The sequence below is a fragment of the Brenneria izadpanahii genome (assembly GCF_017569925.1).
Lineage (GTDB): Bacteria > Pseudomonadota > Gammaproteobacteria > Enterobacterales > Enterobacteriaceae > Brenneria > Brenneria izadpanahii.
The window spans coordinates 3,397,183-3,627,868 of the sequence record NZ_CP050854.1; the positions used below are offsets into that span (position 1 = coordinate 3,397,183).

The following is a 230,686-nucleotide window of genomic DNA, read 5'->3' on the forward strand; positions in this document are numbered from 1 at the left end:
ACTCCCGCCAGGGGCCGGGGTTACTGCAAGACTATCGCGACATTTTCAAGCTGTTGAAGCGTCAAGATGTGTCGCCACAGCACGCGGGCGGCGTTTTCCGCCTGATGCCATATATTCTGATCGGTACGATGCTGCTGGTCGCCATGACGCTGCCCATTATCACCTGGGTATCGCCGTTCGGCGCCGCGGGCGACGTCATTACGCTGCTCTACCTGTTCGCCCTGTTTCGCTTCTTCTTTTCGCTGGCCGGTCTGGACTCCGGCAGCAGTTTCGCCGGCATCGGCGCCAGCCGCGAACTCACGCTAGGGATTCTGGTTGAACCCATCATGATCCTGGCGCTGCTGGTGGTCGCGCTGATTGCCGGCTCCACCAACATCGGCAACATCAGCAGCATGCTGGCGGGCCGCCATTGGCTGTCGCCGACCGCCACCCTGATGGCGTTGCTGGCCTGCGCTTTCGCCGCTTTCATCGAAATGGGCAAAATTCCCTTCGACGTGGCCGAAGCCGAACAGGAGCTACAGGAAGGTCCGCTGACGGAATATTCCGGCGCGGCGCTGGCGCTGTTGAAGTGGGGGATCAGTCTGAAACAGGTGGTCGCCGCCGCGCTGTTTCTCTCCATTTTCATCCCGTTCGGCAAAGCCGAAACCTTTACGCTGACGGCGCTGCTGGTAGGAACGCTCGCGTTTCTTATCAAACTGATCGCGGCGTTTTTCGTGGCCGCGTTAATTGAAAACAGCCTGGCCCGCGGGCGCTTTCTGCTTACGGGGCATGTTACCTGGTTGGGTTTCGGCGCCGCCGCGCTGGCGTTCGTTTTCTATCTTACCGGTCTATAAGGAGTAAGCATTCATCATGGATATTCTCATCATAAAGAATGTTGCCCTTGCGACCATCCTGCTGCCGTTTCTCGGCGCGCTGCTGATATCCACCCTGCCGCAGCGCCAGGCTAAATGGCTATGCATACTGTTCGCCCTGCTGGCGACGCTTGGCATGGCGTGGCTCGGCTACGGCTATCTCGCCGGGGGCAAAACCGACCTTGCCTATACCCTATACCGCTACGGCCCGGCTGAACTGTTTGGCTTTCTGTTCGACAGAATCAGCCTGCTGATCGGTTTTGCCGTGGTGTTCCTCGGCCTGTTGGTCAGCATATATTCCACCGGTTACCTGACGTTAGGCAACCGGGAGCATCCGCACGCAGGCACCAACCGTTATTACGCCTTTCTGCTGGTATTCATCGGCGCGATGGCCGGCGTCACGCTGTCATCCACCCTGCTGGGGCAACTGCTGTTTTTCGAAATTACCGGCGGCTGCTCCTGGGCGCTCATCGGCTATTATCAGCAGCCGAAATCACTGCGCTCGGCGCTGAAAGCGCTGCTGATAACGCACATCGCCTCCATCGGGCTTTATCTGGCGGCCGCTTACCTGTTTGTGCAAACGGGAACCTTCGCCCTGAGCGCGCTGGCGCAGTTGGACACCAACGGCAAAATCATCGTATTCAGCGGCATTCTGTTCGCCGCCTGGGGGAAATCGGCCCAGCTTCCGCTGCACATGTGGCTGCCGGACGCCATGGAGGCGCCGACGCCGGTCAGCGCTTATCTGCACGCCGCCTCAATGGTGAAAGTGGGCGTCTATATTTTCGCCAGAGCGATCTTATCCGCCGAACAGGTGCCGCATATTATCGGCGTCGTCGGCATGGTGATGGCGACCATCACTATGGTGTATGGCTTCCTTATGTATCTGCCGCAAAAAGATATGAAGCGGCTGCTGGCCTACTCCACCATCACCCAGTTGGCCTACATTTTCTTCGCGCTGTCGCTGGCGACGTTCGGCTCGCGTATGGCGTTCGAAGCGGGCGTGGCGTACATCTTCAACCATGCCTTCGCCAAGAGTCTGTTTTTCCTGGTGGCCGGCGCGCTCAGCTACAGCTGCGGCACCCGGATGTTGCCGAAACTTAAGGGCATGATGCGGAAAATGCCGCTGTTGGGCGTCGGATTTTGCGTTGCGGCGCTGGCCATCGCCGGCGTGCCGCCGTTTAACGGTTTCTTCAGTAAGTTTCCCCTGTTCGCCGCCGGTTTCAGCCTGTCGCGGGAATACGTCTGGTTGTTGCCGTTGCTGATCATCGCGCTGATTGAGTCGGTAGCCAGTTTCGCCTGGCTTCTCTACTGGTTCGGCCGCACCGTGCCAGGAGAACCGTCTGAAGAAATCGCTGGCGCCACGCCCGTTCCGTGGGCGATGCAGGGGGTATTGATCGTGCTGATCGTCATGTCGGTGTGTTCAAGCGTTATAGCCGCCGTCTGGCTGAACTAAGGATGAATGATAATGACTGGATCTCTGATCGTTAATAACCTGGCCGGGTTGCTGATTATCACTTCCCTGCTGGTAATCTGCGCCCGGCGTCCGGCGCTGTCGGCCTGTCTGTACGCGATACAGTCTCTGGTATTGGTGCTGATTTTTCTCTCGCTGGCCGATCTGCTGCAGGCCCATCAGCTTTATATGTGGTCCCTGAGCGCGTTTATCACCAAGGTGATACTGGTTCCCGCCATTATGTACCGCGCGTTTCGCAAACTGGACGATCCCAAAGCCGATGGCGGCGTGGTCGGCCCGGCGGTGATTATTCTGCTGGCGACGCTGATTGTGGTGCTGTGCTACTTCGTGGTGGCGCCGGTTGAATTACCTATGGTGAGTTCGCTGAAACCGGCGCTGGCGGTATCACTCGGCCACTTCATGATCGGCCTGCTGTGCATCGTTACCCAACGCAATATTCTCAAACAGGTATTCGGCTATTGCCTGATGGAAAACGGCGCGCACCTGACGCTGGCGCTGCTGGCGAACCGCGCGCCGGAGCTGGTGGAGATCGGCATCGCCACCGACGCGATTTTCGCGGTGATCGTCATGGCTCTGATGGCGCGCAGAATCTACCGGACGCTCAACACGCTGGATGTGCAACAGCTAACCGCGCTGAAAGGGTGATTAATATGACCAATACCGACCTTCTTCTCACCCTGCTCGCCACGCCGTTCGTTACTTCGCTGCTGGCTTTTCTATGCCGCTTCTCCGGCGGCCATGCGCGCACGCTGGTAAACGTTATCCATCTGCTAGGCATCATCGCCCTACTGGCGGTTTCCATGCAGTTGGTCTGGCTGGTGTACCAGCACGGCGAAATACTGGCCGTACACCGTTGGCTGCATCTCGACAGCCTCAGCGCTTTGTTTCTGGCTATCCTCGGCATTATCGGCTTTATTACCGGGCTGTACTCCATCGGCTACATGCGCCATGAGGTCAACGGCGGCGAAATTACTCTTACCACCCTGTGCGACTACTACGGCTTCTTCCACCTGTTTCTGTTCACCATGCTGCTGGCGATCACCAGCAACAACCTGATTCTGATGTGGGCCGCGATTGAAGCCACCACGCTGAGCTCCGCCTTTCTGGTCGGGCTCTACGGTCAGCGTTCCTCGCTGGAAGCCGCCTGGAAATACATCATCATTTGTACGGTCGGCGTCGCCTTCGGGCTGTATGGCACCGTGCTGGTGTATTCCAACGCCGCCAGCGTAATGGCGGAGCCGGGAGACGCCATCTTCTGGACCGAAGTGCTGAAACATGCGGGCGAACTGGACGGCACCTTGATGCATCTGGCGTTCATCTTCGTCATCATCGGTTTCGGCACCAAGGCCGGCCTGTTCCCAATGCACGCCTGGCTGCCGGATGCGCACAGCGAGGCGCCAAGCCCCACCAGCGCGCTGTTATCGGCGGTGTTGCTGAACTGCGCCCTGCTGGTGATCGTGCGCTATTACATCATCGTCAGCGCCGCCATCGGCTCTGAATTTCCCCGCACGCTGCTGCTGGTTTTCGGCATGCTGTCGGTCGCCGTCGCCGCATTTCTGATCCTCGTCCAACGAGATATGAAACGCCTGCTGGCCTATTCCAGCGTTGAAAACATGGGGTTGATCGCCGTGGCGCTGGGGATCGGCGGCCCGCTGGGCATTCTCGCCGCCTTACTGCATACCCTGAATCACAGTCTGGCGAAAACGCTGCTGTTCTGCGGTTCCGGTAACGTCCTGCTGAAATACGGCACGCGCGATATGGATGCGATTAAAGGCATTATGCGCGTCACCCCGCTCACCGGCGCGCTGCTGGCCGGCGGCGCGCTGGCGCTGGGCGGCATGCCGCCCTTCAATATATTTCTCAGCGAATTCATGACCGTCAGCGCGGGGCTCAGCGCCGGGCACCTATGGCTGACGATTATCCTGCTGGCGCTGCTGACCGTGGTGCTGGCCGGTTTGGTGCGCATGGTCGCCGGCACCGTGCTGGGCAATAGCCCGGAAGCGGTCGCCAAGGGGGAACTGGGGATCATGACCACCGCGCCGATGGTGGTGCTGCTGGTTCTGATGCTGATGATGGGCACCCATATTCCCCAGCCGGTTATTCGGCTGCTGGAAAACGCCACAACCATCGTCGCCCATACCGGCGCGGCGCCAAACAACGGCCCGGAACAGCATATCCCGTTGCTGATGCCCTGGCAGCGCACCGCTCAGCGCCCTGCCTTCGACGCCGTCAAAACCCGCGAACTATCCATGGCTGAACGTTCAGTGTTAACCCCTTCCCGTCAGGAGACGTACCGTGATGAATGAAAAACCAGCTTCCGCCCAGGGATCCCATGCCGATGAACTCGGCGCCGGCTACGCCGCTCGGGTGAGACAGCGCTTCCCGGCCGCCATTCTGGAGGAAGAACGGCAAACATCGAACCAGCTCACCCTGACCGTCAAACTGAACATGCTGCCGGAAGTGGTTGAATTCCTTTACTACCAACAGGGAGGCTGGCTGCCGGTTCTGTTTGGTAACGATGAACGTTCACTGAATGGCTATTTTGCCATTTACTACGCGCTGTCGATGGAGGAAGGCGAGAAGTGCTGGGTGATTATCAAAGCGCTGGTCGACCCGGATAACCCGGAATTTCCCTCGGTGACGCCCCGCGTACCGGCCGCCGTCTGGGGCGAGCGCGAAGTCCGCGATATGTATGGACTGATCCCGGTCGGCTTGCCGGATGAACGCCGGCTGGTGCTGCCGGACGACTGGCCGGACGATCTCTATCCGCTGCGTAAAGACGCTATGGATTATCGTCAACGGCCGGAGCCGACCCGCGATGACGAGTCCTATACCTTCACCAATGAAGCCACCGGCGCAACCCGCGTCGTGCCCATCGGGCCGCTGCACATCACTTCGGACGAACCCGGTCACTTCCGCCTGTTCGTAGACGGAGAACAGATTATTGATGCCGACTACCGTCTGTTCTATGTACACCGGGGAATGGAAAAGCTGGCGGAAACGCGCATGGGCTATAACGAAGTCACCTTTCTGTCAGACCGGGTGTGCGGCATCTGCGGCTTTACCCACAGCGTGGCTTACTCCACTTCTATCGAAAATGCGTTAGGCATTGTCGTTCCGCCGCGGGCGCACGCTATTCGCAGTATTTTGCTGGAAGTGGAACGTCTGCACAGCCACCTGCTGAATATCGGGCTTTCCAGCCACTTCGTCGGTTTCGACACCGGGTTTATGCAATTTTTCCGCGTTCGTGAAAAGTCGATGACCATCGCCGAGATGCTGACCGGCGCGCGTAAAACCTATGGCCTGAATCTGATTGGCGGTATCCGCCGCGACATCCTGAAAGACGACCGGTTAAAGACCATCAAACTGATTAGGGAAATGCGCGCCGAGGTCAGCCAACTGACCGATATGCTGCTCAGCACGCCGAATATGGCACAGCGCACCCAGGGTATCGGCATCCTCAACAAGAAAGTCGCCCGCGATTACAGCCCGGTTGGCCCGACGATCCGCGCCAGCGGCTTTAAGCGGGATATGCGCATCGATCATCCCTATGCCGGCTACCTGGATCTGCCGATGGAGCTGCATCATCTGGATGCGGGCGATGTCTATTCCCGGGTGCTGGTGCGGGTGCGCGAGGTATTCACCTCCATGGCGATGATTGAATACGGTCTGGACAACCTGCCTGAAGGCCCGCTGCTCAACGAGCACTTCACCTATCAGCCGCACAAATTTGCGCTGGGCTATGCCGAAGCGCCGCGCGGTGAAGACGTCCACTGGAGCATGACCGGCGACAACCAGAAACTATTCCGCTGGCGCTGCCGCGCCGCCACCTATGCCAACTGGCCGGTGCTGCGCTACATGCTGCGGGGCAATACGGTTTCCGATGCGCCGCTGATTATCGGCAGCCTGGATCCCTGCTATTCCTGTACCGACCGGGTGACGCTGGTCGATGTGCGCAAACAGAAAATCACCACCGTGCCCTATAAAGAAATAGAACGTTACGGTCTGGAACGTACCCGTTCGCCGCTCAAGTAGAGGGATGAATCATGTTGAAACTGTTTAAAACCATCCTCAAGGCAGGCAACAGTACGGTGAAATACCCGTTTAAACCGTTGGAGGTATCGGCGGGATTTCGCGGCAAACCACAATACGACGCCAAACAATGCATCGCCTGTGCCGCCTGCACCGCGGCCTGTCCGGCCAATGCGCTGACGATGGAAACCGATGTCGTCAACGGCACCCGCACCTGGCAGCTTTTTCTCGGCCGCTGCATCTTCTGCGGACGTTGCGAAGAGGTCTGCCCGACCCGCGCCATCGTGCTATCGCAGGAGTTCGAAATGGCCGTCGCCAATAAGGCCGACCTTTATCAACGGGCCACGTTTAACCTGCTGAACTGCCACGTCTGCCACCGCCCTTTCGCGCCGCAAAAAGAGGTGGAATACGCCATGGCGCTGATGGCGCAGTCCGGTTTGTCCGAAGAGGCGGTGGCGGCGCGGCGGCACCATTTTGAAACCTGCCCGGAGTGTAAACGTAAACAGAACATGGACAACAAAGACAATGTGATGCTGAGCCGGTATGTTTTTCCTCCGGCCGGCACCGCGTCAGCGACGGTCAAGGGGAGCAAATCATGAGCACTCAGTCTACTGGCGCCGCGCAGCACTACCGGAGTACGCCGATCGTATTGGATGAACAGGCGCAGAAACTCAAGAAAACCCTGCTGAAAGATATCCAACGTTCGGCCTACGTTTACCGCGTCGACTGCGGCGGCTGCAACGGTTGCGAAATAGAAATTTTCGCCGCCATCACCCCACTGTTCGACGCCGAACGCTTTGGCATCAAAGTGGTGGCGTCGCCCCGTCATGCCGACATTCTGCTGTTCACCGGCGCGGTGACGCGCGCCATGCGAACGCCGGCGCTGCGCGCCTATGCGTCGGCCCCCGATCCGAAAATCTGCATCTCTTACGGCGCTTGCGGCTGCGGCGGCGGAATTTTCCACGATCTGTACTGCGTCTGGGGCGGCAGCGATACCATTGTGCCGATAGACGTCTATATTCCCGGCTGCCCGCCGACGCCCGCCGCCACCATCTATGGTTTTGCCGTCGCGCTCGGTCTGCTGGAGCAGAAACTGCACGGTAGCGATCATCAGCAGGCCGATGATGAAAAAGCGGCCTTGATTCATCCCGGCGTACCGTTGGATTTGCGCGTGCTGCTGGAACGGGAGGCGCGACGGATGGCGGGGTATCGCCAGGGGCGGGAAATCTGCGACGCCTTTTTAGCCCGGATGGAACAGCAATCCCTGGATGGCCTGGATCAGCGTATCGGCGACTGGCTGCAACAGCATAACGATCCGCGGCTGAATGAGATTGTCGGCCGGCTACAACAAATTTACCTGTCACTGCTGAAGGGGGAAAACGGCCGATGAACAGTCAGGTGATTTTCTACGCCCTGAACCAAAAGTTTCTCGACAGCAAAGACAAGGTGCCGGAACAGGCGCAACAGGTGATGTATTACTCGCTGTCGATTGGTCATCACGTCGGGGTTATTGACTGTCTGAAGCGGATACTGACCTGCCCGCTGGCGGACTATCGGCATTGGATCGGACAACTTCCCGACGGAGAAGCGCAGCGAAAAATGGCCGGCCTGATGAAATTCGGCGAGATCGTCATTGATAGCAGCCATACCAAACTGCTGGGACAGGCTTTCAGCGATTTATCCGCCGGGCAGGACGCCTATCCCGATTGGACGGACACCCTGCTCGCCTATCTGCAAGCGATTGAACAGGAAACGGCGCTTTATTTAATGGTGAAACGGATTGATGACTGAACTAATCGAACGCGCGGACAATATGGTGCTGACCGTGGGTAACAGTATGATGGGGGATGATGGCGCCGGGCCGTTGCTGGCCGAACGCATGCGGCAAAACCCGGTGGCCGGCTGGTCGGTAATTGACGGCGGCGTCATCCCTGAGAATGCGGCCCATCGGCTGCGCGCCTTAGGGCCTAAACGGCTGCTGGTGGTGGATGCGACCGACATGGGACTGCCGCCCGGCGAAATACGCATTATCGATCCGCAGCGGATCGCGCAGGATTTACTGATGAACACCCACAACCTGCCGTTGAATTTTTTGATCGAACAGTTGCAGGAAGATATTGCGGAAGTGATTTTCGTCGGTATCCAGCCGGCGCTTGTCGCATTCTACTGTCCGCTCAGTCGGGAAGTCGAACAAGCGGTGGAGCAGATCCGCCAGCGATTGCCCGGCTGGCAGGGAAATGGGGGTTTTCAGGCGCTGTAGCGTTACTCAGCGCCAGAAGTAAAGGGGATAGCCTATCCCCTGATAGGCTCGCCATACTTCGCAGTTAAAAACGCTGCCAATCATCATTCCGCTGAGCGCTGACCGGCAGCAGCGGCGCTTTCCCTCCCATCCCCGTCGGCTGCGGCGCAACGGTTTTCTGCCAGTGTTCCGTCTGCCGGTTATCATTATCCTCAAGCTGGAAAACATCCACCGCCGCCGACAATTCGCTGGTTTGTTGATCCAGTTTGGCCGCGGCTTCCGCCGATTGTAATACCAGCGCCGCATTCTGTTGCGTCACGCCGTCTATTTCATGGATCGCCTGGCTAATTTGACTGATGCCGTGAGTTTGCTCATCGGTAGCGGCGGCGATTTCGCTGATCAGCTCGTTAACATGATTAATTGCGGTAATAATGGCTGCCATCGCCTCGCCGGACTGGCGAACCTGATCGGCGCCGGTCGAGACACGGGATACCGACTCGGCGATCAGCGCCTCAATCTCTTTCGCCGCCTGCGCGCTGCGCTGCGCCAGGGTACGGACTTCACCAGCCACCACCGCGAATCCCCGGCCCTGTTCTCCGGCTCTGGCGGCCTCAACCGCCGCATTGAGCGCCAGGATATTGGTCTGGAAGGCGATGCCGTTAATCACCGTGGTGATGTCGGCCACCTTACGCGAGCTGGCGCTGATATCATCCATCGTGTTCATGACGCTGTTGCTGATTTCACCGCCTTTTGTCGCCGCGCCAAAGGCTTCCCGCGCCAGTTCTCGCGCCTGATAAACATTCTCTGCGGTTTGTTTCACCGTGGCGCTGATCTGCTCCATACTGGCGGCCGTTTCCTGTAGCGCGGCCGCCTGCTGTTCCGTCCGGCTGGAAAGATCGTCGTTGCCATTCTTGATATTGGCGGTGCCGTTATCGATCGCCGTCGCGCTTTGACGAATAACCGTGACGGTATCACGCAGGCTTTTCTGCAACCGTTTGATATCCGGGATCAAGCGGCCCGCGCAGTTTCGGCCGAACTCGGCCAGATCGCCCGCCAGCCGGCCTGCCGTTAGCTGGGCCAGATGCGACTTGAGAACCCCAATAGGAATAACCAGATAATTTCTCAGATAATACTCGGTAAATATCAACACCATAATGCCGATTATCATGGCCGCGACCAGGACGTTTCGATTATGGATATTGTATTCGTTTACCAAGGGAATAAATTCCGACGCGGTAATTTGATCGGTGTATGCCTTAACATTATCGCCAAAGGCCAAACTAATCGGCGGATAAATGCCACGGAATATCCGATAAAACTCATCTTGATTATTTTGTTGCAACGCGGCATTCATAGGATCAATCGCCGCTGAAATTAACGTTGACCAATTATGGGTAATTTCATCAAGCGTCGCCTGTTCCACCCCAATATGCTCCGACGATTTGAAGTTCTCCAACGATTCCTTGGTATTTCTTATGGCAATCTGCGCCATATCCAGCGTTTTCTTCGCATTGTCCCCATCGTCATGCTGCAAATAATCCATTGTTCGCTCCATACGGGTAACGGCTCTGAAATACTGATCGCTGCCATAGACCAGATAGGAGTACGTTTTTCGCTGCGTTTCATTTTTACTAAGTAAATCAGTCGCCTGATGAAGCGAGTAAAGACTATAACCTGATGCTAATCCCCAGATTGCCAGCAGCATAGCCACTATAATTAGCACCATAATTCTTATGCTAATATTCTTTAGAAAGCTCATAATACACCCCATGAATTTACCAAACGCCGTTCACACCAAGATGATATTGGGATACTTTTTTTAATCATGACGCTGTCGCTGCAATGCTACGCACAGGCCGCCCGCTGACGCAGGGGAAACGCCTGAATTAATCATTAATCAGAAGCAATGCAGCAGAAAATCCGATATATCCAAAAGCGAGATCAATATAAAAGTAGAGGCTCCTTTCCGGCTTGGGGATAAATAAAGTATAGGCGTTAATGTTAATATAGAGAAAGAGCGGGCGATAAGAATATCCCGCATCGCCCATTGCCTGACACTCGTCGTCAAATCTGCCGAAACAGCCTCTCTATCGTCGTCACCCTCGACATCAGCACAATGACTCCCCAATGCATAAAAACAAAAAAACATTATTATTCAATATATTAAAATAACCACACAATTATTGGCATAAAAAGTGCCTATAAATAGTGATGTGTCACGCGATTAATTATGTCGACACCAAATTTTTTCACCTGACTCCAGGTCGGAGACGATGTCATGAACCGGTTCGTTATTGCAGACTCAAGGAAGTGTATTGGTTGCCGCACTTGTGAAATAGCCTGTGTTCTGGCCCACAGCGACGGCAAAACGTCCTCATTATCGCCAGAACATTTTTCGCCGCGTCTCAAAGTGGTGAAAGGGCTGAATATCAGCACCACCGTTCAATGCCGCCAGTGTGAAGATGCGCCCTGCTCCACGGTGTGTCCGAATGGCGCCATCATCCACGCGGATGACTGTATCAAGGTGCAACAGGAAAAATGCATCGGCTGTAAGACATGCGTTGTCGCCTGCCCTTACGGCGCGATGTCCGTGATCGTCAAGCCCATTGCCCGCATCGGCCAGTATCAGGCGCTGGGCCAGCGTATAAAAGCCGAGGCGCATAAATGCGATCTGTGCGAAGGGCGGGCGGCGGGCCCGGCCTGCGTTGAAGTTTGCCCGATGAAGGCATTACGACTGATCGGCCGTGATGATATTCAGGCCATGATCCAGCAAAAACAACGGCGAGCGGCGCTTGATGAAGCCGCAGGAATGCAGTTCTGACAAGGTACGCTGAAGGAGAATAATCATCATGCAGAAAGTTATCACCGTCTGTCCTTATTGCGGGTCAGGCTGCAAAATTCACTTGCTGGTTGAACACGGTAAAGTTGTCGGCGCTGAAGGCGCCAACGGGCATACCAACGAAGGCGAACTGTGCCTTAAAGGTTATTATGGCTGGGATTTTCTTAACGACACCAAGCTACTGACGCCACGGTTGAAACAGCCGCTGATCCGGCGCCGGAAAGGCGAACCGTTTGAAGCGGTATCCTGGGATGAGGCGATCGCCTTCGCCAGCTCACGCCTGAAAGCCATTAAAGAGAAGTACGGCGCCGAATCCATTATGCACACCGGTTCATCGCGCGGCCCCGGTAACGAAACCAACTACGTTATGCAAAAATTCGCCCGCGCCGTAACCGGCAATAACAACGTCGATTGCTGCGCCCGCGTCTGCCATGGCCCTTCCGTTGCCGGATTACGGGTAACCTTGGGCAACGGAGCGATGAGCAACTCCATCAACGAAATTGAGCATACCGAATGTATTCTGGTGTTCGGCTATAACGCCGCCGATTCGCATCCGATCGTGGCGCGCCGTATCCTGAAGGCCAAAGAGCGCGGAGCCAAAATCATCGTCTGCGATCCCCGCCACATCGAAACGGCGCGTATCGCCGATCTGTGGCTGCCGCTGAAAAACGGCTCCAATATGGCGTTAGTCAATGCCTTTGCCAACGTGCTGATTAACGAAGGTCTTTACAACAAGGAGTATGTCGCCCGCCATACGGAAGGGTTTGAGGAATATAGCCAGATTGTCGCCAAATATACGCCGGAATATGTCGCGGACATCACCGGACTGTCTCCGCAGTTGGTGCGCGAGGCGATGCGCATGTTTGCCGCCGCCCCATCCGCCACCATTTTGTGGGGGATGGGCGTCTGTCAGTGGGGCCAGGGCGTGGATGTGGTCAAGGGCTTGTCCGGGTTGGCGCTGTTGACCGGTAATCTGGGGCGGCCAAACGTCGGCGTCGGCCCGGTACGCGGCCAGAACAATGTTCAGGGCGCCTGCGACATGGGCGCCCTGCCGGATATGTTCCCCGGCTATCAATCGGTTACCGATGAACAAGTCCGCCATAAATTCGCCAAAGCCTGGGGCGTGGCGAGCCTGTCGGACAAAATCGGCTACTCGCTTACCGATGTGCCGCACAAGATCAAAGAAGGCAAAATCCGGGCAAACTATGTGATGGGAGAAGATCCGCTGCAAACCGAGCCGGACCTATCCATGATGCGGGAAGCGTTCAACGAGCTGGAACTGCTGATCGTACAGGATATCTTCATGACCAAAACCGCGTCGGTGGCTGACGTGATCCTGCCCGCCACCTCCTGGGGCGAACACGAAGGCGTTTATTCCGCCGCCGACCGCGGCTTTCAGCGCTTTTACAAGGCGGTAGAGCCGAAAGGGGACGTCAAACCCGACTGGGAAATCATCAGCCTGATGGCGACCGCGCTCGGTTATCCCATGCATTACAACAACACCCAGGAAATCTGGGATGAACTGCGCCATTTATGCCCGTCGTACTACGGCGCGACCTATGAAAAAATGGCCGGTCTGGGATACGTTCCCTGGCCCTGCGCCACCGAAGACAGCCCTGGTACGCCGTGGCTGTACGAAGGCAATCAATTTGCCCGCCCCGGCGGTAAAGGATTGCTCTTCGCTACCGAGTGGCGTCCGCCGATGGAACTGGTTGATGAAGATTACCCGCTGGTGCTGTGCACCGTGCGTGAAGTCGGCCATTACTCCTGCCGTTCCATGACCGGTAACTGCACCGCCCTGCAAACGCTGGCAGACGAACCCGGTTACGTGCAGGTCAATCCCGAAGACGCCGAGCGGTTGGGACTGCGCGATCAACAACTGGCCTGGGTTTCCTCGCGGCGCGGCAAGGTGATTACCCGCGTCGCCGTCAGCGAACGCGTTAATAAAGGCGCGGTGTATATGACCTATCAATGGTGGATTGGCGCCTGTAATGAGCTGACGCTGGATCACCTCGACCCGATTTCCAAAACGCCGGAATACAAATACTGCGCCGTCAAACTGGAAGCGATAGAGAACCAGCAATGGGCGGAAAATTATGTCCAGCAGGAATATAGCCAGTTGAAGTCCCACCTGCGTAAGACGGCGGAAGAGATCCGGTAATAGCCAGTGCGGCGCTGTCTCTGGTCATAATTATCGGTATATGTAAGCTCAGTGCTATTTCGTGCGCCACAATGCCGCCGTTTTTATGCTACCTCGTAGCACGCGCCCGACACGGGGCGGCTCAATCGCCGCCCGCCCCGTGACCCCAGGCTTGCGGCTGAAATTATGCCGCTGCGCGGTTCCATCGGTGTTCTCGACCGCTATTCGAGCCGTCAGTGACGGAATACTCGTCTCATCCCTGAGACTCGCCCTGTCGGGCCAGCGCAAGCACTGTTTAAAAACGCTCCAGGCGTTTTTGTCCGACGCGGCACTGGCTCTCGCCGCATCCATGCGGCTCGCTCGACGGTCAAGTCCACCGCTGCATAATTTTTTACGCCGAGTAACGGCAAAACCCGCCATAAACCCCTGCATTTGTGTCTAAGGAACTGGCGGAGGGCATGGGAATTTCCCGCTCACTCCATATCTTCGATAGCCTTGACGGAAATCCCCATTCGCTGCATACGCGATAGCAGCGTGGTGCGTTTCAAGCCCAGCTTGGCGGCGGCGCCTTTCGGGCCGGCGACGATGCCGTTGGTTTCCTTCAGCACCCGGATAATCCGTTGACGTTCAGACTCTTCATCATCATCTTCCATGACGGGCGACGGCTCCGGTACGCCTTTGGCCGCCGCCGGAGAAGGCTTGGGCGTGTCAAGGGGCGACAGATGATGCTGCAATTCAGCCAATTGCAAATTCAGCGTGGTGCCTTTCGTCAGGATCACGGCGCGCTCAATGACATTCTCCAACTCACGCACATTTCCCGGCCAGGGCAGCTTACTCAGTTGACGCAGCATTTCGGAAGGAATGCTATCTATGGTTCGGTTCATACGCCGTGCGATCTTGCGGGTAAAAAACTTCGCCAACAGCGGAATATCTTCCGGCCGCTCGCGCAACGGCGGAATGACGATAGGAAAGACATTCAGCCGGTAATAGAGATCGCTGCGATACTCCCGATCGGCCACCATCTGTTTCAGATCGCGATTGGTGGCGGCGATCAGGCGAACATCAACCGAAATAACTTTGCTGCCCCCCAAGCGCTCTATTTCGCGCTCCTGTAACACCCGCAACAGTTTCGGCTGAAGCTCTAAAGGAATATCCCCCACTTCATCCAGAAACAGCGTGCTCTTATCCGCCATCTCGAAACGCCCCTGCCGCTGACTTGTCGCGCCGGTAAACGCGCCTTTTTCATGCCCGAACAGATCGCTTTCCAATAATCCGGAAGGGATCGCCGCGCAATTCATTTTCACCATCCGTTTCGCCTTGCGCGGACTCAAACTATGGATAGCCCGCGCGATCAGCTCTTTCCCGGTTCCGGTTTCCCCCAGAATAAGCACCGTACTATCGCTGCCGGCTACCATTTCCACCTGCTCCAACACCTGACGGATGGCGGCGCTGCGGCCAATGATTTCACCAAAGGCGCCGTCGCCCTGACTATGAATATGCTCGGTCAACTGTTCGGTCAGATAAAAATTTTCGTGGATCAGGCTGTCTTTCAAACGGGTAATCTGCCCATAGGCCAGCGCGTTATCCAGCGCAATCGCGATGCGCGAAGCAATCTGGCGCAGCAATTTCATCTCCGCATCATTGACCGCGAGTTCAATACCGTGAGCCAGTTCCAGCACGCCCAGCACCCGGCTGCCAAAAGCCAGCGGAAGCAGGCAGGCATGACGTAATCCGCTGTCGACCCACTGCGCCAGATAGCGTGGCTGACCGGGCCGGGCAATCCGATCCTGGTTTTTGATCAGCATCGGCTCATTATCGCGTATGACGTCCGCCGCCAGCGTTTCTGAAAGCGGCCGTTCGCCTTCCCGCCACTGCGGCGCATGTCCTGCAAGATAATGCGCGGCGTAATATTTCAGGGTTTTGTCATCGTCATCGCTATCCCGAAATGCCAGGGCCACAAAGTCGATATTAAAAAAACGGTGGATCTCTTTTGAAATTTCCTGAGCCAACGCTTTCAGCTCCAGCTTGGAAATAACGGTGTTGGTCACATCCACCAGAATGCGGTAATGGTCGCGTTCATGGCGCAGCGCTTCTTCTTCACGCCGCGCCAGTTCCCGCTCACTGATATTCTCCAGCACCAGCGCAATCACCTCGGATAGCGCCTGAAAAAAAACGATTTCACTGTCATCGAACCGGCTGCCGTCCGTCTTGATGAACTCAATGCCCCCCAGAACACGATGCGGCGACAATAACGGCAGTTGGCAATAGTCGCTTAATCCGGCATAAGCCGGTTGATTCATCAGGTGGGGGAAATCGCGCTGGAAATGGACTTTGTCGCAATGCAGCAGCCGATGAGTATTCCATACCACGCCGCCCGGACCATCCAATAGCAGTAGGGTTTCTTCATTACAGCGCGTTTTGTGCGTATCGCGGTCATGGTAATAAAACGAGGTTTGATTATGCAGCGGATCGATCAGCAGAAGATTGACCCGGCCAAATCGTACGACAGAAAAAGAGAGGCTATCCAACACATGCAACAGTGAATCGATACTGCGTTGCTGCAACAATGTCTGAGACACTTTCAGTAAAGTATCCTGCCACAGAATTGACAACCGCGATGGAGAGTCTGTCAGCCGTATCGCCATAACCACCAGAATAAACATCATGAACAACGTGGTTAATAGTGTAGGAGTTAACAGACCAAAATCCTATGTCACCGTGTCAATAGGTTGATCTGAATCGTACTTAACAGACCGATTTTCACCCCGGCAAGAAACAGAACCATTGCCACGTTTCAGAACAGCGTGAACGTCACGTTAATGACGCCGCTTAATGAATGATATTAAAATAAAATTTATCGATTCACTTTATTAGTTAACAGAAATTCTACTTTTATTTATCAAAATAAAACAATTAATTCCATCTCATCACTCCTGCTGGATAAATAATGAGCAAAAACGATAATTATTTTATTTTGAAATAACATTTAATCTAGACAGATGAGTAATATCTTGGTAATGACCGGAAAATTAAATCGTCATAAAGAAACCAGGAAAAATTGGCGTTTAAATAAAATTCCATTTATTGCTAATATCGCCACAATCATAAGAATATCTTATAATTAAATGGGCCGATATTGCCGCACAAAAACCGGTTATCTTCAACCTTATGTTTTTTATACACTTTATTCATCACCCATCTAAAAAATTTTACATCCATATTGTTCGCAATAGCCTTAATCAACTTATAACCATGTTTTTTTTGGCATCAAATTGTTATAATTTGCATCCCGTCACACAGAAAAAAACGGTAAAAGACAAGAATCGATGTAATATCAGGCAGTCAGACACAACACCCCAATAACAGTAAGGGCGTCGGCTTAGTGCGTTCAAGGGATATGCATTACTCCAGCGCGGACAATAATACTGTGTGTTGTCTGAGTCTATTCACCAACATGAGGTTAATATGCAAAGGCAGAAGTTAGTTATACAGATAGCCGTCGCTATCATATTAGGGATATTTATAGGATGGCTGTGTCATCAATATCTTGATGGCGGACGAGCGAAAGAAATTGCCTCTTATTTCAATATGGTTACCGATATTTTCCTGCGTTTGATCAAGATGATCATTGCCCCGCTGGTATTCGCCACGCTGGTTTCCGGCCTGGCCAGTATGGGGAATTCATCCGCGGTTGGGCGTATTGGTCTGAAAGCCATGATCTGGTTTGTTACCGCATCGGTCCTTTCTCTGTTCATCGGCATGGCGCTGGCCAACTTCTTCCAGCCCGGCGCCGGTATGAATCTGGAAGTGCCGGCCAGCACCGCGCATGTCGCTACCGGTCTAAACACCGACGGTTTTACGCTTAAGAGTTTCATCAGCCATATTTTCCCGAGAAGTATTGTGGAAGCGATGGCGAACAATGAGATCCTGCAAATCCTGGTCTTCTCGCTGTTCTTCGGTTCGGCGCTTGCCTATGTAAAACACAAGAACAAAAACGCGAGCGTAATCTCATCCATGATCGAAGAACTGGCCAAGATCATGTTCCGCGTGACGGACTATGTGATGAGTCTGGCGCCTATCGCGGTATTTGCCGCAATCGCATCCGCCATTACCACTCAGGGGCTGGGTCTGCTGTATGACTTCGGCAAGCTGATTGGCGAATTCTACATTGGACTGATTTTACTGTGGACGGTGCTGTTCCTGGTTGGTTACGCCTTCCTTGGCAAACCCATTTTCACGCTGGGAAAACTGATCCGCGAACCTACCATGTTGGCTTTCGCCACCGCCAGCAGCGAATCAGCCTATCCGAAAACCATGGAAGCGCTGACCAAGTTCGGCGTGCCGAAAAAAATCACCAGCTTCGTGCTGCCGCTGGGCTACTCGTTCAACCTGGACGGCTCAATGATGTATCAGTCTTTTGCGATCCTGTTTATCGCTCAGGCTTACAACATTGATTTAAGCCTGACGCAGCAAATTCTGATTCTGTTGACGCTGATGATCACCAGTAAAGGCATGGCGGGCGTCGCTCGCGCTTCCGTCGTCGTGGTTGCCGCCACGCTGCCGATGTTCAGCCTGCCGGAAGCGGGGATCCTGCTGATTATCGGTATCGACCAATTCCTGGATATGGGCCGTACCGCCACCAACGTCATCGGCAACAGTATATCTACCGCCGTTGTCGCCAAACTGGAAAACAGCATAGGCGAACCGGAGGAAGAGGAAGATGAAGAAATCGAGTATGAAGAGGCCAATGCGAGCCGGTAATTAATCGCCCGCGTTACTCTCAAAACGGCGGCCTTACCGGCCGCCGTTTCATTTTTACCGGTTAATGCCGCCTCAGCGTTTTCACATAGCGCCAGAATTTTTCTGAAGCCATATTCAGCTTAGTATCAAGCCGGTAAATATAAACCCCCATCCGCATGACCGCCTTTTCCATATTGATGATAGCGAGCGTGTTGTCTTTCAGTTCGTCCTGTATCGAATAATCCGGCAGCCATGCAATCCCGTATCCCTGCTTCACCATCCGTTTAAGCAAATCGCTCATTGAAGAAACAAAAGTGATGGCGAATTTGTTGCTGTCGATGCTGGCAAGATAACGGTTTACCTGACGCCCCATATAACTGTTATCCGTGTAATTAAGCAGAGGCGCCGAAGGCGTATTAATATCAAACAAGGGGTTGCCTGCGCTATCGCATGCGCAAACGGGATAAAGATGGGACTCCAGTATTTTGGCATGCATAAAAGGCTCGGACATCAAGTCTTCATTATAAAAAGAGAGGATAAAATCGCTTCTGCCTTCTTTAAGATTTAATACCGCCTCATCAACATCTATTGATTCAACATAAAATATCTTTTCCTGAGATTCAGGTACGTCTTTTAATAACTCAGGCATAATGAAGATGGATAAAGAGTGTGCGGCGGCAATCGTAATTTTATTTTTATAATTGCCGCCGCCGTGCAGTTTATTCAACTGATATTCCAGATCATCTAATGTATTTCGAATATGGGCATGAAATACCCTTCCTTGCTCGGTTAATTGCAACGGCGAAGAACTGCGGTCAAAAATATCGAAACCAATCGCCGTTTCCAACGCACGAATTCGTCTACTGAATGACGACTGAGAAATATTCCGTTTTTCTGCCGCAACCGTAAAACTACGATACTCTTCCAGAGCGATAAAATCATAAAGCCATTTTGTTTCGATATTATTCAGCATGATATTTCATCGCCCCTTCAAACCCGATAAAAGCATAAAAAACCGGAAAGCTATGCAAATCATACATAGCGAATGGGAATTTAGCAATTCACATTCCGGGAGGATGTGCAATTATGCTCTCAGTTTCAAAACGCTAAAGGGCGATCGGCATGAACAGTCTAATAGGCATTCTTGGTGGCATGGGACCGGGCGCGACCGTTGACGCCATGCAAAAATTGATTAAAAACACGCCAGCCTACCGAGACCAGGATCATATTCCGATGATTGCGGTTTCCATTCCGGATATTCCTGACAGAACAAAATGTATTCTTGACCATAGCGCATCGCCGCTGGAAAAAATGATCCAGTATATGAAAATATTGGAAAATGCCGGCGCCGAGTGCATTATCATTCCCTGTAATACCGCGCATTATTGGTTCAATGAATTAAAATTGCATACCCATGCCGAAATGATCAGCATTATTGATGCGACCTGTGAGGTTATTCGCAATAAGCAGATAACCGACGTTGGTCTACTGGCGACCACCGCCACCGTTAAAGCGCGAATTTATCAGGATAATACGAGTAAAAACCATATTCGCTGCCATACGCCGACGGAAGCGGAACAAAACCTGGTGATGGAAAGTATTTATAGCTATAAGTCCGGCAACGCTCAGAAAGCCCATAGTATACTCGCGCCAATAAAAGATCGTATGTTGCAAGACGGCGTTGAAAAAATCATTCTGGGCTGTACCGAGCTGCCCCTTATTCTGGAAGATGAAATACAAAAAACGCCGGAAAACTATATTGACGCCACCGAAGCGCTGATTAAAAAAACCGTCGAATGGTACTTCGCCCACGCGCATAAAAACGAAGTCGCGGCCTGAGATTATTAGCCCGTCTGCATCAGCAGCCCCCGGCTCTCGCGCCACTACTCTACGCATCAATGACATTAGCGCCTTTGCGCAAGGCGCGCTGAATGCGGACGCTGACGGCTATCTCACCAAGCGTTGCTAGCCTGAGGAACGGATTCAGGCCGTTCATGCCGTCAGCGGCGGCGGAATCCGGGCGTTACGGCAAAGCCCCCTATCAAAAAGCACCGCTTTTATGCCGCCGGCGACATTAAAAATCCGCAGTAAAACACCGATATAATTCAGAATTGCAGCAATTTGCGCATTCTCTCGCCAAACAGATCAAATTTGTGGTTTCCGCCTTTGACATGCGCTGAACACCCCGTTATGATGCGCCCCGTTCACACGATTCCTCTGTAGTTCAGTCGGTAGAACGGCGGACTGTTAATCCGTATGTCACTGGTTCGAGTCCAGTCAGAGGAGCCAGATTCAATGCCATGGAGTTCCACTGAATTCCGTGGCATTTTTGTTTTCAGCGAATTAGTAAAAATACGGGTCTGTCCACCTCCATATTGTTAATTGACAGCCAATACTTTTGGGGATCAAAACAGGGGTCAATTCGGTTCGACAAATGAACGCCCAGGGACAGACCTCCTCCGGGCGCGCCTACTCCTGTAAGAGAGTGATGTCTGTCTTTATCAAACCTCATATAAAATATGGATAGCCAGATTAGCCGCCCTAAAAAACCGCTTAAGTTCTCTTAATCGGTTTTTTTTGCTACAGAAAGTGATTTGCAGGTTAAAGCGAAAAATATCGCGCGAGATCCGCAAGCAGCCCTGAATGGGAGGGATGCCAGCCGACGCGCTGCCGGGTCTGCGCGCTTGATGCCCGCATATCCATCTGCGCGAACATCGCCAGCCAGCCAAAATGGTCATTAGCGGCTTCAGACGAGAGGCTGACCAGCGGGACACTCAGGCCCACGCTAATCGCTTGCGCGATATCACGAAGAGGAATGCCCTCTTCCGCTACCGCATGATAACGCAGCCCGGATTGCGATTGTTCCACCACCAGCCTGTAAAGCGCAGCGACATCAAGAAGATGAGCCGCGGCCCATTGGTTGGCCCCCTCCCCTACATACGCGGATACCCCTTTCTCGCGCGCAAACGCGATAAGTTCAGTGACGAACCCTTGTTTACATTCATTATGAACCTGCGGGAGGCGGACAACCGAAACATTGACGCCGCTGTCCGCGACGCGGGCTCCGGCCAGTTCGGTCGACTTACGCGGATTGCGCGTCGCGGAGTCATAAAAATCTTCAGTAGCCAGTTGACCCGACGCGGCCCGGCCCATTGCGGCAACGGACGTAATGATCAAGGGGCGCGAGGTTCCCTGTAGCCCTCTTCCCAGCGCTTCAATAGCCTGGGTTTCTTTTTTCGCCGTCTCCTCCTCCGGCTGGCTAAAAGAGTGGTCATAAGCACAATGAATCACTGCATCGGCCTTTTGCGCCCCGTCAACCAGACTTTGAAGGTTTTCCAGCGCCCCCCGATGAGTATCTGCTCCGATGCGGGCAAGAAGTTGTTCGCCTTTATCCGAACGAGCCAGGCCCGTTACCCGATGGCCGGCCCGAATAAGTTCTGCGGTGACCGCGAGTCCGATAAAACCGGTGGCTCCCGTTAAAAATATATTCATAGTTTTCCCCTGCTAAGCGGTTTCAGGTTAACGATTTCACCCTTAATGGCAGTGTAAAAGATGAACACCGGTACGGTCTCTGCTATAAATACGTTATTCTATGCAGATCGTACGGTACTTTATGGATCCTCTTTCAGAAGTTCTGTCATTGCTCAGACTGGAGGCATATATCTCCGGCGGTTTTCCCCTGCAGGCGGGAAGCGGGCTCGAATTCAGGCAACACGCGGGCATCAAATGCTGCGTTGTGATCGACGGAAACTGCTGGGTCTCTGTCACCGGGAGCCAGGAGGCAATCTTTCTAAAATCGGGCGACTGTGTGTTTCTGCCTTCCGGCGCCCCCTTTTGTCTGACGACCGCTCCCGACAGTCCACGGCAGCCCTTTATCCCGCCGGACAAGGGGACGGGCTCTGCGCTGACAATGCAGGCGCCCCGGAACGGGGCGTTTATTCTTGGCGGACGTTTTACCTTCAGCAGCGCTCATGCCGATATCCTGTTGCATTCCCTGCCTCCACTGATACCGATCACCGAAGGTATTGGGCAAAAGGTCATGCGTAATGCCATGGAATGCCTGCGCGAAGAGATGCGCGTCCCCCAGCCGGGTGGTGATTTGATCGCGCAGCAGCTGGTACAAATCATGCTGGTTCAGGCGCTAAGGGTATTCCTTCAACAGGAAGGGAGTGAACGCGTTGGCTGGATGTTTGCTCTTTCCGATCCGCAGCTCAAAGCCGCGCTTAGCTATATGCACCAGGATCCCGCGTTCCCCTGGACACTGCAGGAACTGGCAAATCGGGTTGGCATGTCCCGGACCGTTTTTACCAAACAATTTAAACACAAGGTCGGCACCACGCCGATGAAATATCTCTCCCGCTGGCGAATGTTGCTCGCAGGAGAGCGCCTCAGAAATTCCCGCGATTCGATCACTCAGATCTCGCTGTCCGCCGGGTACGACAGCGATAGCGCGTTTGGCCGGGCGTTTAAAAAAGAATGGGGATGTTCTCCGCGCGAGCATCGCCAACAGCTGCCGGGAAAAAACGCGATCTCGTCATCAAGCGTAAACGAATAATGCGCCGTCTGGCGCAATACCCGCTTATTGTGACGCAATGCGATCGTTGAACGCCTGATAAAAAGCGGCATAGTCTCCGCGTTCAGCAAAGCGTTGAGGCTTCACTTTTTCAACCAGCACTTCCGCGATATCGGGCTGGGCGTTGAGGATACTCATCGTTTCCGCAATAAACGCCGCCAGCGGTATTCCGGCAGGATTGGTTGCATGCTTATCGCCCATCAACTCCGTTTGTACCAGCGGAGGAACGATTTCGCTCACCTGTACGGAAGTATCGCGCAGTTGATAGCGCAGACTCTGCGTCCAGGAGTGAATCGCCGCTTTCGTTGCACAGTACGTCGGAGTAGGCGCGATCGGTACAAAAGCTAAACCGGAAGAGACAGTCAGGATGGCCGCATGGGGTTGTGCCAGCAGATGTTCAATCAATGCGGCGGTTAAACGAATCGGCCCCAGAAGATTAGTGGTGATTTCTGCTTCCGCCACCGAAACATCGCCGCTTTTCAGATCTTCCGCACGCATGATCCCCGCATTATGTACAACAACATTTACCCCGGGCCATCTGCTGGTTAACGAGGCGGCACAAGCCAGAATCGACGCAGGGCTGTCGATATCAAGGACGATAGCATGCATGCCCGGGTTTGCGGCCACGGTATCATCCAACGCTTCTTTTCGCCGCCCGGCGATGATCACCTCATTGCCCGCGGCATGGAGCGCCTCAGCCAGCCCGCGGCCAATGCCGGAGCCTCCCCCGGTGATCAGAATCGTATTGCCGGTCAGTCGCATAAAAATCCCCCTTTGCTTGCTGTTAATGAGCATCGGCAGCTCATTGGTTAAGGAAGAAAAAGTATATGGCGTTTTCTCGTTGGGTACTCGCCAGAAAGTACGTAATACTATGCCGATAATATCTGAGGAATAAGATGATGCTTTAAAGCCAGAGAGACAGTAAGCGAATTCACCCATAAGCCCGATTAGATGACAAAATCCGCCTTAATCGGAGGAGTTGGCGAGCGTAAATTAGTTCCCGATTTTACAGGTTATTGCCAGCGGTTCTGTAATCCAGCGTGAGCGCTGATAACCCGCGTAGCCACTTCGCTCGCTGCTGAATAAGTTTTGGCCAGAGACGAAGCGCAGGTATAAATCTCCCCCAGTCCTGCGCCGCCTCCTGCATGCTGAACCCTGATGACGACCAGGCCGGTATATATTTCAGCGCCCTGAACGGCGACTTCACATCCGCGTTATCGTCACTCACTCGCGGTCGGCTAGCGCGATAACGGCGTTTGCCCAGCGCAGGCGTCGCACGAGCGCTGGGCGTGAAATCCTATCCTGAATTAGTGGAACAGATTAAAGAATTTCCACAGGATAAAGGACAAAACATGCGACCCCTGATCGAGTGAGGAAATCTCGCTGGTATCTGGCGGAATATTAAAGCCGATACTATGGGCAACCTGCGTAATTAAAGGCGCCATGGCGGTACCAATCCACAAAATGCAGCAGACGACGACAATGGAAGAGAGCAGCGAGCGGAATAAATTTCCTGCACACGGAATAATAACCCAGGTCAGGAAAATCGGGATCACGGGTAAATCGGCAAAAGGCAGAATCTTATTACCCGGTAAGATCGCAGCGATAAATAATGTCAGCGGCACCATTAATATGCCAACGGCAAGTATTTTCGGATGCCCTAACGCAATTGCGCCATCCAGACCGATATAAACTTTGCGGCCTGGAAATTTTTTAGACATGTATGTCTGGGCGCCGATGGAAATAGCCGATAAGCCTTCCATCAGTTTTCGTGTCATCATTGGCAACAAAATCATTACTGCCGCCAATTGGGTCATCAGGGTTAAAGTCGCTTTTAAATCATAACCCGCTAACAAACCAATACCGAGTCCGATCAGCAGGCCTAAAATGCCCGGATCGCCAATAATCTTATAAAGAACGCCAACTTTTTTCTCATTATTATCCTGTTGACTGTTTTCATTCTGGTGAGAAGGAAAAATTTTCTCCATAATCTGGTCGTAAATTTCATTGCCCGCAGCCCCTGCGAGAATTTTTACGCCTAGCCAGGATGGGCAGTCTAAACGGGTGCCCGGCGGTAACGCCGCAGAGTGAATAACGAAATCGGGTTTTACCGATTGTGCATACTGTTCAACTTCTGCAAGCTTACATTGCGAGATGTCTAACTGGATATTCAGATCGTCAAAATGCTTTTGCACTTTTTTGATGATCATCGACGAGGTGGCAACACCCGAAGGGCAGCAGACCAGACACTTCGCTTTGCTTTGATTATTGATCGCATCATCCGGGTTAATGTTTTTCTCGCCGATTCTGTTTAATCCAGGAATGATGCTCCATAGCTTGTTTAATCCATAACCAACGGGTAACCAGTTAACAGTTTCCAGATGGGCAAAGGTGACGCCCGGCATCTGGAAATATTTCTCAACGATGGGCGCCCCCCAGTCAGCCAATTTCAGCACCACAATAATACTGATGGCTATCGCCAGCAGACTTAAGAATATGGAATGGGTAGAGTAGTAAACCAACGCGCCAGTAAAAATAAAATGCCAGTAATTCCATAAATCCACGTTGAGGACGTTGGTCCAGTTGCGCCACAACATGATGCCATTAATCAGAAAATGTAAAACAAACACCCAAAGTACCAGCGGCGTGGCATAAGAGATGGCGGCACCAACCGACCAGCCGGTATCCATCACGGTTAACTGGATATCAAAACGATCGGTCATCAGCTTGGTTGCTGCGCCAAGATTGGTCACCATAAAACCAATCATCAGGTTGATGCCAATAAAACCAACCGATATCGCGATAGCGCTTTTTATCGCATCAAGAAGTTTTACTCTAAAGAATAAGGCCACAAACATAATTAAAATAGGAACAACAATTGTTGCGCCATAGGACATAAAATTATCTATATAGCTTACGATGAGAGCGACCATGTTAGTAACCTCACTGGTGTTAAGCTCAAAGCAAATCGATTTATATATGCCGGGCAGAAATAAATCGTTTTTATAAAAAAGTTCAAGGGCAGCGGCGCTACCCAAACTTATCACCATCGTATCTCGATGGTATTTAGAAAATACCCTGGTATAGGCGAATTAATCTTCTAATGAAGCGATCAAATCAGTTAGTTTATTAAGTGCATCATCTTCATCAGGACCATCTGCGCTAATAGTGATCCTATCTTTATAAGAGATGCCGACCTGGAGGAGTTTCATTAAACTTTTGCCATTGGCAATTTTATCCCCTTTTTGCACAAAAATATCACACTGAAATAACTTTGCCTCTTTAACAAAATGAGCGCCTGGTCTGGTATGCAGTCCGGTAGGATTCGTTATCAATATTTCAATAGATTTCACCATGACCTCCTGTTATTCGGTTTAAAATTTGCCAAATACGGACTTGAGATCCTCGGCATTTTTTACCTGCCTGAGCCGCTCAATGACATTATCATCATCAAGCAGCTCCATAATTTCGATCAGGATGCCTTCATTGATTTCTTCGGTGCTTTTCGCGGCCATAGTAAAAAGAATAGAGACGGGTCCGTTGTTTTCATGACCAAAATCAACCGGCTCTTTGAGTATTACCAGACTGCAGCCTGTTTTGAGTGCGCCAGCTTCTGGTCTGGCATGCGGCATCGCAATACCGGGTAAAATAACAAAATAGGGGCCGTGTTCCGCTACGACGTTCAAAATCCCCTGGTAATAATCGGCAGTGATGTATTCCTTTTCTTCCAATAGGGTACAACCTAGCTTAACTGCCTCCTGCCAATTATTCGCGGTGCATTGTAAGGCAAATAAGTTTTCCGTGATGATTCTCGAACCTAATGTCATGAGATAATCCTTTTACTGAATGTGAACCATTATTAAGTAGCGATGAATTATTTGGCATCACGTAGGCCATAACCGTGAAATTTAACCAATACTTCTTCAAGCTGCGCATCTGATAATATAGGTGCTGGATTCATAATCGGCAAAATGGATAAATAGAGTTTCGCTAACACTTCTACTTCTTGTGCCAGCCATAAAGCTTTCTCCAGCGTTTTTGCCGTGGTGATCATGCCATGATGTTGCAACAGGGTTGCTTTGTACCCTTTCAATGCCTTAACAGCGTTGTCCGATAGCGCCTGGCTGCCGTAGGTTGCATAGGGCGCGCACGGGATTATATTCCCCCCCGCCGCGGCGACCATGTAATGAATAGCGGGGATTTCTTTATTCATCACAGCCACGGCGGTGGCGCAAACCGCGTGGTTGTGCAACACAACATCTTCTTCCGGCTTTGACTTCAGAATATCCAGATGAAAGCGCCATTCCGAAGAGGGATTTTTCCCTGGTTCTGACTGCCCATTCATATCCACATATACGATGTCGTCTGGACTTAAATACTCATACGGAACACTGGTTGGCGTAATAAGCATACCTTTCTCATAGCGCACGCTAATATTGCCGGAGGTTCCCTGATTCAGCCCCATTTCACTCATTTTAAGGCAAGTGTTAATGATTTCCTGACTTATTTCATTTCTGCTCATTTTTGACTCCGCGACATTAACTTTCCCTTGAAGTTATATGTTTGGCCAATTTCAGCCTCCATGCTTTTTAGAGCAGCTTGTGAAGCCAGTCATAAAAATGCCGACAAATTCGCGTGATTTTAACAATTCTCGCATTTTACTTTTGCCTTTTTGATTCGGTTTTTAATCAAACGGTCATGCGAATGCGATATAATAACAGCTGACTAATTGACACCGGACCTGCAAGAGCAGTAGTGAGATGAAATAACGAAGGTGATGGGCTCACAACGCGAAAAGGAGGATGCATTAATGTCGCCGGATGCTGATAATTAACGCCCCTTTTAGCTATAAAAAATCGACGTAACCTCATTAAGATTGAATAGGTTTAGCTCACCGCGAGAACCTATCTTGCTTTTATCAACTAATAAAATCTTACTCTTTGCCCAACCAAAAACGTATTTTTTGAACTTCGCATTGCCATTATTGGTGTCCCAAATATTTCCCATGCGATCAATGCTGTCGCAGGAAAAAATAAATACATCAATTTGTCGAGATTTAATGGATGCCATTGCATCGGCACTCATGAAAAAACTCGAATATTTCCTTATTAAAGTGCCACCGGTGCAAATAATGGTGATATTATCTTTCTTTTCGAGTTCACAGCAAATTCTAAAGCTATTGGTGATAACGGTCAGGGGTATATTGGGGAGTTGTTTTGATAAATACCAGCACGTGGAGCTGGCATCAAGCGCAATACACATATTGGGCTTAATTTGCGAGAGCACCTGAGACACCACTTCTTTCTTATTCCTTGAATGGCGTCTAAAACGATCGAAAAAAGAGAGTCCGTTATCGCTTTGATCATCGGCCAGATATTTAATTTTACCGTGCTGGCGAATGATTTTTCCCTGACGGTGCAAATCACGGATATCGCGGCGGATGGTTTCAATACTCACCCCTAACATTGCAACCAGTTCATGAGTTGCCAGCGATTGGTGAGAGGACATTATTTCGAGGATTTTACGTTGCCGTTTTTGTTTCATAACAACCTTCATACAACGAAACCAGATACTGCATTATACCCAATAATACGCCAACCAGCGCTAATCGCTCTAAATAGCTTCGCCTATAGCAGATCAACTCAATCCAAACTGTGCGATCGGAGCAATCGCCAAAAATCACAAATCACCAACCGGACTGAATGATATCGATCATAGCATTATTCCCGATAGAGTACGGAACTTCTGACGCTCATCGACAATCGACTTTTTGGCGCTACGCTTCCATCCGTTCGGACTGGAAAGCTGCGCGCGGCGTATCCAGTCGCAAGGTTCAGCGATCACGGCGTTGTCGGCATTGATCCCAATGGTCGGATCTCTGTTACAGGTTTTAAATGATTTTATTATCAAAATATAATTTATGCTTTCTGTAATAAACTAGACTCAATACAAGACCGACACAAATGGAAAGCACATGACCAGGTTTTGGATAGTGTGCATAGATAATGTCCAAGATCATTGCTGGTAATATAGAAAAAACCACAGCGAACTTTAACATATTAGTCGTATTCTCTTTAACTAAAACTAATAATAAAGCGAAAGAAGAAACTCCCAACACAGCTTGAGATGATCCTGTGCCGATATTCCAAGGATAACTTACAAAATTAGTACTATAAAGGGTTCCTAATGCACCAGTAGTAAACCATAAAGCGAACAAAAATCGGGGGCCGATATGCTTTTCTAATAACACACCTAGTATCAAAAAAGATAACACATTGTAAATCATATGAATCTGCTTAACATGTATGAATTGAGAAACCAGCAGTCGCCAAACTTCAAAATCATACAGTTTACTTGGCGTTACCCCTCCAAATTTATCTAAATCCAGAACATTTATTTTCCCCATAAAACTATCCGTTAGGGAGTATGAAACATATATAGAATAAAAAAATGTCAGACATATAATAAATATGGTTGCTAAGGGGAAGTGGTTTTTTTTCAACATCAACGTTATCCTATTATAATTTTAAGTTATCGTGATATATAAACTAAAATTTAGTTTAATTATACAGAGATGCGAGATAGTTCTATCTGGTTCAACAATGGCATAGCTGTAGGTTTATGGCAAACGCCCTGCAACGTTAAGTATCAATAATATCCCCCCATATGCGCCTTTCCAACGCGCAAATCCGCAATCTCAAGCCGACATCCCCCAGCAAAGCCGCCGATACTCATGGCCTGTCTCTTTTGGTTAATCCCGGCGGTTCACGTCTCTGGTATCTCAAATATCGTCTCGACGGCAAAAGCGCCGCCCAGGTTCGTAATAATGAATGTTAAAACGTATGGATGAAGTTATCTCCCGTCGTTGACGTAGTTGATTAATCCCACATTGAATAGTTGCAAAATGTATTGCATCTTGGGAGTTTTTAGTCATTAGCATATTTGGATAAATGACATGAAACCGATTGATCAAGCCGATCCTTCTACTTTTAAAGATGTTCGCTTTGTTCTTACTGACATGGATGAAACCTTAACTTATCAGGGACGGCTGGCGGCTGAAACCTATAGAGCCCTTGAACGGCTGCAAGCGGCCGGCGTAAAAGTCATTCCCGTCACCGCCGCTCCTGCTGGATGGTGCGACCAGATGGCGCGCATGTGGCCGGTGGATGGCGTGATCGGAGAAAACGGCGGGTTCTTTTTCAGAAGATGCGGTAAACATAGTGTCGAGCGATATTTTTGGCATAGTGAAGAAGCGCGCCCAGCGGTTACCGAACATCTCGCTCAGATCGGGGAGCAGGTAAAATTTTCTGTTCCTGCGGCCTGCTTTGCCGATGATCAGCCATTCAGACTCACCAGTCTGGCATTTGCTCAGTCACAGGATCGCCGCCAACAGGATCTGATTTTTAACGCTTTGCGCAACGCCGGGGCTGATGCGACGGTAAACAATCTCTGGATTCTCGGGTGGCTTGGCGGTTACGACAAGCTGGAAATGGCTCGCCGGGTGTTGCGTCATTACTATAACCTCGATATTGATTCCGATCGTTCCGCCGTCCTTTACAGCGGTGATTCTACAAACGATGCTCCTATGTTTTCATTCTTTGAACATACGGTGGGCGTAAGCACCGTCGCGAAATATCTTGATCAAATCCCGCGATTACCCCGATGGATCACTCGCGGACCGGGCGGCGCGGGTTTCGTTGAAGCAGCCGATGCTGTCATCGCATCCCGCTAATCCTACTTAACGACTATCCCTGTAGACGTTGCTGGCGCAGCCCGTTTAGGCGCGGACGGCCGTATATTGATAGGCTTCAGTCCGCCCCAACAAGCAACCGCGAGGACAGTGCAAAATCACTCGGTTCTGAAAGTGCATAACCAGCATATCGATAAACTGCCGCACCTTAGCCGTAAGGCGTTTCCTCTTCCAACGAGATCTTTGGCGATGCTCAGGCCGCGTTAGCAAGATTCAATCCGCCTACGAGTGATGTTGCCGAGCGCCTCGCCGCAAGTCATCCCAAACTCGCCGACAAAGAATTTGGTTTCAGCGTCGGCGCGGATGGACGGCTTGTGCTAACGTTCGCTGGCGGCCTCTCAGATAAACAAACAGGCCAAACAAGTAAGCAATGCGCTTACCATGATTTACTCTGCTCAGAGACGCGGCAACCATCGGTAACAGACGTAATTGTCGCATCCCGGCTGGCGATCGTCCTGTCATAGCAACCGGCCAAGCTATCCTGAATCTGCAAACGCGCCTGTGATGTGCTTGAAGGCGGAAGCGTTTGAGCCGCTGATTTCCCCGGAACAATGACAACAGCGTTGGCGCTGACGGAAAATCTTGTCCGGCGGGTAGCATCTTTCGCCGTGGCCACATCACGAGCAAGCTCCTGTTGAACGTCGTACCCATACTTTTGGCCAGCGGCAACATCCGATCTCGTTTGTCTTACCGTAAGAGGAAAATGCTCGGCGCTATCCCGGCGCTGGCGTCCACTCGGGCCATCTTCAATAACCTGGCTGGTAAGGCTCGTCATCTGCACGATCTTGTTGCTGTAAGGCGTTCGCGTAAAGGTATTATCGAACGACATCGTTTGGCTGGTCTGGGTAGTCACGCGCCCGCGCGAAGTATCCACATAGCCGGTCAGCTTGAGAGTTTGCTTCGCGGTGGTGACCGCCTCGCCGGAGCCCTTTTTATCCAGGGGAATGGTTCGTGCGATCGTCACGGCAACCGGCTCGCCTGAATGGCTTGTCAGTTCCCCCTGAACCACATCGCTGTCCGGATCGCGCCAAATTAACAAGGTTCCGGTCATCACGGCAAAGCCGCGGAATCCGACGGCGGTAAGATCGATATGATGCGGCTTGCCGTCATTCAGTTTCCCGGCGAACGGCGTGAGATCGACCCGGTACGGAGATAGATTCAGCGTTTCGATGCCGGGGATCTGTTTCCACAAGGCCGGGTAGAAGCCACCGGTATAGATCCAGGGAAATACCGGGGCAATGCCCGCCAACGTGCCATCGATACGCACCTCCGTTTGCCGGAACGGAAAGCCGCAGGTCTTGTCGCTAGCGGTGATTTCGGCCACCGTATCGCGCATCGGCATACACATGTACCAGAACTCATCGCGTTGCTGCGGCATGGCAAGAACATCGAGCATCACCCGCGTGGCGTTGCGCGGAAGATCGACGCGGCCGGTCAGCGTAGGTGCCGCGGCGTTCAACAATACAGGAGCGTTGCTGAGCGGCAGGATGAGATCGGCGCTATCCGGTGCGGGATTCGCGCTGTCCACCGGGTAAAAAACCATCTGGGCGGTCCACCAGATCCGGCCGTTGAGCGTTTCGTTAATCGCGTTGGTAAGCTGCGCTTCTCCCAAAACAGACTGTCGCAAGAACGAGCTGTAATCGGTCAGATCCCGCTCGACATGCCATTTGGGCGCGTGCGTTTTCGTCGGTTCGGCGGTCGTGCCGGTATAGATATTGACGCTGCCGAGCATAAGCCGTGCGCTGCGATCGTACTGCTGCCCGCTACTGACATGAAAATCCATTTCGAGAACCACCTTAGACCAGGGGCCGGGGCAGTCTCCGGGCGGACGATAGCTAACCGGCAAAGGCGCCTCGCTGTTAAATTCATGCTCGGGGAACAACTCCACCGTACAAGCGCGGATATGCGGTCTTGCCACCAGCAGGTCAACGCCGGCGACCTGCCGGCTGCCAATCTCCGGCGCCGGCGCCGGCACGATCGGCGTTCCCGGCGGCGCGGCGAGACACGCCTGCGCCGACAACATCACGGCCAGCGGCAAAGTACAAAGCCGCCGGGCCGACTGACTGAAACGCGCATTTTTCAGCATTCGGCTAAAAGAAAATTTCAACATGTCCCACCCGGTCGTTTCTGTGTCTGATTGCTGTTGATTAACGTTTATCACCATGAGGGGCTGAGCCGGTGCTCACGGCGGTCGCGGGGGATGAATCACCCCTGGCGCGTGCCGCCCACCACCAGGTTATCCACCTTCAGCGTTGGTTGCCCAACGCACACCGGCACGCTTTGTCCGGCCTTGCCGCACACGGCGGTGCCGCGATCCAGCGCTAGATCGTTGCCGACCATGCTGATTAACTTTAGGGTTTCCGGGCCGTTGCCGGTCAGGGTGGCGCCTTTAACCGGCGTGGTGATTTTGCCGTCTTCAATCAAATACGCCAGCGCGGTCTGGAAGCTGTACTGGCCGCTGACGATATCCACCTGGCCGCTACCCAGATCGGCCAGATACAGCCCGCGTTTCACCGAGGCAATGATCTCCTCCGGCGCATATGGCCCGTTGCGCATAAAAGTGTTGGTCATGCGCGGCATCGGCAAATGCGCGTAAGACTGGCGACGGCCATTGCCGGTCGGCGGCAGCTTCATCAGGCGCGCGCTCAGGCTGTCATGCATATAGCCTCGCAGAATTCCGTCCTCAATAAGCGTGGTGCACTGGGCCGGATGCCCCTCGTCATCGACGTTTAGCGAACCGCGCCGCCCGGCCACGGTGCCGTCGTCCACGATATTAACGCCGGGTTGCGCCACTCGCTCGCCGATGCGCCCGGAATAGACCGAGGTGCCCAGCCGGTTAAAATCGCCTTCGAAGCCATGGCCCATCGCTTCGTGCAGCAGCATGCCGGGCCAGCCTGCGGCAATCACGACCGGCATACCGCCGGATGGCGCGGCGACCGCCTCCAGATTGATCAACGCCGTATCGACCATAGAACGCAGCGCCGCCGACACCTGTTCTTGGTTGAACATCGCGAAATCGCCGCGCCCCCCGATGCCGGCGCCGGCCGTCTCGCGCACGCCCCGTTGTTCAACCACCACGCCCATGCGCAATACCAACATCGGCCGAATATCCGCCGCCTGATGGAAATCATGGCGCAGAATATAGTTGACCGAATGGGTCAACTCCAGGCTGGCCGTCACCTGCACCACCCTGGGATCAATCGCCCGCGCCATACGGTTGATGTTCTCCAGCAGGCCGATTTTCTGCGCTGCATCACTGGCCAGCAACGGATCGTCGGCGATGAAATTCAGCCGCTGCACGCCATCGGTCGGCATCGCAACCAGGGCGCGTTTACCCGGCGCGGCAATGGTTTTGACCGAGCGGGCGGCATCCAGCAGATGTTTCTGGCCGATATGCTGGGAATAGGCGAATGCCGTCTGGTCTTCTTCCACCGCTCGCAGGCCGAAGCCCTGATCGGCATTAAAGGAACCCCCTTTCACCACGCCGTTTTCCATCGACCAGGTTTCGCGGCGCAGGCTTTGCACAAAAAGATCGGCATAATCCACCCGGTGCGCCAGCACCTGATCCATCATCGCCTGCAAATGGGCGTCTGTAATGCCGTGCGGATCCAGCAACTGCTGTTTGGCCTGCGCCAGATGCAATATTGTTACTGACTCACTCATGATAAATTCCTCTGGCTTAGCGCCCCGCCACCTGCAGGCCGTCTATTAATACGGAACCGCTGGCCAGCGCGCCCTGAATCAGGGTATCGGCGCCGACGGCCACGATGTTGCGGTAGATATCCGCCAGGTTGCCCGCTACCGTCACACCGTCAACCGCATGGCGAATTTCGCCCGCCTCCACCCAAAAGCCGCGCAGGCTGCGAGAGTAATCCCCGTTGATCAACCGTGCACCGCCGCCGCTAAAACTGGTCACCAGCAAGCCGGTATGGAGTTTTTTCACCATGGCGGAGAAGTCATCGTCGGCCTGGGTGCGGCTGCTACGCAGGATCAGGTTGCCCGGCCCGGAACCGTTGCCGGTGGGCTCCATCCCCAGGCGGCGCGCGGCATAGGCGGACAGAAAGAAACCGCTCAGGCTGCCGTTATCCACCACGCTGCGCGCCGCGCCGCTGATACCGTCGCCGTCGAATGCCCGGCTGGCTAATCCCTGCGGGACGAACGGATCTTCCTCAACGCTGATATGCTCGCTGAAAATACGCTGGCCGAGGCGATCGGCGAGGAAGCTGTTTTTGCGATACAGCGCCGCGCCGCCCGCCGCTTGCACGAAGTGATCGAGTAACGAGAGGGCGCTGCGCGGATCGAACAGCACCGGGCAACGGCGGCTGCCGGTCAGCGGCGCGACATCCAACGCGGCCAGCGCCCCGAGCCCTGCCCGCCGGCCGATCGCCTCCGGCGTCGTCAGCGACGGCGCAAGATGAGATTGTGAATACCAGAAATCCAGTTGGCTGCGCCCCGCTTTTCTGGCCAACGCCTTGGCGCTCATCACATGGCTGGTTTGCCGATCGCCCTGGGCGAACCCCTGGCTGTTCATCAGGAACCATTGGGATTGGCCGCTACGTACCCAGGCGCCATCGCTGACCACCCCTTCCCCCGCCGAATTGATGCCATGCTCTATGCTGTGGGCCAGCGCCTGCGCGCCGATTTCGTCCAATTCCCAGGGGTGCCATAAATCGAGTTCGCGCGGCGCTTGGCACAGATAGCGCGCCGGCGGCAAGCCGGCGAACGCATCTTCGCCGGTATAGCCGGCAATCCGACAGGCGGCCTGAACGGTTTCGCTCAGGCGCGCCGGTGAAAAGTCAGTGGTGCTGGTGGCGCCCTGATGCTGCCCGCGATAGACCGTCAACGACATGCCGGACTGCGCATCACGGGTACGCGCCCGCAGCCGGCTCTGTCGCATTTCAATCAACAGACCGTTACTTTCGGAAAAAATCACCTGCGCGGCAGAGGCGCCGGCCCGCATCGCCTGCGCGACTACGCTGTCGGCCAGCTCCGCCAGTTGCTGTTGGCTATAGGCAAAGGTATTCGCCATGATGGCCTCCGGGTCATCGGTCATGATTAAAACTCCGGCGCTTCGGCCAGCAAGCGGTTGAGCTCCTGCTGCATCCGCGCTTTCACCGGCAGGAAAAGCTGCAGAATGCTTTGATGGAAAACGTTTTCTTTAGCGAGGAATTCCGCGTTTTCCGCCTCCCACACCGCCCTGAGCTCAGCAATCTCCTCTTGATTCAGCTTACCCGTCGAGGTTTTGCGCTCTTGTTCCCTAAACCAGCGAATGCGTTTACCTGGCGTAGCCCGATCCTCGTCGCTCCACCCAGAGAGGATCTCCAGGTGCTGGAACTGCGCCCAGTGGATGTTGATCGCGATATGACCCCACTTATCGCCCTCGGTGGTGACAGGCACCGGCGACAGCAGTTGCAGCAGCGTGGCGAACAGCTGTTCCAGTTGACGATCCGGCCCCTGATAGCCCTGCTGTAACAAAATCGCCTGCTCGCCCACCGTCGCCCAGGCATCAGGCGACGTTTCACGGCCCGCGAGCCGATCGGCGCATAATGCCCGCCAGCGTTCGAGCAACCGCGCCAATTGCGGATCGCGAAAATAACTGGCCCAGGGAGCCGATTCCTCGCTAAACCACCAGTGCATAAAGCGCAGCGGCGCCAGCCGGTAATCCTTGCCGGCGCGCAACGCCGCGAACAGAGCATCCATCTGTTCCGCCGTCAGATAACCGCAGATATCGAGCAGCCGCCCAATGGCGATTGGCAATCCGGTAATGCGCTCAAAGGCATGGTTTTCGGCCTGATGAACCATTGCGGCCGACGCGCTGCCTTTGCCGTCGATCCAGAAGCTGCCCAGCCCCATGCTGATATCGCCTGCCGCAGCATGGCCGATAGCGCGCCGGGCGATAAAATCGTGTAGCTCTTCATCGCCATAAAAACTGGCCCACTCCAGCGCTTCGTCATGCTGCACCGTCGGCTGCGAGGTTAAATCGACCTTATGCCCGGCCAGCCAGGAGATAAGCTGGCCCTGGGATAGAGCGCCCATCTGGCGCTCCGGCTGCGCCTCGCCCTTGAATAACAGCAAGGTAGGAATACCGCGCACGCCAAAGCGCGCCATAATCGCCGGATATTTTTCCACATCGATCTTGGCCACCAGCAGTTTACCCGCGCTGTTTTTCGCCAGCTTGTCGATAATCGGCGACATAGTGCGGCAAGGCGCGCACCACGGCGCCCACAGGTCTATCAGCACCGGCAGTTTCGCAGCGGCCAGAAAACCGTCAAGGCTGGCGTCGGTTAATTCATTTGGTTTATTCAACATGGGGCATCCTATATCGGTGTTAACCGCCCTGCTCGGGCGTCAGGGTGAGAATATGCTGGTGAAAACGCTCCAGCTCTTTGCGGTGAGCCACACTGATAATGGCGCTGTTGGGAAGCTGTTCGATCAGTGTCTGGTAGAGTCTGCTTTCCGTTTCCGGATCCAGCGCGCTAGTCGCCTCATCAAGGAAAATCACATCCGGGCGGTGCAACAACACCCGCGCCATCGCCAACCGCTGCTGTTCGCCGCCGGACAATACCTGCTGCCAGCGTTCGAATTGGGTAAGGGAATCCACGCGCTCCGCCAGGCAGCAGTCCACCAGCGCCTGGCGATATTGCCGCTCGGTAAAGGCTTCCGGTTCGTCGGGATACGCCAGCGCGCTCTTTAACGTACCGACCGGGATATAGCTTTTCTGCGGCACAAACAGTATGCGCACCGCCTGAGGACGGACGATGCCGCCCTCGCCATACGGCCATAGCCCCGCACAGGCGCGCAGCAGCGTGCTCTTGCCGCTGCCCGAACGGCCCCGCACCACCCAGCGTTCGCCGGCCGCTACCTGCCAGTCCGCCAGGCGCGTAAGCACTTCGCCGTTCGGGCGCCGCAGGGTCAGGCCCGCGCAATGGAGCGCCGAACCTCGGTTTTCAAGTCGGATGCCGGCGGGCTGATCGCGGGCCTTATTTAACGCCCAGAGCATATCCCGCAGCCGGTTGGTCAAGGCCATCCAGTTGGTAAAGGATTGATAAGCCTGAGGGAAAAAGGACAATGTGCTAAGCAGCATGCCATAGGCCAAGGTAATCTGGGTCAAGCCGCCCATGGTAATTTGTCCCGACAACAATAACGGCAGCGCCAGCAGGGTCGGCAACGGCGAGAAAACCTGGGAAAACATTTTTTGGAAAAAATTGAGCTTAAAAGATTTGCGCATCAGCAGCAGGGTGTTGTCCCGAACCCGGCTGAAACGGGATACCAGCCGTTGCCCCTCGCGCTCTCCGCCGCCGAAAAAGGCGATCTGTTCGGCATTTTCCCGTATCTGCATGCCGAGGAAGCGGAAATCCGCTTCCACCGTTTGTTTATTCATATTGACGCCAATCAGCACCCTGCCCAGCCAGTGGCTCAAAGCGAGATGGACGAATGAATATAAATAGACGGCAAATACCATGTAGCCGGGAATCGACAATGTCATGCCGCCCAGGGGAATGGACAAAGCGCCGGACAACCCCCACAGCACCACGGTAAACGTCGCTACGTTGACCACGACATGAATCATATTGGTGGAGAGGTTAATCGTGACCTCGGTAAAAAGATTGATATCCTCGGCAATCCGCTGATCGCCGTTGCTGATTAAATTATCCCGCTCCAACTGGTAATACGCGGCGCGCTGAGTCCAGCGCTCCACATAGCGGGCGGTCATCCAGGTGCGCCAGCGTAAAGTCAGGTAATCAATCGCCAATACGCTAACCAGCGGCAATAAAATTGAAATACTGCCGATAGCCAGCGTTTTCAGCATGATGTTGCTGATCAGCGGCCAGTTAAGCGCGACCAGGGCATCGGTTAACCGTCCTTGCAGCTTATTCAAGGCAACATGGGCATAGGTGGTAGTGAAATTAATCGTCAAAATAACGCCGATTAATATCAACGCCAGCCACTTTTCCTGTGATAGCCAAAAAGGGCGAATTAATTGCCACACGCCCGGGCGGTTACCTGCGCCGGGCTGCGCATTTTTTACTGATGGTGTCGTCATGTCGCCTACAAATTAGAACGAATAGGTCGCCGATAGGCGCGCGGTACGGCCCGGCTTGACGCCGATAAAGTTTACGGTGGTTGAGTAATAGTAGAGATCCCGATCGAAGATGTTATCCACACCCAACGTCACGGTATATTTCGGCTGGTGATAGAAAATCGAGGCGTCGGTTTGCGCCCAGCCGCCCATCTTGAAGTAATTATTGGTTGCACCGTTTACGGTCTTGCTGGCGGCATCGATTCCCACGCCGAAGCCCAGCCCCTGCAAACGCCCTTCCTGTAGCTCATAGGTGGTCCAGATGCTGCCGGTGTGTTTGGGCTGGCCGGTAATTTTTCCCTGATAACCGGTAAGTGCGGTTCTATCCGGGTCTTTAGGCTGGGCGAAGGTATAGCTGGCGGCAATATTCCATCCCGGCAGGATCTGGCCATTCAAATCAAAATCGAAGCCTTTGGTCTCCCGCCCTTCCGCGCCGACCGCGTTGCCGGAAATATCAGTAACGGCAACGTTTTTTTGCACGATATGGAATAACGCGGTGGTGATGGTCAGGTTATCGTCCAGCAAATTGAATTTCAGCCCGGCCTCTTTGGATTTACCGGTGGACGGATCCATCAGTTCCTTGGTTCGGGTATTTACCGTGCCGGTGCTATAAAAGCTGTTCAACAGATTAGCGTAAACCGCGATTTCCGGCGTGATATCGTAGCTCACGCCATAACTCGGTATCCATTTGCGTATCTTTTTATCGCCAGTACTCGACGTTGTGCTGCGCAATGTCCATTCGGCGCGCTTCGCCGATAGCTGGAAATGCAATTTATCCCAAACATCGATCTGATCCTGAAAAATGTATCCTTTTTGCACCTGATTGAGTTTATAGGATTCATAGGAAGGATCCGGAATGGCCGGAAATGACAGACTATCGGGATCGTTGTAATTGGCGGTGGTATAAATTCGGCCGGCAGATAAATCCCAACTGATGGTCCTCGCGCGCTGATAATCGTACCCAAGCAGAATATTATGGGCTAACGGCCCGGTATCAAACTTGCCGCGCATATCGTTTTGCAGGCTAAGCGCGTTGAGATCCTGCCGGCTGGCCAGCTCATGGACGACTAACGAACCGTCGGCGCTTGTCCCGTATAACTCGTGCAGGCGGGAATTCACGGTGTTGTCGAGATAGGTCGCCTTACTGTTGAAGGACCAGTTATCCGATAATTTTTGGTTTAATTCATAATACGTCGTCTTGGCATTGATCGATAAATGGTTGTCCTTATCGCCCAAGCGATAGACCGGCAGGCGCTGAATACGGCCATTGCTGTATACGGTTCCCGCCGGGCCAGGCGTCCTGATGCTGTTGAATTCCGCCCCCACCTTAAAATAGGTATTATCCGTTTTCCAGGCCAGTACCGGCGCGGCATAGTCGCCGCGTGTGCCGTTAAAATCAGGGAAACTGTTATCCGCCCGCATCGTCGAAGCGTTTAAACGATAGAGAAACGTTTTATCGTCGTTCAGCGGACCGCCAAGATCGATGGCGGTTTTCACTTCGCCATATTTGGCTACTTCGAATTTTATCGTATGCAGCGGATCGTCGGTGGGCGCCTTACGCACCAGGTTCACCGAACCGGCCGGCGAGCTATTGCCGGCCAGCACCGCCTGCGGCCCTTTCAGCACTTCCACCCGATCAAGACCATCGATATTGGAATAGCCGGTGGCGCTGCCGTTCACGGTAGCGCTAGGGTTGGAGACACCGTCGGTGGAACCTGAGGTAACGTTAAAACCGCGGATGTATACGGATTTTTCACCGCGGTTGCTGCTGCGCAGCGTCACGCCGCCGGCGCTGCGCAAGGCATCCTCCACCGAGACGGCCTGGCGATCGTCAATCAGTTTGCGGCTGATGACCTGTACCGACTGCGCCGTATCCTGCAAGGAGAGATTGGTGCGGGTGGCGGTGCTGGACATCGAGGGGTTATACACCGTGGCGTCTTCGCTTTGATCCGCGCTGCCGCTGACAAGAATGGACGGCAGCGTTTGCCCGCTGTCCTTTGCCGCCTGCAAATCCGATGCGCCCGTCGTCGACATACTTGTGCTGACGGCATCAATGGTCAGGGTGCCGTTGGCCGTCGTGGTGAGGGAAAGCGGCGTGCCCTGCAACTGACGCATTATCGCTTGTTCAAGCGTAAAATCGCCATCAATGGGTTTGGCCTGGTAAGGCGCCACCAGTTTGGGATTGAAAGAAATGGTCTGCTGGCTCTGGCGCGCAATCGTTAATAGCCCTTGTTCCAGGGAGCCCGCCTGCACCGAAAAATGTATTGGCGCGGCTGACGCCGCGTAGGCTGTCTGCGGCGACAATAATGCGCCATTCGCCACGGCAAAAGTTATATTTATCGCCAACGCCAACCGGCTTGGGCTAATACGTTTCTTCCATCCGCGCAGCTGTGTTTCACTCATTGATTCGGCTCCCAGTAAAAGGGCAAAGAAGGTATTGCGACGCCATATTGTTATGGGTCAGTTAGTTTTCTCAGTGTGTATGTGCAACGGGGGGGCAAATGTGTCACCGGATAACACGTATTTTTTGCGATAAATAAAATTATTCGGCGTAACGTATTAATTCATTGACTATTTTTCTCGTTAATATTCTTTGTTATTCCGCGTCTCATCACCGATATATTGCCCGCAGGGTGGGCAAACCGCGCCGCCGCGGCACTATTTAAGTGCGAAATGGCGGAGATATCGTCAGTCGGCTATCCATTATTGTGCAATTACCCATTTATTACGCTACGCATATAACAAAACTTGTCTTAGCAAAGAAAAAAATATACTTATATTCTATAGATATAAGCTAGAGATAAATATTATTGGCTCATTTATTGCTGAGCAGGTTTGAATTAGCCTTCCGCTTTGCGAGCGGTAGAACGCGAGTAACTGCTAAACGCGCCGTTATTCCAGGATCGGCTGTCAACGATCCTTTGTTGGGGCCCGGAGAAGGTTTACGCTTAGATTTAAGACAGACGGATGAGATGATGCCTGCCGAATTTACCAGCCGAACAGATGCATTAACGCTTATTTTTCGTAGCGATTACCGGTGGCTCACCGATAAGCTGAGACGGCGGATTAGCCATGGCACCGGCGCGGAAGATATCGCCTCCGAAGCGTTTGTGCGCCTGGCCGCAATCCCGGATCTGCTTAACATTCGCCAGCCGCGGGCCATGCTCACCACGCTGGCCCAGCGGATATTGTATGAAACCTGGCGCCGCCGCGATCTGGAGCAGGCTTATCTCAACGCGCTGGCAAGTAGCCCGCAGATCTGCCACCCCTCGCCGGAAGAGCAGGAGATGGTTATTGAATCTTTGCTGGCCATTGACCGCGCGCTGGATGGCTTATCCATTAATGCGCGCAAGGCTTTTTTATTTAACCAGCTAGACGGCATGACCTACGCTGAAATCGCCAAAGAGTTGGGCGTTTCGGCCAGCATGGTGCGCAAGTACGTGGCGAAAGCGCTTACCAACTGTTATCTGGCGACCGCGGGCCAGATTGAGTAACCGATAACCAGCAGAAAAATAATGAGATCATTCCAACGCCCCGATCCCGCCGCCCAGCAAGCCATCGAATGGATGGTGTTGTTACGCTCCGGCGAAGCCACGGATGAGGATTTCCGCTCATACGAACGCTGGCGTTATTCCGACGCCAGCCACGACGCCGCCTGCGCCCAAATAGAAAATACGCTGGGTAAAATTCAATCGCTGACGCATACCATTCCACGGGAAAACGTGCGCCAGACTCTGCTAGCCCCTTCCAGCCGCCGCAAGTTTTTGCAAACCACCCTGAGCATCGCCGCCGTCGCCGTGGTGGGCGGCCTGGTGGTGAATCAAAAATATCCGGTGCCTTATCTGTTGTCCGATATTCACACCAATACCGCCCAACGGCGGCGCATTGAACTGGGCGACGGTAGTATTCTGGATATGAACGCGCGCACTGCGCTGGATGTCGCTATCAACGATAACCTGCGCAATGTTGAGCTGCATACCGGCGGCTTTATTGCCAACGTGGCGAATGACGTCAGACCGTTCAGCGTTCATACCGAAATGGGTCGCATCCTGGCAAGCGAAGCGCGTTTTAACGTGCGCCAGGAATCAGGCGGCATCCACCTAGCGGTGTTGGACTCGGTGGTAAAGGTCACCAACCTGAGCGGCGAAAACCAACTGGTCGAAGCCGGCAGCGGTCTGTGGTTCAACCATGACACGCTGATGCCGATCGCCATTTCCCCCAATGCCGAAACAGCCTGGACTCAGGGTCGGCTGGAAGTACAGGATACCTCTCTGAGTTCGGTTATCGATGCGCTAAGAAATTACAGTCCGGCGGTTATCCGCCTGGATCCGGCGATTGCCGGCCTGCGCGTCAGCGGCAACTTCCCGCTGGATGATGTGCCTTACACGCTTGACGCCCTGGCTCAAACCATGCCGATCGCCATCACCCGCACCACCGGATATTGGATTCGCATTACTGCAGCCAACGTTTGACCACAATCTTTTTTCACTTTTTCCCCCTGGCTGGTGTCACTTTTGCTTCTTCATTGCACATACAGGATAAGTCCCCCCAGGATTGCGCATCATGCGGGTTAAGGCAGTCAGGATTTATCGAGAGGTAGTGGTGAAAGCACAGCACCTGATATTGAAAGAGAGGATTGAAGTGCCGAGGAGCGCAGCGCCCGCCATGCTTTTGCCCGCTGGGCCAGCGGCGGCGAAAAAAGATCGTTTGCCTCAGTTGACGATGGCATCGGTAGCGCTGATCCATTTGGCGCTGATTGGGGCTGCGATTACCCACACCACGCAATACCGGCCGCTGGACATCATCAATCCTGCCGAGCAAACCAGCGTGCAGGTGACCATGGTCGAGATGCCGCAGCCCGAGCCGCCGCCGGAACCCCAGGCCGCCACCGAAACGCCGGCGTTGTTGACGGCGGAAAATAGCGAACGCGAAGTGACGCAAGGCGAGCCGGCATCGCCGGTGCCTGCGCCGGCGATGCCGGCGGCGGCGAAACCGAAACCGAAGCCCAAACCTACCCCACAAATCGTACCGAAATCCAAGCCGGTGCGAGAAGCCGCCCGACCGACGAGCGAGGAAAAATCCTCTCCGGTGCAAAACGCCAAGGTCGCCGATAAGACAGCGATCCCGGCGACGGCCAAAGGCGAAATGCTGAAAAGCGTGCCCAACGCCACACCGAAAATGGTTTCTACCGTCGGCTGCATGGTGCCGGCGCCCGACTACCCCCGCAAGGCAAAACGGCTGCGCGAGGAAGGTGAGGTGCTGATTCGCCTGACGATCAATGCCAACGGCACGCTGGGGCGTGGCGAAGTCGCCCGCAGCAGCGGTTATGAGGATCTTGATCAGGCGGCGATGGCGGCGGTTTCCGGCATACGCTGTAATCCGTATCTGGAAAACGGCCAAGCGATTGCCGTTATGACGGTACAACCCGTGACGTTTAAATTATCCCGTTAGCCCACCTGGCGGTGGATGACCATGACCGATAGCGTTTATTGATAATCGAGGAAGCAAAATGAATGAGTTTGGCATTGAGCACGTTTGGCAGCAGGGCGACATCGTCACCCGCTCGGTGGCCCTGGTTCTACTGGTCATGTCCGTGATGTCCTGGTCGGTGATTGTGATTAAATGCATACAGGGCGCGGGGCTGCGCAAAATCGCCCTGCGCACTAAGCACCGTTTCTGGAGCGAAAAAACGCTGCCGGCCGCCATCGAATCATTGGGCGATAGCAGTAATAACCCATTTCGCGATCTGGCGATAGCCGGCCATGCGGCGATGTCCCACCAGTACAATATTGAGGCTGGCATCAGCAATAATCTTGATATCAGCGACTGGCTGGCGCGCGAGCTGAAAAACAGCATTGACGATAATAGCGCGCGCCTGCAATCGGGCCTGGGGATCCTCGCTTCCATCGGCAGCACCGCGCCGTTTGTTGGCCTGCTGGGGACTGTATGGGGCATTTATCACGCATTGCAGTCCATCAGTATGGTAGAACAGCCGGATCTGGCCCATGTCGCCGGCCCGGTCGGCGAAGCGTTGATCATGACGGCGTTCGGCCTGTTCGTCGCCATCCCGGCAGTGCTTGGTTTTAATACCATCAACCGGCGCAACCGCACTTTGCAACATGCCATCGCCCGCTTTGCCCACGATCTGCATGCCTATTACCTCACCGGTTCGCGCATTACCAGCGCCGATGTTACCGAACTACGCGCGGCCGACGCCGTAACGACCCATCGCGTTCAGCCGTTTCGCGCTGGCCAGTCGGTGTAATGGCAAGAATCAGAGGGGAAAACGGATAATGAGCATGTCAGGTAACTCGCCGTTTGAAAGCGATGAAGAGACGCTGGTCAACGATATCAACATGACGCCGTTTATTGATGTCATGCTGGTGCTACTGATTGTATTTATGATTACCCTACCGGTGATAAACCACGCGGTAAAAGTCAATCTGCCCAAGGCCAACGCCAGTGTGCTGGAAAAGGATCCTCAATCCATTGATATTTCAGTGCTGGCCGACGGCAGTATCTCCTGGGATAAACAGCCTGTTGATGACGCTACCTTGAAATCCCGGCTGGAAGAAACGGCCCGGCGACCACAATTGCCCCATTTACGTATTTACGCCGATAAGGCATCGGAATATGGACGCGTATCCTTTGTGATGACCAGTGCGCAAAGCGTCGGCCTGACGAAATTTGATTTCGTCGTCGATAAAAACGCCCAGTAAACAGCACAACCGCACATAAAATCGAGCCGTCGGGTTCCCGGCGGCTTATCGTTAAGTAAAAGGGTTATGGAAAAACTTGTCGTTAATCCGGCCGCTGTTGGGTAGCAACAGAAACCAGGGCGTCGGCTTATGGCGCGCCGCCTGTCCTATCCTGTCATGGCAGGGAAAAGGCCAATTGCCGTCCGGCTGAGGCTACTGACAGAATCTGTCAGCATTATGCGTTACCTTACCTTTATCAATCATCGGAACAGCAACGTTAACTGGATGAATTTATAGGGGTTTTATGTACTATAACAACAACGCCGGCCGCCATTATCAACCCACGCCATACCCCGGCATATCCTATGCTCCGCTATGGCGCAATAACCTCGGAGGCGGTCATACCCTGCTCAAGCTCGAAGCCGGAGCCAGTCTGCCCCTACACAGGCATCCGGGGTGGGAACAAATTCATGTCATTAAAGGCCGCTTGCAGGTTAACGCTCAACGCCTGGAGCCGGGCGATCATCTGCTTCTGGACGCAGGAGAAAGCCATAGCGTCAAGGCGCTGGAGCCGAGCGTCTATCTTGCTTTATCCGAGAAGGCTGGCGCGGAAATGCTTGTCAGCAACGACGCCGATTGCGGGAAAGAGCCGCGTTGAATTGCATTATCACCCAATGGTGAATTTCGATATTTTTAACTCCATCGGGAAAGCAGGCGGATTACGTCCGCGCTGTCGCCGTTATTCTTTGCGGCAGGAAACCATAATCCAACTCCAGCCTAAAATCAGGCGCTACGATTATGGTATTCCCGCTGCCGCCGGCCGCCCCGCTATGGCGCCATCGTCAACGATTCGGCCTGACGCGAAGGCGAACTTATGCGCTATCCTGCCTGCGCGCTGGAATGCATGTGTGCATTATTATGCGAAAGGCAGGCAGACTGCGGCCTGGCCGCGCCCGCTTACTCCGCCCATATTTCTTCATCGGTTGGCACATGCTTACCCGTAATCACTTTGCCGATGCGGCTGACATTCATCAGGTGCTTGTAGTCAAGGTTTTCCGAAATGGAATTTCCCCCCCAGGAACCGCAGCCTAGCGTCGTGGTGGGCGCGAACCCGTTGGTCAGCGATCCCCCCGCCGTCGTGCCCGAGCTCTGGTTGACGACCAGACGGCTTATGGGCAAGGCCAGCCCCATGGCGCGAATATGCTGTTCATCGTTGGAGTGCAATGCGGCCGTATGCCCTGCGCCCTCCACCAATAGATTAGCCTTAGCGTTGTCCACTGCCTCATCGAAGGTCCGGTAGGGTAGAATCGCCACCACCGGGCACAATTTTTCACGGGCCAGAACATCCTCTTTGCCCGCCCCCTTGGCCGGCAGCAGAATGATGCGAACTCCCTCCGGCACATTGATCCCCGCCAACGCGCCGATCAGTTGGGGCGACTTGCCTACGATGTCCTTATTCATACGGCCGTCGGGAAACACGACGTCGCGCAGTTTCTGGACAACGGCGGGATCTGAGGAGAACCACACCTTGCCCGTGGCCAGAAATTGATCGATGACCGTCTGGTAGCTTTCCTCCGGCGCCAGAACGAACTGCTCATGCGAGCAGATGATGCCGTTGTCGAAAGCCGCCCCGGCGACGATCTTCCCGCAGGCGTCCTTTAGATCCGCTCCCCGGTCGATAACGACGGGAACATTGCCCGGCCCCACGCCAAGGGATGGCCGGCCTGATGAATAGGCGGCTTTCACCATCGCTCCGCCGCCGGTAGCCACGACGACGTCCACCGCGCCCATCAACTCCTTGGTGATGCTGAGCGACCCATTGACCACCGTCTGGACCAAATCTTCCGGCGCGTCATGCCGGCGCAGGATCTGGCGGAACGCCTTGACGACCAGCGCGTTCACCTCTTCGGCATTCGGATGCGGGGCGAAAATCACGGCGTTGCCGGTCTTCAAGGCAAACATCGCGTTGCACATCGGGGTGACAACCGGATTGGTAACGGGACAGATGGAAGCCACCACGCCCATGGGTTTGGCGATCAATACCAGATTGGCCTCAGGCTCCTCGCCAATAATGCCGCGGCTTTTCTTGCCCTTCAGGCTATTCCAGATGAGGCGCGACTTGCCCATGCATTTCGCGACCTTGTCTTCAAAAACGCCGTAACCCGTTTCGTCAACTGCTCTGCGGGCCAGATCTTGCGCATTGTCGTAAATGAATTTCGCAAAATCGCGCACGATGGCGTCCACCTGCTGCTGCGAAAACGTTTCAAACGCTTTCTGCGCGGCGCGGGCAAGACCGACGAGTTGGGACACTTGGGCCGAAGCGTTGGCCGTAGCTACTCGGGATTCATTCAATTCAGCGACTATATTAGCCATAATTTATATCTCCTTAAGACACACCGATTCGATACGCACATGTACGCTTGATAATCGCGCCACGCTCTATTTCGGGAGGAGGGGTCATAAGGGGAATCGCTATCATTACGGCGCGCCTGCCCGCAGTCAGAATGGTTCGGCTTACCGGCGCCGTCCGGCAATAGGCTCCAGCCAATAATTATATTTTTAATCACATCGGACATAATAATTTATTCATCCATTCGTAATCATATATATTTAAATCAGTTTTAGACGCCAACTCTTCTAAATTTCAAGATGGCTAATAAGATGAAAGGAAGTATATTTCTCCCCGGCAACGAATACTTTAGCGATCTTGGGTCAAATAATGACTTTAATACCGACCACCATCACACATTGCTTTCGGCTTATTCACAATGTTGTTTTGCTCGCCGGGGCAATGCATCGCTTTTTGATATTAAATAGAAATCCAATGTTTAAACCGTTCGCCCCGCGGCGTAAGAAATTACGTTAAGGCGGGCGACTCCGCGCATGAGCGGTATGGATGCGGCGAGAACCGGCGGCGCGCCGGACAAAAACGCCGGGACGCGTTTCTGAATAGCGCTTGCGCCGGCCCGGTAGAATGAGTCAAAAGGATGAGACGAGTATTCCATCGCCGGCGGTTCGAAAAAGGAGGCGATATTTTTTATGATGTCGGCGTTCAGGAAATCGGCGAGCAGGATCCTTTTAACGTTTTATCTTAAAAGAATCGCGGTAAGCATCCGCCGCTTTAATCAACGGCCTTAAGCGGGTATAGAATGGCCCGGTATCAGGGCCATTCTAAAAATAATCAAGCGGCGTTTTCGGCCCTTCGCTTCGTCAAGATTTAGCCCAATACGCCATGAAATTAATCGCCTCACGCGGCACGCCGCGCTCGCCAATCAAATAGCGGCGCAACAGTTTTACCGCCGTCGATTCCGCCGCCACCCAGCCATAAAATTCGCTGTTTGCGGTGGTCGCTTTATCCCACAGCAACTCGCCTTCAGCCTCTTCCCGCACCGCTTCGCGATGACCGCTTTCCGGCACCCTGACCCGCTCTTTTACCGCCTTAACCAGACATTCGCCGTGCGCCGCGCCGGCGGGGTTGCGCGCCAGCCAGATTATCTCCGCAAAACTAAATTCGTTCAGATCCACGCAATCTCCGGTCTCCGGCACTTCAAAGAAAGCCTGTACCTGCGGCGGATTCTCCTGGCAGGCGATCAGTTCCAGGATCCCTCTGGCCGCAGGGAGCGCGGTTTCATCGGCAATAATCAACGCGTTGCGCAGCCCGGCGGGCGGCATCCACTCATAGCCGCCGCTATCTTCTTTATGCGCCGCATTCGGCGCAATGATCTGAATAGCGTCTCCCGGTGCGGCGTTAATCGCCCATGCCGAGGCCGGGCCTTCAGTACCGTGGCTGACGAACTCCACCGTCGCCTCCTGACGCTCACGATCGACATGACGCAGCGTATAAGTACGGATCACCGGGCGCTTTTCTTTCGGCAGCGACAGCGCGATTTGATACCACTGCCCTTCCTCGGGAAGCGAAGGCGGCGTGCCGTCTTCGGAAGGAAACAGCATTTTGATGCGCTGATCCGGCGCGTCGCGTTTCATTTGAGCCACTTCCGCGCCGCTAAACACCAGGCTTAGCAGCGAAGGAGAAACGGCGGTCTTGCGCGCCAGTTGCACGTTAAACAGGCGGTATCCCTGAACTCCGGCCATAACCTTTCCTTACTCTTTATTCGCGGATAAAAGCGATCGGTTATCAGAATGTATAGTTAACGCTGACCGAGTAATTGCGGGGTTCGCCGTAAATAACGCCGCCCGTCAGCCCAGTGTTGTATTCACGATCAAACACATTCTTCACGTTCGCCTGCACCGATAGGTTCTTATCCACCTGGTAACGCGCGAACAGGTCAGCCAGCGGGTAGCTCCCCTGATACAAACGAACCGTATTGCCCGACGGCCCGGTCAGATCTTTAAACGTCCGGTTCTGCCAGTTGACGCCGCCGCCAACGGTCAATTGCGGCAGCATAGGCAGGTTATAGCTGGTAAACAGTTTCAGCTGCGTTTGCGGCAGGTTGGAATTAACCCGATCGTTATTGATGTCCTTCGCCACATAACGGCTGGCGCTGAACGTCAGCATAAGGTTATCGGTGACTGCGCCATTCAGTTCAAACTCCGCGCCGCGGCTCACCACGCCTTTAGACGCATAGTAAGCATATTCCGAGCTGCCCGGCACCAGGGACGTGCCATCCTGCTGACCCAGATTTTCTTGCTCAATACGGAATACGGAGAGTGAAGCCGTCAGCCGGCCATTAAACCAGTCGGATTTAACGCCCGCCTCATAATCTTTTCCGATCACCGGTTTCAGATAGGCGCCCTGACGATCGCGGTAGGTCTGGGGCTGGAAAATGGAGGTATAGCTGACAAACGCGGAATAGGTGTCATTAATGTCATAAACCAGACCGCCGTACGGCGTCAGGTTGTTTTTATCCATATTAGCGGTGATGCCGTTTGTGCTGTATTGCGTATAACGCGCGCCGACAATAAGCGATAGCGGATCGGTAAGAGAGAAGCGCGCCGCCGCGTAGCCCGCTTTCTGGCGAATGGTATCATCCCCGTTAAGCGCCCATTCCCCCAATCCGGTTCAGCCACGTTGCCGCTCCAGCCATTGGTGCTGCCTACGTCATTGGCGCTTACCGTTACAAAACGGCCATAGTAACGATTGCGCTGGCGGCTGTAATCCAACCCTACGACAAGCTCATGCTGCCGCCCCAGCAGTTCAAACGGACCTGACGCATAGGCGTCGATGGCATCCTGCGTGCGAAGGCCGTCATACCAGCCGCCATAGGCGGAATAATCATTGGTAAGAAGCCCGGTGGTTTTATCCGCGAATCCGCTTACATAAAACAGTTTGCTGTCAAAATCCGTTTCTGAGTGCGCGCCATTCAGCCGTACCTGCCAGCCGTTGTCGAAGTTGGTGGTCAAATTGGCGAAAACCTTGCGCGACAGAATATTATAATGCGTCCAATCGGCCGCGGGGTTGGAGCTGCGATCGTAATGGGTTGGTTCGCCATTCGAGTACCAGGCCGGCAAACCGCCCCAGGTGGGATTGCCGGTGTTCCGCTCCAGGTAGCTATACCCCACATCAACCGTCGTTGAGTCCGTCAGGTCAGCCTCAATATCGCCATAGAGGAATTTTTTGCTTTGATGGTAGCGATCGAGCCAACTGTCCTTATCCTGATACCCAGCCACAAGGCGGCCGCGTAGCGAACCTGACTGATTCAGCGGCCCGGAAACATCGGCGACATAGCGCTGATCGTTCCAACTGCCGTAGCTGGCGCTTAAATTACCGGTAAAGGTTTTACTATCCGCTTTCTTACGCACCATATTGATGGAAGCGCCAGGGTTTCCGCTTCCGGTCATCAGGCCGGTGGAGCCGCGCACGATTTCAATACGATCGAAGATCGCGGCGTCATCGTCGGTATCGCCGAAGTTCCATGACGCATTTTGCGTGGTGGGAATATCATCATAGGTATAATTGTTGATATAAAACCCACGCGAATAAAAATCGAAACGTTCGGTATCATTCTGTGATGTTGAAATACCGGCGGCGTTATGCAGTACATCGCCAATATTTTGCAGATCCTGATCTTTAATACGTTGCTTGGTGACGACACTCACCGCCTGCGGGATATCGCGCGGAGTCAGGTTAAGTTTTGTGCCGGCGCGGGTGGCCGGCACGGTATAGTCACGTTCCGGCTGGCTAACGCCGTCGGTATTGTCTCCGCCGCCGGCGCTCACCACCACCGTATCGCCATTATTACTCTGCCGAGCCTGGGAAGAGTCGGGCGCGGAGGTCGTGTCCGCTGCATGGGCGGCGGCAAGGCCCAGCGCATTCGCCACGCCCAAAGCGATAAGCGAAACAGTGAAATAGTGCTTCACTCTCTTTACGCCGGACGCCCCGCCGCTGACTTGTTTGAAAGACATGATACTTCCTCGTTAGCATTTTGGTCTTGACGCCACAGACGATCATCTCAGTTAAGAAATTCGGCGGATGCGTCGAAAGCGCGTTAAAAACCGATTAACAATCTTGATAGCCAAGACAATAAATACAAATAATAATTACTACCATTATCATGCATGATGTATTTAGTAAGCATTGTAATGATTTGGAAACAAAATATTTCCATGCAATAATTATGTAAAAGATGATCAGTTTTTTCTGTGGCCGGCGTACCCAGCGCCGTCAGCGCCGCAACATACAACGCGCCGCTATTGACGCCCTGAGCGAAGCGCCGGAATGAGTCTGTGACGGGAAGATAGCGCGACAACCGGCGTAGGCGGGGCCGGTATCGTTGATGCCTAAGTCAGACCGCCATAGAGGGGAAAATGGTTCTTTCCCATCGCAGCCGACAGCCGTCGGCGCGATACGGGGCAAAAGGAACGATTGCGCCGACGCCAGTCAAAACGACTGACGCCTCAGCAGGTAAACAAAATAAGGCGCGCCGATAAACGTCGCCAACAGTCCGGTCGGGATCTGGTACGGGAACATCACCATCCGTCCGCACCAATCCGCCGTAATCATCAGCAGTCCGCCCAGTAACGCCGCCATCGCCATTTGCGGCATCGCGCGGCGAAAACCCAGCAACCGCGCCATATGCGGCGCCATCAGGCCGATGAAGCTCAATGGCCCGACGGTCAGCGTAGCCATCGCGGTCAACGTCGCGGCCAGCAGCAGCAGCGCCAAACGGGCCGGCGTCAGCGCCACCCCCACCGCGCGGGCGGCCACGCCGCCCAACGGCAAAATCGTCAGCCAACGACGGCACAGCGGCGTCAGAGCAATCAGCGCCGCGGCAAGCCATGCGGTACGTACCGCCTGTTGCGCGTCGACCGCGTAAGTCGAACCGGAAAGCCAGGTCAGGAGTCCGGCCATCCGCGGATCGCCGCTGGCCAGCAGCAGATACATGGCGGCCGAGAACGCCGTACTGAGCGCAATTCCGGCCAATAGCATCCGCTCGGTCGAAAAACCGCCGCGGCCAGCCGCAATCATAATAATCAACAGCGTGGCCGCGGCCCCCAGGCTGCCCGCCGGCAGCAGCCAGCCGAAGGCGTCGCCCGGCACCATAAACAGCATGATGACCACGCCGAAAGCCGCTCCGGAACTGATGCCCAGCACTTCCGGGCTGGACATCGGATTGCCGGTCAGTTTCTGGATCAGCGTTCCCGCAACGGCCAGCATCATCCCCGCGGCCAGCGCGGACGCCAGGCGCGGCCAACGCCACGGCAGCAGCGCATCCAGCTCGGAACCCAGACTCCAATGCCAACCCGACGCGTTTTGGCCCAGCGTCAACGCCAGCGCGCTTCCCGCCAGCAGTATCGCCCCCGCCGCCGCATACCCGATCAGCGGCCGCCGCCTTTCCGCCGGCGCGTTATCCGCCGGCGACATGGCCGGCGGCGAGGCATTGCCGCGCAAACGCGGCAGCAGCCATAACAACAGCGGCGCGCCAATCAGCGCGGTAGCGGAGCCGGTCGGGATCTCACGCCACACCTGCGTCAACCAGATCATAATCTGGTCGGTCAGCCAGAGCAGCAACGCTCCCAGCAGCGGCGTCAGCAATATCCGCTGTAATAAACGGCGCGCCCCGAGTATTCTCGCCATCAGCGGAGCAAACAGACCGATAAAGCCAATCACGCCCACCGCATTCACCAGCATGGCGCTGAAAATAATCGCCAGCGCCAACGCGCCCGCGCGTGCGGCATTCAACCCCAAGCCAAGGTTACGCGCCACACCGTCATCCAATCCAAGCAGCGTCAGCGGACGCAGCAGCAGCAGCGCCAACAGCGCGGCGATCAGCAACCGGGGCAACAAAAACGCCGCCGTTCCCCACCCCTGCTGGTTCAACGCGCCCGTCCCCCACAGAAAGACGCTCTGCATATCATCGGAATGAAATAACGCCAGCAGGCTGCTCAGCGCGCCGCAATATAATCCCAGCACCAGACCGGCCAAAATCAACGTCACCGGCGACATGCGTTTGCCCCAGGCGACGCCGAACACCAGCCCGCCCACGATCAGCGCGCCCAGCATCGCCGCCAGTTGCCGGGTGACCTCTCCCCCCGGCAACATCCATAGCGTAGCGACGGTCAAACCAAGCTGAGCGCCGGCGGAAACGCCCAGCGTCGCCGGCTCCGCCAACGGATTGCGCAGCACCTGCTGGAACAGCACGCCGACCAGCCCCAACCCCGCCCCCACCAGCAGCGAAACGGCAAGGCGCGGCAGCAGGCTATAGTGGAACAACATTTGGCTAATATCGTCGATATCCGGCGCAAAAGCCCCCTGCCGCCACTGCGCCATCGGCAACTGCTGCCCCAGGTTGTAAAGCGTTAAACACAGCGCGGCGGCCAGCAGCGCCCCCAACGTCGTCAACGGAAACATTCGCATACGTGAACTCATCGGCGGCTCTCCTGCGCCTGCATCAACAAACGGCAAAAGCGCATGGCGGATAAGGTCGCGCCGTAAAACCACACCGCCGGCACCCGCCGGAGCTGATTCTGCCGAACGAACGGCAAAGCCTGCCAAAGCGGGGTGGCGCTGACGCTATCGAACACCATTTGATCATGATGTTCGAGGAGAATAGCGCGCGCGCGTTTCACCTCGGCCAGGCGCTCGATCCCCACCACCGTCGTTCCCCAGAAACTGGTTTCCTTCTGCCAGGCATTGCGGATACCCAATTCGGTCATCACTTCCTGGAACAGGCTGTTTTGCCCTATCACCAACACATGCCGGGCATCAATCAGCGAAAACAAGAGCAGCGGTTGCTCGGTATACGCCTGTAGCTGTTGGCGCGCCCGCTGTAAAAAATCGCTGAATTGCGTCAGATGACGTTCCGCCCTATCCTCCAATCCCAGGCGCTGCGCCAGTTGCCTTATGGAGCGCTTACCGACGCTCAGCGGTTTGCCGTTACCGTCGTTGAAGTTGAACGCCATGCTGGGCGCTATCGGCTGTAATTTCTGCGGCGAGGGTCCGTAACCTTGCGCAAGCAGCAGCAGTGAAGGACGCAATTGCTGCAACAATTCCAGGTTCGGTTCGGTACGCTGACCGATGTCTATCACCGACGCCGGCAGACGGGGAGACACCACCCACTGGTTATAATTGGGAATATCCGCCACCGCCATCGGCACGACATCAAGGGCAAACAGCAGTTCCACCGTCTGCCATTCCAGGGCGGCAATGCGGGTTAAATCCGGCGCAGCGCTGCCGCGGCAAGGCAGCGCATAGATAAATGGAGACAGCGCCAACGCCGTCAGCAGACGGCGGCGCAACGGATTGAATGGATGTTCGCTCATCAGTAGACAAAACTCACTGGCGCTCCGCCGCGCGGATGCGGCAGCGTTCCCATCGAAATGCCGTAAATCCGCTCCAGCACCGGAGCGCGCATTAACTCCAGCGGTTCGCCTTGCGCAATGACGGCGCCGGCGCGCAACGCCACCAGACGATCGCAATACCGCGCCGCCATGTTGATATCGTGCAATACGGCGATCACCGTCAGTCCATGCTGACGGCTTAAGCGTTGGATCAAAGCCAGCACCTCCACCTGATGAGCGATATCCAGCGCCGACGTCGGCTCGTCCAACAGCAGGCAACGGCCGTTCTGCGCTACCAGCATCGCCAGCCAGGCGCGCTGCCGCTCGCCGCCGGAAAGGCTATCCACCAGGCGGCCGGCGAACGGTTTCAAACCGACCAGTTCGATGGCCTCTTCAACCCGCTGGCGATCGGCCGCGCCAAAACGCCCTAGCGCGCCATGCCACGGATAGCGCCCGACCGCGACCAGTTCACGCACCGTCATCCCTTCCGCGGCGGGTAATTGCTGCGGCAAATAGGCCACGTGGCGGGCAAACGCCTTGTTGTTCCATTGAGACAGCGGCCGATCGTTCAGCAACACCTGTCCGCCGCTTGGCGCTTGATGGCGGCCAAGAATTTTCAATAGCGTGGATTTGCCGGAACCATTATGGCCGATCAGGCCGCACACCTTCCCTTGCGGGAAGTCCAGCGATAACGGCTGCAACAGCATACGGTCCGATACGGAGAAACTCACCTCCGACAAGGAAAATCTGGCGTCGTGATGATGGTAGTTGTCCTGCATAAGTCCTATCTTTGCCGGGCCGGCGATATGCGGCCCGGTTACCCGGTTAACAACGGTAAGGTTGCCGCGGCAGCCTCTTGACGTTCAGCGCCCCAGCAACCGGCATAGCCGGTATGGCAATGGCGGCAGATAAAAACAACACAATAAAAATAATAAGCGAGATGACAAACCTTCCGGTTCTAACCCCGTCTCCCCCCCCTCACCTTCCCAGGAGCGGGAGAAACCCCGGCGTTTTTAATGCGTTAACGCCGCCCTGACAAGGATGAAGCCGGGAGGGAGTCATTAATGTTCATGTTTCGAGCTTTATCAGCAAACTGAAATAATAATCATTATTATAATTATGTGCACTGAATAATTCGAGCGGCAGGAAAACGGCGGCGGCGCGCATCGCCCCGGCTCTGAACGCGCAACTCTTTCATGTTGCGGTTGCGGGCGCCTGTGATCGTATCGGCGTAAGGTCGGGATAGCATCGGACTTTTTTCATGCAGTACGATAAGCGCCGCGAGTACGCAGGCCCGATCAATATCGTTTAACGTGCTGAACCAGTCAGTTCGAGAAAGCCGAAAAGGCATTGCAATTTTTCGGTAACGGTGAAATGAAGCCACCGGCATAGTGCGAACCGGGCCGCGTTCTGCAGCGATAACGCGCCGTTAACGCGCTTCAGCCTGATACGGCGAAACGTCACAAATATTGTCAGGGAGCGTCCGGGAGTATACTGTTATCGCATTCTTTTTATCGCCGCCGCGGCGTGTTCGCCGGCGGTTGCCTGCTAAACCGAGGTTGCTTTGTCCAGTTATTCTCCCAGTCAGCGGCTAAGACGTTTGCGTCAGAGCCCATCGCTTCGCACACTCTTCCAGGAATCGTCGCTGAGTCTCAACGATTTGGCGCTGCCGATCTTTGTTGAAGAAGAGATTGATGAGTACAAAACCATTCAGGCAATGCCTGGCGTGATGCGCATTCCGGAAAAGCGTCTGGCGTTTGAAATCGAGCGTATCGCGCAGGCCGGCATCCGCGCGGTGATGACCTTTGGTATTTCTCACCATACCGATGATGAAGGCAGCGACACCTGGCAGGAGAACGGTCTGGTGTCGCGCATGTCCCGCATCTGTAAAGATGCCGTGCCGGAAATGATTGTGATGTCCGATACCTGTTTTTGCGAATACACCAGCCACGGACACTGCGGCGTGCTGCATGACCAGGTGGTGGACAACGATGCGACGCTGGTTAATCTGGGCCGGCAGGCGGTTGCCGCCGCGCGCGCCGGCGCTGATTTTATCGCGCCCTCCGCCGCGATGGACGGCCAGGTGGCGGCGATTCGCAAAGCGCTGGATGAGGCCGGGTTCGCCGATACGGCGATCATGTCCTACTCCACCAAGTTCGCCTCTTCCTTCTATGGTCCGTTCCGTGAAGCGGCCGGCACTTCGCTGAAAGGCGATCGTAAAACCTACCAGATGAACCCGATGAACCGCCGCGAGGCTATCCGCGAATCGCTGATCGATCAGGCCGAAGGCGCCGATGCGCTGATGGTTAAACCTGCCGGAGCCTATCTGGATATTCTTCGCGACGTGCGCGAACGCACCGAACTGCCCCTGGCCGCCTATCAGGTGAGCGGCGAGTATGCGATGATCAAATTCGCCGCCCAGGCCGGCGCAATCAGCGAACGCGACGTGGCGCTGGAAAGCCTGGGCGCCATCAAGCGTGCCGGAGCCGATCTGATTTTCAGCTATTTTGCGCTCGATCTGGCGGAAAAAAAGCTGCTGTAAGTCAGCCCCGCCCCTTCCCAGAGCTGTCTCTTAGTCACATTTTTAATGCGGACGCAGAGACGGCTTCGCGCGGCGGAAATTACGCCGCGTAAACGCCCCCCTCCCGTCACACCCCCTACCTTTGTCTATACAGAGACAGTCCTTGGCAAAGGATAAAACCCATTTTTTAATGCATTAGCACCGCCTCCCCCGCCAATTGGGAAAGTCAGAAAGAAGACATCCGCGCCGGCTAATGGCCCGCCGGGGGCTTTTTCTCCGCGGCTTGCGCCGTTTTCTGACAGAAATGTCAGGTAAATGTCAGCCTGCTGTTAGTAATTAGCGGCTACACTGGTAAAAAACGTGGATGACGGCCGGGGAGAGCCTGACGACGGAGATAAAACGACATGCGATTACTACTGGTGGAGGATGAAGAAAAAACGTCGTGCTATATCAATCGCGCGCTGAGCGAATTGGGCTTTACGGTGGATGTCGCGAGCGACGGCGTGGAAGGGCTGCATCTGGCGGTGCAGCACGAGTATGACGCGGTGATCCTGGACGTGATGCTTCCGGGCCAGGACGGCTACAGCGTGTTGGAAGGGCTGCGAGTCAATAAACAGACGCCGGTGCTGATATTGTCGGCGCGCGGATCGGTGGATGAGCGCGTCAAGGGGCTGCGCCGCGGCGCCGACGACTACCTGCCGAAACCCTTTTCCCTGATCGAGCTGGTGGCGCGCATCCAGGCGCTGCTGCGCCGCCGGCCAAGCGACGGCGTCGACGTGACGCAGCTACAGATTGACGATCTGCATGTCGATCTGCTGGCGCGCCGGGTTACGCGCGGCGGCGAACGTCTTGAGCTGACGGCCAAGGAGTTCTCGCTGTTGAGCCTGCTGGCGCGTCATCAGGGAGAAATTTTATCCAAAATGATGATTGCCGAGCAGGTCTGGGATATGAACTTCGACAGCGATGCCAACGTGGTGGAAGTGGCTATCAAGCGCTTGCGCGCCAAAGTGGATGCGCCCTTCGAGGTCAAGTTGCTGCATACGGTGCGGGGCATGGGATATGTGCTTGAAAACCGCTCGGCCCCCCAGGTTGAACGGCGGGCCGCGACTTCATGAAATTATCCATTTCCGGGCGTCTGGCGCTGATGTTCGCTCTGGGCGCCGTCATGATTGTTTCAGCCTATGCCCTGTTGCTGCGCCATTCGCTGAATGAGTCATTGATCAATAAAATGCATAACGAACTGCTGTTCCGCCAATCATTGCTGACGCCCTATCTGAAGTCGCTCACGTCGCAAAATGATTGGCAGATGGTGCGCAGCAAGTTTAGCAATCTAACCACCGCCGAAGGCGGCAAAGTGAAATACTGGCTGCTAAGCGCCACGCCGCAATACCAGGTAGGCGGGCCGCTTCCCGATGGCGTCTCCTGGGAACGGTTGACCAGCGGTTACTCCATGGTATCGGGCAAGGACGGCGCCTGCTTTTACCTGTTGACCAGCATCATCCCGGCGCAGGGCGATCGGCCTGCCCTGCGCTATGTCGTGGCGATTGATTCGGCCCCTTATCTCGGCACGCTGGCGGAATTTACCCGCGCGCTGATTATGATCACCGTCCTGGGCGTATTGCTGGTGGCGCTGTTGGGGTTCGCCATCGCGCGCATCGGCATGCGGCCCATCAACAGTCTGAGCCGGCAGGCGCAGAACCTGCCGCCGGGGAATCATGACCAGCGCCTGAACGCCGCCGCGCTGCCGGTCGAGCTGCAACAGTTGGCGGAGTCGTTTAACGGCGTGTTGGCCCGCCAGGCGGTGGCCTGGCGTCAGTTGGAAAGTTTTAACGCGGATGTGGCCCACGAACTTCGCACCCCGCTGACCAACCTGATCGGCCAGACCCAACTGGGACTATCGCGGGAGCGCGGCCGGTACGAACTGGAGGAACTGCTGCAATCAAACCTGGAAGAACTTGAGCGCATGGCTTCCATCGTCAATGATATGCTGTTTTTATCCCATGCCCAGGTCGGCCAGTACGCCACGCAACTGAGCGAAGTGTCGCTGCGCGAGGAAAGCCGCAAAACGGTGGAGTACGTCGAGCCATCGTTTGCGGAGAAATCGCTGACCATCCAGATTCGCGGCGAAGTGCGCGCGCGCGTCGATCGCCGGCTGTTTCACCGCTCGCTGGCCAACCTGCTGGAAAACAGCGCCCGGCACGCCTTCCCGGCAAGCAATGTCACCATCCTGCTCAGGCAAGAGCGGGACTTCGCCCATATCGCCGTAGCCAACGAGGGAGAGCCCATCGCGGAAGAACATCTGACGCGCCTGTTCGAACGTTTCTACCGGTCGGATTCATCCCGCACGCGCAGCGACGTGCACCACGGTTTGGGATTATCCATTGTGCGCGCGGTGGCGCAGATGCATCACGGAGAGGTTTTCGCCAGCAGCCGGAATGGAATCAACACTTTTGGCTTTTCATTGGCGATGAGCCCCGAAGTCCCGGCCCCGCGTAGCTGACCCGGCCATCATTCGCCGATAGCGCGATCGCCGGATGAATCGTCTACCGATCCCGCCCTGATTTATCCGCCAGCCCAAAAGCTGTTTCTGACAGAAATGTCAGCCTGCCGTCAGCATAATGACAAGATGGATATTATAAGATCCCGCCATAACGAAATGTCCCGTTCTTCGCAATAGAAATCAGGGAGTTCGATACCACAGCATCAAAGCCCATCGTTCATAGGGAGCCGTTGCGTAGAAATCACTCGTCATACCCGGGCATGAAACTCAGATACCCAAATCTGTTCATCAATACGGTAAATAACATGAGGAGTTGAATAATGTCCCTGGAAAGTCGAGCGGGTCCCCAATCCCTGCTATCGGTATTTGACGCCGTAACAATCATGGTCGGTCTGGTGGTCGGCATCGGCATTTTCCGCACGCCGTCGCTGGTGGCTGGCAGCGTCGGCAACGAACTGATGTTTATTTTGGTATGGGTGGCCGGGGGATTGGTAACGCTTATCGGCGCATTCTGCTACGCCGAGTTATCCGCAGCCCACCCTCATGCGGGGGAGAATATCATTTTCTGTCCCGAGCCTACGGCAAATCCGTCGCCATGATGTTCGGCTGGGCGCGCTGTACGGTGATTCAGACCGGCGCGATAGCCGGCGTCGCATTCGTGCTCGGCGACTATGTCGCGCAGATGATTCCCATTGGTCCCTACGGGCCGGAAATTTACGCCGCCATGGCCGTCATTCTGTTAACCGCGGTCAATATCGTCAGTACGATTGAAGGCAAAAACCTGCAGGTCGTGGTGACGCTTATCGAGATTGGCGCGGTGGTGCTGATAATCCTGTTCGGATTATTCGGTTCAGCCGAACCGGCGAACGTCACGTCTCCGTCAATCCCCCCGGAGGCGGGCGCGCTGGGTATGGCGATGATCTTCGTCCTGCTCACTTATGGCGGCTGGAACGAAGCCGCCTATCTCACGGGCGAACTCAAGAATGCGCCGCACAACATTGCCAAGGTGCTGCTTCTCGGCACCACGGTGCTGGTGACGCTGTACGTGCTGACCAACCTGGCATTGCTCTCGATACTCGGACTTGAAGGACTGCGCGGATCGGATACCGTGGCGGCGGATATGATGCGCCTGGTTGCCGGGCCGTCGGGGGAGCTGGCGGTCAGCCTGGCGATTGTGATCGCCGCCGTCTCGACGCTCAATGCCACGATATTCACCGGGGGACGCGGATTTTACGCGATGGCGCGTGACTTGACGCTGGTGCCATGGGTCGGCGAATGGAACAGACGAGGCAAAACGCCGGCCAACGGATTGATCATGCAAGGCATAGTGGCGTTGGTATTGATTCTGGTCGGCGCCATCACCCGTGAGGGTTTTAAAGCCATGGTGGATTACACCGCGCCGGTATTCTGGGGCTTTTTGCTGTTGACCGGCTTTGCGGTCTTCGTGCTTCGCTGGCGCAGACCGGAGCGCGTGCTGCCCTATAAAGTTCCGTTTTATCCCCTTACTCCGATCATTTTCTGTATCACCTGCCTGTACATGCTGTACTCCAGCATTACCTACACCGGCGTGGCCGCCCTGATTGGTCTGGCGGTGCTGGCGGCGGGCACGCCGATTCTTTTCTTCCGTAAAAAAGATGATGGAGATGACGTTGAACGGCAAGATGCCGTGCGGGCGTTGGCTCGCTCCAATGACAATCCTCAACCAGGAGACTCACAATGACAACCTCTTTTACTTCTCTTCTCGCCGCCGTCCTGTATGTAATAACGTTGAATAGCGCCTGGGCTCTCGCCCCCTCGCCCGTCGCCGATAACGAGTACCAACCGCAAGTCGGCCAGGCGGGCAAGGATGTCGTCTGGGTGCCTACCGATCAGGCGCTGATTGATATGATGTTCAGGATGGCTGAATTAACGCCGGACGACTACCTTGTCGATTTGGGTTCGGGCGATGGCAGAACCGTCATCTCGGCGGCCAAGATCGGCGTCCGCGCGCATGGCATAGAGTACAATCCCGACCTGGTCGAGCTATCGAAGCGCGCCGCGGAGCGCGAGGGCGTGGCCGAACGCGCCACCTTCGAACAGGCCGATATCTTTGAATCGGACTTCTCCGACGCCACGGTGGTGACGCTCTTTCTGCTGCCGGAGCTCAATCTCCGGCTGCGTCCAACGCTGCTGGATATGAAGCCGGGCACGCGGGTGGTCTCCAACTCATTTATGATGGAAGACTGGCTGCCCGATGAGACGGCCGCGGTACAAGAGGGATGCTCCAGCTTTTGCCAGGCGCACAAATGGATCGTTCCGGCCAAAGTTGAAGGAAGCTGGCGTCTGGACGACGGCGACCTGGCGCTCAAGCAGTCGTTCCAGATGCTGGAAGGTACGCTGAGCCGTGGCGAAAATTCAACGCCGATCAGCGAGGCCCGGCTCAACGGCGCCGTTATTACCTTCAATGTCGGCGACAGAAAATACACCGGCCAGGTTGACGGCGATACGATGAAAGGAACGGCGGATGACGGAACGCAATGGAGCGCCACGCGCACCGGCGGTTGAGCGGATAAAAATCCGAACCGTTGTTGATGGCTTTTTCGCCGACGATCGTTCACAGCCTGAAGGTTCTGACTAAGCGCGCCCATCAAGCCGGCTTGCGGCAACGGTGGCTTACCGCTGCGCCATATTGACGGGCGCGGCGCCGCTATGGCAGCGCAAAGCGCAGCACGCGGAACGGCGGCCGGGTGCCATCTTGACCGCCGTTGTTGGCGGGCGTGCGGTTTGCCTGCGGCGCGCCGGTATAAACCTTGCCGTCCGGCCCGATAGCCATCGCATCCGGCCAATCGAGCAGCGCGGAAGCCGCCACCTGGCGCAGCGTGCCATCCGGCCGGCGCAGTTGAATGGCGTGATGCTCGACGTCCGACAGCAGCAGATCGCCGCTGGGCAGCATTAGAATGCCGCCGACCGGCATCAGCGGACCGAGATTCTCCACCCGCTGGTCGAGCGCGGCGGCGTCAAGCTGGCTGTCGAGCAGGTCGCTCAGCCGCACGCGCCACAGATTGCCGCCCATCGGCGTGCAGAAATACAACCATTGTTTGTCGGGGCTGATTTCAATGCCGTCGGCATGAACAATCGGAATGCCGCCTTCCGGCGCTTTCACCGCCACGCCGTCAATCACCGCCGCCTTGCCCGGCACCGCCTTGGTTTTCTGGCTGTCGGCCAGCAAACGGCGCGCCTGACCGCTGGTTAAATCGAGGGTGATAATCGCGCCGGTGCCCGATTCGGTCAGGAAGGCGGTCTGATCCACGATGCGCACATCATTGAGACAGCCGCCCGGCACCGGCACAATCGACGTATCGAACGGATACACGCGTTCGACCTGATTCTTTCGGATATCGATATCAATCAGCTTGGCCCCGCCGTCGCCCCGCGTGCAGTCCACCGCCCACAGATGATCCGGCTTGTCCGGCTCGATGCGCAGCGCATTGATGCTGACGAAATGCCGGGCCGGATCGGACTGCGGCGTCCATTGGTTCCAGCTATCGCCCGGATAAGGCTTTACCTCGCCGTTCGTCACCACGCCGACCGAAAACGAGTTTTGCTGGATCCAGCGCGGCATGCCGACAAACACTCTGCCGTCCTGCGCTACGGCGATGCCGTTGATTTGGTAGGGGCCGGCGACCACCGTTTCCAGCGATTTCCGCTCGGAGGCTTCAACCGACGGACTCATGCCGAACGCAAGCAGCGCGCCGGCAAAAAACGCCGAGCGATATTTTTTGCCGCGCCTCGCCGCGCCGTTATTGAAGATATCAGCCAGCTTTCCGCCTGGCTGGACGAGAGTAGAATCCGTACGAACATAGCGTTTTGCGTGCATTATTCACCTCATCATTGTATGTCACAGTAATCAGGGGATAACTTTTCGGGCGCGAAACTCCTCAAACAGACGAATAAACATCTGCGTACTGTCGATCACATCATGGAAACCGGCCTGCCGGATTTTGGTGGTGCTGGCGATCACATCCCAGTCGCAGCGGAAGATAAAATCGCCGAACTCCCAGGAGGCGATCTGTTCGTAGGGCACCGGCAGCAGTCCGTGTTTTTCCACCAGCGACTGCCATAGCGGCCCTTTATCCGCCATATATTCGCTCAGCGATAGCGTTTGCGGCTCGGCCAACGGCATATCGAACCAGCGGGCCACCGCCTCCCACAACTGATACCAGCGGAAGATATCGCCATTGGTCAAATTATAGGCCTCCGACCCGGCGGCCTGCGTGGCGGCCCATACGGAGCCGCGCGCCAGATGCGTCGCGTCGGTCACCTGCGCCAGCTTGCCGTAACAGGCGGCCGTGCCGGGGAAGCGCAGCGGCAGGCCCAGCGTCTTGCTGATGGTGGCGTAGACCGCTATCGCCATCGCCAGATTCATCGGGTTGCCGATGGCGAAGCCGCACACCACGTCGGGGCGCAATACCACCGCATCCCAGGACCGGCCCGCCGCGTAGTCAAACAACCAGTCCTGCATGGCGTAGTAAAAATTCGGCGGCATGTGCCGCGGGTCATCCTCCCGCGCCGGCGTTTTAAATGCGCCCAGGTGCGCGCCGTAGTATTTCCCGCCTTCGTACAGCACCACCCGCTGCAACGTCGGGGAGTATTGAGCCACCGTTTCCACCAGGTTTTTCAACATGCCCAGATTGGCGTCGGCCAGCGCCTGCGGCGTATCGTGCTGTTGGTAGGCGGCATGGAAGATATGGGTAACGCCGGTGAGTTCCCCGAGCCTGGCGCGGGTGGTGGCGGCATCCAGAAGATCGACGGAGATATAGCGCCCCGGAGTGCCGGCCGGCGGGGCGCGGCGCGACAAACCGAACGCCTGCCAGTCATCCTGCGTAGCCAGGTATTCGATCAGGTTGCGGCCGATGACCCCTAATGCGCCGGCCACCACGGCCGTTTTCTTTTCGCTCATGCGTGTTGTTCCTCGATCAGGCAATATCATCAATAACGCTGATGAAAGAATAAAAATTATTCTTGCTGATGTTGGAAGTTAATAAAATGGAAAATATTAAGAATAACTATTTCCATTATATTGAGAATGTACCGCGATGAACTTAATCGGTGATCCAAACGGCCTTACCGTCTTTTTGCGCTTCGCGATGGCGAACTGCCCGCACGGGCATCAGGCCACGCCGGGGCTGCGGGCTTTTACCGATTAACTCGCCAAGCGGCTAGCGCCCGAAAAGCCGTCGCCGGACAACGCGGCAAAACCTGATACCCAGCGTCTGCAATCAGACTCGCCACGCAGCGATAATCGCATCCGTGGGTTTCACTTGAATGGTATTTCCGGGGATACTCAATTCGGCCCAGACCTCATTATGCTGACCAATCAGCTGTTGGGCCGTCGCATAAGTTCGGTCGGACGTTGTATGCGCATCCGCAGCGACGGTAATGGCATAACCTTTGCCGGCGCCGACCTTTGTTGTTGTATCTAAACAATAATCCGTCGCGCATCCGCAGATAACGAAGTTATTGGCGTCCAGAGCGTGAAGAACATTTTCCAGTTCCGTGTTCCAGAAGGCATCACACGCGGTTTTATTAACATAAATAGCGCCATCCGGCTGTTCAAGCTCCGGCAAGATCCGCCATAACTCGCTGCCTTCCGCCATTTCACCTTCTATATGCTGAATAAATATCGTCTGATCCGCCGCTGATATCAGCCGATTAATCAGATTGACCCTGCCTTCCCTATCATAACGCGGCGTGGCAAATACGCCATTTTGCATATCAACAACGATCAAGAGTTTCATTTATAGTCATTCCAGTTATTTTCACCCGCCATCACAACATATCACAGCCGCCGCCAATAGCCCGATCAAGAACGGCTGAACCCGCAGGATTCCCGTATCACCAGCGAAGGCGGTAAAATTATCCGCTTCGGCAGTTCATCGTTGCCCTGAATCCGGCTATACAACAATTCGCCCGCTTTACGCCCAATCTCTTTGGCGGCGACGGAAACCGTCGTCAACGCAGGCTGCACCAAGGAGGCCTCGGTAATATCGTCAAACCCCACCAGCGCGAAATCCTTGCCCGGCATCCGTCCCATCTTGCGCAGCGTCTGCATCACGCCGAGCGCGACAATATCCTGATAGCAAACCGCCGCGGTAATTTCCGGATAACGGCGGAACAACGCTTCGGATACCCTGGCGCCATCGCTCTGGCTCGCCTTTGAAGACACCACCCAATCGCCGTTGGGATGAATACGATGTTCCAGCAATTTACTGCTGTAACCGCCAATACGCTGCGCACGACTGATGGAAGTTTCATTGCCGCCGATGAACGCAATATTACGATGGCCCAAACGCAGCAAATGCTGCGTGGCCAACTGCGTGCCGAGAAAGTTGTCGGTGCCGACAAAATCGAAGTCCGCATCCTCCAGCGGACGCACCACCATAATGGCCGGAACATTTCGCCGTTTCAGCGTTTCAAAAAACAGCGGCGGGGTTTCACGTGCGGCGCACAGCACCATGCCGCAGGCGTTATTGCCCATCAGCGAATCAACAAACTTCTGCTGGCGTTCGCCGGACTCTTCGCTGTTCGCCAGAAACAGCAGCAGATCGTGGCGCTCCATCTCCTGACTCAGACCGGCCGTCATCTCGCCGTAAAAGGGATTGGTGATGTCGTGCAGCAGCAGCCCGACCTGATTGCTGGTGCGGTTGCGCAAGTTGGCCGCCGTCTGGTTGTAGACATAACCCAGTTCATCCAGCGCCCGGAGCACGCGCTGGCGCGTGGCATCCGATATCCGCCCGCGGTTGCGCAGAACCATTGAGACGGTGGCGGTTGAAACGGAGGCATGCCGGGCGACATGAGCGAGGGTAACGGTGCTCATCGACTCTCCTGAAGGTTAATTGGTTTTGTAGATTAATCGAATAACCTAAAAAATGCATTTTATCCTGTGAAAGCCGTCACAGATAACTCCCTTTTTCGCCACGCTTTGCCAAAAATGGCGGGTTAATCGCATTTACCTCGCTATTAAAATTAGGTTTATCGATTAATCTTAACACTACCAGCACCAGGGAGTCGTTTATGAATCACCCACAATACGATAAATACCCCGAGGTACGCGTTACGGGCTATGATCATCAGGCATGGCGCGGCTGGCCGGCAATTCAGGCCGCCATCCGCGCGCGTGTTGACGGAAAACGCAAAACCGTCCTGACGATCGATTGTTATCCGGGCGTGCGTCTTGAGGAGTTAAGAGAACAACTAATTGCCCGACTTGATCCCGCATTGCTCATTAATGCGGAAACGTGCCGTTTAAGCGAACAGCATCTGCAGCATCTGCTCGCCCCTAATCTAACGACCGACCGCGTGTTCGGCGTGCTCTCCTGCCACCCGCTCAAGGCGTTTTTCTCCGCGGATTCGCTGGCGCAAGCGCAGCGGCAAGTCGAGGAAACAAGCGCGGGACTGGTCGTTATCTACGGACCGGGGGCGGCGCTTATTCATCCGGGAGATATTCTCGTTTACGCGGATCTGGCGCGCTGGGAAATCCAGCAGCGCTTTCGCCGCGGCGAGTTGGGCAACTGGGGCGCCGACAACGCGAGCGAAGATATTTTACGCCGCTATAAACGTGCATTTTTCATTGAATGGCGGGTATTCGATCGCCATAAAACGCCGCTGCTGAAACGCGCGGATTTCCTGCTCGATACCAACTCGGCGGACAGCCCCGCGCTGGTTACCGGCGAAGCATTGCGTCATGCCCTGCAACAGACCACGCAACGGCCTTTCCGCGTGGTGCCGTTCTTCGACCCCGGCGTCTGGGGCGGACAATGGATGAAAAACCGGTTCGATCTCGATCCCTCGGCACCCAATTACGCATGGTGTTTTGACTGCGTGCCCGAGGAGAACAGCCTGTTACTGCGTTTTGGCGACGTGCGGATCGAGATCCCCTCGCAGGATCTGGTTTTGCTCTACCCCCGCCCGTTATTGGGTGAGAAGGTTCATGCCCGCTTCGGCACGGACTTTCCGATACGTTTTGACTTCCTGGATACCATCGGCGGCCAGAATCTCAGTTTCCAGGTGCATCCGGTCACCGAATATATCCAGCAACATTTCGGTATGCATTACACGCAGGACGAAAGTTACTACCTGCTGGAAGCCGAACCGGGCGCCGAAGTCTATCTGGGCACCCAAACGGGTATTGACCCGCAGGAAATGCTGGCCGATCTGACCGCCGCCCGGCGAGGAGAAAAAGCCTTTGACGACCAGAAATTCGTTAACCGCTTCCCCGCGCGCAAACACGACCATTTCCTGATCCCGGCGGGAACGGTGCATTGCTCCGGCGCCGGCGCCATGGTGCTGGAGATCAGCGCCACGCCCTATATTTTCACCTTTAAGCTGTGGGACTGGGGACGGCTGGGATTGGACGGTCTGCCGCGTCCGGTCCATCTGGAGCACGGCATGGAGGTCATCGACTGGCAGCGCGATACCCGGTGGGTAACCGAGCATCTGATTAATCATGTCGAACCCATCGCCGAAGGCGACGGCTGGCGTGAAGAGCGCACCGGCCTGCACGAGCGGGAATTTATCGAAACCCGCCGCCACTGGTTTCGTAAACCGGTCCTTCACCACACGCAGGGCGGCGTGAACGTGCTAAACCTGGTGGAAGGCGACGAAGCATTGGTGGATAGCCCGAACAATGCGTTCGACCCCTTTGTGGTGCATTACGCCGAAACCTTCATTATTCCGGCGGCTATCGGCGAATACCGTATTTCCCCTCATGGCGCAGGCGTAGGGCATCAGCTCGCCACCATGAAAGCCTGGGTAAGAGGATAACGAGATGATCAACTTCATTGTGGCGACGCACGGCCCGCTGGCGCAGGCGCTGCTGGCGAGCGGCAAAATGGTTTACGGCGATCTGCCCCACGTCTTTCCCGTATCGCTTGACGAAACGCGGGGGATCGGCGGTTTTCGCGAGGATTTCGCCGCCGCGCTGGCCCAAGCCGCTTCCGGCGCGGACGGCGTACTGGTGCTGTGCGATATGCAAAGCGGCACGCCGTGGAATGTAGCCAGCCATTACGCCTTCAATCCGGATACGCAGCCGCCGGTCGCGGTGCTGGCCGGCGTCAATTTTCCCATGCTGCTGTTAAGCGATGAACTGAAACATCTCCAGAGCGTCGAGCTGGCGGCAACGCAGCTACTGGCGCAAACCCGAGACTCGCTGGTGCGGGCCCGGTTGGATAAAGCCGCACAGTCCGAGTCCGATGACTTCTAAGGGGTAATGATGAGCATTTCCTTTGTACGTATCGATGATCGCGTGATTCACGGTCAGTTAGTGACGCGCTGGGCGAAAGAGCTGCCCTGCGACGGCATTATCGCCATCGACGACGCGGTAGCCGCCGATCCCCTGCTTTCTTCGGTGATGAAAGGCGCGGTACAGGACATCAAAGTGTGGCTATTCGACACCGCCACGGCGATTGAAAAGCTGCCGAAGATCATCGCCAGCGAAAAGCGCTATTTCGTGATCGGCAAATCGCCGGTCACGCTCAAACGCATCGAAGAAGCGGGTCTGAGCCTGCAAAACGCCAATCGAAAAATCAACGTCGGACCGATGAGCGCCCGCGCCAATACCACCACCATTGGTCCGAACCAGTCAGTCAGCGAGGAAGAAGCGGCGGCGTTCGATTATCTGTCGCTGCGCGGTCATCAGATTGAATTTCGTCTGGTTCCCGACGCCAGCAGCTACAGTTGGCAGGATGCCCGGCAAAAATTAAAAAAATAAGGGGGATATGATGATTTTTGAAGCGACGTTAATCGGTATTCTCTGTTACCTCGGCGCGCTCAGCAGCCCCTGGCTGTTCGGACTCACCGGAGGCTGGTATATGATCACCCGCCCTTTGGTTTCGGGGATGTTGGTGGGGTTGATCTTAGGCGATCTGCAAACCGGGATTATCATCGGCGTGGCCGTGCAGGCGGTCTACATTGCGATGGTGACACCCGGAGGGTCGATGCCCGCCGATCTGAACTTTGTCGCCTTTCCGGCTATCGCGCTGGGGATCCTTTCCAACAAGGGTCCGGAAGTCGCCGTGGCGCTGGCCGCCACCATCGGCATTGCCGGAACGGTGTTGTTCAACGCGATGATGGTGCTTAACTCATGGTGGAACCACCGGGCCGATAACGCGCTGGAGAGAGGCGATGAGCGCGGCGTGTATCTCAACAGCGCCATCTGGCCGCAGGCCACGAATTTCCTGATGCGCTTTATCCCGACGTTTATCGCCGTCTATTTCGGCGCGCAGTACATCAACGCGTTTATGGATAGCCTGCCGCATTTTGTACTGGCGGCCATGAACGTGCTCGGCGGCATCCTGCCGGCGGTGGGGATCGCCATACTGCTCAAACAGATCATTAAAAGCTACAGCATGCTGATCTATTTCCTGGTGGGGTTCATCTGCATCGTGTTCCTAAAGCTGAACATGGTGGCGCTGGTGATCGTCGGCGCCCTGCTGGCGCTGATTCACTATAACTATAAACCCGAAGCGCAGACCGAGCGCGCCGCCGCCTCCACCCCTGATGACGAGGATGAATTCTAATGGAAGAACGTAAACTCACCCGCCAGGATTTGCGCCGCTGCTGGCGCAGTTGGATGATGTATAACCTCTCATCCATGAGCTTCGAACGCCTTGAATCCTTCGGCTTTTGTCTGAGCATGCTGCCGGTGGCGAAGAAACTTTATCCCGACGAGCAACAGCGCAAAGAGATGCTCAGACGCCATGCCTCCTTCTATAACACCGAACCGCAGCTTGGGGCGATCGTTAACGGCATGGCGCTGGGCCTGGAAGAGAAACGCGCCAACGGCGAGCCCATTGACGGCGAAACCATCAACACGCTGAAAGTCGGGCTAATGGGACCGGTTGCCGGCATCGGCGACTCCATGATCCCAGGCATGCTGGTTCCCATCCTGCTAAGTATCGGGATGGCGCTGGCGGCGGGAGGCAGCATTCTCGGCCCGCTCTTTTATTGCGTCGCCTGGCTGGCGATTATCGTTCCCGGCTCATGGTTTCTGTTCCTCAAAGGCTACCGCATGGGGTCAACGTCGGTGGAAATGCTGGTAAGCAGCAAATCGACCCGCCTGCGCGAAGCGCTCTCGCTACTCGGCGTATTTGTGATGGGCGGCGTGGCCGCAAGCTACGTGAAGTTGAGCACCGGGCTGGAATTCGTCACTCAGGATGGCGTTGATATTCACGTACAACAAATGCTCGACGGTATTTTCCCGCAGCTGCTGCCGCTTATCGTGGTGATCGGCACCTGGTATTTAATGGCGAAGCGCGGCGTCTCCCCGGTGAGAGCGATGCTGTTGCTGCTGGCGCTTGCCGCTGTGGGTGTCGCTATCGGGCTGTTCGCCAGTTGACACCGCCATAATGGGCGGCGCCGATCGCGGCTTTGATTCATCAACCCCTTTCCGGTTTACTCCCCGGAAAGGGGGTTTCTTCATCATATAGTCATGCAAACGCGGCCGTGCGCGAACGGCTTATCCTGCTTTCAGGGATGAAAGTTCCGCCACTTCTGTTCGGCCAGCCCCGGCTTTGAAATAAACTGCAGGCGCGCGGGATCCTCGATAAATTGCTGATACAGCGGCGCATCGGTTATGCCGAATTCGCTGTAAATCCGCGGGAAAATAACCTGCAACCGCCCCGGCATATAGCGGCGATTATGCTGCCAGACGATATGCTCGCCTTGCAGCAACGGATACCACGCCAGCCCGTTATAAGCCCGCACCCCATCGTATTCAAAACCATACTCGCGATCGCACCAGGCGCCGAATGTCAGCGGCGCGTCCGGCGACGCGGAAATGGCGGCATGCGCCCAGCCGGGCGGCACCAGTACCTTCTCGCCCGGCCCGGCGTACACGGCGAAGCAGCGCCCCGGATCGTCGGCGACATATTCCTGCATATAGATAATCCCCGTGCCCTGCCAGATTTCATACAGCTCCGGCGGCGACCATCCGGAGTGCGCGCTGACGCGGTGAACATGCCCTTGACTGCGAACCGGCTCTTCCCCCAGGCGGCCGGAAGCGTAGGTCACAATGCCGAACAGCAGCATCCGCTTTTTAAGCTCGTCGCGATCTTTCAGGCGCGCCACATCCATTGCAATGGCATAAACGTCTTCAGGACCGTCGCACGCCGGATCGCGCAACGAGGCGCGGATCTGGGACAGCTTGCGGATCTCCGGCAGCGGCCCGATCACGTCCTCGCCATAATTGAACCCCAACGGCTGATGATGGATCGCCATATCCAGCCCAAACCGCGCGACGCTTTCAGCCATGATTTTTCTCCGCTCGCCAGCCTTTGCCGTCGGCTTTGATGCGTACCGCAAAACCCCCGGCCAACGCAGCGTAATCATGACCGGCCACCGCCGGCCACACCGCCAGCAGGACGAGGATCTCATCACCGGTATTCACCAGGCGATGCGCGGTAAACGGAGGAATATGATGGACAGAACCCGCTCCGGCCTGCTCGATGCGTACCTGGCCCTGCTCGGTTTGCAACAACAACAGGCCGGCGCCGCCCAGACCGACGTAGATTTCCGCCTGTTCCCGGCGCTGATGAAAATGACCGCGGGTCATATAGAACTCATCGCCGACGCGTCCCGGTTGCAGACGCGTCGTACCGACAAACAGCTCCCCCTCCTGCTGCGGAGCGTCAAGCATTTCGACCTGATAAATCGGGGTATCGGCAGGGATTGACCGCCAGGCGGCGTCATCGGAAAAAACGCCGGCCAAATCGCCCCTGCGCGTGACTTTTCTAATAACGTTATTCGCGGCGAATCGCCCGCTGGGAAATGCCACGCGCGGCGGCATAATGACAGGTTCATTCATAATGTTTCTCCGGCCCGAGGAGAACAACGCAATAACTATAGCAGGTTAGCTTTAATCGATAATAGCGCTTAGCGAAGACGCGCAATCCGCGCCGCGATGCAGATCACGAAAACCGTGGCGGTACGATTAGATGTTGTATGCGCGTCCGAAGCGGCGGTAATGACATCGCATTTTGTAGCGAGGGCCGATCGTCAGGAGCCGGCAGCCTTAGCCCGCGAAACGCCGGGGCTAAGACCGCGCCATTTTAACGCTCCAACGACTTTAACTCGCCAGCTACGCGAGCAGACCGGCATGAACCATTGCGCGTTTGATTTCGTCTCTGACCGGCGCGGATACCGTAACCAGAGGCAGACGGACGTCCGGCTCCATACGGCCGAGCAGCGACAGGGCATATTTGGGGCCGGCCGGATTGGTTTCGAGGAACAAGGCCCGGTGTAAGGGCATGAGTTGATCCTGTATTTCCAACGCGGCGGCGAAGTCGCCTGCAAGGCAGGCACGCTGAAACCTGGCGCACAGGCGAGGCGCGATATTCGCCGTGACTGAAATGCAGCCATGACCGCCATGAGCCATATACCCCAACGCCGTGGCGTCCTCGCCGGAGAGCAGATTGAAATCCAGCCCGCACGATATCCGCTCCAGCGAAGGACGGGCAAGATTCATGGTGGCATCCTTGACGCCAGAAACGTTACGGCACTCTTTCTTGATGCGAGCCAGCGTATCGACAGAAATCTCGATCACGCTGCGCGAGGGAATGTTGTAGATAATGATCGGTACGTCGCAGATGGCGTCGATCGCTTTGTAGTGCTGATATATCCCTTCCTGAGTGGGCTTATTGTAATACGGCGCGACGATCAGCACCCCATCCGCGCCGGCCTTTTGCGCATGCCGTACGAAGTCGATGGTTTCTTCCGTGCTATTCGAACCCGCGCCGGCAAGAACGGGAATACGCCCTGCGGCCACTTCGATTGTCATTTCGACGATGAGTTTGTGCTCGGCGTGAGAAAGCGTGGGACTTTCCCCTGTCGTGCCGCAGGGAACCAAGCCGTGGCTCCCCTCGCCTATCTGCCACTCAACCAAATCCTGAAACGCTTTTTCGTCAACCTTGCCATTTCGAAATGGCGTGACGAGAGCCGTAAACGAACCTTTGAACATGATCATTTCCTTGCCGTTAGCTATGCGAAAATCAAGCGAAATACTTCGTTACGTGATTGTACGATCGTTTTACCCGCCTCGCAGGTGATCAATTGCGCAAAATCCCCATAGGCGTCGGCGATTATCCACGCCGCGCTTTAGCGGATAGCGGCGCGTCCGGGCGGGGGTTTCGCAACTGAACGCCGCATCGTTTCTCTCCCTATTGCTGATTCCGCCACCACTGAGAGAAAGTCTGCCTTGGATCGTCGATGGCGATATATTCGCCAATCCGCGGCGTCATTAAGCGCCATTCCCGGTCCTGGGCCGCCTGAAAGATGCGCTCCAGAGGATCGTTCCAGCGATGATGCGCCAGCTTAAATTTGCTGTTATGAACGGGCAGCAACGCCTGGGCCTGTAAATCACTGGCCGCCAGGGCTGCCTCTTCCGGCGTCATATGAATATGGGGCCAGCCTGGGTCATACTGGCCGCATTCGATGACGGCGATATCAAATCCGCCCAAACGCCCGGCGATCTCCTTATAATGAGGCCCATAACCGCTGTCGCCCCCCAGATAGATGCGATGCCGTTCAGTGATCAGCGCAAAAGAACCCCATAAGGTTTGATTCCGCTTAAATAGCCGGCCGGAGAAGTGCTGCGCCGGAAGAATATGGATCGTCAGGCCGTCTTTTTCCACGACGCTGAACCAGCCCCCTTCGTCGATCTTTTCCCGCGGGAATCCCCACTTGGCAAAATACGAGCCGACGCCTGTCGGCGCGATGATATGGCCGATTTTCCCGCGCAGCGCCTTGATGGTGGGATAATCCAGATGATCCCAGTGGTCGTGCGTAATCAGGAGATAATCGATTTCGGGGATCTCCTCCGGGGCGTAAATATTGCTCCCCTTGAAAGCGGCATTGGTGCCGGGAACCGGCGATGCGCTGTTGCTTAACACCGGATCGACCAAAAACCGCAGTCCTTCCATCTGAATAAGGTAGCTGGAGTGTCCCATCCAGATAATCACGTTAGCGGTTTTGTCCAGTGCGTGCAGATCGGTCTTTTGCGACGGCAAGGCAGCGCCGGGAACCGCGCCGGGATCTTTGCCGAACAGAAGGCGATACCACAGCATAAAACTGCTCTGGCTACGGCTCACTATCGGCCGTTCAACCTGATTATGGAACCGTCCATCGCGGAAGTTCGGCGTTTCCGGATCTGGATGCACGTCCGGCGAGACATACTGCGGTTGCTGAAGCCAGACATAAATAATCAGCATGACGACAGCAAGTAATAAGAGCATATATTTATCCAATACCTTTCCCCGGCGCCGTCAGACAGCGCGCCGTTTGATCAATGCGCGGGCAAAACCAGGCGTTAATTTCATAATGGAACCCATCTATCCCCCAACGCGCGGGGAGCGGAAAGGCGATGCGGCGAAAAACTCGCCGCGGCCTGATTACTCAAACTTTATCGCTAGCTGAATCAATCTGGATGGCATCATCGCCGTCCTCGCCAAATTTCTCCCGAATGTGCATTTCAATTTCCTCCAGGCTTTTGCCTCGCGTTTCCGGCACCGTGAACATGATAAACAGTAGCGAACCGACATTAATCACGGCAAAAATGAAAAAGGTTTTGCTGCCGGCCCATTCCATAACCGGCGGGAAGCTGAAAGCGACTAACGCATTAAAAATCCATTGGATCGAAATCGCTGTTCCCGTCAATCTACCCCGAAGTTTCATTGGGAATAATTCGGACATCAGAAGCCAGTAAACCGGCGCGATAAACATCTGCATAAAAAACAGGAAGAGCAGTATGCAGGCTAACGCAATATAGCTTTGCATCATATCGGCGGGCAACAATGTCAGTACCATTCCCAGAGAAACCTGCGCAAAGATAACGAACAAGAATCCGGTAATCAGCATCCCTCGCCGCGGGAAACGGCTCACGGCCCAAATGCCTGCGACGGCGGCGATAACGGAAACCACCCCGTTGCCAATGGTGGCCGTAATGGCGGCGGTGGTGCCGAGCCCGGTGGATTTAAGAATGATGGGGGTATAGTACATAAACGCATTCACCCCCGTGAATTGAAGAGCAAACCCCAGGCCGATCCCCACCAACATCAGCTTTAATACCCACTTTTCGCGAATAAGCGTCATGACATCCGGCCCGCGCTCGGCTTCTTTGGCCTGTTGGCGCATCTGCGTCAGTTCTTTATGCACCTCGCGCGGCGTTGCCCGGAATCGTTTAAGAACCTTTTTCGCATCCTCATGCCGCCCTTCCGACACCAGCCAGTGCGGTGAAACGGGAACAAAGAAAGTCCCGAAAAACAGCAAAATGCCGGGCACCATGGCGATAGCCAGCATGTAACGCCACATATGCCCATCGTTCAGCAGATAGCTGAGCAACGCGCTGACCACATAGGCGACAAGTTGTCCGGTGACGATCATTAATTCATTACGGCTTACCAGCGGCGCCCTTAGTTTCGGCCCGGCGATTTCGGCGATAAACACCGGTACTGTCGATGAACCGCCGCCGACGGCGAGCCCCAGCAGAAAACGCATGGCGACCATGGAAGGAACAGAGGGAGCCAGCGCGGTGCCCAGCGAGCCGGCGACAAACAAAACCGCGAGACTCCGCAGCGTGATGCGGCGGCCAAACTTATCGGAGAAAAAACCGCTGAGAAAGGAACCGATAGCGGCGCCGAAAACCAGCGATGACGCAACCAGACCTTCGGTAAAGGAGGTCAACCCCAGCCCGCCATCAGCACGGGGAGACGACATATAAGGCAATGCGCCTGAAATAATACCGGTATCATAGCCAAATGCCAGCGAACCCATGGTTGCGACCAGAACGACAAAAAAAATCCGCTGCTTTACGATATCCGCATGGGATATTTCATCTGTTTGAGGTGAGTTTGAATCACGATAGTCCATAATATTCTCTACAGTTGATGGTTATACACGCACGTCCATTCCCGATGTGCCGGGCATTGTTGTCGACACTAAGCTACAAAGTATAGACGCTGCGGGGCGTTAAAATTGCGGATAAGGAAAACGATCTTCTTATATATCAACCTGATACCCTATGACGGGTTCCTGAATCGCTACCGGCGCGTATTGGCGAGTAATTCCTAAAATTATTTATTTTCAGCTAGTTATCAGAAATATACAGGCGCACGGTATCTGTCGCGGCGACGGCTTGCCGCGTATGCCGCAGGTCGTTAATCTCTATCCGTTTTTAGGAAAAATTCAGAATTTCTCCTATGCGCGTCGCCTTCGGCATCCTTCATTTAATGTGACAGGCAATACATCCAGATGTAAAAACATGGAGTACGATATATAGACAGGGTAATAATATTCTTTGTCATTAATATGATGGTTTAAGTAATATGGGAACAAGTAACTCGCCCTTATTTGACACCCTCCCCTTTCCCACCAGGGATCCCACTCACGCCTTATTGCAATTACTTGAAAAATGCCCCGATATTAGTTCACTGCTCAAAACGCTTTCCAAAATTTTACATCCCATCATCGGCGCCAACTCGATTTCAATTTTTCTATTCAAAGCAGGATTGATACATAATGAAATATATCTGGTCGACTCCAGCGAGCGGCATGAGCGCGATAATCCGGGGCCGATAAAACTGGATGACGCTTCCGCCGCGCTGCATATCAGCGCGGCGCAAAACAATTTCGCCTGTTACGGAATTGCGCATGAACGCTGTCCCCTGGGCCGCCAGGCCGCAGGCAGCCACCATGAGCGCTGCTCTTGCTGCTTCGTTCCGCTGGCGGATCCGCAGTACCGGGGTTTTTTGCGCATTCACTATAGCAACGCCAACCGAGAGGCCGATATCACCCATCATTTCAATCAGCTCATAGAAATGATTAGTTTCTGCGTCAGTTCCGCCATTAAAAATATTCTTTCCCGCGAGGAGATCAGCCAGCTGGAAAGCGTTCTAATACGGGAGCAAAAACACTTAAAAATATTGCTGGAAGTGACAAATGCAATTTCCGCCAAGCTGGAGATGCAGGCGCTGCTGGAGGAAATCGCCAAAGCCGTAGAGCATGTTTTTCATAATCAATATAGCAGTTTGATTTTCCATGACGCCGCAAGAAATATGCTGCAATGGGAAGCCGTCTATTTCCCCGGCGGGGCAACCATTGTGCATCCCGGCGCCATAAAACCCATGGACGACTCGCCGGTCAGCGTCACATTCAAAACCGGAGAGCCATTCGTTATTGATTATGAAACGCTATGCGAGTTAGGGAATAATTTTCCGGTGTCCAGGGCCATGCTTGCCGCCGGCATCCGCAGCCTGTGCTCCGTGCCGTTGACGCATCGCGGAAAAACCCTGGGGGTGCTGACCATTGGCCACACGGATAGCGATCATATTCCCGCCAAAGAAACCGATTTATTAAACGATATCGCCGGGCAGATCGCCATTTCCGTCGATAATGCCATGGCCTATCAGCGGATTTCGTTGCTGACCAAACAGTTGGAGAGCAAAAACAGCTATCTGGAAGAGGAACTCAAGGAGCATGTCAACATCGAGGGGATCATCGGCACCAGTCAGGCGTTGGCCAATGTGTTTACGCAGGTTGAAATGGTCGCCGATAGCGACTGCTCGGTACTTATTCTGGGCGAAACCGGAACGGGTAAGGAACTGATCGCCAGGGCGATACATAATCTGAGCGCCAGACGATCGAAAACGCTGGTCAAGCTCAACTGCGCGGCGATCCCCACCGGGCTATTGGAGAGCTATCTGTTCGGGCACGAACGGGGGGCGTTCACCGGCGCGATTTCACAAAAAATCGGCCGTCTCGAACTGGCCCATCAGGGAACGCTGTTCCTGGATGAGATCGGCGATATTCCCATGGAGTTGCAGCCTAAACTGCTGCGCGTTCTGCAAGAGCAGGAGTTTGAACGCGTAGGCGGCGTTAAGCTCATCGAGGTAGACGTGCGTATTATCGCCGCCACGAATCGCGATCTGGAGGAAATGATCCGCAATAAGGAGTTTCGCAGCGACCTGTTCTATCGCCTGAACGTCTTTCCCATTTTCATCCCGCCGCTGCGCGAACGCACTGAAGATATCCCCCTGCTGGCCAGGCATTTCATGAAAAAATATGCCAAAAAACTGAAACGCGACATTAGCCGCATCCCCACGGAAATCATGGATGCGTTGATGCAATACTCCTGGCCGGGCAATGTTCGGGAGCTTGAACACATTATTGAACGGGCGGTTATCCTCTCACGGGGCAAAGAACTTAATCTCTCGCTTGATTTCCTTAAAAAAGGGCCGGCGCTCCCCGAGTCAAAACCGGAACCTGAAAATAGTGAAACTAAATCTTCCTTTATTCCGCAAAGCAATCTTAAAGAGATGGAGCGGCAAACGATTATGCGCGTGCTGCGGGAAACCAAAGGGGTGATTGCCGGGCCCAATGGCGCCGCCGCCCGCCTGGGATTGAAGCGTACGACGCTCATCGCGCGCATGCGCCGTCTGGATATCGTACGCGAAAAAATTTCGGGGCTTAAACGCTAATATGGCGAAACCTTACCGTATTGAAACCTTGCCGTGATGATGTCCCTTTCCCAAAACGCCGAATCTGAGCGCTAATACTGCCCGATATACCCGGTGCGAGACGGCGAGAGGCATCCCTGCGGGAACCTCATCACCGTGTTTCCCCTAATAGCAAGCTGCTTAAGTGAACGATATTAGAACCCAAGCGCTAGATTCTTGCCGGAGCCTTTACCAGTAAACCGAAAAGCAACCCGATTAAAATCAAAACGATGCCAATCACGAAGCTATAGGTGTACTCGCCCGTTTGCGCCTTAACCATCCCGGCGATCTGGGGGCCGAAAAAACCGCCGAGAAATACGGTGAACCCCTGCAATCCCAGATTGGCGGCATAGTGTTTGGCGCCGAAAAATTTCAGTATCAAAGGAACGTTAATGGCGAAGATCCCGCCGAAGCAGATGGCGACGATGACCGCGCCAGTCACCAGGGCGGGGAAACCGAACGCCGGCGTTCCCCAGCCAAGAACGGCCAGGCCGACCATCATAAACAGCGGGGTGATAAACATCGAGAAGCGATGGCCGAAGCGGTCGAACACCATACCGATCAACGGCCGTCCCAGCGAGTTGGCCGCCGAAAATATGCCCATCGCCAGCGCCGCGACGGCGGCGGCGATGCCGACCTCCTGAGCGAAAGGCACAATGTGGCCGATAACCATTAAGCCGCCCGCCTGACAGGAGACGATCCAGACGGTATAGATCCAGAACGTCGAGGTGCACAGCATCTGTTTCATGCTGTATCCCCATTCATCACTGCCCGGTTTCGTTGGCGCGTTCGCATGCCGCTCCTGACGCGGTAACCGGGGACGAACAAAGAACGCAGAAACAAGGGTTACAATCAGAAAAATGCATGCCGTTAGCTGCAAAGCGCTTTTCCAGCCCGATCCTTCGATAACCCTGGCTAGCACGAATGTCCCTAAAACCAGGTTTCCCAGCCCAAAGCACATGGTAATAAACCCCGCCACCGCTCCGCTTTTCGTCGGGAGCGATTTCGGCGCCGTCGATAAGGGCACGACGTAGGCGAAACCGAGGCCGAAACCGGCCATCACGCCGTAAGTGATATACAGCCAGTTCAAGCTCTCCGCGAACGATGCCAGATAGAATCCCAATGCGCCGATACATCCGCCGAGCCAAATGATCTGCCGGTGTCCGAGCCGCTCAATCAAGGCGCCGCCGCTAAACATGCCCAGCGTGAAGAAAAAGAGCGTGATGGTGAAAGTTAACGAGGTTTGCGAGCGGTTCCAGCCGAATTCATTCTCCAGAGGAATAATGTACAGGGACCAGGCATATAACGTGCCCGCGGCCAGCGCGATAAGCGCGGCGGCGATGAGCAGCATAACGGCGCTGTGTGGCGAATGATGCCGTCCCGTCGTTGATGTATTTGGCATAATTGACTCTCTTATAGACCCGCTATCTTTCAAGTTACAGGCGCTTGCGGCTCGTTCCCGCATCTCGAAATTCAGTGGGTATAAAATGTAAAACCGATGGACCAACGCCTGGATGAAACGCGTTAATCCGTTCCGCATCCGACAAAATCATTGTTCCGCTTGATAATTTCTTTTTGGTTTTTCGGGGGGTTGACGAACAGGCCGAATACCATGCCGATAAAGACAATAACGATGGCCGCGATGAACCCTGGGGTATAACTTCCGGTCGTGGATTGGATGAACCCGGCGATTTGCGGGCCGGCGAGCGCGCCGGCGAACATGCTGAAACCTTGCAGGCCGAGATTGGAGGTATAATGTTTCGGACCGAAAAATTGCAGGATCAGCGAAACGTTTTGCGCATAGATCGACCCGTAGCTGATACCGACGATGACACAGCCGATCAACAGCGCCGTAAAGCCGAACGCCGGTGTCCCCCACCAGAGCGTCAGCAGCCCGATGATCATGGTCGCCGGCGTCAACATCATCGTTACGCGGCGGCCGACCCGATCGATCAGATAGCCGAAGATCAAGCGCCCCAGCGAATTGGAGGTCGCCTCTATGCCCATGGCCAATGCCGCCAGAGCGGTGACGATCCCCGCCTCGATGGCAAAGGGGACAATATGCGCGATCACCATCAGACCGGCGCTTTCGCACGGCACGATCCAGGCGGTGTAGATCCAAAATGAAGAGGTCGAAACCATCCCCTTCATGGTGAAGCCCCATTCGTCCGCCGCCGGACGGCCCTCCGTTACGCTTGCGGATACGCCCGGCCGGATAAAACTGCCGGTCGATAAGCTCGCCAATAAAATGACGGCGGCGACGGTGCGGAGCGCGACAGCCCAATCATAGTGCTCAAGCAGCCAGGAGATAACGAAAAAGCCCAGCAGCAGATTGCCCAATCCAAAACACATCGTGATAAGCCCGGCGATGGTGCCGCTCCGCTCGGGATATGAACTGGTGCACGTCGCCAGCGGAACAATATACATCAGCCCGATGCCCAGCCCGCCGCACGCCCCGTAGCTCAGATAGAGCCAGGGCAGACTTGCGCTGTATGAAGCCAGCAAAAAGCCGGATGAAGCGACGATCCCCCCAAGCCAGATGGTATTTCTGCGGCCGATGCTATTAACCAGAAAACCGGCCAGAAACATTCCCAATGTGAAAAATGAAATGCAAACCGTAAAATTAAAAGCTGTTTGACTTCTGTTCCATCCGAATTCTCTTTCCAGCGGAATCACATAGATTGACCAGGAATACAGCAGACCACAGACCAGAACTAGGACGACAGAAGCGGGTAATAACCACTTGTTTTTCATCCGATGGATACTCTGATTTATACGTTTATACACAGGCGCCGCATCATGGCAATAAACCCGGTGTTTGCCCGATCGTCCTGATAATCAGGAAGCCGATTTATGCCCGGCTTCTGCCTCTGGATTATCGAGCCGGATATCGCCAATATTGATGCTTGCCGCCTCCAGATTGACAGCTATCTCTTTTTCAATGCCGTTCCATTTAATCCGCACGACATATTTGCCGGAGTTGCTTTCAAGCTCTTGAAATTTGAAGTCGCCAAAGAAATCGGTAACCGTGCGCTGGAGGCATTTTCCCTCTTTATAGAGCTCCACCTGCGCCGCCTCGCAGCACTCATCCAGGCCATTGATATAAGTGGCGACGCTGCCGGCCAGATGCTCTTTCATAAACAGGTGCAGATTTTTATACCAGACGCGCCCTTCCGTCTTGAGCTCCGGCCGTAGCCGTTCCAACCCTTGCTCCTGCGCTTTCTGACGCATTTCGTTATCTTCCAGCTTCACAGCGTACAAACAGCCCGACGCGCAAACCTGGGTAATGCGCGGTTCGGGCCAGCCGGCGTCCAGCAGATGCGCGTCCAGCGAATATTTTTGCGGCACCTGATGCTCATCGTTCCACCAGATGTGCCCGTAAGGACAGGCTTTGACCAGTTGCTTTTGTCCCTTCGCCTTATCGGGATCGATCATCACGATGCCGTCCTCGCGCTTATAGATCGCGCCGTCTTTGGCCGCCCGGACGCACGGCGCCTTGTCGCACTGGTTGCACATCACATTTAAATACGCCACATCCAGCAGCGAGCCGGAACCGCGCTCGCGCTTTTTAATCTCCACCCAGTGATGGCCGTGCGGCGGATGGGGCGCGCTGTAGTGCGGGAACGCATTCCCCACATATTCGTCCATAACGGCCATGGTGCAGTTCTGGCAGTTGGTGCAATTTTCCACATCGACGATAATGTTCCATTTCTTCATGATCAGATCTCCCCGTTCCACAGCCGGACTTCGACCAGGCAAGAGTTCCAGGCGGCGCTGTGCGATTTTTTAATAATCGGCCGTTTGGTGGTCAGGATATTCACGCATCCGCCGCGGTCGGGCGATGCCCCGATTTCCCCGATGGGCGCATAAATCGCGGAGGATTCATAAGAGTGGACGGTTCCCTGAGGAACGCGCTCGGTCAAATCGGCGGCCAGCAGCACCGAGCCGCGATCGTTGTACATCTCAATCACGTCATGCTGTTTGATGCCCCGCTGCGCGGCATCCCTGGTGTTAATGCGCGCAATCCAGTAGTGCCAGCCGTTTATCAGTACGCGGTGATCGGGAATATCCAGCAAATAGGAGTCTTTGCCGTCGGACATGGTGTGGAAGCTATAACGATTGTGCGGCGATATCAGCGCCAGCGGATATTTCTTGAACAGCTCGGAGCGGTGGCCTTCCCAATTTTCGATAAACTTGGACATCGGCGGGCGTTCCGGATCGTTCGGGTCATAGCGCATCAGGCTGCTGCTGACGAACTCGATTTTCCCCGACTGGGTTTGCACCCCTTCGCGCCATTTTCCCGAATAGTCCGACGGCAGAGGAGAAACTTCCGGCAAATCTTTCGGGCGGCCCTCGTAATACCAGTTCCAGGATACCGGATCGCGATCTTCGGGCTTCGGCGCGGGCACGACGTAATACCCTTTCTTGAGAAACTGCTTCCAGGAAATATGCTGCGGCAAGTCCGTACCGTCAAACAGCCGTTTGCACCAGCCCAGCTCCGTCGTACCTTCGGTAAAGTAGGTTCCCATGCCGAGGCGCGAGGCCAGTTCGGCAAAAATCTCAAAATCCGATTTGGACTCGCCCAACGGCTCGATGCACTTATGCTGTAACGTGAGAACGCGATAGTTGCTTTGCAAGAACGAATGGGTGCTGTATCCCGAGCAGCTTACCGTTTCCGAAATATCCCAGCGTTCGAAGTTGGTGCAGGCCGGCAGAATAATGTCGGCGAATTTCGCCTCGCCCTCCATCCATATCGACTGGTTACAGACAAATTCCAGCTTCGGATCCTGATACATTTTCGCATAGCGGTTGGTTTGCACCATGGTGCCGATATGCGAACCGCCGTATTTGTAATACATCTTGATGGTCGAGTAGCCCGGCGCGGGAAAAGGAACGGGCCTGAATTGCCCCTCAATCGTTTTACCGTCAAACGCATAGCCCAGCGCCTTGCCTTCCATAATCGCTTCCGGAATTTGCAGACGGGGCACGGTTTGCGCCACGGTATTCATCGTCACCACCTGGGGCATTCGCTGATACATGTTCTGCGCCAGACCGCTGCCGACCAAATCCCCCGACAGCCCCCTTCGGCATAGCCGGGAAAGAAGAAGCGCGTGCTGACCGGCGTCCCGGTTTGCAGGTTGCCGATGTTCACCCCCGGCTTGCCGATGCCCTGCATCGCCGCCAGATAGATCATCGAGCGGGCCCATTCGATGCCGGTCGCGCTGCGGCAGGCCGAGCCAAACCCGGATCGCCCGCCGCAGGACAGATAAGTGCGTTTCTTCGCCCATTGACGCGCCAGCGCCCTGATGACCCGCGCCGGAATATTGGTTTCCGCCTCCTGCCACTCCGGCGTCTTGGCGATGCCGTCCTCTTTGCCAAGGACATAGTCGCGCCACTGCTCAAAGCCGGTGGTGCGGTTTTCAACAAACCACTTATCGTAGGTATCCTCGGTGATCCACACGTAGGCGATAGCCAACGACATCGCGTTGCCTTCCGCCGGCCTTGGCGAGAGCCATTTTCCCCCCATAAACTGGGCCGTATGGTTGTAGAACGGATCGATATGCACGCATTCGATGCCCAGTTCCTTTGCCCAGCGCCGGCGCACCGTCCCCTCCTGGGCGGCATAGATGCCGTGGGTACATTCCGGATCGCTCGACCAGAACACGATCATTTCGCAGTGCTTTAGACAATCCTCCACCGTGCCATAGCCGTCCGGCATGCCCAGCCGCAGCGAGTTGCCCCAGTGATGCATCCCTCCCCAGTACCACCCTTCCCAACTGTCCGGGTTATGCGCGACATAGGTTGCCCCGATCATGTTGAAAAAACGCAGCCGCGCGGAAAGGTAATAGCCGATATTTCCCCAGGTATGGTGAGAGCCGGTACTGTTTAAAATCGCGCCGGGACCGTATGTTTTTTTAATCCGCATGATCTCGCCCGCCACAATATCGTAGGCTTCATCCCACGTTATGCGCACATAGTCCGATTTGCCGCGGTTTTCCGGATGACGCTCGCCGTTGGGATCGAAATCCACCCGTTTCATCGGATAGAGCAGGCGATCTTTGGAATAGATGGTGGACTTTGACGACTGGCTATAAGACGTCACGGTTTGCCTGCGCGGCGGCGTAAATTTTTTCCCCCTGGCTTCGATCGTCCATCCTTCCGCGTCTTTATCGGTCAGCTCCAGGTTGGTGATGCGAATAATCTTGCCGTCCTTCACATAGACGCAAACGGGGCCGCCGTTGGTGTTGTTGATGTATTTCGTCGTTCCGTCCGGCATCTTCTCGCCATACTTCACGCCGATCTCCTGCGCGGCGCCGGCAATCCGCATAAAGTGCATGACGTAGCGGTCGTCTCCGGTGAAATCGACGCAGAAGTTCTTCATCAGGTTGATCATTTCCAGATAGTTGCGCCAGGGGACCATCACCTTCATGGCGTCTTGCGCCGAATTGAGTTTCAATACGGCATCCGGCGCGGTGGCAAAGCCGGAACCGGCCTTCAATTTTCCGTTATTGAAGCGATACCAATACGCCATGGATTTATCGTTAAGACGAATCTCTATGGTGAAATTCATGGCGGATAATAACTGTCTGACCTCTTCGGAAAATCTGGCCGCCAGCCTGATAAACGGCGCCATCGATCGTAAAACGACCCGCAGCTCGTTTCTAACCACCGCATCTTTCATTTTCTTCTTCAACGAATTTGATTGCGCTCCCATTGATTGCTCTCCATCTAACTTCTCATTAGCCGGAATAATTGCAAAAAGTCAGGCAATTCGTTTCGAATTAACGAATGTGAAATGATTGCCGCAGACTTTCGGCATGCGGATATCTGAAAATATCGTGACTGTATCTAATGGTATTTAATTTATAGAAAGCAAAAGGCGTACCAAAAAAAACATGGTGAATAACAATTTGAATTTTTTATATATTTTTATATTCAATGTATATATTGAAATAAGGTGTCAATATATCGACAGCAGATGTCAATAAATAGACACCGAGTGTTAATCTATTAACACTTTCCCTAATCATTAATTCAGCGATATATAAATAACGCGTAAAATGAGACGGCCGTCATATATAACGGCCATTAACGTTTCAAGCCGGTTGAGAAGGCTGAACCCAGAATGAAAAACGATTTCCGATACCGCGCAGGATCGTCCCGCCCGGCCGCCTTCCTCCGGCATCCTTAGCGCCGGGCTCTATTTCCCGCCGTTATCCGCGCGCGTTTCGTATGCGGCTAAAGCTAATTGCGATGGCCAAGATCGTAGCGCCCGCCGCTACCCAAAGGCTCAATCGAACGGCCTGCGCCTCCTGCGCGACAATCTTCAGCGGCTCGCCGCCGGACTGAACGTAGACCGACAGGATAACCCCGACAAAAGCCGCCCCCAGACACTGGCCGAAAGTGCGCATTATCGCCAGCACGCCTGATGCGTAACCGCTGTTTTCACGGGAAGTGTTCGATAGCATCTCTCGATTATTGGGGCTTTGAAAACAGCCGAACCCGATGCCGCATAACAAACTGCGAACGCCGATATCCCACACCTGCGCGCGATCGGGCAACAGCGCCAGCAGCGTGAGGCCAATGACGAACAGGCATAATCCCACGGTGGAAATGATCGCCGGCGGATAACGATCGGCGAGTCGTCCGGCATAGGGCGCGGCCAGGATGATGCCTATCGGCCAGGGGATGAACAGCAACGCCGAAACAAACGCGCTGTAGCCATAAACCCCCTGGAACAGGAACGGCAATGCGACGAATGTAATCCCCTGACTGACAAACGATGCCATGGAGGTCAACGCGGCAAGCGAAAACCGCGTAGAGGCGAACATGCCGAGCGGAAGAAGCGGCTTCGGCGCGTGGCGCTGACGCCAGATGAACGCCAGCCCCGCGATAACGGCGCTTACCCCGTAGGCGATGGCCGTCGCCAGCGTATTAAATGCAAGCGCGCCATCACCTTGCTGCGAGAAGGTTCTCGCCGCCATGATAAACCCGCCCAACATGGCGGCAGACAAGATGGCTCCCGCGATATCGAACGGTTCGCGCGCCGGAGAGGGTTTGCCGGGGATGACGTGAAGGGTGAGCGTCAACGCGATAATGCCCAACGGTATATTGATGGCGAATAACCACTGCCAGCCCATGGCCGACAACAACGTACCGCCAAGGATGGGGGCGATAGCGGTGCTCGCCGCAACCAGCAAGGCATTCAGCCCCAGTATGCGTCCCAACAGGCGGTTTGGAAAAATCGATCGCAGAATAGCCGGGCCAATGCTCAATGTCGCCGCGCCGCCAATGCCCTGGAGTAACCGCATGGCGATAAGCGTCTCGATCGACGATGACATCGCGCAACCCAGGGACGCCAGCGTGAACACGCCGAGGCCGAAGGCAAACAGCGCCCGAAATCCGAACCGGGTGGCAAGCGCCGCAAATATCGCCAGCGTCATGGCGACCGTTAAAAGATAGCCGTTGGAAACCCAGATGGCTTCGCCGGAGGAAACGTCCAGCGCGCGGGCAATCTGAGGCAATGCGATATTTACCATAGAACCGTCGAATACGGCCATCGTTGTCGTCGTCATCACGGCGGCCATCGCCAAACGACGTTCACGGCCTGGCAGTCCCTCATCGCCCGGCCTGTCGGAGAATAATTCCATCTAAGAAAGACCTCGGCCACTCTGCGCCCGCATGATGTGTCCGGCGTGCGATTGTGGTACATAAAAATCAGATTGTTATGCGTGGCGGCGGGCATCGCCGCCCCGGTAATTGAGGAAATAAATATAGCCATGCCGAACATAGGGCGGAAGACGCGGCATTGGCATTTATAACATGCGCCGGACACTTTTTCTCATTTTTTCAGACCGGGATACAATGAGATATGACTGAACCAAACCTCAATTTACTCGCGGCTCGACGAGAGAAGCGTGGTTGGCGCGGCGCGGCCTGTTGGATTAGGCGCCTCGGCCATGAGCCGAACGCTCAGCGCCGGCGACATGACGCATCACGGTGCAATATCACGCCATGCACCATAAGCGTACATTCTTGCATGATATTTTTGTGCAACGGCTCGATTTATCAGGTTGCGCAAAGGTTATTGTTCGCGGCCGAATCCGATTTAGCTCTTTTGCCAAATTGAATATGCCTTGCCCTTTTCTTTCCGGCAGCCCCCTTCCCTACGGTTTTCCAAGAGTATAAACGCATAAATATTGCATAAATATTCAGATCAAGTCATTGTTTTTTATATTAAAAATAAAACCACATTGGTTTTATGCATTTCTGGCACGATTGCTGCTCGCTATCCCCTGCTGGCTGAAAACATAATCAGCGCAGTATGAAACCGTTCATTTTTTATCTTTCTTCGGCAGTTCTGAACTGAGTAAAAGCACAAAAGGTAATCATGAAACGTAGTTAACACCGCCATCAAGGCCCATCCGTAATACCGGCAAACGCGCGCCTTGCTGACGATATATCGATTAAAATCAAAGGAGAAAAAATGAACTGGAAAACTACATTGCTGGCAGGCATGGTCGTCTATAGTAGTTTGGTCAACGCAGCGGAACAGCAGACATTGAGGATTGGCACCAATAGCGGCTACGCGCCTTTCGAAATAACAAACAGCGATGGAACGCTGGCCGGTCTTGATATAGATATTGGCAATGAGTTGTGCAAAAGGCTCAGCGCCCGCTGCGAGTGGGTCGACACCGCCTTTGACGGACTGATTCCCTCGCTTCAAGCCAATAAAATCGACCTAATCAATTCCGCGATGAACATTACGGAAAGACGGCTGCAGTCAATCGCCTTTACCAAACCGATCTACATAGTGCCGATTCAGATGGTCGCCAGGAAAGACGCCGGCCTGCAACCGACGGCGGATAGCCTGAAGGGAAAAAGCGTCGGCGTGCAGCAGGGCACATCGCAGGCGGATTACGCAATGAAATATTGGGCTAAATCGGGCGTGGACGTGGTTACCTACCCGGAACAGGATCAGATTTTTATGGATTTATCCGTCGGCCGTCTTGATGCCGCCTTGCAGGAAAGCCAGTCGGCGCAGGATGCTTTTCTTAACCAGCCCCAGGGGAGCGATTTCAGCTTCGCCGGCGAGCCGATAACCGATCCGTCGACGCTCGGACAAGGCACCGGCATCGGCCTGCGCCAAAAAGACGGCGCGTTGCTGCAACAGGTGAATCAGGCGCTGGATAACATGAAGGCGGACGGCACCCTGGAAAAACTGTCAAAACACTATTTTACGCGCGATATCATCGCTCGGTGAATCACTGCATTCGCTCTGCGCGCCTATCGTAGAGCGGATCTTGCGCTTATCAACAGAGGAATTTATGTCGGATCAAACGATAACCGCCTATAACCAGGTGCTTAAAAAGATTCTTGCCCAGGACAGACGCTTCAGCGTCCGCAATGGAAAGCTCCACTTTGCCGGAGCCGACGTTGAGGAGTTGGCGAAAGAGCACGGCACGCCCTTATACGTCTTTTCCGAAGAGGAAATTTTCGCCAACATCCGGGAAATTCAGCAGGCCTTTATTTCCCACGCCGATACAAAAATATGTTTCGCCTCCAAAGCCTGCTCCATAATGAGCATATTGCAGAGCGTGCGCCAGACCGGCATTTGCGCCGAAGCCAACTCACTTTATGAGATACGTAAGTGCCTGCAGGCCGGCTTTCGCGGCGACCAGATCGTCTACAACGGCGTCGTCAAAAAACCGCAGGAGCTGGAGTTTGCGATTAGCCGCGATCTGTATCTGATCAATGTCGATAGCCTGTACGAACTGGGACAGATCGACGCGATTTCACGCCGGCTCAAGAAAACGGCCAATATCTGTATTCGCGTCGAGCCCAACGTGCCCTCGGCCACCCATCCCGAATTGGTTACCGCGTTTCACGCCAAGTCAGGCCTGGATCTGGAACAGGCGGAAGACGCCTGCCGCCGTGTGCTGGCTATGCCTTATGTCCGGCTGCGCGGCCTGCATATGCACGTCGGCGATCAGGTGCCCGAAGTGGAGCCTTTCGCCAAAGCCACCCGCGTATTGGTGAATGAAGCCCGGCGTCTGGAGCAGGTTCTGGATATCCGCTTTGACGTCATCAACGTCGGCGGCGGCATTCCGGTGCCCTATAAATACGATAAGGAAAACGGCGATCCGCTGCATGACAATATGTATGCCGGCATCACCGCTGAGGATTTCGCCGCTGCGGTGGTGAGCGAAGTTCATAAATGGCGAGAGGATATCCAAATCTGCATTGAGCCGGGGCGCAAGGTGATCGGTTCCGCCGCAGTGCTACTGGCCGAGATCTGCTGTGAAAAGCAGAAGACCCACTATGACGCCAACGGCGAGGCGGAACGCCGCGTCGAGTGGAAATTCGTTGACGCCGGCTACAGCATACTGACCGACAGCCTGCTTTATAACTGGTTCTATTATGTCTATAACGCTTCGCGTATCAGTGAAGAACACGATCGCTACGTCAAACTGGCCGGCCCGCTGTGCGACGGCGGAGATTATTTCCACGCCGGCGTTAAAGGGGAAGATTTTCTATTACCGCAAGGCACGCAAATCGGCGATATCGCCGCTTTCCTTGATACCGGCGCTTATAGCATCGAAAGCCAGACGGTCTATAACAACCGTCCGCGCACCGCGGTAGTGATGATTGATCAACAGGGAAAAGCGCGCCTGATCCGCCGGGAGGACACTTACGAAGATATGCTCGCATACGATATTTACTAAACGACAAGAGGTGCGCGGCCGGCGTAAAAAGATTGAGGCGCGGAGAGACAGGATGTCTCTCATTAATCTCCGCCGGAAACCGGCGAAAAGTTAACGCTTAACCAAAATTAATTCCTTAAATTCCACATCTTTATAATTTATCATTCCTATATACTTAGAGAATATTAAGCGAAACCCATCATTTCGTGATTAAATACCGAAAACAATATGATTGAAGTTGCGGATGACAACCCTTTCCTGCCATAACAGAGGCAAGTAGATTATTCACATCAAGAATGTATATATAATCCAATCCACATCATTATGACAATTTTATTAAAAAAATAAAAAAACCGGATAAAAAGATTGTCTATATGCACTTCATTCTGAATCAAGGACTTTTATGATATATTCATTCGTTGCACGACAGCCTATTTTTGACCGAAATTTGAATACCGTGGCTTATGAGCTGCTTTTCAGAAACGGGTTAAATAATACTTTCCCTTCCGTTTCAGACGAATACGCCACAAAGCAAATGATTTCCGACCAGTTTCTATGTACTCCGCATTCCCGACTTGTTGGCAATTATTCGTCTTTTATTAATTTCCCCTACCAAATGATTATTCAGGGCCTGGCAGATGCGCTGCCTCGGGAAGAGGTCGTTATTGAAATACTCGAAAATGCCGAGCCTGATGATCATTTACTGCAATCAGTACAACGGTTGCATCATGACGGATTTCGCATCGCGCTTGATGATTTTTCTTTAAGCAGCGAATGGGACAGATTTATTCCCTATATTAACTTTATAAAATTCGATGTCAGAACGAGCGATTTCAGTGATATTGATAACTATATAAAATCACATAAAAAACAGCTCCAGAAAGTTATATTTCTCGCCGAGAAGATAGAAACCTACGTTGAGTTTGAAAAATATAAAAAACAGGGGTTCGAACTTTTTCAAGGGTATTTTTACAGCAAGCCAGAGCTAATAAAAAACCGCCGGCTTTCCCTGAACGAAGCATCCGCATTTCAGCTTATGCTGGAAGTGAATGCCGAAGAGCCAGACTTTAATAAAATAGAAATGATAATTAAGCGCGATTTGTCGCTTTCCTATAAAATCATGCGCTATGCCAAGAACTTCTTATATAGAACAGGCGGAAATAATAACGTTAATCGTTTATCACTCAAAGAAATCGCGATGTATCTCGGTAAACATGAACTGCGCCGCTTTGTTTCTGTTGCCTGCCTGGCAAGTAAGGATAGTATAACAACGCCGGAGTTATATCATACCAGCCTGATCAGAGGGCGGTTTTGTGAACTTATCGCTGAACACGTTAACCTGCACGCCCACTCTCAGGAGGCTTTTCTCTGCGGCCTCTTCTCTTTGCTTGACGTCATTCTTGACATCCCGTTGGATGAGCTTTTCAAACAGGTGACAATATCTGAAACCGTAATAGATACATTATTGCGGCATGAAGGGGGGCTCTACCCGCTCTTAAATCTTGCGCAATTATACGAGCAACAGCGATGGAATGACGCCAAGCGCGTTATCGCCAGCCTAAATATTCCTGAAGAGATGGTTATTAAAGTTATGGGCGATGCCATCCAATGGACCGATGAATTTCAGCTATAGCGACTATGCTCAAAATAATTCAATTCGCGAATTCAAACGGTTATTTAATGGCCTTATCTGCTTTTTGCAATGCGGGCTATGCCCTGGGAATCGTGGCTCCCCTTGATTCTGAGCGCCGGAAATTCATCCGCGGATCGATCGCCTGTCGAAACCGTGCGTATAACTACCGCGGCGCAAGGTAACCCCTAATCATCAGATCCCCCAGGGCGGATAACGACGCCCCGCTTATTTATGCTGCCGGAAGATCCATTCGCGGATGGGTTCGATGGTATAGGCGATACGCCAGGTATTCCGGTGTCCGCTGGCTCCCGCGCTCGACTGGTTTGCCGGGATAACGGTGCCTTTGCGGAAAGTCACGTAATTGATGGGACTATTCTCGGCCGCGATCTTTTCAAAAGCGCTGCGAAATTGTTCCGGCGTCCAGGCGCCGTCCCAGACGGCGCGGCTGACCTTCGCCCCTTCCTTTTCCAGAACCGCGGTAATGGCGTTTTGCCCCGGATAGGCTTTGTCGTCATCTTGCGATACCAGAATCCAAAGTTTCTGTTTGGCGAGCGGTTTCACCAGTTCGGGAGCCCATTGACCGGCAACCAGGAAAGAGGCCGCGAAGAATGCCGGATACTTGATATCCATCGCGATCGACATCATACAGCCGCCCGACTGCCCGGTGGTGTAGAGCCGATTACGATCGATGCTGTATTGCTCCGCGAGCGCATTGATAAGATCGATGGTGGTATCCAGCATATCGGAGGTTTTCGAATCGTCATCAGCGATGATTTCGGCATACTGCGGCGCCAAAACGAAACAGGGCCGCCGGGCCTGATCTTCGGGACTCGCCCAGGCTATCGCGCCCAGCCCCTGATACAACGTGGTACGCGTGACGTCGCTGGTTGCGCCGGCATCGTGCATAAACAGCACCAGCGGATAGGCGGTGTTGGCATCATAGTTTTTCGGCACGAACAGGTTATAGCGCAGCAACTTGCCCGTTTTCGCATCGTGAAACTCCCGTTGCTGGAAATCGTCGACGATCGGATTTTCGACCTGAGTCGTCGCTATCGCCTGATTACTCGCGGCAATGATATCGCCGTTGGCCATCGCAACGGGCGCGGACTGAACGACGCTGGCCGCGGCGGTCTTATAGATCGTGTCGTAAACCGGTATATCCCCGGCATTTCCAGGTCCGCCGCCTTTTTTCCCGGCACTATTACTATTCCCGCCGGCGGGAGAAGAAGGCGCCTGTCTCTCGCCTTGCGACTGCACTTTCTCGGCGAGCGGAGCGTTTTCATCCTCCGGCGACAGCGTAATGATGGCGAAACGCCCTTCCGCCGCGCGGTCAGCAGGATTGGCCGATGTGCTGGCGAATACGCCGGTGACCGTCCGCCCTGCAACGCGGAAACTCGCCGCAGACAATTTCGCGCTGTCGATGGCGGCGTCGTACTCCACGGCGACCCCCGTCAAGCGAATGCCATCGCCAAACACCTGGGTGATAGCGGTTGCCCCCGTTGCATTGCGGGCGCCGCCTTTGGCAAAAACAGGGACATTGATCGCAATCAGCGCTCCGGTACATACGCCCATGATCAGGAATTCCCGACGTGATGGCATCTTCATTCTCCTTGGTTATTGCTATCTTTCATTCGTTTCAGTTTATCAGCGATAGCGGTCGCCGCCGCCTCGGCCGCGCCTTTGGCGTACGGCGAGTTACGCGCTTCGTAGGTGAAGCGGTCATAACTTTGCGCATCGGGCATATACTTGGCCGCGCCATCAACCATCGTCGCCACCATGATCTGCGGATACGGCGATGCCGCGCGGATTTGCGCGCCGATGCTGGCGGACAGCTCCGGCTGCACGCCAACCAAAACCATGCCGCCGATACGCATCAATATCACCGGAAGCGTGCGTTTCGCGCCGATCTTATAGTTGAAAGCGGTCACGGGGCCGACCGGCTTATCTTCCGGCGTAAAGCTCTGTGAATCCACCGCAATACTCTCGCGCCGCATTTCCAGCTCTCCGCCGGGCTGCGTCGCGATGTTCCGGGCGACGCGCACAACATCGGCGCCAAGCCGTTCGCCAAGCAGATCCACCAGTATGAATCCCGCTTCATGCAGATCGATCTGACCGACGCCGCCATCGCTGTTGACCACATGCCGGTTCGCCTGAAGATAAGGCGCTTGATCGCCTGCCGCGCCGACAAGAAACAGCGCTACCGCGCCAGAACCATAATGCGCCTCGACACAGCGCGCGGCCGCCCCGGCGAGATCGGCGGAAATCAACCGGCCGCCCGCCGAGCGCTGCGATCCGTCCATAACCGAAGACTGCACCGCAAAGTTCATCAGGATCGCCAACGGCTTGCCGTCGAGGCCGTCGATACGCAACACGCCGAGAAAAGGATCGGCGAACCCGGCGTCATTGGCTCCCAGCCACCATCCGTGAGGCGTAGGAACATCACGGTTGACATTCACCCGGCTGGTTCCTGACCCGAAGCCCAAACGGGCGGGCTGCAAATTCGCGACGGCCTGTGCCGCAGCCGTGCGCAGCGCCGCTTCGATAGCGCGCAGCGCGGCGCCGTTACGCGCGAGATCCGTACCGGCGGGAGCCTGCCCGGCCGAAAAGATATGCGGCGTCGAAAAGGTGTGGCTGGCGCAAACCAGGGCGTTTTCCGCCGCTACGCCCGCGACATCGGCAAGAATCGTTTTCAGCGCGGCGATCATATCGTCGGAAATCGAAGTCAGATCGACGACGATGATGCTCATCCGCCTGCCGCCGTCATCCAATAAAAGGAGGCGAACGGAAAGCGGATCGCGCTCGCCGGCGAATCCGTCCAGAGGATAGAGATCGGCGGAAAAGACGATATCCGCCCGCCCCGCCCCAGCGTTAAACACCGGCGCATCCGCCGTACCGGCAAAGGCCGCGCCGGGCCGGAGCAGCGCCGCAATACCTAATCCAAGCCCCGCCAACAGGAATTCCCGCCGTGATTGCATGTCAGTTCCTCAACCAAACTTCAAAACCAGCTCTGTACCGCGCTTTATCGGCAGAGTGACGGAGATGAACCCGTTGCTCGGATCGCCAATGGGACTCGGCCCGCTGCCGTGAGAAGAGATTGCCTGCGACATATTCATCCTCTTTTGCTTAATCCAGCCGTGGCGAGGCGACGTCCGCAGATCGCCTGCCGGCCCGTTTGGGGCGAAAGCCAATTTTGCCGCCTTGAAGAGCGTGCGATCAGCTGATATGGTACTTGTCCAGTACCATATTGCAGCCGGTACTGGCTGTCAATTGAAAAGCAAAAATCGGGAGAATGGATGGAAATCAGCCGCAAAAAGCCAGTCCCGAAGCGAGGACGGCCAAAGGTTATCGGGGACCAAGAACGCCGGCGCTCCATCATTAAGGGAGCCTATGAGGCTTTTATCGAACTGGGTTTCGCGCGAACGACGACTGCCGTTATCGCGGCGAAAGCCAGGGTTTCGAAGCGTTCTATCTACGAGGTCTTCAGTAATAAAACCGCCCTGTTTGCCGCCGTTATCCATGAACACCAGCATTTGATCCTCGATCTGCCTCGTCCGCAGAACGAGATGTTGCCGCTGCTGGATACGCTGATCGAAATATTTCGCCTGAACGTTGATGAAGAAGCCGACCGCGCGCGGGAAGCTATGCTTAACCTGATCGTCAGGGAATCCATTCAGTTCCCGGAGCTGTCCGACTATCTGTATGAAAATGAGATCATCCGTTCCAGAGAGGCGCTGATCGACTGGCTGCGGATAGAGGCCGATCGCGGCCGTATGGCGGTTGACGACCTGAGCGTCTGCGCCGGTATGCTGATGGACATCGTCTTTGGCGCGCTTCTGCCGCATAGAAGAGTACAGCAACAGCCGGAGCGCGCATGCAGAATAGAACACATCAAAAAAAGACTTGAGATATTCCTGCGCGGGATCCAAGCGAACCCGATGCGATGAGCGCGATTGATTAAAGGCGCTAACACCGGAAGGATTGGGTTATGGCACCCTCCCTTGCGAAGAGGAAAGCCAAGCTAGGGTGATTGCTCCCTCCCCTGCCAAGGGGAGGGCCGGGGTGGGGTTAAAACCATCCAGACTCAGGATCAGCCGTCCAACACAACCCCGCGCGGAACCTACTTCTCTTCCGCCATTTCCGCCTCAGGTTCGTTACTGTACAGGTTCATTTCCGCTTTATATTCCTTACCGTATCCTTCTTCATCCCATATTTTTATCGCGTACTTTTTCCATTCCTGCGCCAGATTATCCAACTCGCGGCTGAATTTAAAATAGCTATCGCTGCCGTCATGCTGCGGCTGCGCGCCGCTTTCTATAATGTGCTGCCGAAATTTCTCCGGATTATCGATAATCGGGCAAGGCTGCATCAGATTTTTATTAAACGGAATATCCCGTTTATAGCCTTCAAAGAACGGCGATTTAAGCACCTCAATCACCGATTTATCGCGGATATTATCGACCGCATATTGCTGAAAGACGCAGGGCTCCACTCCGCCCTTGGCATTAATGTGCAGATAATTCGCCCCGCCGGACATACAGCCGTTCACCAGAAAGCCATGGTTCCAGAAATCGGCGATAAAGGCGAAGCGGCCGGACTTACGCAACTGTTCTATTTTATGGAAACGTTCATAACGCTGCCGCGCGCTGGGCACCAGATCGAAAGTGGCGTCGCGGCCGATAGGCATGTACTGGAATACCCAGACATATTCCACGCCCAGATCGCTGATAAAATCCCAATATTTATCGTCTATCATCTGATCGTGATTTTTACGCGTCGCCATCATCGAAGCGCCGCACAATATGCCGGCCTCGCGCAGACGATGGTACGCGGTAACTATTTTTTGAAAGACGCCGTCGCCCCGCCGCCAGTCGGTCATGTTTTCCCAGCCTTCAATGGAGATGGTCACCGCCACGTTGCCCAGATCCGCCAGCCGCTTAACGCGCGATTCCGTCAGCAGCGTACCGTTGGTATAAACCATAAAGAAGCAATCATTAAATTTGGCGAAAATACGCATAATGGCGGGATAAACAAAGGGTTCGCCGCCGGTAAAGGTAAAGAACCTCACGCCGAGATCGTAAAACTGCTGCAATATATTCATCATTTCATCTTCTTCGAAATGATAGCGGTCGCCATACAGCGCCGAGTAACAGCCTTTACAGCGTAAGTTGCAGGCGTAAGTGGGAGATATCAGAACCAAAAACGGAATATGCGTGTTATATTCCACGCCTTTCCGGTTGCGTACCCCACTGCCGTAAATAAAGTGATTAAGAATAAGATTATTAACCAGTTTTGCCCTGGGCTTTTTTCCCATTCCGCGTAAAGCCCTTATCCATCCGTTGACCATCGGGTCTTTGTCGTGACATATTTCCGCCAGCCGCAGCAAGTCATCCTTATTATCTCCGGCGAATTTGGCTCCTAGGGTAAATATCTTCTCAAAGCCCTCTTCATCGACCTTATCAACCAGGGTTGATAATAGCGGCGACATGGTTTTTGTAACTATTTGGTTAAACTTTGTTCCTATATTTATCATTGTTAATACACCCTGTTCTACACCACTGATCTATTCGGACTAATTAATTGAAAACACGTTAAATCCGAATATCCCGCATTAAATTAGCGACGCTGCGAATTCAATGGCACATCTCTGCCAGGCTAATTAAGCAATCCGATTTAATGAATCGATACGGACTAATTATAATCCATAAACAGAAGATATGATTCGATATATATATTGGTTATCAGAAATAATGTTCCTTATAAAAGAACCTGCTTTTTATTATTAAATAAAAGCCATAGGTTATTATTGAAAATAATTTTATATCCATAGGTCACGCCCCATTGTTACCCTGGAATCCGGTAATGGCTCATTATCAGGCAAATCAGGTTGACCGGTGTTAACATATCAAGACAATCTTTATCGAACAGCGGTCAATTGTCGTGTCTCGTTCGTTTCCATCCCGCCTTTGACGATCGCGCTGCGGGAAATCCGCTGCCGGATGCGGTGGCGAAGATGCCCTCATTTCCCCCTGATATATCACCGCAATACGATGAAAACGAGTGGTATCCCAAACCTGAATCCGATGTGGAAAATATTGAAATTTGTACTATCCTTTCTCTGTATAATTCAATGATTACATTACTTATTTTTAACACCTTATCAATTTTCAGGAACATAAATCATGAAAGTATGGAATAAAGTTCTGCTGGCTTCGCTGATTGGATTAGCTATCGCCGGCTGTGACGACTCATCCAAAGTGGATGCGCAACTGGACAAAGCGAAGGACAACGCGCAGCAAATCAAAGAAGCCGCCGACAACAAAGCCGATCAGATCACCGATGCGGCCAAGCAGAAAGCCGATGAAGTGAAGAAAGAAGCCTCGGCGCACATCGAACAGTTGAAATCGGAATCCGCGGCGATTAAAAACAGCGCCGAGCAACATGCCAATACCATAACGGGCGAAGCCAAAGCGAAGGCCGGCGCCATCAAGGAACAGGCCAAACAGCAGAGCGATCAGATCGTCGAACAGGCGAAAGATATCAAGGATAGCGCCATCAGCGGCGCGCAAGACCTTTCCACCGAAGCCCAAAAGCAAACCCAGGCGATCAAAGACAGCATAAACAAGGATACGGCCCAACCGACGACGACGCAGGATACGCAAGCGGCGCCGGTAACCGAAGCGGAACCGACGACGGCCGAACACGCCAATCACTGATCCCGCTGGTTGCCTTAACGCGGTAAGCTCGCAAGCCGGCCGACGGATAATTTTCAGCGCAATGTAACAATGCGCATTTATCATGCGCTGGATGACAAAGCGCAAAACATTGCCATTAACGCGCCTCTCCCCGCCTTCTCTTTGTCGGGGAGAGGCGCTAAAGTATTCTCTCTGCGCTGGAGAAACTTGAGGCGGGTTAAAAGCTGAAGGTTCGTCATCCATCTGATTTATTATGCAATCAATTCACTCAGGAACCGTTGATTTCAATGAGAATAGGTATTTTTTGTGGTTCAGCCTCCGGCCATGATCCGATCTATATGACGGCGGCAAAGCAGGTAGGCGAACAGTTGGCGTTGCGCCATATCGCCATCGTGTATGGCGGCGGGCGCGTCGGCCTGATGGGCGCCATGGCGGACGCCGCGCTGGCGGCCGGTGGTGAAGTGATTGGCGTCATTCCTCAGGGACTGGCCGATCGGGAGATCGCGCATAAGGAGTTGACTAAGCTGATCGTCGTAAAAAACATGCATGAGCGGAAGGCGAAAATGGCGGAGCTGGCGGACGGTTTTGTCGCCCTTCCCGGCGGCGCGGGCACGCTTGAAGAAATATTCGAGCAATGGACCTGGGCGCAGTTGGGCCTGCATCATAAACCCTGCGCCTTCTATAATATTAATGGTTACTATGATCCGTTGCAGGCGATGAGCAAGCAGATGGTCAGGGAAGGATTTATGATGGAGCGTTTTGACAAGATGCTGACTTTTAGCTCAGATATCAGTCAGTTGATCGAAAATTTCACCCACTATACGCCGCCGGAACAAAAATGGCTCTCTTCCACATCAATAGAGAAGTAACGCCGTGATGACCAACGCTAACAACAACGCCCCCAAAACCTTGCGCCTTTCCGCGGCAATCGTGGTGAATGACGCCGGAGAAATGCTGCTGGTCAGGAAACGGAATACGCAGGCCTTTATGCAACCCGGCGGAAAGATCGACGGTCAGGAAACGCCAACCGACGCCCTATTGCGTGAACTGCATGAAGAACTGTCGCTTCATATCGATGAATCGCAGTTGCAGCATATGGGGCGTTATCATGCCAAAGCCGCCAACGAACCCGATACCTGGATAGACGCGGAAATTTTCTGGCTATCGCTTTCCGCGCCCATCGTCCCGGCGGCGGAAATTGAAGAGGCCGTATGGATCGATATACGGAAACAGCCCGCCGGAATGACGCTGGCGCCGTTAACCGAGCAACAGCTGATCCCGATAGCGCGGGAAAGACTGGCGTAGTCGCCGTTATCGATTAAACGCATCAGATCAGCCGCCGAGCGCAGCGGCAAAAATAGATAAGCTGAAAGAAAACAACCGCAAAACGATCAATATGTTACTGAGGTTGCGGCATACCAACGCTTGCCTGCGGCGGCGATCAAGCGTAGGATTTTGATGATTAAAAACCAATCGGTCTAAATTATGAATTCTGAATCCTACGCCGAACTTAAACCGCGCAGGGGACGCCCGCCCAAAACGGATCGGGGCTTCGCCGACACGCGCGAAGAGTTGATTCGCTCAGGTCTGGAAGTGATAACCAAGACCGGTTACCTGTCCGCCGGCATTGATACCGTGATTAAAAACATTTCAGTTCCGAAAGGCTCCTTTTATCACTATTTCAAGAATAAAAGAGAGTTCGGCATCGCGGTGCTAACCGCCTACGGTTCGTTTTTCGCCCACAAACTGGATAAGTTTTTACTCAATACCCAGTTACCGCCCTTGCAACGCATGCAGAATTTTGTCACCCACGCCGGTCTGGGTATGGCGAAATATGACTTTAAACGGGGATGCCTGGTCGGCAACCTGCTGCAAGAGGCGCCCCTGCTTCCCGAAGATTTTCCCGACATGCTCAAATCCATCCTGGAAGACTGGGAGACGCGCGTCGCGCAATGTCTGGAAGAAGCGCAACGCGCCGGGCAGATCGCAACCGCTACGCCGCCATCGTTGCTGGCCCGGATCTTCTGGTCCGGCTGGGAAGGTGCGGTCATGCGCGCGAAACTATTCCGTTCGGTGGAACCGCTTGAACAGTTTTGGGCGTTTTTCCTGCAAAGTATTCATAACAAAGAGCACCTGCCGTCAGAGAGATAAAAGACAGCCTCCTGACAAAATACAGTGACAAAAAGCAATACCTTGTATGTTCACCAGCACATGGTGATTGATTCATTACATCGTTCTCCTTGCCGTCCGCAATTTAGCGCCGCAGACGGAAGAAGACGCTGCCAACAAATAAAGGCGAAAGAATGAAAGCTCTCGTACTCGAACAGCAAGACGACAAAACGCTGGCGGAGGTAAAAGACATTACGCTTCCTGCTATGGCTGATGGCGAAGTGTTAGTGGATGTCGACTGGTCCAGCCTTAATTACAAAGATGCATTGGCGATTACGGGTAAAGGTAAAATTATCCGTCAATTCCCGATGGTTCCGGGCATCGATTTCGCCGGTCGGGTAAACCGCAGCAATGACCCGCGCTTCCAGCCCGGCCAAGCAGTGATTTTGACCGGCTGGGGCGTGGGCGAAACCCACTGGGGCGGTTTAGCGCAACAGGCGTGCGTTAAAGGCGACTGGCTGGTGTCCGTCCCGGCTGGACTGGATGAGCGTAAGGCCATGATCGTCGGCACCGCCGGTTTTACCGCCATGCTGTGCGTCCTGGCGCTGGAGGATGCGGGCGTTAAGCCGGAAAGCGGCAAAGTCGTGGTTACCGGCGCCAGCGGCGGAGTGGGAAGCACGGCGATCGCTTTGCTGCACGCGCTGGGGTATACCGTGGCGGCGGTTACCGGACGAGAAAACACCAGTGATTATCTGCGTCGACTCGGCGCCAGTGAAATCCTTCCCCGCGCTGATTTCGCCCAGTCCCGCCCGCTTGAAAAACAGCTTTGGGCGGGAGCGGTGGATACGGTGGGCGATAGCGTACTGGCAAAAGTGCTGGCGCAGACGAACTATGGCGGCTGCGTCGCGGCCTGCGGCCTGGCGGGCGGTTTTAGCCTGCCGACGACGGTGATGCCGTTCATCCTGCGCAACGTGCGTTTGCAGGGCGTGGATTCCGTTTCGGTGCCTACCGCCCGCCGGAATGAAGTCTGGAGCCGGCTAACGGAAATACTGCCGGAGAGTTTCTACCAGCAGGCCGCGACTGAGATCAAATTAGAAGAGGCGATCGGCACCGCCGCGGATTTTTTGCATAACAAAATACAGGGACGGACGCTGGTAAAAATCGGCGGCTAATGACCCCCTCCCAACCTCCCCCTTGTCAGGGGGAGGAGCTAAACTCCCTCCCCTGGGAAGGGGAGGGTTGCGGTGGGGTTCGCCAACGCGCTTATTCCCCGCCCAGTTCCAGCTTCACGATATTGATCCAATAGCCGATGCCAAGCGGCAGAATCTCGTCATTGAAATCAAACAGCGGCGTGTGGACATGGTGATAGCTGCCGTCGGGCTGAACGCCGTTGCCAATCAGCATAAACGCTCCCGGCCGCGCTTTCAGCATATAGGCGAAATCCTCGCCGGCGGTAATCGGCGGATACGCCGCATCAACCCCCTCCTCGCCCACCGTGCGCACCGCCGCTGCCGCGGCGAGTTCCGTTTGCGGCGCGGCGTTCACCAGCGCGGGATATCCCCGGTCATAGCAGACCTCCGCCGCACATTGGTGAGCGGCCGCCAGGTTTAGCGCCAGCTCGCAAAGCCGCTGCTCCAGCGTATCCCTGACCGACGTTTCATAGGTGCGGGCGGTTCCGCGCACGACAATTTCGCTGGGAATGACATTGGCGGAGCGCGCGTGTCCCGCCGAAATGTAACCGGCGCTGATGACGGCGGTCTCCCGCGCCGGCACGTTACGCCCGATAATGGTTTGCAGCCCCAGCAGGAAATGCGCAAGCGGCATGCTGGGATCGGTGGCGCGATGAGGAACCGCGCCATGCCCGCCGGTGCCATTGAATTTGACGCTCCAGGTATCGACGCTGGCCAGCATCGGGCCGGGCCGGATGCCGAACCGGCCGACCGGCAATCCCGGCTCGTTGTGCAATCCGTAGACGGCATCGCAGGGGAAGCGCTCAAACAGCCCCTCTTCAATCATCACGCGCCCGCCGCCGCCCTCTTCTTCCGCCGGCTGGAAAATAAGGTGAACCTTACCGGCGAAGTCGGGATTTTCGGCAAGGTAGCGGGCCGCGCCCAGCAGCATCGCCGTATGACCGTCATGGCCGCAGGCGTGCATTTTCCCTTTGTAGGCGGAGCAATAAGGCAAGCCGGTCGTTTCCTCCATGTTCAGCGCATCCATATCCGCCCGGAGCCCGATACGGCGCGCCCCCGGACGGTTGCCGACGATGGTGCCGACAACGCCGGTGCCGGCGAGCCCGCGCGTCACCTCGATGCCCCAGCTTTCAAGCGTTCTGGCGACAAGCGCGGCGGTTCGTTGTTCTTCGAACGCCGCTTCGGGGTGCTGGTGAATATCCTGGCGAATAGCGATCAGCTCAGGAAGGTACTCGCTGATTTTTTTTAATATCGTGTTGTTCATCTATTACCCTTTCCCTAGTCTATTTAATCATTAAGACTGACATGCCGCGTCTCACGCATCATCAGCATCGCCACGACGGCGACGGCATTGGCGATGACCAGATACCAGGCCGGCGTCATCGGATCGCCGGTGATGCCGATCAGCCAGGTGACCACGAACTGCGCCGTTCCGCCGAAGAGGGTGACCGCCACGGCATAGGAAAAAGAGAGGCCGATGCTACGCACGTGGCTGGGGAAGGATTCGGGGATCATGCCCAGCATCACGCCGGCATTGATTGAATGCAGCGTCACCAGCAGCGCGACCATCAGCAGCAGCATGGTTCCCGTCTGGTGATGGGTGATCAGCAGGAAGGCGGGATATGCCGCCAGAACCAGCAGCATGCGAGGAACGATCATCACCACCTTGCGGCCGAACCGGTCAGACAGCCAGCCGCCCACCAGGCTCATTACCGCCATGGTGGCGCCGGTAACGAACGTCGCCAGCATGGCGACGCCCATCGGCAGCTTGAGCGTCGTCAGCGCGTAGGTGGTCATATAGCTTGATATATACATGGTGACGGCGCCCCCGGCGATCGCGAGACCGGCAAGCGCCACGGTACGGCCATGACCGGAGAACAAATCGGCAAGAACGGCTTTTGTCGAGCGGTGCGCCTGTTCGTGGTTCAGCGTTTCAGGCAGACGATTACGAATATAGATGCCGACCGGGGCAATCAGAACCCCCAGCAGAAACGGCAGCCGCCATCCCCATGACTCCAGACTCTCTTTCGGCAAAATCTGCGTCATAATAAACCCCATCAGACCGGCGATCAGAAAAGCCAATCCCTGACTGGCCGACTGCCAGCTGGTGAAGAAGCCTCGCTTGTTGGCGGGCGCGCGTTCCAACAGGTAGGTCGTGGCCGGCCCCATTTCGCCGCCGGCGGAAAATCCCTGAATAAGGCGAGCCAGCACCACCAGGCAAGGCGCCGCGATGCCAATGGAGGCATAAGGCGGAATGACGGCGAGCATCGCCGAACTCAGCGCCATCAGGGATATGGTCAGGGTCATCGCCGCTTTTCGTCCTTTTCGATCGGCATAGGCGCCGATCAGGATCCCCCCCAGCGGACGCGTCAGAAATCCGACGCCGAAAACCGCGACCGAAAGCAGCAGGCTGCCCAGCGGCGTTTCCGCTGGAAAAAACTGCCGGGCAATAACGGCGGCGAAAATGCTGTAAATAGTAAAATCATAAAACTCAAGCGCGTTTCCAAGCGTTATCGCCCCAATACTCGCCGTCCTCCCCGGCGCGTTAGCCTCTGTTTCATGCTGCTCGCGGGCGGAAACAGCCGCCGAACTTCTTTCCATACCAGTCCCCCTGATTGCGTTTAATTTTTGTCTTTCCAGGTCAGACTAGCGAAAATTGCCCATTTGAAAAAATGCATTAATATTGAGCAATAGGTACATAAAATGTATGCTTTAACCAAACTATCATCATAAATATTCAGGCGAAAGCGTGTCCTATTCGATCAAACACCTGCGTTATGTTGTCGCGGTAAAGCAGAGCGGCTCGCTCGCCAAAGCCTCCGAAAGCATGTCGGTTTCCGTATCTTCGATCCGCGAAGCCATTCGCCTGATTGAAGCGAAGCTGCGCATCAGTCTGTTCCTCAGCGAGCCGGCCAAGGGGATGAGGCTAACCCGCGATGGAGAACGATTCACCGCGCTCGCCGAAGAATTTCTCAGCGCCTATATGGGTTTTGAACAGGCGGCGGCGCATATCCCCCATGATTGGGAACGCGATATTTCCCTGGGCGTGCTCGCCAGTGCGGGCTCGCTTGTTATGCCGGCGCTGGTCGCCCAGCTTTCCCAGTCTGTCGCGAACGGACACATCCAGCTCTATGAACACAACTCGAAAGAACTTTCAGAAGCGGTCCGATCCGACAAACTTGCGGCGGCTTTCACCTTCAACGACGATCTTCACCCTTCGCTGGAGTTCGTCGAGCTATTCAACCCGCCCCTTCACGTCGGCCTGCACCCGTCCCACCCGCACGCCGGAAAAAGCGCAATCCATTTAGCGGAACTGGAAGACGAGCCTTACATTCTTCTCGATTTCGACGGCGCCCGGCGCTATTACGCCGGCCTTTTCGATCATCATGGCGTCAAGCCGCGGGTCAGCTATACGGTAGGTTCGCGCGAAACGGCGTACGCTATGGTCGCCGCCGGCCTTGGTTATTCGGTCTTCAACCTATATCCGCTGCCGGCGGGAAATAGGCCGTCCGTTGAAGCGATCGTGCGTATTCCGCTGGTATCGGATTACTGGAGTCCGAGCTTCGGCATGATCCATCTGCGCGGCCGCAGCGGCGGGCTTATCGACGGGCTGCGTCAGGCCTGCCGTTCCATTACGGCCGACATCGCCCAGGCCGGGAAAGATCAATCCCGCGCGTCATCGACCCGATAAGACCACACTACTTCGCGCTTATCACCCGCGATCCTAAATCCGCATCCTGACGATCGCCGTTAACCAGATGGGTTAACTCGCTGCACCGATAGATGCGCTGGTTCCTCAACGTAAAATGCGCAAACACCTGTATCGCACTGCGCACGCCATCCTGCTTTTCAACCTCGACCAGATGATGCGTCAGTACATCGTTCCCCTGCGACGCCGCGGCAAGGATCGTTAGCGACATACTCCGCGTGACCTGCTTCAACAGCGCCATGTGATGCAGAAAATCGTTATAGCCGAGCGTCTTGCCGTCCACCCATTGCTCATAGTCCGGGTCGAAGAACGCAGCGATCGACGCCGGACTATGAACCGGCGAGGCGATCGCCTGATGTAAAGCGTCGATAACCTGTTGTTGCGCGGAAAATACCATTTTCGTCTCCCTGATTGAGTGAATACACAGAGAATAACCCGGCCAATGCGTGTCATAATAACCACACTCTGACATTTAATAATGCTTTTCCGCCATAATGAACATCATCCGCAGCGAAAAACTGGAACACGCGAAAAAGTCCCTTACGCCTTGGCACCAACATACCGCCGGTCAGCTTTACTGGTTAAACCGCGGCATGATTGCGCTTGAAACTCAGGATAAACAGTGGGCGCTGACGGCGGGCTGTATTGGCTGGTTTCCGCCGCATGTCCCCCACCGGGCATGCGCTTTCGGCCATATGACGGGAGTGAGTCTCTATCTGGCGGCGGAATATTGCCGGGAACTGCCCGACGCGCCGCAGATTTTCAGCGCGAATGCGCTGTTGCAGGCGTTGGTGGAACGCATCGCCAACCTGAACGCCTCCTCATTAGCGGAGAAACATCTGCGCCTGATTCAGGTGCTCATCGACGAGCTATCATCAGCCCCGACGATACCCTCGCACCTGCCGCTGCCGCAGGATAGCCGGGCGCTGAAAATCGCGCGCGAAATACTGGAAAATCCGGCCGATCCGCGGACTCAGGCGGAATGGGCGAAATGGAGCGGCCTGAGCGCGCGTACGCTAAGCCGGCTTTTCCTCGCCCAGACCGGGATCAATTTTTCTCACTGGCGTCAGCAAGCCCGCCTACTGCGCTCGATGGAATTCCTGGCGAAAGGCGACTCCGTCGGCAACGTTGCCGCGGCCTGCGGCTATGAAAACGTCAGTGCGTATATTGCCGTTTTTCGTCAACGCTTCGGGGTAACGCCCGGCGGTTATTTCAACGCCGATGCCGCTCGCCATCAAACGGCCGCCGAACCGCCGTTTACTGATAAGTTAAGGTGAAGGTGGCGTCGCCGTTGGCGGAACCGGGCGTGACGTCGTTCTGCGTCGCCACATACTGGCCGTAGAACACCAACTGCGCGCTGTCGACGCCGGCGGTCAGCGGGTATTGTTCGCTGGCATTGCCAAGCGGGATACGATTGCGATCCTTATCCAGAATGGCGATGCCGACATGCGTGGCGCTGCTGTCGGCGCTTAACGCCAATAACGTCGAGTCGTTGGCGTCCGCCGTGCCGGAAAACGTGGCGGAAACCGAAGAGACCGCCGAGCCGCAGCTTTCAAGGTTGATGGCGAACCTAACCGGAGACGCGCCCGGCTTACCCTCGGAAAACGCCTTCGTCGCCAGGGTTCCCATATTGACGGTTTGTTCCTGCGAAGCCACGCTGACCGAACAACTGTTCGACACCAACGTCGCGGTAAGCTGCATGTTCGTTGTCCCCAGATCCGCATAGGCGGGCAACAGGCCGCACCACAGTCCGGCCATCAGCGCCAGATGCGCGGCCGGGGCGCGAAGGTGCAAAGCGTCAGGCAATCTCATGACTATTTCTCCCTTAGTCAAAATCGACACGCAGGTAGGCCAGCGCGGTCACGACGCCCGCCTGCGGCTTATTGCCGGTAACGCTGACCGGATAAGCCGTGATCGTCACGTTGGCGCTGTCGTTATCATCCAGCGTAAAGGGCAGCACGCTGGCAAGGTCGTTCGGCGTCAGCGGGCTACTGTTGCTGTCGGTAACTACGAAGCCGACATCGCTGTTATCAGAGACAATCGCATTGCCGGATGCCGTATCCGCCTGAACGCGCAGCGAAAGATTGGTCTGAGCGGCAATGCCGTTGCAGGCAATGCCGATGGTGCGGGTGGCGGTTTTCACTCCATCGGGCTTGCTGCCCGCCGTGGTAAACGCGCCGGTGGAAATATTGCCGAAGTCGATGGAAACCACCTGTCCGGCGTTCAGCGTACAGCTTTGCGGTACCGTCACCGTGCCGCTCAGGTACCCCACCACCAAAGGCGACCCCGTACCCAGCCCCGTACTGCCCTGATTGCCATAGACGGAAAAAATGGGAATGGAGGGCAACGTCGTCACGCCGACAAATTTCCGTTTAATACGAAAACTGACCTGCACCCGGCTGCCGGTCGTCGCCGTGCCGCCGCATCTCCCGTTACAGTTATTGGATAAATCAACAAAAGGCACATTATGATAGGTGCTGCCGCCTGACGCGTTATACACGTAGATCTGGGAGGCGACCTGCAAATAATCATTGCCGGTGATATCGTACCAGTTAGCGGAGCCGTCGTTGAAAGAGTAGCTAAGGCCGGCTCCCGCCTGGGCGGTGTAGTAGACGGTATCCTTATTATTGCATCCGCCGCTTATCGTGTATGAACCGCTGTCGGTTTTTTGGTTCCAGCCGGTGGTATAGCCGACATAGTTTTGCTGTGAAGCAAACTGGAAATTAAAATCATAGCTCACGGGCGAGCCTGTCGCGGTATTACACTGAATGGCAAAGGCGTGCTGCGGCAAAAGGAACCAGAATGCGGCCAGGGTTAGCCACCATTTTTTCTCCCCGGTAAATTTAATCAACGCTGTAATTTTTATTTTCATAAATACTCCGCCTTAGCATGGGTTGTCCGCTGGTTGACGCTCTCCGATTACTGATAGCTCAGCGTAAATGTGGCATCGGCATTGGCCGACCCCGGCGTTACCGCGTCGCCAGTCCGCACATACCGCCCATAGAACATCAGCGATGCGCTACTCGCGTTGGCGGTCAACGCATAAACTTCGCTCGCCTGACCAAGTGGAATTTGATTGCGGTCTTTATCCAAAATTTCCACCGCGAGGTTAGTCGCGGTGCTATCGCTACTCAGCGCCAACAATGTGCTATCGGCCGTGTCCTGGGTGCCGGAAAAAGTGACCTGTACGCCGGTCGCCGCCGCGGCGCAGTCTTCTAAATTAATCTGGAAAGGCGTCGCCTCCGGACTTTTCTGCGTGCCGATAAACTGTTTGCTGGCCCAGCTTCCCAGATCCACGGTTTTATTGACGCTATCCTGGCTGACGACGCAACTGTTGGCGATCACCGTAACAGTCAATTGCATATTGCTTAGCCCCAAATCCGCCTGTACGGAGGGCGCCAGCGCGGCCAGCAACAGCGCGCCGCCAAGTTTCAAACCACGACGGCCGAGGGCGCGTTCAATACTGCGGATAGATAAAGAATCGTTCACCTGACTTTCTCCTATTAGTAGAAGTCGACGCGCAGATAGCCTTTGCCGGTCGCCAGGCCGACTGCCGGCGTCTGGCCGGTAACGCTGACCGGATAAGCCCCGATTTTGACGCTGGCGCTGGCGGCGTCGTCAAGCACGAACGGGATCACGCTCGATAGGGAGTTGGGCGTCAGCGGGTTGTTGTCGCCGTCGGTGATGATGAATCCGATGTCGGCGTTGTCGGAAACGATCATATTGTCTTTCACGTTGTCGGCCTGCACGCGCAGCGACAGGCTGGTCTGCGCTTCAATGCCCTTACACTGAATGCCGATGCTGCGGTTGGCGGGCGTTACGCCCTCCGCTATCTGACCGGCGGTTTTGAACGCGCCGGTCGAAACGCTGCCGAAATCGATGGCGATGATTTGCCCGGCGTTCAGTTCACAGCTTTGCGGCACCGTGACCGTACCGCTCAAATAACCCACCGCGATCGGGGTGCCGGTGCCCAGACCTGCTCCGCCCTGATTGGCGTACAGATAGAAGATAGGAATTGATGAGATGGTGGTAATACCGACGAACGGACGTTTGATGCGGAAGTTGACCCGCACGCGGCTGCCGCTGGCCAGCGTCGATCCGCAGCGCCCTTGGCAATTATTGTTGACGTCGGTGAAAGGGACATACTGGTACACAAGCTGTCCCAGATTGACGTTATTGATACCGATCTGCGAGGCGACTTGCAGGTAATCATTACTGCCGATGTCGTACCATTTGGTATCGCCTTCGGCAACCGCGAAGGTCAGCGACGGCCCGACCGTCGAGGTAAAATAGGTATCGGGTCCGCCTCTGCATGCGCCGCCGATCGCCGACGATCCTGATGCGGTTTCATCCCGCCACCCGGTCTCATAGCCGGTATAGTTCTGGGTGGAGGCGATGGTATAGGCGAAGTTATAGGTGGTCGGGGAGCCGCTGACCGTACTGCACTGCGCAGCCCACCCAATCTGCGGCAGCCCCAGCGCGCCAGCCGCCAGCGTTATCCAAAGCGCATTGCCGCGCACGGCGCAGAGCGTATTTCTCACAAGCTGTTTCATTAGCGTTTCGCTTTTAATACCGAGATTGTTGATCGATTCCCACTGCCGTTCGGCCGTGGCGGAGCGCCGAGGCGCTGCTGTTGCTCTTTCTAGCTTCCGTTTCATTGGCATCCCGATTTGGCATAGGTTATCGGCTGATTTTCACTGCCGTCCGGCAGCGTATAATCGACCAGACATTGCTGCTGCGCGCCGCTGCCCCATTCAACTTTCAGCGTGCCTTTATTCGGCAGGCCGGAGAGGAATACCTGGCCGTTATCGCCGACGATGCCGGTGTAATCGCTATCGGTGCGCCTAACCTGCGCGCCAAACGGCACCGCCTTTCCATCCCGCTGCAACAGGGTAATCAAAGCGCGCCCCCCCACGCGGGCACGGAAATCCGCCCGCACCAATGCGCCGCGCGTCGGCACCACATTCACCACCGCGTTGTCAATCTCGGTATTGGTTTTCAGCGAATCGATATCCAGCGCAATGCGGTTGGCGCGATATACGCTGGCGTAGGGGATCACCGCATAACCGCGCCAGTCTGTGCGTATGCCGGTGGTGTTGAGCAACTTCACATCTTCGGCGCCCGGCGCCTTGATTAGCACATTGGTGTCGCCCAACGGCTGGCTAAGCGTGATGCCGTTGGCGTGGGCGACGATGCCGCCGTTCAAACCGTAGTTCAGCTGATGGTAATTGCGGTAGTAGTTGTAACCGACGTTGCTATTGCCGTAAGCGCCTTGATAGTTGAGGTCAACGCCGCCGCTGTAATCGATGTTTTTATTGCCATAGCCCTGCCGGATGCTGTAGTTGAGGTTATTATCTTCCAGCAGCGTACCGCTGACGCCGGCCTGGTGAACGGTGCGGTGACGGTTGTCGGTGGTGGCGTTATAAGTCGCGTAAGCGCTGTTGCTGGAATTGCTGAAAATGCCTTTGTTTTGAGCGGGGCTGAGCCACTGGCCAATCGGCAGCGAGAGGTTGAAGGAAATCATCCGATCGCTATCGTCAAGCCCCTGGCTTTTGTTGTAGCTGTACGTCAGGTTATAACTAATGTTGTTATAGTTACCGCTGTAGCCCACTTGCCATAGCTCGTTGCTGCGATCGCTTTGCCAATAGGTCTGCCGGTTGGCGGAGAAAAATATCGACCCCATTCCCTCTGCCAACTGCTGAGAAATGTTGATTTGCATTTGGCTTTTCTTGGCATGGCGCAGGTCGTAGTAGTCGCGGTAGACGATACGATCGGTCACCGAATCATCAATGGTGTAGCCCTGCATATTCTTGTAGCTGGCTTCATCCAGCGTAAAGAATCCTTTGGTTGAATAGCGGTAGCCGAGAAGCTGGAAGTTGGTGCCGAGGTCATTAAGCGATTTGGCGTACAAGAAACGCGCCGACTGGCCGTCATGCTCGCTGCCGTCCGCCAGTTTGGTATGGGCCTGCGTGACGTCCAAAGATAACGCGCCCCAATAGCCCAAATTTTGACCGGCGCCGAACGCCACGGATTCATAGTCTTGCGACAATTGGCCGCCGCCGTACAGCGTAGTACCGTGCGGCAACCCCCAGATCAACGTGCCCTGCGCGAATTTCGGTTCGCTCTGCTGGCTAATGTTGCTGCGGTATTCCGCCAGCGTAACGGCGTACTTGACGTGGCCTTCTCGTTGCAGCAGCGGCACGGCCGAATAAGGCAGGGTAAAGCTATTGACGCTATTGTCGCTTTCGGTAACCGTCACTTGCAAGTCACCGCTGGATGACGTGGGATATAAGTCGTTGATAACGAACGCGCCGGGCGCGACGTACGCCTGATAAATGACGTAGCCGTTTTGTCGGATGGTGACGCGGGCGTTGCTCTTGGCGATACCGCGGATCGTAGGGGCGAAACCGCGCAGGCTGTCCGGCAGCATGGTATCGTCAGACGCCAATTGCACGCCGCGGAACCCCAGACTGTCGAACACTTCGCCAGGTGTAGTGCTGTCGCCAATCGTCACCTGACTGCGCCACGGCGTAATCGCATGTTGTAAATAAGTGCTGACGTGCTGCCATTCGCTGTTGCTGACGTTGTGCTGCTGGTTATAGTTCCAGGTAGAGAAGTCGCGCAGACGCCAGCCTTTCCAGTTTATTCCGCTGTCTAAATTGAGAAAATAGTTATCGCTGTCGGTGCTGCCGCCGGAGGTGTTGCTGCCGGTGAAATGGTAATTGAGCAACGCGCTGGTGATACCATCATCCCACTGTTCCGGCGGAATATAGCCGCGCCCGCGGTGCGTCAACGCGACTTGCGGCACGCTGAGATAAAGGCGTTGCAGCTCGAAATTGAAGGTACTGCCGGCATCGGGGATTGCCGCCGCCAGCGATATGCATTTATCGTTCGGCGCCTGCGCGATGTCGGGAATAGAGCTTACATTGATATTAAGCTGCTCCAGCATCGGCCGCGTCAGGCAGGCTTCCAGCCCGGTGTTGTCTGATGCCGCCGCGACGGCGTTTTTCGCTGCCGCCGGCTTGGCATGAAAGGAGACGTCGCGGGAAGTGGCAAACTCGTCGTTGATATAAATATCCACGCGGTAAATACCGGGCGGCTGTCCTTCGCCACGTTCGAAACGCGATAGGTCGGCAACGGCGGACGGGTCGTTCGATAGAAACGACGGATTAAAATACTCTTCAGCCGATGCGCCGCCAAATGGGAGCGCGATGCTCAATATAATCGCCTGACATAGCGGATTCAGGCGGCAATGTATAGGGATTAGCGACTGCATTCGAAAATCCTCGCTGTTATAACGAAAACGCGCCCGCGAGCGAAAATTGGGTATTGCGCTTTTATTTGCTTTAGTTTTGGTGCCGATAGCGATGCGCTGAAATCACTTCAGTACGCCGATCGCCTTGGGCGTATTGCCACCGTAATCGTTAATGGTCTGATAGGTCAGATCGCCGCTGGTCCCGGCTGGAAGCGCTATCGAAACGTTCCCGTTAGGCGGCACCATGGTATTGGGAAGCTTTTTCCCGCTTCTATTGATGTTCACTAAGGTGATGTAATAAGGCGTGGGGTTATCGATGCGGACCGTTTCGTTGACACGGCTGAAATGCAGTTTTTCTGGCGCCTCAATAGATGAAATAGCCAGGTTGGCCGGACGCACGAACAACTTGATGCGGGACAATACCGCCAACTGCAGCACATTTTTATTCTGCAGGTCGTTTTTATCCACCGATGGTATCGCCTTGACGTTCATCCAGAAGAGAGACTCTCTGTCAGCCGGCAGCGCTTTACCGGCATACATGATGCGCAGCGTATTTTCGCCTTTGGGATTGGCGACAAACAGCGGCGGCGTTACGACGAAATCGCCGGTTTTGTTGCCGTTACTGTCCTCCACCCAGGATTGAATCAGAAAACGCGATTTATCATCGCTGTTGTTGATGGTCAATGATGTCTGGGTCGCGCCGGCGGGATAGATAACGCGCGTGGCGCCAAGACCGATGCCCCCCGCCAGCACGGATTGAGAAACAGTCAATAAAGAAAACGCAATGCCGACGCGAGCTAACCAGCGTAATGACGTCGTATATAATGATGGGGTATTAAACACACTAGACCTCGTTGATGCATAATTGATGCATAAATAGACGTAAAGCAGTCGGTTCTCTAATGGCCGCAGGGCTGCGCTTCTGTCGGGCGACAGGCGAAAATGGGAGCGACAGAACGCCATCGCGCGGTAGCGGTGAAGAGTGTCCTTGCAATGACCCTTTCCAACTGAATCAGCCTTCCCTGGCTTGTTGTTCACATCCTTATACGTGTTGCGGCTTATTCATATTGCATGGTGAAGGTGGCATCCGCGTCGGCCTGACCAGGGGTAACGGTAGCCAGAGTTGATTTATAACGTGCGGTAAAGTTCAACGTATTACCGTTACCGTTGACCAGCGTCTGAGCAGCGGAGAAAGTGGAACCGTTTGGCGGCAATACGGTGCCTTTGCTGTCGGAAATTTCAATACCAACGCCGCTTGCTGCGCCGGCGCCGCCATTAGTGATGTTGCTGGTGGTCAGCACGGTGTTATCGGTGGAATCTGCTGAACCATTGAAAGCAACGGCTGCGGTAGTCGATACGGTGGTATCACAATCTTCAAGCTTGATAGTGAACGGAACTTTGCTGGTATATGACCCCACTGCGGTGAAGTTAGCCGTACGGTACTGACCCAGGTTTACCGTCTGGTCGGCGGAATTGGTGCTTACCGCACAGGCGGCGTTAACGATCTCGCCTTTAAAATGAACGGTACCGCCAGAAACGGTTGTCGTTGCGGCGGCGGCCAAACCAGATGACAGCACAGATGCACCGATCAGGGCGCTGAGTAGTAATTTACGCATAAGTGAAGATTCCTTAATTACCAATAAATGAATGTGATATAGCGACCACATGATTATTTCTCATATGCCGCAATCCATCCTGAAATCGATATAAGAAGCGACCGATACGGTTCATTCTTAAATAGAGTTCAGCGCGGCGGTATTGAGAAAAATACTGCATGCACAGCATCCTTTCCGCCTTTTTATTATTTTCAAAAAAAGACGACATAGGGGATAAACAAACAAAAAACGAAAGATAGTGATAAAAATCTTAACGAACCACGGATCCCCGCCCAACGCAGACAAATAATCTAAAAAACGAAAAATACAAAAAACAACACACTGTTTTATCTTAATGGATCATCAATGATAAAATTTTGCAAAACCAAATAAAAAACATCATATGACTAAAAGTATTTATTAAATGTTAAAGAATAAAAGTATCCAGCCCGAAATAATTTACCCGATAAGAATAACGACACCAAATAAAAACGGTTAAATTAACCCGCTATTTGTCAGCAATGTAAATATTCACACACAGATAAATACGGACCGGTGAAATATGATAACCAGGTGAAATACTCAAAAACAGCTTTGGCAGGAAATAAGTAAAAAGGCGGAGCCCACGCCGCTCGGCGATGGGCTAATAATATGGGAAGAGCGCTCAACTGACGCTATTTAACGAATAGCAAGCCGGGTAATTAATAATGATGAAATATTGTCCGTTATTCCTGATAATACCCGGTCGCATTCGGGGCAGTTGAAGCGCGGCAAAGAGTATGTATCTGTTGACAAGGCTGACGATGCGAGGGCCGGAGATCGCGCAGTTAGCTAAATTCTAATCAAAAAGAGATTTTTTTTAACCGCCCGTTCTCCATTTCAATGGCCTGCTCCTCCTGTAGTTTCTTTAATATTCTAAATATGGTGCTTCTTGATAACGAGGTTCTCTCGGCGATATAGGTTAAGGCGCTAAAACGCTGCCTGACTTCCGGCGGCAGGTTATTCAATGAAATCAGCATTTTTTCTACGATAGAGACCGAGTCGCCATCGTTATCGACACAAAAGTTAACCAGATAATGAAACCAGAAATTGACGATATTTAGAACATCATCAAATCGTTGATAGGCGGTGACCACTCTAAAAGCAAGATCGAAGGGCAAACATCTTATTTTTCCGTAATCAATCCTTTCAAGATAAATATCATCGCAGCCTAATACCGCCTGCGACCAGCCCACAATAGATGGAGATAAAATGACCGAAATAACTTTGTTATCTCTAGTCCGCTTCATTAAAAACTCACCTTCATCAAGAAAATAGATAACTTTCCCGTTTTCGGTATGGATATGATAACGTCGTTTCCCTTTAACAATTTCGCTTGGCGCAGCCGAGCTTGTATATGGATAAAGCATTTTTGTCAGACGAGATATGGATTGCTCCAGATCAACCATTCGAGTAACCTTAATATAAAAATAATAAAAAATATTTCATTAATAATGCATGGAAAAATCCAAGCTATTTTTCTAGTAAATATGTTTACCTAATTACCCAATATATTTCAGGCGCAGGAAAGCGGCCCATGTACCTGAAAGGTGAAGGGTATATATCCTGTGTGCAACTCACTTTAAAATATAGAAGTATTTTTCAAAATACGCGATAAATCGCCCCAATAGAATAAACATCCAAACATTAAGGTTAAACCCGACATTCAACAAAACTATAGCCTAAAAAAAACAAAACTATAAATTAATATGCTAAAAAAACCTCAATTCACACAATGACGCCATTAACGGACTAAGAAAATTCTTATTAGCAAATGAAACCCAATGTTAAATAAATGTTCAAAACAGTATTCTGACTCGCCACCGTCTTGCTGACGAAGGGAAAAGCGCCGACGCGGATGTCACGCCAACAACGCCGTCGCGGATTCAGACCGCGCGTTGCCGTTCACGGATAATAGCGCCCAGCAACTGGTGTAAGCGGTCCCGGTGGCCGGTGCGCGCCGCCGACGAACCGCCGTCCGAGGTCATCACGACGGTCAGCGCCAGCCGGGGCACGATATAGAGCATTTGTCCGCCGAAGCCCCAGGCATAGTGTACCTCCTCATCGGCGATCCGCGTCTGGAACCAGCCATAGCCATAACCATCGCCGGTATAGGGTGATTGCGTTCGCGGCTGCCAGGACGCCGCAATCCACGCAGGAGAGATCAACCGCTCGCCAGCCGGCGTGACGCCGCCCATGCGGTAAAGTTCGCCAAAAGCCAGCAACGAGCGCGGACTCATCGCCATTTCGTTGCCGCCCAGATAAATGCCCTGCGGATCGCGCGTCCAACCCGTAATGGCAAAACCATCCAGCGGCCCAAGCCAATCACGCGCCAGTTGCAGAGCGGTACGTCCGGTTTGCCGGGAAAGGATCGCCGACAGCAAATGCGTTGAGCCGGTGGAGTAGATCATGCGTCCGCCGGGGTCGTCGTCAAACGGTCGGGCCAACGCCGCGCGAACCCAGTTACGGCTATTGGCCCAGGCGCCGTACCCCGCCCCCGAGGTTGATGCCAATCCCGCCTGCATGGATAACAAATTCCCGATGGTTATTTTGCTCATGCGGGGATCGGGATGCGCGGGCAGCGCATCGGCAAGCAGCGGCGCTATCGTCTGATCCGGCCCGTCGAGGATACCTTTATCAATCGCAATGCCGACCAAAGCCGATATCACCGATTTCGACGCGGATTTGATATTCGTGGGCGCGGTGGTCAAGTGCCCCCGATAGCCACGCTCAGCCACAATCCGGCCCTGCCAGGCGATAACCACCGTTTCCAACGGCGCGATCTCTTCCGCCTCGTCAAGCAGCCGCGTCACCGCCGCCGAATCCGCCGCGGCAACCGCCGGCAGCCCCAAAAGCAGCGCGAAGATAAGCGCGAAACTTCCCCGCCTCATACCGCAACATAAGTAAACGCCGTACCGCTTCTTCATAGGCAAAATCCTCAAGGTATTAATACGGACATTAAAGATAACGGCGGGTGAAGGTCAAGATGCGTCCCGATGGGAAAAGATGCCTTGCCGCCATCCGCTGCCCGGCGGCAAGGCAAGCCGACTTAGCTTAAATCGACATTTTTGCTGCCGAAGAACCAGGTGAAAATAAAACCGGCGGCGTAAGACACCAGCAGCCCGGCGATATACACCAGAATACCGGCATAAATGCCCTGCCCAGACGTCATCAGCGGAATAGAGACGATGCCGGAAGGACCAAAGACGGTATTCAGCCCGATCGGCAATCCCAGATAGGCCACCAGTCCGATGAAAAATCCGCCGGCTGCGCCGCCCAAACAGGCGGTGATAAACGGTTTTAGCCGGGGCAGCGTGACCCCGTAAATCAATGGCTCGCCGATGCCGAGGATCCCAGGGATGATCGCCCCCTTGATCTGGGTGCGCAATACGGAGCCGGTTTTCGCTCTGACAAACAGCGCGATTGACGCGCCAACCTGTCCCCCGCCGGCCATGGCCAGAATTGGAAACAGCGAGTTAAATCCCTGGGCGTCCATCAGGGCGAAATAGACCGGAACAAACCCCTGATGAATGCCGAACATCACCGCAATGAGGAATAGCCCCGCCAGAACCGCGCTGCCAATCGGATTGCCATTCAGATTCAGGAACAGCCACGACATGCCTTTGAACAGTTCGCCCCCAAGCGGCATGATCACCACGAACGTCACCGCGCCCATAATCAACAGCGTAATGACCGACGTCAGGATCATATCCAGATTGTCGGGCATGAATTTCCGCACCATCCGCTCGACCCAGGCGCCCATAATCGTGGCGATCAGCACGCCGATAATGCTGCCTCTGGGATCGATGGGCAGCCCAAAGAAATTATCGATTCCCGCGTAGTAGCCTACCTTGGCGTCCGGCGCGTAGCCCAGCACGAAAAGCGAGGCGATGATGGCCCCGTTGACGCCGGTGCCGCCGAAAGCCTTTTGCGCATTATGGCCGATCAGAATACTCAGAAAGGCGAAGAGCCCCTTGCTGAATATCTTCATATAACCAATGGCGCTAATCAGCCAGGGGCTGGGGGACTCGGCGCCAAGCACCAGACTCTGCTCCAGCAGGGTGGCGATCCCCAGCAGCAGCCCGGCGGCAATGAAGCCAGGGATCAGCGGCGTAAAGATGGTGGCAAATTTGGTGAAAAAGTGATGAATCGCGCTGCTCTGTTTCGATTTGATCTGCTTTTTATTCTCTGAGGCGATCGATTTGAGATCCCTGGGGGCGTCCGCGCTTTCCGGCGCGGCGCGGCTGAGCAAGGCGTTCATCATTTCGGCGGCGGTTTGCGCCTTACCGGGACCAAGAACAATCTGTAATTGATCGTCGCCCTCAATCACGCCCATCACACCGTCAACGCGTTTCAGCGCATCGTGCTCAACCAACTCCCGGTCCGTCAGCGTTAAACGCAGCCGCGTCATACAGTTGCCGCAAAGCGTGATATTTCCGCCGCCGCCCACATGGACGAGAATCTGTTCGATCATTGCTTGGTTTATTTTAGCCATCGGTGTGATGTCCTGTATCCTGTAATGTCGAGCGGATAAAACCGTTGTTCCGCTGCAAAAGCGCCCCGGCGTCAGCGGCGGAAAGATTGGCCAGCACCATAACAATCGCCGTTTTACAGTGATTGCCGCACTCGCTCAGCGCGTCTTTGGCGCGCTGATGGCCGCATCCCGTCGCCTGCATAACGATGTTGATCTGACGCTGAACCAATTTGGCGTTGGTGGCTTCAACATCCACCATCAGGTTGCCGTACACTTTTCCGCTGCGGATCATCGATCCGGTGGTCAGCATATTGAGAACCAGCTTCTGCGCCGTCGCCGCCTTCATACGCGACGAACCGGTGACGACCTCCGCTCCCACGACCGGTTCGATGGCAATATCAGCCAGACGGCTCATTGCACTCTCCGGATTGCAGGTCAACGCGACCACCGTCGCGCCCAACGAACGGGCATAGCCCATCGCCCCCAGGACGTAAGGCGTGCGCCCGCTGGCGGCAATCCCTACCAGCACATCGCGGGAATTGAAATTCAGATCGCGTAAATCCTGCTCGCCCTGCGCCCCGTTATCCTCGGCATTCTCCACCGCCTGTAAGATCGCCGGGTGTCCGCCGGCAATCAGGCCGACGACCTGCCCGCGCGGCGTGCCATAAGTCGGAGGGCATTCGCTGGCGTCCAGAATTCCCAGCCGTCCGGAGGTACCGGCGCCGCAGTAAATCAGGCGGCCGCCCTGAGCGAAGGCGGCGCTAATGGCATCCACCGCCTGCGCCACCTGCGGCAGCGTTCGCTCTACGGCAAAGGCTACTTTTTTATCTTCACTATTAATTACTTTGAGCATCTCTAGCGTCGGCAGCGTATCGATGTTCTCGCTGGCCTGATTACGGCTCTCGGTCACCAGGGCGGATAAGTCTATTTTCATAAGCGGATTGCGTTATATTTGTACAGTGGATGGAATAATTTATACTTAAGTATGGACCAATAAAATAATATTTTATTCATATCGCTAATAAAGCCTCAAATTTTCACCCCACCCCTGCCCTCCCCTTCACAGGGGAGGGAGAAAGCCCAGCATTTTTAATGCGTTGGCCCCTCCCCCTGACAAGCGGGAGGGAGGAAGCCCAGCATTTTTAATGCGTTGGCCCCTCCCCTGACAAGCGGGAGCGAGAAAGCCCAGCATTTTTAATGCGTTGGCTCCGCCCCCTGACAAGCGGGAGCGAGAAAGCCCAGCATTTTTAATGCGTTGGCCCCTCCCCCTGACAAACGGGAGCGAGGAAGCCCAGCATTTTTAATGCGTTGGCTCCGCCCCCTGACAAGCGGGAGGGAGGAAGCCCAGCATTTTTGATGCGTTGGCTCCTCCCCCTGACAAGGGGGAGGGAGGAAGCCCAGCATTTTTGATGCGTTGGCTCCTCCCCTGACAAGGGGGAGCGAGGAAGCTCAGCATTTTTAATGCGTTGGCTCCTCCCCTGACAAGGGGGAGGGAGGAAGCCCAGCATTTTTGATGCGTTGGCTCCTCCCCCTGACAAGGGGGAGGGAGGAAGCCCAGCATTTTTGATGCGTTGGCTCCTCCCCCTGACAAGGGGGAGCGAGGAAGCTCAGCATTTTTAATGCGTTGGCTCCTCCCCCTGACAAGGGGGAGGCAGGGAGGGGGTTGCTAACGGCAACGTTTTGTTTTTGACGACATGCAACGTAAGATGACTCGGCCAGGCTATCCGCTCTGTTGACTAGGTGGGTTTTACCATGAGATACACACAAAAAATCATCCATAACAAAGAGATATTTACTCCCGGCGAGCGCAAAATTGCAGACTATCTGCTGGAAAATCCCGATAAGCTAAAGCAGCTTTCTTCACAGGGGCTGGCGGCGGTTCTGGGCATCAGCCAATCCAGCATTATCAAATTTGCGCAGAAACTGGGGCTGAAGGGTTTTACCAACTTGAAGATGGCGTTAATCGAAGAGCGGGGACAACAGGTATCGCAGCAGAAACGGCAAAGCTCGCATATTCATAATGCCATCAACAGCAACGACAGCCTGACGGATATCGCCGAGAAACTATGCGCGGAAAAGCAAAAGGCGCTGCGGGATACCACCGATAGTCTTGATTTTGCCCAACTACAGCAGGCGGTTTCGCATATCCAGTCCGCCAAACGCATTCAGATCGCCGGCGTGGGCGGTTCATCGCTGGTCGCCAAGGATCTGGCCTATAAGCTGATGAAGATCGGCTACCCGGTAATGAATGAGTTGGATAGCCATGTCCAGATCACCGTTGCGCAATCTCTCGGCGCCGCCGATGTACAAATCATCATTTCATTTTCCGGCAAACGCCGGGAGCTATTGATCGCCGCCGAAGCCGCCAAAAAAAACGGCGCGACGCTGATCGCCATTACCTCCCTGCAGCATAATCCGCTGCGCGAACTGGCGGACTGCACGCTTGATACCATCGCGGATGAAACTCGCTGGCGCAGTTCCTCCATTTCCGCCAGAACGGCGCAGAATACGATTATCGATCTGCTGTTCGTCTGCCTGTTGCAGAAAAATAGTGAAGATAGCCGCCGCTTTATCGAACAAAGCCAAACGCTGGTCGATCGGTTGAGCGCACCGAACGCCAGATAGAACCCGGTTACCCGGCTTGGCCATGCCCCGGCCGAACGCCGTTGATCCGACAGGATTAACCGCGTGCGCCTTACGCCGCGCAAAATCAGCCCACCTAATTATAAACCCTGAATAATTAATTTCTCTCCGCGTAAATACTTTGCGATCCTGCAATAGACGGTCTTGAACCTTCCATGACGCGCACACGGGGAAAGGTTACTGCCCAAGATGCCGGCGCCCGCGCCTCGAATTCAACCCGCTTGTAGATATCAACCTGGGGACACAATGATCAGATTAGCCGGTATCTCCGCCGATAACCGCCGCTCGCAGAGCTTCGCCATTTTTTTGACGATACTATCAAGCCTTCTATATGTAATCGGATACTCGCTCTCTAAAAAGCTGGTGATATCTTACGGACTCACCGCGATGCAGGTGACGTTCCTGCGGTGCGGCTTGGTTCTTGCGGCCGGCGCGACGCTGACGGCCAAACCGGCAACCGGAATAACCTGGCGCCGCATCTGCTTTCCCGCTAGGCCGCTGGAACAAAGAACGGCCGCGGCGGCGCTGGTGGCGTCGAACGTTTTGTCGATTATCTCTTATAGCCTGATTCAGGTAACGGATGCGTCGGCTCTGGGGTTCAGCGCCCCGCTCATGCTAACGGTCATGAGCGTTATGTTATTGGGAGAGCGCGTGCCGCTGTCGCGCTGGTTCGGCGTTATCGTCGGATTCGTCGGCATGCTGCTGATTGTCAGACCGGGAACGGGAAGCGTCTCGCCCGTCGGCGTCGGCACGGCTTTACTCTCCGCCCTTGCATACGCGATTTATCAAATTCTGGTCCGCCGGCTTCGAAACGATGCCACCAGCGTTGATATCACGCTCCAGGTCGCGGTTGTCGGATTCATCGCGCTCCTCATTTTTATGCCCTGGATGTGGCATCCCTTGTCATTTGAAGGCGCGCTGGTCGCCGTGCTTTTCACCGCCGTACAAACGGCGGGAATGGCGAGCATTGCGGCCGCCCTTCGGCGCGGCGAAGCCTCTCGTCTCGCGCCGTGGCAATTCTTCGGATTAGTGTGGGCGATGATAATAGACACGGTGGCGTTCAATAATCTGCCGGCCGTCACCTCGATCGCGGGGGGATGCATGATCCTAAGCGGCGGACTATTGGGCCATCGCCGCCAGGATAAAGGCTAATCGCTTCACGGATTCGGGAAACATTTTTTAAAACAGCACGTTTATAACGTAGATATCCCTATGCCGCGCGCATGGCATAGGACGGCGAGGGTATCGGCGATTATGATAAAAATTCGAACCGGAACGGCAGTACGCACAACGGAAGGAAGGGGATGATTGACGCGTAGCAAACCTGCATTTGCCGCGCGTCTTGTGCTGCACGTTTAATTATTGTAGGAGTTAACGGCATCATTGTAGCCGTCGATCATGAACCTATGATCGGACGGATCTTTCGAGTCTTTAAACTCACGGTAATATTTAAGCTCGCTATAAAGATAACTAATCACCGAGTTTTTAGGCACGCCGGGTTTGTTCGCGTTAGGATCCTGGTCGATAAGTTTTTGCAGGCTGGCAAGATTGTCCTGGATCTCTTTAGCGATGGCATCCGCGTGGGCGACTTTATTTTTATCCTGCAAGTCCGCTTCCGACTGGATCAGCGACACCAACTCTTCGGCCAAATTTAAACTTTTCAGCTGATGATAGGCGTACATCTGACCGTTCTTTTTCATCGCTTCCAATTGCTTATCCTGATTCTGGTGATACACCACGCTCAACTTCGTCTGAAAATCGGCATAGCTCTGCAATGCCTGTTCCAGTTCATCTTTAATACGGGCGTCCGCGCTTTTCCCTTTAGCCAGATTATCCATCTTATACTCGGCCGTTTCATAATACTGACCCAGTTGCTGCTGTTCATTATGCAACACTTCAAGCTTTTTCTTTAAATCGGCGGCGGCCTGAGTTAATTCAGGATTTCCCTGATAGTTTAATCCTTCGGCGTTGGCATATTGTTCCATGATGTAATTATAATTAACCGGAACAATAGTCAGCGAATAACTGCCTTTCCCATCCCCTTTATCGATATTCTGCCGTATGTAATTGCTCGCGGCGTATTCCAGACCAGTTATATTATTGAGTTGATTGCCTATTTCAACGTAATAACTGATAGTCTGCGTCTCTTTCTGATCTTCGGACAAACTACTGGCGGCAGTAGTAGGTTCCTTACTTTGCCGATCGCACCCCGCCAGACCGCATAATAAAAGCGCGGAAAATAGTGTCGTCAGAGTAAATTTTCTTGCATTATTCATGTAGGTATTCGCTTTATTTCGCCATAGAAACGGAGCCGGAATAATAGTCTCTCCACGCATCTTGTTACAACATCGGGGGTTGCTGATTTAATCGTCTAATTCATGGAAACCCAGGGTATATCCCGACGTGAATAGAGATTAAGAATATTCGCAAAATGCGGAGATAGTCTGAATAATATCCGCAATAGCTGAAATGGGTGGCGATATTTTCCAATATAAACGCCTTGCGGACATTTAATATGAATTCGTAAGCCGGGCGCTTATTCACACGGGGTTAGAACCGGCGCGCTAACATGCGCAAATACTGCGCACCATTCGTATTGTTCTCTGACCGGCCGCGTTTCCCGTTCGAATGCGTGATGCCAGGCCACATACTCTGATGGAATATCCGCGGCGGCGGCAAGGCAAGGCGGTTGTTCGGCGGCGGTAAGAAAAACTTCCGCCGAGCGCGGATCGTCAATGACAAAGGAGAACGGCGTCAAATCGTTGTGGCAAGCGCTTCCCTGACGCGCAAGAAGCGCAATACTTTCCATCTGTCCGGGAAAACTGCGGGCCAGATGTTCCCGCACCGACCTTAGCCTCAGCGGCGGCATTTCCCGGCTGCCGCATCGCTTTATGTGCATGTTGTGCATCATCACCAGTAGCGGCGCATCGGCGTAATGACCGGCGATGCGCCGCACCTGGCGCGCCATATAGCGGTCGCGCCGGGCGAAATATCCGTCGCTGCGGCGTATCTTGTGAAAAAGCGCCATCTGCCGGGTTCGCCGCGCCGACCACGCGGCGGGAAACGACGCCAATGGACGCCGGGGAATAATGTCCGCCCCCAGACAAGGAATGCCGGCATCAATCCCCCGTCTGAGCAAACCTAGCATTTTTTTCGTTCGCATCACCGCGGGAAAATTAATCAGGCGCGCTCTGGCCGGTTCCTGATTCGCATGCGACAACGCCATGCCCAGATGATCGGCTTCAAACACCCACACCCAGTTTTTGCCGCAATAGCGCCGGGCGAAATCCAGCTTGAATGTCGTAAACGCCCCTACTCCGTGGATAGCCTCGCCGATAAACGTAATGCGCTTCTCCGGGTGGTACGCGCGCCACATTATTCTCTCCTCATTATCCGCCGGCGATAACGATGTCATGGCTGATTCACGCTACCGTGTCTGGTTTCAGTCCGCCGTCGTTCGCAGCCCGCACCCGTCTTACATAAATCTTACCCCATGCAATCCCCAGGATAGCCGCCGTCAATGAGCCTAATAAAACGCCTAGTTTGGCGGCGCCTAGCTGGTTTTCGTTCGAAAACGCCAGCATGGCGATGAAAATGGACATGGTGAAGCCGATTCCCCCCAATAGCCCGATCAGAGCGATACCGCCCCAGGACACGCCGGGAGGACGTTTGCATAACCCCACGCGAACCATTAGCCAGCTTACGGCGATAATGCCCAGCGGCTTGCCTGCCACCAGCCCCGCCATCACGCCGATCATCACCCAATGCGCGCCTTCCGCCGAGAGATTTACGCCGTCAACGCTCACCCCGGCATTCGCCAGCGCAAACAACGGCATGATGAAAAACGCCACCCACGGATGCAGCGTCATTTGCACTCTCATTACCGGAGGAAGAAGTTCGCGCCTGGCCAAACGCAATTGCTTGAATGGCTGGGATAACTGCCCCGCATCGTTATTCTGAGCGGAATAGCGGTCTGCCAATTCGTTACTGATGCGCAGAATTTTGTCCAATGCGGATTCATGCATACGCGCCGGTAATACCGGGGTAATAAGACCAAGCACTACTCCCGCTATCGTCGGGTGTATGCCCATGATCAAAAAACCGCTCCAGATAACGACGCCGGGAATAACGTAGGCCAGCGCCGCGCCGATGCCGATTAACTGAAAACCGAAAACAAGCAATATCCCGGCTGCGGCGATCGCCAAGCCGCTATAGTCAAGCCCGGCGGAATAAAAAAGGGCGATCATTACAATGGCGATAATATCGTCGATAATCGCCAGCGTGAGCAGAAACACCCGCACATTGCCAGGGATGGAACGCCCCAGCAGCGCAAGAACGCCCACCGCAAAGGCGATATCGGTCGCGGTAGGCACCGCCCATCCGTGGTGCCGGGCCGGATCGCCGTTAAACAGCGTGTAGATAAGCGCGGGAACCGCGACGCCGCCGAAAGCGGCCACGATCGGCAACGTCGCCTGTTTGATATTACTCAGCGCGCCGGCGTGAATTTCATATCTGATTTCCATGCCGACCACTAAAAAGAAGATCGCCATTAGCCCGTCATTGATCCAAAAATGGAGCGGATGGGAAAATGAAAAGGATCCGATGGCTATCGAAATCGGCGTATGCCATAAATTATGGTAACTGGCGGCGAAGGGGGAATTCGCCCAAATCAGCGCGATGGCCGCGGCGACAAGCAATACGATGCCGCTAACCGATTCAATATGGGCAAAACGTTCTAGAGTGGCGAAAGTGCGTTCAGCCAAAAGACGGACGCGGGGATTTTACGCTGTGCAAGGTCGCGCTTCATAACAAAAAAGCTCCGCGCGGCGGCCCGACCAACGCATGATGATAACCTGCCTAACTGCCCTATACAGCCGACACCCAGGCGGAAATTTATCATGTCCTTGCGTAAGGGGGCAAGATCGGCTGAGTGGCTCCGCCTTGCCATTTTGCGCCGGGAATTACAACGGGGTCACCGTGTTGACTTGATGGTGAAAAGCATAAGGATCGGACAGTAATTTAAACTGCTCGTCATCTGGGTAGGTTACCGCCACCGCATATTGCTCACCGGCGAAAGCCATTACCGCCGCCATATCGCGCCAATAAGCAGATTAGCACAGCATGGCTGAATAAATCAGGCGTTGGCCACGCCACCCGATCTCATGCCGGATGGCGGCCAAAGCCCTGTCGCATTATTAGCGATAGATTTCCCCGGTCAGAAAATCGGGCCAGTTTTTCTCGAAGAAGATAGCGTCGAGATCGCCGAGAGAGCGTAAAGGCTTCGGCGTCACGGTAAAACCCGATGGCCGATAGCTAACGAACAGCTGTTGCTGTTTATGCTCCGGTTTTTCCGTCAAAAACCGGTACTGCTCCAGCGCGCCGGCGCGCGTCGTTGGGGTTTCCTCCCCCCGCGGCGAGCAAATGGCTCTGGCGCCTCGGCTGCCGCCCCCCTGACTGATATAGAAATCGAGCGCGCTGAGCACCGCTTCCGACGCCAATGCCATATGACGCCATTGAAAACTGACCGCCGCTTTGTTGACGAACGGAATGGCTACGCCGCGCTCGCGTATTTGTTCATTAAGCCGCCTGGCCGCCAGCAACGCATCCCTGACCTCATCGGCATGGCAGATAAATCCGGCCTTATCGCTCATCCGCTGCTGAATTTCCCGCTTGATATCGGTAATATCCAGACCGTTTTTATTGTTCATTCCCATGCGGATCTCTTGCGCGCAGTCGTTAATTTGGCGCAGCAGCCCCGATACCGCTATCGGCGCGGTGTTCTCCTGACTGGCGATTTGCCGGGCGCAGCGCATGCCGAATACCTGTCCCGCATTCAGCGCCGCGCCGCCCGGCCGGGTCACGCCGTGGGTGCCGGCCGCTTCCCCGACGGCAAAACAGCCGGCCAGCGAAGTTTGCCCCCACATATCCACCGCCAGCCCGCCATTCATATGCTGATGGTTGACGTTAAACGGCAGCGGCGCGGCGCTGATATCATGGCCGTGATGTTTGTAGAGTTCGATAGCCAGCGGATTCATGCGCCGCAAGCGATCGATCGGCATGGTCAGCAACGCTTCATTGTTCGTCAAATACTGCGCGACATCGTCATCCAGTTCGTTCAGGCTGAACGGCCGGCCGCCGGGCACCGGCTGCGGATTACGATTGAAATCCATATAGATGGTTCGGCCCAGTTGCGATTCGGAAAAAATCGCCAAATCGACCAGACTGGAGCCAAAATTCAGCATTCGCGTGGCGTGGATCGGCCATTGATAACCTTTTCTGAAAATATTCGACGCCAGTTCCTGCGTGGTGCGGTAGTAATCAGCCAGAAAATTATGTTCCCCGCCCTGTTCGTCCACCGAATAGATGTAAGGCATACACTGAACATAGGTTCCAGATAGATTCCACGGAAACTCATCGCGCCGGGTGCCGATGCCGAACTGATTTTCGGTCAGGTTTACCGCCTCGATCCCCGCTTCCAGCCCCAGCCCCAGCGATCCGAAACAGCGGTTGGGATAGACGCTGTCGCGAAACAGCTCACCCGGCCCGCCCGCGGCCAGCACCAGCGACGGACAGAGATACAGCGCCAGACCGGCGGGATTATGCTCGCAGCGTGCGCCGGTATTGATCGCCAGCGCCCCGGCAATCCGCCGTTTACCATCACGATCGTCAATTAACAGACGGATAACCGTCGAGTGATCGACGAAAGGCACCGCCAGCCGGTTCGCCTCTTCGGCCAGCACCTTGACCATCAGCCGCGAGGTGCGCGGTCCGCAACTGGTGGCGCGGCCCGCTTCGTCATGGTCGGTCTGATAGCGTAAGGTGGCACCGTAACGATCCTCCGGCAAAGGCAGGCCGATATATTTCAGGCCGGCGAACGCCTCAATAGAACCGACGGCTTCGACATAGGCCGTATCGGCGTCCATCGCCCCGCCGGCGCTCAGCGCATTCGCCAATTGAATGAAATTATCGCCGCGATTGCTGGTGGCGGCGGTATGCAGCGTCTGCTTATCCGATCCGGAGCAGGCGGACGTGCCCCAAAACAGCGTCTGCGTCGCAACCAGCACATCCACATTCCGCCGCTTCAGCTCCACCGCGGCGCGTAATCCGGCGGCGCCGCTGCCCACCACCAGCGCTTCGCCGCGATAAACGGGAAGGGTTATCCCCTGCTCCAGCGCCAGCGACTCATCCGGCTGGCGGATGGCGGTATGTTTGGGCATTTCGACATCGGTTAACTGGTCCAGCGTATTCTGCGAAATAATCATTGCCATATTCGGTCCACTCGTTGAAATCTGTTATGCGGGCATTCGGTTATCATCGGATGAGGAATCAGGTATCGGAGACCACGCCCGACGCCTTTGGCTTGACGGCGCTATCCGCTCCAACCTCGATTTTATTGACTCTCAGCAGCAGCAAGCTGCTTAACGCCATCAGGCAGGCGGCGAAAAACCACACCGCCGGCATGTCGTAACGGTCGGACAGATAACCCGCCAGCACCGGAGAGATACCGCCGGCAATCATGCCGATGTTCATGACGAAACCAATGGCCGCGCCGCGAATGGAAACCGGCACCAGTTCGGAGGTAAAGGAGATCACCAGCGGAGTAATGGGATAGCCAATAAATCCGAGCAGCATCACCAGCGCCACCACCACAAAGAGCGGCAATTCAACGATCAGCGAAGCCATTAACAGCCCGCTGGCTACGGTGATCCCGATCAAAATCCATCTCTTGCGGGAAAAATTGCCTTTATCGCAGTAGCGCCCCAGCAGAAAGCCCCCCAGCGCGCCGGTCAGGCCAAGCAGGCTGGCGATCGTCCCGGCCATGCTCATCGGCATTTGTTTGGCGTTCATCAGGAAAGTCGGCGCCCACAGCAGCACGATCCACCAGCCGCACAGCAGCAGAAAATAGTAGAGCGCCATCATCACCACGGACGGGGTGCTGAACAGCAGGCTTAATGGAACCTTCTCTTTGACTACGGTTGATTTGGCGCGAGCGGCGGCGGATTTAGGCTCGCTTTTAACCAGAATGGCGTAAAGGAGCGCCACCAGAAGCCCCAGACCGCCTGCGACGTAAAAGACCATGCGCCAGCCGTAGACCGGCCCCAGCACCGCGCCCAGCCAGGTGCCGAAGAAACCGCCGATAGGGTAGCCCATCCAGTACAGCGACATCACGGTAGTTCGCTGTTTTTCGGTAGTAACGTTAGCCACTTCCAGCGAGGCGGCGGGCCAGAATATCCCCTCTCCGATACCGGTCATGACGCGATAAAAAATTAGCGCGGTGAGACTGCCGGCGAGTCCGGTAAATATCGTGGCGAGGGAAAACAACGTCAGCCCAAGAATTAATACCGGCTTACCGCTGAGTTTGTCGGAAATAATGCCTGAGACGAATAAAAACAGAATAAAGCCGTAAAAGAAGGAGCTGAGTAATATACCGGAGCTGCCTTTTCCCAAACCAAAATCATGAGAAATCAAGCCAATGGCTGAGGATACGGTCATTCGGTCCACTGAATACATCATATAACCGAGCCCGCAGAGGACGGACACCAATATCATTTTTTTTGTATCTGTATTCATAATTTCCCCGGTTGATAATGTTAGCAACGAGAATTGAATTTCACCTCGGCAACCGGATAATGGCCGCCGATATTTTTCTATGTCGGAGATAAGGCGACGTTTCCGCAGCCTAGCAACACGCTAGATGACGCTGTTTACAGGTCGCCAGAACGTCGTCGGGATCGCGCAGCCACCAGTTTTTGGCCGAGAAAATCTCCACTTCGTGAAAGCCGCGGTATCCTTGCGCTTCCACCGTCCAGCGCGCCCCGCGGATATCGATAACGCCATCGCCCATCATGCCGCGATCGAGCAGCAGATCTTGCGTCGATGCCAGCCAGTCGCAGATATGAAAAGCGAGCAGCCGCGATTTTCCGGCGCGCTTAATCTGTTGCGCGAATTTGGGGTCCCACCAGGTGTGGTAGAGATCGACCGCGATCCCCAAACCGTCATCGCCCAGTTCGTCGCACAGATCGTTGGCTTGTTCGAGCGTGTTGACGCAGGCGCGATCGGCGGCGTACATCGGATGCAGCGGCTCGATAGCCAACGGCATAGACACCGAACGCGAATACTCCAGCATCGCCGCCAGCCCATCCCGCACCTGCACACGGGCCTGACCGAGATCCTTGCTGCCTTCCGGCAGGCCGCCGACCACCAGCACCAGGCACTGCGCGTTCAACTCCAGCGCTTCATCCACCGCACGGCGGTTATCGTCATCGTTGCGGCGGCGCTGCTGCTCGGTCGCGCCGGGAAACATGCCGCCGCGGCAGTAGCCGGTCACCGTCAACTGGTGACTGCGGATACGGCGCGCGGCTTCCTTCACGCCAAGGGCATGCGTTTGATCGCGCCACGGGGAAATGCCGCGGATCTCATGACGGGCGCAGCCGTCAATGATTTTATCGAGCGTCCACTGCTGACGAACCGTGGCCGTATTCAGTGAAAGCAGATTGGCGTCGGGCTGTTGGTTGTGATGTTCAGACATCGGTATGACTCCTCATTCAGCGCCATCATTTATGGTTCAACGCGGGAACGTCTATCCAGCGGCGTTCGCGCCAGCTTTGCAGCGCAAGCTCCACCAACTGCACCCCTTTCGCCCCTTCCAGCAGATTCCATTTGAAATCCCCCTCGCCCCACACATGGCGCAGGAACAGCTCCCATTGCGCTTTGAAAGCGTTGTCATAGATTTGATTTTCAGGCATCAACGCCCAGTCTTGATAAAAGTCATGGGTTTGACGGACATCGGGATTCCACACCGGTTTGGGGGTATTGACGCTGGACTGGGTACGGCAGTCTGTCAGACCGGCCACGGCGGAACCATTGACGCCGTCCACTTGAAAAGTAACCAGATCATCGCGCCGAACGCGCACGCACCACGAGCTATTGATTTGCACCACCACGCCGTTGCGCAGTTCAAACGTGGCATAGGCCGCATCGTCGGCCGTTGCGGCGTAAGGCTGGCCGTTTTCATCCCAGCGCCGCGGGATATGCGTCGCGCCGAAACAGCTCAGACTTTTTATTTCGCCGAACAGATTGTCGATGACGTAACGCCAGTGGCAAACCATATCCAGAATGATGCCGCCGCCATCCTGCCGACGGTAATTCCAGGAAGGACGCTGGGCGGGCTGTAAATCGCCGTCAAAAACCCAGTAGCCGAATTCGCCGCGCACGGAAAGCACTTTGCCGAAAAAGCCGGATTGGTTCAGCATCTGTAGTTTCTGTAAACCGGGCAGCCAGAGTTTGTCCTGCACAACGCCGTGCTTCACCCCGCGTTCTTCGGCGAAGCGATAGAGATCGAGCGCCTCCTCCAGACCGACCGCGACGGGCTTTTCGCTGTAGATATGCTTGCCGGCGGCGATCGCTCGCTTCAATAGTCCCGGACGGGCCTGCGTCGTGGCGGCGTCAAAAAAAATAACGTCCTGCGGATTGCCGAGCGCCTGCTCCAGATCGGTCGTCCAGCGTTCTATCCGGTACTTGCGGGCAAGCGCGGCGACTTTCTCTTCATTGCGGCCCACCAAAATGGGATCGGGCATTAATCGATCGCCGTTCGCCAACGCCACGCCGCCCTGCTGGCGAATCGCGACGATGGAACGAATCAGATGCTGGTTTTTCCCCATGCGGCCGGTAACGCCATGCATGATAATGCCAATAGAGTGTGTCGCCATTGATAGCTCCCCCTGGAGTTCTGATTAACGCTTTCGCGATAACTAGTTGTTATTTTTATTAAAAATGCGGGACATTCAGCCCACCGTCGACGTTGATGATTTGCCCGACGGTAAACGGCAGTTTCCCCGCCGCCGCGGTCTGCACCGCCAGAGCGACATCCTGCGTTTCCCCCCAGCGCTTCATCGGCACCAGCCCATCGGCAATCTGTCGGTCGTATTTAGGCTTCACCACGCGGGTCATATCCGTGTTGATAATGCCGGGCCGGATCTCATAAACGCCGATCCCTTCTTCGGCCAAACGTAAGGCGAAAAGCTGGGTGACCATGCTGGCCGCCGCTTTGGAGATACAGTATTCGGCGCGGCTGATCGACAGGATCGAGGCGCTGCATGAAGTGATATTGATGATGCTGCGGTGGCGCCCGTTAAGCTCGCCCTGTTGCAGCATGACGCGCGCGGCGCGCTGGCTGAGAAAAAACATCGCCTGCGCATTGACATCCAGGCAGTACTGATAGTTTTCGGCGCTGACGTCCAGCAAATCGCCACGCTGTTTGGCGGCGGTGCCGGCATTATTGACCAGACAATCCAACCTGCCCCAGCGTTCAAGAATCCGATCCAGCATCGGTTGATGTTGTTCAAGCTGCGCCACGTTGCCGGAGCAAGCTATCGCCTCTACGCCGTACCCTGCGAGAAGATCGACCAATTCCTGCTGGCGCAGCACGCCTTCAGGGGTATCCCGTCCGTTGATCGCCACATTGAATCCCTGTTTAGCCAGTTCAATGGCGCACTGCCTGCCAATTCCCCGCGTAGAGCCGGTAATCAGCGCCACTGGGCGAGTTGTTGTCGTCATACGTTCTCCATATCTTTATTATTCAATACGTTATAATCAACCAACCGTTTGGTTATTTGACGATTCTAGAGCGTGTTCAGGACAAAAAAAATGATCCAACTCGCATAATCAACCAGATGGTTGATACATTTTTGAGCAGGATCACAATGTCGATCATTGCGCGGATCGTTGGGTTTTATACCGCCGCCGCACCTTGCCGGTTTGCCGCTTTCATTCGGGCTCCAGGGAAAAGTTTAAAAATCGGCGCCTGGCGCTTCACGCCGTGCGCCATGATGAGTTTGTCGCCAAACTTAGCGCCGGTCATTGTTATTGCGCCCTTGCGCTATGGTAGGATTAGGCGCGTTATCAATGGTTTTTCGCTGGCAAAAAATACATCTGATCAATACTTTGAGGTGGCGGCGTGGCAGAAACAGCAAAATCTAAACGTAAACGTGACCCGGCGCTTACCCAGGCGAGGATCCTGGCCGCGGCAAGCAAAGAATTTGCGGAGAAAGGATTTGACGGCGCCCGCGTTGAGCAAATCGCCAGTCAGGCGGATATCAACAAACAGCTTATTTATCATTATTTCAATAATAAAGATGAGCTGTTCACCCGCGTGCTGGAAGACGCCTATCGGGGAATTCGCAAGGAAGAGGCGGCGCTGCAACTGGACCATCTGCCGGCGGATCAGGCGATCCTGCAACTGGTGGACTTCACCTGGCATTACTATCTGGAGCATCCCGAATTTATTCGGCTGCTAAGTAGTGAAAACCAGCAAAAAGCCCGTCATCTGAAAGCCTCGCGCAATATCGACGATATCAATCTAAGCTGGCAAGGGATCTCGCAGTCGCTCATCGAGCGCGGCGAACGGGAAGGGACCGTAAAAGCCGGGCTGGACGCCATGCAGTTGAATATTTCTATTTCCGCTCTCGGTTTTTTCTATCTGATAAACTGTTCCACTCTCTCCATCGTCTACCAGCAGGATCTCACCGCGCCGGAAGCGTTGGATAACCGGTTGGCCGCAATGCGGGACGCCATCGCCTGCTGGATACGGCCAACGCCATCACCCGCTTACTGAACCTCCACCCACAGCGGATAATGATCGGAACCCTGGCCGTCGGTATTCGCCCAGCAGCGGCGCACCCGCCGGCCCAACGTCGGCGTCAGCAGACAGTGATCGATACGCCCGCCCGCATTCGGATGGGTGACGCCGCTCTCTTCCGCCTGCCCCGCCGCTACCCAGGCGTCCATCAGGCCGTTATGACGGATCAGCCGGCCGTGTTCCGGCGATACCGGCCCTATCAACCGGCTATACTCCCGGCTGCCCGGCAGAAAATTCAGATCCCCCATCAGAATCATCTCCGCGGGCATCGGCGGCATGCCGCCTTCCGTCCAGCCCGCGCGGGGATCGGGATGTCCGCCGCACCAGGCGCCGCCTTCATCCGGCGCCTGAGCGAAAATCGACAGCATCGCCTCTATCTGCGGCAGGCGCGTTTCCGCGCACAGGTGGCTCAGGTGAGTGTTGTACACGCGCAATGCCGACGCGCCGGTATCGATCACCGCTTCCAGCACCCCTTGCTGAATGGAGTGCTGAGTCAGCGTGCCGAACTTCGGCAACGGGAAATTACGGCTGGAAATAATCGGCCAGCGGGAAAGCGTCAGCGTGCCGAACTGACGGCGGCGGTTATGCACCCGGCCGTCGGCTTCCACGACGCTGGCGTCCATATCGAGGTTGGCGCCGTATACCCAGTAATAGTTTTTCAGCAGTTCCCCAAACTCCGCGGCTTCATCCCGCATGCCTGAACGCTGCCAGAAACGCTCGACCTCCTGCATGCAGATAATATCCGCCCCCTGCACCTCATCGGCGATGCGCGCCAAATCGTAACGGCCGTCGCGGCCAAGGCCGTACTGTATGTTGTAGCTGACAATAAGCATGATTTAACCTGTTACCAAAGAGAGTTAGCCTGCCGTTTGGCAGGACGTTGATCGGAAGAAAGAAAAGAAACGGCCGCGCCGGGCAGACGATAGCCATCGGCGTCAAACAGCAGCAGCGACGCATACGGCAGCGACACGCCGAGCGACGCGCCGGGGCCGTACTGCGCCGCCGCGCCGGCCACCAGCGCCTGGAGCGATCCCAACGGCGTATGCAGACGGTACAGCACTTCCCGGCCCATCGGCTCCACCTGTTCGATAACCCCGTCCAGAACGCCGCCGCCCGCCGCGGTCAGCGAGACATCCTCCGGACGAATGCCCAGCGTCAGCGCTCCGCGATAAGGCTGCGATAGCCAGAGACGGCATTCGCCCACCTGCGCTTCATCGCCGCTCGCCGCCCCCGGCAGCAGGGTGATGGGCGGCGAACCGATAAAGCCGGCGACAAAGGTATTGGCCGGCTGACGGTACAGCGCTTCCGGCGTACCGATCTGTTCCACCCGGCCTTTGTTCATGCAGATAATGCGGCTGGCCATAGTCATGGCCTCGATCTGATCGTGCGTCACCATCAGCGTGGTGGCGCCGGTACGGGCATGAATGGCTTTCAATTCCGCCCGCATCGCCATACGCAGCGTGGCGTCCAGATTGGACAGCGGTTCATCCAGCAACAGCAGCGACGGCTGCTTGACCAGCGCCCGCGCCAACGCCACCCGCTGCTGCTGTCCGCCGGATAGCTGCGACGGTTTGCGATCCAGCAACTCATCCACCATGACCAGCTCCGCCGCCTCGCGGATGCGCCGCTCGCTCAGTTGCCGATCGACCGGCTTAAAACGCAGCGGGAAAGCGATGTTGTCATAGACATTCAGATGCGGGTACAGCGCGTAGGACTGAAAGACCACGCCGACATTGCGGTCGCGGGCATCGACGCCGTTGACCGATTGACCGTCAAACAGGATGCGTCCCTGCGTCGGCGCATAAAGCCCGGCCAGCAGAAACAGCGTCGTGGATTTGCCGCAGCCCGACGGACCGAGGATCGCCACAAATTCGCCATCGTCGATAGTCAGATCGACGGGATGCAGCACCTGTGTATCGCCCCAGGCTTTCGCCACCCCTTCAAGAACAATTTCCGCCATGATTCAACCCTTGATTCCACCGACGCTCATCTGCGTCAGATATTTTTGCGTAAACAGATACAGCACGATCACCGGCAGGATGTAGATAATGCCGACGGCGGCGATCAGGCCGGAATCCGCCCCCATGCTGTCTTGCGATGTCCAGAACAGATACAGGCTCATGGTCATCCGGTTGCTGTCGATCAGCAGGGTGCGCACGAAGATGTACTCCTCCCACCCGCGCAGAAACGCGAAGGTGGCGATGGCAATCACGCCGCCGACCACCTGCGGCAGCACCACCATCCGAAAAGCCTGAAAACGGCTGGCGCCGTCGGTAATGGCGCTCATTTCGATGTTCCAGGAGACGCCGTCGAAGAAGCCCTTCATCACAAAGATGGCGAACGGCAGTTCCAGCGCGCACATCACCAGCATCACGCCGAACAGGCTGTTCAACATTCCCATCCAGTAAATCTGGATGAAAATAGCCACCGTCAGCGCCATCACCGGAAAGGCGTGCAGCAGCAACAGCGTTTTCAACATGCCTTCACGCCGCCGGAATCCCAGGCGGGACAAGGCGTAAGCGGCGGGCACCGCCAGCAGCGTCACCAACAGCGTATGCCCGGCGGCGAACAGAAAGGAGTTGCCCAACGCGGCCCAGATCGACGGCAGCGTATTACTTTTCGCGCCCGCCGCCTGTATGTCCGGGTTCCATAAAAAACGGTAGTTGTGCAGCGTGAGCTGCGGCGCCACCAGTAGAACCAGCAGCAGCAGCGCCATCAGCCCGACCATCCAGCGCAGGCGCGCGATATGGGTTTCATTGCGCACCCGGCAGGCGATGACCATCAGCAGCGCAAACGCCAGCCCCGCGATGGCCAGCAACTGCCACAACACATGAAATTCGGCGCTGCCGTCGCGGTTGGTGAACGAGATCGCCAACAGCCACAGATAAGGCACAAACACCGGAATGGAAACCAGCGTCAGGAAGGCGATCACCCCGCTCATAAAACCCAGCCGGTTCCAGCGCGAACGCGCCGCCCGGCGCGCCCAGTCAATACGAACAACATCGGTCATCGCAGTACCTCAATACGCGGCGGAGCAAACTGATCCCGCATGTTCATCATTCGCCATTGCAGCAGCGTCAGCAGCACGCCAAACAGCATCAGCCCCAGCGCCAGCATCGCGCCGTATCCATACGCCCCGGACTCGAAGGCGCGGCGATAGATGTAAAGCGCATACGTCGTGGTGTCGTACACCGGCCCGCCGCCGGTCAGCAGCAGGATATATTCGTAGGTCACCATCAGCGACAGCGCCTGATACATGGCGATAAAGCGCGCCGGACCGGCGATCGCCGGCAGCACCACATGGCGGATCACCGACCACTCCCCTGCGCCGTCCACGCGCGCGGCATGCCAGAGGTGCGCAGGAATGGCGCGAATAGTGGAAGTCAGGATCACCATGGCGAAAGACGCGCCCACCAGACCATTGGCGACCACAATCAGCAGCATCGGATGATCATTACGGATATTCAGCGGCGGCAGCCCAAGCAGGTTGATCGTTATCTGGTTGAGCAAACCGTGCGGCGACGAATCCACCGCCCATATCCACAGCAGCGCATACAGCACCGAGGGCGAAATGCGCGGCAGAAACCAGATGCCGCGAAACAGCGCGCCGAAGCGAGCAGGGATGGCGGTGGTGGCGATCGCCAGTACGATCCCCAACCCCAGATTGAACAGCAGCAGCGTGGCGCAGACATACGCCAGCGTGGTCAGCAGGATCGCGGGCATCCGCCTATCGGAGACCAACAGCCGCGCCAGGTTATCGGCGCTGAAGCGGGCGATCTCTAGGTTGCTGCCCGTATCGCTGAAGGCGATGACCAGGTTAAGCAGGATCGGCGCGATAAAAAACACCGCCAACACCGAAATGGCCGGCGCCATATAAAGCAAAGGCCGGGTTCTGGACGTACGCTGCGGAAGAATAACGGACATATCTTGACCCTTACGGTATGACCGGGAATCAGACCCTCCCGGCATGCTCTCAATGAAGGCTATCGACGATTTCCACATCCTTGCCCAACTGCATTTCCAGCTCGTCGGCGATGAACTCGACCGCCTGCGCCGGCGTCATCCGTTTGGTTTCCACCGCCTGCAACCCTTTGAACAACACCCGGTTGTAATCGCCGAACCGCACATGATTAGGCACAAAGGTCAGGTTCGTCATCATCTTGCCGGCCTCGGCCAACGCCCAGCTATCGGTATACTGCGGCATGGCGGTCTGCGCATGACTGATGGCGATATGATAGGAGGTCACGTCATGGCGGTTGTTGTAATAAGGCAGGCTGGCTATCGCCACCAGTTGGGCGGCCAGTTCCCGGTTTTTACTCTTGTTGCTGACGACATGGACGATGGGATGGGAAAGGTTGGCCGGTTTGCCGCCTTTGACCGCCGCCGGAGCCGGGATCCAGCCGATTTTATGGGTATAACCCGCTTTATCGGCCGGCCAGGCGGGGCCGAAGTTGTCATTCACCTGCCAGGCCATCGCCCAGATCCCCTGATGGAAAATAAAGGCTTTTTCCTGTTTGAAATTGGCCTGAATGGCGTCCCAGCTCATTGAGGTATTATCGGTCGGCGTAACGCCCTCGCTGACGTTGCGGGCGTACCAGCTCAACGCGTTTTCGATCTCTTTTTTCGGGAACAGCAGTTTGCCGGTTTTTTCATCCATAAACTTCGCGCCGGACGACGAAAAAACCATCAGATAATCAATGCCGACGTTCGGCCGGTGCAGCATGCCAACCTGCGCGGCGCCGCCGTTCACCACCTCTTTGGACAGCGCGGTCAGGTCATCCAGGGTGAAATCGCCGCTTTCCACGCGCGCCGGCAAACTATCGATAAACGCCTCATCCTTGCCGATCTTGCGCAACATGTCCTTGTTGTAGAAGAACATGCGGATTTCCGCATCCTGCGGGATGCCGTAAATCTTGCCCTGATATTTGGCGGCGTCCCACAGCGTCGGCAAAATATCGCCGTACACCCACGGATTGGCCTTAATCTGATCGTCCATCTGCATGGCGTAGCCATTGCGGGCGAATTCGCCGATCCACTCGTGGGGCAGCAGCACGATATCCGGCCCTTGATTGACCGCGAAGGCTTTCATGGTGTCCAGCGCCAGATCGTCCCAGCCCTGCACCGCGCTGGCATGGGTATCAATCACTATTTTCTTGTCCACGCCCGCCGCGGCGAACTGACGGTTCATCACCTCGGCCGCATCCTCGATGTTGGCGGTGCGCATCGGGGCGTTTCTGTCGTTCAGCGTCCAGAGTTTCAGAGCGATCGTTTCAGCCAGCGCGCTATGCGCCGCCATACTCAGCGCCACAGCCGCAGATAAAGACAACAATGTAAATTTACGCATAGTCACTACCCTGCTATTTAAGTTGACGAATTAATTAAGTAGCTTAATTATATTGCAGGCATATGACCGCCGGCGGGATATCAGGAGAAACCGAACCATCATGGATAAACGCGAACTCACCGCGACTCACCGTAAACTGGTGGCGCTATTACGCCGTTCCGGCTGCCTGTCCCGTCTCGCGCTCGCCGCCGCCAGCGGGCTGACCACCGCCGCCGTCAGCATGATGACGCGGGACATGCTCAACCTCGGCATTCTGGAAGAGAGCGACAGAGAACAGGGCCGGCGCGGCCCGCCCAAAATCAATTTGCGGGTGGTGGCCCACACCGGTTATGTGTTGGGGGTATACGCGGAATACGATCTGATCTGTCTGCTGCTGATGGACTACGCCGGGCACTGCGTGGCGGAAAAAACGCTGCGGGGAGATTTCCGCTCCGTATTGACCGTGGCGGATACCCTCGCCGGGGCGGTCGCCGCGTTGATGGAGCAACAGCGTATCCCACAGGACAAAATGTTAGCCGTCAATCTGGCGCTGCCCGCCCGCTTTGACGGCGGCGCGCTGCCGGTGTGGATTGCCCCCGGCCTGGTCGCCTGGCGGGGCGTGGATATCGCCAGCCAACTGAGCGAACGGCTGAACTGCCCGGTACTGGTGGAGAACGACGCCAACTGCGCCGCCATCGGCGAATTGAATTTTGGCGAGGCCGACCATCATGACAGTTTCTTTTACCTGTACATCGGTAAAGGCATCGGCGGCGCGCTGGTGCTAAACGGCGATCTCTATCACGGCCAGAATGGCAACGCCGGCGAAATCGGCGCGCTGCGCCCTCGTTCGCAGTCACGCCCTTCGTTTGATGATTTGCAGGATTGTCTGCGGGCGGCGGGAGTGGATATCCCCTCATCCCCGGACGATCCGCAGTGGGAAAGTCTGGCGAACTCACCGGCGGGCGGACGCTGGATCGAACGGGCGGCGGATGAGCTGTTCGACCTGATTTACACGGTAACCGCCCTGCTCGACCCGCCCTGCGTCTACCTCGGCGGCACGCTGCCGCAGCCGTTTACGCGCCGGTTGAAAAGCGCGCTGGAAACGCCGCGCCCGCGGCCCAACGGCGAAGCGCCGTTGCCTTTGCCGCCGCTGAAAATCTCTTCCATCCCGGCGCAAAACAGCGCCGCGTTCGGCGCCGCGGCGCTGGCGCTCAGGCAATGGTAGACGCGGCGGGCAAATCCGCATAACGCCCCTGCCAATGGGGCGGTTGAAGTCTGAAAGCGCTATGCATTATGCTATTGTTAGCTTGCTAGCATAATTTCCTGTTTCGTTGCGTTGCGCCGTCATTCATCTAAAGAAGGTTCCCATGCTCAAAGGAATGTCCATTTCACGAAAAACGCTCCATAGCGAGATTGCGGATCTGATTCGTGAAATGATTGTCAGCGGCGAACTGGAACCGGGCAGCAGGATCCCCGAAAAAGCGCTGTGCGAACAGTTTGAGATATCGCGCACCCCGCTGCGCGAGGCGCTTAAGGTGCTGGCCACCGAAGGGATGATCGTTCTGCTGCCCCAGCGCGGCGCCCGCGTCGCCACGCTGACGGACGACGAACTGTTTGAAATTTTCCCCATTATCGCCAGTCTGGAAGGACTGGCCGGCGAAATAGCCTGCCAGCATATCACCAGCGACGAGCTAACCCATATTGAGCAACTGCATAACGCCATGCTACAGGCTTACCAGCAGCTCGACAGACTGGAGTATTCCAGACTGAACCGGGAAATTCATTTAGCCATATTCGCCGCGGCACGCAACCAATCGCTGATTGCGCTGTACCACAATCTTGAGCTGCGCATCAGAAATATCCGCCATACCATCCGGCAGCGCCCCAGCGACTGGCAGTTGGCGGTGCAGGAGCATGAAGAGATCCTACAGTGCCTGCGGGACAAAAATGCGCAGCAGCTGGCCGCCACGCTGCGCAGGCATGTCATGAGCACCGCAAACGCCGTGCGTAACGCCGTCAACGCGTCCACCAGCAGCCATCACTGATGGTCATAACTTTTATCTATATTTCCCGCCATTAGCCATATCGCGGCATTTCAGAATAACCATATGAATTTAAAATAAAAATACTCTCGTATGCCAGCCGAGAGCGCGGGTCTTTTTGCGTCTCGGTAAAATGAATTAATTATACATTATTATTTTTTATTGACCGCTGCTGCAAAATTGAACGATTATCGGCCAATCGAACTCCTGCTGCGCTGCGTTTTCCGCACTGACATTCGCGGCGCAACGCGGACCGGCCATCAGTATGAAAGCGTAATTCATTCTATTTCCCGTGGAGCAACCATGAAACGACAGATATTGGCTACATCCCTGTGCACGCTTATTCTGGCTACCGCATCGGCTGGCGCCGAGGAGTTGGAGGGAACATTAAAGAAAATCGCCGACAGCGGCCAGATCACCGTGGGCCACCGCGACGGCGCGGTCCCCTTCTCCTACTACGACGATAATCAGCAGCCGATCGGCTACGCGATGGATATCTGCGCCGCGGTGGTCGACGCGGTAAAAACCAAGCTGAACAAGCCCGAGCTGGCGGTCAGCACTATGCCGGTCACCGGCACGACGCGCATTCCGCTGCTGACCAACGGCACCATTGATATGGAGTGCGGCACCACCACCAACAACGCCGAACGCCAGAAGCAGGTTACCTTTTCCACCACCTATTTCGTCGCAGCCGTGAGAATTCTTTCCAAAAAATCCGCGCCGGCGGCATCCATGGCGGATTTAAAGGGAAAAACCGTGGTTACGCTGGCAGGCACCACCAGCGTCAGGATTATCAATGACGCCAACAACGCCGGGAAATTGGGCATGACCATTCTTTCCGCCAAAGATCTGGCCGAAGGCATGCTGACGCTGGAAACCGGCCGGGCCGCCGCCTTTATTTTCGATGACGTTTCCTTAGCCGGCGCCAGAGCGACGTCCAAGAATCCCGACGATTACCAGATTTCAGACGAACCGCTGTCGGTAGAGCCGTATGGCGTCATGCTGCGCCGTAACGACGAGCAGTTTAAGACGCTGGTCAATACCACTATTGAAGGGTTGTACAGCAGCGGCGCCATTACCGCGCTTTACGATAAATGGTTCACGCAGCCGATCCCGCCGAAAAACATCAATATGAATTTCCCGATGTCGGCGCAGTTGCAGAAAACGATCGCCCATCCGACCGACGATCCGAATCCTGAGCTTTACCGCTAAGAAACAGATCCATATTGCTTTGCTATCGACGCATGCGATTTAGCGCCATATCCAGGGAATCACGTCGGCGGCGCGTAGGCCGACAAACGCTGTAAATAATAAGAACGGCTAGTTTGAGAAACGATGAACTATAATTGGAACTGGAACATATTTTTCGATATGTCGCTTGATGGGACCAACACTTACTGGCAAACGTTGGTGATGGGTCTCGGCTGGACGGCCGTTACGGCCGTCTGCGCCTTTAGCATCGCGCTATTGCTGGGTTCTTTGGCCGGCATCGCCCGCAATACGCCGTTTGCCGTTCTGAACCGCTGCGGCGGCGCCTTCGTCGAACTGTTCCGCAATATTCCGTTGTTAATGCAAATGTTTCTCTGGTACTTCGTCTTACCGGAAGCGCTGCCGGAATCGGCGGGCGTCTGGTTGAAACAGTTGCCTAACGCGCAATTTTATACCGCGACGCTCTGTCTGGGCTGCTATCACGGCGCGCGCATGGCGGAAGTGGTGCGCGCCGGGCTGGAAAGCCTGTCCAAAGGACAGCGCATGGCCGGACAAGCCTTGGGGCTGACGCTGCCGCAGACTTACCGTTTCGTGCTGCTGCCGGTGGCGTTTCGCATCGTAACGCCGGCTATCACCTCGGAATTTCTCAGCTGTACCAAAAACACCTCGGTGGCGCTGGCTATCGGGCTGGTGGAACTCACCGGCAGCGCCCGCGCCATGCAGGAAAACAGTTTTCAGGTGTTTGAGGCCTTTACCGCCGCCACCGTGCTTTACCTGCTGCTTAATCTGATTATCGTCTTTGTTATGCGCAACATGGAAAAACGAGCGGCGCTGCCGGGTTTCGGCATGGATCAGAACCGGAAGAAGGGGTGAAATCATGCTGACGGGATTTGATTTTCAGACCATCGTCAACGCCTTGCCCTACCTGTTTCTGACCGGGATGAGCTTTACGCTGAAGTTAACCTTCTTCGCCACGGCGCTGGGCATTATTTTCGGCACGCTGCTGGCGATAATGCGCCTGTCCCGATTCAAGGCGCTGGCCATGCTGGCCGCGGGTTACGTCAACCTATTGCGCTCGCTGCCGCTGGTTCTGGTGATCTTCTGGTTCTATTTTCTGGTGCCCTATATTCTGCAATGGATCACCGGCGCGTCTTTTCCGGTCAGGGTCGAGCCCTTCTGGTCATCGGTCATCACCTTTACGCTGTTCGAAGCCTGCTATTTTTGCGAAATCGTCCGTTCCGGCATTCAGTCGCTGCCCGCCGGCCAGTCTCAGGCGTCTCTGGCGCTGGGATTGACCGGAAGGCAAACCATGCTGTATGTCATTCTGCCGCAGGCCATGCGCAACATGCTGCCGCTGTTCCTGACCCAGACCATTATCCTGTTTCAGGACACCTCGCTGGTCTATGTCCTGTCGATTACCGATTTTCTCGGCGCGGCGGCCAAGGTCGCGCAACGCGACGGACGCTTGCTGGAAATGTATCTGTTCGCCGCCGCCGTCTATTTCATCATCTCTTATCTGGCATCCAATGCCGTGCGGCTGCTACAGAAGCGCACCGCCATTATCCGTTGAGCCATGATGAAATCCGGGGAGCAGCGCATCCGATGCCGTACCGCATGAGATTTCCGGCGGCGATCTCCCTCTGCGGCCGGCAAAACGCAGAGTATCGGAGCGCCGACAAAATGCGAAACATTGCCACTAATTACCCCCTCCCGCCCTCCCCCTTGCCAGGGGGAGGAGATAACGCCGGATCTGCTCCCTCCCCTGCGAGGAGAGAACGCCGGATTTGCTCCCTCCCCTGCGAAGGGGAGGGCCGGGGTGGGGTCAGAAACACAGGGTAACGCTCTTTTTCAAACAGATTGGTGAATTAAATGCCCATAACGCAACATAACAATCAGACCGGCCATGACGCTGCGGCCGCAGAAGACAACCACGCGCTGTTACGCCTTTGCGCCGCTCGCCTCGACGCCCTGAAGAACGATCGCATCGTACTCTACGCCGGCGCCAATTTACCCAGCGAAGCGGCTATCGCCGCCTACTCGCCGGCGCTGAGCGCCTATCCGGCCATGGGCCCCCGGTTCGCCAAGGAGCAGCCGGACACCGATCTGGTGTCGAAACTGGAAGCCGCCGTGGAAAACGAAATCAACGCCCTGTTCGGTTCGCTATGGGCGGAAACCCGGCTGGCGAACTGCACGACGGCGAATCTGGCGGTATTTCATGCATTTTCCCAACCCGGCGATCTGCTGCTGGCGCCGGCCGCGGCCCACGGCGGCCACTTGAGCCAGCGCCGCGGAGGAACGCCCGAACTGGCGGGGCTGAAAGTGATGGATTTGCCGTACGACGCGGAAAACGACGCTCTGGACGCCGCCGCGGCCGCCGAGATGGTCCTTGCCGAGAAGCCCAAACTGGTGATGCTGGGCCGTTCGGTGATGATCAAAGCCGACGATATCGCGCCGGTGGTCGCCAGCGCGCACCGGGTCGGCGGCAAAGTCATTTTCGATGCATCCCATGTGCTGGGGCTGATTGCCGGAGGAATGTTTCCCAATCCGCTGGCGTTGGGCGTCGATATCATGACCAGTTCGACCTATAAAACCTTCCCTGGACGCCCGCACAGCATTATTGCCGGCCGTAATGCGCAGGATCGTCAGCGCCTGTCGCAGTTGATTGAAAGCCGGATGATCGCCAACTGCGATGCCGGTTGCCTTCCGTCGCTGCTGGTTACGCTGATGGAAACCCGGCGCAACGGCGGCGGCTATGCGCGGCAGATTTGCCGCAACACGGCCGCGATGGCCGCCGCGCTGCGGGCAATGAACGTGGCGGTGATCGCCGCGCCGCCGCATCAAACCGCCACCCACCAGCTATTGATCCCGATGGACTCATCGCTGTCGCCGAAAGCGGCCATCACCGCCCTTGAACAGCACGGCATTCTGGTCGGCTCCTGCGCCGATCCGCGAGCGCCGAATGAATTCGCGCTGCGCGTCGGCACGCAATTTATGACGCGGCAGGGAAACAACGAAGAGGACTTTGCGGCTATCGCCCAAAAGCTGGCGCAATTGCTGGAGAAAACGGCGGCGGGCCGTATGCGCTATCGGGAATAACCGTCCGCCCTGGGAGGAGCCGAGCCGCCCGCGCGCGCGCGCAATAAAATGGTCATTATTGATCTATAGGCAATTATCTTTCGCAATTATGCCACTATATCTACGATATCAGGCTGCCATAATGACTATCTCGTTGACGGTAAGCGTCACGTAGCCATATGGAATAATTGAGAAATTCAATATTGCTATTTTTCAGGAGGTAAAGATATGACTATTCCTGCGTTTGGAGTGGGAACGTTCCGTTTGACCGGCCAGGTAGTTATCGATTCCGTCCGTAATGCGCTGGATGTGGGATACCGCGCGATCGACACCGCCCAGATTTACAATAATGAGGCGGAAGTGGGCCGGGCCGTGGCTGAATCCGGCATCGATCGCGATTCGTTATTCATCACCACCAAAATCTGGGTGGATAATTACGCCAAAGACAAGCTGATCCCCAGTCTGCAAGAAAGTCTGAAAAAATTACGCACGGATTATGTGGACCTGACGTTAATTCACTGGCCCGCCCCCGGCAACGGCGTCGGCGTGGATGAATTCATGACCGCGCTGGCCGAAGCCAAAGCGCAGGGCTTAAGCCGTCAGATCGGCATCTCCAATTTTCCCATCGCTGAAACGCAAGCGGCGATGGCAGCGGTAGGAAAAGATCAGATCGCCACCAATCAAATAGAATTAAGCCCTTATTTGCAAAGCCCCAAGCTGGTTTCTTTCCTGAAACAGCAAAATATCGCTATTACCTCATACATGACATTGGCGTATGGCAAGATACTGAAAGACAAAGTCATTAACGCCATCGCCCAACGGCATCAGGCAACGGCGGCTCAGGTGGCGCTGGCCTGGGCGCTACAGTCCGGATTTTCGGTCATACCGTCATCAACCAAGCGGGAAAACCTGGCCAGCAATTTACTGGCGCAACAGCTCACGCTGACGCAGGCCGATATGGCGGAGATCGCCGCTCTGGATCGCGGCGGCCGCGAGGTCAGTCCCGATGGGCTGGCCGCTCGCTGGGACGATTAATCGCTCGGAAACCAAGAAGAGACAGCCGCTTTTCCCTACCCCTGTTATCAGGGGCGGGGATACTGCTGTTCGTTCTCATTTATTTTTCCAGTCACTTGCGCCGATAACGAATTCCGCAAAAAAACCGGGACGGTTACGGCATTTTTCTATCAGGATCGGCTGTTGATGAAACTCAATTTTCCACTGGTGGCCTTAGCCACAGGCGCATTCGCCATTGGTACTACAGAATTCTCTCCGATGGGATTATTACCGGTTATTGCTCGCGGCGTCGATGTCTCCATTCCCGCCGCCGGCATGTTAATCAGCGCCTATGCGATTGGCGTAATGGTTGGCGCGCCGATTATGACCCTATTGCTGTCGCGTTATTCTCATCGCAGCGCATTGATTTTCCTGATGAGCATTTTCACGCTGGGAAATCTGTTATCGGCCGTTGCGCCCAATTATACGGTGCTGTTGATTTCACGGCTGATTACCAGCCTGAATCACGGCGCTTTCTTCGGCCTTGGCTCGGTGGTGGCCGCCAGCGTGGTCACCAAAGATAAGCAGGCCAGCGCCGTCGCCACTATGTTTATGGGGCTGACCATCGCCAATATCGGCGGCGTTCCGGCGGCGACCTGGCTTGGAGAAATGATCGGCTGGCGCATGTCTTTCGCCGCCACATCGCTACTGGGACTGGCGGCGATGCTGAGCCTGTTGCTGTCGCTGCCGCCGGGCGGCAATAAGGGGAAACGTCCTCAGGTTCGTCAGGAATTAGCGGTACTGACCCGCCCGGTCGTCGTGGTGTCGTTGCTGACCACCGTCCTGGGCGCCGGAGCCATGTTCACCCTGTATACCTATATTTCGCCGGTGCTGACGACCCTCACCCACGCGTCGCCGGGTTTCATCACCGCCATGTTGATATTAATCGGGATAGGGTTTTCTCTCGGCAACTATTTGGGCGGACGCCTGGCCGATCGATCGCTGAACGGCACGCTGAAAGGCTTTTTTCTGCTGCTGATCGTAACGATGCTGGCAATCCCCTGGCTGGCCAGAAGTGAAATCGGCGCGGCATTCAGCATGGTCGTGTGGGGGATGGCGACGTTCGGCGTCGTGCCGCCGCTACAGATGAATGTTATGCGGGTCGCTCATGAAGCGCCAGGATTGTCCTCATCGGTCAATATCGGGGCCTTCAATCTGGGCAATGCGTTAGGGGCCGCCGCGGGCGGCGCGGCGATCGCCGGAGGGCTGGGCTACGCCTACATCCCGGTAATCGGAGCGTTGGTCGCCGTCGTCGGGCTGCTGCTGGTGCTGTACTATACCCGCAGTCTGCGCCCGCAGACCTGAGATCGGGGAAAGACCGCGGCGCAGCTACACCGGCGGCGCCGCGTTCGCCCAGGCTCTAAGCTCACGCCAGCGTTCATCGCGGGCGGCGGCCAGCGCGCTCAGCAGCTCGGGCTCCAGCGATTTAAACCGCCCCTGCTCCGAAAAATAACTTTCCAGCGGCGCAAACCGGTTAGGATTACGGTTAATGGTCAGCGCCCCTTGCTGGTATTCCAGCAGCGGCCAAAGTCCGGTATCCACCACGCTTTTGCCCAGCGCGATGGTGCTGTCGCTGGCGCACCCCCAGCCGGTGGGACAAGGCGCAAACACATGCAGAAAGGCCGGGCCATCGACGGTGGCGGCCTTCTCCAGCTTTTTCAATAGATCGGACGGCTGCCCCACGCTGGCGGTGGCGGCATAGGGCACATGATGGGCCGCCGCGATCTGCAACAGGTCTTTTTTATGACTGCGCCATCCCTGCCGGGCCGTCGGCGGCGCGGCGTCAAGAACGTCGCCCGGACGTTTTTCGCCGTTGAGGTGGTAAGGCTTGAAACCGGACGGCGACGTGGTGGTTTTCGCCCCCCAGGGGGTGGCGCCGCTCTTCTGAATGCCGGTGTTCATATAGGCTTCGTTGTCGTAGCAAATATAGATAATGCGCTCCTGGCGATCGAACGCCCCGGACAGGGATTGCAGACCAATATCCGCCGTGGCGCCGTCGCCGGCGAAGCCCACCACCGGAATATCGGTGATGCCTTTGGCGCGCAATGCCGCCGCCAGCCCTGAGAGCACTGCCCCGGTCGCCGCGAACGGCGCGATCATCGCATTCACGCCCACCGCCATTTGCGGATAGATAAAACCGACCGCCGACATACAGCCCGCCGGGATCACCACATGGCTTTTCGGACCGAAAACCTTTAGCGCCAGACGCACCACCAGGCTGCCGCCGCAGCCCGCACAGGCTTTATGACCGACAAAATACTCCTCCGGCGGCAGGTTTTTAATCGATATGGACATAGGAACTCTCCTGCTCATCAGAGGAAACGCCGGTCGCGTTCTGGCCGGGTGACGGCGGCTCAATGCCGAGAAAGCGCAGATCCGGCGCCTCAGCGGAGCGGACCGGCGGCCGCAATAATTCGCCATACAGCCGGACCACGTCTTCCAGCCCAATCTCCTGCCCCCCCAAACCGGCGATCTGGTTGATCACATAGGGCAGACGCCGGCCGGTCACGCTGGCATAGTCAAACAAGGCGGCTTTGACCTCCACCGCCACCGCGCCCTGCTGACCGAAAGAGATGTCTTTCTCCAGCACGGCGATAGCCTGCGCCGTCCGGGTTCGATGCCGGCCAAACAGCGCGTAGAGCAACGCCGCCTGCGGGAAAGGCCGCAGATAACGTAAACGCAGCAGCCCGACCGCTTCTCCCCGCGCGCGCAGCGTATCGACGGCGCTGCGCACCGTACCGGCGACGCTGCCGAGCGTAATGATGATCCGCTCGGCGTCATCAAGCCGGTAACGCTCAATAACGCCATCCGTCAGCCCCTCCTCGCCGCGGCCGAAATGGGATTGAAACCGCCGGCTGATGGCGGCGATTTCGCTCAACGCGCCGCGCATCGCCTGATGTTGCAGATACTTGAATTCGGTATATTCCCCCGGCCCGGCGGTAATCGCCAGGCTTTGCGGATCGCCAAGGCTGAAGGTTCCCGGCGCGCCGTCGGCAAAAAAACGCGCCGGTAGGAAGGCATCGACCAGCGCCTGAGCGGGCAATCGCACCGGCTCGTAGGTATGCGTCAGGACAAAGCCATCCAGATTAATCATCACCGGCGTACGAACGGCAGGATGCTCGGCCAACGCATAGGCTTGAATAACCAGATCCAGACTTTCCTGCGCCGTTTCGGCGTAAACCTGGATCCAGCCGCTGGAAAGCTGGGAAAGGGAGTCGCTTTGATCGCCATAGATATTCCACGGCAGCGCCAGCGCCCGGTTGGCATTCATCATCACCAGCGGGAAGCGTCCTCCCGCGCTGTACGGCAAACACTCGGCCATATACAGCAGCCCCTGCGATGAGGTGGCGGTAAAGGTGCGCACGCCCATCGCGGCGCTGCCCATCACCAGCGACAGCGCCGAATGTTCCGACTCCACATGGACAAATTCGGCGTCAAGCTCTCCCTCCTCCACCATTTCCGCCAGGCGCTCCACCACCACCGTTTGCGGCGTGATGGGATAAGCGGCGATCACCGCGGGCCGGCACAAGCGCACGCCATAAGCGACGGCTTCATCGCCAGACAGGAACAGACGTTCGCCATCGTGGCGCTCATGCGCATGCGGGTCGGCCGTTAAAGGTTTGCTCATCGCTGTTCTCCCTTGCCGGCATGGCGCCGTGCGTTACTCATGATGTTGCGCCTCCGCCGATAGCGGTTCGAACTCGCTCGCCATGACGATGGCGTCCTTGGGGCATTCCCGCGCGCAGATGCCGCAGCCCTTGCACCACTCGGCCAGTAACCGCGGATAGTTGTCTCGGGTATTCGCCAGCGCGCCGTCCGGGCAGAGCAGCACGCACAGGTTGCAGCAAATACAGGCGCTGTCTTCGATTTTCGGCCGCAAGGTGCGCCAGCCGCTGTTTTCCGCCGCCAGATAACCCGAAGTAAGCTGCGGCGACGCGGGCCATTGCTGTAAGCCGGGCTTTTGATGAACCCGCAGCCGGCAGGGGCCCTGCAACGTCACGGGCCGCGGATCCTGACTGACTCCGCCTTTGCGGGCGCGGCGGGGACGTTCGCAAGCGGCCTCATCCGGCAATGCGCCGTCTCCCCGTCTTCCGGTAGAATCACGCATGCGCCGTCTCCTGAAGCGCCGCCGTCCGATGATGGGCGGCCAGCCACTCGGCCAGCGGCCTCGCGATATCTTTCTCCGTGCGGCCAAACCGCTCGGCGGCGTCAAACGCCGCCAGGTTGCGGCGGACCCGCTCCGGCAACGGCGCGGGAGAACGCCAGTGGGGGGCGAACTCGGAAATAACGGCGTTTTCCAGCGCGGAAGACGGAAGCAAGGAGAGCAGCCCGTTGAGTATGCCGAGCAGCACGGTGTTGATATGCCGGCTCCCCAGATGGCGCTCGGCAAGCGCGCTCGCCGGAACGCGCCATTCCAGCCCATAAGGCCGTGGCTGAAAACGCTGCTCATGCTTGCCGTCAATCAGAATCAACGATCCGGCGGCAAGCTGTTCGGCGCGTAGCTGCGGCAATAATGTGTCGTCCATCACCACCGCGATCTGGGCCTGACGCGCCGGACTGCGGTCGCGGATGGGCGAATGGGATAGCCGGGTGTAGGCATAGACCGGCGCGCCCCGGCGTTCAGGGCCGAAAGAGGGAAAGGCCATCGCCTCAAGATCGGCAAAACGGACCGCTCCCAGCCCCAGCAGTCGGGCCGCGGTAAAAGCGCCCTGGCCTCCCCGCCCCAGCCAAAGAATATCAAGCATATTGATGCTACGCCTCTTATGGTGTTTTATCGGTGAGATCTAGAGCGCGCAGGCGCTACGAGTATCGATAACGCGTTTCGCTTTATGGGTGTGGCGGGGAAGAGTTTCCGGCGCCAGCAGCAGCACCCGTTTGGGACGAACGCCAAGCCGGGCTTTAATCTCCTGATGCAGACGCGCTTCCAGCAGGCCATCCTCTTCGCCCACATTGCCGTTACGTTCGACTTCGAGATCAAAACGCGTCAGGCGCTCTTCTTCATACAGCGTGATGCGGTATTCGCCATTGAGTTCCGGCGTAGCGCGCACTATCGCCTCCAGATCGCCAGGAAAGACATTCACGCCGGAGACGATAAACATATCGTCTTTGCGCCCGGTGACCGTGATGCGCACATGGGTGCGGCCGCAGGCGCAGGGCGAATGGTCGGCGATGATAATATCCCCGGTGCGAAAACGGATCATCGGACGCGCCCGTTTGGTCAGCGTGGTCAGCACCATTTCCCCCGGTTGGCCGTCCGGCACCGGCTCATCGGTTACCGGGTCCAGCACTTCCAGCAGAATATCGTCCTCCGCCAGATGCAGACCGTTCTTCTCTTCACAGGAGCCGGCGCAGGCGCCGTAAATATCGGAGATGCCATAAAAATCATAAACCTGAACGCCCCAGCGCGCTTCAATGGCCCGCCGGGTTTCCGGGATCGAGCCGCCAGGCTCGCCGCATACGATAATACGCTTAAGCGCCAGATCCCGGCGCGGATCGATCCCCTGATCAATCGCCGTTTCCCCCAGATGCCAGGCATAAGACGGCGTGGTCCAGGTTATGGTGGGCCGGAAGGTTTTCATGATATACAGCAGACGATCGGATGGGATAGTGCCGGCCCAAAAGCAGAGCGCTCCCAGCTTTTGAGCGCCGATAACATCCGGCCCGCCGACGAAAAGCGTGAAATTGAGCGCGTGCACATAGCGATCGTCGGGACGCATGCCGATGGCCCAGAAAAGCCGGGCCTGAATATCCTGATAGCGTTCAAAATCGTCCGCGCTGAAAGGGCTCAGCGTCGGCGAGCCGGTACTGCCTGACGACGCGGAGACGAATACCACCTGCTCTTCAGGTATGGCCAGAATATCGCCCAGCAAGGGCGCGGCATCCTGCCTCTCCCGTTCAATCCGCTTATCGATAAAGGGGTAACGGCGCAGATCGTCAAGCCGGCGTAAATCTTCGGGATGTACCCCCGCCCGCTCAAACGCTTCCCGGTAGTAAAGGGAGTGCGCGTAAGCATGAGTGAGCGTGTTTTTTAACCGTTGCAGTTGCAGCGCCTCAAGATCCTGACGGGGCAGTATCTCCACCTCATCCCAATAACGCCGATAAGCTGTTGTGCTAGTCATGACATGCCCTTATTTCTGCGCTAACTTCTCTTGTAGCCAGAGCGGTTTTTGGAAGTCGCGAAAGATGTATTGAGGATCCTGTATCACCGCAGCGAACTCAGGAGATTCGATAACCGCGTGAATATCGGCGACGAACGGCTTGTTCACATCGTCGCTGCGCACCGCCACCACGTTCTTGAGCTCTTCATCAAGCGTTTCCAGCGCGATGGCGTCCGAGAGCTTGAGACCCGAAGCGATGGCGAAGTTGCCGTTCACCAGCGAAGCGGCGGAGCTATCCAGCGTTCTTGGCAGTTGCGCCGCCTCTAGCGGTTTGAATACCAGCCCCCGCGGATTGCCGCCGATATCTCTTTCCGTGGCTTTCGTCGCATCGATATTCCCTTTCAGAGTGACGAGCCCCAGACTGGCCAGAAAACGAATGCCGCGCGCCAGATTGGTCGGATCGTTCGACAGCGTCACAACATCGCCTTGCTTAAGTTCATCCAGGCTTTTAATTTCCTTGGAATAAAGCCCTAACCCGGCGGTGGGAACATTAATTAACGGCGACAGTTTCAATCCCTTGTCGGCGGAAAATTTCTTCAGGTAAGGAAGGTGCTGAAATAAATTGACGTCAATACTGCCATTCGCCAGCGCCAAATTTGGCTGCACATAATCGCTGAATTCCGTGATCTTGACTTGATGACCTTTCTGCTCAAGTCCTGGCTTGATGGCGAATTTAATCATGTCGCTATATGGGCCGGGAGCCACGCCGAATACAATCGTCTGCGCCTGCGCTGAATGAGAATGCATAAAAATAGCGCCCGCCAATAAAGCCAGCATCAAATATAAATATCTGGAATACTTTCCTGAAATCATCTGATTATTTCCCACATAAATTAAACCCACACCCAATTACTGAGTGCAAACTTGAAATAATACCGTCAATAAAAACGCTACCAACAAAGGCCGACAAAAATAAATCAAATAATCGGATATCATTATATGGAAAGCAGGATTAAATACCTTAGTTACTCTCTTGTTAAAAAATATTATATTTTTTAGCTACGCGGGTTAACGCTATTTTCTTATCCGAATTTCTTGGTTTCTCCAAAATAAAAAATCATAAAATATAAAAGGTTATTCAGCGCTATCCTGCTCCGGCGGCTGACGGCGTTTAAGAAATAAACTCTCTGTTCCGTTGTATAAATTGATCAATGTCATATTTTTAATTGCGATTAACGCAACTTAATTTAATTTTAATTGATTATCCCGCATCAGCCATTGCTGACTGGCGGGAATAATTAGCAATAAAAATACTAACCCGTCGCTGCTGCTGCTCTACCCTATTTTTCATAGTGAAACTTCATTGTGAAATAGCGCCGTTCAGATTCTGAATAACTGTTTTTCAGTTAATAATCGACGTTAAAGCGCGGTTCTTCAGGACGGACTTTAACATCGACGCCCGGTACTTCCGCGGGCGCATAATGGGTTTCCAAATCCCGAATCAGCGCCAGATATCTATCCGCCGCTTTGCTCAATATCTTCCGCCCTTTTTCCGCGCTGGCGGTCAGGATATCTTCGGTTCTTCCCAGCCCGCCGAGGCTTTTATGGCCGGCGTCGGGAATGGGAATCCATGTAGCGATATCCATCACGCCAAACGTTTCTGTTTCATCATGGGTGACGGAACGTTTTAGCAGATTACGCTCAAGAAGCGGTTTTAATTCATGGCCTTTGACGGTATCCAGCTTCACCAGATCGGGCCGGACGAATAGGATGTTGCTCGTTTCTTCTTCGCCGGCATGGTAAAAGGGCGTATTCAGCTCTTCGCGCAGCGTTTGCGCCGCCAGTTCCCAATAGGTGGCGCCGCCAATGAAGATCGGCTTGCCTTCTCTGCGCAGTTCGGTTGCGACCTCATGGGCGATGACCTGAAAATTTGGTTCTTGTCCATGCCCTTGAATAATAATAACTTTACGAAACCCGGTGGCCCACAGTCCGCGCACGATATCCTTAATCAACGCATGCATGGTCGCGTGGCCGATGGCCAGCGTTCCTGGGATCGGATCGCCATTGACGTCGTAATGGAACGTCGGCGAGGCGCCGGCCCTTATCGGCGTCGGCAGTAGCGCCGGCAGGCCCGTTTTGCGGCTTAACTCCGCCGCAATCCATTCGGCGGTAAACGTATCCGTTCCCAACGGTAAATGGGTTCCATGCGCTTCGGTCGTCGCCACCGGAAGAATAATGATCCCGCGAGTTTCGGCGCTTTCAATCGCCTGATCCAACGAAAGCTGATCAAAATGAATAGCATCCGCCATAAAATCACCCCCTTGGTTATATTTATTTAATCGCATCCGGCGATTGCGCCGAATTTATTATTAGCCCATTTGGGAAAACGTAATGACTATGCAGAAACATGCCCCAAAACATAAATAACAATCCTTCATGACGTAATGAGGAAATTAATTATTTATTTTAAAACAAGGAAAAAAACTTTAGATAACAACAAGTCATTTATAATACCCGGCGGCCATGATATTTTGTGACGCAAACGTATAGTGATAATAAATTGATCGGCGTCATATTTTGGCGGCGCTATATTTTTAGCGAAACATGATGCAATCTTGCTGCGGATATAAAAGCCGACAAGGGAAGGAAATATATATTCCCATCATCTCAACCATAATAGATATCCCATTAGCCATCTTCTTATAAGAAAAAGAACGGCCGTTATGGCTGGCGGAAGCGGAAAGTCGGCGCTTGAACGGCCTGCGCCGGATGCCGGCCACAATCGCCAGTATTCTAAAATAACCATACATAAGTATTTATATTTACATAACATAAAGTTTATCGGGGACGCCGACGATAACTATGTGTCGTACGCTTCATATGGTTATTTTTTAAAGGAAAAAAAATGTTTAATCGTATAAAAGTAGTTACTGGATTGATTGCGGTGCTGTCGCTATTCTACCTATCGCAATTAGTTTCCGGCGGGTTGTTCTTTAACGCTCTAACCAACAGTAAAGAATCTTTTAGCACCGCGCAGTTGGTTAATCAGCAAAAATCGGAATTGGACGCCGCCTGGTCGTTACTGCTGCAAACCCGCATTACCTTGAACCGGGCGGGCACACGAGCGGTGCTGGAACTCAATGGTCAGGGAGCCAGGGCGGACTCCAGCGGCCTGCTCGCCTCGGCGAAAACCTCGCTGAATGACGCCAACCAACGTTTTCTCCGCTATGAAAAAACGGCCAGCGGCATCAAGCGGGATCCCATACTGGCCAGCGAGGTAAAAAAACACTATCTTGCCTACCACGATGCGCTTATCGAACTGATTCAATTCCTCTCAACCAACGAAATCCAAAAATTTCTCGATCAGCCGACCCAGGGCTTCCAAAACAACCTTGAAAAAGCCTACCAAACTTACCAGAACGACATTACGCGGATCTATCAACAGATAGACGATCAAAACGACCGCAACTATCGGCTATCGCTGTGGACGATGGGGGCGGCGATCGCGCTGATCACGCTGCTGTCGCTACTGGCGTGGTTCGGCAGCAAGCGCCTGCTGATCCGCCCGTTGGCCGACATTATTGGCTATATCCGCCATATCGCCACCGGCAACCTGTCCTACACGCTGAACGTGCGCGGCAAGAATGAGATGGGCGTTCTGGCGGATAACCTGCGCCACATGCAGGATGAACTGGTCAGGCTGGTGAGCGGAGTGCGCAGCGGCGCGGAATCCATCCTGACCGGCGCCACGGAAATCAGCGCGGGCAACAACGATCTCTCTTCCCGTACCGAGCAGCAGGCATCGGCGCTGGAAGAAACGGCGGCCAGCATGGAACAATTGACCGCCACGGTGAAACAGAACGCGGAAAACGCCCGCCAGGCCAGCCAGTTGGCGCTGAGCGCATCGGAAAGCGCGCAGAAAGGCGGCGAAGTGGTGAATAACGTGGTGTTGACCATGCGCAACATCACCGACAGTTCACAGAAAATCGCCGATATTATCAGCGTGATAGACGGTATCGCGTTTCAGACCAACATTCTGGCGCTGAACGCGGCGGTGGAAGCCGCGCGCGCCGGAGAACAGGGCCGGGGCTTCGCCGTAGTGGCGGGCGAAGTGCGCAATCTGGCGCAACGCAGCGCGCAGGCGGCCAAAGAGATCACCGCCCTGATTGACGACTCCGTCAGCCGCGTCAACGAAGGTTCTTCGCTGGTGGAAAATGCCGGGGCGACCATGGAGGAGATCGTCTCCGGCGTGACGCGCGTGACCGATATTATGGGCGAAATCGCCTCCGCTTCCGACGAGCAAAGCAAGGGCATAGCACAGGTAGGCGTGGCGGTGAGCGAGATGGACAGCGTAACCCAGCAGAACGCCGCGCTGGTGGAAGAGTCGGCCACCGCCGCCATCGCGCTGGAAGAACAGGCGCGCGCGCTGAACCAGGCCGTTGCCGCTTTTCGTCTGTCCGCTACGCAGCAGGCCGACGTTCATCCGGCCACCGAAAGGCGTAAAACGGAAAGCGCGGCGCGGCTGGCGCATAAAACCAACGTCGCGCTCCCCCGGCCCAAATCCTCCGGCGGCGAAAGCAACTGGGAGACCTTTTAAAGCGGCGCTCCACCGCCCGCTATGGCGGGGTGAAGACTACTGACAAACCTTCAGACTCCAACCCCACCCCGCCCTCCCCTTCACAGGGGAGGGCGAAAACCGGCGCTTTTAATCGGCTATCTTCTCCCCTTCACCGGGGAGGGCGAAAACCGGCGCTTTTAATCGGCTATCTTCCCCCTTCACCGGGGAGGGAGAAAACCGGCATCCTCTCCTCCCCTGACAAGGGGGAGGCCGGGAGGGGGTAGTTAATTTATCATCGCTCTACGCGGCGACGGCTTTACACAAATGCAAGAGAGCTGACGGGGCCGCCCTTTCGCGGCGAAGAGGCCCATCGCTACCCGCCTGATACCCCATAACGCGTACCGCATCGCGCCTTCGCCCGGCGGATGATGTCGTTCGCTAGTTGGGGCGGCAGCCGCCGCTCCGCCGGGAAATAGTCCCGCCCCAGCAGACGGTATTTGTCGCTGCCTAAACGGTGGTAGGGCAAAATTTCATAGCTGACCCGCGCCAGCGGAAGGATAAAGTCGATAATCGGGTTAATGTCATCCCACGCGGCGTTAAACCCTGGGATCAGCGGCGTGCGGACATGAATGGGCAAATCGGGAAACGCACGACGCAGACGCAATAAATTGGTCAGAATGCGGCGATTGCCGCGTTGGGTAAACCGGCGGTGCCGTGCGTCGTTCAGGCTCTTAACATCAAAGTAAACCGCATCGGCGTAGCCGGCGATCTCGCGCAGAACCGGCCAGTTGCCGTCGCCGCAGGTTTCCAGCAGCGTATCGATATTTCTTCGCTTTGCTTCCTGCAACAGCGCCAGCGCAAACGCCCCTTGCATCAAGGGTTCGCCGCCGCTCAGCGTCAACCCGCCGCCGGAGCGGCGATAAAAAACCGCGTCGGACTCCACGATATCCAGCACCTGCGCCACCGTCATCCGTTCGCCAAAATGATGCAAAGCCCGCGTAGGGCAACTGGCGACGCATTGCAAACAGTGAGCGCAACGGCTGCGGTCAATGCTTATCTCTCCCGACGGCGCGTAGCCTAGCGCCGCCGTCCGGCATTGGGGCGCGCACAGCCCGCAGATCGCGCCGCCCAGACATTTGCCGACATCAACGGCGATTTCCGGCGTGCCCGTCTGGGATTCGGGGTTACTGCACCACGCGCAGCGCAGCGGGCAGCCTTTCAAAAACACCACCGTGCGGATCCCCTCCCCGTCATGCAGAGAGTAACGCTGAGTATTAAATACCCAGCCGGTAGGCTGTTCGGCGCAAAGCGACATGGCGGGTTTACCGTAACCGCAGGCCGTAACTAACGGTCGGCAGCAGAGCATTCGTTAATAACGACATCGGTCTAAAACATTTCGTGCCCGGTGCGGGCGATCAGGTCATCCTGCAAATCCGGCGACAAATCGGTGAAATAGGCGCTGTAACCGGCGATGCGCACAATCAGCCCGCGGTAACGCTCAGGATCGGCCTTGGCCGCCAGCAGGGTTTCGCGGTTAATGACGTTAAACTGCACATGCCACAATTTCAGATCGCACCAGGCTCGGATCAAATCGCACAGTTTGCGCGTTCCCGTCTCCCCCGCGACAATCGACGGCGTGAATTTAATATTCAGCAATCGCGCCGCCCGTTCGCGGAACTGGTAGTTCTTGGTCTGATAATTCGACAGCAGCACCGCCGTCGGCCCTTTGCTATCGCATCCCTGAGAGGCCGATGAACCATCGGACAGCGGCATCCAGGCCTTACGGCCGTTTGGCGTGGCATGCACCACTTTGCCGAACGGCACGTGGGAAGTGAAAGGCACCAGCCGAAGATCAAGATGCACGCCAAGCGTGCGCGAATAGTTGCGGGTGAATTCCAGGCACGCTTTATCCAGCGCTTTGCCGATGTCATCGGCATAGGGATCGTTGTTGCCGTATTTAGGGGCATTCATCAGCAGGGCGCGCAGCACCTGATGATGCTCAAAATTGTTTTCCAATGCCTCCAGCAGTTGAGACATTGAAACGCGCCGCTCTTCGTAAACCAGTTTTTTGATCGCCGCCAGCGAATCAATCACCGTGCCGTAGCCCATAAATTCGAAGTAGCCTAAATCAATCCCGCCTTCGATCGCCGGCTGATGGATATCTTTGCAGGCCGTCATGGCTAAATCATGCAAGGCCGAGCCCAGCGGCCAGGCAAAATGCCTGGCCCGTAAATCGATGATGATCTTTTGCTGGATAAAGGCGTGGCGCAGAAAATTAAGATGCTGCCTGATATAGGCCTGCCAAAAATCCTCCCATGAGGCGAAATTCAGCGCATCGCCGGTTTCCAGGCCGAGCCGTTCTGAACCGTAGCGTTTCATCCGCCCGTTATAGAGCGTCATTTCCAGCGCCGCCGGGAAATTGATATAGGCGCAGGGGCTGGTATAGGTATCGCGGTTCGGCATCCGGCACTCGGCGCAGCCGGAAACCGCATAGTCATAGGCCTGGGGAAATTCGGCGCCTTTGGATAGCAGCAAGGGAACGACTTCTTCATCATTAATCAGTTTAGGGAAGCCGGTTCCCTCTTTAATCGTCTCCGCGATATCGTGAAGAAAACGCGCGGGCGTGCGGTTGTGAATACGCGCGGCCAAATCGGGATAATGCAACGGAAACTCGCGTTTGGAGCGTAAAAACAGGTGCGACAACGCGTTGGTGGCATCCATACCGTCCGGCGTCTGCCCGCCGATGGTCACCGCTTCCCAGTGCGCATAGCCTTCGTTAAACGCGCCGCCGGTCGGGGATATATAGAGATCGACAAACTGCGCCATGGCGACCCACACGCAGGATAACCACTCCAGCGCCTGTTGGTCATTCAAGACGCCCCGTTCGATATCCCGCTGATAATAAGGGAAAAGGTACTGGTCCATCCGGCCATTGGAAATAATGGTGCCGGTTTTCTGCTCCAGGCGGGAAAAGAGCTGGGTAAACCACTGCGCCTGAAGGGCGTCACGGAAGTCCCGCGCCGGATGTTCCGGCACTCGCTCGCAGCGCTCGGCTATCTCCAGCAGTTCCTGCCGCCGCCGGGGATTGCTTTCTTTCTCCGCCAGCTCTCCGGCAAGCCGCGCGTGACGCTTCGCCCACAGCACGATCGCATCGGCGGCGATGATAATCGCCTGTAAGAACGGCGCTTTCTCCACGTTATCAACCGGATTAAACGGGTCCAACTGCGCCAGCCGCTGCTCGGCGTCCTGGCGGATGCCTTTAAACCCACGCTGCAACACCTTTTCATAATCATGCACCCATTGAATGGAAGAGCGGAAAGAGGAGGTTTCATTGACGATAAAGCGGGAAGTCTGCCGGTCTTTGGGATCATAAGTCAGACGCAACGTCTCTTCCGGCAATGCCTGGGACAGGCTCTCATGATAGGTTTTGCCTTGCCAGTAGGGGGAAATTTCCTCACGAATAATCGCGCTGTCCCGTTCATCAATAGTAAACGGCGACTCCAGCCGGGAAGGAAGCTGGCTGATGGCCGCATCAAGAAAATCGCCGTCCAGTTCGGGATACAAAATGCCGTAACGCCCCGGCTTACCGGCCCGGCCGACGATTAACTGCTCATCGTCGATATAAACCGTGATGTTGCGCGCAATGTGATACATCGCCTTCGCCCAGCGCAGGATCAATAACTGCCCTTCCGTTGCGCGCATCGACTCGGTGAAATAGCGGGCGCGCTCAACGTCAATGCCGGGTTTCCCCTGCTGAATGTCGGCCAATATCTTATCTGTTCTGCGCTGTTGCCTGACCTGCGGAGCCGCGTTGGCTTGCAAAATACGCGATTCCTGCGGACTCAATACCGGTGCATCCTGACTCATTGCTCGCTCCCCGTTCTACGCGCAGCCGCCGATGCGCTTATTCGTTAACCTGTTGGCGGCCTATCTCCGCAATCTCCCCGGAACGCGCCTCATGGCGGTTAAAAATATGTTCCAGCACTTCCTGCTCCAGCGCCGCCAGGCGGGGCGATCCCCGCTTTCGCGGCCGCGGCAGATCGATAGTCAAATCCAGGCCGATGGTTCCCTGCTCGATCAGAATCACCCGATCGGCGATACCGACCGCCTCGCTGACATCGTGCGTCACCAGCAAGACGGTAAAACCCAGCTCCAGCCATAAACGTTCGATAAGCTGCTGCATTTCAATGCGGGTCAGCGCATCCAATGCGCCAAGCGGTTCATCAAGCAGCAGCAGACGCGGGCGATGGATCAGCGCGCGGGCTAACGCCACGCGCTGTTTTTGCCCGCCGGATAACGCCGCCGGCCAGTCGTTTTCCCGCCCGGCAAGCCCCACCTCTTCCAGCGCCTCCCGCGCTTTGGCTTTCCAGTCCCCCGTCAGGCCGATGCCCACATTTTCAATCACTTTCTTCCAGGGAAGCAGTCTGGCATCCTGAAACATCAGCCGGATATCCTGACGAAATTGATGCAACGGCTGATTCCCCGACAGCAGTTGCCCGGCGTTGGGCTTTTCCAGACCGGCGAACAAACGCAGCAGGGTGCTTTTGCCGCAGCCGCTGCGTCCGACCACCGCGACAAACTGCCCGGCGGGGATCTGCAAATCCAGGCTATGCAATACCGAACGCTGATTAAAATGCTTATCAAGCCGCTGTGTGGCCAGCGAAATTCCCTGATTAACGGAATAGATACGGGCGCTCATGCCTCACCTCCGGTTGATTGATAGGAAGGATGCCAACGCAGCCAGCTTCGCTCCAGCAGACGGGCGGCGATATCCGCCAGTTTGCCAAGCACGGCATACAGGATAATGGCCATCACCACGACATCGGTTTGCAGAAATTCACGGGCATTCATCGCCAAATAGCCGATGCCGGCGCTGGCGGAAATGGTTTCCGCCACAATCAGCGTCAGCCACATCAGGCCAAGCGCAAAACGCACGCCGACCAAAATGGAAGGCAACGCGCCGGGAAGAATAACCTGGCGAAACAGCGCAAAGCCGGATAGCCCGTAATTACGCGCCATTTCCACCAGCCCGGCATCGACATGACGCACCCCGTGGTAGGTATTCAGATAGATAGGAAAGAAGGTGCCCAGCGCCACCAGGAAAATCTTGGCTGATTCATCAATCCCGAACCACAGAATAACCAGCGGGATCAACGCCAGATGCGGAACGTTGCGCACCATCTGCACCGTACTATCGATCAGCAGCGCGCCGAAGCGCGATAGCCCGGTAATCAATCCCAGCAATAAACCGATGCTTCCGCCGATGCCGAAGCCAACCGCCGCCCGCCAACTGCTGATCGCCAGGTGTTGCCATAGTTCGCCGCTGTAGGCCAGCGTCCAACCCGCCTTAAGCACCGCGCCCGGCGCCGGCAGTATTCGGGTGGACAGCCAACCGGCCGTCACCGCCCCTTGCCAGGCGATAATCAGCAGCGTCGGTATCAGCCAGGGGATCAACCGCGTCAGCGTCTGTTTAACTATGATATTCATCGAATTCCTCTCCTGATAAAACGCGTTGACGGAGTAGTAAGTGATGGATTACTGAGGCTGAGCCCACACCGCCTGCTTGATATCCAGCTTTTGCGGAATGAGCTTTAAGTCTGTGAAGGTATCGGCGATACGCTGCTGGCCGGCTATCACCTCCGGCGAAATAAACTGCGCGTCATAGCCCTGCCGCTCGACGGCAACCAGGGTAATATCCTCTGGCAACCCCAGCAGCGGCGCCACCTGCCGGGTGACCGCCTGCGGATCCTCGGTGGCTTTCTTGCCGATGAGACGTATCTCTTCGATCAGCGCGGTGATGACCTGCGGGTGTTTCGCCGCGAAATCGCGGGTAGCCAGATAAAACTGATAATTATCGACGATGCCGCGGCCGTCCCGCAGCACGCGGGCATGGATCTGTTTTTCCGCGGCGGCGCTGAAAGGATCCCAGATGACCCAGGCATCGACGCTGCCGTTTTCAAATGCCGCGCGGGCATCCGCCGGCGGTAAATACACCGGAGTAATATCGCCGTATTTCAACCCGGCTTCGTATAACGCCCGCACCAATAAATAGTGAACGTTAGACCCCTTATTTAACGCCACTTTCTTTCCTTTCAAATCCGCCACCGAGCGCAGCGCGGAGTTTTCGGGCACCAGAATCGCTTCCGCCGTTGGGGACGCCGGTTCATTGGCGACATAAACCAGACTGGCTCCGGCGGCCTGGGCAAATACCGGCGGCGTTTCGCCGGTAAAGCCAAAATCGATGGAGCCGACATTTAATCCTTCAAGCAATTGCGGGCCGCCGGGGAACTCCGTCCACTTTACCGTGACCCCTTGCGGACGCAGTCGTTTTTCCAGCGCGCCGTCTCCCTTTAGCAACACCAGCGTAGTGGCGGATTTCTGATAGCCAATGCGTAAAACGTCTTCTGACCAGGCGGCGGCGGAAAACGCCATAGAAATAATGAAAAGAAGACCATAGCGGAGAAAGCCGAACATAAATGCACCGTAAAATAGAAACAATAATATTGCATCCTAGCCCCTATCAACCGGCGGTATGAAACATCAGTTATTGATAAGGATATCGATTATTTATCTAATGGGTTATTTAAGAGGAAATATATTTTCACCCATCCATTAATATACGTTTTCTATTAACGCGTTTGATGACAACGTTTGACGTTGCTGTTAATTACCCCCTCCCTATCTCCCCCTTGTCAGGGGGAGGAGCAACACATAAAAACGCTAGGTTTCTCCTTCTTCTGCGACGGGGAGCGACACATGAAAGCGCCGGTTTCTCCCTCCCCTGCGAAGGGGAGGGCCGGGGTGGGGTTAGATCCAAAAGGCGTGTTAGCGATTTCTATTAAATAGCCCAAATGTTAATATCAACGGTGATAAATGATTTAAAATCCGCACCATTATTTTCCATTTATTTTACTCTATAATTAATATCGTATTTACTTTGCTTAAAATAGCATTAAGGCATATCCAATAGTGAAAAACCGGCAATAAAAAGACAACTATCGTCTTTGACAGTTTTTATTTTTTTATCAAGCATACCCCTTTATTTTATCTATTTTATGGGATGCCTGTTATGCCACTATTATATTGGGCTAATCGCCGATTCATCGCCATGCCGCTGTTTTTATTTATTTTCCTATTCTCAATATTCACGCTTTCCCCGGTTCAGGCAGAATCGACGTTGCGCATCGGTTACCAAAAGTCGTCTACGCTGCTCACCATCCTGAAATCGCAGGGGTTGCTGGAAAAAACGCTCAATGAACAAGGGGTACAGGTGAGCTGGCATGAGTTCTCCAGCGGATTGCCGCTACTGGAGGCGCTTAATTTGGGCAATGTGGATATTTCCGCCGACGTGGCGGATACCGTACCGGTGTTCGCACAGGCGGCGGGGGCAAAGCTGACCTATCTGGCGCTGGAAACCCCCTCCCCCGCGGCGCAGGCGATTCTGGTGCCGGAACATTCGCCGCTTAAAAGCCTGGCGGAGCTGAAAGGCAAACGCATTGCCGTCACCAAGGCGGCAGGCAGCCACTTCTTACTGATTGCCGCGCTCGCCAAGGCCAATCTCTCTTTTAAAGATATTACGCCGGCCTACCTGACGCCGGCCGACGGCCGCGCGGCGCTGGAGAACGGCAACGTCGACGCCTGGGTAACCTGGGAACCCTTCGTCTCCAGCGCCATCGTTCAGCAAAAAGCCAGAGTGCTGGCCGATGGCGAAGGGCTGGCGAGCTATCAGCGTTATTATCTTGCCTCAACGGACTACGCCCGCCAACATCCTGAAATTCTGAACATTATTTTTCAACAATTGGAAAAAACCGGCCAGTGGGTGAAGGCGAATCCTGACCAGGCGGCGGCGTTGCTGGGGCCGCAGTGGGGCAATCTGGATAGCGATACGGTCAAGCTGGCTAACGCCAACCGCACCTATCAGGTCAGGCCGGTCACGCAGCAAAGTTTAAGCGAGCAACAGCATATCGCCGACGCATTTTTCAATGAAGGACTGCTGCCTAACCATATCAACGCGCTGGACGTCGCGATCTGGCATCCCACGACGGGGCAGAGCCAATGACGGCTGGCGGCGATCGCTGCCGGGCGACGCATCGTTCGGCGGTAAGCAGGTTGGTTGAACAGGCCCGCCATGCTCAGCAAAGTATTGAACATTACCCTCAGCAGCAAATCGATCGGGTGGTTGACGCGGCGGCCTGGGCGATTATTCATCCTGAGAATAACCGGGCGTTGGCCATCCAGGCCGTCGCCGATACCGGTCTGGGCGACGTCGAAGATAAAGTGGCGAAGAATTACCGCAAAACCATCGGCCTGCTGCGCGATCTTCAGGGGAAACGCACCGTCGGGGTCATTAATGAAATTCCCGACCAAGGCATTATTGAAATCGCGCGGCCGGTGGGGGTGGTCGCGGCGGTCACGCCCTCCACCAACCCGGTCGCCACGGTGATCAATAACATTATCAATGCGCTAAAATGCCGCAACGCCATTATTCTTGCGCCTTCCCCCGCCGCGGCAAAGGTGTGCGCCCGGATGCTGGAGTACATCCATCATGAGCTGGACTTCGTGCAGGCCCCGCGCGAGCTGGCGCAGATGCTGCCGATCCCGGCGAATCGCGAACAAACGGACGAGTTACTGCAACAGGCCGATCTGATCATCGCCACCGGTTCGCAAAAAAATATCGCTGCCGCGGCGCAAAGCGGCGCCCCGGCCTTCGGCGTCGGCGCCGGCAATGTCGCCAGCATCATCAGTGAAACCGCGGATATTGCGGCCGCCGCCGCCCGCATCGCCGCATCCAAAACCTTTGACAACGCCACTAGCTGTTCTTCTGAAAATAGCCTGATTATTCCCGTTTCCCGCTATCAGCAAACCATTGCGGCGTTGCAGGATCAGGGCGGCGTGTTATTAACGCCGGCGGAGAAACAGCATCTGCGGCAAGCGCTCTGGCGGGAGGGAAAGCTGGCCCGCCACAGTATCGCGCGCCCCGCCGGCCAGTTGGCGGAGATCGCCGGCTTGACGCGCCAGGCGTGTCATAAAGCGCGTTTTCTGCTGGTGGAAGAGCAAGGAATCGGTCCGCAATTCCCCTTTTCCGGCGAAAAGCTCTCACCGGTATTGACTCTGTACCAGGTGAAAGATTTCCGCCATGCCTGTGAGACGGTGCGGCGGATTTACCGCTGGCAAGGGGCCGGACATTCGGTCGGCCTGCATACCCGCGACAGCAACGAGGCCGTGCAGGCCGGGCTGTCGCTGCCCGCCAGCCGGATCATCGTCAATCAGGCGCACTGTTTCGCCGCCGGCGGCAATTTCAATAACGGTCTGCCCTTTACCCTGACGCTCGGCTGCGGCACCTGGGGGAAAAACCATTTCACGGACAATCTCAATTACCGTCATTTTTTTAATCTGGTTAGAGTTTCGTCGCCGATACCCGAAAACGAACCTGCGTTGGAAGAGGTTCTGGGCGGCTATTTGCAGAGGCGCTACCCATGAGCGCGCTACCGGCAACGCTACAGGACATCTTGTTGCGGCATACCGCTGAACGCCCGGACGCGCCGTTTATTATCGCCGGCGATTCGCCTGACGTTCTGAATTTCGCCCAACTATTGCAAAGTACAACCGCCACCGCGGCATGGCTGCGCCGGCAAGGTTGCCAGCCGGGAGATAAAATCGCTTTTCTGTCGCAAGGCGGTTTTCATACCGTCAAACTGGCGCTCTCTTTGATGCTGGCCGGCTATGTGGCGACGCCGCTCAACCTGCTGGCGACCGACGAGGCGCTGGAGCGAATTATTCCCCACAGCGACGCGCGGATTATTTTCACCACGCGCCGACTTGCGCCCCGCTTGCAGGGCATACTGCAACGGCTTCCCGCACAGCAAAGACCGTTGATGATAACCCGCGATCGCTGGCCTGCCGACGAACAATTATTATCCGAACGCGCAGCCCCGCTCTATCGGCCGGCGCCGTCGCACCCCGCGTTACTGATGTACACCTCCGGCACCACCGGAAACCCGAAGGGCGTGCTGCTCAGCCATGCCAATCTGCTCGCCGCCGCGGGTGAAATCAGCCGCTGGCACCGGCTTGGCCCGCAGGATCGGTTGCTGAGCACGCTGCCGGTTTACCACATTAACGGCTGGGTTATCGGCGTGCTGGTTCCACTCTTTTCAGGCGGCAGCCTGGTCGCCATGCGGCGTTTCTCCGTCTCCGCCTGGTGGAAAATGGTTGAGGATCATCGTTGCACCTGGCTGAATCTGGTGCCCACCATGATCGCGTTTTTATTAAATGCCGATGACGGCGGTGCACGGCGCTATCCGCGGATAAGGTTTGCCCGTTCGGCCTCCGCACCGTTGCCTCAAACCCACCACGAACAGTTTGAACAGCGTTTCGGCATCCCGGTGATTGAAGGCATGGGAATGACGGAGGCCAGCTCGCTGGTTTTCTGTAATCCTCATGCGCAACGGGTATTCGGCAGCGTCGGGCTGCCCTGCGGCGTCGAGGCGGCGGTCATCGATAAGCAGGGAGAACGGCTGGCGGATAACCGCGTGGGGGAAATCATGCTGCGCGGCGCCGGCGTAATGAACGGCTACTACAAAGACGCCGTGCAGACGGCTTCCGCCATCGATCGGGACGGATGGTTGCGCACCGGCGATTTGGGCTATCGCAACGACGAGGGGTTCTATTTTATTACCGGCAGGTTGAAGGAGCTGATTATTAAAGGAGGCGAGAATATCGCGCCGCGGGAAATCGATGACGTGCTGGTCGGCTACCCGGCGATTATGGAGGCCGCCGCTTTCGCCATTGCCGACGCCGACTACGGACAGGAAATCGCCGCCGCCATCGTCCTTAAGGCCGGTTGCCGGTTGGATGAAAACGCGCTGCGGGAATGGTGCCGGGAGAAACTGGGGAAATACAAAACGCCGCGCTATTTCTATGCGGTGACCAGCCTGCCGCGCGGCGCCTCAGGCAAAATTCAGCGTCTTAGGCTGGGTGAACTGCTAACGGTTAATCCGGCGGATACCCATGCCCGAACCTAGCCAGCTAACGAGCGAGTGGCGGAAATGGGGTTGCGCCGATAGTTTTGAGTTTTTGCCAACCGCGCCATGAGCAAATCTCAACGCAATCACCGCTACGGCGTTTGACCATGCCAGGGAGCCAGTTTGCGTTGCAGGTAGCGCAGCCCGATTTCCATCACAAACGCGATGCAGGCAATCACCAGGATCCCCAGAATCACCACCTCCGTCACCAAAAACTGCGAGGCGGCCTGCACCATAAACCCTAACCCTTGCGTCGCCGCCACCAGTTCCGCCGCCACCAGCGTTGACCAGCCAACCCCCAGCCCAATACGAACCCCGACCAGAATATCCGGCAGCGCGCCGGGGAAAATAACATAGCGGATAAGCTGTAACGGCGTCGCGCCCAACGTCTGGGCCGCCAGCAGTCTGGCCGGATCCGCACTGCGCACGCCATCGGCGGTCGCAATCACAATAGGAGCCAGAATAGCCAGATAAATCAGCAATACCTTGGAAAACTCGCCGATGCCGAACCAGATAACGATCAGCGGAAGATAGGCCAACGGCGGGATCGGTCGATAGAACTCGATTATCGGATCAAATATGCCGCGGGCGATCCGGCTGCGCCCGATCGCGACGCCCAGGGGGATCGCCGTCAATAGCGCCGCCAGCAGCGCCAATCCGATACGTTGCAGGCTGGCGGACAAATGGTGCCATAACGTGGCGTCCATATACCCTATGGTCGCCAACTGCCATAACCGCCGTAATACCGCGCCGGGCGAAGGAAGAAATAACGGCTCGATGAGGCTGAACCGGGTCAACAGCCACCATGCCAGCAACAGCGCGCTGATGCTGATGGCGCTGATGAAAATGAGCGGCAGCGGTTTTTTAACCGCTGGCCGTCTCTGGGGGCTATTTTGCTGTGTTGCTGGGTTATCGACGACGCTCATGACGAACTATCCTCATCGTGATTTGAAAACTGTTCGCGTTCGGCAAACACGCGGGAGAGAACATGCTCGCGCGTTTCAATAAACACCGGATCGGATTTTATGGCCCGCGCGCTTTCCCCATCCGCATAGCGTAAGCTGAAGCCAAGTTTTAAATGCTCGATAATGCGTCCGGGATGCGGCGACATCACGATCAGATCGGTTGCGAGGAAGATGGCTTCTTCAATATCGTGGGTGATCAAAAAAACCGGCTTAGCCGCTTTTTGCCACACCGTAAGCAGCAGTTCCTGCATCTGTTCGCGCGTGAACGCATCCAGCGCGCCAAAAGGTTCATCCAACAGTAAAATTCGCGGATCGGCCGCCAGCGCTCTGGCGATCCCCACGCGCTGCCGTTGACCGCCGGAAAGCTGCCACACCGCCCGACGCTCATAGCCGCTCAGCCCAACCTGCGCCAGTAGCTTGCGGGCTTTCCGTTCGCGCTCCGCTTTCGGCGCGCCGGCCAGTTCCAGCCCGAAAGCCACATTGCCCAGCACGTCCTGCCACGGCAGCAGCACATCATGCTGAAAAACGACGCCGCGTTCCGGCCCCGGTCCGGCCACGGCCTCGCCATCAAGCGAGATTGCGCCCGCCTCAGGGTGAATAAACCCGGCGATCAAATTGAGCAGCGTGGTTTTCCCGCTGCCCGACGGCCCCAGCGCCACCATCAGTTGTCTGGCTGATAGCGTAAGAGAGATATCTTCCAGCACCGGCCGTTCGCTATCGGGATAGCGCGCGCTAACCCGTTCCAGTTTCAATAATGTCATCATGTATCCGCTGGCAAATTATCCCGCGCTCCGCTAAGAGCGCGAAAACTCACGCATCATTCAGGAACATATTTGGCGGTAACATATGGCGAATAATCAGGCAAAACGGCGTCTATACGCCCCTGCTCCTTGAGAAACGCCGCCGTATCGGAAATGGCCTTCACCGTTGGCGCGCCAAGCGATTCCCGCTGTTCATCGGCCAGAGGATAGGTATTCCCCTGCAGCAAGCCGGGGATATCTTCCGCTTTGGCACCGGTGATCTTCACCAACTTATCGATGTTGCTTTTATCCGCCAGCCAGGCTTGCGGATCCTGGCGATAGCTGGCGTAGGCATCCTGGGTGACTTTGGCAAACGCTTTCGCCGCCTGCGGATGCTTCTCGGCAAAATCCTTGCGCACCAGCCAGACATCAAATGTCGGCGCGCCGAGCTTTGCCAAATCCCCGGAGGAGATCAGAACGTCGCCGCTCGACTTCGCCACGCCGAGCGCCGGATCCCAGGTATAGGCGGCATCGATATCGCCGCGTTGCCAGGCGGCGCTGATGGCCGGTGGATTGAGATTCAGAATCCGCACCGTTTTCGCGTCAATATTCCAGTGCTTAAGCGCAGCCAACAGGCTGTAATGGCTGGTGGAAACAAACGGAGTCGCGACTTTTTTGCCGACTAAATCTTCAGGCTTTTCAATACCGGCCCCATTGCGCACCACCAGCGCTTCGCTGGTTCCCAGTTTGGAGGCGATCAGCAATGTTTCAACCGGCACTTTCTGACTCACCGCGGCGGCATAAGGGCTGGACCCCAGATAGGCGATCTGCACGTCGCCGGAGGCCACCGCGGCGATCACTTCCGCCCCGGCATCAAATTTGCGCCAGTCTATTTTCAAACCGGTGGCGTTTTCATACGCGCCATCCGCCTGCGCCACCTGCGAAGGATCCGGAATAGTTTGGTACGCCACGGTAAAATCGGTGGCGTTCGCTATAAAACTCAGGCTGATTAACACGCTTGCGGCTAACGCCGGACGAAAAAACGAATATTTCATCGCTATCCCCTATTAAATAGAAATATTGCTTCCCTTTCTTTATGTCAGCACAATATACGATGAAATCAATGAATATAAACACGTTGCCTATATAACTTATAAGACTAATATTTTCTAAAAAATGGCTATAAAACGGCATGATGCAAAAAACGGAAAATTAATAGGCGATGGGGAAATTACGGATAAAAAATGGCGAATCCAATTTTCCGGTATCCCGCTTAATACAGAGGTAAATAAACGAATTAGCGTTAAACGTTATCGCCAGCCTTATCACGGTAATATTGTTTGAAATAGACGCCGTTCATCGGTTTACCAAAAAACCAGCCCTGCCCGACCGAATTCAAACAGTGTTCGCCGGCATAAACCGCCTGTTCATAAGTTTCAATCCCTTCAACCACCACTTTGGCATTAAACATTGCCATCATATTAAAAAGATACTCCACCATTTTGGCATTAACGGAGTCGGTGCCGATGGCCTCGGTAAACATTCTATCTATTTTAATGAAATCAAAAGGCATAACCGCAAGATAGGATAAATTGGAATAACCGGTGCCAAAATCATCCAGCGCAATTTTATAACCTGCGTCATGCAATACCTTAAGCCTTTCAGACATCACGCCATGATTCGCCGTGGAGCGCTCGGTTATTTCCAGCATAATCTGTTCTCTGGCGATACCGAACCGATCAACAAGTTCATCAAGATAGGACTGATAGCCAGGCTCCAGTACATCGCTAATATCGAGATTGATGCTTAGGTAAAAGTCCCTATTCAGAACCAGAATATCTTTTAACTCTTCCAACGCCATATGCGTTACCTGGCGGGTAATCTGCCCGATGATTCCCAGTCTCTCCGCTATCGGAATAAAAACATCCGGCGGAATATTCTCCCCTTTATTATTCGTCCAACGAGCCAGAACTTCGGCGCCGACCACTCTATGATTATGCAGGCAGACCAGGGGTTGATAATTCGCGTGAAGCTGTTTGCCGCATACGGCGCTATAGACCTGTTTGCTCAACGACCTATTGCGCTCAATAAGTAAAACGGTCGCCAAAGATAAAGAGCCGCCTAACGCTCCGCCAAACAGCGCAAGCATAATGACGGCGTACGGCGGCAGAGAAAGGATGCCGGACGAATTGAGCCGGACATAGATGCAGATATTATAAAGTTTGCTGCACTGATACCCCAGCCGATACTGGCTGTACCATGCGCTCTTCTGACGTGAATACTTTCCGTTTTCAGCGCCAAAAGACTGATAAATATGACTTTCGTCCTTTGTGGTCATTAACGCGCTATAACCGGGCGCAGGCAGGGAAAAATCGAGGAAGGCATAAGGCGAGGTGAAAACGGCGACATCGCCTTGATTGGAGATATCCATTTCTATTCTGGGATCGAACAATCCTTTTACCGCGCGCCACAGCCTGGTGTTATTTTCCACAATATCCGGCTTCGGCAAGGCAACCGGGGGAGAGATAACCCCCCGCTCGGCGGAACAAATCAGTTTACCATCGCGCAGACGGGCGATATCCAGCGCATAACGGTATTTATAGACCAGAAAACGCAGTTGAAACAGATCGTCATCAGAGCAGGGAGGCGGCGAAATATATCCGGCGTCACGCATCGCCTGCTCTGACTGCATCGCCACATCATTGGCCCGGCGCATGAGAGCGTCGCCATAATTATTCAGCTTGTCCTGATCCGTCCTGGCAATCACAACCTGGCCGATAACCAGCAGGCATAAGACTCCGATCGCTATATTAAAAGCTATGACGCCTTTTGCTATTCTGCTAACCGATCTCATCGTTTCTGATTCTCTGATCATGATAAAACTGCTCCCTGATGCTCAAACAATCGGCATATGCGCTAATAAGTTTATCTATTTGAACGTAATATGAGCGATGGACTCCAATCTACATCACCCTATCGCAACCGGCATAGCGCCTTCGTCACACCGTTTTCTCACCGAGATCGCGTTCGCGCGCTTTACCCACTCGTGCCTAAACAGGATGTAAATATAAATATGAAGAGATAATAGGAATAAAAAACTAAATATCTCTTTTTTTTATAATAAAATTGTGGATGAGTACGCCCTGATGTTTCATATGCCTCAGCGGAACACGCCTGAGACTTGAAAGATATCGAGTTTTAAGTGGTTTCATCATCCTTAAGAATTACTAGAAGGTAAATGAAAATACGTACGAAAATGGCCGTGAAGTCGCCGGTGCGGCCGCTGACGCTGAAAGCCGGTTATCGCTATATCTGCATGGATGGTAAAAACGAGCGTCCCAATCAACGCCTGGTGGAAGGCCCGTACGTCGGCGAGGTGAGTTTCTAAAATCGCCGCTTAACTCACGCTATCCGCAAGGATAGCCGCCAATATATTCACAACAATGGTCATAAGACTATTTTGTTGATAATCCGACGCGCTCGTCCGGGCGCATTCATTTAAATCAGGACGTAACGATGAGTCGCAGAAAATGTTTTTTTCTGGCTATTTATGGCGGTACTGCTGGAAGTCGCCGGCACCAGCCTGCTATTAAAAACCCGGAATTTTAGCAAAGCGATGCCGTCATTGCTCGTGGTGGGATCTTATCTGCTGTGTTTCTACGCGATGGCGCAGGCCATGCCGCTTATTTCTCCCGGATTGGCTTACGCGTTGTGGTGCGGTCCGGGCATCATATTTATTGCCTTTTCCGGGTTTATTTTTTATCAGCAAAAACCGGACAAAGCACCACCTATTGAATAGAGAAAATCAACGATTCTCCACCGCAGTGGCGCGAAAACGGCGCGCAATGGATCGGCATGCGCGCCGCCGGCGAATACTCCTCTGCCGATAACGATGCGCCGGAGCAGGAAAACGTCGCATCAAATAGCGACAAACAACAGACGAATCGCAAAACCAATTAATATCACCCCCATAAACCGCTCAAACCAGTATCCTCGCCGCACAAATCGCTGACGAACCGACGGACTGGAAAAAAGCACGCCGACCAACACAAACCATAGCGCGTTGACCGAGCACATCCACAGGCCATACAGCATTTGTATCGGCACTGGCGTCGTGCCGCTCACTACCGTAGTAAAGACGGCCAGGAAAAACAGCGTCGCTTTAGGATTGGTGGCATTGGTCATAAATCCCATCAGAAAGGCTTTTCGCCTGCCCTGCGGCAGCGGCGCGGCAGTTCCCGTATCCAGGTCTTGCATGCTGGCCGGCTCGCTCTTTACGAAATGAATGCCCAGATAGATGATGTACGCCCCGCCGGCAAATTTTGCGATAGACATCAGCCAAGGGGTGGCATGCATCAGCGCGCTAATGCCGACCAACGTATAAATGATATGAACCGACATCCCCGCGCCGATCCCTATCGCCGTGTAGATGCCGGCCCGGCGGCCGAATTTCACGCTCTGCCGGATCGTCACCGCGAAATCCGGCCCTGGCGCAACAACGGCCAGAAAGTGAATCAACGCCAGTCCGAGAAACTCACTCCAGTAGCTATGCAACATATCGACTCCCCCGCGGCCGGCGCTCAATATCTTCGGCTCCACCGGCCAGGCTACGGCCGGAAAGCGATAAACAATCCGTCATCTTTCATTTCCTTTATCGTGGTTTTCATTCATTGTATGGAATGCGGGTAGCCGCGATAATCCATTACAAAACCAAATAACTTTTTCCTCATGAGCACAAATAAAACGTTGACCCTGATGGGTGAGATGGCCGTTTTTGTAAAGGTGGTGGAAACCGGCAGCTTTTCAGCGGCGGCGCGCCAGTTGGCGGCGACGCCTTCGGCAGTCAGCCGTTCCGTATCAAGGCTGGAAAAAGCGCTGGGCACGCGGCTTTTACAGAGGACGACGCGTAAACTGCGTCTGAGCGAGAGCGGGCAAGAGGTCTATATCCACAGTCTGGCGATGGTGAACGCCGCCCAGGCGGCGATGGAGGTATCAGGGAGATTGAACACTGAGCCGCAGGGCATCGTGCGCCTCAGCGTTCCCAAGGCGGTGGGGCGTTTCGTGATCCATCCCCATATGCCGGATTTCCTCGCCCGCTACCCGAAAATAGATGTAAACCTGCTGCTTGACGATCGCTATGTCGATCTGATTGACGACCGGGTCGATCTTGCTATCCGCATCACCGATCGGCCGCCACCGGGATTGATGGGCCGCAGTTTGCTGAATATAGAACATATGCTGTGCGCGACGCCGCAATATCTTGAGCAGCACGGAACGCCGCAACACCCGCACGATCTGAAAGCCCACAGTTGCATCTACCTTGGCGAAGAGCCGGGCGATTCGCGCTGGAAATTCCGCAAAGGAAGTAAACAGATCAGCGTCGATGTGCATGGCCGCTATGCGGCCAATCACACCGGCGTCAGGCTGGATGCGGTATTGCACCACATCGGCATCGGCAGCCTGCCCTATTTCACCGCCAGACATGCGCTCCAGCAGGGACTGGTGGTTCAGGTGCTGCCTGACTGGTTATTCAGAAACAATTACTGCGGCGAACTGTGGATACTTTATCCTCCGACACGGCACCTTCCGTCCAAACTCAGCGTACTGATTCAATTTCTGGCTGAACGCCTGAGCAAAGAACCCACGCTGGGGAAGACGGGCGCGATGGGCAAAGAGAAAATGCCGCCGGCGGATCCTTATGAATTTCCGGAAGCCGATCGATGACCCCGGCGCAGCCGTCTGATCATCGGCAGCCCGTCCAGGCCGCATCTATTTCATGGCGATAACGGCGGCGGCGCGCCAGATCCAGACCGCCGCAGCAAGAACGCAATGCGCCTATTGCGCGATAAACAACCGGCGCGGCGCCTGGGTTAGGCGGATGTGTCCCTGATCAGTGACGGCAATAGTTTCACTGAATGCGATCCCTTGCGCATAAATATACATATGGAACACCATTCCCGGTTTCAGTACCCATTCGGCGTTTGGTAAAAATACCCGGCTAAAGTCGCTGGTATGAGGGGTATGCAGTGAGTAATAACCTAACACATATCCAGTAATGCCAACGTAGTCTTCCCGCAATCCCGCTTCAAGTACCGCATTGCGGGCCAGCGCATCAATATCTTTCGCCACCGCGCCTGGGCGCATCGCCGCAAGCTGGGCGTCCTGTATGGCGATCAGTTGCTCGGCGATATCTTTTTGCCGTTGCGATGCCTTGCCGACGATCGCCGGACGCATCAACCGGGCGCTGTAGCCATGCAGAATGGGCACCAACTCCATATGGACGATTTCTCCCTCGGCTAAAGGCGTATTATGCAAATTGCCGTGTAAAAAGCTGTTCCCGTCGCCGGTGGTGATAATGCCGTAGCGAGCCGAGTCCAAACCGTTTTGCATAAAGACCTGATGCACAACGGCCGCCGCATCTCGTTCGCTCTTCCCTACGCCTAATTCCGCAACAGCGGCCGACAGTGCGACGTCGCCCACTTTTGCCGCTCTGGCAATATACTCAATCTCCCGTGGCGTTTTGCACTCTCTTAGCAGTTCCAGTACGCCGGAAAAGTCACGGAAGGGCCGGTCAGGGAAATAGCTTTGCAAGCGATTAAAACGGTTCACCGTCATGCAGTAAGAATCGAAATCGAAGCCAATGTTCAGTCGCTCCCAACCACGTTCGACAATCGTTCCGACCAGCACCTCAATGGGGTCTTGCCAGTCGGCAAAGGTTACCGTATCCGTTATCCAGCTATTTTCCCGAAAGGTGTGCGCATCCATAGCCCGGAAGATCATGACCGGATCGCCGTCCAGCGGTAATAAACACGCCCGGTACATATTTTCGGAAATACCGAATCCGGTCAGATAAAACAGAAACTCCGTCTGATCGATCACCAATAGGCCAATATTTTTGTCGCGCATATAAGCGCGAATTTTTTCCGCCCGCTGATGATACTCGGCCAGTGTAAAAACAAGATTTTTATGATTACCCATAGTTTCCCCGTAAAAATTACAACTTTATTATTATCGCTGTTTTGTTTATCGCTGTTTTGTTAAAAAATTAGCCGTCAGTAAAAATACAATGGTAATCAGCACCAACAATACGCTTACCGCCGCAATCGTCGGATCAAGCTCAAACTGCACGCTATTCCATATTCGTACGGATAGCGTCTGCACACTGTTGCCGGCCATAAACAATGCGATTAACAGCTCATCAAAAGAGCTAAGAAACGAAAAAAGCGCGGCGGTTACCATGCCTGGCGCCGCCAGAGGAAACGTAATCCGCCGAAATACGGTGAAGTTGCTGGCGCCAAGGCTCATCGCGGAATACTCAAGCTGGCTGTCTATCCCCTGCAGGGTAGACGAAATAATGATCGTCGCCACCGGCAGGGCAATAATTGTATGGCCGATAATAATCGCGCTGATGCTGTTAAAAATATCGACATCAGAAAAGAAAAAAAACAATGAGAGCGCCGAAATAATATTCGGCACGATCATCGGAAGTAATATCAGCACATAAATGATTTTCTTACCGCTAAAACGGTAGCGAACTAATGCTATCGCCATCGACAGGCTTAATATCATCGCCAGCAGCGTTGATACCACAGAAATACGAAAGCTCAGCCACAGCGAATCCAGCCAGTCTGGATTGGTCAGCACTTTTTCCACCCAGCGCAGGGAAAATCCGCTGGGAGGGAAGCTCAAATAGGCCGTCTGACTCAATGCCAGCGGAAAAATAACGATAATGGGCAACGCCAGAAATAACAGCACCAGTATCGCCACCGCCAGCGAGAATAGCCCCGGTTTGATGGTGTTCATCGCTTGGCCTCAAACAGCTGTTCCAGTCCAACCAATCGTTGATAAAACCAGAATAACAATAGCGTACAGACCAGCAGCACCGTGGATAGCGCGGAACCGAAGCCCCAGTCGAAATAGATTTCAATCTGGCTTTCAATCACCATCGAAATCATCGTCTGCTGCGGGCCGCCCATCAGCGCGGGCGTGATGAAAAAACCCAGCGAGAGAATAAACACCAGCAATCCGCCCGCCGCGACGCCCGGCAAAGAGAGCGGAACGATAATCCGCCAGAAAGCGCGGCTGCGCGACGCCCCCAGGCTTTCCGCCACATTCAGCAAGCTAAGGTCAATCCCCCGCATCACGCTATAGAGCGCCAGAATCATGTAAGGCAGCAGGATATAGGTCATCCCGATCAGCACGCCCGTTTCGGTATACATCAGCTTTAGCGGTTCGGTAATGAAACCGGCGGCGATCAAGAGCTGGTTCAGCACGCCTTCCGTTCCCAGCAGCACCATCCAGGCGTAGGTGCGCACCAGTACGCTGGTAAAATAGGGAATAATCACCAAAATCAGAAAGATATTCGCCGTGCGGGGTTTCAGCCTTGCCAGTACCCAGGCCAGCGGATAGCCCAGCAATAAGGTGCTTAACGTCACCCACAGCGAGATGCGCAGAGTGATCCACAGTACGTTTATCCAGACCGGTTCCTGAACGATGCGCAAATAGTGTTTCCAGGTAAAATCCGGGCTGTAGAAGCTGAAACTCAGCATTTTTATTAATGGACAGATAAAAAATATCAGCAGAGCCAGCAACGATGGCGCCAGCAGCAGCCAAAGCTTCCAGTTGCGCCGGATCGGCATTGATAAACTCATCGCCCTTGCTCCGCGGCGATAAACCACAGGCTCTCCGACTGCCAGCCGAGCGAAACGCTCATGCCTGGGGTTATCTCTTTTTTCAGATCGATATTCTGCGCCTGAACCAGTAATTCCGTACCGTCGTTAAGCCGCACGGTGACTTTTACCGTATGGCCCAGATACAACACCTCGCGGATAACCGCGGCGATCGGTAGCTGACCGGCCTCCGCCAGACGAATTTTCTCCGGCCGCAATACCGCGCAAACCCGCTGCCCGCAAGTCAGATGGCTGACGCCCCGCCCGCTGACCCGCTCGCCGCTATCCAGCCTGACGTCATAGCCCGTTGAATGAACCGCATCGATATGGCCGCCAATAAAATTGGATTGCCCGATAAATTCGGCGACCCAGCGGTTCTCCGGCTTTTCATAAACGGATTGAGGCGTATCGATTTGCGCAATCCGGCCGTCCTGCATTACCGCAATACGATCGGAAAGCGTGAGGGCCTCCTCCTGATCGTGGGTAACAAACAGCACGGTAGAGCCGCTCGATAGATGCAGACGCTTCAGTTCCAACTGCATATGTTCACGTAGTTTTTTATCCAGCGCCCCCAGCGGTTCATCCATTAACAGCGCCTGAGGTTCGAATATCAACGCCCTCGCCAGGGCGATCCGCTGCTGCTGTCCGCCGGATAATTCACGCGGCAGCCGCTGGCCTTTATCCGCCAGTTGCACCATCTCCAGAGCTTTCGCCACCTTTTGCTTGATAACGCCGCCTGACACGCCGCGCATTTCCAGCGGGAACGCCAGATTGCGAAAGACGGAAAGATGGGGAAACAGCGAGTAGTTCTGGAAGACCACCCCCAGATTGCGTTTGGCGGGCGGGAAATCGGTGACGTTCTCACCGCCGATCAGTACCCGGCCGGCGGTTGGCGCGGTAAAGCCGCCAACCATCATCAGCGTGGTGGTTTTTCCCGAGCCGCTAGCCCCCAGCAGCGTGACAAACTCGCCGGGTTCGACCGTCAAATGCAGATTATCTACCGCGGCCGTGCGGCCAAAACGCCGGGTTAAGCCTTCCAGGCGAAGTTCCGTTCCCACCGTTGAACGCCGGGAACGGCGTGACAAGTCAGCAACACCCATTAAGCCTGACCTAAAATCCAGGACTGCCAAACTTTACCCACCTGATCCAAATTATCAGCCCACCACTGTGCATCCTGTACAAAAGTGTTTGCGAAATACGCTGGGTTAGAAGACAGTTTCGCCAGATCTTCCGGCCGAACAAAATCAAAGGCCTTTTTATTGGTCGGCCCATAGGCGATATATTGAGTAAGTTTGGCCTGAACCTCTGGCTGCAGGGCAAAATCGATAAGCAATTGAGCATTTTCCGGGTTAGGCGCGCCTTTAACCACGCTCCAGTACTGTACCTGTTGTTTTGCCTGATTCCACTCAATAGCCAGTGGTGCGCCCTGATCGATCAATGTCTGCGCCCTGCCATTCCATACTGCGCCAAGTACCGCATCTTTACGTTCCAGCAGCTGTGCTGAAATCGCTCCGGTATCCCACCATTTTGAAATATAAGGCTTAATTTTATCCATGGAGCGAAAGGCTCGTTGAATATCGATAGGGTAAATATGCGCCATATCGACGCCATCAGCCAACAGTGGAAATTCCAGTTCGACTACGCCAGAACGCATATCCGCTAACGTTCTGGGACCAGGGAAGCGTTCAGCGTTCCAAAACTCGGTCCAATTTTTTGGATGCGAATCCGCGCTAAAGACATCCGTGTTATAGACCATCACGGACGCATATAACAAATTCCCGACCATATTGGGATGGCGAAGCTCTGGCATAATATCATTCGGATCGCTGTATTTCATTGCCGAATAATTAATGGGTTCAAGTGCACCGGCTTTATCCAAATTAAATTGAATAATATCGCCTAAATCCAGAACATCAATACTGACCCGACCCGCTTTCACCATAGCCAACACTTGTGAACCTGTGGCCGGGATGATTTTCACATTAATACCCGTTGCCTCGGTAAAAGGCTTATAGATAGCGATATCCATCGCCTCCTGATAAGCCCCGCCTAATCCCCGAACAATGACTTCCTTACTCCCTTTAGCAAAGACTAAAGGCGAAGAAAAAGCACTAAGCGCAACTCCGGCACCAAGAATAGAGCTTTGTTTTATTAACCGACGACGCGCAACATCAATACTTTCACTCATAGGAATTTGAGAAGAAAGCATATGTTCCTTTTTATCACTCATACCCACTGTCCCTTATTGATAGATAAAGAAATGGCTCTTCTCTGGTATCAATATTATATTTAAAATAAATATTATTTTTTATTTAATCTTTTATTTATAAGTGTTTCCCTGGTGCTGTCATTTTTCCAATGGCCAAGTAATTCCCAAGCCTTATCAGATTCTTCTAACTTCTCTTTGACATTATCTTTATTTAAAACAACCATTTGAGACATTAGCCAGTCGGCTATAACCAGCGTGCCTATCTGTGACCACCAAGCAACCTGCGATTTGCTATGGGCAACGTAAATAGATTCATTAGCCTCACGAACCAGGGGCGATGACGGACGGTCGGTCACTGCAACCATATAGGCTCCACGCAAACGGGCAAGATGCATTAATTCAATGGTATAAGGGAGATATCTTTCATAACCGATGCCGATAAAAGCATCTTCGTCACTTACCTGCCTTATACGATCGGCAACGTCGCCCACGCCAATATTAAATACCTCTGCATTCTTCAGCACATTGAGCTGCATTGCCAGATAAACCGCCATTGCATGTGTTGTTCCATGCGCCGTCACCCATATTCGCCTGACCGATGCCAGTTTTTCAGCGATACGAACAATAGTATCAGGTTGATTCAAACCGATAGTCTGGGTTATTAGCAAACTGCTATTCGACAATATCTGTTCTTTTAATTCAGTTTCACTGGATGACATTGGCGCCCATTGGAATACGCCACTCAAACCAGTATTCTCAATCAGCGCTTCGCCCAAATCCTCGCGTAAATGCGTATAACCTCGGTAACCCAGTGCGCGAGCAAATCTAACAATCGCGGCGTCGCTAACATTTATCGCACCGGCTAATTGCTTGGCCGTCATAAACGCTACTCGCTCCTTATTCCTTTCAATATAACGCGCAATAAGCTGCTGTGCTGGAGTAAGTTTAGAAAAGCGTTCGCCGACCAATGCTGAAAAATTCATATAAAATCCCGAATGACTCAGTTGCTACAGTAAAATGCAAACATGTTGTGTTTGCAACAATAAAATTAAACTTTTTGAGAAAAGATTCATAAAACCCAAGTAAATCATGGGGATAAATTTAATTCAAATATGCATTACTATAAATAATAATAATTCATGAGCTTTAATATATAAATAGCACGTTAATAATTTCATGAGAATAATAGCAACCGTTTGATTGAAGTTTAAAATAGATAATATATTAATTATTATCCACTAATCCTTTTACTCAATATCCCGTTTAACAGGATAGAACAGATATGAAAATTTGGGAAAAATAAACGTATTATCGACAAAATAGCCCCCTCGCCGATGCGAGGGGGAGAAAGGGAATCACGCAAGATTATGATGGCAGGACAATATTGCTGTCGGACAGTTGTCCCATATTGTTGTGCATCGCGCAGGCCGCATCAAGCAGATGCATGGCAATCGCCGCCCCGCTGCCTTCGCCAAGGCGCATGCCTAATTGCAGATAAGGTTCCAGTTGCAAATGCCGCAGCGCAATCGTCGCGCCCTTCTCCGCCGAAAAATGGGAGGGGATCAGGTAATCCCGCACCTGCGGCGCAATACGACAGGCCGCCAGCGCCGAGGCATAGGAAAGAAAACCATCCAACACCACGGGCAATCCGACCGACGCCGCCCCCAGCATCACGCCCGCCATCCCCGCCAAATCAAAACCGCCGACTTTGGCCAACACGTCAACGCCGTTCTGGGCGTTGGGTTGGTTAACGCTAATCGCCTGGCGCACCACCGCCACTTTATGATGCAGACGCTCGCTGGGAAAATTCGCGCCGATACCGACCACCTGATTAGGGTCATGATCGGTCAGCACGCTGATCATCGCCGCAGCCGGCGTGGTATTCGCCATTCCCAGTTCGCCGACGCCAAAAACTCGGACGCCCTCCTCAGCCTGCCGTATGGTTAACCGCGCGCTGGCAAGCAGCAAATCTTCCGCCTGCCGATAGGTCATCGCCGCCTCCCGGGCGATATTGCCGCTGCCGCGCCGTACTTTCATATTCAGCACGCCGGGCAGCGGATCGCCGTCGATGCCGACATCCACCACTTTCACTTCCGTATCCGCATTGGCGGCCAGCACGCAGACGCCGGTAATGCCCGTAACCATATTCGCCGCCTGGATGGCGGTAACCGCACGTGGGGAAATCGCCACCCCTTCCTCATAGACGCCATGATCGGCGGCCATTACGATAATCTGCTTACGCGCCACCCGATGCCCGGAAAGCCCGCGCATTCCCGCCAGTTGAATAGCCAGTTGTTCCAGCCGCCCCAAACTGCCCGGCGGTTTCAGCAGGCTATCCAGCCTGACGGCGGTTTGCTGCATGGCGTATTGATCCAACGGCTGGATCGCGTCAACCAGCGATGAAAGCGTGGATGATGAGTCTGTTTGCATCGCGTTATTCTCGCTATTCGTTATCAGGACTGCCAGTAAGCCCGATTATTCAATGCCCGCAGCGTGGCGAATCCGTCCTGTATATCCAACACGCTGTATGCCCCTTGCTCAAAATGAAAGTGCCACATATCGCTGGCCGGCATGGTCAGCAGCGTTGCCAACAACAGGCTCAATACGCCCTGATGCGCCACGATCAGTTGATTATCCGTACTACGTTGTTTTAACAATGTCCGGGTTAATTGCGCCACGCGCTCCGAAAACTCGGGAAACGACTCCCCCCCGGTCGGACGCGCCGTTTGCCAGTCCGCGATCCAGGCGGCCCAGGCATCGGCATCCTCATGCTGTAAATCGTAGTGATGGCGCATTTCCCAGTCGCCGAAAGACATTTCGTTTAACGCCTCATCCGCGACGGCGCTGACGGGGTGCCGCGCCAGCACAATCTCCGCCGTATGGCGCGCGCGCAGCAGCGCGCTGCTGGCGGCAGAAGCGAAAGTCACGTCCGCCAGCCAGCCGGAAATCAACCGCGCCTGGGCGATGCCCGCCTCCGTCAGCTCGACATCCGTCGTACCGCAAAAAACGCCGCTAAGATTGGCCTCCGTCTGACCGTGTCTGACCAGAAACAACCGCATGGTTTACCCTCACTCTTTTCCGTCACAACATCGCCAGTAAAAATACCAGTTCGCCCACTTCCTCGGCCGCCCCCAGCGTATCGCCGGTTTGTCCTCCCAGCCGCCGCCGCAGATATTGCCCCATCAGCCAAACGACAATCAGGGTGACGGCGAATGCCGACAGCGCGGGCCAATGCCCCAGCAATCCCGTTAATATGGCCCCGCCGGCCAGCGTGATCAGCGTTTCCACGCCGCTGACCTGGCCGATGTACAGGTTTCCCAGCCCCTGCCCTTCACGGGCGTAGCGCTGACGGTACATCAGCAACACGATGGCGCTGCGGCTGACTACCGAAGCCGCCGCCAGTATCGCCAGCATCGATGTGCCGCGCAGCGCCAGTTCGCTCACCACCAGCATTTTCGCCACCACGATGAAAATCAGCGCCAGCCCGCCGTTGGTGCCCAGACGGCTGTCGCGCATAATTTCCAGCATTTTTTCCCGTTTGCGGGCGGAAAACACGCCATCGCAGGTATCCGCCAGTCCGTCCAGATGAAATGCGCCGGTAATCAGCGCCAGCGCCAGCACATAGGCCAACGCCGCCAGCGGTACGCCGCACCAGGGTAAAAGCGCCACAAACGCCGCGCCGGCAATCCCGCCCACGATCAGACCGATAAATGGAAAGCCGACAATCCCGCGCACGTACTGGCTCATCTCCAGCCCCTGCGTCCAACGCGCCGGCACCGGAATACGCGTCATAAATTGCAACGTGGCGAGAAATAAACGCAGATTCATTTAATTTTGACCTCAATTCCCGATACCACCAGATAGACCGACTCGGCCGCCGCCGCCAGACGCTGATTGACGCGCCCGGCGATATCGCGAAAATGCCGCGCCAGCCGGTTTTCCGGCACAATGCCCATCCCCAGCTCGTTGGTCACCAGATATGCCGGCGACGCGCGGCGCGAACAGGCAGCGATAAGTTCATCGATCTGCCGTTCGATCACCGCTTCAATGGCCGGGAAATCCATCTGCTCTACCGGGATGTCGCCCGCCTGATCGAACAGCAGATTGGCGATCATCGTGGTAATGCATTCAAGAATGACGGTTTCGTCCGCCGCCGTTTCGTCCGCGATCGCCGTTCCCAACTCCCGATACCCTTCCCAAGTGCGCCAGTGCGCCGGCCGGCTCTCCCGATGCCGTTTCACCCGCCGGGCCATTTCGTCGTCGGTGACGACCGACGTGGCGATATACAGCACGTTATCGCCGTGCCGCGCCGCCAACCGCTCCGCCAGCGCGCTTTTGCCGCTTCTGGCTCCGCCCGTAATCAATATCACCCGATAAACTCCTGTTTAATATATATTTCCCCTTTCCCGCGAAGATGAGATTCGGGGTGGGTCAATCAGAACACAAGTGATGCCTGCCGCTACCCCTCCCTGCCTCCCCCTTGTCAGGGGGAGGAGCTAACCCCTCCCCACGAAGATGAGGGTCGGGGTGGGGTCAATCAGAACACAAGTGATGCCCGCCGCTACCCCCTCCCTGCCTCCCCCTTGTCAGGGGGAGGAGCTAAACGTCCTCCTTGCTTCCCCCTTGTCAGGGGCGCCCTCCCCTGCGAAGGGGAGGGTCGGGGTGGGGTCGATCAGAACACACGTGATGCCTGACGCTACCCCCTCCTTGCTTCCCCCTTGTCAGGGGCTCCCTCCCCTGCGAAGGGGAGGGTCGGGGTGGGGTCGAAAACTAGCACCTACCCGCCCCCATAAATCCATATATCGCTGCGATATCGATATGCTCGCGCATCGCCGCGGCCAGAATATCGAACTGCCGCTGCTTGTGGCGGGCATAATCGAAAACCTCGCCGTCAAAGGCGGTCAGCCCTTTACGCCGGCGTAATGTATCCAGCAGCGCGCGGGTAAAGCGGTCGTTATCAAACAGGCCGTGAATGTAACTGCCGATCACGCTGCCGTCCGCATTAACCGCCCCGTCTTGCCGGGCGGCCGGCTGGCCGTTGCTCTGCGTCAGGCGGATAAAGGGCGTGGCCTGCTCGCCAAGGCGCGACGTTCCCATATGGATTTCATAGCCCGCAATCGGCATCTCAGAACCGGCCAGCGCCATGCCCGGCAGCGCCGAACGACAACGGCCGGCGACGCGCGTGGTGATTTTTTCCGCCGCGAATTCGGTTTCGACATCCAGCAGCCCCAGGCCGTCCATGCGGGCCACGCCCGACTCCACGCCATCAATAATCCGCCGACCCAGCATCTGATAACCGCCGCAGATGCCGATAACCGGCACGCCGGCCCGATGGCGCGCCTGTAGCGCCGCGGCCAGCCCGTTTTGCTGTAACCACTGCAAATCGCCCAGCGTATTTTTACTGCCGGGCAGAATGATCAAATCGGCGCCCGCCAACGCCGACGGCTCGGCGATATAACGCAGACGCACATCCGGCTGAGCCGCCAGCGCGTTAAAGTCGGTAAAGTTGGCGATATGCGGCAAGCGCACCACCGCGATATCCAGCGTTTTTTGCGCGCTGGCGTCATATTTGCCGGTTTGCAGCGCCACGCCGTCTTCATCTTCCAGCTCGACGTTCAGCCAGGGCATCACCCCGATCACCGGCACGCCGGTCAGCGCTTCGATCTGCTCCAGCCCCGGTTTGAGCAACGCCACATCGCCGCGGAATTTGTTGATGATCACCCCTTTTACCCGCGCTTTCTCTTCAGGACGCAACAGCGCCAGCGTACCGTAGATGGCGGCGAACACCCCGCCGCGATCGATATCGGCCACCAGCAACACCGGGCAGTCCGCCATTGCCGCCATGCCCATATTGACGATGTCCCGATCGCGCAGATTGATTTCCGCCGGGCTGCCCGCCCCTTCCAGCACCATTACGTCATATTCGGCGGCCAGGCTGTGGTAAACCTCGCCGATCTGCCGCTGTAACTGCGGCTTGTACTGATGATAAGTCTGCGCATCCATATTGCAGAACGCTTTGCCCATCAGTACCACCTGCGACTTGCAATCGCTGGTTGGCTTGAGCAACACCGGATTCATGCGTACATCCGCTTCAATCCCCGCCGCTTCGGCCTGAAATATCTGCGCCCGCCCCATCTCTTCGCCCCGAGGCGTAATCCCCGAATTCAACGCCATGTTTTGCGATTTAAACGGCGCGCAGCGATAGCCATCCTGGGTAAAAATCCGGCACAGACCGGCCACCAGCACGCTTTTCCCCACATCGGACGCCGTTCCCTGCAACATGATGGACAGGCTCATGAGTTTTCTCCCGCGCCGCGCTCGCGCAGCAGCGCAAATAGCTGTTGTTCGGTTTTGCACAGCGGCAGCCCCAGTTCGCTGTGCAGCTTAACCAGCCAGGGCTGCGTCAGGGAGGCCGTCTGCAACTGTTCCCGTTGCAAAAACACCTCGCCGCTTTCCCCTTCGCTCACCAGCCGCCCGTGCGACAGCACATACACATAGCCGCACACCGCGTAGATCAGGTCGATATCGTGGCTGGAGATAATGACCCGTTTCCCCTGCGCCACAATGCGTTCGATGATGGCGATCATCTGCTCGCGCCCGGCGGGATCGAGCCCGGCGGTCGGTTCGTCCAGCAGCAGATAGGGCGCTTCCATCACCAGCGCCCCGGCGACGGCGACGCGCTTTTTCTGGCCGTGGCTGAGGTACTGAATCGGCTTATGGCGAAACGCCTGCGCATCCACCAGCGTTAACGCCTGCTCCACCCGCTGGGCGATAACCGTTTCATCCATACCGAGATTACGCAGGCTGAACGCGATATCGCTGTCGATATCGGTATAAAAAATCTGCTGCTCCGGATCCTGAAACACCGTCGCAATACGCTGACGCAGCGTGCGCAGCCCCGCTTTGCTGTAATCGATCGGCCGGTTGTCCCACAATACCGCGCCGCTCTGCGGACGCAGAATGCCGGTCAGGTTCATAAACAGCGTCGATTTACCGCAGCCGTTCGCCCCTATCACCCCGGTGACGGCATGGCGTCCGAAATCCAGCGACAGATCGCGCAACACCGGTTCATCCTGATAGCGGAAATTCAATTGTCGGGTTGCCAGCATGGTTATTCTCTTCTCACAGATGGAACTCTCCCTGGTACAGTTTGATCTCCAACGAAATCACCATCTGCTGGTAACGCATCATCACCCGCATGAACAGCATTCCGATCAGCATGGAGAGCGAGCGATAGCTGCTGCCCAGCGACGAATAGCCAAAACGCAGCGACTGCGCGCGGCGGATAGCCAGCGCTTCATCGAGAAAAATAAAGATAAAGCGCCAGGTCAGCAGGATCTGTTCCGTCAGCAGCTTCGGCGCCCGGCAGCGTTGCAGGATCTGAATCAACTGCGGAAACGGCGTATTCAGCACGAACCAGAAGGTCGCCGCCAGCGACGCCAAACTGCGCCAGAAGGTCTGATTCGCCGTATGCAATCCCTGCGCATCGATGCCCAGCCAAAACGATCCCAGAGGTATTCCCCACCACAGCGTTTCCGGCTGGCGTGACGCCGACAGCACTATCGCCGCCACGCCCACCGACAAGAACCCCAGCGGCACCGATAGCCATTTCAGATAACGCAGCGGGCCGACCCGCAGCAGCCAGCAGGTCAGCGCGGCGATAAACACCAGCAACAGCGCCTGATACAGCGGCGGGCAGGTCATCGCCAGCAGCAGAAACAGCCCATACAGAGCCAGCTTGCGCATCGGATCGACCTGCCGCCAGCGCCCCTGATAGCTTAGTTTGTCAATTCCCAGCATGGCCGCTGCGCTTACCCCGGTAATAACCAAGAATGTAAAAAATCACCGCCGCGCCTAGCGATCCCTGCAAAGTAAACAGCAGGCTTTCAATCTCGCTGCTGGCGGGTTCATACAGCGGCTGGAACCAGGGCCGGTAATCCGGCGCGGTTTGGCTAATCAGCGTTTCCGCTTCCCCATCGGAACCGCCGTATTCGCCGCCGTGATTGATAAAAAACGGCAGGATCACCAGCGCGATAACCAGTGATAACAGGATTAAATTCTTTTTCATATTTAGTGACTCCCGGCATGAATCAGCTGGCGTTTCGTCAACTGGTCGTAAATCATCACGGTAAGCAGCCCTTCGGCGATGGCGATCGGCACCTGCGTCAGACAGAAGATGCCCATGAATTTCAGCATCGACGCGGCGACGCCCAGTTGCGGATCGGGAAAGGCCGCGCCCAGTTGAAGCGACGTCACCAGATAGGTCGCCAGGTCGGCCAGCATGGCGCACAGAAATACCCCGACATCACGGCGGACCCCGGCTTTACATGCCAATTTCCATACCAGATAGCCGACAACCGGCCCGATGACCGCCATCGACATGCCGTTGGCGCCGAGCGTCGTCAGACCGCCGTGCGCCAGCAACAGCGCCTGAAACAGCAGGACGATCGCCCCCAGCACCGCCACCACGGTGGGACCGAACAGAATGACCGCCAGACCGACGCCGGTCGGATGCGAGCAGCTTCCGGTCACCGACGGAATTTTCAGGGCGGAAAGGACAAAGATAAACGCGCCGCACAGCGCCAGCAGGACTTTCTGGTTGCTGTCTTCACTCACGATCCTGCGCAAACGCACCAGCCCGGCGAACAAGCACGGCAGAAACAGCGCCCACCAGGCCAGCGCCCACAGCGGCGGCAAAAAGCCTTCCATGATGTGCATGGCGAACGCTTCCTGCGGCGCCGACATCAGCAGCAGCGCCGCCGCCAGACCGGATAGCGAGAGTTTCTTTAATTGTTGTTCCATTGATTACCCCTTAACAGGCTATCGTTTATTGCATTTTATTGCGGAATTACCCATTTTTTGCTTCCGCTCTCCCCATGAAGGTTCTCCATAAGTGGGATATGCCGCATCGGAGAATATTGCGTGCGCGATAAAGCCGTCATTGCCCCCTGCAAGCGGGTTGCGGCCGTCATTCGCTGCGCCACTGCTTATTCACTAGGATCGTGGAGAAATAGGGCAGCGGCTGGTCATCGGTTACCTGATCCAGCCGCCGCCAGCACTGTTCGCCCGGCAGCGAGGCATCGGCCATCAGCAGAGCGTGTTCAAACAGATCCAGACGCGCCAGCAGCGAACGCACCTCGGCGAAACGGCCATAGACCTTCATCAGCACCACGCAGTCGTGGGTCAACAGCGCTTGCTCCAGATCCGCTTGCGGCGCGGTACAGGGCATTACCGCCAGCGACTGCTGTTCCATCGCCAGCGGCATTGCCGAACGCGCGGCGATCGCCGCAAACGAGGTCACGCCCGGCACAATTTCCAGCCACGGCTGGCGGCCGATGCGCGCCAACAGAAAAACCCAGGTGCTGAATAACATCGCGTCGCCGAGGGTAATAAACCCGACCTGCTTGCCGTTTGCGACCTCATCCGTCAGTTGCCGGGCGATATCATCCCAGACCGCTTCTTTCTCCGCGTTATCGGCGCTCATGGGGAAGTGATTGGTGCGGATCTCCGTCTTTGGCGACAAATATTCCCGGATGATGGAGAGCGCCAGACTATCGCCGCCTTTGCGCCCAGCCGGCGCATAAAGAATATCGAGCTTGCCGATCAAACGGGCGGCGCGCACGGTGATCAAATCGCTGGCGCCGGGGCCGACGCCCAACGCATACAGTCTGCCGGTCATTACGCCGCCTCCTGCTGTTTATCATTCAGCGCCGCGTCAAGATGACGGGCGAACATCTGGCGGATTTGCGGGTTCTCTCCCAGCCCTTGCAGCCAGCAACAGGTTTCGATTCCCGCCGCTTCCAACTGCGATTTCCACGAGCCCTCGTCGTCCGAGGCCATATCGTTGATGGCATGATCGCCGGCCACCAGCATCAGCGGCATCAGGTGAACCTTGCGTATGCCCTGCCGTTGCAGACGCTGAACGATGTGACCGACTTCCGGGTAGCTTTCCACCGCGCCCACCAGCGCCGGAAAGTTGCGCGAGGCCATCAGGTGATCGAGACAGGCATAGGCGGAAAACGCGTGATGACTGGCGCCGTGCCCCATAAACACCACCCGTTCATCGGCGGCCAGCGGCGGCATCTGCGCCTGAAGCGCGTTCATCAACTGCTGGTAGTCATCAAAGCTGCTGAGCAACGGCGCGCCTAGCGCCAGCCGTTGAAAACGCGAACGATAGGCGCGCACTTCCGCCGCCACTTTTTCGTATTCATCGCCATTAATCACATGCAGCGATTGGATAGCCACATCCTGATAGCCTTCATCCGCCAGCCGTTGCAAAGCCTGAGCGGGGTTGTCAATCCGCACATCGTCGCGCTCGCGCAGCTTGCGGATAATCATTTCCGACGTAAAAGCCCGGAACAGGCGGCGATCGCCGTAACAGGACGACAAAAACCGTTCGCAGGCATCGATATTCTTTTCCCGCGTTTGCGGGTAACTGGTGCCAAAGCTAATAATCAACAGTGCTTTTTTCATTTTATGATCCTCGTTGCGCCCGCCAGCAGGACAACTGCTCAAGGAACGCATCCAGCGAAGCGATGCGTTCCGCTGGCGCGGCGTCGTCTGTTATGACCGGGCGGCATATCACGATGCAGGGAATATTCAACGCCAGACAAGGAGCGACCTTTTGTTGATAGCCACCCGGCGCGCCGGATTCTTTGGTGATCATCGCATCGGGCCGGCAGTGCTCGTACAGCGCCTGATTAAACGCCGCGCCAAACGGCCCGCACTGGGCGATAATCTGCTCCACGCCCAGCCCCAGCGCTTCGCACTGCGCCAATACCGCGGAGGTCGGCAATACCCGAACCAGCAGATACTTATCCGGCAAATTCCGCCGGTACTGCGCCAGATCTTTACTGCCGGTGGTCAACAGCACCCGCGGCCCAAGCCGGCGGGCGATCGCGCAGGCCGCGTCAAGGCTATCCACCTTATGCAGCAGCGGATGATCGATGGCGTCAATGTCGCTGGGGCGCTGATAGCGGGTCAGCCGCAGCCGCAGCCGGCTACAAGCGGCGGCCACGTTGTGATGCAGCACATCGGCGTAAGGATGGGAGGCGTCAATCACCCAGCGAATCCGATGCGCGGCGAGGTACTCCGCCATCGCGTCCTGATCCATGCGTCCGACCACCACTTCGCCGGCGATGTCGCCCGCCAGTTGTTTTCCCGTTTCCGTGGCGACGGACAGGCGATAGGCTTCGCCCGCCGCATCCAGCGCCTGACAAATCAGCCGGGCATCGCTGGTGCCGCCGAAAACATGGATAGCCGGGCCGCTCACAGCGCATAGCCTCTCGGGGTGATCATCAGTCCGTCGCGGCAATAGGTGGTTTTATTGCCGACGATCACCAGACTGGTCATATCCACCGGCGTGAAATCCATTTCGCCGAACGTGGTGATCCATTTTTCCTCTTTCTTACGTCCGGCGGCCTTAACCACGCCAACCGGCGTCTGCGGCGCGGTCCAGGGACTCATCAGCTCGAACGCCCGCGCCAGATGCCCTTCGCGGCCGCGGCTGCGCGGATTATAGAAACAGATAACAAAATCGGCCTGCGCGGCGGCAACGACGCGTTTTTCAATCACCGGCCACGGCGTCAGCAAATCGCTCAGGCTGATATGGCAAAAATCGTGCATTAATGGCGCGCCCAGCAATGACGCCGCGGCGATGCTGGCGGTGATGCCGGCCACCAGTCGGACTTCCAGATCCAACTGTTGCTGGCTGACCAGTTCCAGCACCAGCCCGGCCATGCCGTAAATGCCGGCGTCGCCGCTGCTGATCAGCGCCACATTTTGGCCGGCCTGCGCCAGATCGATAGCCGTCTGGCAGCGTTCGATCTCCTTGCACATGCCGGTTTTGATCACTTGCTTATCGCCGGTTAACGGCTTCACCAGATGGGTATAGGTTTTGTAGCCCACCACGATGTCCGCCTCGCGGATGGCGGCAATGGCCTCCTGCGTCATCATAGATTCACTGCCCGGCCCAATGCCGATTACGGTTAACATTAATGCGATACTCCCAGGGTAATGGTGACCCCCTGCTGACGCAGGGTATTGCCGACCAGCTTGCCGTCGCTCATCAGCCAGGCGACCGGTTGTGAAACGCTGCCGACGCCGACGGTTCGGCGTACAAATTCAGAAGCGGGAAAGCGTTGTTCATGCGGGCTGAGCTCATCAACGCTGAACAACTCGAAGGGAACCCGCCAGCGCTGCGCCAACTGGTTCAACGCGGGTTCATCCCGCTTGATGGCGGCGCTGCCGATGGCGCGCAACGCCAGCGGATCAAAATGGTTTTCCGCCAGCTGCTGCGACAGCAGCGCAACCAGCGTCTGCAACGAGGTCGCCCGGCGGCAGCCGATGCCCGCCACCACGCGCTTCGGCACCAGCTTGAAAGTCGGCAGGGGAAGTTCGGGCAAGGCGTCGCGCAGCGTAACGCACACCAGCGCATCCAGCGGCGGCAACGACTCCAGACTCTCCACCGAAATAAAACCGCGCACATCGCAGCTTGACCGCGCTTCACGCAAGGGCTCATCCCACCACAGGCCGACCTTGCGATCGCTGACCAGCATGTGATTCACCACTTTCACCGCATGGCGAAAATCCTGCATTTCCGCATCCAGCCGCACCGCCAGCGTATCCAGCGCCGCCATCTGATTGACATCCGTGGCGGTGGTGATCACCGGATCGGCGCCCAGCACCCCCGCCAGATAGCGGGTCAACGCGTTGGCGCCGCCGACATGACCGGAGAGCAGGCTGATAACATGCCGTCCCTGCTCGTCAATCACCACCACGGCCGGATCGGTCATCTTATCGCTGACCAGCGGCGCGATGGCTCGCACCGTGATGCCGGTAGCGCCCACCACAATCAGCGCGCTATAGCTTTTGAACGCTTCGCGCAGCGTGTCGCCGAAGCTGCCGTTAAACGCCGTGAAACCGGGCTCCAGCAGCTTTTCGCTGGTGAAACAGGTCAGCGGCAAATGCGTTTGCAAGCGCCGGGCCAAACGCACGCCGCCGGGCGTCAGACAGAAAACGGCGATCGATTCAGGCTTGACGGTATTCATGGCTAAACTCCGCGTCATAGAGTCTGGAATAGTGGTATTCATCGCCCAGGAAGGCGCCGACCAGAATCAGCGCCGTTTTACGAATGGCCGCGGCCTGCACCCGTTCCGCGATGTCGGCCAGCGTGCCGCGTACCGTGCGGCTTTCCGGCCAAGTGGCTTTGTACACCACCGCAACCGGCGTGGTAGCCGGATAACCGCCGGCGGTCAGCCGCTCCACCACCCCGCCGATATTCTGTACCGACAGGAAAATCGCCATTGATGTCTGGTGTGCGGCAAAGGCTTCCAGCTGTTCCAGCGGCGGCATCGGCGTACGCCCTTCGATACGGGTGATCACCAGACTCTGCGCCACTTCCGGCACGGTGTACTCCACGCCGAGCTGCGCCGCCGCGCCCAGAAACGCGCTCACGCCGGGAACGGAAACGAAGCCGATATTCTGTTGCGCCAGCGCTTCGCTCTGCTCGCGGATCGATCCGTACAGCGAAAGATCGCCGGTTTGCAGTCTCACCACCAGCTTGCCCGCGCGCGAACTATCCGCCATCAGCGATACAATCTGCTCCAGCGTCATCCCGGCGCTGTCGTAACACGCCGCCTGCGGCCGGCAGTAGTCGAGTAGCTCGGTGTTAATCAACGATCCGGCGTAGATCACTACGTCGGCCTGCTGCAATAAACGGTAGCCTTTAAGCGTAATCAGCTCGCGGTCGCCCGGCCCCGCGCCCACAAACCAGATTTTGCGGGGATCAAACGTGCGCTGTTGTGTAGCCTGTTGCTGTGTCTCTTCATACTCAGACATGTGTTCCCTCCTTGCAGCAGGAAATAAGATAGGTAGGATTATTCGGTTTAAAATAATGACCGCCGCCGAGCGGCGTCAGAGACGAAACCTGGAGTTGCATACACGCCAGCGACGCGACATTCAGCGACTGCAAATGCGTCAGCGCCGTATTGAGGTTATCCAGCAGAATAAAGGTCAGCGCCAGTCGGCCGCCGGGATGTAAATGCGCCAAAGACCAGTCGATAAGTTCCGTCAGCTGTCCGCCGCTGCCGCCGATAAATACCGCATCCGCCATCAGTTCCAGCGGTAACGGCGCCGCGCCGGCGATAATCTCCACATTGCCGCAATCGAACCGCCGGCGATTCTCTTCAATCAGCGCCAGCGCCGCCGGATTGCGTTCAATCGCGGTCACCTGAAGATGCGGAAAACGCAGCGCCGCTTCCAGCGACACGCTGCCGGTGCCCGCGCCGACGTCAATCAGGCGCTGAGCGCCCGTCAGTTCCAGCCGTTCCAGCGCCAGCAGCCGCACCGCTTCTTTGGTCATCGGCACCCGCTGGCCGCGCAAAAATTCATCGTCATTCATTGAGGATCACCACCACATTCATGTCATAGCGTTGCGCCACCTTCTCCGGCGGCAGGCGATGGATACGTTCATCCGGCAGCGACAGGTTTTCGCCGATAATCAGCGTGCGCGTCAGGTTTCGTTGCAGGATGGCGTCGGCGATGGCCCGCGGCCCGATAGTTTTGTCGGTCACCATCGCCACCTTGTCGTGTTGCAGGATCCAATCGAAATCCGGCGTGCGTCCGTGGCTGCTGGCGAGATAAATATCATTCATATCCAGCGCGACGCGGGCGCACAGATACTGCACGGCGCTGATGCCGGGCACGATCAGCAGTTCATCCGCGGCGAAATGGGCGGACAGACGCTTGCCGATGCCGTACAGCAAGGGATCGCCGGAGGCGAGCACCGCCACCTGACGGGATTTATGCTCTTCAAGCCACGCCAGCAGCCCGTCGATATCGGCATCCAGTTTGCGGGTCCGGCCGGTAAAGTCAGGAAACAGCGCCAGATGACGCGCCCCGCCGACCAGGATGTCGGCGGCGGCGATCGCCTGCCGCGCTTGCGGCGTCAGATGCGCCAGAGAACCGGGGCCAATGCCCACCACCACAATCATCGCAGCGCCTCCACGATATCGGCCAGCGGCCGGTTGGCTCCCAGCACCTGGTTATCAAACGAGAACAGAATGGCGTCGACGCACGGCGGATCGTTGGAGAAGCGCATCATCTCGTTTACCCGTTCGCAAATGCGCCCGGCGATGCGGTGATACACCGCCTGCAGGCCGTGTTGCGCAATCACTTCCATCGCCGCTTCGGTGGTATCGCACTGATTGACCGCCAGCAAAACATCCTGGGAGGCGCCCATCAGCGCCAGATTGGCGATCAGGGTTTCCATGCGCCCGTCGGCGATATGGCTGTGGGTGTGGAAAATCCCCGCCGCCACCTTGACCAGCTTGCCGGGATGGCCGATCAACGCCACATGGCGGAATTTAAGCCGCACGGTTTCCTGCAACATGTAGCCGACAAAGTTGCTCATGGTCACCACCCGCTGTCCATCCAGCCCAAGCTGTTCGCGCACGAACCGCTCGCCGTGATTGCCGGGCACCAGAATGACCCGATCTTCGCCGTCGGCGCGCTTCATTTCCAACTCCAGCGCCAGCGAGCGTTTCCAGCTCTCTTCCGACATCGGCGTCACGATGCCGGTAGTGCCGATGATGGAGATCCCGCCGAGGATCCCCAGGCGTCCGTTGTAGGTTTTCTTCGCCCGCTCTTCGCCTTCCGGGGCGAAAATTTCTATTTCCGCGCCGCGCGTCGGGCCGATCGCCTCGCGCACCGCCGCTTCAATGGTTTGCAACGGCGTGCGATTAATCGCCGGGCCGCCGACCGGCAGGCCAATGCCTTTACGCGTGACGGTGCCCACGCCTTCCCCGCCGCGAATATGAATATCGCCGTGATCGCACAGGGTGACGCGGGCGAAAATCAGCATGCCGTGCGTGGCGTCCACATCGTCCCCGCCGTCTTTGCGGATCGCCGCCGTCGCCTGCCGGCCTTCAATCAACGGTTGTTCGACGTTGAGATACAGCGTCACGCCGGAGGGAGTGACGATGGAAACCTGATCGATCACCTGCTGGCGCAGCGCCATCAGCGCCGCCACCTTGGCCGCGGCGGTCGCGCATGAGCCGGTGGTGTAGCCTTTACGGTACTGCTTGCCGTTGCGCCAGACGCTGTCCAGCGTCATTGCCGGCTTTTGCGAATCGGCGTTCACCGTTCCTCCCGCATGCGATACAAAACGGCATTGACGATGGCGGCCGCCACATTGCTGCCGCCCTTGCGGCCGCGCGCGGCAATGCACGGCAGCGCACTATTGATCAGCGCCTCCTTCGACTCCGCCGCCCCGACAAACCCTACCGGCACGCCGATAACCGCCAGCGCCGAGGCCGGTTTTTCCGCGGAATGTTCCAACAGCCGGAACAGCGCGGTAGGCGCATTGCCGAACACAAACAGCTTGCTGCCCGGCTCTTCCAGCGCCACATCCACCGCCGCCATCGAGCGCGTCATATTCCCGGCCTTCGCCCGCTCGACCACGCGCGCATCGCTGATAAAGCAGCGGCACTCGCAGCCCAGTTTCGCCAGCAGCGTTTTATTGATGCCCGACAGCGCCATAGTGGTATCGGTGTACAGCGTGCAGCCGGCGCGCAGGCCGTCGGCGATCCGCGTCACCACCTCCGGCGAGAAATGCAGGGTGTCCAGCCAGTCGAAATCCGCCGTGGTGTGGATCACCCGCTTAACGATCGCTTCGCGATCCGCATCGGCGAAACGGTAATCGGGCCGCTCGCTGGCGATGATGTCGCCGATAATGACAAAACTTTGCCGTTCGATGTCCTGCGGCTGCTGAAGATAGTTCATGTGTCCGTTCCTTATGCCGTCATGACCGACAGCAGAAAATACGCGGCGCTAAACAGCATCAAGGCCAGTAAGGAAGCGACCTTCATCAAATTGATGCTGCGCGGGATATCGTTCAGGGTAATCTCCCGGCGTTCATCGCCGATCCAGGGTTTCTCCACCCGCTCGCCGAAATAGTTGTTCGGCCCGCCAAGCCGTACCCCCAACGCGCCGGCTACCGTGGCTTCCGACCAGGCGCAGTTGGGGCTGGAGTGCTGATAACGATCGCGCCAGCCGATGCGCCATGCCTGCCGGTAATCATCCTTCAGCAGCCAGGCCGCCGCGCTCAGCAGCAGCCACCCCAACCGGGCGGGGATATAGTTCGCCAGATCGTCCATCCGGGCGGAAACATAGCCGATCGACCGGTACTTCGAATTTTTGTAACCCACCATCGAATCCAGGGTATTCACCGCTTTGTAGGCCATCGCCAACGGCGCGCCGCCCAGCAGCAGGAAAAACAGCGGCGCAATCACGCCGTCGATACTGTTCTCCGCCACGGTTTCCACCACCGCCCGGGTGATTTGCGGTTTTTCAAGCTGCGAAGTATCGCGCCCGACGATCCATGAGAGCTGTCGGCGGCTCTCTTCCAGCGTTCCGTGCCGCAATGCCTGATGAACCGCCAGCGCCGCATCGCTCAGGCAACGCCCCGCCAGACAGGTGTAAATCATCCACACTTCCGCCAGCCAGCCGAGCCACGGCTGGATCGCCGTCAGCAGCGCCAAAACGCCCCAGCTGACTCCCCAGGCGATGCCCACCACGGCCAGCCACAGCAATCCGCCGCCCAGCTTAAGCGCCCGTTCGCTGCGGCAGCAGGCGCGAATGCCCCGTTGCAGCCAGGCGATCAGATTGCCGATCCAGCGCACCGGATGCGGCCAATGCGGGGGATCGCCCAGCCAATAATCAAGTAAAAAAGCGACGAGCCAGGCCGCCAGCGTCAAGGTCATAGCGGCCTCCGGGCGGCGGAAAGCCAGCGATCGAGCACGCCGGGACGCTGGGCGAAATGAATATGCAGATAGCCGGCATAGGTCTGATCGAGCTGATAACCGCCCTGCCACTGCTGGATCACGGCGCCGTCGCGGGATTTGGCGCAGTCGAAGACGGGAGATAGCGACGTGGAAAAATCGGAGTAATGGAATTCATGACCGCGCAGGATCTCGCCCGCCGCCGCCAGCAGCGTATCCTGCTTCGCCTGCGCCTGACAGTAGCCAAAGCGGGTCAGCCGTTTTCCCATCCGGCTTTCGCCGGGCAGAATCCCCGTCATGGCATGACGCTGTCCATCAGGGGTAGTCAGCCCCGATCCCAGATACATCAGGCCGCCGCATTCGGCATACAGCGGGATCCGGCGCTGATGCGCCCGATGCAGGGCGCGGTGCATCGCGGTATTGGCCGCCAGCTGCGGCGCGTAGATTTCCGGATAGCCGCCGCCGATATAAATCATCCGGCAGTCGGGAAGCTGGCGATCGTAAAGCGGGCTGAAACGCTGAATACGTACCCCGGCCTGCTCCAGCAGATCCAGATTGTCCGGATAGTAAAAGTTGAAGGCTTCGTCATCGGCCAGCGCCAGCGTCAGACCGTCGGCCAGTTCGGGCGCCGGCAAAGCGGGCGCTTCGCCGTCGGGGAATACCGTGTTGCCGCACAGCGCCAGCAGACGGTCTACTTCGATGGTTTCTTCCACCTGCCGGGCCAACTGCCGCCAGCGGAGATCGTCATTAGCCTGTTCCTGCGCCGGGATCAGACCGAGGTGACGGGAAGGCAAAGTCACCTCTTCCATGACCGGCAGCCGCCCCAGCACCGGGATGCCGCAATAGTGTTCAATGGCGTGGCGAATAAGCGCGTAGTGCTGCGCCGAGCTGACGCGATTAACAATCACGCCCGCGATGGTCAACGCCGGATCGAAACGGCAAAAACCCATCACGGTGGCCGCCACCGACGTCGATACCGCTTTGCCGTCCACCAGCAAAATCACCGGGCACCCCAGCTGCTTCGCCATCGCCGCCGTGCTGCAATAGTCCGGATCGGCGCCGTAACCGTCATACAGCCCCATCACCCCTTCGATTACCGCTACATCGGCATGACGCATATGCTGGTTATATAAACCGTTTAGCGTTGCCGGCGGCAGCATAAAGGCGTCCAGATTGCGGGAAGCTACGCCGCATACCGCGCTGTGCCAGCCGCTGTCCAGATAATCCGGCCCGACCTTGAAGGGCTGGACGGCAAGCCCGCGCCGCATCAGCGCCCGCAGAAGCCCCAGCGTGACGGTGGTTTTGCCGCAGCCGCTGCCGGTGCCGGCGATCACGAAGGCTTTTTTATCCGTCCCGGTCCGATCCGGTTTTTTTTCACTGAAGCCTGACATAAAAAATCCCGACGTTTCGGCCGGGAAATGCAGTGTCACAAGAGTACGCGCAGCCAGCATCGCTGATGCACGCATCGGATGACAACCCGCTTCCCACCGAAGGAGTTGAATATATACATACAGACTGTCAGGTCGGTCTTCTGGCTTAGCGTCAACCTCCCCCGCGCCTTCCCAATCATACGATCAGTGGCTTTTACGGGGTTGTCGGCATCACAGCAGCGGGGGCTGCGGGGGAATTTCACCCCCTTCCCAGCAGAATCATTTGAAAAGATTCTTACCTGACAGCGATATCATGGCTATTTCACTTTTATCTTTTTATTAACACCACATTAACGTTTATATATCTGTTATATATTTTTACATAAGGTAATAGTCGTCATTCCCGCCTGCCGACTCAGGGATGACGACGGCGGTATTCATAAGGATGAAGTTTATAAGATCGCTTTGCGCTCAAACTCAATATAGCCCTTTCATAGCAAAAAAATGGCGAACTTTATTTTTTAACGATGCCCCTTTTCGCGCCGGAATAACAAATTATTGTTCTCTTCATCGCGAAAATCCTCGCTATTCAGGCCGGTATGACGAAGGCCAAATAGCAAAATTTTGTCATCGTCCGTTATGCCGCTCAACCATGCCGTAGGAACTCATCACAAATTCATACCCCCATTAATCAAGATATGCATCATACTGGATCCAGGATTCAATCCCTTGATGTTGTGCAATAAATGGAGAGGAAAATCGAATGCAAAATATACGTGGTTTTGCTGCGCTTGATGCCGCCAGCCCGTTAGTTCCACATCAGTTTGTCCGCAGAGATCCGCGAGAAGATGATGTAATCATCGATATTGTTTATTGCGGCGTGTGCCATTCCGACATCCATATGGCGCGCAACGAGTGGAAAAACAGCCATTACCCCCTCGTCCCCGGACATGAAATCATCGGCAAGGTCGTTGGCGTGGGTAAATCAGTCACGCGATTTAAACAAGGCGACTGGGTCGGCGTCGGCTGCATGGTGGACTCCTGTCAACAGTGTGACGCCTGTGAAGACGGCCTGGAACAGTATTGTGAAGAAGGTATGACTCTGACCTACGGCGCGGTCGACCGTCACGATGGCCTGCCGACCTTCGGCGGCTATTCCGAGCGTATCGTCGTTTCCGATAAATTCGTGCTGCGCCTATCCGATAAGCTGGATATGAAATCCGCCGCGCCGTTGCTGTGCGCCGGGATCACCACCTACTCGCCGCTGCGCCACTGGAATGTCGGACCGGGCGATAAAGTCGCCGTTGTCGGTCTGGGCGGACTGGGACACATGGGGCTAAAGTTTGCCAAAGCCATGGGGGCTGAAGTCACGCTATTCACCCGTTCGCCAGGCAAAGAGCAGGAAGCGCGCCGCCTGGGCGCGGACCGCGTGATCATCTCCTCCGATGACGCGCAGATGAAAACCGCCGCCAACACTTTCGATATCATTCTTGATACGGTGCCGATGCAGCACGATCTCAATCCCTATCTGGCCACGCTGGCGCGTGACGGCACGCTGATCCTGGTCGGGCTGATTGAGCCGATTGAACCGACGGTACACAGCGGATTGCTGGTCATGGGCCGTAAGAACATTGCCGGCTCCCTGATTGGCGGTATTCAAGAAACACAGGAAATGCTGGACTTTTGCGCCGAACACGGCATTAGCTGTGACGTTGAGATGATCAACATGCAGGATATCAACACCGCCTACGAGCGCATGCTGAAGAGTGACGTGCATTACCGCTTTGTGATTGAAATGGCTTCTCTGAAACAGAGTTTCCAGAGTTGATTATTTATCCCCGTCAGCTTTCACGTTGCTGAAAGGCTTTCCCCAGGGATGGGGCGAGTAATCGCCTACCTGCTCAGCAAACAATCCCACTTACCGGCGAAAGCGCCTGACGACGGCGAAAGCCTCAACGTTGGCAAATCTGGGCGCGCCCGCATTCATCGTCATCGGCGAAATGACGCGGCTCAGTTCGGTACTGGCCTTCGCGCCGGAACGCCTGGCGTTAACCGCCATCCCCTCGCTTATGGTACTCTGATGCCGGCAATCGGCCGTGGAATGCGTTTACGCAGAGCGGCGATAATGGGCTTGTCGGCAGTCTGAGGAATATAGCGATATCATGAGCGAACACGGCGGCAATATACTGGAAATGGCATTAAAAATCGGCGTGGATGCCAACGACATTATCGACTTCAGCGCCAATATCAATCCGCAGGGCATGCCGGAATCGCTAAAAGCGGCGATAGTCAGCCAGCTTGAATTCGCCGAGCGCTATCCCGATGTGGAATACCGCAAGCTGCACGCTGCGCTTGCCCGCGTTCACGGCTGTGAGGCCGGCAATATTATCGCCGGTAACGGCGCTACCGAGCTGATTTATGCCGTAGCGCAGTATCTTCAACCACGCCGGGCGCTGCTGCTGACGCCGGGATTTGCCGAGTACCGCCGCGCGTTGCAGCGAGCCGGCTGTGTGATTGACGATTACGCCATGACGGAAGCGGATGGCTTTCAGCCCGATGAGCGGCTGCTGGCGGCGCTGGACAATACGCACTATGACTGTCTATTTATCGCCACCCCCAATAACCCGACCGGCCTGATGCCCGATCCCCAGTTGCTTTTGACCATCGCCGAGCGTTGCCAGCAGCGGCGAACCGCGCTGATCGTCGATGAAGCCTTTATCGACTTTCTGCCCGGCGCGCCGGGGCTTATCCCGCACCTATCCGCATTCCCTCAGCTTTATATTCTGCGCTCGCTGACCAAATTTTTCGCCATTCCCGGCCTGCGTCTCGGCTATCTGGTCAGCGGCGATCGGGACGCCATCAGCGCGATGAAACGCGCGCGCGAACCGTGGACCATCAATGCGTTCGCCGCGCTGGCCGGGGAAATTATTCTGGACGACCGCGCCTATATCGCGGCGACGCACCGCTGGCTGGCCGAGGCGCAGCGCTGTCTCTATCAGGAACTGTGCGCCATGCCCGAGCTTCGCGTCTGGCGGCCGGCGGCCAACTATATTTTTCTCCAGTGTCTGCGACCGGAAATCGCCCTTCAGCAAGCGTTGCTGGCACACCGTATTTTGATCCGATCGTGCGCCAACTATCCCGGTCTAACCTCTAGCCATTATCGGGTCGCCATTAAAAGCGACGCCGACAACAGACGGCTGATTACGGCGCTGCATCAGGTTTTCGGCCATGGCTGAAGCGCGTTGCCCCGCCTCTTGCGGCGAACTGATCCAGGGCTGGATCCTCGGCGGCGAGAAGCTGATTTCCTGTCCGGTGGCATGGTTCAGCACCGTGTCGGTTACGGATGGCGAACCGGGATTGCATGAACGCCCGCGAATGCGGCGCATGCTGGAAACGGTAGTCGCGCATTTCGGTCACCCCACGGATATGACGCGCGGATTGCACATTGACTTTACTTCCACCATTCCGGTAGCCAAAGGAATGGCCAGCAGCACCGCCGATATTGCCGCCACCGCGCTGGCCGCCGCCCGTCATCTTGGCGAAACGCTGGATGAAGCGGCCCTCGCCGCGCTATGCGTGCGGCTGGAGCCAACCGACAGCACCCTGTTTCGCCAGCTTACGCTGTTTGATCATCAAACCGCTGAAACCGCCATTTCCTGCGGCTGGCCGCCGGCTATTGATATTTTGCTGCTGGAAAGTCCGCAAACGCTGGACACCGCCGACTATCACCGTCTCGATCGGCGGCAAGCTCTGCTGCATCACGCCGGCGAGCTGGAGCGCGCCTGGCGGTTGTTCCGCTCGGCGGTTGCCGCGGAAGATCGCCACCGGCTGGGGGAAGCCTGCGCTCTCAGCGCCATCGCCAGCCAGCGACTGCTCATCAAACCGGCCTTTAACGATTTACTGGATGTGGTCGAAGCCAACGGCCTTTACGGCTTGAATGTGGCGCACAGCGGCAGCGTGGTCGGGCTGCTGCTAGATCGCCGCCATCATGATGTAGAGAAAGTAAACCGGCAGCTACATCAGCGCGGGATTACGCGGCATTACCCTAATCAGTACCTGCTGCCGATGATCGCCGGCGGCGTGCGGTGATGGAAGCATCGTTATTGCCGCCAACGTAATAAAAGAGAAAACGTGATAGGGGATAATAAAAAACAGGCAGGGGGAACCTGCCTGTGAATGCTATTCATGCCTGGTGCGGCGGATAAAACTTAACGTGGTCCCATCTGGCTGCCGTGCACATCCTGGAAGCCAGGACCGCCGCCGTGCCCACCGCCGCCATGACCGCCGCCGCCCGGAGGCGGAAACAGACAACCACTCAGCGCCGTGATTAATGTAATCACCCCAATGATTTTAAATATACGACTCATGTTTACCTCAGTGTTGACGGGATATCACGAGCGCATCATAGGAGGGTAACAATCAGTAAACAATGCAGAATCATCCTGAAAAGATTTTTATAAACATTTAGTTACATTAGCCTACTTATTTCTGCCTTAATCAAAACGACTTCTTAAAGCCATGCTATTTGTCCGTTATCAACCGCGTTACCGGCTGGCTCACGCGCTAAAGCGGGCTTTTCAGCTCGACTAGGTGCGATAGAGCTTCAAACGTTTCACCCGGCTTTCGAAGCGCTCCAGGCGCTGTTTTAATTTATCGCGGTTGCGGCCCGCCACACAGTGCAGCAAAACATTCAGCGCGTTGACCAGCCCGGCGGTGGACTCCAGTATCAGCCCGGTTTTGGTGGTGATAGTAACGATATGCGGCGTATTCATATACTTGGCGATGCCATATTCGTCGGTGAAAACCACCAGATCGGCTTTTTCCCTGATACATTCATTGGCAAAGGCGATGCCCGCATCCGCATAGGGAGCGATATCGATAAGCAGGACACAACACTGTTTGTCGTAACTATCAATCCATCCCCCAGTACGCCGCCATAGATATCAAGAAACTCGACGTTGGATCTAACCAGCGACAGCCGGTTGGCGAAATCCTCCGTCAGGCCGCGTATCGTCTGAAAGCCACAGACGAAAACATGCTCCGCCTGGCTTACGCACTGGACAATATCCTGCCAATGCTGGCTGCCGATCTGCTCCCAGAACTTGACCAACGCCTCTATCTCATTATTAAGATGAACGGTTAAGTCATCGCTTTGCTGTTCGACGCGCGCCAGCAAGGTGGTATTGAGCAATGACTTTACCCTCACCTCATCACGAAGATCTTCTTTCAGCCCCTTCAATCCTTTGTAACCCAAGCGGCGGCAGAAACGGCTGACGGTATTAGGGCTAACGCCACTTTTTTGCGCAAGGGTTGCACCATTTTCGAACGCAATATTCTCAAGATTCGCGTTGATATAGGCCCACAGCGTCCTTTCCGCTGGCGTCAGATTGCCTTCCAGCTTTTCCAGCCTGGCGTCAAGCATAGCGTTACCTCGTTGATAGGAAAAGATATATAAATACCAAATGCAAAATTCGTGACATAAAAATCCCTTTCCTCTCTCATCCGACATTCCGTTGGCATATTAATTGCAAACCAAACACAGAAGACATAATTCTGTCAAATACTCTATCAGTTTAGTCCCCATGGCTAAATAGCAAACCCACCGGAGAAGAAAAATGTACATCATTAACAGACCAAGTTGGATGAAGAGCATCATTTTCGGGTTAGTATTTTCAAGCATATTCAGTAGCTTACCAGCGAAGGCGGCCGGTGAATTACGGTTATATAACTGGGGGGACTACATTAACCCGGAAGTATTGACGCGCTTTACCCAGGAAACCGGCATTAATGTAAAACTTGATACCTATGGCAGTAATGAAGAGATGCTGGCCAAAATACAGGCCGGGGCCAGCGGCTATGACATCGTCTTTCCCTCCGTGCATATGCAGGACGCCATGGCGGCGTTGAAGCTGCTGGCGCGTACGGATATTAACCGCTCGCCTGAATTTAAACATATTGATCCCGAATTTTTACGCGCCAAGAGCGATCCCGCCGGCGAATATTGTCTTCCCTACGCCTGGGGCTCCGTCGGTATTTTCTATAACAAGAAAAAAGTCGATAAGCCGATTACCTCCTGGAAAGACTTCTTTGCCGAAGCCGAGAAAGGGAAAAAGGTGATCATGCTCGACGATATGCGTGAAACGCTGGGCGTTGGCTTAATCGTTAACAACAAATCCGTCAACACCACCAATCCTGACGATCTGAAGCTGGCGGCCGACTGGCTGACCGCGCGCAAACCATTAATCTCCGCATTGACCTATGAAAGTATTCCGCTGGTGCAATCCGGCGATGTGGCGGCCGCCCACTATTTTGTCGGCGCGCTGATGTATGTATCGCAGGATCCGGAAAACCTGGCGTACGTCATCCCGGATGAAGGCGCGACCATGTATCAGGAAAATATGTGCGTATTGGCCAGCGCGCCAAACAAAGAGAATGCGAAAAAGTTTATGGAGTTCTTCCTGAATCCTGAAATCGCCGCGATGAATACCGCTCAGCAGATGAACGGGACGCCAAACCGCGATGCCGTAGCGCTACTGCCCGATGCCTTGAAAAACAACCCGGCGGCCAATCCGCCAGAGGAAATCCGCAAAAAATTACAGATATTCAACGACCTGGGCAAAGACCTGCGTTTGTACGACAGAACCTGGACAAGATTCCGCAGCGCGAACTAAATCCTGTCGCCGCCAGCGTGCATCGGGTTCGGCCCGATGCACATAATAAAATCGCGCGAGACGGCGTATCTGCGTCGCTTGCGCCAAATTTAATCAAACCCGACCCTGGGGTACTCTGTATTTGGGATAGACAATGAGTCAGGACCATCATTTTCGTACCGTCGTGTCGCTTGAAAAAGCCGTTAAATATTACCAAACCCCTGAAGGCAATAGCGTTAAGGCTTTGGACGATCTCTCTTTTTCGGTCAGAGACAATGAATTCGTCACATTACTTGGGCCATCCGGATGCGGCAAAACCACGCTGCTGAGGATTATTAGCGGATTCGAGCAGTTGGATGCCGGGGAACTGCTGATTTTAGGGAAAAAGATGAATCACGTACCGCCGCATTTGCGTCCGGTGAATACCGTGTTTCAAAGCTACGCTCTATTTCCCCATATGAGCGTGGCGGATAATGTCGGCTACGGCCTGGATATCCGCGGCGTACTGCGTCAGGAGCGTAACCGTCGCGTGGCCGAAACGCTGGAAATGGTGGGAATGCTGAATATGGAAAAACGCCGCCCGGCCCAGCTCTCCGGCGGCCAGCAGCAGCGGGTCGCGCTGGCGCGCGCCATTATTAACCATCCGACGCTGTTGCTGCTGGACGAACCGCTGTCTGCGCTGGATCGCAACCTGCGTAAAAATATGCAGCTCGAACTTAAGCGCCTGCAGTCCGAACTCGGTATCTCATTTATTTTCGTCACCCACGATCAGGATGAAGCCCTGACCATGTCCGATCGGATCATTGTGTTGAACGGCGGGAAGATACAGCAAAACGATAAGCCGGCGGCAATTTACCATACGCCAACCAACCCTTTTGTGGCCGGATTTATCGGCGAAGGCAATATGATTGCCGTGGAGGTCACGCAAAAAACCGCTGGGACACTGTTGCTGACCAGCGAAACGGGAGGCTCCTGGCTGGCGGACGACCGCCAACCTTGTCAGACGGGAGAGCGCTTATGGCTGCTATTGCGGCCTCAGCATTTCCACCTCGCTAAACCGAATGACGGCCAGGCTCGCTATGCCGACGTTCGCGGCGTTATAAATCAGGTGATCTTTATGGGAAGCGATATTGAGGTCATTCTGCATTCAGACCGGGGCGAGGTAATTAAGGCGTTGATTCGCCTGACCGACTCCGCCCGCCACGACGATCTGGCGCCGGGGAATGCCATCACGCTTTGGTATGCCGTTACCTCTTGTCATCTGCTGCCGCGCTGAGGATTCCCATGTCTGAATGGAAAAAATCTCTTCCGCTTATCGGGCTATTATCGCCGGTGAGCTTACTGTTAGGCATCTGCCTGTTTATTCCTCTGGCGATCATGGTGGTGTTCAGCGTACTCACGCCGGGCATGTATGGGGGCGTGGAGTGGAGCTACTATGCCGACAACTATGGCCGCATATTGGGCTGGGCGGACGGCACGCTGGAAGAGTTCGATATTCTTTATCTGAAAATCATTCTGACCTCTTTCCGCATCGCCTTAATGAGCGTGGCCGTTTCTTTGATCATCTGCTATCCGATCGCATTCTGGGTAAGAAACAAATCGCCCCGGATACGCAACTTTTTATTATTCCTTATCACGTTGCCTTTTTTCGCCAGCCTGATTGTGCGCCTCTACGCCTGGGTATTGATTCTGCGCCCGACCGGTTTTCTAAATACCGTGTTGCAAACCATGGGGGTCATCGCCCAGCCGCTGGATCTGATTTATACCGAACTGGCGGTATTGATAGGCATGGCGTACATCTATATCCCCTTTATGTTTCTCCCAGTTTACGCCAGCGTCGAACGGCTTGACCATCGCCTGATTGAGGCCTCCTACGATTTGGGCGCCAACCGGGTTAAGACCTTCTTCCGAGTTATTTTCCCGCTGACGCTGCCCGGCGTGATTTCCGGCTCCATCATGGTTTTTATCCCCAGCCTCGGTAATTTTATTGTGCCGTCGCTGCTGGGGGCGCAAAAGTGGTGATGATCGGCAGTTTAATCGAACAGCAGTTTCTCTCCGCCAGAAACTGGCCGTTTGGCGCGGCGCTGGCCATGTTGTTGATGTCGATGGTTCTATTCGCGCTGTTGCTCTATCTCTATCTGAGCAGCCGCTATTCCCATGCCGGCACAAACAGGAGCAACGATGAAAAGTAATATTCTTTCACGGATAATGGCATGGCTATTTAATTGCTATGGCATTCTGTTTTTTATTTTTCTTTATCTTCCCATCGTTTTGATTGCTATTTACTCCTTCAATGCCAATCCCATCAATATGATGATATGGCAGGGATTCAGCTTCGACTGGTATTTATCGCTGTTCGGCATGAGTAATCACCTTGCGGACAATGCGCTGTATATCGACTCCACCGATCAGGTGCTTAATGCGTTAAAGAACAGTTTGATCATCGCCCTGATCACCACCGTTATTTCGACGGTAATCGGCACCATGACCGCACTGGCATTAATGCGTTACCGCTTTTATCTGCGGGGATTCTATCGCTTCCTGCTGTATATCCCGATGATGATGCCGGATGTCATATTAGGCATCGCATTGCTGATATTTTTCGTCAACGTCGGCATTCCGCTGGGGAGAACCTCTATTATTCTCGGCCACTGCACCTTTTTATGCAGCTATGTCTTTCTCATCGTCAGCGCCCGTCTGGCGGGAATGGATACCCGGCTGGAAGAGGCCTCTTATGATTTGGGCGCCAATAGCTGGGTGACATTCCGGCGCATTACGCTACCGATGTTATTACCCAGTATTATCGGCGGCGCGCTGCTGGCATTTATTATTTCCATGGACGATCTGGTTATCACCTATTTTATATCCGGCGTCGACGCCACCACGCTTCCCGTTCAGATATACGGCATGATCAGGCGCGGAATAAAGCCGGAAATCAATGTCATCGCCACGCTGTTGATTTTGGTATCGCTGCTGATCGCCGCCGTGGGTTTATATCTTAGAAATAGAAATGAAAATAAATAAGGAAAGTCATAATGGCAAAACTTAGAGCCCGCCAATTAGGATTACGGTTTCCAGGTACGACAGGAAAATATAACGCCATTACCGATGTTGATGGCGTGCTGGTCGGTTATCGCACCATTGATGCCATCAGCCAGGACAACAGGCGCATCAAAACCGGCGTGACCGCGATCCTGCCCAGAGGATACCAGACAGAGCCGCAGCCGGTATGGGCGGGTTACGACGCGCTGAACGGCAATGGCGAAATGACGGGGATACATTGGATAAAAGACGGCGGCAATTTCGTCGGGCCGGTTTGCCTGACCAATACCCACTCTGTCGGCGCCGTACATCAGGCGGCCGTAAAATGGATGCTGACCCAGTACCATGATACCTGGGAGAAACACCATATCTGGGCGATGCCGGTGGTGGCTGAAACCTATGACGGCGTGATCAACGACATCAACGGGCTGCATGTTACCCCGGACGACGCGTTGGCCGCGCTGAACTCGGCGCGTTCCGGCGCGCTGGACGAAGGCAACGTGGGCGGCGGCAACGGCATGATTTGTTATGGCTTCAAAGGCGGAACCGGCACCTCGTCGCGCTGTTTCGCCATTGAGGATCGCCAATACGCGCTGGGCATTCTGGTACAGGCTAATTACGGCCAGCAGGATTGGTTTGAACTGTTCGGCGTCCCGGTCGGCGCATTGATAGAATCGGCGTCATCGTCAGGATTGCTGCGCGAGCGGGGTTCCATCATCGTCATTCTGGCTACGGACGCCCCGCTGATGCCTCACCAACTTCAGCGGTTAGCGAGACGGGCGGCGCTGGGAATTGCCCGCTCCGGGAGTCCGGGCGGCAATAATTCCGGCGATATTTTTCTGGCGTTCAGTACCGCGAATGCCGGTTCCCTGCCGCAGATCGCGACGGCCCATCGTTCATTCCAGTATCTGAATGATGAATATTTCGATGTTATCTATCAGTCGGCGGTGGATTGCACGCATGAAGCGGTTATCAACGCGATGCTGGCCGCCGAAGATGCGCCGATGCAAAAGCCTGAGGGAGTCTGCAAGGCTATCGATCCGCAGGCGCTGTATGAGGTGATTAAACGCATGAACCCTTCCGCGATCGTCGCTTAAATAGCTTAAACAGAGACGCGCCTCAACCCCAATCCCTCCCCCTCTCTTTACCGGGGAGGATGCAATGCCGTTCGGGGGCAAGCGCCAAACGTTGCCGACGCTCCGGGGATGCTTCATTCGCTATTTTTGCAGACGGTTGATATGAATGGTCAGAAACATGATTTCATCGGTCGTCAGCTGGCAGTCATAGTTTTTTTCCACATAATCATAAACTTTCATGGCGCAGGAAAATGCCCGCGGCATAAGCTCCTTGATCCCCTGATAGATGCTGTCATCGCCGTGACTGACCGTGTCACGGTTCAGCAAACGTAGCGCAAAGAATTTGAGATGGGTGATAAGACGATGATAATCCAATGAATTTTCATCAAGTTGGATATGTAGGTCATATTTGAGGATGGTCAGAATATCTTTAATGATCCCAGCGCTCAGCATGGTGCTGTGCATATCGCTGTTATTGCGAGCATTGGCTAAATGCAGGGCGATAAATCCCGCCTCATCTTCCGGCAAATCGATATTCAGCCTTGAGCGAATCAATGACAGAGCTTCCAGCCCTACCGCATATTCGTTGCTATAGAACTGCTTGATATCCCACAACAGAGCGTTTTTGATGGTCTGCCCTTTTTGATGACGCTGCACCGCAAAATTAATGTGATCGCTTAACGCCAGAAAAAGGGTGTCTTGCACGTTCAGCTGCAGTTTATGCTGCGCCAGCGTAATGATTTGCTGAGTCACCGTCAGATAGGCAACCGGTATTTCCGCCAGCAGTTGCGACAACACATCGGCCATGTCGTCCGTTTGCTTGATAAACTGACTCTCGATGCGCTGAGGGTCGACCTCATCCCCCTCTTTTTTACCAAACCCAACCCCTTTGCCAATGGCGACGACTTCCTTGTTATCCCCCCTTATCAGCAGGACTGAATTATTGCTTAATATTTTTTTAATTTTCATCACAGTCATTTCGGCTCATAGCTCGCCTGATTGCAGGAAAAGGGAGGCCGGTAAAATCATGGCGTCCCTCCCTTCTTTAATAACGAATTATAACCCGTTATTTTTGACGATCCGCGTATATCCTATACCGACCTGCCGCCAACCCGGGCGCTTTTTAGCGCGAACGGCATTGTATTCGCCATCAGTCCCATTGGCGTTGCTTACTTCGCTTTTCTTTGCGGGCCAGGTGGAAAATAGACGCAAAAAAAAACCTGAGACGAGCCACGTCGGTAATAACGTGGCTCGTCTCAGGTTTCGCTCAGGTTCGACCTAATAACGTCCTTCCTGCGGAGTTATATCCGCTAATTAAGGCTAACTCAAATGCAAACAGAGCAATATGTGATGAACATCACCGTTAGAGGGTTTGTCATAAAACACAGGGCCGTTAAACGAAGTTAACGGCCCTGGACGCTAGCGTTTGGAGGCGCTACTTGATCAGTTATCCGTCACGCCATACAGCGAAGTACGACGCTGCAGCATTTGGCCGCCGTCACGCGTTAACGGCACCCAACCGACGGAACCCCGTTTCACGGTTGGCTCGGAGAGCATCAGATCGAACGGTATGGAGATATAGAAGCCTTTGGTAAAGCTGCCTTCGCCATATTCACTGGAGCTGACGTCCGTCTTCGTGGCAAAGGCGCCGGCGACAATACCGCTGTCAAAGCGGCGGGACAGATCGAGCGTAACCCCTTTATCGCCCGCCAGATAACGCCCGACGCTGACCTTGGCCACCGCGCCTTCCACGAACGGCAGTTTCCAGTACGCCGTCAAATGGCCGGTCACGACGTCGTAATCCGCCGTCTTCATCATGTTATCCCAGTCACGCTGTTTGACGTAGTTGACATCCATGCCAAGCGCCCAGCTTTGCCCGTAAGGCCGATACAGCACTTCGGAACCGACGCCGGCGTACATCATCTCCAGATAACCGCCGTACACCTGGCTGTACCAGTCCGGCGCCGGATTATCCATGCGCGTCAACTGCAAATTGGTGAGCATCAAATCGGAAGAGGTGACATATTCCCGGATCCGGGTTCTGACGCGCGGCAATGCCGAACCATCAGCCGGCGGCGCCGTGTAGTTGAACTTGTCGTAGTTATCCAACAGATTCAGCGATGCCGTTCCGCCAATCGTCCAGTGGTCGCTCAAGCGATAATCCACATTGCCTTTCAGCGCGATCTGATACATATAGAATGATTCAGGACCGCCGATGGATTGCGTCAGGGCCGGTTCCAGCGAATAGGAGAAGCGCTGCGGCTCGGTGAGCAACACCTGCTGCCCGCGAATATCCGTCACCGGCTCTGAGCGGTGCGTTGCCGGTTCCGGTTGCCCCAGCGGCGTTGCCGCCTGTTGCACCTGATGGAATGCTTTGGCGTCCACCTGGGTGCTGGCGATCGGCATCCGCTGGTTGCGCTTCACAATATGATATTCGGAAACATCCCCCGGTACATGGTTCGCCAGTATGGTGGCCGCGCGCTGATTGGCTTCATCGTTATCGCGGTACTTATCCTGCTGGGCAACCACCGTGACCTGGCGTTGGTCGGCATAAATATCCGCCCCGCTATACCCGGCCTTATCATCCAGCTCTTTCGCCACCTGCTGCCAATTCGTCCCTTTTCCGTCGTTAACCGGGGCATAAACCGGCGGAGCGTCATCAAGACGCGCCGGTTTCAGCTTGTTGAAGTTGGTGCGCAGGGTAAAGCCCCACATCAGCGTATTGCCGCGCTGCCAAGACAGCGTGGTATCCAATATATCCCCGACGCGATACACCATACCGACGTTAAACGGCGAATCCTGCTTTATTTTTTCTCGCCGTCCACGATCGGCGGCTTCGTTGCTGTAATCATTCGCATCATATTCCAGCTTCAGACGCAGCGGATCCCACGGCGTTTGATATTCTACGCCGCCGAATAGCGCTGCCGGTCCGTGGAAGAAGTTCTTGACCTCAAATTTGCCGGTATCGGTGTTGGCCGTGCGGGTACAGAAACTATCCTTCAAGGAACAGGCCGGGTTTTTGATATTGCCGCTTTCCGCCATATTCCCCCACCCCATTCCCAGGGTGAAGTCGAAGGGCCCGATACGTTTGCTGGCAACCAGATATTCACTATCGAATAATCCGGTCCCGGCGATATCACGCAGCCCCAAAGACACATCCGGCATCCAGTAGCTTTCCTGCCACAGACGCGCCTTTAGATCGAACCCTTTATCTTTATAGGTTTGCTCTCCGCTGAATCCGGGATTATTACTATAAGGAACCGTTCGGATATCGGTGTAGCGCACGGTGGTTTCCAGCCAGTCTAATAATTGCAACGATACCGAGTAGCGCCGATATTGGTCGTTATCACGATAGTTGGCGCTGAATTCGCCCGTTTCGGCCATGCGGGCCGTCGGCATTTGCAGCAGCCCGGTGCCGCCAAAATCAGATTGCGATACGCCAGCCGGCTTATAGCGGGTATTGGCGTTAGTCACCTCGTTTTCCTGCGTCGCATCCGCCGCTATCGCCTGGGCGCTTAAAATGCCGCCGATCGCCAACGACAGACAGCCCAGTTTAAAGTTTCTGTTTTTTATCATTAGAGTGGGATCCGGTTTGCAAGATAGTCAGCAAGTTGATCGTTTAGCGATGCCATATCATCGGGCAATACCGAAGGATCAAAACCAATAAACAGCGTTTCGCCGGCCGCAGGCTCAATATGCCGTTGATTCCACAGCGCCAGAGGAACCTTGCGCCATTCGCCATTGCCGCCGATCAGATAGCCAAAGCTTTTATCAGCCCCCGCCAGAAGACGGCGGCCGGAAATATAGCGCTCAACCGACCATCCGGAACGCAGAGCGACTTTGCCCGACGTTTCCAGCTCCCCGACATCTGCGGAAGTATTAATCAAGCCAATAAGTGAAAAACTATCGGAATGCGGCGCGATGTACAGCGCATACTCGCCGACCAACGGCCGGTTATTCTGCAGATAAACGCGTACACGATCGGGATCGAGATCGGTGTAGATTCGTCCGGCGACGTTGATCGGCTCCAACGTTTTACGCAACAACCACGCCGAGATCGCCAGATCGCCATCACCGGAATTACGCCAGCGCGTTTCCAGCACCGCCAGCTTTTCTCTTAGCGTATCGCCCAGCTGATACGCTTTTTGCGTGGTGGCGAAATCAGATATTAATGCGGCCTGCCAGTTTACATTTCCCGGCAACGCGGCCTGTTCGTAGAATTTCTCCAGACGCGTGCCATCATCAAGCTTTACAACCGCGATGGTTTGCTGAGGATCTTTCACGGTTAACTGGGCGGCGGTCGCCGAACCGCAAACCAGCAGCAATAAAGTAGCCATACGAGTGAGTGACAACATTTAAGCTAAGCCCCTTATTGTACGTATGGTTTTAAAACGGTGAACTTCACCAGCGCCATATCCGGCCCCATATACTGATGACTCTGCACCACTCGGCCATTCGCCGGATCAACCCAATAGCTATTGGTATAAGTTTCATTCAATGAAGGGACGGTAACCAGCTCATCGAAACGCATCAGTTCGCGTGATTGATCCAAGATCCGCACCGTCTCTCTGCCTCGCGGCTGGAAAACGGAGGTTAAATCATATCCGCCGCGAAAAACCTGGGACCACTCGACCCGAGTTTGCCATTTCATCGGCGTAGTGGATTTCAGTAACCCTAACGTAAGCGGATCCTGCGCGAGATTACCGACATGAGTAATATCCTCGCCAAATCCCTGCGTTTTAACCAGTCGGCCGTTCTGGGTCACCACCATATTCTTGTCCGCGGCAATCCACTTCAACTGCTGTTGTTCAGCAAATACCAGCACGACAAAGGCCTGAGGCGCCTTACCGACTTTCAGATACGCGGAAGCATAGGGAGTGTTTGCAACTTGTTGCGCGGTAACCTGCGTATCATCTTGCCCCAAAAAAGCCAGCTTCACCGTTTTTCCCAATGACTCCATCTTCTGAGAACAACCGGTCAGGAGGATGGACAAAATCGGCGCGGCAATCAGCATCTTCATTTTTGCCATTCGTTTTACTGTCGTCCTTTGTTTTATTTTTATCACTGAATGGATTCTCGCTGAACAGCGTAGTAATCAGGAAAAATAAAGGCCACCGAAGTGGCCTTATGGTTAATACAAGATTAACGAGTACCGGTAGTAGTAGTAATGGTACTGGTACCAGTACTACCATTGTCGTCATCGTTGGCAACGGCAACGGCAATACCTGCCGCCACTGCTGCTGCGACACCTACAGCAACCAGGCCAGTAGTGCCTGCAGCAGAGCCAGCGCCGACAGCGGCAGTACCAGCAGCAGTACCGCCACCAGCAGCGGTTTCGGCAGAAACGCCATCAACGGCAAACGCATTTGATGACATGGCTAACACAGCAGCCAATGCAATTAACACTTTTTTCATTACGCTTTCCTTTTTTGAACATGAAGTACTTCAGGGTGAGGCATCGTCAGTACGACCATACCCCGTCCTTCATTCCGATCAGAACGATAGTAAAAACATCCTGTTCTACCATTGACCAATCGACACCGGGATCCTCCCGGCAATGAGTTACAGGCGTATGGTGGTAACAACTATTTCAAACACCATCATCCCAGACTAATTCTTGCAACTTTATTAAAAATAGCAAGATCCCTACACAATAGACAATGAAGATCTTGGTAAAAAAATAGGTTTCTTTAACTAACCTGACAAAAAAGAAATCAAAAAAATCAATGTTATTCAATGTAATACGAAGAGATTTATCTTTTAAGACAAAAACGCCAGATATTTCCTAATCTGGCGTGAATTTAATAACAAAACCTAACTGATAAAATCGCTATTCCCATATGGGCGGGAATTCGCTTCATTCTATACGTGCCGTCGTTACCGAAGATGCCCGCCAACGCGGTCGATACTGACGGCACGGGCTACATTATTCCAACCATTCGGTATGGAATACCCCGTCCTTATCGGTACGCTTATAAGTATGCGCGCCAAAATAATCGCGCTGCGCCTGGATCAGATTCGCGGGCAGTACTGCGGAACGATAGCTGTCGTAATAGGCGATGGCCGCGGAGAGCGTCGGGGTTGGAATGCCCTGCTGAACGGCGTAGGCCACGACATCACGCAATGCCTGCTGGTATTCGTCCGCCACTTTCTTGAAATACGGCGCCAGCAACAGGTTGGCGATATCGGCTTTCTGCTGATAGGCATCGGTGATTTTTTGCAGGAACTGCGCCCGGATAATGCAACCTGCGCGGAAAATCTTCGCAATCTCGCCATAGTTGAGATGCCAATCGTTTTCTTCAGATGCGGCGCGCAACTGGGAGAAACCTTGCGCATAAGACACGATTTTACCCAGATACAACGCACGACGGACCTTTTCCACAAATTCAGACTTATCGCCGCTGAACGGCTGTGCGGTTGGCCCGCTCAGTACTTTAGATGCGGCAACACGCTGTGCTTTCAGAGAAGAAAGGTAACGCGCGAATACTGACTCGGTGATGAGCGACAGCGGCTCGCCCAGATCCAACGAACTTTGGCTGGTCCATTTACCCGTACCTTTATTCGCCGCTTCATCAAGAATGACATCGACCAGATATTTGCCGTCTTCATCTTTCTTGGTAAATATATCGGCGGTAATTTCGATCAGATAGCTGCTCAGTTCACCTTTATTCCATTCTGAGAAAGTGGAAGCCAGCTCTTCATTACTTAAATTCAGCGCTTGTTTCAGCAGCGCGTAGGCTTCGGCGATTAACTGCATGTCGCCATATTCAATGCCGTTATGCACCATTTTCACATAGTGGCCGGCGCCATCAGCGCCGATATAGGCAACACAGGCCTCGCCTTCGGCACGGGCGGCGATTTTCTCCAGAATCGGCGCCACCAGCTCATATGCCTCTTTCTGACCGCCAGGCATAATAGACGGGCCTTTCAGCGCGCCCTCTTCACCGCCGGAAACCCCGGTGCCGATGAAGTTAAACCCTTCGGCAGACAGTTCACGATTACGACGAATGGTATCTTTATAGAAGGTGTTACCCCCATCGATCAGGATGTCGCCCTTATCCAGATAAGGCTTCAGTGACTCAATGGTTTTGTCAGTCGCTTCGCCAGCCTTAACCATCAGCAGAATACGACGCGGCTTCTCCAGGGATGCAACAAACTCTTCAACGGTGTAATAAGGCACCAATTTTTTACCCGGATTTTCTGCAATCACTTCGTCAGTTTTATCTGAAGAACGGTTAAAAATGGACACAGTATAGCCACGGCTTTCAATATTAAGCGCCAGATTGCGCCCCATTACCGCCATACCGACAACGCCAATTTGCTGTTTGGACATTAAAACAACTCCTGTCTGAAGGATAACCTGCCAGCGGTGTTCACCATACCCGCTGGCAATCAAAAGCAGGCCAACATGGTAACTCAGCTTACGACAGGTGAATAGTGATTGGTTTGATAGCAAGGATAGTTGGCGGAAAATGAATAGTCACGTCCGTCCACATTCATTATTTGCTGATTTTTTATACACTGCGTAATATGCCACTGGCTGCTCATGGCTCATCCCCTCTATGGGCAAGGCACCCTACACTTAAAGGAGATCGGGTATGGATATAAGATTTTATCAGCTAAAAGTCATCCTTATCGGCACAACCCCCGCCATCTGGCGACAATTTGTTGTGCCCGCCTCCATCACCCTCGATCGTCTGCATGATGTGCTGCAAATCGTGATGGGTTGGCAAGACAGTCATCTTCATCAATTCACCTTCGGTAAAAAACGGTTTACCGAACGGCCGGAGGATACGCCTCAAGATGAAGATGAAGGCTTCTATCGCCTCAACGAACTGCTGAAACGCAAAGGCAACAAGCTGACTTACCTCTATGATTTTGGCGACGATTGGGAACACGAAATTATTTTGGAAAACACTGACTATCACCCCGAAGAATTTGACGGTTTTCTGTTTTGCCTGAACGGTGAGCGCGTTTGCCCGCTGGAAGATTGCGGCGGCGTGCCAGGCTATGAAAACCTGCTCGGCATCCTTCAGGATCCGGCCCATGAAGATTATGAAGAAACATTAGAGTGGCTTGGCATTCCAGCCGAACTACTGGAAATAGAACCGGATATTTTTGGGCTATTTGATGCCGATGAAGTGAATAACGACTTAATGCTCTACTCCCGCTGGACGCGAGATCGAAATCAACCGTGGTTTGACGAAAAATAGCTGACTGGAAATACCGTAATTTCCGTCACGCTTGCGGAGAAAGAGTACCGGTTATCCCTGCAGCAGTAGGCGAGGATCGCATAAATAGCTAGTGGCTAATTTGCACCTGGGGAACCCGCTTTCAGTGACGGCTCGGTGCATAAAATAAATCGGATAGTTTACGAACCCTAAGCGCTATTGCGTCGTGCCCGTTACGGCACGACGCCTCTTCTATCAGGCTTGTTCTTTCAGCAACGTCTTGATGCTTTCTTTAAAGGCTTTGCCAAATTCCGGGTTGCGTAAACCATAAGAAATAAAGGCCTGCGCATAGCCGAGCTTACGCCCGCAGTTAAAGCTGCGGCCCGCCATTTGCACGGCGTCAACCTGCTGGGTTTTAATCAGTTCCGCAATCGCATCCGTTAACTGGATACGCCCCCAGGCTCCCGGCAGGATTTTGTCCAGAATCGGCCAGGCATCAGCCGTCAGCACATAACGCCCAACCGCGGAAAGATCGGAACCTTCAGACGGCGCCAGTTCCGGTTTTTCAATCATCGAGGTAATAGCTGAAGCATCCCCCTCTTTCACCAGCGGCGTTTTACATTCAACAACGGAATACTCCGGCAGAACCTCATAAGGACGGTGCTTCACCAGCACCTGACTATTTCCGCTCTCTTCAAAACGAGAGATCAGCAGCGCCAGGTTATCCTTGGTTTGATCGGCCATATCCTCATCCATCACCACATCCGGCAGCACCACGATAAAGGGCGCATCGCCGATAATGGGCTTGGCGCAGGTAACCGCATGCCCTAACCCCAGCGGTTCGCCCTGGCGCACGTTCATGATGGTGACGCCTTTCGGACAAATGGCCTGCACCTCTGCCAGCAACTGCCGCTTAGCGCGTTCTTCCAACAGGGACTCAAGCTCAAAAGAAGTATCGAAGTGGTTTTCAATCGCATTTTTAGACGCATGCGTGACCAGAATAATATCTTTGATGCCGGCATTAGCGCACTCGTTAACGATTTTCTCAATCACCGGACGGTCAACCAACGGTAGCATCTCTTTAGGAATAGCTTTGGTCACCGGTAACAAATTCATCCCTAAACCAGCTACAGGGATAACAGCTTTCAATGATGTCATGAGTTGACTCTCTTATTGGATTACCTTCACTCTGTGGCACCATACACCGCTGAGCCACATATACCTTTAAGATTACACCTAATCCGAGCCAAAGAGATCGCGGCAATAGGCTTTTTCTAAGACATCAGATAGTTCTGATGTCACCGAACCAAATCAAACAGAGCGATGGCGCCACCAACGGCGCAGCAACAGAATGGCAACGATAACCAGTATGACAAACAACAGACTGGAGAGCTTTTTATCGACATCGCCGATGAGCGTTTCAATCGCCTGACCGCCGAAATAGCCGAGCATGACAAATATCGAAGCCCAAAGCACGGCGCCGAGGATATTGAGCGGCACAAAGCGTGTGGGCGGAAGCCGACTGGCGCCAATCAGCGTTGGACCGATAATTCGAAAGCCATACATAAAACGCACGCCAATAACAAACAGCGTTGGATGATGAGCAATCAAACGCTGGGCATAGGCAATACGTTTTTGCTGGCCTTTTAAACGCGAGATAACCCGTTCCCCATATCGACGCCCGGCGAAATACAGCAGTTGATCGCCCAGCGAACCGCCAGCCGCTACCACTAAAACCACCCACGGCCAATGCAACAACCCGTTATGCGCCGCAATGCCGCCCAGCAGGGTTATCGTTTCCCCCTCCACCAGGCACCCGATAAACAGCGCCCAGTAACCGTATTCTGTAATGTAATGGGCTAAATCAGCCATATTGACTATCAATGCCTTATTTTTCTGTTATATGGGGTAAGTATAGGTTTGTTGGGCGTAAGGGCTAAATAACTGTTCCGATCCGAATAGTAGATCACCTTGAGGGAACTCAGTACGACTCAGTCCGAATTGTGCGATCTGATCAATCGCCAAACATCACAAATCACCAACCAGACTGAGCGATGCAAAGCAGAGCACCAATACCCCGTACTGAATGACGGCTGATGCAGAAAATCATTCACAAAACATGCGACAAAAACCATGCCCGACGACTTATCGCCATGCTGATGTTGCACCGGAGCGTTACCATCAGCGATGTCGTCAAAACCCTATGCTGCGCCCGTTCCTCCGTGGGCCGATAGATTAACTGGCTTACTCTGTACGGTATAGACGGCCTGCAATCTCTGGCCTCACCTCAGGTCACGGACGTCGTTGGCCATTTGAGATGAGTTGTCGATTGCTACAACAGTTTGTCAAACGGACTCCCGGTGATTTTGACTATCAGCGTTCACGCAGGAGTACCGAACTGCTGGCAATAAAAATCAATGAGATAACCGGTTTCTGCCTGCATTCCTTCACCATTCGTCGCTGGTTGTCCGCAGTCGGTCTGGTATGGCGCAGTGTAGCCCGGAACATCCGATATTTTATGAGGATGAAGCGGACATTCACCTGAATTCCAAAATAGGTGCGGACTGGAGGCCCAAAGGGCAGCAGAAGCGCATCGTCACGTCGGGCCAGAATGAAAAATATTATCTGGCGTGCGCGGTTACACAGCAGAATCGGGAAAGCTAGCTATATAGGTGGAAGTAGTAAAGGTTCATCCTTGCTTATCAGTCTATTAAAGAATATAAAAATGAGTTACCGGTAGGCGAAAACGGTCACATTGATCTTCGCTAACTACATCATCATCCATAAACACCGGGGACGCTGAACTGGTTGAAAAAGAACCCGAAGCTCAGGGTAATTTATCAGCCAGTGTACTCGTCATGGGTGAATAATGTCGAACGGTTATGGCAGGCACTACATGAAACCACAATGCGAAATCATCAGTGCCGTTCGATGTGGCAGTTGCTGAATAAAGTTCGCCATTTTATAGCGAGCGTCAGTCCGTTCCCCAGAGGGGGACATGACACGGCAAAGGTATAAGCAATATTAGGATCAGTTATTTAGGACATCTCATCTTGTTGATGGGATTACCATTATGAAATGCTCATGTCACCCATTGATCGGTGCGAAATGAATCATAACCAAACGGCATACCTGAACTGAATAGCTACAACATATTGCTGAATGGAAACACAGCGAATTAACCAGACAGCATTAGATAAATTAAATAACTTCGTATAATAGCGATACACTTGCTTCTCCTCGCAAAGTAGCATGTTTTTATAATTTTATCGTATCCTATTTTTTAATGGCAATTTTAAATAATCGCATTAACGATTGTGCGTTATGGCATAGTCAGAGTGAAGCATCAATATGCGAAGCTATTTAGACATCATTGTCCCGGGATTGTCGTTTTTATCATAGCCGAAAAATTTATTGACCGTTTTCACGCTCACATAGGACTTCCCTGTCTATGATTTTCCAATCTTTACCGCCGAGATATTATTTCTTAGTGCATTTATTTTTAAAATAGCTTCCGCGTTACTCATTATTTTTGTCTATAATTAATCTCTTAGTCATTTTCAGGTCATATGGGGCACTAGATTGCCCTGCAAACATATTATTTGATACTGATATTTGACTTCCGCCGATGGAAACAATACCAAATTTACCGAATTGAATCTGATTGTTGGTTACTTTCAATAGATTTATATCACCTATCCTTAATAAGTTGTTATTAGACTTCGAGTTACCCCTAATTATATTTGAATCTATTATATTGCAAGAACCATCATAATTTGGAGATCCAGACTCACCTTTCCCTATATATACTTCCCCTCTAGATACAGATATCCAATTATCAGAGAGTTTTGAGCACATAGCAGCAAAATATATTATATTCTCAGTATCTTTCAATGGTATATCTATTACATTGTTATTAACATTTATAAAGTAGCCTTCTCTTACATCAATCCCGCTTTTATTAGCGATAATAGTATTTGATGATATTGTAATTCCTTCGCAACAGTGTGGCCGCCCCAAATCAACTGGAGATAATGTACTGGTAATACTAATACCGATGTCACATGAACCAATATCACACTCTGTTATCCTTGTGTTAGCACAAAAATTAAGACGAATACCGATTCCTGAGCATATATTTTTTGAGAAATCATCTTCACCGCTATTATTGATAAATAATCCCCTTAACGATGAGTACCAGGCGTTATAAAGATCAATGGCAACTTTAAAAGAGCATCCGGACTTTTCACCATTAAATATACATTCATGAATAAATGAATTTCTATTAGAATTAATTGTACCAGATTTAATGGCGCAACCAACCGATTTCCCATCAGGTATGAACCTAATTCCACTAAATCCCCACCGCATACCTGCTACGTGAAATCCCCCAGCATCTCGTATAACGACCACGCTGGCACTATCACCTATCCATTTTTTGCTACTAGCTCGTGTCAATGATCCAACCGGACTGGTTATGACAAATCGATATCCAGACGGTATGAATATATACTCATGTTTTGAATCGTATGCTGCGTTAAATGCGGCGGTATCGTCACTATTTCCATCACCAATCGCTCCAAATGACAGAACGCTCCTCCATGTGGTTGAGTCAATCTTGTCTGCTGTCACGTCCCCCAAAGAGAGAGACGACTGCATCATACCGACTGCCGCAATGGAAGGTATGCCCAACTTAAGCATGATTCTACGAGTTATTGCCATAACTACCCCACCAAAAACCTGTGCAATAGCACATTTATATCAGGAGCATTTAGACACGAATAGACATAAACGTGTCTAAATGCTACAATTATTACAAATAACATATGTAATCTATGGCTATCATACATATTACACTCAGCAGAAAATCAAGAACGGAATAAACAGTGAAAGTAGAGATATCTTTTAGGAATAGCAGCAGGTTTTTTATATCACCTGCCTTTGCCGCTATTGTTAGTTATTTTATTTTTTTAATATCACTTACTTTTCCACCTAATTATTACTCTAAGTTAATATCTGAAAAAAACTACATTTTCTTTGATCCAGCTTCTTTCATTCTGGTTACCGTTAGCCTTATCTTTTTTTTCTTAGGAATGCTCGTAACAAAGAAAAGGAAAAATGACAGATTGATAGTAACGGAGTATAACTATCACATATCTAATTTTAAGTATATCGCCATACCGGTAATACTATCAATAATATTTAGCATCATGTCTATAAGACTTTTGCTTGACAAGAACCCATTTATATTGGCTTATCTTTTGATTGGCGACGGTGCGAATATAAAAAGAGAGTTAGACCTTAGTAATACAATGGCTCAGGCGGCACAGTTCTCTATATGTATAGCATTGTGGGCTACAGTCAACTATAATAACGTTAAGCATGAAATGAATCGGATGCCTAAATTTATTCTAGTAATACTAATAACTTTTCTTTCGATAATTTGTATTTCTAACGCGTCATTAAAAATGGCAAGATTTGAAATTATCCCTTTATTGCTTGGAATGATGGTTGTGTTTATTAATCAAAGATATAAAACCGTCTCCAATGTAAAAGTTATAAAGTACATGGTTATATCCTTTATTTCTATTGTCGCTTTGTTTGGCCTTTTTAGCTTTATGCGAGGATTTGACTCATCAGATGATGTTATAAGATCAATAATCGGGTATACCGTGACATCGTACAACCATATGGCAGCGCTTCTTGATGGAACATTGGAATATCTATATCCTGGTCACGGTTATTATATAGCGACATTTCTTTCATATATTCCACTTATTGGAGACTCGTTTACTTATAGTATATTGGGATGGCCTCATCCTGAGGACGTTAGATATAGAGAGTTTATGGATACATACGAAGGCATGTTAAACGGAAATTACATATGGATTACTGTTTTTGGCTATGTATGGATATCAATAAAAATATTGACTCCATTATTCATGTTTTTCTATGGTGTTATTTCCCAACTAGCATGGAATAGCTTTAGATTAAATAAGCTGTTTGGATTGATTTTTTATCCATGGTTGTTTTTTTGCATAATATTTTGGCTTGGGAGTAATATACTTATTCAACAGCCAACAATTAGCGTATTTTTCTCATTTGTTTTTATAAAATTTTATAGTTTTCTTCTGAAGAAGAGGAAAGTAAGGTTATCTAACCTTGGCCCAAGATTATCGTGATCATGAAAAAAGACAGATATAACTTAGTAAGTTTCGTTATGCTTTCTTATAATAATATCAACTTGCAATCTCCTATCTGAGATTGCTGATTCTGATAAATTAGCCATTTTTATTTATCTTAATCCCGATACACATAGCTTTATTTTTCGAAAAATCGGACTGTAAATTATCGAAAAGTGAAATAAAAACTGACATAGGATACCTAATTAAAAGAATTTATTGTGAATAACGAGATAACCAAATTTAACCACGTGATGATAGCAGGACATTTCAGCAGCAAATATTGGGTTTCCATTACCAAAATATGTAAACTAAATGCTAATCCCTTGGTTTCTGACCCACCTTGTATTTGAGTGGATATTTGAACTAAAGTAGATAAATCCTAGTTAACCATGACAAATATTGACGTATAAGTGACCTCTACGACCGCAGTTCCATTGTAAAAACACCAATTTTATCGCAAAATGCTTCTTGTGATTTCTGGGTTGGTGTTGACTGGAGAGCTGTGGTCAGAGATTTCATAGATAAGCTAAACGTTTATATCCAATTATCCAACCGGATAATACTCCAAGAAAGTTGTGGAAAATGAATGAATGGCCTGCTTTATTACAAATGAAATAAAGCAGGTCTTATACAATTAATCTGAACCAAAGAGATCGCGAGTATAGATTTTCTCCGCAACATCAGATAGCTCTAATGCCATCCGGTTGGAAAGAATCACATCTGAGAGCTGTTTAAATTCGGACAGGTCACGAATCACACGAGAACGAAAGAAAGTATCTTCTTTTAGTTCAGGCTCATAGACTACGACTTCAATCCCTTTAGCTTTGATCCTCTTCATTACGCCTTGAATCGCCGACGCGCGGAAATTATCAGAGCCAGTCTTCATAACTAAACGGTATACACCAACAATCTTGGGATTCTGGTTAATAATAGAATCAGCAATAAAATCTTTACGCGTTCTGTTCGCTTCAACGATCGCGTTAATCAGATTATTCGGCACACTTTCGTAATTAGCCAATAGCTGTTTGGTATCTTTCGGCAAACAATAACCACCATAACCAAAAGATGGATTATTGTAATGATTACCAATTCGCGGATCTAAACCAACACCTTCAATAATCTGTTTACTGTCCAGACCGTTCGTCTGCGCATAGGTATCCAATTCATTGAAATAAGCAACCCGCATAGCAAGGTAGGTGTTGGCAAACAATTTAATGGCTTCAGCTTCTGTCGAGTCAGTAAGAAGCACTGGAACGTCTTTTTTTATCGCGCCTTGCAGCAATAATTGAGCAAATTTCTCGGCACGGTCTGAACGCTCGCCAATGACAATGCGGGATGGATAGAGGTTATCGTAGAGAGCTCGTCCCTCGCGTAAAAACTCTGGTGAGAAGATGATATTATTCGTACCATATTTTTCCCGAGTCTGTTTCGTATATCCGACGGGGACGGTAGACTTAATAATCATCACCGTAGTAGGATTAATTTTCAACACATCCTCGATTACTGCCTCAACAGATTTTGTATTAAAATAATTAGTTTTAGGATCATAATCCGTTGGCGTTGATATAATAACGAAATCTGCATTTTTATAAGCGACGTTCTTATCCAACGTTGCCTGAAAACGAAGGGGTTCATTCAATAAGAAATTTTCAATCTCCTTATCGGCAATTGGGGATTTTTTATCGTTAAGCAGTTCAACCTTTTCAGGAATAATATCGACTGCAACAACATCATTATGTTGCGCCAATAACATGGCATTAGACAGGCCAACATAACCTGTACCGGCAATGGCTATTTTCATTGTATATCACTCTAAATTAAGAATTAACTTTTAACGTCTCCGTTGAATACATAATAGTTATTACGCCAACGTTCAAACATTATAAAATAATATTTTCATATTATTAAAAATAAAGACCATTATATATCAGAGTTTGTTATTTTGAGCATCTAGGATGCATCCCCAATATGTAAGCTTTTATCATACAATAAACATTTCCGTATCTCATTTTTATAGACTCACCAACTATTTTCCGTAAAAACATATAATACAAATTCATTGTTGGATATCGTCTAGTTGAAATAGCCAAATCCAAAGCGCGCTCTCTTGCTCTAAAGCTATCTCTATTTTCATTCATATCTAATCTGGAGAGAGAATGTCTCAGGAAACAAGACGATCGAATTTTAACTACTTCACCTAGATCTACTATTTTATAAATTCGCCTAAAAAGGCTAAAATCAACACCATATAAAGCATAACTTTCATCAAATAATTTTAAATTATTCGTTTTAAACTTATCTACTAATGTTTGATTGATTATCAATCCTGAACCTATAGAGAGGACTTTTCTTGGATCTAAATCAACCGATTCATTAGTAACTATCCCATCACAAATGGGATAGTATATTGACTCATCATCAGATGATTTTATTTTAGGAAGTTCTAAATCAACGTTATTATTTTTCATAGCATAAACAAATGATTCTGAAATTTCAGTATCATCATCTAAGATCACAAAATTACAAGCCTGATACTTCACAAAAATATCATTATATATGATGCTCAATGGTTTATTATAAAGACAATTGATCAGTTCTACCTGAGAGTAAAAACATTTATTTAGTTTCCCCCATAAAGGGGACATCCTAATAACTTCCTCAGGTCCATTGTTATGAATAACCAATTTAGAATTAGGGAAGTTATAATTAGATATAGTATCAAGGGTCTTTGAGTCACAGAGTGATTTATTATAAATGATGACTAATATAACATTAGCAAAGTTCACTTTAGTCACGTTATCTCCGGGAAATTTCATTAAAAACGCTCTTCAATGACCAATTAATATCGGGGTTTATTCTTTACTCTATTATTATAAAAACTAACTATGATTGACCTAATGTCTTTATCTATAAGGAAAATACTTAATGAGTACGTCAGCATTCCTATAAAAAAAGAAACAATAAGAAAATAGTTACTTGATGAGAATGAGTAAGAAAAACTATAAAATCGATATAAAAATAAGCATAAGGCCATCAATGCTGATGAAAGGATAACTGGCAGGACTTTAATAAAAAGGTCCTTAACTGAGAATCTGATCAAAGTATGAATACAAAACATAACTGGAAAAAAATTAAATAAATTAGCCAGAAAATAAAGTTTAGTGAAAGTTACGATATCAAATCTCACACCTAAAATAAAGGCTGTTACTTGCAACACAGCACCAACGATTCCTAATATCATTAATATATTAGTTCGCCCTTTAGACATAAATATCGTTCCTGATACACTTAAAACGGATTGAATAATTGCGGTAGGAGCTAACCAAGTTAATATCTCTGCTGTAAGATTCCACTTATCACCAAAAACAAAACTTACAAACTCTTTACTCAAAAGAGCCATCCCCAACATTAATGGCATTACAATAAGTAAAATATAATAAAAAACATTACAGTATGTTTTTTTTATTTCTTCTGGGTTATCCTGATTTCTACTTAACACAGGAAATAGCGATCTTGTAATAACAAATGTCAAACTTTGCAGAGGGAAAAGCATTATTCTGTAGGCTAGGGAATATGCACCCAGTATTAACGATGACATATAATGCCCTATAATCATACTATCAGCATTACGCGAAAAATAATTTATTATATTAAATCCAGTAAGATTTGCGCTAAACCCAAATATTTCTTTTAACTCATCTTTGTCCCATAGCCGTTTAACAGATGGACGCCATTCAGAGACAACCCATAGCTGCAATGTAGAAAGCATATTTAAAACTATTATTTGAAATACTAAACTTAAAACACCAAATCCTATGACAGCCATAGCAACAGCAACAATAAAAGCACACAATGAGGATCTGACTTCGATTCCTGCAACTTTTTTAAACTCAGACTTTCTCTCTAATAAAGAGAGATGGGTAGCAGAACAACTACCTAGAGGAAAACTAAAAGCTAATAGAAAAAGTATAAACTGTAGTTTTTTTTCGCCAAAAAAATCAGAGATAAACGGAGAGAGAATTATAATAAATAAGCATACTCCTAATCCCATAAAAACATTTAGCCAAAATACTG

The 230,686-nt window shown here is 54.5% G+C and carries 200 protein-coding genes, 1 tRNA gene, 6 pseudogenes and 1 riboswitch (2 of these 208 running past the window's edge); of the genes and pseudogenes, 76 read left to right on the forward strand and 131 right to left on the reverse strand.

Annotated features, from left to right (window positions below):
- The 9 genes in view from HC231_RS15170 to hycI are tightly spaced (at most 16 nt apart) and all read left to right on the forward strand, a layout consistent with a single transcriptional unit that may run on beyond the window.
- A protein-coding gene (locus HC231_RS15170; protein WP_208231358.1) for a respiratory chain complex I subunit 1 family protein crosses the window boundary here: on the forward strand, window positions 1-833 show its 3' portion. Its footprint begins 88 nt before the window's first position; 833 of the gene's 921 nt are visible here — the last part of the coding sequence; its start codon lies beyond the left edge, outside the window; the stop codon is at window positions 831-833.
- Window positions 834-849: 16 nt separating this feature from the next.
- On the forward strand, window positions 850-2,304 hold the full coding sequence (locus HC231_RS15175; RefSeq protein WP_281397329.1) for a hydrogenase 4 subunit D: 1,455 nt from the start codon (window positions 850-852) through the stop codon (window positions 2,302-2,304).
- A gap of 12 nt (window positions 2,305-2,316) precedes the next feature.
- Window positions 2,317-2,967: a hydrogenase 4 membrane subunit gene (gene hyfE, locus HC231_RS15180; protein WP_208227474.1), complete on the forward strand. Its 651-nt coding sequence runs from the start codon at window positions 2,317-2,319 to the stop codon at window positions 2,965-2,967.
- Window positions 2,968-2,972: 5 nt separating this feature from the next.
- Complete coding sequence (locus HC231_RS15185; protein WP_208227476.1) at window positions 2,973-4,628, forward strand: hydrogenase 4 subunit F; 1,656 nt, start codon at window positions 2,973-2,975, stop codon at window positions 4,626-4,628.
- Complete coding sequence (locus HC231_RS15190) at window positions 4,621-6,357, forward strand: hydrogenase large subunit (protein WP_208227478.1); 1,737 nt, start codon at window positions 4,621-4,623, stop codon at window positions 6,355-6,357. Before HC231_RS15185 ends, HC231_RS15190 begins: the two co-directional genes overlap by 8 nt.
- Window positions 6,358-6,368: 11 nt before the next feature.
- Entirely contained in the window at window positions 6,369-6,953 is a 585-nt protein-coding gene (gene hyfH / locus HC231_RS15195) for a hydrogenase 4 subunit H (protein ID WP_208227480.1), read from the forward strand.
- Window positions 6,950-7,744, forward strand: coding sequence for an NADH-quinone oxidoreductase subunit B family protein (locus HC231_RS15200; protein ID WP_208227481.1), 795 nt, complete (start codon window positions 6,950-6,952; stop codon window positions 7,742-7,744). Before hyfH ends, HC231_RS15200 begins: the two co-directional genes overlap by 4 nt.
- Entirely contained in the window at window positions 7,741-8,145 is a 405-nt protein-coding gene (locus HC231_RS15205; protein WP_208227483.1) for a formate hydrogenlyase maturation HycH family protein, read from the forward strand. The genes HC231_RS15200 and HC231_RS15205 overlap by 4 nt, the downstream gene beginning before the upstream one ends.
- Window positions 8,138-8,614, forward strand: a complete 477-nt coding sequence (gene hycI / locus HC231_RS15210) for a hydrogenase maturation peptidase HycI (protein ID WP_208227484.1) — start codon at window positions 8,138-8,140, stop codon at window positions 8,612-8,614. Before HC231_RS15205 ends, hycI begins: the two co-directional genes overlap by 8 nt.
- Before the next feature lie 64 nt (window positions 8,615-8,678).
- Here the strand turns inward: hycI and HC231_RS15215 are convergent, their stop codons facing one another.
- A complete protein-coding gene (locus HC231_RS15215) occupies window positions 8,679-10,352 on the reverse strand; it encodes a methyl-accepting chemotaxis protein (RefSeq protein WP_208227486.1) in 1,674 nt (557 codons plus the stop codon).
- A 519-nt stretch (window positions 10,353-10,871) separates the two neighbouring features.
- Between HC231_RS15215 and HC231_RS15220 the strand changes: the two genes are divergently transcribed.
- Window positions 10,872-11,414, forward strand: coding sequence for a 4Fe-4S dicluster domain-containing protein (locus HC231_RS15220; RefSeq protein ID WP_208227487.1), 543 nt, complete (start codon window positions 10,872-10,874; stop codon window positions 11,412-11,414).
- 28 nt (window positions 11,415-11,442) lie between these two features.
- A complete protein-coding gene (fdhF, locus tag HC231_RS15225; RefSeq protein ID WP_208227489.1) occupies window positions 11,443-13,593 on the forward strand; it encodes a formate dehydrogenase subunit alpha in 2,151 nt (716 codons plus the stop codon).
- Window positions 13,594-14,045: 452 nt separating this feature from the next.
- Here the strand turns inward: fdhF and flhA are convergent, their stop codons facing one another.
- Window positions 14,046-16,217, reverse strand: coding sequence for a formate hydrogenlyase transcriptional activator FlhA (flhA, locus tag HC231_RS15230; protein ID WP_208231360.1), 2,172 nt, complete (start codon window positions 16,215-16,217; stop codon window positions 14,046-14,048).
- An 820-nt stretch (window positions 16,218-17,037) separates the two neighbouring features.
- Here flhA and HC231_RS15235 point away from each other — a divergent pair.
- The gene (locus HC231_RS15235) at window positions 17,038-18,333 is read left to right on the forward strand and encodes a dicarboxylate/amino acid:cation symporter (RefSeq protein ID WP_208227491.1); all 1,296 of its coding nucleotides are present in this window, start codon (window positions 17,038-17,040) and stop codon (window positions 18,331-18,333) included.
- A gap of 61 nt (window positions 18,334-18,394) precedes the next feature.
- Here the strand turns inward: HC231_RS15235 and hypT are convergent, their stop codons facing one another.
- Window positions 18,395-19,285 carry a hypochlorite stress DNA-binding transcriptional regulator HypT gene (gene hypT, locus HC231_RS15240; protein ID WP_208227493.1) on the reverse strand — a complete coding sequence of 297 codons (891 nt, stop codon included), beginning with the start codon at window positions 19,283-19,285 and terminating at the stop codon, window positions 18,395-18,397.
- A gap of 149 nt (window positions 19,286-19,434) precedes the next feature.
- On the opposite strand from hypT, the gene cuyB reads away from it, so the two are divergent.
- Together cuyB and HC231_RS15250 are read left to right on the forward strand one after the other, a co-directional pair.
- A complete protein-coding gene (gene cuyB / locus HC231_RS15245; protein ID WP_208227495.1) occupies window positions 19,435-20,151 on the forward strand; it encodes a cysteate racemase in 717 nt (238 codons plus the stop codon).
- Window positions 20,152-20,525: 374 nt separating this feature from the next.
- Window positions 20,526-20,601 (forward strand) — tRNA-Asn (locus HC231_RS15250).
- 312 nt (window positions 20,602-20,913) lie between these two features.
- On the opposite strand, the gene HC231_RS15255 is transcribed toward HC231_RS15250, so the two are convergent.
- The gene (locus HC231_RS15255) at window positions 20,914-21,804 is read right to left on the reverse strand and encodes an SDR family oxidoreductase (RefSeq protein WP_208227497.1); all 891 of its coding nucleotides are present in this window, start codon (window positions 21,802-21,804) and stop codon (window positions 20,914-20,916) included.
- Between the two features lie 121 nt (window positions 21,805-21,925).
- Between HC231_RS15255 and HC231_RS15260 the strand changes: the two genes are divergently transcribed.
- Window positions 21,926-22,867 carry an AraC family transcriptional regulator gene (locus HC231_RS15260; protein ID WP_208227499.1) on the forward strand — a complete coding sequence of 314 codons (942 nt, stop codon included), beginning with the start codon at window positions 21,926-21,928 and terminating at the stop codon, window positions 22,865-22,867.
- Between the two features lie 24 nt (window positions 22,868-22,891).
- On the opposite strand, the gene HC231_RS15265 is transcribed toward HC231_RS15260, so the two are convergent.
- From HC231_RS15265 to HC231_RS15295, 7 genes are all read right to left on the reverse strand, one after another.
- Window positions 22,892-23,647, reverse strand: a complete 756-nt coding sequence (locus HC231_RS15265) for an SDR family oxidoreductase (RefSeq protein ID WP_208227501.1) — start codon at window positions 23,645-23,647, stop codon at window positions 22,892-22,894.
- A 545-nt stretch (window positions 23,648-24,192) separates the two neighbouring features.
- Complete coding sequence (locus HC231_RS15270; protein ID WP_208227502.1) at window positions 24,193-25,935, reverse strand: PTS transporter subunit IIC; 1,743 nt, start codon at window positions 25,933-25,935, stop codon at window positions 24,193-24,195.
- A 42-nt stretch (window positions 25,936-25,977) separates the two neighbouring features.
- The gene (locus HC231_RS15275; protein WP_208227504.1) at window positions 25,978-26,241 is read right to left on the reverse strand and encodes an HPr family phosphocarrier protein; all 264 of its coding nucleotides are present in this window, start codon (window positions 26,239-26,241) and stop codon (window positions 25,978-25,980) included.
- A gap of 18 nt (window positions 26,242-26,259) precedes the next feature.
- Window positions 26,260-26,712, reverse strand: coding sequence for a PTS sugar transporter subunit IIA (locus tag HC231_RS15280; RefSeq protein WP_208227506.1), 453 nt, complete (start codon window positions 26,710-26,712; stop codon window positions 26,260-26,262).
- 47 nt (window positions 26,713-26,759) lie between these two features.
- A complete protein-coding gene (locus HC231_RS15285) occupies window positions 26,760-27,407 on the reverse strand; it encodes an L-fuculose-phosphate aldolase (RefSeq protein WP_208227508.1) in 648 nt (215 codons plus the stop codon).
- A 320-nt stretch (window positions 27,408-27,727) separates the two neighbouring features.
- Window positions 27,728-28,429: a DeoR family transcriptional regulator gene (locus tag HC231_RS15290; protein WP_208227510.1), complete on the reverse strand. Its 702-nt coding sequence runs from the start codon at window positions 28,427-28,429 to the stop codon at window positions 27,728-27,730.
- A gap of 346 nt (window positions 28,430-28,775) precedes the next feature.
- Entirely contained in the window at window positions 28,776-29,291 is a 516-nt protein-coding gene (locus HC231_RS15295; protein WP_246494532.1) for a rhomboid family intramembrane serine protease, read from the reverse strand.
- 260 nt (window positions 29,292-29,551) lie between these two features.
- Between HC231_RS15295 and HC231_RS24020 the strand changes: the two are divergent.
- Window positions 29,552-29,695: pseudogene (locus tag HC231_RS24020) on the forward strand (Arm DNA-binding domain-containing protein); the annotation flags it as partial.
- 145 nt (window positions 29,696-29,840) lie between these two features.
- On the forward strand, window positions 29,841-30,617 hold the full coding sequence (locus HC231_RS15300; RefSeq protein ID WP_208227514.1) for an HAD-IIB family hydrolase: 777 nt from the start codon (window positions 29,841-29,843) through the stop codon (window positions 30,615-30,617).
- Window positions 30,618-31,011: 394 nt separating this feature from the next.
- Here the strand turns inward: HC231_RS15300 and HC231_RS15305 are convergent, their stop codons facing one another.
- The 6 genes from HC231_RS15305 to HC231_RS15330 all read right to left on the reverse strand — a co-directional run bounded on the left by HC231_RS15305 (window position 31,012) and on the right by HC231_RS15330 (window position 41,118).
- Complete coding sequence (locus tag HC231_RS15305; protein WP_208227516.1) at window positions 31,012-32,745, reverse strand: peptide-N4-asparagine amidase; 1,734 nt, start codon at window positions 32,743-32,745, stop codon at window positions 31,012-31,014.
- A 95-nt stretch (window positions 32,746-32,840) separates the two neighbouring features.
- Window positions 32,841-34,298 (reverse strand): metalloprotease TldD, encoded by a 1,458-nt coding sequence (tldD, locus tag HC231_RS15310; RefSeq protein ID WP_208227518.1) that lies wholly within the window; start codon window positions 34,296-34,298, stop codon window positions 32,841-32,843.
- A gap of 16 nt (window positions 34,299-34,314) precedes the next feature.
- A complete protein-coding gene (locus HC231_RS15315) occupies window positions 34,315-35,688 on the reverse strand; it encodes a TldD/PmbA family protein (protein WP_246494533.1) in 1,374 nt (457 codons plus the stop codon).
- 2 nt (window positions 35,689-35,690) lie between these two features.
- Complete coding sequence (locus HC231_RS15320) at window positions 35,691-36,944, reverse strand: thioredoxin family protein (RefSeq protein ID WP_208227520.1); 1,254 nt, start codon at window positions 36,942-36,944, stop codon at window positions 35,691-35,693.
- 19 nt (window positions 36,945-36,963) lie between these two features.
- Entirely contained in the window at window positions 36,964-38,679 is a 1,716-nt protein-coding gene (locus HC231_RS15325; RefSeq protein WP_208227522.1) for an ABC transporter ATP-binding protein/permease, read from the reverse strand.
- A 12-nt stretch (window positions 38,680-38,691) separates the two neighbouring features.
- Window positions 38,692-41,118 carry a TonB-dependent siderophore receptor gene (locus HC231_RS15330; protein WP_208227524.1) on the reverse strand — a complete coding sequence of 809 codons (2,427 nt, stop codon included), beginning with the start codon at window positions 41,116-41,118 and terminating at the stop codon, window positions 38,692-38,694.
- A gap of 572 nt (window positions 41,119-41,690) precedes the next feature.
- Here HC231_RS15330 and HC231_RS15335 point away from each other — a divergent pair.
- The 6 genes from HC231_RS15335 (at window position 41,691) to HC231_RS15360 (ending at window position 46,071) form a co-directional block, all read left to right on the forward strand.
- Window positions 41,691-42,209 (forward strand): sigma-70 family RNA polymerase sigma factor, encoded by a 519-nt coding sequence (locus tag HC231_RS15335; RefSeq protein WP_208231362.1) that lies wholly within the window; start codon window positions 41,691-41,693, stop codon window positions 42,207-42,209.
- Between the two features lie 21 nt (window positions 42,210-42,230).
- Window positions 42,231-43,187, forward strand: a complete 957-nt coding sequence (locus HC231_RS15340) for a FecR family protein (protein ID WP_208227526.1) — start codon at window positions 42,231-42,233, stop codon at window positions 43,185-43,187.
- A gap of 91 nt (window positions 43,188-43,278) precedes the next feature.
- Window positions 43,279-44,166, forward strand: a complete 888-nt coding sequence (locus HC231_RS15345) for an energy transducer TonB (protein ID WP_246494535.1) — start codon at window positions 43,279-43,281, stop codon at window positions 44,164-44,166.
- Window positions 44,167-44,224: 58 nt separating this feature from the next.
- The gene (locus HC231_RS15350; protein WP_208227528.1) at window positions 44,225-44,980 is read left to right on the forward strand and encodes a MotA/TolQ/ExbB proton channel family protein; all 756 of its coding nucleotides are present in this window, start codon (window positions 44,225-44,227) and stop codon (window positions 44,978-44,980) included.
- A gap of 28 nt (window positions 44,981-45,008) precedes the next feature.
- Window positions 45,009-45,434 (forward strand): ExbD/TolR family protein, encoded by a 426-nt coding sequence (locus tag HC231_RS15355; RefSeq protein WP_208227530.1) that lies wholly within the window; start codon window positions 45,009-45,011, stop codon window positions 45,432-45,434.
- Window positions 45,435-45,717: 283 nt separating this feature from the next.
- Window positions 45,718-46,071 (forward strand): cupin domain-containing protein, encoded by a 354-nt coding sequence (locus tag HC231_RS15360; protein ID WP_208227532.1) that lies wholly within the window; start codon window positions 45,718-45,720, stop codon window positions 46,069-46,071.
- Window positions 46,072-46,370: 299 nt separating this feature from the next.
- Here the strand turns inward: HC231_RS15360 and HC231_RS15365 are convergent, their stop codons facing one another.
- The 7 genes and pseudogenes from HC231_RS15365 to HC231_RS15395 all read right to left on the reverse strand — a co-directional run.
- Entirely contained in the window at window positions 46,371-47,786 is a 1,416-nt protein-coding gene (locus HC231_RS15365) for an aldehyde dehydrogenase family protein (RefSeq protein WP_208227533.1), read from the reverse strand.
- A gap of 837 nt (window positions 47,787-48,623) precedes the next feature.
- Window positions 48,624-49,505: a siderophore-interacting protein gene (locus tag HC231_RS15370; protein ID WP_208227535.1), complete on the reverse strand. Its 882-nt coding sequence runs from the start codon at window positions 49,503-49,505 to the stop codon at window positions 48,624-48,626.
- Window positions 49,506-49,548: 43 nt separating this feature from the next.
- Window positions 49,549-51,776: pseudogene (fhuE, locus tag HC231_RS15375) on the reverse strand (ferric-rhodotorulic acid/ferric-coprogen receptor FhuE).
- A gap of 475 nt (window positions 51,777-52,251) precedes the next feature.
- A complete protein-coding gene (gene fhuB, locus HC231_RS15380) occupies window positions 52,252-54,240 on the reverse strand; it encodes a Fe(3+)-hydroxamate ABC transporter permease FhuB (RefSeq protein ID WP_208227536.1) in 1,989 nt (662 codons plus the stop codon).
- Complete coding sequence (gene fhuD, locus HC231_RS15385) at window positions 54,237-55,133, reverse strand: Fe(3+)-hydroxamate ABC transporter substrate-binding protein FhuD (protein WP_208227538.1); 897 nt, start codon at window positions 55,131-55,133, stop codon at window positions 54,237-54,239. The genes fhuB and fhuD overlap by 4 nt, the downstream gene beginning before the upstream one ends.
- The gene (gene fhuC, locus HC231_RS15390) at window positions 55,133-55,930 is read right to left on the reverse strand and encodes a Fe3+-hydroxamate ABC transporter ATP-binding protein FhuC (RefSeq protein WP_208227540.1); all 798 of its coding nucleotides are present in this window, start codon (window positions 55,928-55,930) and stop codon (window positions 55,133-55,135) included. The genes fhuD and fhuC overlap by 1 nt, the downstream gene beginning before the upstream one ends.
- Window positions 55,931-56,298: 368 nt before the next feature.
- A pseudogene (locus tag HC231_RS15395) lies at window positions 56,299-56,502 on the reverse strand (type II toxin-antitoxin system RelE/ParE family toxin); the annotation flags it as partial.
- Between the two features lie 213 nt (window positions 56,503-56,715).
- Here HC231_RS15395 and hemB point away from each other — a divergent pair.
- The 5 genes and pseudogenes from hemB to HC231_RS15425 all read left to right on the forward strand — a co-directional run bounded on the left by hemB (window position 56,716) and on the right by HC231_RS15425 (window position 62,716).
- Window positions 56,716-57,693, forward strand: coding sequence for a porphobilinogen synthase (gene hemB, locus HC231_RS15400; RefSeq protein WP_208227541.1), 978 nt, complete (start codon window positions 56,716-56,718; stop codon window positions 57,691-57,693).
- Between the two features lie 383 nt (window positions 57,694-58,076).
- Window positions 58,077-58,787 (forward strand): heavy metal response regulator transcription factor, encoded by a 711-nt coding sequence (locus tag HC231_RS15405; RefSeq protein ID WP_208227543.1) that lies wholly within the window; start codon window positions 58,077-58,079, stop codon window positions 58,785-58,787.
- Complete coding sequence (locus tag HC231_RS15410) at window positions 58,784-60,172, forward strand: heavy metal sensor histidine kinase (protein ID WP_208227545.1); 1,389 nt, start codon at window positions 58,784-58,786, stop codon at window positions 60,170-60,172. The genes HC231_RS15405 and HC231_RS15410 overlap by 4 nt, the downstream gene beginning before the upstream one ends.
- Before the next feature lie 383 nt (window positions 60,173-60,555).
- Window positions 60,556-61,892: pseudogene (locus HC231_RS15420) on the forward strand (APC family permease).
- Window positions 61,889-62,716 (forward strand): class I SAM-dependent methyltransferase, encoded by an 828-nt coding sequence (locus HC231_RS15425; protein ID WP_208227549.1) that lies wholly within the window; start codon window positions 61,889-61,891, stop codon window positions 62,714-62,716. The pseudogene HC231_RS15420 and the gene HC231_RS15425 overlap by 4 nt, the downstream one beginning before the upstream one ends.
- A gap of 142 nt (window positions 62,717-62,858) precedes the next feature.
- On the opposite strand, the gene HC231_RS15430 is transcribed toward HC231_RS15425, so the two are convergent.
- The 4 genes from HC231_RS15430 to HC231_RS15445 form a co-directional block, all read right to left on the reverse strand.
- Entirely contained in the window at window positions 62,859-64,028 is a 1,170-nt protein-coding gene (locus tag HC231_RS15430; RefSeq protein ID WP_208227551.1) for an SMP-30/gluconolactonase/LRE family protein, read from the reverse strand.
- A gap of 30 nt (window positions 64,029-64,058) precedes the next feature.
- Complete coding sequence (locus HC231_RS15435; protein WP_208227553.1) at window positions 64,059-65,111, reverse strand: SDR family oxidoreductase; 1,053 nt, start codon at window positions 65,109-65,111, stop codon at window positions 64,059-64,061.
- A gap of 319 nt (window positions 65,112-65,430) precedes the next feature.
- Window positions 65,431-65,949: an isochorismatase family protein gene (locus tag HC231_RS15440; protein ID WP_208227555.1), complete on the reverse strand. Its 519-nt coding sequence runs from the start codon at window positions 65,947-65,949 to the stop codon at window positions 65,431-65,433.
- 65 nt (window positions 65,950-66,014) lie between these two features.
- The gene (locus HC231_RS15445) at window positions 66,015-67,028 is read right to left on the reverse strand and encodes a LacI family DNA-binding transcriptional regulator (protein ID WP_208227557.1); all 1,014 of its coding nucleotides are present in this window, start codon (window positions 67,026-67,028) and stop codon (window positions 66,015-66,017) included.
- A 197-nt stretch (window positions 67,029-67,225) separates the two neighbouring features.
- On the opposite strand from HC231_RS15445, the gene HC231_RS15450 reads away from it, so the two are divergent.
- From HC231_RS15450 to HC231_RS15470, 5 genes are read left to right on the forward strand one after another with little or no spacing between them, the layout of a single operon-like run.
- A complete protein-coding gene (locus HC231_RS15450) occupies window positions 67,226-68,974 on the forward strand; it encodes a class I mannose-6-phosphate isomerase (protein WP_208227559.1) in 1,749 nt (582 codons plus the stop codon).
- Window positions 68,975-68,978: 4 nt separating this feature from the next.
- Window positions 68,979-69,413, forward strand: a complete 435-nt coding sequence (locus tag HC231_RS15455; RefSeq protein WP_208227560.1) for a PTS sugar transporter subunit IIA — start codon at window positions 68,979-68,981, stop codon at window positions 69,411-69,413.
- Between the two features lie 9 nt (window positions 69,414-69,422).
- Entirely contained in the window at window positions 69,423-69,920 is a 498-nt protein-coding gene (locus HC231_RS15460) for a PTS sugar transporter subunit IIB (protein ID WP_208231365.1), read from the forward strand.
- A gap of 10 nt (window positions 69,921-69,930) precedes the next feature.
- Complete coding sequence (locus HC231_RS15465) at window positions 69,931-70,728, forward strand: PTS mannose/fructose/sorbose/N-acetylgalactosamine transporter subunit IIC (RefSeq protein ID WP_208231366.1); 798 nt, start codon at window positions 69,931-69,933, stop codon at window positions 70,726-70,728.
- Entirely contained in the window at window positions 70,728-71,546 is an 819-nt protein-coding gene (locus HC231_RS15470) for a PTS system mannose/fructose/sorbose family transporter subunit IID (RefSeq protein ID WP_208227562.1), read from the forward strand. Before HC231_RS15465 ends, HC231_RS15470 begins: the two co-directional genes overlap by 1 nt.
- A gap of 131 nt (window positions 71,547-71,677) precedes the next feature.
- Here the strand turns inward: HC231_RS15470 and HC231_RS15475 are convergent, their stop codons facing one another.
- From HC231_RS15475 to HC231_RS15495, 5 genes are all read right to left on the reverse strand, one after another.
- Window positions 71,678-72,460, reverse strand: coding sequence for a glucose-6-phosphate isomerase family protein (locus HC231_RS15475; protein ID WP_208227564.1), 783 nt, complete (start codon window positions 72,458-72,460; stop codon window positions 71,678-71,680).
- Entirely contained in the window at window positions 72,453-73,013 is a 561-nt protein-coding gene (locus HC231_RS15480) for a glucose-6-phosphate isomerase family protein (protein ID WP_208227566.1), read from the reverse strand. The genes HC231_RS15475 and HC231_RS15480 overlap by 8 nt, the downstream gene beginning before the upstream one ends.
- A gap of 273 nt (window positions 73,014-73,286) precedes the next feature.
- Window positions 73,287-74,165: a 4-hydroxy-tetrahydrodipicolinate synthase gene (gene dapA / locus HC231_RS15485; protein ID WP_208227568.1), complete on the reverse strand. Its 879-nt coding sequence runs from the start codon at window positions 74,163-74,165 to the stop codon at window positions 73,287-73,289.
- A gap of 199 nt (window positions 74,166-74,364) precedes the next feature.
- A complete protein-coding gene (locus HC231_RS15490) occupies window positions 74,365-75,438 on the reverse strand; it encodes an MBL fold metallo-hydrolase (RefSeq protein ID WP_208227570.1) in 1,074 nt (357 codons plus the stop codon).
- 160 nt (window positions 75,439-75,598) lie between these two features.
- Window positions 75,599-77,071: a sugar porter family MFS transporter gene (locus HC231_RS15495; RefSeq protein WP_208227571.1), complete on the reverse strand. Its 1,473-nt coding sequence runs from the start codon at window positions 77,069-77,071 to the stop codon at window positions 75,599-75,601.
- Between the two features lie 455 nt (window positions 77,072-77,526).
- On the opposite strand from HC231_RS15495, the gene HC231_RS15500 reads away from it, so the two are divergent.
- Entirely contained in the window at window positions 77,527-79,677 is a 2,151-nt protein-coding gene (locus HC231_RS15500) for a sigma 54-interacting transcriptional regulator (RefSeq protein WP_208227573.1), read from the forward strand.
- A gap of 187 nt (window positions 79,678-79,864) precedes the next feature.
- Here HC231_RS15500 and HC231_RS15505 read toward each other — a convergent pair whose 3' ends face one another.
- From HC231_RS15505 to HC231_RS15530, 6 genes are all read right to left on the reverse strand, one after another.
- Complete coding sequence (locus HC231_RS15505) at window positions 79,865-81,097, reverse strand: MFS transporter (RefSeq protein ID WP_208227575.1); 1,233 nt, start codon at window positions 81,095-81,097, stop codon at window positions 79,865-79,867.
- A 122-nt stretch (window positions 81,098-81,219) separates the two neighbouring features.
- Window positions 81,220-82,449: an MFS transporter gene (locus HC231_RS15510; protein WP_246494847.1), complete on the reverse strand. Its 1,230-nt coding sequence runs from the start codon at window positions 82,447-82,449 to the stop codon at window positions 81,220-81,222.
- A gap of 84 nt (window positions 82,450-82,533) precedes the next feature.
- Window positions 82,534-83,412, reverse strand: a complete 879-nt coding sequence (locus HC231_RS15515; RefSeq protein WP_208227579.1) for a 4Fe-4S dicluster domain-containing protein — start codon at window positions 83,410-83,412, stop codon at window positions 82,534-82,536.
- 2 nt (window positions 83,413-83,414) lie between these two features.
- The gene (locus HC231_RS24150) at window positions 83,415-84,734 is read right to left on the reverse strand and encodes a molybdopterin dinucleotide binding domain-containing protein (protein WP_208227581.1); all 1,320 of its coding nucleotides are present in this window, start codon (window positions 84,732-84,734) and stop codon (window positions 83,415-83,417) included.
- On the reverse strand, window positions 84,707-86,410 hold the full coding sequence (locus HC231_RS24155; RefSeq protein ID WP_208227583.1) for a molybdopterin-dependent oxidoreductase: 1,704 nt from the start codon (window positions 86,408-86,410) through the stop codon (window positions 84,707-84,709). Before HC231_RS24155 ends, HC231_RS24150 begins: the two co-directional genes overlap by 28 nt.
- Window positions 86,411-86,909: 499 nt before the next feature.
- Window positions 86,910-88,346, reverse strand: a complete 1,437-nt coding sequence (locus tag HC231_RS15530) for an MFS transporter (RefSeq protein WP_208227585.1) — start codon at window positions 88,344-88,346, stop codon at window positions 86,910-86,912.
- An 836-nt stretch (window positions 88,347-89,182) separates the two neighbouring features.
- On the opposite strand from HC231_RS15530, the gene HC231_RS15535 reads away from it, so the two are divergent.
- The 3 genes from HC231_RS15535 to HC231_RS15545 all read left to right on the forward strand — a co-directional run bounded on the left by HC231_RS15535 (window position 89,183) and on the right by HC231_RS15545 (window position 93,033).
- Complete coding sequence (locus HC231_RS15535; RefSeq protein ID WP_208227587.1) at window positions 89,183-89,959, forward strand: lysine/arginine/ornithine ABC transporter substrate-binding protein; 777 nt, start codon at window positions 89,183-89,185, stop codon at window positions 89,957-89,959.
- A gap of 64 nt (window positions 89,960-90,023) precedes the next feature.
- Window positions 90,024-91,421 carry an ornithine/lysine decarboxylase DokD gene (dokD, locus tag HC231_RS15540; RefSeq protein ID WP_208227589.1) on the forward strand — a complete coding sequence of 466 codons (1,398 nt, stop codon included), beginning with the start codon at window positions 90,024-90,026 and terminating at the stop codon, window positions 91,419-91,421.
- A 382-nt stretch (window positions 91,422-91,803) separates the two neighbouring features.
- Entirely contained in the window at window positions 91,804-93,033 is a 1,230-nt protein-coding gene (locus HC231_RS15545) for an EAL and HDOD domain-containing protein (RefSeq protein ID WP_343073003.1), read from the forward strand.
- 225 nt (window positions 93,034-93,258) lie between these two features.
- Here the strand turns inward: HC231_RS15545 and HC231_RS15550 are convergent, their stop codons facing one another.
- From HC231_RS15550 to HC231_RS24035, 3 genes are read right to left on the reverse strand one after another with little or no spacing between them, the layout of a single operon-like run.
- The gene (locus HC231_RS15550) at window positions 93,259-94,632 is read right to left on the reverse strand and encodes a carboxylesterase family protein (RefSeq protein WP_208227591.1); all 1,374 of its coding nucleotides are present in this window, start codon (window positions 94,630-94,632) and stop codon (window positions 93,259-93,261) included.
- A gap of 2 nt (window positions 94,633-94,634) precedes the next feature.
- On the reverse strand, window positions 94,635-96,008 hold the full coding sequence (locus HC231_RS15555; protein ID WP_208227593.1) for a hypothetical protein: 1,374 nt from the start codon (window positions 96,006-96,008) through the stop codon (window positions 94,635-94,637).
- A 9-nt stretch (window positions 96,009-96,017) separates the two neighbouring features.
- Window positions 96,018-96,221 (reverse strand): hypothetical protein, encoded by a 204-nt coding sequence (locus HC231_RS24035; RefSeq protein ID WP_246494537.1) that lies wholly within the window; start codon window positions 96,219-96,221, stop codon window positions 96,018-96,020.
- A 105-nt stretch (window positions 96,222-96,326) separates the two neighbouring features.
- On the opposite strand from HC231_RS24035, the gene HC231_RS15565 reads away from it, so the two are divergent.
- Window positions 96,327-96,977: a TetR/AcrR family transcriptional regulator gene (locus HC231_RS15565; RefSeq protein ID WP_208227594.1), complete on the forward strand. Its 651-nt coding sequence runs from the start codon at window positions 96,327-96,329 to the stop codon at window positions 96,975-96,977.
- Between the two features lie 173 nt (window positions 96,978-97,150).
- Here HC231_RS15565 and HC231_RS15570 read toward each other — a convergent pair whose 3' ends face one another.
- On the reverse strand, window positions 97,151-98,518 hold the full coding sequence (locus HC231_RS15570; protein ID WP_208227596.1) for a radical SAM protein: 1,368 nt from the start codon (window positions 98,516-98,518) through the stop codon (window positions 97,151-97,153).
- A gap of 694 nt (window positions 98,519-99,212) precedes the next feature.
- On the opposite strand from HC231_RS15570, the gene HC231_RS15575 reads away from it, so the two are divergent.
- The 5 genes from HC231_RS15575 to acuI all read left to right on the forward strand — a co-directional run bounded on the left by HC231_RS15575 (window position 99,213) and on the right by acuI (window position 103,006).
- Complete coding sequence (locus HC231_RS15575; protein ID WP_246494539.1) at window positions 99,213-99,746, forward strand: V-type ATP synthase subunit E family protein; 534 nt, start codon at window positions 99,213-99,215, stop codon at window positions 99,744-99,746.
- A gap of 266 nt (window positions 99,747-100,012) precedes the next feature.
- Window positions 100,013-100,594, forward strand: coding sequence for an LOG family protein (locus HC231_RS15580; protein WP_208227598.1), 582 nt, complete (start codon window positions 100,013-100,015; stop codon window positions 100,592-100,594).
- Window positions 100,595-100,601: 7 nt separating this feature from the next.
- Window positions 100,602-101,030, forward strand: a complete 429-nt coding sequence (locus HC231_RS15585) for an NUDIX hydrolase (protein WP_208227600.1) — start codon at window positions 100,602-100,604, stop codon at window positions 101,028-101,030.
- A 180-nt stretch (window positions 101,031-101,210) separates the two neighbouring features.
- Window positions 101,211-101,876 (forward strand): acrylate utilization transcriptional regulator AcuR, encoded by a 666-nt coding sequence (acuR, locus tag HC231_RS15590; RefSeq protein ID WP_208227601.1) that lies wholly within the window; start codon window positions 101,211-101,213, stop codon window positions 101,874-101,876.
- Window positions 101,877-102,028: 152 nt separating this feature from the next.
- A complete protein-coding gene (gene acuI / locus HC231_RS15595) occupies window positions 102,029-103,006 on the forward strand; it encodes an acrylyl-CoA reductase (NADPH) (RefSeq protein ID WP_208227603.1) in 978 nt (325 codons plus the stop codon).
- Window positions 103,007-103,097: 91 nt separating this feature from the next.
- On the opposite strand, the gene HC231_RS15600 is transcribed toward acuI, so the two are convergent.
- A complete protein-coding gene (locus tag HC231_RS15600) occupies window positions 103,098-104,288 on the reverse strand; it encodes a M20 aminoacylase family protein (RefSeq protein WP_208227605.1) in 1,191 nt (396 codons plus the stop codon).
- 23 nt (window positions 104,289-104,311) lie between these two features.
- Window positions 104,312-105,625 carry an MFS transporter gene (locus tag HC231_RS15605; protein ID WP_208227607.1) on the reverse strand — a complete coding sequence of 438 codons (1,314 nt, stop codon included), beginning with the start codon at window positions 105,623-105,625 and terminating at the stop codon, window positions 104,312-104,314.
- A gap of 148 nt (window positions 105,626-105,773) precedes the next feature.
- Between HC231_RS15605 and HC231_RS15610 the strand changes: the two genes are divergently transcribed.
- On the forward strand, window positions 105,774-106,715 hold the full coding sequence (locus HC231_RS15610; protein WP_208227609.1) for a LysR substrate-binding domain-containing protein: 942 nt from the start codon (window positions 105,774-105,776) through the stop codon (window positions 106,713-106,715).
- Between the two features lie 7 nt (window positions 106,716-106,722).
- On the opposite strand, the gene HC231_RS15615 is transcribed toward HC231_RS15610, so the two are convergent.
- The gene (locus HC231_RS15615; RefSeq protein ID WP_208227611.1) at window positions 106,723-107,130 is read right to left on the reverse strand and encodes a nuclear transport factor 2 family protein; all 408 of its coding nucleotides are present in this window, start codon (window positions 107,128-107,130) and stop codon (window positions 106,723-106,725) included.
- A gap of 97 nt (window positions 107,131-107,227) precedes the next feature.
- On the opposite strand from HC231_RS15615, the gene HC231_RS15620 reads away from it, so the two are divergent.
- Window positions 107,228-108,010, forward strand: coding sequence for a helix-turn-helix domain-containing protein (locus tag HC231_RS15620; RefSeq protein ID WP_208227612.1), 783 nt, complete (start codon window positions 107,228-107,230; stop codon window positions 108,008-108,010).
- On the opposite strand, the gene HC231_RS15625 is transcribed toward HC231_RS15620, so the two are convergent.
- From HC231_RS15625 to murQ, 11 genes are all read right to left on the reverse strand, one after another.
- Window positions 107,991-108,545, reverse strand: coding sequence for a fimbrial protein (locus tag HC231_RS15625; RefSeq protein ID WP_208227614.1), 555 nt, complete (start codon window positions 108,543-108,545; stop codon window positions 107,991-107,993). The two genes, HC231_RS15620 and HC231_RS15625, sit on opposite strands and share 20 nt — an antisense overlap.
- A 13-nt stretch (window positions 108,546-108,558) precedes the next feature.
- Window positions 108,559-109,605, reverse strand: coding sequence for a fimbrial protein (locus HC231_RS15630; protein ID WP_208227615.1), 1,047 nt, complete (start codon window positions 109,603-109,605; stop codon window positions 108,559-108,561).
- 47 nt (window positions 109,606-109,652) lie between these two features.
- Window positions 109,653-110,222 (reverse strand): fimbrial protein, encoded by a 570-nt coding sequence (locus HC231_RS15635; RefSeq protein WP_208227617.1) that lies wholly within the window; start codon window positions 110,220-110,222, stop codon window positions 109,653-109,655.
- Window positions 110,223-110,236: 14 nt separating this feature from the next.
- On the reverse strand, window positions 110,237-111,391 hold the full coding sequence (locus tag HC231_RS15640; protein ID WP_246494540.1) for a fimbrial protein: 1,155 nt from the start codon (window positions 111,389-111,391) through the stop codon (window positions 110,237-110,239).
- Window positions 111,388-114,009: a fimbrial biogenesis usher protein gene (locus tag HC231_RS15645; RefSeq protein ID WP_208227619.1), complete on the reverse strand. Its 2,622-nt coding sequence runs from the start codon at window positions 114,007-114,009 to the stop codon at window positions 111,388-111,390. The genes HC231_RS15640 and HC231_RS15645 overlap by 4 nt, the downstream gene beginning before the upstream one ends.
- Window positions 114,010-114,111: 102 nt before the next feature.
- Window positions 114,112-114,831 (reverse strand): fimbria/pilus periplasmic chaperone, encoded by a 720-nt coding sequence (locus HC231_RS15650; RefSeq protein ID WP_425490398.1) that lies wholly within the window; start codon window positions 114,829-114,831, stop codon window positions 114,112-114,114.
- A gap of 215 nt (window positions 114,832-115,046) precedes the next feature.
- On the reverse strand, window positions 115,047-115,604 hold the full coding sequence (gene fimA / locus HC231_RS15655) for a type 1 fimbrial major subunit FimA (protein ID WP_208227622.1): 558 nt from the start codon (window positions 115,602-115,604) through the stop codon (window positions 115,047-115,049).
- Window positions 115,605-116,425: 821 nt separating this feature from the next.
- Entirely contained in the window at window positions 116,426-117,031 is a 606-nt protein-coding gene (locus HC231_RS15660) for a helix-turn-helix domain-containing protein (RefSeq protein WP_208227624.1), read from the reverse strand.
- A gap of 477 nt (window positions 117,032-117,508) precedes the next feature.
- A complete protein-coding gene (locus HC231_RS15665) occupies window positions 117,509-118,549 on the reverse strand; it encodes a serine hydrolase domain-containing protein (protein ID WP_208227626.1) in 1,041 nt (346 codons plus the stop codon).
- A gap of 122 nt (window positions 118,550-118,671) precedes the next feature.
- The gene (murP, locus tag HC231_RS15670) at window positions 118,672-120,117 is read right to left on the reverse strand and encodes a PTS N-acetylmuramic acid transporter subunit IIBC (protein WP_208227628.1); all 1,446 of its coding nucleotides are present in this window, start codon (window positions 120,115-120,117) and stop codon (window positions 118,672-118,674) included.
- The gene (murQ, locus tag HC231_RS15675) at window positions 120,110-121,030 is read right to left on the reverse strand and encodes an N-acetylmuramic acid 6-phosphate etherase (RefSeq protein ID WP_208227630.1); all 921 of its coding nucleotides are present in this window, start codon (window positions 121,028-121,030) and stop codon (window positions 120,110-120,112) included. Before murQ ends, murP begins: the two co-directional genes overlap by 8 nt.
- A gap of 818 nt (window positions 121,031-121,848) precedes the next feature.
- Between murQ and HC231_RS15680 the strand changes: the two genes are divergently transcribed.
- Complete coding sequence (locus tag HC231_RS15680) at window positions 121,849-122,721, forward strand: SIS domain-containing protein (RefSeq protein WP_208227632.1); 873 nt, start codon at window positions 121,849-121,851, stop codon at window positions 122,719-122,721.
- Between the two features lie 264 nt (window positions 122,722-122,985).
- Window positions 122,986-123,891 carry a DMT family transporter gene (locus HC231_RS15685; protein ID WP_208227634.1) on the forward strand — a complete coding sequence of 302 codons (906 nt, stop codon included), beginning with the start codon at window positions 122,986-122,988 and terminating at the stop codon, window positions 123,889-123,891.
- Window positions 123,892-124,094: 203 nt separating this feature from the next.
- Here the strand turns inward: HC231_RS15685 and HC231_RS15690 are convergent, their stop codons facing one another.
- The 10 genes and pseudogenes from HC231_RS15690 to HC231_RS24160 form a co-directional block, all read right to left on the reverse strand.
- The gene (locus HC231_RS15690) at window positions 124,095-125,015 is read right to left on the reverse strand and encodes a DUF3829 domain-containing protein (protein ID WP_208227636.1); all 921 of its coding nucleotides are present in this window, start codon (window positions 125,013-125,015) and stop codon (window positions 124,095-124,097) included.
- A 260-nt stretch (window positions 125,016-125,275) separates the two neighbouring features.
- The gene (locus HC231_RS15695; RefSeq protein ID WP_208227637.1) at window positions 125,276-126,115 is read right to left on the reverse strand and encodes an erythromycin esterase family protein; all 840 of its coding nucleotides are present in this window, start codon (window positions 126,113-126,115) and stop codon (window positions 125,276-125,278) included.
- 46 nt (window positions 126,116-126,161) lie between these two features.
- A complete protein-coding gene (gene nhaA / locus HC231_RS15700; protein ID WP_208227639.1) occupies window positions 126,162-127,502 on the reverse strand; it encodes a Na+/H+ antiporter NhaA in 1,341 nt (446 codons plus the stop codon).
- Between the two features lie 198 nt (window positions 127,503-127,700).
- Window positions 127,701-127,850 (reverse strand): annotated as a pseudogene (locus tag HC231_RS24040) (hypothetical protein); the annotation flags it as partial.
- A gap of 84 nt (window positions 127,851-127,934) precedes the next feature.
- Window positions 127,935-130,001, reverse strand: coding sequence for an FAD-binding protein (locus tag HC231_RS15705; RefSeq protein WP_208231369.1), 2,067 nt, complete (start codon window positions 129,999-130,001; stop codon window positions 127,935-127,937).
- A 64-nt stretch (window positions 130,002-130,065) separates the two neighbouring features.
- Window positions 130,066-131,232: an MFS transporter gene (locus HC231_RS15710; protein ID WP_208227641.1), complete on the reverse strand. Its 1,167-nt coding sequence runs from the start codon at window positions 131,230-131,232 to the stop codon at window positions 130,066-130,068.
- 187 nt (window positions 131,233-131,419) lie between these two features.
- Window positions 131,420-132,268: a sugar phosphate isomerase/epimerase family protein gene (locus HC231_RS15715; RefSeq protein ID WP_208227643.1), complete on the reverse strand. Its 849-nt coding sequence runs from the start codon at window positions 132,266-132,268 to the stop codon at window positions 131,420-131,422.
- Window positions 132,269-132,293: 25 nt separating this feature from the next.
- Window positions 132,294-133,448 carry a Gfo/Idh/MocA family protein gene (locus HC231_RS15720; RefSeq protein ID WP_208227644.1) on the reverse strand — a complete coding sequence of 385 codons (1,155 nt, stop codon included), beginning with the start codon at window positions 133,446-133,448 and terminating at the stop codon, window positions 132,294-132,296.
- Window positions 133,449-133,506: 58 nt separating this feature from the next.
- Window positions 133,507-134,295 carry a 3-ketoacyl-ACP reductase gene (locus HC231_RS15725; RefSeq protein WP_208227646.1) on the reverse strand — a complete coding sequence of 263 codons (789 nt, stop codon included), beginning with the start codon at window positions 134,293-134,295 and terminating at the stop codon, window positions 133,507-133,509.
- Between the two features lie 175 nt (window positions 134,296-134,470).
- Complete coding sequence (locus tag HC231_RS24160; RefSeq protein WP_281397333.1) at window positions 134,471-134,599, reverse strand: hypothetical protein; 129 nt, start codon at window positions 134,597-134,599, stop codon at window positions 134,471-134,473.
- Window positions 134,600-134,695: 96 nt separating this feature from the next.
- On the opposite strand from HC231_RS24160, the gene HC231_RS15730 reads away from it, so the two are divergent.
- The gene (locus tag HC231_RS15730; protein WP_208227648.1) at window positions 134,696-135,352 is read left to right on the forward strand and encodes a TetR/AcrR family transcriptional regulator; all 657 of its coding nucleotides are present in this window, start codon (window positions 134,696-134,698) and stop codon (window positions 135,350-135,352) included.
- On the opposite strand, the gene HC231_RS15735 is transcribed toward HC231_RS15730, so the two are convergent.
- From HC231_RS15735 to HC231_RS15755, 5 genes are read right to left on the reverse strand one after another with little or no spacing between them, the layout of a single operon-like run.
- A complete protein-coding gene (locus HC231_RS15735; RefSeq protein ID WP_208227650.1) occupies window positions 135,346-136,209 on the reverse strand; it encodes an endonuclease/exonuclease/phosphatase family protein in 864 nt (287 codons plus the stop codon). The two genes, HC231_RS15730 and HC231_RS15735, sit on opposite strands and share 7 nt — an antisense overlap.
- An 11-nt stretch (window positions 136,210-136,220) precedes the next feature.
- Complete coding sequence (locus HC231_RS15740; RefSeq protein WP_208227652.1) at window positions 136,221-137,336, reverse strand: ABC transporter ATP-binding protein; 1,116 nt, start codon at window positions 137,334-137,336, stop codon at window positions 136,221-136,223.
- Window positions 137,337-137,339: 3 nt separating this feature from the next.
- A complete protein-coding gene (locus HC231_RS15745) occupies window positions 137,340-138,386 on the reverse strand; it encodes a carbohydrate ABC transporter permease (protein WP_208227655.1) in 1,047 nt (348 codons plus the stop codon).
- A complete protein-coding gene (locus HC231_RS15750; protein WP_208227656.1) occupies window positions 138,383-139,300 on the reverse strand; it encodes a carbohydrate ABC transporter permease in 918 nt (305 codons plus the stop codon). The genes HC231_RS15745 and HC231_RS15750 overlap by 4 nt, the downstream gene beginning before the upstream one ends.
- A gap of 49 nt (window positions 139,301-139,349) precedes the next feature.
- Window positions 139,350-140,720 carry an ABC transporter substrate-binding protein gene (locus tag HC231_RS15755; RefSeq protein WP_208227658.1) on the reverse strand — a complete coding sequence of 457 codons (1,371 nt, stop codon included), beginning with the start codon at window positions 140,718-140,720 and terminating at the stop codon, window positions 139,350-139,352.
- Between the two features lie 100 nt (window positions 140,721-140,820).
- On the opposite strand from HC231_RS15755, the gene HC231_RS15760 reads away from it, so the two are divergent.
- The 8 genes from HC231_RS15760 (at window position 140,821) to HC231_RS15795 (ending at window position 149,383) form a co-directional block, all read left to right on the forward strand.
- Complete coding sequence (locus tag HC231_RS15760) at window positions 140,821-141,924, forward strand: ROK family protein (protein WP_208227659.1); 1,104 nt, start codon at window positions 140,821-140,823, stop codon at window positions 141,922-141,924.
- 142 nt (window positions 141,925-142,066) lie between these two features.
- Window positions 142,067-142,744, forward strand: coding sequence for a GntR family transcriptional regulator (locus HC231_RS15765; protein ID WP_208227661.1), 678 nt, complete (start codon window positions 142,067-142,069; stop codon window positions 142,742-142,744).
- A 300-nt stretch (window positions 142,745-143,044) separates the two neighbouring features.
- On the forward strand, window positions 143,045-143,953 hold the full coding sequence (locus HC231_RS15770) for a transporter substrate-binding domain-containing protein (RefSeq protein WP_208227663.1): 909 nt from the start codon (window positions 143,045-143,047) through the stop codon (window positions 143,951-143,953).
- 123 nt (window positions 143,954-144,076) lie between these two features.
- On the forward strand, window positions 144,077-144,823 hold the full coding sequence (locus HC231_RS15775) for an amino acid ABC transporter permease (RefSeq protein WP_208227666.1): 747 nt from the start codon (window positions 144,077-144,079) through the stop codon (window positions 144,821-144,823).
- 7 nt (window positions 144,824-144,830) lie between these two features.
- Window positions 144,831-145,520: an amino acid ABC transporter permease gene (locus tag HC231_RS15780; protein WP_246494855.1), complete on the forward strand. Its 690-nt coding sequence runs from the start codon at window positions 144,831-144,833 to the stop codon at window positions 145,518-145,520.
- 299 nt (window positions 145,521-145,819) lie between these two features.
- Window positions 145,820-147,046 (forward strand): PLP-dependent transferase, encoded by a 1,227-nt coding sequence (locus HC231_RS15785; protein WP_208227669.1) that lies wholly within the window; start codon window positions 145,820-145,822, stop codon window positions 147,044-147,046.
- 207 nt (window positions 147,047-147,253) lie between these two features.
- Window positions 147,254-148,060, forward strand: a complete 807-nt coding sequence (gene dkgB, locus HC231_RS15790) for a 2,5-didehydrogluconate reductase DkgB (RefSeq protein ID WP_208227671.1) — start codon at window positions 147,254-147,256, stop codon at window positions 148,058-148,060.
- 165 nt (window positions 148,061-148,225) lie between these two features.
- Window positions 148,226-149,383 (forward strand): MFS transporter, encoded by a 1,158-nt coding sequence (locus HC231_RS15795; RefSeq protein WP_208231370.1) that lies wholly within the window; start codon window positions 148,226-148,228, stop codon window positions 149,381-149,383.
- 24 nt (window positions 149,384-149,407) lie between these two features.
- Here HC231_RS15795 and HC231_RS15800 read toward each other — a convergent pair whose 3' ends face one another.
- The 7 genes from HC231_RS15800 to HC231_RS15830 form a co-directional block, all read right to left on the reverse strand.
- The gene (locus HC231_RS15800) at window positions 149,408-150,373 is read right to left on the reverse strand and encodes a thiamine pyrophosphate-dependent enzyme (protein WP_208227673.1); all 966 of its coding nucleotides are present in this window, start codon (window positions 150,371-150,373) and stop codon (window positions 149,408-149,410) included.
- Window positions 150,357-151,706 carry a pyruvate ferredoxin oxidoreductase gene (gene porA, locus HC231_RS15805; RefSeq protein ID WP_208227675.1) on the reverse strand — a complete coding sequence of 450 codons (1,350 nt, stop codon included), beginning with the start codon at window positions 151,704-151,706 and terminating at the stop codon, window positions 150,357-150,359. Before porA ends, HC231_RS15800 begins: the two co-directional genes overlap by 17 nt.
- Window positions 151,707-151,739: 33 nt before the next feature.
- Window positions 151,740-152,186 carry a 4Fe-4S dicluster-binding protein gene (locus HC231_RS15810; RefSeq protein ID WP_208227677.1) on the reverse strand — a complete coding sequence of 149 codons (447 nt, stop codon included), beginning with the start codon at window positions 152,184-152,186 and terminating at the stop codon, window positions 151,740-151,742.
- Window positions 152,179-152,823, reverse strand: a complete 645-nt coding sequence (locus HC231_RS15815) for a 2-oxoacid:acceptor oxidoreductase family protein (protein ID WP_208227679.1) — start codon at window positions 152,821-152,823, stop codon at window positions 152,179-152,181. The genes HC231_RS15810 and HC231_RS15815 overlap by 8 nt, the downstream gene beginning before the upstream one ends.
- 39 nt (window positions 152,824-152,862) lie before the next feature.
- Complete coding sequence (locus HC231_RS15820; RefSeq protein WP_208227681.1) at window positions 152,863-154,197, reverse strand: phenylacetate--CoA ligase family protein; 1,335 nt, start codon at window positions 154,195-154,197, stop codon at window positions 152,863-152,865.
- A gap of 9 nt (window positions 154,198-154,206) precedes the next feature.
- Window positions 154,207-154,983 (reverse strand): MetQ/NlpA family ABC transporter substrate-binding protein, encoded by a 777-nt coding sequence (locus HC231_RS15825; RefSeq protein ID WP_246494541.1) that lies wholly within the window; start codon window positions 154,981-154,983, stop codon window positions 154,207-154,209.
- A 599-nt stretch (window positions 154,984-155,582) separates the two neighbouring features.
- On the reverse strand, window positions 155,583-156,485 hold the full coding sequence (locus tag HC231_RS15830) for a creatininase family protein (RefSeq protein ID WP_208227685.1): 903 nt from the start codon (window positions 156,483-156,485) through the stop codon (window positions 155,583-155,585).
- Window positions 156,486-157,081: 596 nt separating this feature from the next.
- Here HC231_RS15830 and HC231_RS15835 point away from each other — a divergent pair.
- The gene (locus HC231_RS15835) at window positions 157,082-158,773 is read left to right on the forward strand and encodes a methyl-accepting chemotaxis protein (RefSeq protein ID WP_208227687.1); all 1,692 of its coding nucleotides are present in this window, start codon (window positions 157,082-157,084) and stop codon (window positions 158,771-158,773) included.
- Between the two features lie 334 nt (window positions 158,774-159,107).
- Here the strand turns inward: HC231_RS15835 and HC231_RS15840 are convergent, their stop codons facing one another.
- The 5 genes from HC231_RS15840 to HC231_RS15860 form a co-directional block, all read right to left on the reverse strand.
- The gene (locus HC231_RS15840) at window positions 159,108-160,049 is read right to left on the reverse strand and encodes a glycyl-radical enzyme activating protein (RefSeq protein WP_208227689.1); all 942 of its coding nucleotides are present in this window, start codon (window positions 160,047-160,049) and stop codon (window positions 159,108-159,110) included.
- Between the two features lie 71 nt (window positions 160,050-160,120).
- Window positions 160,121-162,601 (reverse strand): (2S)-3-sulfopropanediol dehydratase, encoded by a 2,481-nt coding sequence (gene hpsG, locus HC231_RS15845; RefSeq protein WP_208227691.1) that lies wholly within the window; start codon window positions 162,599-162,601, stop codon window positions 160,121-160,123.
- Window positions 162,602-162,638: 37 nt separating this feature from the next.
- Window positions 162,639-163,433 (reverse strand): aliphatic sulfonates ABC transporter ATP-binding protein, encoded by a 795-nt coding sequence (ssuB, locus tag HC231_RS15850; protein ID WP_208227693.1) that lies wholly within the window; start codon window positions 163,431-163,433, stop codon window positions 162,639-162,641.
- On the reverse strand, window positions 163,430-164,221 hold the full coding sequence (ssuC, locus tag HC231_RS15855) for an aliphatic sulfonate ABC transporter permease SsuC (protein WP_208227694.1): 792 nt from the start codon (window positions 164,219-164,221) through the stop codon (window positions 163,430-163,432). Before ssuC ends, ssuB begins: the two co-directional genes overlap by 4 nt.
- A gap of 48 nt (window positions 164,222-164,269) precedes the next feature.
- Window positions 164,270-165,208 (reverse strand): sulfonate ABC transporter substrate-binding protein, encoded by a 939-nt coding sequence (locus HC231_RS15860; RefSeq protein WP_208227696.1) that lies wholly within the window; start codon window positions 165,206-165,208, stop codon window positions 164,270-164,272.
- 595 nt (window positions 165,209-165,803) lie between these two features.
- On the opposite strand from HC231_RS15860, the gene HC231_RS15865 reads away from it, so the two are divergent.
- The 3 genes from HC231_RS15865 to HC231_RS15875 are packed head-to-tail and all read left to right on the forward strand — an operon-like array spanning window position 165,804 to window position 169,755.
- Entirely contained in the window at window positions 165,804-166,793 is a 990-nt protein-coding gene (locus HC231_RS15865) for an aliphatic sulfonate ABC transporter substrate-binding protein (protein WP_246494542.1), read from the forward strand.
- On the forward strand, window positions 166,790-168,214 hold the full coding sequence (sauS, locus tag HC231_RS15870; RefSeq protein ID WP_208227697.1) for an acylating sulfoacetaldehyde dehydrogenase: 1,425 nt from the start codon (window positions 166,790-166,792) through the stop codon (window positions 168,212-168,214). The genes HC231_RS15865 and sauS overlap by 4 nt, the downstream gene beginning before the upstream one ends.
- Window positions 168,211-169,755: an AMP-binding protein gene (locus HC231_RS15875; protein WP_208227699.1), complete on the forward strand. Its 1,545-nt coding sequence runs from the start codon at window positions 168,211-168,213 to the stop codon at window positions 169,753-169,755. Before sauS ends, HC231_RS15875 begins: the two co-directional genes overlap by 4 nt.
- 92 nt (window positions 169,756-169,847) lie before the next feature.
- Here the strand turns inward: HC231_RS15875 and tauC are convergent, their stop codons facing one another.
- The 4 genes from tauC to HC231_RS15895 form a co-directional block, all read right to left on the reverse strand.
- The gene (gene tauC, locus HC231_RS15880) at window positions 169,848-170,681 is read right to left on the reverse strand and encodes a taurine ABC transporter permease TauC (protein ID WP_208227701.1); all 834 of its coding nucleotides are present in this window, start codon (window positions 170,679-170,681) and stop codon (window positions 169,848-169,850) included.
- The gene (gene tauB, locus HC231_RS15885; RefSeq protein WP_208231372.1) at window positions 170,678-171,481 is read right to left on the reverse strand and encodes a taurine ABC transporter ATP-binding subunit; all 804 of its coding nucleotides are present in this window, start codon (window positions 171,479-171,481) and stop codon (window positions 170,678-170,680) included. The genes tauC and tauB overlap by 4 nt, the downstream gene beginning before the upstream one ends.
- A 56-nt stretch (window positions 171,482-171,537) precedes the next feature.
- Window positions 171,538-172,515, reverse strand: coding sequence for a taurine ABC transporter substrate-binding protein (tauA, locus tag HC231_RS15890; protein WP_208227703.1), 978 nt, complete (start codon window positions 172,513-172,515; stop codon window positions 171,538-171,540).
- A gap of 248 nt (window positions 172,516-172,763) precedes the next feature.
- Window positions 172,764-174,335 carry an EAL domain-containing protein gene (locus tag HC231_RS15895; protein WP_208227705.1) on the reverse strand — a complete coding sequence of 524 codons (1,572 nt, stop codon included), beginning with the start codon at window positions 174,333-174,335 and terminating at the stop codon, window positions 172,764-172,766.
- 363 nt (window positions 174,336-174,698) lie between these two features.
- Between HC231_RS15895 and HC231_RS15900 the strand changes: the two genes are divergently transcribed.
- Window positions 174,699-174,848, forward strand: a complete 150-nt coding sequence (locus HC231_RS15900) for a YfaZ family outer membrane protein (RefSeq protein WP_208227707.1) — start codon at window positions 174,699-174,701, stop codon at window positions 174,846-174,848.
- Window positions 174,849-175,010: 162 nt separating this feature from the next.
- On the forward strand, window positions 175,011-175,259 hold the full coding sequence (locus tag HC231_RS15905) for a DMT family transporter (protein WP_208227708.1): 249 nt from the start codon (window positions 175,011-175,013) through the stop codon (window positions 175,257-175,259).
- A 119-nt stretch (window positions 175,260-175,378) separates the two neighbouring features.
- Here the strand turns inward: HC231_RS15905 and HC231_RS15910 are convergent, their stop codons facing one another.
- A complete protein-coding gene (locus tag HC231_RS15910; protein ID WP_208227710.1) occupies window positions 175,379-176,017 on the reverse strand; it encodes a LysE family translocator in 639 nt (212 codons plus the stop codon).
- Window positions 176,018-176,188: 171 nt separating this feature from the next.
- Between HC231_RS15910 and HC231_RS15915 the strand changes: the two genes are divergently transcribed.
- Window positions 176,189-177,184, forward strand: a complete 996-nt coding sequence (locus tag HC231_RS15915) for a LysR family transcriptional regulator (protein ID WP_208227712.1) — start codon at window positions 176,189-176,191, stop codon at window positions 177,182-177,184.
- A 111-nt stretch (window positions 177,185-177,295) separates the two neighbouring features.
- Here the strand turns inward: HC231_RS15915 and HC231_RS15920 are convergent, their stop codons facing one another.
- The 27 genes from HC231_RS15920 to HC231_RS16050 all read right to left on the reverse strand — a co-directional run bounded on the left by HC231_RS15920 (window position 177,296) and on the right by HC231_RS16050 (window position 201,509).
- Complete coding sequence (locus HC231_RS15920) at window positions 177,296-178,438, reverse strand: M24 family metallopeptidase (protein WP_208227714.1); 1,143 nt, start codon at window positions 178,436-178,438, stop codon at window positions 177,296-177,298.
- Window positions 178,439-178,483: 45 nt separating this feature from the next.
- The gene (locus HC231_RS15925; protein WP_208227716.1) at window positions 178,484-179,263 is read right to left on the reverse strand and encodes an ABC transporter permease; all 780 of its coding nucleotides are present in this window, start codon (window positions 179,261-179,263) and stop codon (window positions 178,484-178,486) included.
- Entirely contained in the window at window positions 179,260-180,111 is an 852-nt protein-coding gene (locus HC231_RS15930) for an ABC transporter permease (RefSeq protein ID WP_208227718.1), read from the reverse strand. Before HC231_RS15930 ends, HC231_RS15925 begins: the two co-directional genes overlap by 4 nt.
- The gene (locus tag HC231_RS15935; protein WP_246494543.1) at window positions 180,108-181,214 is read right to left on the reverse strand and encodes an ABC transporter ATP-binding protein; all 1,107 of its coding nucleotides are present in this window, start codon (window positions 181,212-181,214) and stop codon (window positions 180,108-180,110) included. The genes HC231_RS15930 and HC231_RS15935 overlap by 4 nt, the downstream gene beginning before the upstream one ends.
- 14 nt (window positions 181,215-181,228) lie before the next feature.
- Entirely contained in the window at window positions 181,229-182,359 is a 1,131-nt protein-coding gene (locus tag HC231_RS15940; RefSeq protein WP_208227722.1) for an ABC transporter substrate-binding protein, read from the reverse strand.
- 71 nt (window positions 182,360-182,430) lie between these two features.
- Window positions 182,431-183,321 carry a MurR/RpiR family transcriptional regulator gene (locus tag HC231_RS15945; RefSeq protein WP_048639576.1) on the reverse strand — a complete coding sequence of 297 codons (891 nt, stop codon included), beginning with the start codon at window positions 183,319-183,321 and terminating at the stop codon, window positions 182,431-182,433.
- A gap of 382 nt (window positions 183,322-183,703) precedes the next feature.
- Window positions 183,704-184,768 carry a nicotinate-nucleotide--dimethylbenzimidazole phosphoribosyltransferase gene (gene cobT, locus HC231_RS15950; RefSeq protein ID WP_208227724.1) on the reverse strand — a complete coding sequence of 355 codons (1,065 nt, stop codon included), beginning with the start codon at window positions 184,766-184,768 and terminating at the stop codon, window positions 183,704-183,706.
- A 23-nt stretch (window positions 184,769-184,791) separates the two neighbouring features.
- Window positions 184,792-185,397: an adenosylcobalamin/alpha-ribazole phosphatase gene (locus tag HC231_RS15955; protein WP_208227726.1), complete on the reverse strand. Its 606-nt coding sequence runs from the start codon at window positions 185,395-185,397 to the stop codon at window positions 184,792-184,794.
- Between the two features lie 22 nt (window positions 185,398-185,419).
- Window positions 185,420-186,166 carry an adenosylcobinamide-GDP ribazoletransferase gene (gene cobS, locus HC231_RS15960; protein ID WP_208227728.1) on the reverse strand — a complete coding sequence of 249 codons (747 nt, stop codon included), beginning with the start codon at window positions 186,164-186,166 and terminating at the stop codon, window positions 185,420-185,422.
- Window positions 186,163-186,708, reverse strand: coding sequence for a bifunctional adenosylcobinamide kinase/adenosylcobinamide-phosphate guanylyltransferase (gene cobU, locus HC231_RS15965; RefSeq protein ID WP_208227730.1), 546 nt, complete (start codon window positions 186,706-186,708; stop codon window positions 186,163-186,165). The genes cobS and cobU overlap by 4 nt, the downstream gene beginning before the upstream one ends.
- A 400-nt stretch (window positions 186,709-187,108) precedes the next feature.
- Complete coding sequence (locus tag HC231_RS15970) at window positions 187,109-188,635, reverse strand: cobyric acid synthase (protein WP_208227732.1); 1,527 nt, start codon at window positions 188,633-188,635, stop codon at window positions 187,109-187,111.
- Entirely contained in the window at window positions 188,632-189,447 is an 816-nt protein-coding gene (locus tag HC231_RS15975; RefSeq protein ID WP_208227733.1) for an ATP-binding cassette domain-containing protein, read from the reverse strand. The genes HC231_RS15970 and HC231_RS15975 overlap by 4 nt, the downstream gene beginning before the upstream one ends.
- A 13-nt stretch (window positions 189,448-189,460) precedes the next feature.
- Entirely contained in the window at window positions 189,461-190,138 is a 678-nt protein-coding gene (locus tag HC231_RS15980; protein ID WP_208227734.1) for an energy-coupling factor ABC transporter transmembrane protein, read from the reverse strand.
- Window positions 190,125-190,406: an energy-coupling factor ABC transporter substrate-binding protein gene (locus HC231_RS15985; protein WP_208227735.1), complete on the reverse strand. Its 282-nt coding sequence runs from the start codon at window positions 190,404-190,406 to the stop codon at window positions 190,125-190,127. The genes HC231_RS15980 and HC231_RS15985 overlap by 14 nt, the downstream gene beginning before the upstream one ends.
- A gap of 2 nt (window positions 190,407-190,408) precedes the next feature.
- Window positions 190,409-191,140, reverse strand: a complete 732-nt coding sequence (gene cbiM, locus HC231_RS15990) for a cobalt ECF transporter S component CbiM (RefSeq protein WP_208227736.1) — start codon at window positions 191,138-191,140, stop codon at window positions 190,409-190,411.
- 166 nt (window positions 191,141-191,306) lie between these two features.
- Complete coding sequence (locus HC231_RS15995) at window positions 191,307-192,017, reverse strand: cobalt-factor II C(20)-methyltransferase (protein ID WP_208227737.1); 711 nt, start codon at window positions 192,015-192,017, stop codon at window positions 191,307-191,309.
- Window positions 192,017-192,811 (reverse strand): sirohydrochlorin cobaltochelatase, encoded by a 795-nt coding sequence (gene cbiK / locus HC231_RS16000; RefSeq protein ID WP_208227738.1) that lies wholly within the window; start codon window positions 192,809-192,811, stop codon window positions 192,017-192,019. Before cbiK ends, HC231_RS15995 begins: the two co-directional genes overlap by 1 nt.
- Window position 192,812: 1 nt before the next feature.
- Window positions 192,813-193,610 (reverse strand): cobalt-precorrin-6A reductase, encoded by a 798-nt coding sequence (locus tag HC231_RS16005; RefSeq protein ID WP_208227739.1) that lies wholly within the window; start codon window positions 193,608-193,610, stop codon window positions 192,813-192,815.
- A complete protein-coding gene (locus tag HC231_RS16010; protein ID WP_208227740.1) occupies window positions 193,607-194,332 on the reverse strand; it encodes a precorrin-3B C(17)-methyltransferase in 726 nt (241 codons plus the stop codon). Before HC231_RS16010 ends, HC231_RS16005 begins: the two co-directional genes overlap by 4 nt.
- Window positions 194,332-195,387, reverse strand: a complete 1,056-nt coding sequence (gene cbiG / locus HC231_RS16015) for a cobalt-precorrin 5A hydrolase (RefSeq protein WP_208227741.1) — start codon at window positions 195,385-195,387, stop codon at window positions 194,332-194,334. The genes HC231_RS16010 and cbiG overlap by 1 nt, the downstream gene beginning before the upstream one ends.
- Window positions 195,368-196,177 (reverse strand): cobalt-precorrin-4 methyltransferase, encoded by an 810-nt coding sequence (locus HC231_RS16020; RefSeq protein WP_208227742.1) that lies wholly within the window; start codon window positions 196,175-196,177, stop codon window positions 195,368-195,370. The genes cbiG and HC231_RS16020 overlap by 20 nt, the downstream gene beginning before the upstream one ends.
- Window positions 196,170-196,739: a decarboxylating cobalt-precorrin-6B (C(15))-methyltransferase gene (locus HC231_RS16025; RefSeq protein ID WP_208227743.1), complete on the reverse strand. Its 570-nt coding sequence runs from the start codon at window positions 196,737-196,739 to the stop codon at window positions 196,170-196,172. Before HC231_RS16025 ends, HC231_RS16020 begins: the two co-directional genes overlap by 8 nt.
- Window positions 196,732-197,331, reverse strand: a complete 600-nt coding sequence (locus HC231_RS16030) for a cobalt-precorrin-7 (C(5))-methyltransferase (protein ID WP_208227744.1) — start codon at window positions 197,329-197,331, stop codon at window positions 196,732-196,734. Before HC231_RS16030 ends, HC231_RS16025 begins: the two co-directional genes overlap by 8 nt.
- Complete coding sequence (gene cbiD, locus HC231_RS16035; RefSeq protein WP_208231373.1) at window positions 197,328-198,452, reverse strand: cobalt-precorrin-5B (C(1))-methyltransferase CbiD; 1,125 nt, start codon at window positions 198,450-198,452, stop codon at window positions 197,328-197,330. Before cbiD ends, HC231_RS16030 begins: the two co-directional genes overlap by 4 nt.
- Window positions 198,453-198,475: 23 nt before the next feature.
- Window positions 198,476-199,120 carry a cobalt-precorrin-8 methylmutase gene (locus HC231_RS16040; protein ID WP_208227745.1) on the reverse strand — a complete coding sequence of 215 codons (645 nt, stop codon included), beginning with the start codon at window positions 199,118-199,120 and terminating at the stop codon, window positions 198,476-198,478.
- Between the two features lie 11 nt (window positions 199,121-199,131).
- On the reverse strand, window positions 199,132-200,094 hold the full coding sequence (gene cbiB, locus HC231_RS16045) for an adenosylcobinamide-phosphate synthase CbiB (RefSeq protein WP_208231374.1): 963 nt from the start codon (window positions 200,092-200,094) through the stop codon (window positions 199,132-199,134).
- A 2-nt stretch (window positions 200,095-200,096) separates the two neighbouring features.
- On the reverse strand, window positions 200,097-201,509 hold the full coding sequence (locus HC231_RS16050; RefSeq protein ID WP_246494544.1) for a cobyrinic acid a,c-diamide synthase CobB: 1,413 nt from the start codon (window positions 201,507-201,509) through the stop codon (window positions 200,097-200,099).
- A gap of 113 nt (window positions 201,510-201,622) precedes the next feature.
- A riboswitch (cobalamin riboswitch) is annotated at window positions 201,623-201,806 on the reverse strand.
- Window positions 201,807-202,251: 445 nt separating this feature from the next.
- Between HC231_RS16050 and HC231_RS16055 the strand changes: the two genes are divergently transcribed.
- From HC231_RS16055 to HC231_RS16065, 4 genes are all read left to right on the forward strand, one after another.
- Entirely contained in the window at window positions 202,252-203,316 is a 1,065-nt protein-coding gene (locus tag HC231_RS16055; RefSeq protein ID WP_208227747.1) for an NAD(P)-dependent alcohol dehydrogenase, read from the forward strand.
- A gap of 130 nt (window positions 203,317-203,446) precedes the next feature.
- Entirely contained in the window at window positions 203,447-203,569 is a 123-nt protein-coding gene (locus HC231_RS24165) for a hypothetical protein (RefSeq protein WP_281397334.1), read from the forward strand.
- 81 nt (window positions 203,570-203,650) lie between these two features.
- Window positions 203,651-204,724: a threonine-phosphate decarboxylase CobD gene (gene cobD / locus HC231_RS16060; RefSeq protein ID WP_208227748.1), complete on the forward strand. Its 1,074-nt coding sequence runs from the start codon at window positions 203,651-203,653 to the stop codon at window positions 204,722-204,724.
- Entirely contained in the window at window positions 204,717-205,577 is an 861-nt protein-coding gene (locus HC231_RS16065; protein ID WP_208227749.1) for a GHMP family kinase ATP-binding protein, read from the forward strand. Before cobD ends, HC231_RS16065 begins: the two co-directional genes overlap by 8 nt.
- A gap of 119 nt (window positions 205,578-205,696) precedes the next feature.
- Here HC231_RS16065 and HC231_RS16070 read toward each other — a convergent pair whose 3' ends face one another.
- The 3 genes from HC231_RS16070 to HC231_RS16080 form a co-directional block, all read right to left on the reverse strand.
- Window positions 205,697-205,855 (reverse strand): hypothetical protein, encoded by a 159-nt coding sequence (locus HC231_RS16070; protein ID WP_208227750.1) that lies wholly within the window; start codon window positions 205,853-205,855, stop codon window positions 205,697-205,699.
- A 219-nt stretch (window positions 205,856-206,074) separates the two neighbouring features.
- Entirely contained in the window at window positions 206,075-206,260 is a 186-nt protein-coding gene (locus HC231_RS16075; RefSeq protein ID WP_208227751.1) for a hypothetical protein, read from the reverse strand.
- On the reverse strand, window positions 206,257-206,910 hold the full coding sequence (locus tag HC231_RS16080; protein ID WP_208227752.1) for a MurR/RpiR family transcriptional regulator: 654 nt from the start codon (window positions 206,908-206,910) through the stop codon (window positions 206,257-206,259). The genes HC231_RS16075 and HC231_RS16080 overlap by 4 nt, the downstream gene beginning before the upstream one ends.
- Window positions 206,911-207,103: 193 nt before the next feature.
- Between HC231_RS16080 and HC231_RS16085 the strand changes: the two genes are divergently transcribed.
- The 6 genes from HC231_RS16085 (at window position 207,104) to HC231_RS16110 (ending at window position 212,277) form a co-directional block, all read left to right on the forward strand.
- Complete coding sequence (locus HC231_RS16085) at window positions 207,104-208,159, forward strand: polyamine ABC transporter substrate-binding protein (protein WP_246494545.1); 1,056 nt, start codon at window positions 207,104-207,106, stop codon at window positions 208,157-208,159.
- Window positions 208,160-208,292: 133 nt separating this feature from the next.
- On the forward strand, window positions 208,293-209,414 hold the full coding sequence (locus tag HC231_RS16090) for an ABC transporter ATP-binding protein (protein ID WP_208227753.1): 1,122 nt from the start codon (window positions 208,293-208,295) through the stop codon (window positions 209,412-209,414).
- Window positions 209,415-209,422: 8 nt separating this feature from the next.
- The gene (locus tag HC231_RS16095; protein ID WP_208227754.1) at window positions 209,423-210,160 is read left to right on the forward strand and encodes an ABC transporter permease; all 738 of its coding nucleotides are present in this window, start codon (window positions 209,423-209,425) and stop codon (window positions 210,158-210,160) included.
- Entirely contained in the window at window positions 210,160-210,330 is a 171-nt protein-coding gene (locus HC231_RS16100; RefSeq protein ID WP_208227755.1) for a hypothetical protein, read from the forward strand. Before HC231_RS16095 ends, HC231_RS16100 begins: the two co-directional genes overlap by 1 nt.
- Complete coding sequence (locus tag HC231_RS16105; protein ID WP_208227756.1) at window positions 210,320-211,162, forward strand: ABC transporter permease; 843 nt, start codon at window positions 210,320-210,322, stop codon at window positions 211,160-211,162. The genes HC231_RS16100 and HC231_RS16105 overlap by 11 nt, the downstream gene beginning before the upstream one ends.
- Before the next feature lie 11 nt (window positions 211,163-211,173).
- Window positions 211,174-212,277: a DmpA family aminopeptidase gene (locus HC231_RS16110; protein ID WP_208227757.1), complete on the forward strand. Its 1,104-nt coding sequence runs from the start codon at window positions 211,174-211,176 to the stop codon at window positions 212,275-212,277.
- Window positions 212,278-212,397: 120 nt separating this feature from the next.
- Here HC231_RS16110 and licT read toward each other — a convergent pair whose 3' ends face one another.
- From licT to gndA, 6 genes are all read right to left on the reverse strand, one after another.
- Complete coding sequence (licT, locus tag HC231_RS16115; RefSeq protein ID WP_208227758.1) at window positions 212,398-213,225, reverse strand: BglG family transcription antiterminator LicT; 828 nt, start codon at window positions 213,223-213,225, stop codon at window positions 212,398-212,400.
- Window positions 213,226-213,699: 474 nt separating this feature from the next.
- The gene (locus tag HC231_RS16120) at window positions 213,700-215,832 is read right to left on the reverse strand and encodes a YjbH domain-containing protein (protein ID WP_208227759.1); all 2,133 of its coding nucleotides are present in this window, start codon (window positions 215,830-215,832) and stop codon (window positions 213,700-213,702) included.
- On the reverse strand, window positions 215,832-216,611 hold the full coding sequence (locus HC231_RS16125) for a capsule biosynthesis GfcC family protein (protein ID WP_208227760.1): 780 nt from the start codon (window positions 216,609-216,611) through the stop codon (window positions 215,832-215,834). Before HC231_RS16125 ends, HC231_RS16120 begins: the two co-directional genes overlap by 1 nt.
- 14 nt (window positions 216,612-216,625) lie before the next feature.
- Complete coding sequence (locus HC231_RS16130) at window positions 216,626-217,285, reverse strand: YjbF family lipoprotein (protein ID WP_208227761.1); 660 nt, start codon at window positions 217,283-217,285, stop codon at window positions 216,626-216,628.
- Between the two features lie 113 nt (window positions 217,286-217,398).
- Window positions 217,399-217,671 (reverse strand): hypothetical protein, encoded by a 273-nt coding sequence (locus HC231_RS16135; RefSeq protein WP_208227762.1) that lies wholly within the window; start codon window positions 217,669-217,671, stop codon window positions 217,399-217,401.
- A gap of 511 nt (window positions 217,672-218,182) precedes the next feature.
- Window positions 218,183-219,589, reverse strand: coding sequence for an NADP-dependent phosphogluconate dehydrogenase (gene gndA / locus HC231_RS16140; protein ID WP_208227763.1), 1,407 nt, complete (start codon window positions 219,587-219,589; stop codon window positions 218,183-218,185).
- A 265-nt stretch (window positions 219,590-219,854) separates the two neighbouring features.
- Here gndA and HC231_RS16145 point away from each other — a divergent pair, with 265 nt between their 5' ends.
- A complete protein-coding gene (locus HC231_RS16145) occupies window positions 219,855-220,469 on the forward strand; it encodes a plasmid pRiA4b ORF-3 family protein (RefSeq protein ID WP_208227764.1) in 615 nt (204 codons plus the stop codon).
- Window positions 220,470-220,682: 213 nt separating this feature from the next.
- On the opposite strand, the gene HC231_RS16150 is transcribed toward HC231_RS16145, so the two are convergent.
- Both HC231_RS16150 and HC231_RS16155 read right to left on the reverse strand, forming a co-directional pair.
- Window positions 220,683-221,585, reverse strand: a complete 903-nt coding sequence (locus HC231_RS16150; protein ID WP_208227765.1) for a sugar phosphate nucleotidyltransferase — start codon at window positions 221,583-221,585, stop codon at window positions 220,683-220,685.
- Between the two features lie 153 nt (window positions 221,586-221,738).
- Entirely contained in the window at window positions 221,739-222,299 is a 561-nt protein-coding gene (locus tag HC231_RS16155) for a DedA family protein (protein WP_208227766.1), read from the reverse strand.
- A 224-nt stretch (window positions 222,300-222,523) separates the two neighbouring features.
- Here HC231_RS16155 and HC231_RS16160 point away from each other — a divergent pair.
- Window positions 222,524-223,445: pseudogene (locus tag HC231_RS16160) on the forward strand (IS630 family transposase).
- Between the two features lie 501 nt (window positions 223,446-223,946).
- On the opposite strand, the gene HC231_RS16165 reads toward HC231_RS16160, so the two are convergent.
- Complete coding sequence (locus HC231_RS16165; RefSeq protein ID WP_208227767.1) at window positions 223,947-225,149, reverse strand: glycosyl hydrolase family 28-related protein; 1,203 nt, start codon at window positions 225,147-225,149, stop codon at window positions 223,947-223,949.
- A 164-nt stretch (window positions 225,150-225,313) separates the two neighbouring features.
- On the opposite strand from HC231_RS16165, the gene HC231_RS16170 reads away from it, so the two are divergent.
- Window positions 225,314-226,609 (forward strand): O-antigen polymerase, encoded by a 1,296-nt coding sequence (locus HC231_RS16170; protein WP_208227768.1) that lies wholly within the window; start codon window positions 225,314-225,316, stop codon window positions 226,607-226,609.
- Window positions 226,610-227,246: 637 nt separating this feature from the next.
- Here HC231_RS16170 and HC231_RS16175 read toward each other — a convergent pair.
- The 3 genes from HC231_RS16175 to HC231_RS16185 form a co-directional block, all read right to left on the reverse strand.
- Window positions 227,247-228,413, reverse strand: a complete 1,167-nt coding sequence (locus HC231_RS16175) for a nucleotide sugar dehydrogenase (RefSeq protein WP_208227769.1) — start codon at window positions 228,411-228,413, stop codon at window positions 227,247-227,249.
- A 136-nt stretch (window positions 228,414-228,549) separates the two neighbouring features.
- Window positions 228,550-229,407, reverse strand: a complete 858-nt coding sequence (locus HC231_RS16180; protein WP_246494546.1) for a glycosyl transferase — start codon at window positions 229,405-229,407, stop codon at window positions 228,550-228,552.
- A 44-nt stretch (window positions 229,408-229,451) separates the two neighbouring features.
- A protein-coding gene (locus HC231_RS16185; RefSeq protein ID WP_208227771.1) for an MOP flippase family protein crosses the window boundary here: on the reverse strand, window positions 229,452-230,686 show its 3' portion. The gene runs 223 nt beyond the window's last position; only the last 1,235 of its 1,458 coding nucleotides appear in the window; its start codon lies beyond the right edge, outside the window — the gene reads right to left on this strand; the stop codon is at window positions 229,452-229,454.

Bases quoted from the DNA above. Each gene is read 5' to 3' on its own strand.
- HC231_RS15175 (WP_281397329.1), top strand. From the start codon at position 850: ATGGATATTCTCATCATAAAGAATGTTGCCCTTGCGACCATCCTGCTG.
- hyfE (WP_208227474.1), top strand. From the start codon at position 2,317: ATGACTGGATCTCTGATCGTTAATAACCTGGCCGGGTTGCTGATTATC.
- HC231_RS15185 (WP_208227476.1), top strand. From the start codon at position 2,973: ATGACCAATACCGACCTTCTTCTCACCCTGCTCGCCACGCCGTTCGTT.
- HC231_RS15190 (WP_208227478.1), top strand. From the start codon at position 4,621: ATGAATGAAAAACCAGCTTCCGCCCAGGGATCCCATGCCGATGAACTC.
- hyfH (WP_208227480.1), top strand. From the start codon at position 6,369: ATGTTGAAACTGTTTAAAACCATCCTCAAGGCAGGCAACAGTACGGTG.
- HC231_RS15200 (WP_208227481.1), top strand. From the start codon at position 6,950: ATGAGCACTCAGTCTACTGGCGCCGCGCAGCACTACCGGAGTACGCCG.
- HC231_RS15205 (WP_208227483.1), top strand. From the start codon at position 7,741: ATGAACAGTCAGGTGATTTTCTACGCCCTGAACCAAAAGTTTCTCGAC.
- hycI (WP_208227484.1), top strand. From the start codon at position 8,138: ATGACTGAACTAATCGAACGCGCGGACAATATGGTGCTGACCGTGGGT.
- HC231_RS15215 (WP_208227486.1), bottom strand. From the start codon at position 10,352: ATGAGCTTTCTAAAGAATATTAGCATAAGAATTATGGTGCTAATTATA.
- HC231_RS15220 (WP_208227487.1), top strand. From the start codon at position 10,872: ATGAACCGGTTCGTTATTGCAGACTCAAGGAAGTGTATTGGTTGCCGC.
- fdhF (WP_208227489.1), top strand. From the start codon at position 11,443: ATGCAGAAAGTTATCACCGTCTGTCCTTATTGCGGGTCAGGCTGCAAA.
- flhA (WP_208231360.1), bottom strand. From the start codon at position 16,217: ATGGCGATACGGCTGACAGACTCTCCATCGCGGTTGTCAATTCTGTGG.
- HC231_RS15235 (WP_208227491.1), top strand. From the start codon at position 17,038: ATGCAAAGGCAGAAGTTAGTTATACAGATAGCCGTCGCTATCATATTA.
- hypT (WP_208227493.1), bottom strand. From the start codon at position 19,285: ATGCTGAATAATATCGAAACAAAATGGCTTTATGATTTTATCGCTCTG.
- cuyB (WP_208227495.1), top strand. From the start codon at position 19,435: ATGAACAGTCTAATAGGCATTCTTGGTGGCATGGGACCGGGCGCGACC.
- HC231_RS15255 (WP_208227497.1), bottom strand. From the start codon at position 21,804: ATGAATATATTTTTAACGGGAGCCACCGGTTTTATCGGACTCGCGGTC.
- HC231_RS15260 (WP_208227499.1), top strand. From the start codon at position 21,926: ATGGATCCTCTTTCAGAAGTTCTGTCATTGCTCAGACTGGAGGCATAT.
- HC231_RS15265 (WP_208227501.1), bottom strand. From the start codon at position 23,647: ATGCGACTGACCGGCAATACGATTCTGATCACCGGGGGAGGCTCCGGC.
- HC231_RS15270 (WP_208227502.1), bottom strand. From the start codon at position 25,935: ATGGTGATAAGTTTGGGTAGCGCCGCTGCCCTTGAACTTTTTTATAAA.
- HC231_RS15275 (WP_208227504.1), bottom strand. From the start codon at position 26,241: ATGGTGAAATCTATTGAAATATTGATAACGAATCCTACCGGACTGCAT.
- HC231_RS15280 (WP_208227506.1), bottom strand. From the start codon at position 26,712: ATGACATTAGGTTCGAGAATCATCACGGAAAACTTATTTGCCTTACAA.
- HC231_RS15285 (WP_208227508.1), bottom strand. From the start codon at position 27,407: ATGAGCAGAAATGAAATAAGTCAGGAAATCATTAACACTTGCCTTAAA.
- HC231_RS15290 (WP_208227510.1), bottom strand. From the start codon at position 28,429: ATGAAACAAAAACGGCAACGTAAAATCCTCGAAATAATGTCCTCTCAC.
- HC231_RS15295 (WP_246494532.1), bottom strand. From the start codon at position 29,291: ATGGGGAAAATAAATGTTCTGGATTTAGATAAATTTGGAGGGGTAACG.
- HC231_RS15300 (WP_208227514.1), top strand. From the start codon at position 29,841: ATGAAACCGATTGATCAAGCCGATCCTTCTACTTTTAAAGATGTTCGC.
- HC231_RS15305 (WP_208227516.1), bottom strand. From the start codon at position 32,745: ATGTTGAAATTTTCTTTTAGCCGAATGCTGAAAAATGCGCGTTTCAGT.
- tldD (WP_208227518.1), bottom strand. From the start codon at position 34,298: ATGAGTGAGTCAGTAACAATATTGCATCTGGCGCAGGCCAAACAGCAG.
- HC231_RS15315 (WP_246494533.1), bottom strand. From the start codon at position 35,688: ATGACCGATGACCCGGAGGCCATCATGGCGAATACCTTTGCCTATAGC.
- HC231_RS15320 (WP_208227520.1), bottom strand. From the start codon at position 36,944: ATGTTGAATAAACCAAATGAATTAACCGACGCCAGCCTTGACGGTTTT.
- HC231_RS15325 (WP_208227522.1), bottom strand. From the start codon at position 38,679: ATGACGACACCATCAGTAAAAAATGCGCAGCCCGGCGCAGGTAACCGC.
- HC231_RS15330 (WP_208227524.1), bottom strand. From the start codon at position 41,118: ATGAGTGAAACACAGCTGCGCGGATGGAAGAAACGTATTAGCCCAAGC.
- HC231_RS15335 (WP_208231362.1), top strand. From the start codon at position 41,691: ATGCCTGCCGAATTTACCAGCCGAACAGATGCATTAACGCTTATTTTT.
- HC231_RS15340 (WP_208227526.1), top strand. From the start codon at position 42,231: ATGAGATCATTCCAACGCCCCGATCCCGCCGCCCAGCAAGCCATCGAA.
- HC231_RS15345 (WP_246494535.1), top strand. From the start codon at position 43,279: ATGCGGGTTAAGGCAGTCAGGATTTATCGAGAGGTAGTGGTGAAAGCA.
- HC231_RS15350 (WP_208227528.1), top strand. From the start codon at position 44,225: ATGAATGAGTTTGGCATTGAGCACGTTTGGCAGCAGGGCGACATCGTC.
- HC231_RS15355 (WP_208227530.1), top strand. From the start codon at position 45,009: ATGAGCATGTCAGGTAACTCGCCGTTTGAAAGCGATGAAGAGACGCTG.
- HC231_RS15360 (WP_208227532.1), top strand. From the start codon at position 45,718: ATGTACTATAACAACAACGCCGGCCGCCATTATCAACCCACGCCATAC.
- HC231_RS15365 (WP_208227533.1), bottom strand. From the start codon at position 47,786: ATGGCTAATATAGTCGCTGAATTGAATGAATCCCGAGTAGCTACGGCC.
- HC231_RS15370 (WP_208227535.1), bottom strand. From the start codon at position 49,505: ATGGCCGGAGTTCAGGGATACCGCCTGTTTAACGTGCAACTGGCGCGC.
- fhuB (WP_208227536.1), bottom strand. From the start codon at position 54,240: ATGAGTTCACGTATGCGAATGTTTCCGTTGACGACGTTGGGGGCGCTG.
- fhuD (WP_208227538.1), bottom strand. From the start codon at position 55,133: ATGAGCGAACATCCATTCAATCCGTTGCGCCGCCGTCTGCTGACGGCG.
- fhuC (WP_208227540.1), bottom strand. From the start codon at position 55,930: ATGCAGGACAACTACCATCATCACGACGCCAGATTTTCCTTGTCGGAG.
- HC231_RS15405 (WP_208227543.1), top strand. From the start codon at position 58,077: ATGCGATTACTACTGGTGGAGGATGAAGAAAAAACGTCGTGCTATATC.
- HC231_RS15410 (WP_208227545.1), top strand. From the start codon at position 58,784: ATGAAATTATCCATTTCCGGGCGTCTGGCGCTGATGTTCGCTCTGGGC.
- HC231_RS15425 (WP_208227549.1), top strand. From the start codon at position 61,889: ATGACAACCTCTTTTACTTCTCTTCTCGCCGCCGTCCTGTATGTAATA.
- HC231_RS15430 (WP_208227551.1), bottom strand. From the start codon at position 64,028: ATGCACGCAAAACGCTATGTTCGTACGGATTCTACTCTCGTCCAGCCA.
- HC231_RS15435 (WP_208227553.1), bottom strand. From the start codon at position 65,111: ATGAGCGAAAAGAAAACGGCCGTGGTGGCCGGCGCATTAGGGGTCATC.
- HC231_RS15440 (WP_208227555.1), bottom strand. From the start codon at position 65,949: ATGAAACTCTTGATCGTTGTTGATATGCAAAATGGCGTATTTGCCACG.
- HC231_RS15445 (WP_208227557.1), bottom strand. From the start codon at position 67,028: ATGAGCACCGTTACCCTCGCTCATGTCGCCCGGCATGCCTCCGTTTCA.
- HC231_RS15450 (WP_208227559.1), top strand. From the start codon at position 67,226: ATGAATCACCCACAATACGATAAATACCCCGAGGTACGCGTTACGGGC.
- HC231_RS15455 (WP_208227560.1), top strand. From the start codon at position 68,979: ATGATCAACTTCATTGTGGCGACGCACGGCCCGCTGGCGCAGGCGCTG.
- HC231_RS15460 (WP_208231365.1), top strand. From the start codon at position 69,423: ATGAGCATTTCCTTTGTACGTATCGATGATCGCGTGATTCACGGTCAG.
- HC231_RS15465 (WP_208231366.1), top strand. From the start codon at position 69,931: ATGATTTTTGAAGCGACGTTAATCGGTATTCTCTGTTACCTCGGCGCG.
- HC231_RS15470 (WP_208227562.1), top strand. From the start codon at position 70,728: ATGGAAGAACGTAAACTCACCCGCCAGGATTTGCGCCGCTGCTGGCGC.
- HC231_RS15475 (WP_208227564.1), bottom strand. From the start codon at position 72,460: ATGGCTGAAAGCGTCGCGCGGTTTGGGCTGGATATGGCGATCCATCAT.
- HC231_RS15480 (WP_208227566.1), bottom strand. From the start codon at position 73,013: ATGAATGAACCTGTCATTATGCCGCCGCGCGTGGCATTTCCCAGCGGG.
- dapA (WP_208227568.1), bottom strand. From the start codon at position 74,165: ATGTTCAAAGGTTCGTTTACGGCTCTCGTCACGCCATTTCGAAATGGC.
- HC231_RS15490 (WP_208227570.1), bottom strand. From the start codon at position 75,438: ATGCTCTTATTACTTGCTGTCGTCATGCTGATTATTTATGTCTGGCTT.
- HC231_RS15495 (WP_208227571.1), bottom strand. From the start codon at position 77,071: ATGGACTATCGTGATTCAAACTCACCTCAAACAGATGAAATATCCCAT.
- HC231_RS15500 (WP_208227573.1), top strand. From the start codon at position 77,527: ATGGGAACAAGTAACTCGCCCTTATTTGACACCCTCCCCTTTCCCACC.
- HC231_RS15505 (WP_208227575.1), bottom strand. From the start codon at position 81,097: ATGCCAAATACATCAACGACGGGACGGCATCATTCGCCACACAGCGCC.
- HC231_RS15510 (WP_246494847.1), bottom strand. From the start codon at position 82,449: ATGAAAAACAAGTGGTTATTACCCGCTTCTGTCGTCCTAGTTCTGGTC.
- HC231_RS15515 (WP_208227579.1), bottom strand. From the start codon at position 83,412: ATGAAGAAATGGAACATTATCGTCGATGTGGAAAATTGCACCAACTGC.
- HC231_RS24150 (WP_208227581.1), bottom strand. From the start codon at position 84,734: ATGTATCAGCGAATGCCCCAGGTGGTGACGATGAATACCGTGGCGCAA.
- HC231_RS24155 (WP_208227583.1), bottom strand. From the start codon at position 86,410: ATGGGAGCGCAATCAAATTCGTTGAAGAAGAAAATGAAAGATGCGGTG.
- HC231_RS15530 (WP_208227585.1), bottom strand. From the start codon at position 88,346: ATGGAATTATTCTCCGACAGGCCGGGCGATGAGGGACTGCCAGGCCGT.
- HC231_RS15535 (WP_208227587.1), top strand. From the start codon at position 89,183: ATGAACTGGAAAACTACATTGCTGGCAGGCATGGTCGTCTATAGTAGT.
- dokD (WP_208227589.1), top strand. From the start codon at position 90,024: ATGTCGGATCAAACGATAACCGCCTATAACCAGGTGCTTAAAAAGATT.
- HC231_RS15545 (WP_343073003.1), top strand. From the start codon at position 91,804: ATGATATATTCATTCGTTGCACGACAGCCTATTTTTGACCGAAATTTG.
- HC231_RS15550 (WP_208227591.1), bottom strand. From the start codon at position 94,632: ATGCCATCACGTCGGGAATTCCTGATCATGGGCGTATGTACCGGAGCG.
- HC231_RS15555 (WP_208227593.1), bottom strand. From the start codon at position 96,008: ATGCAATCACGGCGGGAATTCCTGTTGGCGGGGCTTGGATTAGGTATT.
- HC231_RS15565 (WP_208227594.1), top strand. From the start codon at position 96,327: ATGGAAATCAGCCGCAAAAAGCCAGTCCCGAAGCGAGGACGGCCAAAG.
- HC231_RS15570 (WP_208227596.1), bottom strand. From the start codon at position 98,518: ATGTCGCCGCTATTATCAACCCTGGTTGATAAGGTCGATGAAGAGGGC.
- HC231_RS15575 (WP_246494539.1), top strand. From the start codon at position 99,213: ATGAAAGTATGGAATAAAGTTCTGCTGGCTTCGCTGATTGGATTAGCT.
- HC231_RS15580 (WP_208227598.1), top strand. From the start codon at position 100,013: ATGAGAATAGGTATTTTTTGTGGTTCAGCCTCCGGCCATGATCCGATC.
- HC231_RS15585 (WP_208227600.1), top strand. From the start codon at position 100,602: ATGACCAACGCTAACAACAACGCCCCCAAAACCTTGCGCCTTTCCGCG.
- acuR (WP_208227601.1), top strand. From the start codon at position 101,211: ATGAATTCTGAATCCTACGCCGAACTTAAACCGCGCAGGGGACGCCCG.
- acuI (WP_208227603.1), top strand. From the start codon at position 102,029: ATGAAAGCTCTCGTACTCGAACAGCAAGACGACAAAACGCTGGCGGAG.
- HC231_RS15600 (WP_208227605.1), bottom strand. From the start codon at position 104,288: ATGAACAACACGATATTAAAAAAAATCAGCGAGTACCTTCCTGAGCTG.
- HC231_RS15605 (WP_208227607.1), bottom strand. From the start codon at position 105,625: ATGGAAAGAAGTTCGGCGGCTGTTTCCGCCCGCGAGCAGCATGAAACA.
- HC231_RS15615 (WP_208227611.1), bottom strand. From the start codon at position 107,130: ATGGTATTTTCCGCGCAACAACAGGTTATCGACGCTTTACATCAGGCG.
- HC231_RS15620 (WP_208227612.1), top strand. From the start codon at position 107,228: ATGAACATCATCCGCAGCGAAAAACTGGAACACGCGAAAAAGTCCCTT.
- HC231_RS15625 (WP_208227614.1), bottom strand. From the start codon at position 108,545: ATGAGATTGCCTGACGCTTTGCACCTTCGCGCCCCGGCCGCGCATCTG.
- HC231_RS15630 (WP_208227615.1), bottom strand. From the start codon at position 109,605: ATGAAAATAAAAATTACAGCGTTGATTAAATTTACCGGGGAGAAAAAA.
- HC231_RS15640 (WP_246494540.1), bottom strand. From the start codon at position 111,391: ATGAAACGGAAGCTAGAAAGAGCAACAGCAGCGCCTCGGCGCTCCGCC.
- HC231_RS15645 (WP_208227619.1), bottom strand. From the start codon at position 114,009: ATGCAGTCGCTAATCCCTATACATTGCCGCCTGAATCCGCTATGTCAG.
- fimA (WP_208227622.1), bottom strand. From the start codon at position 115,604: ATGCGTAAATTACTACTCAGCGCCCTGATCGGTGCATCTGTGCTGTCA.
- HC231_RS15660 (WP_208227624.1), bottom strand. From the start codon at position 117,031: ATGGTTGATCTGGAGCAATCCATATCTCGTCTGACAAAAATGCTTTAT.
- HC231_RS15665 (WP_208227626.1), bottom strand. From the start codon at position 118,549: ATGAAGAAGCGGTACGGCGTTTACTTATGTTGCGGTATGAGGCGGGGA.
- murP (WP_208227628.1), bottom strand. From the start codon at position 120,117: ATGGCTAAAATAAACCAAGCAATGATCGAACAGATTCTCGTCCATGTG.
- murQ (WP_208227630.1), bottom strand. From the start codon at position 121,030: ATGAAAATAGACTTATCCGCCCTGGTGACCGAGAGCCGTAATCAGGCC.
- HC231_RS15680 (WP_208227632.1), top strand. From the start codon at position 121,849: ATGAGATACACACAAAAAATCATCCATAACAAAGAGATATTTACTCCC.
- HC231_RS15685 (WP_208227634.1), top strand. From the start codon at position 122,986: ATGATCAGATTAGCCGGTATCTCCGCCGATAACCGCCGCTCGCAGAGC.
- HC231_RS15690 (WP_208227636.1), bottom strand. From the start codon at position 125,015: ATGAATAATGCAAGAAAATTTACTCTGACGACACTATTTTCCGCGCTT.
- HC231_RS15695 (WP_208227637.1), bottom strand. From the start codon at position 126,115: ATGTGGCGCGCGTACCACCCGGAGAAGCGCATTACGTTTATCGGCGAG.
- HC231_RS15705 (WP_208231369.1), bottom strand. From the start codon at position 130,001: ATGATTATTTCGCAGAATACGCTGGACCAGTTAACCGATGTCGAAATG.
- HC231_RS15710 (WP_208227641.1), bottom strand. From the start codon at position 131,232: ATGACCGTATCCTCAGCCATTGGCTTGATTTCTCATGATTTTGGTTTG.
- HC231_RS15715 (WP_208227643.1), bottom strand. From the start codon at position 132,268: ATGTCTGAACATCACAACCAACAGCCCGACGCCAATCTGCTTTCACTG.
- HC231_RS15720 (WP_208227644.1), bottom strand. From the start codon at position 133,448: ATGGCGACACACTCTATTGGCATTATCATGCATGGCGTTACCGGCCGC.
- HC231_RS15725 (WP_208227646.1), bottom strand. From the start codon at position 134,295: ATGACGACAACAACTCGCCCAGTGGCGCTGATTACCGGCTCTACGCGG.
- HC231_RS24160 (WP_281397333.1), bottom strand. From the start codon at position 134,599: ATGACCGGCGCTAAGTTTGGCGACAAACTCATCATGGCGCACGGCGTG.
- HC231_RS15735 (WP_208227650.1), bottom strand. From the start codon at position 136,209: ATGCTTATTGTCAGCTACAACATACAGTACGGCCTTGGCCGCGACGGC.
- HC231_RS15740 (WP_208227652.1), bottom strand. From the start codon at position 137,336: ATGGCGGAAATTGTTCTTGAAGGGGTGGCGAAAGCCTGGGGCGATACA.
- HC231_RS15745 (WP_208227655.1), bottom strand. From the start codon at position 138,386: ATGACCGATGTTGTTCGTATTGACTGGGCGCGCCGGGCGGCGCGTTCG.
- HC231_RS15750 (WP_208227656.1), bottom strand. From the start codon at position 139,300: ATGTCCGTTATTCTTCCGCAGCGTACGTCCAGAACCCGGCCTTTGCTT.
- HC231_RS15755 (WP_208227658.1), bottom strand. From the start codon at position 140,720: ATGCGTAAATTTACATTGTTGTCTTTATCTGCGGCTGTGGCGCTGAGT.
- HC231_RS15760 (WP_208227659.1), top strand. From the start codon at position 140,821: ATGGATAAACGCGAACTCACCGCGACTCACCGTAAACTGGTGGCGCTA.
- HC231_RS15765 (WP_208227661.1), top strand. From the start codon at position 142,067: ATGCTCAAAGGAATGTCCATTTCACGAAAAACGCTCCATAGCGAGATT.
- HC231_RS15770 (WP_208227663.1), top strand. From the start codon at position 143,045: ATGAAACGACAGATATTGGCTACATCCCTGTGCACGCTTATTCTGGCT.
- HC231_RS15775 (WP_208227666.1), top strand. From the start codon at position 144,077: ATGAACTATAATTGGAACTGGAACATATTTTTCGATATGTCGCTTGAT.
- HC231_RS15785 (WP_208227669.1), top strand. From the start codon at position 145,820: ATGCCCATAACGCAACATAACAATCAGACCGGCCATGACGCTGCGGCC.
- dkgB (WP_208227671.1), top strand. From the start codon at position 147,254: ATGACTATTCCTGCGTTTGGAGTGGGAACGTTCCGTTTGACCGGCCAG.
- HC231_RS15795 (WP_208231370.1), top strand. From the start codon at position 148,226: ATGAAACTCAATTTTCCACTGGTGGCCTTAGCCACAGGCGCATTCGCC.
- HC231_RS15800 (WP_208227673.1), bottom strand. From the start codon at position 150,373: ATGTCCATATCGATTAAAAACCTGCCGCCGGAGGAGTATTTTGTCGGT.
- porA (WP_208227675.1), bottom strand. From the start codon at position 151,706: ATGAGCAAACCTTTAACGGCCGACCCGCATGCGCATGAGCGCCACGAT.
- HC231_RS15810 (WP_208227677.1), bottom strand. From the start codon at position 152,186: ATGCGTGATTCTACCGGAAGACGGGGAGACGGCGCATTGCCGGATGAG.
- HC231_RS15815 (WP_208227679.1), bottom strand. From the start codon at position 152,823: ATGCTTGATATTCTTTGGCTGGGGCGGGGAGGCCAGGGCGCTTTTACC.
- HC231_RS15820 (WP_208227681.1), bottom strand. From the start codon at position 154,197: ATGACTAGCACAACAGCTTATCGGCGTTATTGGGATGAGGTGGAGATA.
- HC231_RS15825 (WP_246494541.1), bottom strand. From the start codon at position 154,983: ATGCATTCTCATTCAGCGCAGGCGCAGACGATTGTATTCGGCGTGGCT.
- HC231_RS15830 (WP_208227685.1), bottom strand. From the start codon at position 156,485: ATGGCGGATGCTATTCATTTTGATCAGCTTTCGTTGGATCAGGCGATT.
- HC231_RS15835 (WP_208227687.1), top strand. From the start codon at position 157,082: ATGTTTAATCGTATAAAAGTAGTTACTGGATTGATTGCGGTGCTGTCG.
- HC231_RS15840 (WP_208227689.1), bottom strand. From the start codon at position 160,049: ATGTCGCTTTGCGCCGAACAGCCTACCGGCTGGGTATTTAATACTCAG.
- hpsG (WP_208227691.1), bottom strand. From the start codon at position 162,601: ATGAGTCAGGATGCACCGGTATTGAGTCCGCAGGAATCGCGTATTTTG.
- ssuB (WP_208227693.1), bottom strand. From the start codon at position 163,433: ATGAGCGCCCGTATCTATTCCGTTAATCAGGGAATTTCGCTGGCCACA.
- ssuC (WP_208227694.1), bottom strand. From the start codon at position 164,221: ATGAATATCATAGTTAAACAGACGCTGACGCGGTTGATCCCCTGGCTG.
- HC231_RS15860 (WP_208227696.1), bottom strand. From the start codon at position 165,208: ATGTTCGGCTTTCTCCGCTATGGTCTTCTTTTCATTATTTCTATGGCG.
- HC231_RS15865 (WP_246494542.1), top strand. From the start codon at position 165,804: ATGCCACTATTATATTGGGCTAATCGCCGATTCATCGCCATGCCGCTG.
- sauS (WP_208227697.1), top strand. From the start codon at position 166,790: ATGACGGCTGGCGGCGATCGCTGCCGGGCGACGCATCGTTCGGCGGTA.
- HC231_RS15875 (WP_208227699.1), top strand. From the start codon at position 168,211: ATGAGCGCGCTACCGGCAACGCTACAGGACATCTTGTTGCGGCATACC.
- tauC (WP_208227701.1), bottom strand. From the start codon at position 170,681: ATGAGCGTCGTCGATAACCCAGCAACACAGCAAAATAGCCCCCAGAGA.
- tauB (WP_208231372.1), bottom strand. From the start codon at position 171,481: ATGACATTATTGAAACTGGAACGGGTTAGCGCGCGCTATCCCGATAGC.
- tauA (WP_208227703.1), bottom strand. From the start codon at position 172,515: ATGAAATATTCGTTTTTTCGTCCGGCGTTAGCCGCAAGCGTGTTAATC.
- HC231_RS15895 (WP_208227705.1), bottom strand. From the start codon at position 174,335: ATGATCAGAGAATCAGAAACGATGAGATCGGTTAGCAGAATAGCAAAA.
- HC231_RS15900 (WP_208227707.1), top strand. From the start codon at position 174,699: ATGAAAATACGTACGAAAATGGCCGTGAAGTCGCCGGTGCGGCCGCTG.
- HC231_RS15905 (WP_208227708.1), top strand. From the start codon at position 175,011: ATGGCGGTACTGCTGGAAGTCGCCGGCACCAGCCTGCTATTAAAAACC.
- HC231_RS15910 (WP_208227710.1), bottom strand. From the start codon at position 176,017: ATGTTGCATAGCTACTGGAGTGAGTTTCTCGGACTGGCGTTGATTCAC.
- HC231_RS15915 (WP_208227712.1), top strand. From the start codon at position 176,189: ATGAGCACAAATAAAACGTTGACCCTGATGGGTGAGATGGCCGTTTTT.
- HC231_RS15920 (WP_208227714.1), bottom strand. From the start codon at position 178,438: ATGGGTAATCATAAAAATCTTGTTTTTACACTGGCCGAGTATCATCAG.
- HC231_RS15925 (WP_208227716.1), bottom strand. From the start codon at position 179,263: ATGAACACCATCAAACCGGGGCTATTCTCGCTGGCGGTGGCGATACTG.
- HC231_RS15930 (WP_208227718.1), bottom strand. From the start codon at position 180,111: ATGAGTTTATCAATGCCGATCCGGCGCAACTGGAAGCTTTGGCTGCTG.
- HC231_RS15940 (WP_208227722.1), bottom strand. From the start codon at position 182,359: ATGAGTGATAAAAAGGAACATATGCTTTCTTCTCAAATTCCTATGAGT.
- HC231_RS15945 (WP_048639576.1), bottom strand. From the start codon at position 183,321: ATGAATTTTTCAGCATTGGTCGGCGAACGCTTTTCTAAACTTACTCCA.
- cobT (WP_208227724.1), bottom strand. From the start codon at position 184,768: ATGCAAACAGACTCATCATCCACGCTTTCATCGCTGGTTGACGCGATC.
- HC231_RS15955 (WP_208227726.1), bottom strand. From the start codon at position 185,397: ATGCGGTTGTTTCTGGTCAGACACGGTCAGACGGAGGCCAATCTTAGC.
- cobS (WP_208227728.1), bottom strand. From the start codon at position 186,166: ATGAATCTGCGTTTATTTCTCGCCACGTTGCAATTTATGACGCGTATT.
- HC231_RS15970 (WP_208227732.1), bottom strand. From the start codon at position 188,635: ATGAGCCTGTCCATCATGTTGCAGGGAACGGCGTCCGATGTGGGGAAA.
- HC231_RS15975 (WP_208227733.1), bottom strand. From the start codon at position 189,447: ATGCTGGCAACCCGACAATTGAATTTCCGCTATCAGGATGAACCGGTG.
- HC231_RS15980 (WP_208227734.1), bottom strand. From the start codon at position 190,138: ATGCTGGGAATTGACAAACTAAGCTATCAGGGGCGCTGGCGGCAGGTC.
- HC231_RS15985 (WP_208227735.1), bottom strand. From the start codon at position 190,406: ATGAAAAAGAATTTAATCCTGTTATCACTGGTTATCGCGCTGGTGATC.
- cbiM (WP_208227736.1), bottom strand. From the start codon at position 191,140: ATGGAACAACAATTAAAGAAACTCTCGCTATCCGGTCTGGCGGCGGCG.
- HC231_RS15995 (WP_208227737.1), bottom strand. From the start codon at position 192,017: ATGACCGGCAGACTGTATGCGTTGGGCGTCGGCCCCGGCGCCAGCGAT.
- cbiK (WP_208227738.1), bottom strand. From the start codon at position 192,811: ATGAAAAAAGCACTGTTGATTATTAGCTTTGGCACCAGTTACCCGCAA.
- HC231_RS16010 (WP_208227740.1), bottom strand. From the start codon at position 194,332: ATGTTAACCGTAATCGGCATTGGGCCGGGCAGTGAATCTATGATGACG.
- cbiG (WP_208227741.1), bottom strand. From the start codon at position 195,387: ATGAATACCGTCAAGCCTGAATCGATCGCCGTTTTCTGTCTGACGCCC.
- HC231_RS16020 (WP_208227742.1), bottom strand. From the start codon at position 196,177: ATGTCTGAGTATGAAGAGACACAGCAACAGGCTACACAACAGCGCACG.
- HC231_RS16025 (WP_208227743.1), bottom strand. From the start codon at position 196,739: ATGAATGACGATGAATTTTTGCGCGGCCAGCGGGTGCCGATGACCAAA.
- HC231_RS16030 (WP_208227744.1), bottom strand. From the start codon at position 197,331: ATGATTGTGGTGGTGGGCATTGGCCCCGGTTCTCTGGCGCATCTGACG.
- cbiD (WP_208231373.1), bottom strand. From the start codon at position 198,452: ATGACGCTGGACAGCGTCTGGCGCAACGGCAAGCAGTACCGTAAAGGC.
- HC231_RS16040 (WP_208227745.1), bottom strand. From the start codon at position 199,120: ATGAACTATCTTCAGCAGCCGCAGGACATCGAACGGCAAAGTTTTGTC.
- HC231_RS16050 (WP_246494544.1), bottom strand. From the start codon at position 201,509: ATGTCAGGCTTCAGTGAAAAAAAACCGGATCGGACCGGGACGGATAAA.
- HC231_RS16055 (WP_208227747.1), top strand. From the start codon at position 202,252: ATGCAAAATATACGTGGTTTTGCTGCGCTTGATGCCGCCAGCCCGTTA.
- cobD (WP_208227748.1), top strand. From the start codon at position 203,651: ATGAGCGAACACGGCGGCAATATACTGGAAATGGCATTAAAAATCGGC.
- HC231_RS16065 (WP_208227749.1), top strand. From the start codon at position 204,717: ATGGCTGAAGCGCGTTGCCCCGCCTCTTGCGGCGAACTGATCCAGGGC.
- HC231_RS16070 (WP_208227750.1), bottom strand. From the start codon at position 205,855: ATGAGTCGTATATTTAAAATCATTGGGGTGATTACATTAATCACGGCG.
- HC231_RS16075 (WP_208227751.1), bottom strand. From the start codon at position 206,260: ATGAATACGCCGCATATCGTTACTATCACCACCAAAACCGGGCTGATA.
- HC231_RS16080 (WP_208227752.1), bottom strand. From the start codon at position 206,910: ATGCTTGACGCCAGGCTGGAAAAGCTGGAAGGCAATCTGACGCCAGCG.
- HC231_RS16085 (WP_246494545.1), top strand. From the start codon at position 207,104: ATGTACATCATTAACAGACCAAGTTGGATGAAGAGCATCATTTTCGGG.
- HC231_RS16090 (WP_208227753.1), top strand. From the start codon at position 208,293: ATGAGTCAGGACCATCATTTTCGTACCGTCGTGTCGCTTGAAAAAGCC.
- HC231_RS16095 (WP_208227754.1), top strand. From the start codon at position 209,423: ATGTCTGAATGGAAAAAATCTCTTCCGCTTATCGGGCTATTATCGCCG.
- HC231_RS16100 (WP_208227755.1), top strand. From the start codon at position 210,160: ATGATCGGCAGTTTAATCGAACAGCAGTTTCTCTCCGCCAGAAACTGG.
- HC231_RS16105 (WP_208227756.1), top strand. From the start codon at position 210,320: ATGAAAAGTAATATTCTTTCACGGATAATGGCATGGCTATTTAATTGC.
- HC231_RS16110 (WP_208227757.1), top strand. From the start codon at position 211,174: ATGGCAAAACTTAGAGCCCGCCAATTAGGATTACGGTTTCCAGGTACG.
- licT (WP_208227758.1), bottom strand. From the start codon at position 213,225: ATGAAAATTAAAAAAATATTAAGCAATAATTCAGTCCTGCTGATAAGG.
- HC231_RS16120 (WP_208227759.1), bottom strand. From the start codon at position 215,832: ATGATAAAAAACAGAAACTTTAAACTGGGCTGTCTGTCGTTGGCGATC.
- HC231_RS16125 (WP_208227760.1), bottom strand. From the start codon at position 216,611: ATGTTGTCACTCACTCGTATGGCTACTTTATTGCTGCTGGTTTGCGGT.
- HC231_RS16130 (WP_208227761.1), bottom strand. From the start codon at position 217,285: ATGGCAAAAATGAAGATGCTGATTGCCGCGCCGATTTTGTCCATCCTC.
- HC231_RS16135 (WP_208227762.1), bottom strand. From the start codon at position 217,671: ATGAAAAAAGTGTTAATTGCATTGGCTGCTGTGTTAGCCATGTCATCA.
- gndA (WP_208227763.1), bottom strand. From the start codon at position 219,589: ATGTCCAAACAGCAAATTGGCGTTGTCGGTATGGCGGTAATGGGGCGC.
- HC231_RS16145 (WP_208227764.1), top strand. From the start codon at position 219,855: ATGGATATAAGATTTTATCAGCTAAAAGTCATCCTTATCGGCACAACC.
- HC231_RS16150 (WP_208227765.1), bottom strand. From the start codon at position 221,585: ATGACATCATTGAAAGCTGTTATCCCTGTAGCTGGTTTAGGGATGAAT.
- HC231_RS16155 (WP_208227766.1), bottom strand. From the start codon at position 222,299: ATGGCTGATTTAGCCCATTACATTACAGAATACGGTTACTGGGCGCTG.
- HC231_RS16165 (WP_208227767.1), bottom strand. From the start codon at position 225,149: ATGGCAATAACTCGTAGAATCATGCTTAAGTTGGGCATACCTTCCATT.
- HC231_RS16175 (WP_208227769.1), bottom strand. From the start codon at position 228,413: ATGAAAATAGCCATTGCCGGTACAGGTTATGTTGGCCTGTCTAATGCC.